General features: G+C 63.2%; 208 protein-coding genes, 4 tRNA genes, 3 rRNA genes, 1 other RNA gene and 2 pseudogenes (2 of these 218 cut by a window edge). 119 read left to right on the top strand and 99 right to left on the bottom strand.

Annotated elements, in window-relative coordinates; translation table 11 throughout:
• From thiS to AC1ME3_RS18065, 3 genes are all read left to right on the top strand, one after another.
• Nucleotides 1-245: the 3' end of a sulfur carrier protein ThiS gene (gene thiS, locus AC1ME3_RS18075; RefSeq protein ID WP_082441445.1), read on the top strand. Its footprint begins 748 nt before the window's first position; the window shows 245 of its 993 coding nt (coding positions 749-993); its start codon lies beyond the left edge, outside the window; the stop codon is at nt 243-245.
• 110 nt (nt 246-355) lie between these two features.
• Nucleotides 356-538: a CsbD family protein gene (locus AC1ME3_RS18070; protein ID WP_056050734.1), complete on the top strand. Its 183-nt coding sequence runs from the start codon at nt 356-358 to the stop codon at nt 536-538.
• Between the two features lie 244 nt (nt 539-782).
• The gene (locus tag AC1ME3_RS18065) at nt 783-1445 is read left to right on the top strand and encodes an HAD-IA family hydrolase (protein WP_480954268.1); all 663 of its coding nucleotides are present in this window, start codon (nt 783-785) and stop codon (nt 1443-1445) included.
• An 18-nt stretch (nt 1446-1463) separates the two neighbouring features.
• Here the strand turns inward: AC1ME3_RS18065 and AC1ME3_RS18060 are convergent, their stop codons facing one another.
• From AC1ME3_RS18060 to AC1ME3_RS18040, 5 genes are all read right to left on the bottom strand, one after another.
• On the bottom strand, nt 1464-1649 hold the full coding sequence (locus AC1ME3_RS18060; protein WP_480954267.1) for a hypothetical protein: 186 nt from the start codon (nt 1647-1649) through the stop codon (nt 1464-1466).
• 70 nt (nt 1650-1719) lie between these two features.
• Nucleotides 1720-2724 carry an alpha/beta hydrolase gene (locus AC1ME3_RS18055; protein WP_480954266.1) on the bottom strand — a complete coding sequence of 335 codons (1005 nt, stop codon included), beginning with the start codon at nt 2722-2724 and terminating at the stop codon, nt 1720-1722.
• 74 nt (nt 2725-2798) lie between these two features.
• Nucleotides 2799-3224, bottom strand: a complete 426-nt coding sequence (locus AC1ME3_RS18050; protein ID WP_480954265.1) for an MAPEG family protein — start codon at nt 3222-3224, stop codon at nt 2799-2801.
• Between the two features lie 199 nt (nt 3225-3423).
• Nucleotides 3424-4485: a 1,9-bis(guanidino)-5-aza-nonane synthase gene (locus tag AC1ME3_RS18045; RefSeq protein ID WP_056048328.1), complete on the bottom strand. Its 1062-nt coding sequence runs from the start codon at nt 4483-4485 to the stop codon at nt 3424-3426.
• Nucleotides 4486-4633: 148 nt separating this feature from the next.
• Nucleotides 4634-5869, bottom strand: a complete 1236-nt coding sequence (locus AC1ME3_RS18040; protein ID WP_332746997.1) for a type III PLP-dependent enzyme — start codon at nt 5867-5869, stop codon at nt 4634-4636.
• A gap of 137 nt (nt 5870-6006) precedes the next feature.
• Between AC1ME3_RS18040 and AC1ME3_RS18035 the strand changes: the two genes are divergently transcribed.
• A complete protein-coding gene (locus AC1ME3_RS18035) occupies nt 6007-6969 on the top strand; it encodes a threonine ammonia-lyase (RefSeq protein WP_480954264.1) in 963 nt (320 codons plus the stop codon).
• The gene (locus AC1ME3_RS18030) at nt 6966-7145 is read left to right on the top strand and encodes a hypothetical protein (RefSeq protein WP_480954263.1); all 180 of its coding nucleotides are present in this window, start codon (nt 6966-6968) and stop codon (nt 7143-7145) included. Before AC1ME3_RS18035 ends, AC1ME3_RS18030 begins: the two co-directional genes overlap by 4 nt.
• Before the next feature lie 143 nt (nt 7146-7288).
• Here AC1ME3_RS18030 and AC1ME3_RS18025 read toward each other — a convergent pair whose 3' ends face one another.
• Nucleotides 7289-7945, bottom strand: a complete 657-nt coding sequence (locus AC1ME3_RS18025) for an alpha/beta hydrolase (protein ID WP_056048342.1) — start codon at nt 7943-7945, stop codon at nt 7289-7291.
• 81 nt (nt 7946-8026) lie between these two features.
• Here AC1ME3_RS18025 and AC1ME3_RS18020 point away from each other — a divergent pair, with 81 nt between their 5' ends.
• The 8 genes from AC1ME3_RS18020 to AC1ME3_RS17985 all read left to right on the top strand — a co-directional run bounded on the left by AC1ME3_RS18020 (nt 8027) and on the right by AC1ME3_RS17985 (nt 13748).
• Nucleotides 8027-9070: a cysteine desulfurase family protein gene (locus AC1ME3_RS18020; protein ID WP_480954262.1), complete on the top strand. Its 1044-nt coding sequence runs from the start codon at nt 8027-8029 to the stop codon at nt 9068-9070.
• Nucleotides 9067-10152, top strand: a complete 1086-nt coding sequence (locus AC1ME3_RS18015) for a cysteine desulfurase family protein (RefSeq protein ID WP_480954261.1) — start codon at nt 9067-9069, stop codon at nt 10150-10152. The genes AC1ME3_RS18020 and AC1ME3_RS18015 overlap by 4 nt, the downstream gene beginning before the upstream one ends.
• Nucleotides 10149-10454: a 2Fe-2S iron-sulfur cluster-binding protein gene (locus AC1ME3_RS18010; protein ID WP_480954260.1), complete on the top strand. Its 306-nt coding sequence runs from the start codon at nt 10149-10151 to the stop codon at nt 10452-10454. The genes AC1ME3_RS18015 and AC1ME3_RS18010 overlap by 4 nt, the downstream gene beginning before the upstream one ends.
• Before the next feature lie 112 nt (nt 10455-10566).
• The gene (locus AC1ME3_RS18005; RefSeq protein WP_480954259.1) at nt 10567-10908 is read left to right on the top strand and encodes a hypothetical protein; all 342 of its coding nucleotides are present in this window, start codon (nt 10567-10569) and stop codon (nt 10906-10908) included.
• Nucleotides 10909-10989: 81 nt separating this feature from the next.
• Nucleotides 10990-11229 (top strand): hypothetical protein, encoded by a 240-nt coding sequence (locus tag AC1ME3_RS18000; protein ID WP_107955172.1) that lies wholly within the window; start codon nt 10990-10992, stop codon nt 11227-11229.
• Between the two features lie 69 nt (nt 11230-11298).
• Nucleotides 11299-11392, top strand: an RNA gene (gene ffs / locus AC1ME3_RS17995) — signal recognition particle sRNA small type.
• A gap of 341 nt (nt 11393-11733) precedes the next feature.
• Nucleotides 11734-13428 (top strand): DNA polymerase III subunit gamma/tau, encoded by a 1695-nt coding sequence (locus tag AC1ME3_RS17990; protein ID WP_480954258.1) that lies wholly within the window; start codon nt 11734-11736, stop codon nt 13426-13428.
• On the top strand, nt 13425-13748 hold the full coding sequence (locus AC1ME3_RS17985; RefSeq protein WP_056063013.1) for a YbaB/EbfC family nucleoid-associated protein: 324 nt from the start codon (nt 13425-13427) through the stop codon (nt 13746-13748). The genes AC1ME3_RS17990 and AC1ME3_RS17985 overlap by 4 nt, the downstream gene beginning before the upstream one ends.
• Before the next feature lie 229 nt (nt 13749-13977).
• On the opposite strand, the gene mtgA is transcribed toward AC1ME3_RS17985, so the two are convergent.
• The 4 genes from mtgA to AC1ME3_RS17965 all read right to left on the bottom strand — a co-directional run bounded on the left by mtgA (nt 13978) and on the right by AC1ME3_RS17965 (nt 17863).
• A complete protein-coding gene (mtgA, locus tag AC1ME3_RS17980; RefSeq protein ID WP_480954257.1) occupies nt 13978-14652 on the bottom strand; it encodes a monofunctional biosynthetic peptidoglycan transglycosylase in 675 nt (224 codons plus the stop codon).
• Between the two features lie 9 nt (nt 14653-14661).
• The gene (locus tag AC1ME3_RS17975; protein ID WP_480954256.1) at nt 14662-15933 is read right to left on the bottom strand and encodes a flavin monoamine oxidase family protein; all 1272 of its coding nucleotides are present in this window, start codon (nt 15931-15933) and stop codon (nt 14662-14664) included.
• Nucleotide 15934: 1 nt separating this feature from the next.
• Nucleotides 15935-16837, bottom strand: a complete 903-nt coding sequence (gene rpoH, locus AC1ME3_RS17970) for an RNA polymerase sigma factor RpoH (RefSeq protein WP_056048373.1) — start codon at nt 16835-16837, stop codon at nt 15935-15937.
• 78 nt (nt 16838-16915) lie between these two features.
• Complete coding sequence (locus tag AC1ME3_RS17965; RefSeq protein ID WP_480954255.1) at nt 16916-17863, bottom strand: RluA family pseudouridine synthase; 948 nt, start codon at nt 17861-17863, stop codon at nt 16916-16918.
• Between the two features lie 17 nt (nt 17864-17880).
• Here AC1ME3_RS17965 and AC1ME3_RS17960 point away from each other — a divergent pair, with 17 nt between their 5' ends.
• From AC1ME3_RS17960 to AC1ME3_RS17925, 8 genes are all read left to right on the top strand, one after another.
• Nucleotides 17881-18276, top strand: a complete 396-nt coding sequence (locus AC1ME3_RS17960; RefSeq protein ID WP_480954254.1) for a M67 family metallopeptidase — start codon at nt 17881-17883, stop codon at nt 18274-18276.
• 137 nt (nt 18277-18413) lie between these two features.
• Nucleotides 18414-19058: a histidine phosphotransferase family protein gene (locus tag AC1ME3_RS17955; protein WP_426280461.1), complete on the top strand. Its 645-nt coding sequence runs from the start codon at nt 18414-18416 to the stop codon at nt 19056-19058.
• A gap of 75 nt (nt 19059-19133) precedes the next feature.
• On the top strand, nt 19134-21434 hold the full coding sequence (locus AC1ME3_RS17950; protein WP_480954253.1) for a chemotaxis protein CheA: 2301 nt from the start codon (nt 19134-19136) through the stop codon (nt 21432-21434).
• Nucleotides 21431-21859, top strand: coding sequence for a chemotaxis protein CheW (locus tag AC1ME3_RS17945; protein ID WP_480954252.1), 429 nt, complete (start codon nt 21431-21433; stop codon nt 21857-21859). The genes AC1ME3_RS17950 and AC1ME3_RS17945 overlap by 4 nt, the downstream gene beginning before the upstream one ends.
• A gap of 85 nt (nt 21860-21944) precedes the next feature.
• The gene (locus tag AC1ME3_RS17940) at nt 21945-22310 is read left to right on the top strand and encodes a response regulator (RefSeq protein ID WP_055878033.1); all 366 of its coding nucleotides are present in this window, start codon (nt 21945-21947) and stop codon (nt 22308-22310) included.
• Nucleotides 22311-22323: 13 nt separating this feature from the next.
• Nucleotides 22324-23442 (top strand): chemotaxis protein CheB, encoded by a 1119-nt coding sequence (locus tag AC1ME3_RS17935; RefSeq protein WP_480954251.1) that lies wholly within the window; start codon nt 22324-22326, stop codon nt 23440-23442.
• Nucleotides 23439-24269, top strand: coding sequence for a CheR family methyltransferase (locus tag AC1ME3_RS17930; RefSeq protein ID WP_480954250.1), 831 nt, complete (start codon nt 23439-23441; stop codon nt 24267-24269). Before AC1ME3_RS17935 ends, AC1ME3_RS17930 begins: the two co-directional genes overlap by 4 nt.
• Nucleotides 24270-24360: 91 nt before the next feature.
• The gene (locus AC1ME3_RS17925; protein ID WP_480954249.1) at nt 24361-25065 is read left to right on the top strand and encodes an HPP family protein; all 705 of its coding nucleotides are present in this window, start codon (nt 24361-24363) and stop codon (nt 25063-25065) included.
• Here AC1ME3_RS17925 and AC1ME3_RS17920 read toward each other — a convergent pair.
• The 3 genes from AC1ME3_RS17920 to AC1ME3_RS17910 are packed head-to-tail and all read right to left on the bottom strand — an operon-like array spanning nt 25062 to nt 26675.
• Entirely contained in the window at nt 25062-25511 is a 450-nt protein-coding gene (locus tag AC1ME3_RS17920; RefSeq protein ID WP_480954248.1) for a cytidine deaminase, read from the bottom strand. The genes AC1ME3_RS17925 and AC1ME3_RS17920 overlap by 4 nt on opposite strands.
• The gene (locus tag AC1ME3_RS17915) at nt 25508-26185 is read right to left on the bottom strand and encodes a glycoside hydrolase family 25 protein (RefSeq protein ID WP_060527030.1); all 678 of its coding nucleotides are present in this window, start codon (nt 26183-26185) and stop codon (nt 25508-25510) included. Before AC1ME3_RS17915 ends, AC1ME3_RS17920 begins: the two co-directional genes overlap by 4 nt.
• A 7-nt stretch (nt 26186-26192) precedes the next feature.
• The gene (locus tag AC1ME3_RS17910; RefSeq protein ID WP_132735525.1) at nt 26193-26675 is read right to left on the bottom strand and encodes a UPF0262 family protein; all 483 of its coding nucleotides are present in this window, start codon (nt 26673-26675) and stop codon (nt 26193-26195) included.
• 99 nt (nt 26676-26774) lie between these two features.
• Between AC1ME3_RS17910 and AC1ME3_RS17905 the strand changes: the two genes are divergently transcribed.
• On the top strand, nt 26775-28265 hold the full coding sequence (locus tag AC1ME3_RS17905; RefSeq protein WP_056050676.1) for a replicative DNA helicase: 1491 nt from the start codon (nt 26775-26777) through the stop codon (nt 28263-28265).
• Nucleotides 28266-28430: 165 nt separating this feature from the next.
• Here AC1ME3_RS17905 and AC1ME3_RS17900 read toward each other — a convergent pair whose 3' ends face one another.
• The 7 genes from AC1ME3_RS17900 to AC1ME3_RS17870 all read right to left on the bottom strand — a co-directional run bounded on the left by AC1ME3_RS17900 (nt 28431) and on the right by AC1ME3_RS17870 (nt 35379).
• Nucleotides 28431-29183 carry a phosphoadenylyl-sulfate reductase gene (locus AC1ME3_RS17900; RefSeq protein ID WP_133019108.1) on the bottom strand — a complete coding sequence of 251 codons (753 nt, stop codon included), beginning with the start codon at nt 29181-29183 and terminating at the stop codon, nt 28431-28433.
• Nucleotides 29176-29616: a DUF934 domain-containing protein gene (locus AC1ME3_RS17895; RefSeq protein WP_056050673.1), complete on the bottom strand. Its 441-nt coding sequence runs from the start codon at nt 29614-29616 to the stop codon at nt 29176-29178. The genes AC1ME3_RS17900 and AC1ME3_RS17895 overlap by 8 nt, the downstream gene beginning before the upstream one ends.
• On the bottom strand, nt 29609-31240 hold the full coding sequence (locus tag AC1ME3_RS17890; RefSeq protein ID WP_480954247.1) for a nitrite/sulfite reductase: 1632 nt from the start codon (nt 31238-31240) through the stop codon (nt 29609-29611). Before AC1ME3_RS17890 ends, AC1ME3_RS17895 begins: the two co-directional genes overlap by 8 nt.
• Before the next feature lies 1 nt (nt 31241).
• Nucleotides 31242-31538 carry a DUF2849 domain-containing protein gene (locus tag AC1ME3_RS17885; RefSeq protein ID WP_480954246.1) on the bottom strand — a complete coding sequence of 99 codons (297 nt, stop codon included), beginning with the start codon at nt 31536-31538 and terminating at the stop codon, nt 31242-31244.
• Nucleotides 31535-32326 (bottom strand): uroporphyrinogen-III C-methyltransferase, encoded by a 792-nt coding sequence (cobA, locus tag AC1ME3_RS17880; protein ID WP_480954245.1) that lies wholly within the window; start codon nt 32324-32326, stop codon nt 31535-31537. Before cobA ends, AC1ME3_RS17885 begins: the two co-directional genes overlap by 4 nt.
• A 242-nt stretch (nt 32327-32568) precedes the next feature.
• Entirely contained in the window at nt 32569-33981 is a 1413-nt protein-coding gene (astD, locus tag AC1ME3_RS17875; protein ID WP_480954244.1) for a succinylglutamate-semialdehyde dehydrogenase, read from the bottom strand.
• A 36-nt stretch (nt 33982-34017) separates the two neighbouring features.
• Nucleotides 34018-35379, bottom strand: a complete 1362-nt coding sequence (locus AC1ME3_RS17870) for a protein adenylyltransferase SelO family protein (RefSeq protein WP_480954243.1) — start codon at nt 35377-35379, stop codon at nt 34018-34020.
• Nucleotides 35380-35416: 37 nt separating this feature from the next.
• On the opposite strand from AC1ME3_RS17870, the gene AC1ME3_RS17865 reads away from it, so the two are divergent.
• The 7 genes from AC1ME3_RS17865 (at nt 35417) to AC1ME3_RS17835 (ending at nt 42591) form a co-directional block, all read left to right on the top strand.
• Complete coding sequence (locus AC1ME3_RS17865; protein WP_480954242.1) at nt 35417-36298, top strand: alpha/beta fold hydrolase; 882 nt, start codon at nt 35417-35419, stop codon at nt 36296-36298.
• Between the two features lie 59 nt (nt 36299-36357).
• On the top strand, nt 36358-37116 hold the full coding sequence (locus AC1ME3_RS17860) for an SDR family oxidoreductase (protein WP_480954241.1): 759 nt from the start codon (nt 36358-36360) through the stop codon (nt 37114-37116).
• A 187-nt stretch (nt 37117-37303) separates the two neighbouring features.
• A complete protein-coding gene (locus tag AC1ME3_RS17855; RefSeq protein WP_480954240.1) occupies nt 37304-38413 on the top strand; it encodes a glycoside hydrolase family 130 protein in 1110 nt (369 codons plus the stop codon).
• 213 nt (nt 38414-38626) lie between these two features.
• Nucleotides 38627-39775 carry a glycosyltransferase gene (locus AC1ME3_RS17850; RefSeq protein WP_480954239.1) on the top strand — a complete coding sequence of 383 codons (1149 nt, stop codon included), beginning with the start codon at nt 38627-38629 and terminating at the stop codon, nt 39773-39775.
• A 69-nt stretch (nt 39776-39844) separates the two neighbouring features.
• Nucleotides 39845-41248 carry an NAD(P)H-dependent flavin oxidoreductase gene (locus AC1ME3_RS17845; RefSeq protein WP_056063082.1) on the top strand — a complete coding sequence of 468 codons (1404 nt, stop codon included), beginning with the start codon at nt 39845-39847 and terminating at the stop codon, nt 41246-41248.
• Between the two features lie 291 nt (nt 41249-41539).
• Nucleotides 41540-42178 carry a LysE family translocator gene (locus AC1ME3_RS17840; RefSeq protein WP_480954238.1) on the top strand — a complete coding sequence of 213 codons (639 nt, stop codon included), beginning with the start codon at nt 41540-41542 and terminating at the stop codon, nt 42176-42178.
• A gap of 167 nt (nt 42179-42345) precedes the next feature.
• Nucleotides 42346-42591, top strand: a complete 246-nt coding sequence (locus tag AC1ME3_RS17835) for a hypothetical protein (protein WP_133019121.1) — start codon at nt 42346-42348, stop codon at nt 42589-42591.
• A 146-nt stretch (nt 42592-42737) separates the two neighbouring features.
• Here the strand turns inward: AC1ME3_RS17835 and AC1ME3_RS17830 are convergent, their stop codons facing one another.
• Entirely contained in the window at nt 42738-42929 is a 192-nt protein-coding gene (locus AC1ME3_RS17830; RefSeq protein ID WP_093399163.1) for a hypothetical protein, read from the bottom strand.
• A gap of 90 nt (nt 42930-43019) precedes the next feature.
• Nucleotides 43020-44018 carry a 2-hydroxyacid dehydrogenase gene (locus AC1ME3_RS17825; RefSeq protein ID WP_480954237.1) on the bottom strand — a complete coding sequence of 333 codons (999 nt, stop codon included), beginning with the start codon at nt 44016-44018 and terminating at the stop codon, nt 43020-43022.
• A gap of 115 nt (nt 44019-44133) precedes the next feature.
• On the opposite strand from AC1ME3_RS17825, the gene AC1ME3_RS17820 reads away from it, so the two are divergent.
• Nucleotides 44134-44634, top strand: a complete 501-nt coding sequence (locus AC1ME3_RS17820) for an SH3 domain-containing protein (RefSeq protein ID WP_480954236.1) — start codon at nt 44134-44136, stop codon at nt 44632-44634.
• An 89-nt stretch (nt 44635-44723) separates the two neighbouring features.
• On the opposite strand, the gene AC1ME3_RS17815 is transcribed toward AC1ME3_RS17820, so the two are convergent.
• A complete protein-coding gene (locus tag AC1ME3_RS17815) occupies nt 44724-45917 on the bottom strand; it encodes an acetyl-CoA C-acyltransferase (protein ID WP_480954235.1) in 1194 nt (397 codons plus the stop codon).
• 88 nt (nt 45918-46005) lie between these two features.
• Here AC1ME3_RS17815 and AC1ME3_RS17810 point away from each other — a divergent pair, with 88 nt between their 5' ends.
• The 9 genes from AC1ME3_RS17810 to AC1ME3_RS17770 all read left to right on the top strand — a co-directional run bounded on the left by AC1ME3_RS17810 (nt 46006) and on the right by AC1ME3_RS17770 (nt 60254).
• The gene (locus AC1ME3_RS17810; RefSeq protein WP_426280438.1) at nt 46006-46257 is read left to right on the top strand and encodes a hypothetical protein; all 252 of its coding nucleotides are present in this window, start codon (nt 46006-46008) and stop codon (nt 46255-46257) included.
• Nucleotides 46250-47005, top strand: a complete 756-nt coding sequence (locus AC1ME3_RS17805; RefSeq protein WP_480954234.1) for a prepilin peptidase — start codon at nt 46250-46252, stop codon at nt 47003-47005. The genes AC1ME3_RS17810 and AC1ME3_RS17805 overlap by 8 nt, the downstream gene beginning before the upstream one ends.
• Nucleotides 47002-47436: a hypothetical protein gene (locus AC1ME3_RS17800; RefSeq protein ID WP_480954233.1), complete on the top strand. Its 435-nt coding sequence runs from the start codon at nt 47002-47004 to the stop codon at nt 47434-47436. The genes AC1ME3_RS17805 and AC1ME3_RS17800 overlap by 4 nt, the downstream gene beginning before the upstream one ends.
• Before the next feature lie 94 nt (nt 47437-47530).
• Nucleotides 47531-49729, top strand: coding sequence for an autotransporter assembly complex protein TamA (locus AC1ME3_RS17795; RefSeq protein WP_480954232.1), 2199 nt, complete (start codon nt 47531-47533; stop codon nt 49727-49729).
• On the top strand, nt 49729-53970 hold the full coding sequence (locus tag AC1ME3_RS17790; protein ID WP_480954231.1) for a translocation/assembly module TamB domain-containing protein: 4242 nt from the start codon (nt 49729-49731) through the stop codon (nt 53968-53970). The genes AC1ME3_RS17795 and AC1ME3_RS17790 overlap by 1 nt, the downstream gene beginning before the upstream one ends.
• A 69-nt stretch (nt 53971-54039) precedes the next feature.
• Entirely contained in the window at nt 54040-55521 is a 1482-nt protein-coding gene (locus tag AC1ME3_RS17785; protein WP_480954230.1) for a flavin-containing monooxygenase, read from the top strand.
• 365 nt (nt 55522-55886) lie between these two features.
• A complete protein-coding gene (locus AC1ME3_RS17780) occupies nt 55887-57317 on the top strand; it encodes an EAL domain-containing protein (protein ID WP_480954229.1) in 1431 nt (476 codons plus the stop codon).
• 5 nt (nt 57318-57322) lie between these two features.
• On the top strand, nt 57323-59797 hold the full coding sequence (locus tag AC1ME3_RS17775) for an ATP-binding response regulator (protein ID WP_480954228.1): 2475 nt from the start codon (nt 57323-57325) through the stop codon (nt 59795-59797).
• A gap of 64 nt (nt 59798-59861) precedes the next feature.
• Entirely contained in the window at nt 59862-60254 is a 393-nt protein-coding gene (locus AC1ME3_RS17770) for a response regulator (protein WP_056063121.1), read from the top strand.
• Here AC1ME3_RS17770 and AC1ME3_RS17765 read toward each other — a convergent pair.
• On the bottom strand, nt 60251-61156 hold the full coding sequence (locus AC1ME3_RS17765) for a class I SAM-dependent methyltransferase (RefSeq protein WP_480954227.1): 906 nt from the start codon (nt 61154-61156) through the stop codon (nt 60251-60253). The genes AC1ME3_RS17770 and AC1ME3_RS17765 overlap by 4 nt on opposite strands.
• A gap of 24 nt (nt 61157-61180) precedes the next feature.
• Between AC1ME3_RS17765 and AC1ME3_RS17760 the strand changes: the two genes are divergently transcribed.
• The 4 genes from AC1ME3_RS17760 to AC1ME3_RS17745 are packed head-to-tail and all read left to right on the top strand — an operon-like array spanning nt 61181 to nt 63445.
• Entirely contained in the window at nt 61181-61903 is a 723-nt protein-coding gene (locus tag AC1ME3_RS17760; protein WP_480954226.1) for a ComF family protein, read from the top strand.
• Nucleotides 61904-61935: 32 nt separating this feature from the next.
• Nucleotides 61936-62190: a glutaredoxin 3 gene (gene grxC, locus AC1ME3_RS17755; protein ID WP_480954225.1), complete on the top strand. Its 255-nt coding sequence runs from the start codon at nt 61936-61938 to the stop codon at nt 62188-62190.
• Nucleotides 62190-63017, top strand: a complete 828-nt coding sequence (locus tag AC1ME3_RS17750) for a carbon-nitrogen hydrolase family protein (protein ID WP_480954224.1) — start codon at nt 62190-62192, stop codon at nt 63015-63017. The genes grxC and AC1ME3_RS17750 overlap by 1 nt, the downstream gene beginning before the upstream one ends.
• Nucleotides 63014-63445, top strand: coding sequence for a DUF1178 family protein (locus tag AC1ME3_RS17745; protein WP_480954223.1), 432 nt, complete (start codon nt 63014-63016; stop codon nt 63443-63445). Before AC1ME3_RS17750 ends, AC1ME3_RS17745 begins: the two co-directional genes overlap by 4 nt.
• A gap of 30 nt (nt 63446-63475) precedes the next feature.
• Here AC1ME3_RS17745 and AC1ME3_RS17740 read toward each other — a convergent pair.
• Nucleotides 63476-63565: transfer RNA gene (locus AC1ME3_RS17740), tRNA-Ser, on the bottom strand.
• Nucleotides 63566-63709: 144 nt separating this feature from the next.
• Here AC1ME3_RS17740 and AC1ME3_RS17735 point away from each other — a divergent pair.
• Nucleotides 63710-63976, top strand: coding sequence for a hypothetical protein (locus AC1ME3_RS17735; RefSeq protein ID WP_480954222.1), 267 nt, complete (start codon nt 63710-63712; stop codon nt 63974-63976).
• 8 nt (nt 63977-63984) lie between these two features.
• Here AC1ME3_RS17735 and AC1ME3_RS17730 read toward each other — a convergent pair whose 3' ends face one another.
• Nucleotides 63985-64137 (bottom strand): hypothetical protein, encoded by a 153-nt coding sequence (locus AC1ME3_RS17730; protein WP_156348872.1) that lies wholly within the window; start codon nt 64135-64137, stop codon nt 63985-63987.
• Between the two features lie 203 nt (nt 64138-64340).
• On the opposite strand from AC1ME3_RS17730, the gene AC1ME3_RS17725 reads away from it, so the two are divergent.
• The 3 genes from AC1ME3_RS17725 to AC1ME3_RS17715 are packed head-to-tail and all read left to right on the top strand — an operon-like array spanning nt 64341 to nt 66749.
• Complete coding sequence (locus tag AC1ME3_RS17725; RefSeq protein WP_480954221.1) at nt 64341-65426, top strand: acyl-CoA dehydrogenase family protein; 1086 nt, start codon at nt 64341-64343, stop codon at nt 65424-65426.
• The gene (locus tag AC1ME3_RS17720; RefSeq protein ID WP_480954220.1) at nt 65417-66169 is read left to right on the top strand and encodes a PIG-L deacetylase family protein; all 753 of its coding nucleotides are present in this window, start codon (nt 65417-65419) and stop codon (nt 66167-66169) included. The genes AC1ME3_RS17725 and AC1ME3_RS17720 overlap by 10 nt, the downstream gene beginning before the upstream one ends.
• Nucleotides 66159-66749 (top strand): SAM-dependent methyltransferase, encoded by a 591-nt coding sequence (locus AC1ME3_RS17715; protein ID WP_480954219.1) that lies wholly within the window; start codon nt 66159-66161, stop codon nt 66747-66749. The genes AC1ME3_RS17720 and AC1ME3_RS17715 overlap by 11 nt, the downstream gene beginning before the upstream one ends.
• A 510-nt stretch (nt 66750-67259) precedes the next feature.
• Here AC1ME3_RS17715 and AC1ME3_RS17710 read toward each other — a convergent pair.
• Together AC1ME3_RS17710 and AC1ME3_RS17705 are read right to left on the bottom strand one after the other, a co-directional pair.
• Nucleotides 67260-67625: pseudogene (locus AC1ME3_RS17710) on the bottom strand (glycosyltransferase); the annotation flags it as partial.
• 47 nt (nt 67626-67672) lie between these two features.
• Complete coding sequence (locus AC1ME3_RS17705) at nt 67673-69820, bottom strand: catalase (RefSeq protein ID WP_480954218.1); 2148 nt, start codon at nt 69818-69820, stop codon at nt 67673-67675.
• A 168-nt stretch (nt 69821-69988) separates the two neighbouring features.
• Here AC1ME3_RS17705 and AC1ME3_RS17700 point away from each other — a divergent pair, with 168 nt between their 5' ends.
• From AC1ME3_RS17700 to AC1ME3_RS17690, 3 genes are read left to right on the top strand one after another with little or no spacing between them, the layout of a single operon-like run.
• Nucleotides 69989-70780 carry an SDR family oxidoreductase gene (locus AC1ME3_RS17700; RefSeq protein WP_480954217.1) on the top strand — a complete coding sequence of 264 codons (792 nt, stop codon included), beginning with the start codon at nt 69989-69991 and terminating at the stop codon, nt 70778-70780.
• Entirely contained in the window at nt 70773-72608 is a 1836-nt protein-coding gene (locus AC1ME3_RS17695) for a glycoside hydrolase family 15 protein (RefSeq protein WP_480954216.1), read from the top strand. The genes AC1ME3_RS17700 and AC1ME3_RS17695 overlap by 8 nt, the downstream gene beginning before the upstream one ends.
• A gap of 28 nt (nt 72609-72636) precedes the next feature.
• Nucleotides 72637-73440: an SDR family NAD(P)-dependent oxidoreductase gene (locus AC1ME3_RS17690; protein ID WP_480954215.1), complete on the top strand. Its 804-nt coding sequence runs from the start codon at nt 72637-72639 to the stop codon at nt 73438-73440.
• Between the two features lie 171 nt (nt 73441-73611).
• On the opposite strand, the gene AC1ME3_RS17685 is transcribed toward AC1ME3_RS17690, so the two are convergent.
• Nucleotides 73612-74715: an NADH:flavin oxidoreductase/NADH oxidase gene (locus tag AC1ME3_RS17685; RefSeq protein WP_480954214.1), complete on the bottom strand. Its 1104-nt coding sequence runs from the start codon at nt 74713-74715 to the stop codon at nt 73612-73614.
• 167 nt (nt 74716-74882) lie between these two features.
• On the opposite strand from AC1ME3_RS17685, the gene glgX reads away from it, so the two are divergent.
• The 5 genes from glgX to AC1ME3_RS17660 are packed head-to-tail and all read left to right on the top strand — an operon-like array spanning nt 74883 to nt 83356.
• Complete coding sequence (glgX, locus tag AC1ME3_RS17680; RefSeq protein WP_480954213.1) at nt 74883-76985, top strand: glycogen debranching protein GlgX; 2103 nt, start codon at nt 74883-74885, stop codon at nt 76983-76985.
• Nucleotides 76982-78688: a malto-oligosyltrehalose trehalohydrolase gene (gene treZ / locus AC1ME3_RS17675; RefSeq protein WP_480954212.1), complete on the top strand. Its 1707-nt coding sequence runs from the start codon at nt 76982-76984 to the stop codon at nt 78686-78688. Before glgX ends, treZ begins: the two co-directional genes overlap by 4 nt.
• Nucleotides 78685-80661: a 4-alpha-glucanotransferase gene (gene malQ / locus AC1ME3_RS17670; RefSeq protein ID WP_480954211.1), complete on the top strand. Its 1977-nt coding sequence runs from the start codon at nt 78685-78687 to the stop codon at nt 80659-80661. The genes treZ and malQ overlap by 4 nt, the downstream gene beginning before the upstream one ends.
• Nucleotides 80658-83108, top strand: coding sequence for a malto-oligosyltrehalose synthase (treY, locus tag AC1ME3_RS17665; protein WP_480954210.1), 2451 nt, complete (start codon nt 80658-80660; stop codon nt 83106-83108). Before malQ ends, treY begins: the two co-directional genes overlap by 4 nt.
• Before the next feature lie 41 nt (nt 83109-83149).
• Nucleotides 83150-83356 carry a TOBE domain-containing protein gene (locus AC1ME3_RS17660; RefSeq protein ID WP_056063255.1) on the top strand — a complete coding sequence of 69 codons (207 nt, stop codon included), beginning with the start codon at nt 83150-83152 and terminating at the stop codon, nt 83354-83356.
• Between the two features lie 47 nt (nt 83357-83403).
• Here the strand turns inward: AC1ME3_RS17660 and AC1ME3_RS17655 are convergent, their stop codons facing one another.
• The 3 genes from AC1ME3_RS17655 to AC1ME3_RS17645 all read right to left on the bottom strand — a co-directional run bounded on the left by AC1ME3_RS17655 (nt 83404) and on the right by AC1ME3_RS17645 (nt 89631).
• Nucleotides 83404-85560: a TonB-dependent receptor gene (locus tag AC1ME3_RS17655; RefSeq protein WP_480955866.1), complete on the bottom strand. Its 2157-nt coding sequence runs from the start codon at nt 85558-85560 to the stop codon at nt 83404-83406.
• Nucleotides 85561-85837: 277 nt separating this feature from the next.
• Entirely contained in the window at nt 85838-88756 is a 2919-nt protein-coding gene (locus AC1ME3_RS17650; RefSeq protein ID WP_480954209.1) for a PAS domain-containing protein, read from the bottom strand.
• A 92-nt stretch (nt 88757-88848) separates the two neighbouring features.
• Nucleotides 88849-89631 (bottom strand): N-formylglutamate amidohydrolase, encoded by a 783-nt coding sequence (locus AC1ME3_RS17645; protein WP_480954208.1) that lies wholly within the window; start codon nt 89629-89631, stop codon nt 88849-88851.
• Here AC1ME3_RS17645 and AC1ME3_RS17640 point away from each other — a divergent pair.
• The 3 genes from AC1ME3_RS17640 (at nt 89630) to AC1ME3_RS17630 (ending at nt 91844) form a co-directional block, all read left to right on the top strand.
• Nucleotides 89630-90565 carry a transglutaminase family protein gene (locus AC1ME3_RS17640; RefSeq protein WP_321163591.1) on the top strand — a complete coding sequence of 312 codons (936 nt, stop codon included), beginning with the start codon at nt 89630-89632 and terminating at the stop codon, nt 90563-90565. The genes AC1ME3_RS17645 and AC1ME3_RS17640 overlap by 2 nt on opposite strands.
• A 14-nt stretch (nt 90566-90579) precedes the next feature.
• Nucleotides 90580-91407, top strand: coding sequence for a transglutaminase-like domain-containing protein (locus tag AC1ME3_RS17635; protein WP_480954207.1), 828 nt, complete (start codon nt 90580-90582; stop codon nt 91405-91407).
• A 101-nt stretch (nt 91408-91508) separates the two neighbouring features.
• Nucleotides 91509-91844 carry a WYL domain-containing protein gene (locus AC1ME3_RS17630; protein WP_480954206.1) on the top strand — a complete coding sequence of 112 codons (336 nt, stop codon included), beginning with the start codon at nt 91509-91511 and terminating at the stop codon, nt 91842-91844.
• 142 nt (nt 91845-91986) lie between these two features.
• Here the strand turns inward: AC1ME3_RS17630 and AC1ME3_RS17625 are convergent, their stop codons facing one another.
• Nucleotides 91987-92715 (bottom strand): Crp/Fnr family transcriptional regulator, encoded by a 729-nt coding sequence (locus tag AC1ME3_RS17625; RefSeq protein ID WP_480954205.1) that lies wholly within the window; start codon nt 92713-92715, stop codon nt 91987-91989.
• Between the two features lie 118 nt (nt 92716-92833).
• Nucleotides 92834-93547 carry an arylesterase gene (locus AC1ME3_RS17620; protein WP_480954204.1) on the bottom strand — a complete coding sequence of 238 codons (714 nt, stop codon included), beginning with the start codon at nt 93545-93547 and terminating at the stop codon, nt 92834-92836.
• 25 nt (nt 93548-93572) lie between these two features.
• On the opposite strand from AC1ME3_RS17620, the gene AC1ME3_RS17615 reads away from it, so the two are divergent.
• The 11 genes from AC1ME3_RS17615 to AC1ME3_RS17565 all read left to right on the top strand — a co-directional run bounded on the left by AC1ME3_RS17615 (nt 93573) and on the right by AC1ME3_RS17565 (nt 105047).
• Nucleotides 93573-94271: an ABC transporter ATP-binding protein gene (locus tag AC1ME3_RS17615; RefSeq protein WP_480954203.1), complete on the top strand. Its 699-nt coding sequence runs from the start codon at nt 93573-93575 to the stop codon at nt 94269-94271.
• The gene (locus AC1ME3_RS17610; RefSeq protein WP_480954202.1) at nt 94268-96766 is read left to right on the top strand and encodes an ABC transporter permease; all 2499 of its coding nucleotides are present in this window, start codon (nt 94268-94270) and stop codon (nt 96764-96766) included. The genes AC1ME3_RS17615 and AC1ME3_RS17610 overlap by 4 nt, the downstream gene beginning before the upstream one ends.
• A 24-nt stretch (nt 96767-96790) precedes the next feature.
• Nucleotides 96791-98011 carry a YihY/virulence factor BrkB family protein gene (locus AC1ME3_RS17605; RefSeq protein WP_480954201.1) on the top strand — a complete coding sequence of 407 codons (1221 nt, stop codon included), beginning with the start codon at nt 96791-96793 and terminating at the stop codon, nt 98009-98011.
• Nucleotides 98011-98400, top strand: a complete 390-nt coding sequence (locus AC1ME3_RS17600) for a ribonuclease HI family protein (protein ID WP_480954200.1) — start codon at nt 98011-98013, stop codon at nt 98398-98400. Before AC1ME3_RS17605 ends, AC1ME3_RS17600 begins: the two co-directional genes overlap by 1 nt.
• 455 nt (nt 98401-98855) lie before the next feature.
• Nucleotides 98856-100342: ribosomal RNA gene (locus tag AC1ME3_RS17595) — 16S ribosomal RNA — on the top strand.
• 266 nt (nt 100343-100608) lie between these two features.
• A tRNA-Ile gene (locus AC1ME3_RS17590) sits at nt 100609-100685 on the top strand.
• Nucleotides 100686-100700: 15 nt separating this feature from the next.
• Nucleotides 100701-100776: transfer RNA gene (locus tag AC1ME3_RS17585), tRNA-Ala, on the top strand.
• 462 nt (nt 100777-101238) lie between these two features.
• Nucleotides 101239-104034, top strand: a 23S ribosomal RNA gene (locus AC1ME3_RS17580).
• Between the two features lie 223 nt (nt 104035-104257).
• Nucleotides 104258-104372, top strand: a 5S ribosomal RNA gene (rrf, locus tag AC1ME3_RS17575).
• The 16S, 23S and 5S rRNA genes sit together here with 3 tRNA genes alongside, the layout of an rRNA operon.
• An 87-nt stretch (nt 104373-104459) precedes the next feature.
• Nucleotides 104460-104536, top strand: a tRNA-Met gene (locus tag AC1ME3_RS17570).
• A 286-nt stretch (nt 104537-104822) separates the two neighbouring features.
• Complete coding sequence (locus tag AC1ME3_RS17565) at nt 104823-105047, top strand: hypothetical protein (RefSeq protein WP_353454026.1); 225 nt, start codon at nt 104823-104825, stop codon at nt 105045-105047.
• Nucleotides 105048-105080: 33 nt separating this feature from the next.
• On the opposite strand, the pseudogene AC1ME3_RS17560 reads toward AC1ME3_RS17565, so the two are convergent.
• The 4 genes and pseudogenes from AC1ME3_RS17560 to AC1ME3_RS17545 all read right to left on the bottom strand — a co-directional run.
• Nucleotides 105081-106106, bottom strand: a pseudogene (locus AC1ME3_RS17560) (recombinase family protein); the annotation flags it as partial.
• 303 nt (nt 106107-106409) lie between these two features.
• Nucleotides 106410-107684 (bottom strand): hypothetical protein, encoded by a 1275-nt coding sequence (locus AC1ME3_RS17555; RefSeq protein WP_480954199.1) that lies wholly within the window; start codon nt 107682-107684, stop codon nt 106410-106412.
• A gap of 689 nt (nt 107685-108373) precedes the next feature.
• Nucleotides 108374-109339 carry an SAM-dependent methyltransferase gene (locus AC1ME3_RS17550; RefSeq protein WP_353454030.1) on the bottom strand — a complete coding sequence of 322 codons (966 nt, stop codon included), beginning with the start codon at nt 109337-109339 and terminating at the stop codon, nt 108374-108376.
• Between the two features lie 100 nt (nt 109340-109439).
• Nucleotides 109440-110342, bottom strand: coding sequence for a hypothetical protein (locus AC1ME3_RS17545; RefSeq protein ID WP_353454032.1), 903 nt, complete (start codon nt 110340-110342; stop codon nt 109440-109442).
• Nucleotides 110343-110809: 467 nt separating this feature from the next.
• On the opposite strand from AC1ME3_RS17545, the gene AC1ME3_RS17540 reads away from it, so the two are divergent.
• The 9 genes from AC1ME3_RS17540 to AC1ME3_RS17500 all read left to right on the top strand — a co-directional run bounded on the left by AC1ME3_RS17540 (nt 110810) and on the right by AC1ME3_RS17500 (nt 121439).
• A complete protein-coding gene (locus AC1ME3_RS17540; RefSeq protein WP_480954198.1) occupies nt 110810-114568 on the top strand; it encodes a MobA/MobL family protein in 3759 nt (1252 codons plus the stop codon).
• A gap of 166 nt (nt 114569-114734) precedes the next feature.
• Complete coding sequence (locus tag AC1ME3_RS17535) at nt 114735-114971, top strand: hypothetical protein (protein WP_056025604.1); 237 nt, start codon at nt 114735-114737, stop codon at nt 114969-114971.
• 83 nt (nt 114972-115054) lie between these two features.
• Nucleotides 115055-115297, top strand: coding sequence for a hypothetical protein (locus AC1ME3_RS17530; RefSeq protein ID WP_056025607.1), 243 nt, complete (start codon nt 115055-115057; stop codon nt 115295-115297).
• A gap of 409 nt (nt 115298-115706) precedes the next feature.
• The gene (locus tag AC1ME3_RS17525) at nt 115707-116204 is read left to right on the top strand and encodes a hypothetical protein (RefSeq protein ID WP_353454037.1); all 498 of its coding nucleotides are present in this window, start codon (nt 115707-115709) and stop codon (nt 116202-116204) included.
• A gap of 1 nt (nt 116205) precedes the next feature.
• On the top strand, nt 116206-116832 hold the full coding sequence (locus AC1ME3_RS17520; protein ID WP_056025618.1) for a hypothetical protein: 627 nt from the start codon (nt 116206-116208) through the stop codon (nt 116830-116832).
• Nucleotides 116833-116941: 109 nt separating this feature from the next.
• Nucleotides 116942-117286: a hypothetical protein gene (locus AC1ME3_RS17515; RefSeq protein ID WP_156350693.1), complete on the top strand. Its 345-nt coding sequence runs from the start codon at nt 116942-116944 to the stop codon at nt 117284-117286.
• A 48-nt stretch (nt 117287-117334) separates the two neighbouring features.
• On the top strand, nt 117335-117853 hold the full coding sequence (locus AC1ME3_RS17510) for a hypothetical protein (protein WP_353454039.1): 519 nt from the start codon (nt 117335-117337) through the stop codon (nt 117851-117853).
• A gap of 212 nt (nt 117854-118065) precedes the next feature.
• The gene (locus tag AC1ME3_RS17505; protein WP_480954197.1) at nt 118066-119301 is read left to right on the top strand and encodes an integrase; all 1236 of its coding nucleotides are present in this window, start codon (nt 118066-118068) and stop codon (nt 119299-119301) included.
• A 302-nt stretch (nt 119302-119603) separates the two neighbouring features.
• Nucleotides 119604-121439: a putative bifunctional diguanylate cyclase/phosphodiesterase gene (locus AC1ME3_RS17500; RefSeq protein ID WP_480954196.1), complete on the top strand. Its 1836-nt coding sequence runs from the start codon at nt 119604-119606 to the stop codon at nt 121437-121439.
• A 198-nt stretch (nt 121440-121637) separates the two neighbouring features.
• Here AC1ME3_RS17500 and AC1ME3_RS17495 read toward each other — a convergent pair whose 3' ends face one another.
• From AC1ME3_RS17495 to AC1ME3_RS17475, 5 genes are all read right to left on the bottom strand, one after another.
• A complete protein-coding gene (locus AC1ME3_RS17495) occupies nt 121638-121820 on the bottom strand; it encodes a hypothetical protein (RefSeq protein WP_082446317.1) in 183 nt (60 codons plus the stop codon).
• Nucleotides 121821-122773: 953 nt separating this feature from the next.
• Complete coding sequence (locus AC1ME3_RS17490; RefSeq protein ID WP_480954195.1) at nt 122774-124927, bottom strand: xanthine dehydrogenase family protein molybdopterin-binding subunit; 2154 nt, start codon at nt 124925-124927, stop codon at nt 122774-122776.
• Nucleotides 124924-125943, bottom strand: coding sequence for an FAD binding domain-containing protein (locus AC1ME3_RS17485; RefSeq protein WP_277982733.1), 1020 nt, complete (start codon nt 125941-125943; stop codon nt 124924-124926). Before AC1ME3_RS17485 ends, AC1ME3_RS17490 begins: the two co-directional genes overlap by 4 nt.
• The gene (locus AC1ME3_RS17480; protein WP_277982732.1) at nt 125943-126551 is read right to left on the bottom strand and encodes a (2Fe-2S)-binding protein; all 609 of its coding nucleotides are present in this window, start codon (nt 126549-126551) and stop codon (nt 125943-125945) included. The genes AC1ME3_RS17485 and AC1ME3_RS17480 overlap by 1 nt, the downstream gene beginning before the upstream one ends.
• 232 nt (nt 126552-126783) lie before the next feature.
• Nucleotides 126784-129183: a glucose/quinate/shikimate family membrane-bound PQQ-dependent dehydrogenase gene (locus tag AC1ME3_RS17475; protein ID WP_480954194.1), complete on the bottom strand. Its 2400-nt coding sequence runs from the start codon at nt 129181-129183 to the stop codon at nt 126784-126786.
• Between the two features lie 277 nt (nt 129184-129460).
• Between AC1ME3_RS17475 and AC1ME3_RS17470 the strand changes: the two genes are divergently transcribed.
• The gene (locus AC1ME3_RS17470) at nt 129461-130438 is read left to right on the top strand and encodes an SDR family oxidoreductase (RefSeq protein WP_480954193.1); all 978 of its coding nucleotides are present in this window, start codon (nt 129461-129463) and stop codon (nt 130436-130438) included.
• Between the two features lie 100 nt (nt 130439-130538).
• On the top strand, nt 130539-131165 hold the full coding sequence (locus AC1ME3_RS17465) for a class I SAM-dependent methyltransferase (protein WP_132896684.1): 627 nt from the start codon (nt 130539-130541) through the stop codon (nt 131163-131165).
• A gap of 99 nt (nt 131166-131264) precedes the next feature.
• Here AC1ME3_RS17465 and AC1ME3_RS17460 read toward each other — a convergent pair whose 3' ends face one another.
• On the bottom strand, nt 131265-131630 hold the full coding sequence (locus tag AC1ME3_RS17460) for a DUF4440 domain-containing protein (protein ID WP_277982729.1): 366 nt from the start codon (nt 131628-131630) through the stop codon (nt 131265-131267).
• Between the two features lie 191 nt (nt 131631-131821).
• Between AC1ME3_RS17460 and AC1ME3_RS17455 the strand changes: the two genes are divergently transcribed.
• Nucleotides 131822-132406: a recombinase family protein gene (locus AC1ME3_RS17455; RefSeq protein WP_480954192.1), complete on the top strand. Its 585-nt coding sequence runs from the start codon at nt 131822-131824 to the stop codon at nt 132404-132406.
• Between the two features lie 69 nt (nt 132407-132475).
• Here the strand turns inward: AC1ME3_RS17455 and AC1ME3_RS17450 are convergent, their stop codons facing one another.
• Complete coding sequence (locus tag AC1ME3_RS17450) at nt 132476-132982, bottom strand: Ros/MucR family transcriptional regulator (protein WP_480954191.1); 507 nt, start codon at nt 132980-132982, stop codon at nt 132476-132478.
• 331 nt (nt 132983-133313) lie between these two features.
• Here AC1ME3_RS17450 and AC1ME3_RS17445 point away from each other — a divergent pair, with 331 nt between their 5' ends.
• Nucleotides 133314-134012, top strand: coding sequence for a hypothetical protein (locus AC1ME3_RS17445; protein WP_480954190.1), 699 nt, complete (start codon nt 133314-133316; stop codon nt 134010-134012).
• 155 nt (nt 134013-134167) lie between these two features.
• Here AC1ME3_RS17445 and AC1ME3_RS17440 read toward each other — a convergent pair whose 3' ends face one another.
• The 6 genes from AC1ME3_RS17440 to AC1ME3_RS17415 form a co-directional block, all read right to left on the bottom strand.
• On the bottom strand, nt 134168-135472 hold the full coding sequence (locus tag AC1ME3_RS17440) for a carboxylesterase family protein (RefSeq protein ID WP_480954189.1): 1305 nt from the start codon (nt 135470-135472) through the stop codon (nt 134168-134170).
• 27 nt (nt 135473-135499) lie between these two features.
• On the bottom strand, nt 135500-137776 hold the full coding sequence (locus AC1ME3_RS17435; RefSeq protein WP_480954188.1) for a beta-glucosidase family protein: 2277 nt from the start codon (nt 137774-137776) through the stop codon (nt 135500-135502).
• Nucleotides 137777-137924: 148 nt separating this feature from the next.
• Complete coding sequence (locus AC1ME3_RS17430; protein ID WP_426280361.1) at nt 137925-138662, bottom strand: SGNH/GDSL hydrolase family protein; 738 nt, start codon at nt 138660-138662, stop codon at nt 137925-137927.
• A 21-nt stretch (nt 138663-138683) separates the two neighbouring features.
• Nucleotides 138684-140273 (bottom strand): long-chain fatty acid--CoA ligase, encoded by a 1590-nt coding sequence (locus AC1ME3_RS17425; RefSeq protein ID WP_480954187.1) that lies wholly within the window; start codon nt 140271-140273, stop codon nt 138684-138686.
• Between the two features lie 10 nt (nt 140274-140283).
• Nucleotides 140284-141825 (bottom strand): glycoside hydrolase family 30 protein, encoded by a 1542-nt coding sequence (locus tag AC1ME3_RS17420; RefSeq protein WP_480954186.1) that lies wholly within the window; start codon nt 141823-141825, stop codon nt 140284-140286.
• Between the two features lie 78 nt (nt 141826-141903).
• A complete protein-coding gene (locus tag AC1ME3_RS17415; RefSeq protein ID WP_480954185.1) occupies nt 141904-144984 on the bottom strand; it encodes a TonB-dependent receptor plug domain-containing protein in 3081 nt (1026 codons plus the stop codon).
• A 285-nt stretch (nt 144985-145269) separates the two neighbouring features.
• Between AC1ME3_RS17415 and AC1ME3_RS17410 the strand changes: the two genes are divergently transcribed.
• On the top strand, nt 145270-146004 hold the full coding sequence (locus AC1ME3_RS17410; protein ID WP_480954184.1) for a TetR/AcrR family transcriptional regulator: 735 nt from the start codon (nt 145270-145272) through the stop codon (nt 146002-146004).
• 643 nt (nt 146005-146647) lie between these two features.
• Here AC1ME3_RS17410 and AC1ME3_RS17405 read toward each other — a convergent pair.
• Nucleotides 146648-147571, bottom strand: a complete 924-nt coding sequence (locus AC1ME3_RS17405; protein WP_480954183.1) for a GntR family transcriptional regulator — start codon at nt 147569-147571, stop codon at nt 146648-146650.
• A gap of 118 nt (nt 147572-147689) precedes the next feature.
• On the opposite strand from AC1ME3_RS17405, the gene AC1ME3_RS17400 reads away from it, so the two are divergent.
• The 10 genes from AC1ME3_RS17400 (at nt 147690) to AC1ME3_RS17355 (ending at nt 156877) form a co-directional block, all read left to right on the top strand.
• Complete coding sequence (locus AC1ME3_RS17400; protein WP_480954182.1) at nt 147690-149063, top strand: NAD-dependent succinate-semialdehyde dehydrogenase; 1374 nt, start codon at nt 147690-147692, stop codon at nt 149061-149063.
• Nucleotides 149064-149086: 23 nt separating this feature from the next.
• Nucleotides 149087-149506: a cupin domain-containing protein gene (locus tag AC1ME3_RS17395; RefSeq protein ID WP_253069796.1), complete on the top strand. Its 420-nt coding sequence runs from the start codon at nt 149087-149089 to the stop codon at nt 149504-149506.
• Nucleotides 149503-150579, top strand: a complete 1077-nt coding sequence (locus tag AC1ME3_RS17390; protein WP_253069797.1) for an Ldh family oxidoreductase — start codon at nt 149503-149505, stop codon at nt 150577-150579. Before AC1ME3_RS17395 ends, AC1ME3_RS17390 begins: the two co-directional genes overlap by 4 nt.
• Nucleotides 150576-151397, top strand: a complete 822-nt coding sequence (locus AC1ME3_RS17385; RefSeq protein ID WP_480954181.1) for a hydroxypyruvate isomerase family protein — start codon at nt 150576-150578, stop codon at nt 151395-151397. Before AC1ME3_RS17390 ends, AC1ME3_RS17385 begins: the two co-directional genes overlap by 4 nt.
• On the top strand, nt 151394-151693 hold the full coding sequence (locus AC1ME3_RS17380) for a putative quinol monooxygenase (protein WP_426280329.1): 300 nt from the start codon (nt 151394-151396) through the stop codon (nt 151691-151693). The genes AC1ME3_RS17385 and AC1ME3_RS17380 overlap by 4 nt, the downstream gene beginning before the upstream one ends.
• A gap of 125 nt (nt 151694-151818) precedes the next feature.
• On the top strand, nt 151819-153435 hold the full coding sequence (locus AC1ME3_RS17375) for a porin (protein ID WP_480954180.1): 1617 nt from the start codon (nt 151819-151821) through the stop codon (nt 153433-153435).
• 58 nt (nt 153436-153493) lie between these two features.
• Complete coding sequence (locus AC1ME3_RS17370) at nt 153494-154159, top strand: YjbE family putative metal transport protein (RefSeq protein WP_480954179.1); 666 nt, start codon at nt 153494-153496, stop codon at nt 154157-154159.
• A gap of 82 nt (nt 154160-154241) precedes the next feature.
• A complete protein-coding gene (locus tag AC1ME3_RS17365; RefSeq protein ID WP_480954178.1) occupies nt 154242-155558 on the top strand; it encodes a CitMHS family transporter in 1317 nt (438 codons plus the stop codon).
• Between the two features lie 317 nt (nt 155559-155875).
• A complete protein-coding gene (locus tag AC1ME3_RS17360) occupies nt 155876-156541 on the top strand; it encodes a helix-turn-helix domain-containing protein (RefSeq protein ID WP_480954177.1) in 666 nt (221 codons plus the stop codon).
• Nucleotides 156542-156715: 174 nt separating this feature from the next.
• A complete protein-coding gene (locus tag AC1ME3_RS17355) occupies nt 156716-156877 on the top strand; it encodes a hypothetical protein (protein WP_253069802.1) in 162 nt (53 codons plus the stop codon).
• A 590-nt stretch (nt 156878-157467) separates the two neighbouring features.
• Here AC1ME3_RS17355 and AC1ME3_RS17350 read toward each other — a convergent pair.
• Entirely contained in the window at nt 157468-158484 is a 1017-nt protein-coding gene (locus AC1ME3_RS17350; protein WP_480954176.1) for a homoserine dehydrogenase, read from the bottom strand.
• A gap of 17 nt (nt 158485-158501) precedes the next feature.
• Nucleotides 158502-158924, bottom strand: coding sequence for a VOC family protein (locus AC1ME3_RS17345; protein WP_480955865.1), 423 nt, complete (start codon nt 158922-158924; stop codon nt 158502-158504).
• Nucleotides 158925-159028: 104 nt separating this feature from the next.
• Between AC1ME3_RS17345 and AC1ME3_RS17340 the strand changes: the two genes are divergently transcribed.
• Nucleotides 159029-159898: a LysR family transcriptional regulator gene (locus AC1ME3_RS17340; RefSeq protein ID WP_480954175.1), complete on the top strand. Its 870-nt coding sequence runs from the start codon at nt 159029-159031 to the stop codon at nt 159896-159898.
• Between the two features lie 521 nt (nt 159899-160419).
• Here AC1ME3_RS17340 and AC1ME3_RS17335 read toward each other — a convergent pair.
• A complete protein-coding gene (locus AC1ME3_RS17335; RefSeq protein ID WP_480954174.1) occupies nt 160420-160863 on the bottom strand; it encodes a hypothetical protein in 444 nt (147 codons plus the stop codon).
• A gap of 94 nt (nt 160864-160957) precedes the next feature.
• On the opposite strand from AC1ME3_RS17335, the gene AC1ME3_RS17330 reads away from it, so the two are divergent.
• The gene (locus AC1ME3_RS17330) at nt 160958-161293 is read left to right on the top strand and encodes a hypothetical protein (protein WP_480954173.1); all 336 of its coding nucleotides are present in this window, start codon (nt 160958-160960) and stop codon (nt 161291-161293) included.
• Here the strand turns inward: AC1ME3_RS17330 and AC1ME3_RS17325 are convergent.
• Complete coding sequence (locus AC1ME3_RS17325; RefSeq protein ID WP_480954172.1) at nt 161283-161495, bottom strand: hypothetical protein; 213 nt, start codon at nt 161493-161495, stop codon at nt 161283-161285. The genes AC1ME3_RS17330 and AC1ME3_RS17325 overlap by 11 nt on opposite strands.
• A gap of 338 nt (nt 161496-161833) precedes the next feature.
• On the opposite strand from AC1ME3_RS17325, the gene AC1ME3_RS17320 reads away from it, so the two are divergent.
• Both AC1ME3_RS17320 and AC1ME3_RS17315 read left to right on the top strand, forming a co-directional pair.
• Nucleotides 161834-162742: a tyrosine-type recombinase/integrase gene (locus tag AC1ME3_RS17320; protein WP_480954171.1), complete on the top strand. Its 909-nt coding sequence runs from the start codon at nt 161834-161836 to the stop codon at nt 162740-162742.
• 6 nt (nt 162743-162748) lie between these two features.
• On the top strand, nt 162749-163942 hold the full coding sequence (locus tag AC1ME3_RS17315) for an IS91 family transposase (RefSeq protein ID WP_480954170.1): 1194 nt from the start codon (nt 162749-162751) through the stop codon (nt 163940-163942).
• Between the two features lie 932 nt (nt 163943-164874).
• On the opposite strand, the gene AC1ME3_RS17310 is transcribed toward AC1ME3_RS17315, so the two are convergent.
• From AC1ME3_RS17310 to AC1ME3_RS17295, 4 genes are all read right to left on the bottom strand, one after another.
• Nucleotides 164875-165402, bottom strand: a complete 528-nt coding sequence (locus AC1ME3_RS17310) for a hypothetical protein (protein ID WP_480954169.1) — start codon at nt 165400-165402, stop codon at nt 164875-164877.
• Nucleotides 165403-165537: 135 nt separating this feature from the next.
• A complete protein-coding gene (locus tag AC1ME3_RS17305) occupies nt 165538-166221 on the bottom strand; it encodes a hypothetical protein (protein WP_480954168.1) in 684 nt (227 codons plus the stop codon).
• The gene (locus tag AC1ME3_RS17300; RefSeq protein ID WP_480954167.1) at nt 166214-168484 is read right to left on the bottom strand and encodes a Mov34/MPN/PAD-1 family protein; all 2271 of its coding nucleotides are present in this window, start codon (nt 168482-168484) and stop codon (nt 166214-166216) included. The genes AC1ME3_RS17305 and AC1ME3_RS17300 overlap by 8 nt, the downstream gene beginning before the upstream one ends.
• Complete coding sequence (locus tag AC1ME3_RS17295) at nt 168484-169659, bottom strand: ComEC/Rec2 family competence protein (RefSeq protein WP_480954166.1); 1176 nt, start codon at nt 169657-169659, stop codon at nt 168484-168486. The genes AC1ME3_RS17300 and AC1ME3_RS17295 overlap by 1 nt, the downstream gene beginning before the upstream one ends.
• A 167-nt stretch (nt 169660-169826) precedes the next feature.
• Here AC1ME3_RS17295 and AC1ME3_RS17290 point away from each other — a divergent pair, with 167 nt between their 5' ends.
• The 3 genes from AC1ME3_RS17290 (at nt 169827) to AC1ME3_RS17280 (ending at nt 171275) form a co-directional block, all read left to right on the top strand.
• The gene (locus tag AC1ME3_RS17290) at nt 169827-170234 is read left to right on the top strand and encodes a hypothetical protein (protein ID WP_480954165.1); all 408 of its coding nucleotides are present in this window, start codon (nt 169827-169829) and stop codon (nt 170232-170234) included.
• Nucleotides 170231-170743, top strand: a complete 513-nt coding sequence (locus tag AC1ME3_RS17285) for a helix-turn-helix domain-containing protein (RefSeq protein WP_480954164.1) — start codon at nt 170231-170233, stop codon at nt 170741-170743. Before AC1ME3_RS17290 ends, AC1ME3_RS17285 begins: the two co-directional genes overlap by 4 nt.
• A gap of 88 nt (nt 170744-170831) precedes the next feature.
• Nucleotides 170832-171275 (top strand): hypothetical protein, encoded by a 444-nt coding sequence (locus tag AC1ME3_RS17280; protein WP_480954163.1) that lies wholly within the window; start codon nt 170832-170834, stop codon nt 171273-171275.
• 44 nt (nt 171276-171319) lie between these two features.
• Here AC1ME3_RS17280 and AC1ME3_RS17275 read toward each other — a convergent pair whose 3' ends face one another.
• Entirely contained in the window at nt 171320-171556 is a 237-nt protein-coding gene (locus AC1ME3_RS17275) for a hypothetical protein (RefSeq protein WP_480954162.1), read from the bottom strand.
• 125 nt (nt 171557-171681) lie between these two features.
• On the opposite strand from AC1ME3_RS17275, the gene AC1ME3_RS17270 reads away from it, so the two are divergent.
• The 4 genes from AC1ME3_RS17270 to AC1ME3_RS17255 are packed head-to-tail and all read left to right on the top strand — an operon-like array spanning nt 171682 to nt 175176.
• Nucleotides 171682-173115 carry a DUF2235 domain-containing protein gene (locus AC1ME3_RS17270; protein WP_480954161.1) on the top strand — a complete coding sequence of 478 codons (1434 nt, stop codon included), beginning with the start codon at nt 171682-171684 and terminating at the stop codon, nt 173113-173115.
• Nucleotides 173112-173924, top strand: a complete 813-nt coding sequence (locus AC1ME3_RS17265; protein WP_480954160.1) for a DNA/RNA non-specific endonuclease — start codon at nt 173112-173114, stop codon at nt 173922-173924. Before AC1ME3_RS17270 ends, AC1ME3_RS17265 begins: the two co-directional genes overlap by 4 nt.
• Nucleotides 173921-174808, top strand: a complete 888-nt coding sequence (locus AC1ME3_RS17260; protein ID WP_480954159.1) for a hypothetical protein — start codon at nt 173921-173923, stop codon at nt 174806-174808. The genes AC1ME3_RS17265 and AC1ME3_RS17260 overlap by 4 nt, the downstream gene beginning before the upstream one ends.
• Nucleotides 174809-174861: 53 nt before the next feature.
• On the top strand, nt 174862-175176 hold the full coding sequence (locus tag AC1ME3_RS17255) for a hypothetical protein (protein ID WP_480954158.1): 315 nt from the start codon (nt 174862-174864) through the stop codon (nt 175174-175176).
• A gap of 90 nt (nt 175177-175266) precedes the next feature.
• Here the strand turns inward: AC1ME3_RS17255 and AC1ME3_RS17250 are convergent, their stop codons facing one another.
• The 4 genes from AC1ME3_RS17250 to AC1ME3_RS17235 form a co-directional block, all read right to left on the bottom strand.
• On the bottom strand, nt 175267-177009 hold the full coding sequence (locus tag AC1ME3_RS17250; protein WP_480954157.1) for a class I SAM-dependent methyltransferase: 1743 nt from the start codon (nt 177007-177009) through the stop codon (nt 175267-175269).
• A complete protein-coding gene (locus AC1ME3_RS17245; protein WP_480954156.1) occupies nt 177006-177920 on the bottom strand; it encodes an HNH endonuclease in 915 nt (304 codons plus the stop codon). The genes AC1ME3_RS17250 and AC1ME3_RS17245 overlap by 4 nt, the downstream gene beginning before the upstream one ends.
• Nucleotides 177921-178126: 206 nt before the next feature.
• On the bottom strand, nt 178127-178357 hold the full coding sequence (locus AC1ME3_RS17240; RefSeq protein WP_107959452.1) for a hypothetical protein: 231 nt from the start codon (nt 178355-178357) through the stop codon (nt 178127-178129).
• Nucleotides 178358-178410: 53 nt separating this feature from the next.
• A complete protein-coding gene (locus AC1ME3_RS17235) occupies nt 178411-179058 on the bottom strand; it encodes a toll/interleukin-1 receptor domain-containing protein (protein WP_480954155.1) in 648 nt (215 codons plus the stop codon).
• Between the two features lie 130 nt (nt 179059-179188).
• Between AC1ME3_RS17235 and AC1ME3_RS17230 the strand changes: the two genes are divergently transcribed.
• Entirely contained in the window at nt 179189-179416 is a 228-nt protein-coding gene (locus AC1ME3_RS17230; RefSeq protein ID WP_480954154.1) for a hypothetical protein, read from the top strand.
• Between the two features lie 336 nt (nt 179417-179752).
• Here the strand turns inward: AC1ME3_RS17230 and AC1ME3_RS17225 are convergent, their stop codons facing one another.
• From AC1ME3_RS17225 to AC1ME3_RS17205, 5 genes are all read right to left on the bottom strand, one after another.
• Nucleotides 179753-180259: a toll/interleukin-1 receptor domain-containing protein gene (locus AC1ME3_RS17225; RefSeq protein ID WP_480955864.1), complete on the bottom strand. Its 507-nt coding sequence runs from the start codon at nt 180257-180259 to the stop codon at nt 179753-179755.
• Between the two features lie 54 nt (nt 180260-180313).
• Complete coding sequence (locus tag AC1ME3_RS17220) at nt 180314-181765, bottom strand: SIR2 family protein (protein WP_480954153.1); 1452 nt, start codon at nt 181763-181765, stop codon at nt 180314-180316.
• 20 nt (nt 181766-181785) lie between these two features.
• The gene (locus AC1ME3_RS17215) at nt 181786-182283 is read right to left on the bottom strand and encodes a TIR domain-containing protein (RefSeq protein ID WP_480954152.1); all 498 of its coding nucleotides are present in this window, start codon (nt 182281-182283) and stop codon (nt 181786-181788) included.
• 156 nt (nt 182284-182439) lie between these two features.
• Nucleotides 182440-182937: a hypothetical protein gene (locus AC1ME3_RS17210; protein WP_480954151.1), complete on the bottom strand. Its 498-nt coding sequence runs from the start codon at nt 182935-182937 to the stop codon at nt 182440-182442.
• 606 nt (nt 182938-183543) lie between these two features.
• Complete coding sequence (locus tag AC1ME3_RS17205; RefSeq protein WP_480954150.1) at nt 183544-185163, bottom strand: hypothetical protein; 1620 nt, start codon at nt 185161-185163, stop codon at nt 183544-183546.
• 529 nt (nt 185164-185692) lie between these two features.
• Here AC1ME3_RS17205 and AC1ME3_RS17200 point away from each other — a divergent pair.
• The gene (locus tag AC1ME3_RS17200; protein WP_480954149.1) at nt 185693-186589 is read left to right on the top strand and encodes a hypothetical protein; all 897 of its coding nucleotides are present in this window, start codon (nt 185693-185695) and stop codon (nt 186587-186589) included.
• Nucleotides 186590-186745: 156 nt separating this feature from the next.
• The gene (locus AC1ME3_RS17195; protein WP_480954148.1) at nt 186746-187060 is read left to right on the top strand and encodes a DUF6966 domain-containing protein; all 315 of its coding nucleotides are present in this window, start codon (nt 186746-186748) and stop codon (nt 187058-187060) included.
• A 110-nt stretch (nt 187061-187170) separates the two neighbouring features.
• Here the strand turns inward: AC1ME3_RS17195 and AC1ME3_RS17190 are convergent, their stop codons facing one another.
• The gene (locus AC1ME3_RS17190; RefSeq protein WP_480954147.1) at nt 187171-187638 is read right to left on the bottom strand and encodes a hypothetical protein; all 468 of its coding nucleotides are present in this window, start codon (nt 187636-187638) and stop codon (nt 187171-187173) included.
• 170 nt (nt 187639-187808) lie between these two features.
• Nucleotides 187809-188375 (bottom strand): hypothetical protein, encoded by a 567-nt coding sequence (locus AC1ME3_RS17185; RefSeq protein ID WP_480954146.1) that lies wholly within the window; start codon nt 188373-188375, stop codon nt 187809-187811.
• Between the two features lie 215 nt (nt 188376-188590).
• Between AC1ME3_RS17185 and AC1ME3_RS17180 the strand changes: the two genes are divergently transcribed.
• Both AC1ME3_RS17180 and AC1ME3_RS17175 read left to right on the top strand, forming a co-directional pair.
• A complete protein-coding gene (locus AC1ME3_RS17180; RefSeq protein ID WP_480954145.1) occupies nt 188591-189025 on the top strand; it encodes a hypothetical protein in 435 nt (144 codons plus the stop codon).
• A gap of 161 nt (nt 189026-189186) precedes the next feature.
• On the top strand, nt 189187-189606 hold the full coding sequence (locus AC1ME3_RS17175; RefSeq protein ID WP_480954144.1) for a hypothetical protein: 420 nt from the start codon (nt 189187-189189) through the stop codon (nt 189604-189606).
• A gap of 532 nt (nt 189607-190138) precedes the next feature.
• Here AC1ME3_RS17175 and AC1ME3_RS17170 read toward each other — a convergent pair.
• The gene (locus AC1ME3_RS17170; RefSeq protein ID WP_480954143.1) at nt 190139-190849 is read right to left on the bottom strand and encodes an alpha/beta hydrolase family protein; all 711 of its coding nucleotides are present in this window, start codon (nt 190847-190849) and stop codon (nt 190139-190141) included.
• Between the two features lie 875 nt (nt 190850-191724).
• On the opposite strand from AC1ME3_RS17170, the gene AC1ME3_RS17165 reads away from it, so the two are divergent.
• The gene (locus AC1ME3_RS17165) at nt 191725-192075 is read left to right on the top strand and encodes a hypothetical protein (RefSeq protein ID WP_480954142.1); all 351 of its coding nucleotides are present in this window, start codon (nt 191725-191727) and stop codon (nt 192073-192075) included.
• A gap of 205 nt (nt 192076-192280) precedes the next feature.
• On the opposite strand, the gene tnpC is transcribed toward AC1ME3_RS17165, so the two are convergent.
• The 5 genes from tnpC to AC1ME3_RS17140 form a co-directional block, all read right to left on the bottom strand.
• On the bottom strand, nt 192281-193834 hold the full coding sequence (tnpC, locus tag AC1ME3_RS17160; protein ID WP_031439428.1) for an IS66 family transposase: 1554 nt from the start codon (nt 193832-193834) through the stop codon (nt 192281-192283).
• Between the two features lie 61 nt (nt 193835-193895).
• The gene (gene tnpB, locus AC1ME3_RS17155; protein WP_031439429.1) at nt 193896-194243 is read right to left on the bottom strand and encodes an IS66 family insertion sequence element accessory protein TnpB; all 348 of its coding nucleotides are present in this window, start codon (nt 194241-194243) and stop codon (nt 193896-193898) included.
• Nucleotides 194240-194638 (bottom strand): IS66-like element accessory protein TnpA, encoded by a 399-nt coding sequence (tnpA, locus tag AC1ME3_RS17150; RefSeq protein ID WP_031439430.1) that lies wholly within the window; start codon nt 194636-194638, stop codon nt 194240-194242. The genes tnpB and tnpA overlap by 4 nt, the downstream gene beginning before the upstream one ends.
• Before the next feature lie 218 nt (nt 194639-194856).
• Nucleotides 194857-195486, bottom strand: a complete 630-nt coding sequence (locus tag AC1ME3_RS17145; RefSeq protein ID WP_480954141.1) for a hypothetical protein — start codon at nt 195484-195486, stop codon at nt 194857-194859.
• 234 nt (nt 195487-195720) lie between these two features.
• Nucleotides 195721-197913, bottom strand: a complete 2193-nt coding sequence (locus AC1ME3_RS17140) for a penicillin acylase family protein (RefSeq protein WP_480954140.1) — start codon at nt 197911-197913, stop codon at nt 195721-195723.
• Between the two features lie 28 nt (nt 197914-197941).
• Here AC1ME3_RS17140 and AC1ME3_RS17135 point away from each other — a divergent pair, with 28 nt between their 5' ends.
• Nucleotides 197942-199219 carry a metal-dependent hydrolase family protein gene (locus AC1ME3_RS17135; protein ID WP_480954139.1) on the top strand — a complete coding sequence of 426 codons (1278 nt, stop codon included), beginning with the start codon at nt 197942-197944 and terminating at the stop codon, nt 199217-199219.
• Between the two features lie 178 nt (nt 199220-199397).
• On the opposite strand, the gene AC1ME3_RS17130 is transcribed toward AC1ME3_RS17135, so the two are convergent.
• The 7 genes from AC1ME3_RS17130 to AC1ME3_RS17100 all read right to left on the bottom strand — a co-directional run bounded on the left by AC1ME3_RS17130 (nt 199398) and on the right by AC1ME3_RS17100 (nt 204719).
• Nucleotides 199398-200258, bottom strand: coding sequence for an NAD(P)-dependent oxidoreductase (locus AC1ME3_RS17130; protein ID WP_480954138.1), 861 nt, complete (start codon nt 200256-200258; stop codon nt 199398-199400).
• Nucleotides 200255-201079 (bottom strand): SDR family NAD(P)-dependent oxidoreductase, encoded by an 825-nt coding sequence (locus AC1ME3_RS17125; RefSeq protein WP_480954137.1) that lies wholly within the window; start codon nt 201077-201079, stop codon nt 200255-200257. Before AC1ME3_RS17125 ends, AC1ME3_RS17130 begins: the two co-directional genes overlap by 4 nt.
• Nucleotides 201076-202056, bottom strand: coding sequence for an aldo/keto reductase (locus tag AC1ME3_RS17120; RefSeq protein WP_480955863.1), 981 nt, complete (start codon nt 202054-202056; stop codon nt 201076-201078). The genes AC1ME3_RS17125 and AC1ME3_RS17120 overlap by 4 nt, the downstream gene beginning before the upstream one ends.
• 63 nt (nt 202057-202119) lie before the next feature.
• Entirely contained in the window at nt 202120-202254 is a 135-nt protein-coding gene (locus tag AC1ME3_RS17115; protein ID WP_480954136.1) for a hypothetical protein, read from the bottom strand.
• 81 nt (nt 202255-202335) lie between these two features.
• The gene (locus AC1ME3_RS17110; protein WP_055930929.1) at nt 202336-202731 is read right to left on the bottom strand and encodes a VOC family protein; all 396 of its coding nucleotides are present in this window, start codon (nt 202729-202731) and stop codon (nt 202336-202338) included.
• A 46-nt stretch (nt 202732-202777) separates the two neighbouring features.
• Nucleotides 202778-203890: an alkene reductase gene (locus tag AC1ME3_RS17105; RefSeq protein WP_231420649.1), complete on the bottom strand. Its 1113-nt coding sequence runs from the start codon at nt 203888-203890 to the stop codon at nt 202778-202780.
• 109 nt (nt 203891-203999) lie between these two features.
• On the bottom strand, nt 204000-204719 hold the full coding sequence (locus AC1ME3_RS17100) for a glutathione S-transferase family protein (RefSeq protein WP_231420650.1): 720 nt from the start codon (nt 204717-204719) through the stop codon (nt 204000-204002).
• Nucleotides 204720-204823: 104 nt separating this feature from the next.
• Here AC1ME3_RS17100 and AC1ME3_RS17095 point away from each other — a divergent pair, with 104 nt between their 5' ends.
• A complete protein-coding gene (locus AC1ME3_RS17095) occupies nt 204824-205390 on the top strand; it encodes a TetR/AcrR family transcriptional regulator (protein WP_056476236.1) in 567 nt (188 codons plus the stop codon).
• Nucleotides 205391-206261: 871 nt separating this feature from the next.
• Here the strand turns inward: AC1ME3_RS17095 and AC1ME3_RS17090 are convergent.
• The gene (locus AC1ME3_RS17090) at nt 206262-207071 is read right to left on the bottom strand and encodes a Brp/Blh family beta-carotene 15,15'-dioxygenase (RefSeq protein WP_480954135.1); all 810 of its coding nucleotides are present in this window, start codon (nt 207069-207071) and stop codon (nt 206262-206264) included.
• Between the two features lie 29 nt (nt 207072-207100).
• Nucleotides 207101-207814 (bottom strand): bacteriorhodopsin, encoded by a 714-nt coding sequence (locus tag AC1ME3_RS17085; protein ID WP_252574799.1) that lies wholly within the window; start codon nt 207812-207814, stop codon nt 207101-207103.
• Between the two features lie 371 nt (nt 207815-208185).
• Between AC1ME3_RS17085 and AC1ME3_RS17080 the strand changes: the two genes are divergently transcribed.
• Nucleotides 208186-209265, top strand: coding sequence for a sodium:calcium antiporter (locus AC1ME3_RS17080; protein ID WP_480954134.1), 1080 nt, complete (start codon nt 208186-208188; stop codon nt 209263-209265).
• Nucleotides 209266-209581: 316 nt separating this feature from the next.
• On the top strand, nt 209582-210949 hold the full coding sequence (locus AC1ME3_RS17075) for a S41 family peptidase (protein WP_480954133.1): 1368 nt from the start codon (nt 209582-209584) through the stop codon (nt 210947-210949).
• Between the two features lie 75 nt (nt 210950-211024).
• Here AC1ME3_RS17075 and AC1ME3_RS17070 read toward each other — a convergent pair whose 3' ends face one another.
• Entirely contained in the window at nt 211025-211393 is a 369-nt protein-coding gene (locus AC1ME3_RS17070) for a hypothetical protein (protein WP_156359682.1), read from the bottom strand.
• Between the two features lie 120 nt (nt 211394-211513).
• Nucleotides 211514-212917, bottom strand: a complete 1404-nt coding sequence (locus tag AC1ME3_RS17065; protein ID WP_480954132.1) for a hypothetical protein — start codon at nt 212915-212917, stop codon at nt 211514-211516.
• A gap of 489 nt (nt 212918-213406) precedes the next feature.
• Between AC1ME3_RS17065 and AC1ME3_RS17060 the strand changes: the two genes are divergently transcribed.
• Genes AC1ME3_RS17060 through AC1ME3_RS17050 form a run of 3 tightly spaced genes read left to right on the top strand, consistent with a single transcriptional unit; the run spans nt 213407 to nt 217156 of the window.
• On the top strand, nt 213407-214408 hold the full coding sequence (locus AC1ME3_RS17060; RefSeq protein ID WP_480954131.1) for an SDR family oxidoreductase: 1002 nt from the start codon (nt 213407-213409) through the stop codon (nt 214406-214408).
• Between the two features lie 5 nt (nt 214409-214413).
• Nucleotides 214414-216234 (top strand): glycoside hydrolase family 15 protein, encoded by a 1821-nt coding sequence (locus tag AC1ME3_RS17055; RefSeq protein WP_480955862.1) that lies wholly within the window; start codon nt 214414-214416, stop codon nt 216232-216234.
• A gap of 28 nt (nt 216235-216262) precedes the next feature.
• On the top strand, nt 216263-217156 hold the full coding sequence (locus AC1ME3_RS17050) for an SDR family oxidoreductase (RefSeq protein WP_480954130.1): 894 nt from the start codon (nt 216263-216265) through the stop codon (nt 217154-217156).
• A gap of 196 nt (nt 217157-217352) precedes the next feature.
• On the opposite strand, the gene AC1ME3_RS17045 is transcribed toward AC1ME3_RS17050, so the two are convergent.
• The gene (locus tag AC1ME3_RS17045) at nt 217353-217793 is read right to left on the bottom strand and encodes a hypothetical protein (RefSeq protein WP_480954129.1); all 441 of its coding nucleotides are present in this window, start codon (nt 217791-217793) and stop codon (nt 217353-217355) included.
• Between the two features lie 515 nt (nt 217794-218308).
• Between AC1ME3_RS17045 and AC1ME3_RS17040 the strand changes: the two genes are divergently transcribed.
• The gene (locus AC1ME3_RS17040; protein ID WP_107964604.1) at nt 218309-218533 is read left to right on the top strand and encodes a DUF2171 domain-containing protein; all 225 of its coding nucleotides are present in this window, start codon (nt 218309-218311) and stop codon (nt 218531-218533) included.
• Between the two features lie 57 nt (nt 218534-218590).
• Here the strand turns inward: AC1ME3_RS17040 and AC1ME3_RS17035 are convergent, their stop codons facing one another.
• The 5 genes from AC1ME3_RS17035 to AC1ME3_RS17015 form a co-directional block, all read right to left on the bottom strand.
• A complete protein-coding gene (locus AC1ME3_RS17035; RefSeq protein WP_480954128.1) occupies nt 218591-219394 on the bottom strand; it encodes an SDR family NAD(P)-dependent oxidoreductase in 804 nt (267 codons plus the stop codon).
• A gap of 10 nt (nt 219395-219404) precedes the next feature.
• Complete coding sequence (locus AC1ME3_RS17030; protein ID WP_480954127.1) at nt 219405-220943, bottom strand: GMC family oxidoreductase; 1539 nt, start codon at nt 220941-220943, stop codon at nt 219405-219407.
• Nucleotides 220940-222292: an alpha/beta hydrolase gene (locus AC1ME3_RS17025; protein WP_480954126.1), complete on the bottom strand. Its 1353-nt coding sequence runs from the start codon at nt 222290-222292 to the stop codon at nt 220940-220942. The genes AC1ME3_RS17030 and AC1ME3_RS17025 overlap by 4 nt, the downstream gene beginning before the upstream one ends.
• A 542-nt stretch (nt 222293-222834) precedes the next feature.
• Nucleotides 222835-223329 (bottom strand): nucleoside deaminase, encoded by a 495-nt coding sequence (locus tag AC1ME3_RS17020; protein ID WP_480954125.1) that lies wholly within the window; start codon nt 223327-223329, stop codon nt 222835-222837.
• 58 nt (nt 223330-223387) lie between these two features.
• Nucleotides 223388-224848, bottom strand: coding sequence for an aminotransferase class I/II-fold pyridoxal phosphate-dependent enzyme (locus AC1ME3_RS17015; protein ID WP_480954124.1), 1461 nt, complete (start codon nt 224846-224848; stop codon nt 223388-223390).
• Nucleotides 224849-225051: 203 nt separating this feature from the next.
• On the opposite strand from AC1ME3_RS17015, the gene AC1ME3_RS17010 reads away from it, so the two are divergent.
• The gene (locus AC1ME3_RS17010) at nt 225052-225258 is read left to right on the top strand and encodes a ComEA family DNA-binding protein (protein WP_235518058.1); all 207 of its coding nucleotides are present in this window, start codon (nt 225052-225054) and stop codon (nt 225256-225258) included.
• Nucleotide 225259: 1 nt separating this feature from the next.
• Here the strand turns inward: AC1ME3_RS17010 and AC1ME3_RS17005 are convergent, their stop codons facing one another.
• The 4 genes from AC1ME3_RS17005 to AC1ME3_RS16990 form a co-directional block, all read right to left on the bottom strand.
• The gene (locus tag AC1ME3_RS17005) at nt 225260-225610 is read right to left on the bottom strand and encodes a response regulator (RefSeq protein WP_093401120.1); all 351 of its coding nucleotides are present in this window, start codon (nt 225608-225610) and stop codon (nt 225260-225262) included.
• Nucleotides 225611-225701: 91 nt separating this feature from the next.
• Entirely contained in the window at nt 225702-227051 is a 1350-nt protein-coding gene (locus AC1ME3_RS17000) for an HWE histidine kinase domain-containing protein (protein ID WP_480954123.1), read from the bottom strand.
• A gap of 259 nt (nt 227052-227310) precedes the next feature.
• A complete protein-coding gene (locus AC1ME3_RS16995; RefSeq protein ID WP_121884513.1) occupies nt 227311-227775 on the bottom strand; it encodes a response regulator in 465 nt (154 codons plus the stop codon).
• Nucleotides 227775-228038, bottom strand: the 3' portion of a protein-coding gene (locus AC1ME3_RS16990; RefSeq protein ID WP_480954122.1) for a histidine kinase dimerization/phosphoacceptor domain -containing protein. Its footprint extends 837 nt past the window's final position; only the last 264 of its 1101 coding nucleotides appear in the window; its start codon lies beyond the right edge, outside the window — the gene reads right to left on this strand; its stop codon occupies nt 227775-227777. Before AC1ME3_RS16990 ends, AC1ME3_RS16995 begins: the two co-directional genes overlap by 1 nt.

Here is a 228038-nt window from a genome sequence, read left to right as displayed (position 1 = left end):
AGGGGGCAGGGGTGCCCGTACTGGTCGACGCCGGCGTCGGCACCGCGTCGGATGCCGCGGTGGCGATGGAGCTCGGCTGCGACGGCGTGCTGATGAACACCGCGATCGCCGAGGCCAAGGACCCGCTGATGATGGCCGCCGCAATGAAGGCCGCGGTCGAATCGGGCCGGCTCGCCTATCGCGCCGGGCGGATGGGCCAGCGCCGCTATGCCGATCCGTCTAGCCCACTGGCGGGACTGATCTGAAACATAGGTCATGACGCAAACGTCACGGAACCCACGGTAAAGACGGCCGTTATACCTTAGCAAGTTCAAGCGGCCCGGTTGGCGGGCCCGCATAACAAGTGGAGGCTCTGATGGGCGAGTTCACCGACAAGGTCGCAGCAGCAGGCAACAAGGTTGCAGGTAACGTCAAGGAAGCCGTCGGCAAGGCGACCGACAACGAGAAGCTGGTAGCCGAAGGCGAGGCGCAGCAGGCCAAGGGCACTGCGCAGAACGTCAAGGGCAGCGTCAAGGGCGCGCTCGGTGACGACATCTAAGCTTTAGCTTGGTGTAGGAATACAGGCCGCTTCGGGAAACCGAAGCGGCCTTTTCTTTGTGTGGTGTGTCGAGATGGGGGCGAACCCTTTAATACTATCGTCATTCCCGCGCAGGCGGGGACCCATACCCTATATCGCGTCGATAGATCCGCACCGTCAGCCAATATGGGTTCCCGCCTCCGCGGGAATGACGAAGGGGCGTTAAGGCTTGCCCCACCCACAAAACCCCATCACGAGCACCCGAATGACTCTCCCGACCCGTAGCTACGCCGCATTCCTGTTCGACATGGACGGCACGATCCTCACCTCGATCGCCTCCGCCGAGCGAACCTGGACGAAGTGGGCGATCGCACATGGCCTCGACGCCGCGACGTTCGTGCCGACGATCCACGGCGTGCAATCGGTCGAGACGGTCCGCCGCCTCAACCTCCCCGGCGTCGACCCGGTCGCCGAGGCAGCCGCGATCACTGCCGCCGAAATGCTCGACGTCGGCGATATCGAACCAATTGCCGGTGCCGCCGCATTCCTGGCCAGCTTGCCCCCGGAGCGCTGGACGATCGTCACGTCTGCCCCTCGGGCGCTAGCCGAAGTCCGCCTCAAGGCTGCCGGCCTGCCGATCCCCGCGACGATGATTGCCGCGGACGACATCCCCAACGGCAAGCCCGCACCCGACTGTTTCCTGGTCGCAGCCGAACGACTCGGCGTCTCGGCGAGCGATTGCCTGGTGTTCGAGGATGCCCCCGCCGGCATCACGGCCGGCGAGGCAGCGGGTGCGGATGTCCTGGTGATCACGGCGACCCATGGAACGAGCCACCGGCTCGATACGCGTCATCCGCGGATAGACGATTATCTGGACGTAACCGCTACGATTACCTCAGACGGTCGACTGGCGGTTACTTCTAGCTGACCGCCACGCACGATCGGTTCAATCCGCATCACCAGATCGCCGCGCCCGCGCGATCAGCTCGTCGAGCGCCGCCTCATCCAGCCGACCCGCCGTGCGCAACGCCGCTTCGGGAGTCATCGCGATGACCGCCCCGTCCGGCCCGTCGATCACGACCTCGCCATTTTCATGGAAGACGTCGCGGGGTTCGGCATGCGGACTAGTCATCGCGCTCTCCTGATCTTTCAGGACAAACGTCGGTGAGGACGGATAGGTCCGTTATGCTGACCCACCGTCGTCAGCCAGCTACAAGTTCGCCCATCCAGCGATCGAACAATTGCGGCCACAACGACCCAGGCGATCGAGGCGACAGGCGCGTGCCGAAGCCGTGTCCGCCATGCTGGAGGAAATGCGCTTCGGCGGGGATGCCGGCGCGGCGGGCGGCGGCGAGCGTATCGACGCTGTTGGCGACCGGGACCGTGTTGTCGTCCTCGGCATGCACGAGGAACAGTGGCGGGTCGCCAGCCTTCAACTGTCGGTCGATCGCATAGCGCGCCTGGACCGCGGGTAACGGATCAGGACCGAGCAGGTTCGCGCGCGATCCGCCGTGACTACGGCCGGGATCCATGTTCGAGACCGCGTACATGAGCCCCGCCCAGGCGGGGCGTGCCGAGTGCCGGTCGGCGGCATCGACCGGGCGATACGCCTTGAACTCGTGCAGCACCGCCACGGACCCGGCAAGGTGCCCGCCCGCCGAGAAACCCAGCACGCCGAGCTTTTCCGCTCGGATTCCGTAGACGCGCGCGTTGGCACGGATCAGCCGCATCGCACGCTGCGCATCCGATAGCGGCACGTCGGCGCGATCGGCCCAGCCTTCGCCGGGCAGGCGGTAGCTCAGCACGAACGCGGTGATCCCGAAACCGTTCAGGACGCGCGCTACGTCGATGCCCTCGTTGCGCAGCGACGTGATCGAATAGCCGCCGCCGGGCACGATCAGGACCGCGCGCCCGTCTGGCCGAGCCGGGCGGAACACGCCGACCTCGGGCCGCACCACGCCGCGCATCTGGAAATCGCGATACCCATCGGGGTAGCGCGGCATCCGCGGCTGCGGCACCGGCAGCGGGTTCGGCGCGCCTGGCGGGATACCGGGCCATAGCGCAAACCGTTCTGCGGGCGGCCACATTGGCACGTCCGTCGCGCGAGGCTGAGCAGCAGTGAACTGCGCGCCGCTCCGCGCGAATGCAGGAAGCGCCAGCCCGGCGGCAAGGGGGAGGGTGAGAAGCGAACGGCGATCGAAGGTCATGGCGAAATCCTAGACGATCGGATTGCGTTCGGGGAGAGGCGGGCGCCGCGATCGGCGATTATTCGCAAGCCGTCTCAAAACACGGCGAGCGCGGCGTGCAGCGTGAGCGCGACGAGCATCAGGCTCGACAGCGTGAAGAAGAGAAAGCGGGCCCGGACGCGGTTGCTGGTTGCCTGGACGAGGCTGTGCGCGATCCGCAGCCCGACATAGGCCCAAGCGATCCAGGCATTGATGCCGTTGCCTGTGCCGCTCAGCGCCAGCACGGCGCATACCGCGTAGAACAGCGTCGGCTGTTCCATCAGGTGATTGTAGTTGTGCGCCTTCCACTGCACCTGCGGCGGCAGCGATCGATCCGCGTCGGACGCCTTGGTGCCGACGAGCTTGCCCATATCGACGCCGGCCGCCTTCATCGCCGGCAACCGCGTCGCGAGCGTCCAGCCCAGCATCACGAGCGTCCACGCGATCAGGACGACCATCGGTCGCAGGATGTCGCTGTGCATGAAAAAGCCTCCCCCGGTTATCCGAAGGAGGCTGCCTCAATTGCCCGGAAGGGGCAACGGTATCTCTAATCCTCCCCCGCCAGGGGGAGGTGGCAGGCGCTTGCCTGACGGAGGGGGAGGAGAGGGCAACCAGCGTTATCGCCGCCTCCCCCTCCGCCGCTTCGCGCCACCTCCCCCTTGCGGGGGAGGATCAGCAGCCTCAGGCCTTGTCGAAGCTAGCGCCCCACTTGCGGACCGGACGGTCCTTCCAAAGCCCACGATGATACGCGTCCGAGGCCAGCAGCGGCATGACCGAACCCGCTTCCGCGAACACCATCTGCTCGATACCCGTGTTCACCTTGCCCCACGACGCTGCCTCCTGCAGCGTCGAGGACGAGCACGCACCGTCGCGCACGTCGGCGACGGTGATCTGCACCGCGTACTTGTGCACCTGGACGTCGTCGTGACCGAGGATCTCGGCGCAGACGACGGTGTCCTGGATGAAGTTCTTCGGCACGCCGCCGCCGATCATCAGCAGGCCGGTGGTGCCCGCCTTGATCTTGATCTCGGTGAGCTCGCGGAAGTCGGCGATCGCGTCGAGGACCATGTACGGCTTGCCAGCCTTCACCGCGTCGACCTGATGCTTGACCAAACCGAAGCCTGCCGAAGAATCGACGAACGCCGGGCAGAAGATCGGTACGTCATGCTCATAGGCGAGCTTGACGAGGCTGTTCTCCTTCTTGCCGTGCTCAACGAGATACTTGCCCATCTCGCGGATGAACTCGCGGCTCGAATAGGCGCGCGGCTCGAGCGTCTCGGCGATCTCGAAGATCGTGTGGTCGACGTGCTGGAGCTCTTCCTCGTCGATATAGGTGTCGTAGATCCGGTCGATCATCAGCGAGCGCAGCACGTCGTCGTGCGGCACTTCGAGAGCCTGGTAATGCTTGTGGCCGAGGCCCTCGAAGAAATCCATGTCGACGATCGTCGCGCCGGTCGCGACGATGCCGTCGATCATGTTGTTGCGCAGCAGCTCGGCATACAGGTCCATGCAACCGCCGGCGCTCGTCGAGCCTGCGATCACGAGGAAGATCGTGCAGTCCTTGTCGGCCAGCATCTGGTTGTAGATGTCGGTCGCACGGCCGAGGTCGCGGCTGGTGAACGACATCTTCTTCATCGCGTCGACGATCGGCCGCGCGTCGAAGCTGGTGATGTCGATATGCTCGACGGTGGTCGAAAGGAGTTCCGCCTTGCGCTGCGCGTCGATGCGAGTGTCTTCGGTCATAACATGCTCCATAAATCCCCCTTCCGCTTGCGGGAGGGGTTAGGGGAGGGACTGAAATATCCGCGAACGCCACGCTCGCGGACAAGCCCTCCCCCGACCCCTCCCGTAAACGGGAGGGGAGGAAGAAGGGCGCGGTACTAAAGCTTGGTTACAGCTTGACGACGTTCGACGCGAGGTCCTGGAAGCGTTCGTCATACAGCGAGACCATCGGCTCGTCGGTGACGATCACCGTCTCGTCCGATCCGAACCCGTTGAACGCGGTCCGCATCGCCGAGCCGTAGGCGCCGAGCATGCCGATCTCGATATAATCGCCGGCCTGCGTGTCCGCGGGCAGCATGAACGGGCCGACCATATAGTCCATGTCGTCGCACGTCGGACCATAGAAGCTGAACTCCATGTCCTTCGCCCGGCTGTCCGGTTCGCGGAGAAGCTCGGTCGGGAAGCGCCAGCCGATATGCGCCGCATCGAACAGCGCGCCATACGCACCGTCGTTGATATACAGCTCGGTCCCGCGACGCTTCTCGACGCGCACAATGATCGACGAATATTCCGCGCACAGCGCCCGGCCCGGCTCGCACCACAGTTCGGACGAATAGCTGACGGGCAGCGATTCGAACGCACGGTGGATCGTCTCGAAGAAATGCTCGAGCGGCGGGGGCTCCATGCCGGGATACGAAGACGGGAAGCCGCCGCCGACGTCGATGACGTCGACCGTGACCGCCGCCTCGACGATCGCCGCACGGACGCGCTCCATCGCGTTCGAATACGCTTCGGGGGTCATCGCCTGCGAACCGACATGGAAGCAGATGCCGAGTGCGTCCGCCGCCTGGCGGGCCGCGAACAGCAGCTCCTTGGCTTCGTGCGGGGCGGCACCGAACTTCGACGCCAGCGACAGCTTCGAATGCTCGGAAGACACGCGCAACCGCACGCAGAGCGTCAGGTCGGTGGCTTCGCGGGTGGCACGAACGACCTTGTCGAGCTCTTCCAGGCTGTCGAGGCTGAAGGTACGGACGCCGTGCGTGAAATACGCCTCGGCGATCGCTTCCTCGGCCTTGACCGGGTGCATGAAGCACAGGGTTGCCTCGGGCAGCGTCCGTGCGACCAGGCGCACTTCGGCAATCGACGCCACGTCGTAATGCGTGATGCCATTGTCCCACAGGATCTGCAGGAGTTCGGGAGACGGGTTCGCCTTCACCGCATACATCGAGCGACCCGGGAACTTCTCGACGAAGAACCGAGCGGCGCGCGCAGCAGCGTGCGGACGAACGAGCGTGACCGGATTGACCGGACGCCCTTTAGCGATGTCGATGCCGCTCCCGATGTGGGAGGTGTCGGCGGTCGAATGGGCTTTCGCTAACCCCAGCGCGATATGATGCTTGACCAATTCAAGGGACCTCCAATGTCCTGAGACAAATTACAAAAACACTGCCTTGCGGTTGGAAGTCCCATGGGGCAGCGGAAGCGCGATCTAGGGTTACGCGCCCCCCATGTAAATAGCGTTTGGCGGATAGGAGACGGTGTGTGACGATTTTGCGACAACCGACGCGGGCGGGTGTGCGGGACGCCGCGGAAAAGATCGCGCGGATACTCGCACCAACGCCACTGTTCGTCAGTGAAATCAAGGGCGTACCGGTCGCTTTCAAGGCCGAGTCGTTGCAACCAATCGGCGCGTTCAAGATTCGTGGTGCGTGGCATCGGCTCACCGCATTGGACGAGGCGACGCGACAAAAAGGCGTCGTCGCGTTCTCCTCGGGCAATCACGCGCAGGGCGTGGCCTGGGCAGCAAAACGGCTCGGCATCGCAGCGACGATCGTGATGCCGTCGGACGCACCGCGACTGAAGCGCGAGTCGACCTTGGCGTTGGGCGCGGAGGTGGTCACCTACGACCGCACCACCGAAAGCCGCGAGACGATCGCCGCGGGGCTGGCCGAAGCGCGCGGCGCAACGCTGGTGCCGAGCTTCGACGACCCGTGGATCATCGAGGGGCAAGGGAGCACAGGCATCGAGGCAGCCGCACAGATGGCGACATTGGGGATGGGCGTGCCAAGCCGCGTCGTCATCCCCTGCGGTGGCGGCGGCCTGTCGGCAGGCATCGCGCTGGCTCTGAAGGACAGCGCTATCACAGTCGTCGAGCCGGAGGGCTGGGACGACATGCGCCGCTCGCTTGAGGCGTCTTGGATCGAACCCGTCGGTCCCAACCCGCCACCGACCGCCTGCGACTCGCTCCAGACCTTGCGTGTGTCGCCACTCACCTTCGACGTCCTCTCGCGGCGGGATGCAACCGGTGTTGCGGTCAGCGAATCCGAGATCGCGACGGCACAGCGCTGGGCCGCGGAGAAACTGCGGCTGGTGATCGAACCCGGCGGCGCAGTCGGGCTGGCGGCAGTCTTGTCGGGCAAAGTGAAGCTCGAACGTGGCCTGCTCGTCATCCTGTCCGGCGGCAACGTCGACCTAGCCGCGTATGCCAAGGCAATAGCCGCATGAACCCCGCACTGACCTCGATCGCCGCAGCAGCGCCTGGCATAGGCATGCTGGGCATGTTCGCCTGCCTGATCGGCGGCATCGCGCTGATCGCAAAAAAGCGTGACAAGAAAAAAGGCGTTCTGATGCTGATAATGGCCGCAGTCCTGCTAGCCAACGTAGCGATCTGGACCCTCTAACTCCCTCGCCCCTGCGGGGAGAGGGAAGGGGCCCGCCGCACTTGCGGTGGGAAGGGAGAGGGGAGTTGGGGAGAGCGTATCGATCCCCAACTCCCCCTCCTCCGACGCTGTCGCGCCGCCTTCTCCCCGAGGGGAGAAGGGCCTCACCTAATCGGCGAGTTCGGGTCCAACCGCATGTCGAGATACTTGTCCACGCTGCCCATCAACTCCGGCATCTCATGCTCGAAGAAGTGATTAGCCTTCGGAATCGTATCATGATGGATAGTAATATGCTTCTGCGTCCGAAGCTTATCCACCAGCTTCTGCGTAGCGCCCGGGGTCGCTACTTCGTCGGCCTCGCCCTGGATGATGATCCCGCTCGACGGGCACGGCGCCAGGAACGTGAAGTCGTACAAATTCGCCGGCGGTGCCACCGAGATGAACCCGCGGATCTCCGGACGGCGCATCAGCAACTGCATGCCGATCCACGCGCCGAAGCTGACGCCAGCGATCCAGGTCGTCTGCGCCTCGGGATGGAAGCTCTGCACCCAGTCGAGAGCGCTCGCCGCATCTGACAATTCGCCGACGCCATTGTCGAACACGCCCTGGCTCTTGCCAACGCCGCGGAAGTTGAACCGCAGCGTCGCAAACCCGCGCCGCTGGAAGGTCTTGTACAGCTGCTGCACGATCGCGTTGTTCATCGTGCCACCGGCCGACGGATGCGGATGCAGTATCATCGCGACGGGTGCGCGCGGGCGTGGTCCCGGCGCAAAACGACCTTCGAGACGGCCTTCGGGACCGGGAAAAATGACTTCTGGCATAGGCACTCGCGAGCTGGGATACGCACTCGGGTGGAGTGCGGGAATATGGACGCTATACAGGATACGTGCCCCTTTTCGCAATTGGAACCGACCCTGCCTGCTCACGCACCCCGTATCTACCTCGATCACGCCGCCACCACGCCGATGCGCCCCGAGGCTGTCGCGGCGGTTGGCGAAGGCATGGCGCGCTGGGCGAACCCGTCCTCGCCGCATGCCGAGGGGCGGGCGGCACGGGCCGCGCTGGAGGGTGCGCGTAAGCGGATCGCGAGGGCGCTGGACTGGCCGCATCACGTGATCCTGACGAGCGGCGCGAGCGAGTCCACAGCGCTGGCGTTGCGGGGGCGTCCGGGTGTTGCGGTGGCTGCGGTCGAGCATGATGCGGTCCTCCGCGCGGCCGAGCAGCCTGTAATGCTGGACGTCGACGCAGGCGGCATCGTCGCGAATGGCGAGGGCGCCCAAGCGATCGCGCTTCAATCCGCGAACAGCGAAACCGGCGTCCTCCAGGATTTACCCACCGGCCTCTGGATAGCCGATTGCTCCCAGACCGCCGGCAAGCTCCCGCTCCCCGACGCGGACATGATCATCGTCTCCGCGCACAAGCTCGGCGGCCCTCCCGGCATCGGCGCGCTGCTAGTCCGCGACCTCGGTCTGCTCGACCCGACCGGCGGGCAGGAGCGAGGCTACCGCGGCGGCACCGAGAACCTGCCCGGCGCGCTGGGCTTCGCCGCCGCACTCGAAGCGCCTCGCGACTGGTTCGCCGACATGGCCGACCTTCGCGCCGAACTCGACGAAGCCATCCTCGCGAGCGGCGGCGAGATCGTCGCGCAAAACTCCCCCCGCATTCCCACGATCGCCTCCTACCGCATGCCCGGCGTCAGTTCCGCCGCCCAGCTGATCCGCCTCGACATGGCCGGGTTCGCCGTCTCCGCGGGCAGCGCGTGCTCGTCGGGCAGCATGCGCCCAAGCCACGTCCTCGCCGCGATGGGCTATCCCCCCGAAGCCGCCGCCGAAGTCGTCCGCGTCAGCTTCGGCTGGACCACGACACCCGAAGACGTCGCGAAGTTCGCCGAAGCCTGGACGCGGATCGCCCAGGACATAAAGCGCCCTGCGAGACTGGGGGCATGACGTACATCGACTACCAGGCAACCACCGCGCTTGCCCCCGAAGCGCTCGCTGCGATGCTCCCGTGGCTCGAATCACAGCACGCCAATCCGCATTCCCCCCACCGCGAAGGCCGGCTCGCTAAAGCCGCCGTCGAAGTCGCTCGCGATCAGGTCGCGGCGCTGCTCCCCCCCAATGGACGGGTGGCCTTCACCAGCGGCGCGACCGAAGCGCTCAACTGGGCGATCAAGGGCGCGACGGCCCCCGTCGTCACACTCGCCACCGAACACGCCGCCGTCCTAGACACGCTCGCAGCCGAAGCGGCGAGGGGGCGCCAAGTCACGATCCTCCCGGTCAACCCAGACGGCGTGGTCGACCTCGACGAAGCCCGCGCCGTGATCCAACCCGGCACCGGGCTCGTCGCCGCGATGCTCGTCAACAACGAGATTGGCGTCATCCAGCCGATCGCCGCGCTCGCCGAGATCGCCCACGCAGCCGGCGCGCTGATGCTCTGCGACACGGTGCAAGGCTATGGCCGCGTCCCCGTTCCCGACACCGTCGACCTCATCGCGATCTCCGCCCACAAGATCCACGGCCCCAAAGGCATCGGCGCACTCTGGATCCGCGACGGCGTCGACCTCGCCCCGCTGATGCACGGCGGCGGACAGGAGGCCCCCGGCCGCTCGGGCACGCTGTCACCGGCACTCTGCGCAGGTTTCGGCATCGCCGCACAACTCATGGCCGACCGCAAGGACGAGGACGTCGCGCACATCCACCGCCTCTGGTCGCTCGCGCTCGACCGCCTAGGCCCCGGCTGGATTATCAACGGCTCGACCGAACATCGCTACCACGGCAACCTCAACCTCCGCCGCGCAAACCTCGACGTGAACCGCCTGATGTCCGACCTGCGCGACATCGCCTTCTCCGCCGGGTCTGCCTGCGCGAGCGGATCTGGCCGCCCCAGCCACGTCCTCCGCGCGATCGGCCTCACCGAAGCACAGGCGCGGTCCAGCATCCGCCTCGGCTTCGGCCGCTACACCACCGAAACCGAACTCCGCGACGCGATCGATGCGATAGTCGCCGCAGCCGAGGCGCAATGGCCATGATCGTCCGCTTCATCGCCCGCGACGGCACCGCAACGACGACCGCCGCAACCCCCGGCGACCGCCTGCTGGACGCCGCCCAGGCGCATAACCAGCCGCTCGAAGGCACTTGCGAAGGCCAGCTCGCCTGCGCGACCTGCCACGTCATCGTCGACCCCGCCGACTTCGCCCGCCTGCCGCCAGCGACCGAAGACGAGGAGGACATGCTCGATCTCGCGCACAACGCGACGCGCACCAGTCGACTTGCTTGCCAGATCCGCCTGACCGAAGCGCTCGATGGCTTGACCGTTCGCATCCCGGAATAAACGACAGCAAAGCTTACAGGAAGACAACGGCCGGTTCAGGGAATGTGCACGGCCGGGAGCGGATTATCCCCTCATCGCCTCAATGTACGAGGTCTTGAGAGGAGTACCGGACATGAAGATCATCGCAATGTTCGCCGCCGGCGCGCTGGCCGCCGGAACGCTGTTCGCCTCGGCCCCCGCCGATGCGCAACGCCACGGCTGGGACGGCCCCCGCCGCGGTGGCGACTGGCACGGCGACCGCGGATGGCATGGCAATCGCGGCTGGCACGGTGACCGCGGCTGGCGCGGCAGGGATCGCGGCTATCGTGGCTATGGCGGCGGGTATCGTGGCGACTACGGCTATCGCGGCGGCGGCTACGGCTATCGCGGACCTCGCGGATACGGCCGCTCGCGCGTCGTCTGCCGGATAGAGCGTGGCTATTACGGCCCGGTTCGTCGCTGCTTCCGCCGCTAGTACGGAACCGTAACGAACCCCTTTAGTTTGATAACATAGGTTGCCGGGGTCGGGAGGCCCCGCACTCAAAAGGAGAGTATTATGAAGTTGTTCACCATCGCCGCCGCCGGTCTCGTCGCACTCACCGGCCTCGCCCCCGTCGGCATCGCGGCCGAAGCCTCGGCGCAGCGTACCGTCGTCCACGAGCGCACCGTCGTCCGCCACGACGACCGTCGCCCCGGCTACCGTCGCCATGTCGTCCGCACGCGTCAGGTCTGCCGCAACGTCTATCGCAACCATCATCGCCAGCGCGTCTGCCGCACGGTCCGCTACAACCGCTGAGCCCGGGTGCTGAACCCGCTTCAAGCTAAAGCGGCTTGATCATCCCGCCCGACCCCGCCATATGCGCCGCGGGAGTCGGGCGGACGTGGTCGTCGCCAACTTGGTCAGATCCGGAAGGAAGCAGCCACAACGACTAAGCCACGGGTCGTCCCGGCTCCCACCGCGAACATGTCGTTCCGACATGTGAGCGCGGCCAGCGGTGCACATCACCGTCTGACGATGCGGCTAAGCCGCAGCGCACTTCCAAACTTCTCAGCTAACCAGTAACCCAAGCGCAATCGGGGCAAAACCACCCCCGATGTTCCCGCAACGTTCCAAACCATTATCCTACGCCGCGTCGTTGTGGCATAAGCCGCGCATGACCGGCACTGCCCACATCACAGGTTCCGACACGCCACGCGCCGGCCTTCGGGCACGTCGAAGTGCACACCCTTCCCAGCGTGTGAACTTTGTGAACTTCCGACCCCTTCGACAGCACGCGCAGCACCCGCTATGACGACCGCAATGTCAGATTCCTTCGACCTGGGCGAACCCCCGCAGCCGGCCAAATCGCCAGATGCCCCCGCCTACCGCGTGCTCGCGCGCAAATACCGTCCGCAGACCTTTTCCGAGCTGATCGGGCAGGACGCGATGGTCCAGACGCTCGGCAACGCGATCAAGCGCGACCGGCTCGCGCACGCCTTCCTGATGACCGGCGTCCGCGGCGTCGGGAAAACGTCGACCGCCCGCCTGATCGCGAAGGCGCTCAACTGCATCGGCCCTGACGGCGACGGTGGCCCGACGATCGACCCCTGCGGCGTCTGCGAACCCTGCCGCGCGATCGCCGAGGGCCGCCATATCGACGTGATCGAGATGGACGCGGCCAGCCACACCGGCGTCGACGACGTCCGCGAGATCATCGACGCGTCGCGCTATTCGGCGGTCACCGCGCGCTTCAAGATCTACATCATCGACGAAGTCCACATGCTGTCGAAGAACGCGTTCAACGCGCTTCTGAAGACGTTGGAGGAGCCGCCTCCCCATGTGAAATTCCTGTTCGCGACGACCGAAGTGAACAAGGTGCCGGTCACGGTCCTGTCGCGCTGCCAGCGTTTCGACCTGCGCCGCATTTCCGCGGAACAGCTCGCCAAGCACTTCGCCTGGGTTTCGACCGAAGAGGGCGTCACTGCCGATCCCGAGGCGCTGATGCTGATCGCCCGCGCCGCCGAAGGCTCTGCCCGCGACGGTCTGTCGATTCTCGACCAAGCGATTGCGCATGCCGGCCTGGAAGGCGGCGGCGTGACGGCCGATGCGGTGCGCCAGATGCTCGGCCTGTCGGACCGGGGCGCGGTCCGCGACCTGCTGACGCTGATCCTGGCCGGCGACGGGGCAGGCGCGCTCGCCTCGATGCGCCGGCAATATGACTACGGCGTCGACCCGCTGTCGGTGTTGCGATCGCTGCTCGAAACCGTCCACGGCATCACGCTGACCAAGGTTGGTACGCCTCCGGACGCCGCGCAGCCGATGGAGGAGCGCGCCGCGCGAGAGGAGTGGGCGGCATCGCTCGGCTATCCCGCGCTTCACCGCCTGTGGCAGCTTTTCCTCAAGGGCCATGACGAGGTCGCCAAGGCCGCGCTGCCGATCGAGGCGGCGGAGATGGCGCTTTTGCGGGCGATCTACGCCTCGACGCTGCCCGATCCCGGCGAACTTGCGCGCCAGATCTCCAGTGGTGCGCCCCCCGTAGCTGCACCAACGCCGCCGCCGCCACCTGTGGTCTCGTCCGGCGAAGCGCCGCCCTGGAACGCTGGAGTTGCGGTGAAGGCACCCGAACCCGTCGCGACCGGCCCGATCTTGCCGCCGACGTTCGAAGCGCTGGTCGATCTGCTCGACGAATCGGGCGGCCTCGCGATCGCCGCGCGTCTTCGTCACGGTGCGCGCGTGGTCAGCTATGCGCCGCCCGAATTCGCGATCAGTGGCAGCCGCCCGGTCTCGGCGGACACGCTCGCCGAACTCAACACGCTGTTGAAGAGCGTGACACGGACCGCGTGGAAAGTGTCGATCGTCGACGCCCCCGGCGCGCCGACGCTGCGCGAGGCGCAGGACGCCGCCGACGCGGCGGTGCGCCAAGCCATTCTCGAATCCCCCATCATGAAGGCCGCGGTGGCAGCGTTTCCAGACGCCCAGCTCGAATCGTGGCCAGGTCAAAGGAGCAACGCATGAAGAATATCGATGAAATCCTCGCCATGGCGCAGAACGTCCAGAGCGAGATGGAAAAGGCACAGGCCAATCTCGACACGATCGAGGTCGAGGGCGCGTCCGGCGGCGGGCTCGTCAAAATCAAGGCCTCCGCCAAGGGCCGCATCATCAACATCGCGATCGACGATTCGCTGATGCAGGTGAGCGAGAAGCAGATGCTCGAGGACCTCCTCACGGCGGCATTCAACGACGCGCGTGCCAAGGCCGATGCTGTGTCGGGCAGCGAAATGTCGAAGATGACCAGCGGTCTGCAACTGCCACCGGGCTTCAAGCTACCGTTCTGACACCTGCAGCTGTCTCCTTACAAATCGCACCCCCGAGCTTCACAAGCCCGTCATCCCAGCGAAAGCTGAGATATCCCTCGGTGACGCGAACCTTCGCCACGGGGATACCACAGCTTTCGCTGGGGGTGACGGGTGAGGGGGCGGGTTCGTGAGCAGAACGGAAGCTCACGGTGAGTTCAGCTGCCTCTCACTCCGCCAACCCGGAATTGATCCGGGGTGGCGGATCGGGTCAGGTTCGCAAGCATCTGTCTAACCCATCGTTCCGGACAACCGAAACCCGCCGCGACAGCGTATTCCCATGTTTTCGCACGAACCCATGCGGGTCTATCGCAGCCCGCTTCTTCGGCAACGGCAGCACCGCAGCAATCCGCCCCGCCTCGGTCGGCGACAGTCGCGACGCATCATGATTGAAATATCGGATCGCCCCGGCGTTCGCGCCGTACGTCCCGATCCCGGTCTCGGCGATGTTGAGATACACCTCCATGATCCGCCGCTTCCCCCACAGCGTCTCGATCAGCACAGTGAAATACGCCTCGAACGCTTTGCGCACATAGCCGCCGCCCTGGAACAGGAACGCGTTCTTCGCAGTCTGCTGGCTGATCGTCGAGCCACCGCGGATCCGGCCGCCCTGCGCATTGCGCGCCGCCGCGCCCGCCATCGCCTTAAAATCGAAACCATGATGCGAACAGAACCGCGAATCCTCCCCGGCGATCGCCGCGCGCGCCATGTCCGGGTCCATCTCCGATAGCGGCATCCAGTCCTTCGTCACGCCGTGGCCGTTGATGACGTCGCCCATCATAGTCAACGTGAAGGGGACCGGCACGAAGCGGTAGATGCCGACCCACGCGACCGTGATCAGGACGAAGGCGAAGACGATCTTTGCAGCGATGCGGATAAGGCCCATCGCCGCTCCTTATGCGATCGTCGCGGCCTCGCCAATGACTGCGCGGGCGGCGGTTACGCCGGTTTCGTATGCGCCGTGTGCGGTGGAGAAGTCGAACGCGTGGCAGGCCTCGCCCGCGAAGTGGATGCGGCCGTCGACCGATGCGGCGAGGACGGCGCGCTGGTCGGCCCGGCCGATGCGTGCGTGGCTGTAGCTGCCACCGATCCATGGTTCATGGCGCCAGCGGGTTGCGACAAGCGGCGTGAAGCGCTTGCGCCAGTCGCTGCCGAGCAACCCCACCAGTTCGTCGATCGCGAACTGTGCCGCATCGCCGTCCTCCAGCATCTCCGCGCAGTCGCCGCCGAAGAAGCTCTCGACGATCGGCCAGCCGAACGGAGAAAGGCGGTGGCTGGCGGTGCAAGCGCTGTAGGGGTTGCCGACCAAGTGCGCATTGGTCGGCCATTCGGGGCGGTCAACGTGGAGGAACACCTTGTCCGCAAGGCCGAGCGGAAGGTCCGCGGCGGCGGCGTGTTTGTCAGGGAGCGGCGGATCGAAGACGATCTGAGATCTGGCGAGGACGGTAGTGGGGACGCAGACGATCACGTGGTCCGCCTCGATCGTGCCGGCTGGGGTGTCAAGTTTAAGGCGACGGCCGCTGTGGTCGATGCGGGTTACCGGGGTTGAGAGGCGGATGTTCAGGCCAGCGGCACGGCTGGCGACGAGTGTGCCGTAGCCTTCCTTCACCGTCCAGTTGTCGTCGGTAGCAGCCTCTTCGTATGCGGCCCAGTCGTGGAGTGACACTTGGGTAAGGTTCGCACCGTTTGCGTAGCCGGAGATCGCGTCGATCTTCGGGCGCCATTTGTCGTTGGGGGCGATGAAGTCGGACAGCGGGCGGTCGGGGCGCTCAAGGGCGGCTAGGGCGCGCTCGTTCCAATCTTGGTAAGCTGTGGCAGAGGCTGACTGGTCTTCGGGTGGAAAACCGAGGTCGTGCCACTGGGTGCGCCAGTTCGCGTCGGAGCGGTCTACCGTAAAGCCCATCACCTCCGCAATTTGAGTCCAAGGATTGCGCTGGGCGGAGTGTAGCCAGCCGCAACCAGCGTCGACATGTTCCCCCGCGAAGGCGGGGGTCCAGTCTGGGCCCCCGCCTTCGCGGGGGAACAAGGAGGCGAGGGACAGGCTGTGGGCACGGCCACCTATTTGATCATTGGCCTCGACCAACAGCACCTCTTGCCCCGCGTCGTGCAGCATTCTTGCCGCCGCAATACCGGCCGCACCGCCGCCAATGACGACGGTACGCACCATTTTACGCCGCCAGCAGGCGCTTCTCGCCAGCGATCCGCATCATCGCCTTTTGTAGCTTCTCGAACGCGCGCACCTCGATCTGCCGCACGCGCTCGCGCGACACGCCGTAGACCTGGGACAATTCCTCGAGCGTCTTGGGATCATCCGTCAGGCGACGCTCGGTCAGGATGTGCTGCTCGCGCTCGTTGAGGTCGTCCATCGCCGACACCAGCATCGAGTGGCGAACGTCCGCCTCCTGCGCATCGGCAACGATCTTGTCCTGCAACGGCGCATCGTCCTGCAGCCAATCCTGCCACTGGCCTTCACCGTCTTCGCGCATCGGCACGTTGAGCGACGTATCGCCGCCCATCGCCATGCGACGGTTCATGCTGACAACGTCGGTCTCGGCGACACCCAGATCGGTCGCGATCTTGGTGACGTGTTCGGGGCGCAGATCCCCGTCCTCAAACGCATCGAGGCGGCTTTTCATCCGGCGCAGGTTGAAGAACAGCTTCTTCTGCGCCGCGGTGGTGCCCATCTTCACGAGGCTCCACGAGCGCAGGATGTATTCCTGGATCGAGGCGCGGATCCACCACATCGCATAGGTCGCAAGACGGAAACCGCGCTCGGGTTCGAACTTCTTCACGCCTTGCATGAGGCCGATATTGCCCTCGGAGATCAGCTCCGACGTCGGCAGGCCATAGCCGCGATAGCCCATCGCGATCTTCGCCACCAAGCGGAGATGCGACGTCACCAACTGCGCCGCGGCCTCGGTGTCGCCATGCTCCTGAAAGCGCTTGGCGAGCATATATTCCTGCTCCGGTTTCAGCAGCGGGAATTTCTTGATCTCAGCGAGATAGCGATTGAGACCCGCCTCGCTGCCGAGCGCAGGAATCGTCGCTGGAACGTTGGAGCGGGCTGCCATTGTCGTAATCCCTTTCTGCTGACCCCGAGTACCGCACCGCGGCCCCCGATTGCCGCGTTGCGGCATAGTGTCGATTATCTATACGTGAAGCTGGGTGAACAGTTCCTGCATGTCTGCGGGCATTTCGCTTTCGAACGCCAAAGCGATGCTTTTCACCGGATGGATGAACCCCAGATACGCCGCGTGCAAGGCCTGCCGGCGGAAACCGAGCGTTTCAAGCAGCGACTTCTGAGCTTGCTTTGTTCTACCATAGACCGGGTCCCCCAACAAGGCGTGGCCGATCGACGCCATGTGGACGCGCACCTGATGCGTCCGGCCCGTCTCTAGTCGACACTCGATCAGCGCCGCGTCGCGGAGGGTCTCGATCGTCGAGAAATGCGTCACCGCACGCTTGCCGCCCTCGACGATCGCGATCTTCTTCCGGTTCTGCGGACTCCGTGCGAGCGGTGCGTTTACCGTGCCGCTCGGCGGCCGCGGGATGCCTCCGACGATCGCCTTGTAGCGGCGGTCTATGCTGTGGTCGTGGAACTGCTTTGCCAGACCCTCGTGCGCGCGGTCGGTCTTGGCGGCGATCATCAGCCCCGACGTGTCCTTGTCGATCCGGTGAACGATGCCAGGGCGCGCGACACCGCCGATGCCCGACAGGTTGCCGGCGCAATGGTGGAGCAGCGCGTTGACTAGCGTGCCGTCAAAGTTCCCCGCGGCAGGGTGGACGACTAAGCCCGCGGGCTTGTCGATCACGATCAGGTCCTCGTCTTCGTACGCGACGACGAGCGGGATATCCTGCGCTTCGTTGTGCAGCGGGGTCGGCGGCGGGATCGCGACGGCGAACACCTGACCGGCCGCCGCCTTCTTCGCCGAATCACGCCATTCGCGACCATTGAGGGTAACCTGACCCGTGGCGATCAGCCCCTTCAACCGCTCGCGCGACATGTCGGGAAGCACTTCGGCAAGCGCACGATCGAGTCTCCAGCCATCCGTGGCCGGCGTGATCGATGCTTCGATGATGGAAACCCCCCGGTCCATGTCATACTGATGTGGCGATGAGCGTAACGATTTCAAGCGAACTGCTGCAGCAGTTGGTCGCAGAAGCGGCTGTGTCGCCGGATGCGGAGGTCTGTGGGTTGCTGTTCGGGACAACCGGACGGATCGAGGCGGCGGAGGCGTGCGCGAACGTGGCGGCGAACACTGCGCGGGCTTTCGAGATCGACCCGGCTGCTTTGTTTGCGGCCCATCGGCGGGCTCGGGGAGGCGGGCTGGCAGTGATCGGGCATTATCATTCGCATCCGTCTGGGCTGCCGGTGCCGTCTCTTCGGGATGCGGCGCAGGCGATGGGGGATGGGGCGGTCTGGGTGATCCTTGGTGGTGGTGAGGCTCGGGCGTGGCGGTCGGCCGAGGTGGGGGCGTTTGTCGAGGAGGCGATCGAGGTGGCTGGGTAACTTTCCTTCCTGCCTCCTCCCTTTCGGGGATGGAGAGCAGTAGGTTCAAGTCTTCCCCCCAACGGAAAGCAAGACACGTTGGCATTGCGCACTTGCCGCTCGCCCGCCACAAGACCTTCCAGAATTAGGGGAATTTCATGACGGTCAGTCCGGTCGATTTCGCGAGCCTGCTCTGTTCGCGCCTGTGTCACGACCTGCTGTCGCCGGTTGGCGCGCTCAACAACGGGCTCGAACTGCTCGCCGACGAGACCGATCCGGCTATGCGCGAGCGCGTCATGGAGTTGCTCGCGGACAGCGCGCGCGCGTCGGCGAGCAAGCTGAAGTTCTTCCGGCTGGCGTTCGGCGCGGCGGGTGGGTTCGGCGAGCTGGTCGATACGCACGAGGCCAGGAACGCGATCGAAGGTCTGGTTGCCGAGAACAAGCGGATCACCTTCGTCTGGGCTGTCGAGACGCCGGCAATGCCGAAGTCCGCAGTGAAAATACTGCTCAACCTCGTCCTCGTCGCAACCGAGTCGCTTGTACGCGGCGGCACGATGGAGGTCGGGGGCGAGGACAATGACGGTCAGCTGGAGATCGTCGTGAAGATCGAGGGCACCCGGATCGTGCTCGACCCGGAGATCCGCCGAACACTGGTCGAGGGGGAGGGCGCGCATACTGTCACGCCGCGCGCGGCGGCTGCGTACATGATCAACACCGTCGTCGCGGAAGCCGGCGGGAAGGTCATCGTATCGGAGCCTGCCGAGGGCATCATGATCTTCGGTGCGGTCTTCAACGCGCGCTGATCCCGTAGAGACGGGCGGGACAACTAACCTCGCCTTAACCTGAAGCATGCATGACGGGCTCGAACGCGGGGCCGCATGGACGATCTGTTACAGGAATTCATTGCCGAGACGCGCGAAACGCTGGAAGCGATTGCCGGCGAGATCGTCGCGTGGGAGTCCGATCCGACCGATCGTGCGCGTCTCGATGCGATCTTCCGCTTCGTCCATACCGTGAAGGGCAGCTGCGGGTTCCTCGATCTGCCGCGGCTGGCTCGGCTCAGTCACGCAGCAGAGGACGTGCTGGCCGCGGTGCGCGACGGCAAGCGGACGCCCGATACCGCGCTGGTCGACGCCGTGCTCGGCATCGTCGACCGGATCGGCGAGATCGTCGAGGCGATCGACGCGGGCGCAACGCTGGACGATTCGACCGAAGACTCGCTGATCGCCGCGCTGGCGCCGGATGCCAAACCCAAGGTCGCGGTCGTTGCTGTGCCGGCGGGGCGGGCGGCCAGCCGCAGCGTCCGGCTCAACGTCGATCTGCTCGATCGGATGATGAGCGGTATGTCCGACATGGTCCTCGCGCGGAACGATCTCGCGCGGCGGTTGCGCGATGGCGACGCCGATCCGCAGGTCGAGGCTGCGCTGGAGCGGTTGTCGCTGACGGTCGCCGACATGCGTGACACGGTCACGCGGACGCGCATGCAGAAGGTCGACGCGCTGTTCTCCGCGCTGCCCCGGATGGTACGCGATACCAGTGCGGAGCTGGGCAAGTCGGTCAACCTCGTCATCGACGGTGCTGATGTCGAACTCGATCGCGAGATGATCGAGCTGATGCGCGATCCGTTGCTCCACGTCATCCGCAACGCGATCGACCACGGTATCGAGACACCCGAGGCACGCCGGGCCGCGGGAAAGCCCGAGGCGGGGCGGCTGGTCGTGTCCGCGCGGCAATCGGGCAACCAGATCCTCATCGAGATCAGCGACGACGGCAGGGGAATCGACGTAGCGCGGATCGTCGCCAAGGCGGCCGAGCAGAAGCTCCACTCCGCGACCGAACTGGCGGCGATGAGCGACGCGGCGAAGCTCGACCTGATCTTCGCGCCCGGCCTGTCGAGCCGCGATATCGTCACCGCGACGTCGGGGCGCGGCGTCGGCATGGACGTGGTGCGCGCCAACATCGAGCAGATCGGCGGGCGCATCGTCCTCGTCAATGATCCGGGGAGGGGGCTCCGGATCATCGCACGCGTCCCGCTGACGCTGTCGATCCTCACGACGCTGATCGTCGAAGTCGGGACTCAGCGTTTCGCGCTCGCACGCCAATCGGTCGAGGAGATCGTGCTGGTACGCGGCGACCAGGTGCGGATCGAGACGATCGGCGATGCGGCCGCGGTGTCGGTGCGCGGGCGTCGCATGCCCTTGGTCGCACTGGCTGGCCTGTTCGGCCTCGGGTCGGAACCGCCGCCGACGCTGGTGATCGTGTCGACCCGCGAAGGCGAATACGCGCTGGGCGTCGACACCGTGATCGATACCGAGGAACTCGTCGTGAAGCCGGCGTCGCCCGCGATCATGGCGACGGGCGTGTATGCGGGGATGACTCTGCCCGACAACGGCTTGCCGATGCTGTTGCTCGATGCGGCGGGGATCGCGACGGTCGCGGGATTAAGGTTCACGCCGCTGGTGGTGTGCGACGCGGTCGAGGAGGTCGCTGTTCCAGGCATCCCGGCGCTGCTGTTCGACGATCTCGATGGGCAACGACGCGCGATCGCGCTGGCGGTGATCGACCGCGTCGAGCCTGTACCGGTCGACGCGATCCGCCGGACCGCGGGGGCAATGAGACTGACGATCGGCGACGCGATCATCCCGGTCCATGCGGTCGGTGGGTTCGGCGATCGGACCGAGATCGCCGTGCTGCGGCTCACCGACGGCGAGAGCGAGATGGCCTATGCGATCGCCGACGCGATCGAGATCGTCGAATTACCCGCGGACATGGCGCCGGTGCGGCGTGGCGGAACCGACACGGGAGGCTCGATCGCGGGCGTCGTGCTGATCGCCGGCGAGCAGGTCGAAGTGGTCGATCCGCATGCCTTGTTCGCCGGCGAGCCGGTCAAGATCGCGACTCCGCCGGTATGCCTGTTGCAGGTCGATGGATCTGGATGGATGGAAACTTTCCTGAAACCTGCGCTCGAGGCCTCGGGCTATCGCTGCGTCACGGCGTTGGCGGCGGGCGAGACGGCGGCGGTCGCGCTGGCGATGGAGGATGCGCCGGTCTCTCCCACGCATGCGCCGGTGGTGACGCTGCGGCGATCGCGGATGGCGGACGGCGATGATGACCCGAGCATATATCGCTATGACCGCCCCGCGCTGATCGCAGCAATCGCCGCGCGGAGGGGATTGTGAGCGACCTGTTCCTGATTGCGCATATCGCCGGTCGCGGGGTCGCGATCGACGCGGCGCAGGTCGATTCGGTAGTCGATATCGGCGAGATCGTCGCGGTGCCGCGCGCCGAGCCGTTCGTCCGCGGACTGGCCGCGTTGCGCAGCCGGGTCGTGACCGTGATCGACACGGGAATCGCGTTAGCACTTCCGCCGACCCCCGATGCAATGCGCCGTGCGGTCATCACGATCGTCGATGGGCATCATTACGCAATCCTGGTTGATTCGGTCGAGGACGTCGCGCCGTTCGTCCGGCTGCCGCTGTCGTCGGGCTTGGCGCTACGTGGCGGCTGGGCGTCGGTTGGCACGGGGATCGTCGAGCGCGATGGTGAGCCCTTGCTGATCATCGATCTCGCTGTCGTCCTGCCGACATCGCCGCTCGCGGCGTGACGTTTCACGCGGAAGTTCCACTGCTTAACCCGCTGCTTACTGTTTGCGATCTAGGACGGTCGCACGATTTCCCGGAAGGCTTTCCATGAAGACCTGTCTTGTCGTCGACGATTCGAAAGTGATCCGAAAGGTCGCACGCCACATTCTCGAGACACTCGACTTTACCGTCACCGAAGCGTGCGATGGTCGCGAGGCGTTGGCCTCCTGCATGGCGTCGATCCCCGACGTGATCCTGCTCGACTGGAACATGCCCGTGATGAGTGGCATGGATTTCCTCCGCGCGCTGCGCGAGGCAGACGTGCCGCGCCGCCCCAAGGTCGTGTTCTGCACCACGGAGAACGGCATGGCGTATATTCGTGCGGCGATCGAGGCGGGCGCTGACGAATATGTGATGAAGCCGTTCGACCGCGACACGCTGGAATCGAAGCTCCAGATCGTCGGAATGGCCTGATCCAGGCCTGGCCGTGACGACCCGGACCCACCCTGCCGAGCGGCATGCGGACCGCGACGGGCTCGACTGCGCAAGGGTGTTGATCGTCGATGATTCGGTGGTCGTCCGCGCGGTGATCGCCCGGCTGATCGATGCGAGCGATCGGTTTTCGGTCGTCGGCGCGGTCGGCAACGTCGCGGCGGCCTTGGCATTCCTGGATCGCGCGAAGGTCGACTTCATCCTGCTCGATATCGAGATGCCCGGGATCGACGGGCTCAGCGCGTTGCCCGACCTGATCGCGGCGGGGCAGGGCGCGAAGGTCCTGATCGTGTCGTCTAGCGCGGACGAGGGCGGGGCTACCGCCTTGCGGGCGCTTGCGCTCGGCGCGGCCGAGACATTGATCAAGCCGTCCACGAGTGCCCTGTCGACGCGGTTCGGGTCGGTACTGGTCAACAAGCTCGAGGCGTTGTGCGAGTATCCGACGCAGATGCCGCCTGCGCTGGTCGTGCGCTCACCGGCCTTGCCCATGCCTCCCGCCGACAAGTCGCTGTCGATCCGCCCGGTCTCGACCAGCGACGACTATGACATCGTTGCGATCGGCGCCTCGACCGGCGGCATTCACGCGCTGAGCCAGATGTTCGGTCAGATGCCCGACGGGTTCCGCCTGCCGATCGTCATCACCCAGCATCTGCCCGCATCGTTCATGCCGTATTTCGCCGCGCAGATCGCAGTGCTTGCGGGACGTCCGTGCGACGTCGCGGTCGATCGGATGCGGATTCGACCGGGCCGGATCACCATCGCACCCGGCGACGCGCATCTCAAAGCCGTGAAGCTGTCCGAAGGTGGCGCGGCCTTTCGCCTGACGCACGAGGCCGCGCTTAGCGGGTGCATGCCGTCGGTCGACCCGATGCTGGCCTCGCTCGCCGACGTCTATGGCCCGCGCCTGCTCGCGGTCGTGCTCAGCGGTATGGGGCGCGACGGTGCGGAGGGGGCGCGGCGCGTTCACGACAGCGGCGGGTGCGTCGTCGTGCAGGATCGGCAAAGCTCGGTGGTGTGGGGCATGCCGGGTGCGATCGCCGCCTCGGGCATCGCCGACGCCGTGCTGGCTCCCGACGCGATCGGCCGCCTCGCGGCGACGCGACGCCGACCATGACGTCGCGCGCCGCTCCCGCACCTGCCGCGTCGCAGGCCACGATCAACGTCCTCACCGCGTTGCTTGAGGCACGCACCGGTCAACAGATCGCCGCCTATCGCTCATGGCGGCTCGACACCGCGCTGAAGCCCCTGCTGCGCGCGCGCAAGCTCGATACGCTCGACCAGTTGGTGACCCAGTTGCTGCAGGGAAGCGACCGGTCGATCGGCGACTCCATCGTCGATGCCCTCGTCAACCAGGAGACCTCGTTCTTCCGCGACTCGCAGGTGTTCGAGATGCTCGCCGAGGCGGTCGCCGACGCCGAGCGTGACGGTCGTCGCGCGCGGATCTGGTGCGCAGGCTGTTCGACCGGACAGGAGCCGCTCTCGCTCGCAATGCAGTTCGCCGAACGGCGCGAGACGAGTGGCGTGCCCATGCCCGAGATCGTCGCCACCGACGTATCCGATGCTGCCGTCGCCCGCGCGCGGTCGGGTCGCTTCTCGCAGTTCGAGATCCAGCGCGGGCTGCCGGTGCGTCGCATGATCCGCTGGTTCGACACGACCGGGAGCGACTGGGTGGCGAAGCCCGACCTGCTTGGGATGGTCGCCTTCCGCCGGATGAACCTGGTATCCGACCCGGCTCCGCCCGGACAGTTCGACGTCGTCCTGTGCCGCAACGTGCTGTTGTACCTGTCCACCGATACCAAGGCCGAGGTGTTCCCGAAGATCGCCAAGGCGATGAAACCGGGCGGTGTGCTGGTCATGGGGGCGGGCGAAACCGTGATCGGCCAGACAAGCGCGTTCGCGCCGAGCAAGCGATTTCGCGGCTTCTACGAAATGCCCGCATAGGGGTAATAGGTCCACTGCACGACCGGCCGGCTGCCGTGACTCACCGGCGATCTCGCCATATGGACCAGGCATCGTCCACCGGGTGTCTCGCATGCGCAAATTCTTCGATCCTATTCTCGCAGGGGGGAACCTCAGGGATCGACTGCGGGCGTGTCTGGGCGCGCTGCTCGGCATCGGCCTGACCAGCGCGATCAGTGCGGCGGTCGTTCACCCGCACGGCGCGTTCCTGCTGATCGCCGCGCCGATGGGCGCCGCGGCCGTCCTCGTGTTCGCGGTACCGGCGAGCCCGCTGGCACAGCCCTGGTCGGTCATCGGCGGCAATATCATCGCCGCGCTGGTCGGGGTCACCGTCAGAATGCTCGTACCGATGCCCGAACTCGCGGCGCCGATCGCGGTCGGCGCGGCGATCCTCATGATGTCACTGACCCGGTCGCTGCATCCGCCCGCGGGTGCGGTCGCGTTGACCGCAGTCGTCGGGGGGCCTGCGGTTGTCGACGCGGGCTTCGCGTTCGTCCTCGTCCCGATCGCGCTGAACGCTATCATACTGACGGCGTGCGGAATCCTGTTCCACCGGTTTTCAGGGCATAGCTATCCGCACCGCGTGCCCGTTGCGGCGTCCGTGCCGACCGAAGCCGCGCTCCGGGCCGAGGATCTCGACAAGGCGCTCGCCGATCTCGGCGAAACGCTCGACGTCAGCCGTGAGGACCTCGACCTGTTGTTTGGTCGTGTCGAATACCACGCAACTCAACGGCGTACGCGAATGGCTGGCGGCGGCCCCGTGGGACGCGCGGCTTAGCTGACCCCGAGGTCCGCCGGGCCGAACGCGTCAGGCAGCAATTCCGATACGACATAGGTGCGGATCGCATCGCCTTCCGCCGCGCCGCAATGCACCGGCAGGTCGCGGCCGCCCATCTGCGCCGCTTCGTTTATGACTTGGCGACAGCGCCCGCAGGGACTGACGGGGGACGCGCCGGTCGCGCGCCCCTCGGCGTCCATCGCGCCGCCGATCACGCCGATCGCAACGATATCGCGCAGCCGCCCCGCGGCGCTCGCGGTGGCGATCGCCACCGTCTCGGCGCACAGCGACAGGCCGTAGCTGGCGTTCTCAAAGTTCGCGCCGGTGGTCACCGTACCGTCGTCGAGCAGCACGGCCGCACCGACCGCAAACCGCGAATACGGCGCGTGCGCATTGCGCGAGGCGTCGCGCGCTGCCGCCACGAGTTGCGTTGCTTGTTCGTTCATGATGCCACCACGTCCCAGTTCACCGGTCCCTCGATCCCGTCGATGCGGCGAAAATCGCTTGCCCGCCACATCCGCCACGGCCGCGCGGTGTAGTCGGGCTTGAGGATATTCTCCACCGCCCATAGCGGCCGCGGCACCGCATCCGACAGCGTGTATTTCGAGTCCACCGCCTTGCTGATCCGCAGCATCACCGGCTGCCGCGTGTGCGTCTCGACCATCGTCACGAACTGCGCGATGTCGGCGATCAGCGTCGCGCGGTCCGGCCGCGCGGTGCAGTCGTCGTGGAACGCGATGTCGACCGCGGTCGGCAACGCATCGGACGTCCGCGGGACGAACGTGTTGAACGCGTTCGCCTGCTCATCCGCGCGCTGGCAAAGCGAATAGACGTGGACCGCGCCACGTCGCAGGCCCGCGTCGGGCAACGCCGCCCAGTTCGCCTCGAACGCCGGATCGCGGCGGTCGGTGCCCGACGTCGCGACGATGTAAGCGAAGTCGGCGCCGCTCGCGCGTACCGTGCCCCATTCGACCGGGCCGGGGTTTTCGGCGAGATCGATGCCCTGCAGCGGGTAGTGCTTGACGTCGGGGTGCCAGCCGGTCGCGGCGGTCCAGCCGCAGATACCGACGAAGCCGGTCGCGGCGAGCGCAGCCGCGAATTTCAAAAGTGCGTGAGCCATGGGTCTTCTAGTTGCGGATGTGGAGGACGCAGATCAGCGTGAACAGCCGTCGCGCGGTGTCAAAATCGACCTCGATCTTGCCGTCGAGACGCTCTTTCAGCAGCTCGGCGGCCTCGTTGTGGACGCCCCGGCGGGCCATGTCGACCGTCTCGATCTGGGCAGGGGAAGATTGCCGGATCGCCTGATAATAACTGTCGCAGATCGCGAAATAATCGCGGATCGGGCGGCGGAAGCGCCCGAGCGCGAGCACCAGCGTCTCGAGATGCGTGTCGTCCTCGCGGTGGATATGGATGCCGAGGCGTCCTTCCTCCGACTGGAGCTTGATCTTGTAGGGACCGGCATAGCCGTCCGGATAGGCGCGCTGCGGGGCGAAGTGATTGCCCTCGATCAGGTCGAAGATCGCGATCCGCCGCTCCTGCTCGACGTCGGGCGAGCGCCAGCCGAGACTGGTCTCGTCGAGTTGCACGTCGATGATCCGCGGGTCGGCCATCTCGGTTCGATAGCGGGGCATGTTCGCCCTGTCACTTATCCCCAGCATTCCGGCGCGAGTGGCTTGGACGACGACCCGTCCATCGCGTAGGTGCAGGGGATGGCAACTCTCGCATTCCCCGTTCCCGCGGTCCCCGAACCACAGCAACTTCCCCGCAACGTCGAGGCCGAGGCCGCGATGCTCGGCGCGATGATGATCGACAACCGGCTCGCGGACGACCTCGTCGACAAGCTCGAACCGGGGCATTTCTTCGAACCCGTCCACGGGCGGATCTTCGCGGCGATCAAGACGCTGCGCGGCAACGACATGCTCGTGACGCCGGTGACGCTGCGGCCGATGTTCGACGCGGACGAGGGCATGCGCGAGCTTGGCGGACCGGCGTATCTGGCGGGGCTGACGGGTAGCGGCGCCGGCCTGATCGGCGCGCGCCAGTTCGCGCAGCAGATCTACGACCTCGCGATGCTCCGCGCGCTCGTGTCGGTCGGCCGCACGCTGGTCGATCGCGCGATGGACACCTCCGAGGAGGTCAATCCGCGCGCGCAGATCGAGCTCGCCGAGGAAGAGCTGTTCAAGGTTGCGGCGGATGGCGGCTCCGAGAACACGGTGAAGTCGTTCGCGCAGGCGACCACCGCGGCGGTCAAGATGGCCGAGCGCGCGCTGAACTCGGGCGGCAACCTGTCGGGCGTCACCACCGGCATCGATTCGATCAACGCCAAGATCGGCGGCATGCATCACAGCGATCTCATGATCCTCGCCGGGCGTCCGGGCATGGGCAAGACGTCGCTCGCGACCAACATCGCGTTCAATGCCGCGCGACGCTGGATGCGCGACATGGCCGACGGGATCGCCCCGAAGGACTCGGTCGGCGCGAAGGTCGCGTTCTTCTCGCTGGAGATGTCCGCGGATCAGCTCGCGACGCGTATTCTCGCCGAGCAGTCGCAGATCAGTTCCGAATCGCTCCGCATGGGTAAGATCAGCCGCACCGAGTTCGCCCAGCTCGCCGCTGCCGCTGCCGAGCTGGAGAATTTGCCGCTGTTCATCGACGACACCGGCGGTCTCTCGATCGGCGCGCTGCATACGCGCGTGCGTCGGTTGCAGCGTCGGCACAACAACGAGATCGGGCTGGTGGTGGTCGATTATCTCCAGCTGTTGTCGGGCTCGGGCAAGAGCAAGGACGGCAACCGCGTCCAGGAAATCTCCGAGATTTCGCGCGGGCTGAAGACGCTCGCGAAGGACTTGAACGTGCCGGTACTGGCGCTGTCGCAGCTGTCGAGAGCGGTGGAGTCGCGCGAGGACAAGACGCCGATGCTCTCGGATCTTCGCGAATCGGGGTCGATCGAGCAGGACGCCGACATGGTCTGGTTCGTGTACCGCGAGGATTATTACGTCGCGTCGAAGGAGCCCAAGCGGCCGGCGGAAGGCGACAGCTCGAAGATCTTCGAGGACCATGCGTCGTGGGCGGCGGAGATGGAGCGTGTCTACGGCCTGGCGGAGCTGATCATCGCCAAGCAGCGCCACGGCGCCACGGGTAAGGTCCGGATGAAGTTCGATCCGACGATCACCAAGTTCTCGGATCTCGCCGAGTATTGATCCCATTGTCTCCCTCGCCCCTTCGGGGAGAGGGAAGGGGCCCGCCGCACTTGCGGTGGGAAGGGAGAGGGGAGTGAGGCTCGGGACCTGGATCCCAACTCCCCTCTCCCTTCCGTCGCCAAGTGGCTCCTCCCTCCCTCTCCCCGTAGGGGCGAGGGAATTGGATCAGATCATCGGGTCGTAATCGGTGGGGGCGTGGATGCCGCATTCGACCTTGTCGAAACTGCGCCAGCGGCCTGCGCGCGGGTCTTCGCCCGGGGCTACCTTGGTCGTGCACGGCGCGCAGCCGATAGACAGATACCCCTGAGCTTCCAACGGATGCCGCGGCAACTCATGCTCCGCGAAATACGCGTCGAGCTTGGCCTTGTCCCAATCCGCCAGCGGGTTGATCTTGAGGCGCCCCTCATCCTCCTCGAACCGCGGCAAGGCAGTGCGGGTCCCCGACTGAAACCCCTTCCGCCCCGAGATCCACGCATCGAACGGCGCCAACGCCCGTCGCAACGGCTCCACCTTGCGTAAATCGCAACACCCGTCCGGATCATACGACCAGCGCAAGCCCGTCTTGTCCTTGATCGCGAGCAACCGCGGATCCGGCCGGAACACACGCAGGTCCGTAAACCCCAGTCTCTCCGCCAGTTCGTCACGATACGCCAAGGTCTCGCCAAACATCTTCTGCGTATTTGTGAACACCACCGGCACGTCGACATCGACCTGCGCGACCATGTGCAGCAGCACCGCCGACTCCGCACCGAACGACGACACCGCCGCGATCCGCCCGCGCAACTCGCCGACCAGCAGCTCGAACAGCATCTCCTGCGCGGAAACGCCCTCGAACCGCTCCTGCATCGCCATCGCATCGGCGCGCGTGAACGCCGGCGTGACGTCGATCATGTCGAGTTGGCGCGCGGGCTCACCCATGGCGCAGCTTCCACACCGGCACCGCACCGTCCGCCGCCTTCTGGTACGGCGTATCGTAGCGCTCCAGGCTCGCACGCAGCACGTCGATATCGATCGGTGCCTGGGGTGCAAAGCTGTCGAACCCGCAGCGCCGCATCAGCGGGATCTGGTCGACCAGAACATCGCCCTGCGCGCGCAGTTCTCCGGTATAGCCCGCCTCGCGCAGGATCCGCGCGGACGAATAGCCTCGGCCATCGCGGTAACCGGGAAAGCTTACCTCGATCAGCGCAAGCTGGTCGATCTGCGGCAGGAGCGCGCGGGCATCGTCGCCTGCCTCCAGGCGAACAGCGGCCGCATTGCTCTGGCCGATGAACGAATCGAGCGTCACCGCGGGCTCGTCATGCGGCTCGTCGTCGCGGAAGCGGAGCAGCGTCTGGTCCGGATACTCAACCATAGATCGCCTCCTTGAACGTCTCGAAGCCAACGCGGCGGTAGGTGTCGAGGAAGCGCTCGCCGGGGTCGCGGACCTGGAGGTACCGGTCGGTGACACGCTCGATCGCGTCGACCACGCCGTCCTCCGAGAAGCCGGGCCCGGTGATCTTCGCGAGGCTCACGTCCTCCGCGCCCGAACCGCCGAGCGAGAGCTGGTAGTTCTCGGTGCCCTTCTTGTCGACGCCGAGGATGCCGATGTGGCCCGCGTGGTGGTGCCCGCAGGCGTTGATGCAGCCGCTGATCTTGAGCTTCAGTTCGCCGAGATCACGTTGGCGATCGAGACTGCCGAAGCGAGTCGCGATCTTCTGCGCGAGCGGGATCGAGCGCGCATTGGCGAGGCTGCAGTAATCGAGACCGGGGCAGGCGATGATGTCGCTGATCAGGTCGAGATTGGCTTCGGCGAGGCCGGCTGCGTTCAAAGCGGTCCAAAGGTTATGAAGGTTACGCCTATGAACGTGTGGCAGGACGATGTTCTGGGCGTGCGTGACGCGCAGTTCGTCGAAGCTGTAGCGCTCGGCTAGGTCGGCCATGACGTCGATCTGGTCGGCCGAGGCGTCTCCAGGAATGCCGCCGACCGGCTTCAAGCTGATCGTTACGATAGCGTAACCATCCTGCTTGTGGGGGCGGACGTTCTGGTCAAGCCAGACGGCGAAATCAGGATCGCTGCGATCGATGACCGTGCCAGCGTCCGTGTCGAACGCAGGCGCGCCGAAGTGGCTCGTGATGCGCTCCAACTCAGCCCGCGGGGGATCGAGCCCAAGCCCCTTCACCGCGGCGAACTCCTCCTCGACCTGCCGGCGATACTCGTCCGGCCCGATCTCGTGCAGCAGGATCTTGATCCGCGCCTTGTAGATATTATCGCGCCGGCCGTAGCGATTGTAGACGCGCAGGCACGCCTCGAGATAGCTCATCAGGTCGTCGGCGGGCACGAAATCGCGGATCTTGTGGCTGATCATCGGCGTGCGACCCATGCCGCCACCGACGTAGATCTTCGCGCCGAGTTCGCCGTCGCGCACCACCAGCCCGATGCCGATGTCGTGCAGCCGCATCGCCGCGCGATCCTCGTCCGCCGCGATCACGCAGATCTTGAACTTGCGCGGCAGGAACGTGAATTCCGGGTGGAACGTCGACCACTGCCGGATCAGCTCCGCCCAGGGGCGCGGATCGGCGACTTCGTCCGCAGCAGCCCCGGCGAACTGATCCGAACTGATGTTGCGGATGCAGTTGCCGCTGGTCTGGATGGCGTGCATCTCGACCGTCGCAAGCTCCTGGAGAATGTCCGGGGTCTGGTCGAGCTGGATCCAGTTGAACTGGATGTTCTGCCGCGTGGTGAAGTGGCCGTAGCCGCGATCGTACTTCCGCGCGATGTGCCCAAGCATCCGCATCTGGCGCCCGTCGAGCGTCCCGTACGGCACCGCGACGCGCAGCATGTAGGCGTGCAGCTGGAGGTACAGCCCGTTCATCAGCCGCAACGGCTTGAACTGGTCCTCGGTCAGCTCACCCGAAAGGCGGCGGCGGACCTGATCGCGAAACTCGTCGACGCGCTGGTCGACGATCGCCTGGTCGTATTCGTCGTATTTATACATGTCAGATTACCCAGCTGCCGGCGGTCGGGTCGGCGGGTTTGAGAGTCAGGTCGGGCCGCATCGTTGGGCCCAAAGCGCGGATTCGGTCCTTGATGTGGGCGGGGCGGGGGCCTTCGTCGGTCTGCGTCGCCTCGATCAGATACGGCACGTTGACGCGGCGCGCGCCTTCCTCCGCCTGGAGGATGGCTTCACCCGCGACGCCGACATCGGCCGCGTCCTCGATGTGGCGCGACCAGCCATTGCCGGTCCACCAGACGACATCGCCGGTGGGAAGGTCGTTTCCGGTCAACAGCTTCATGCGGCGGCGTCCTCTGCTACGCGAGCCCAGCGGGCGAGTTTGTCTTCGGCGTCCGACAGCTCGACGACTTCGCCGACGACGATGATCGCGGGGCTTTTCACCGCCTCGCGCGTGACCATCGCGCCGAGATCGGCAAGCAGCGTTCGGATCGCACGGCTGCCCTTGAGCGTGCCGCGTTCGAGCACGGCGACGGGCATGTCGGGCGCGACGCCGTCGGCCATCAGCTTGTCGGCAATGTCGGTTGCGGTAGCGATGCCCATGTAGATCACGAGCGTGCGGCCCTGGCCGGCGAGCCCCGACCAGTCCTGCTCGGTCAAACCCTTGCACTGGCCCGCGACGAAGCTGACCGCGCTCGAATGATCGCGGTGCGTCAACGGAAGCATCGCCTCGGCGGCACAACCCAGCGCGGCCGAGACGCCGGGGATGACTTCGACGGGCAGGCCGGCAGCACGGACCGCTTCGACTTCCTCGCCGCCGCGACCGAACACGAACGGGTCGCCACCCTTGAGCCGGATGACGATCGCGCCGGTCTTCACGTGCGCGATGATCAGCGCGTTGATCGCCTCCTGCGGCAGCGTGTGGCGCGCGCGCTGCTTGGCGACCGAAATGCGCTGTGCCGAAGCTGGCGCGATGTCGAGCACGCGCGGGTCGATCAGCCCGTCATGCACGACGACGTCGGCGGTCTTCAACGCCTCGACCGCGCGGACGGTGAGGAGACCGGGATCGCCCGGTCCTGCGCCTACAAGGATGACGCGCCCGCGGGCGGTGGGGTCTAGGAGGCTTGCCATGCGACCGGAGATGGGCGGATGGGCGCTGCGCTGCAACCGAATGATGCTTTGGCGGGAGGTAGGATTGCTTTTGCGCTAAGTAGATCAAGGTGGCTGTCGGCGAACCGGACGATCCTCACCCGCCAGGGGGAGGTGTCGCGCAGCGACGGAGGGGGAGGACACGGAACCAAAGTCGTCTCTTACCGCCCCCTCCGTTTGGCAAGGGCCAGCCACCTCCCCCTGGCGGGGGAGGATCGAAGGTCTCAGCCGTCGGCAAGTCCGATCCCAATCGACGCACGCGCGCTTTCGGATTCGCTGCTGACGACGGGGTAGGCGCAGTAATCGGCCGCATAATAGGCGCTCGGACGGTGGTTGCCCGACCAGCCGATGCCGCCGAACGGCGCTCCGCTCGAGGCACCGTTGGTAGGCTTGTTCCAGTTGACGATGCCGGCGCGGATGTTCGCCCAGAAGCGGTCGTACAGCGCGGGCGTCTGGCTGATGAGCGAGGCGGACAGGCCGTAGCGCGTGTTGTTCGCCTCGGCGATCGCGGCGTCGAAATCGTCGACGCGGACGACCTGCAGGATCGGCCCGAACAGCTCGATATCGGGGCGGTCGGCAATGTCGGTGACGTCGATCAGCGCGGGCTTCAGGAACGGCAAATCCTCGACCGGGCGTTCGAGATGGCGGATCGGGCGACCGCCACGCGTGAGCAGTTCGAGGAAGCTCGCGGTCAGTTGCTCGGCCGCTTCGTTGTCGATCACCGGGCCCATGAACGGGGCGGGGTTGGCATGCGGTTCGCCGACGATGATCCGTCCGACCATCTTGTCGAGCGTGGCGATCAGCGGGTCGTACAGCTTAGTGTCGACGATCAGCCGGCGCGCGGCGGTGCAACGCTGGCCGGCGGTGGTGAAGGCGGACTGGATGATCAGCACGGCGGCGGTGTGCAGGTCGGGCGCGTCCCAGACGACGATCGGATTGTTGCCGCCCATCTCGAGCGCGAGGATCTTCTCGGGCTTGTCGGCGAACGCGCGGTTGAGCGCTAGGCCAGTGCGCGCCGAGCCGGTGAACAGCAATCCGTCGATGTCAGGATGCGCGGCGAGTGCCTTGCCCTCGTTCGGGCCACCGATGACGAGACGGATACACTCGGCCGGCACCCCGGCGGCGCGGAAGCACTCGACCAGGAACGCGCCGACGGCGGGGGTCTTTTCGGATGGCTTGAAGACGACCGCGTTGCCGGCGATCAGCGCGGGGACGATGTGGCCGTTGGGCAGATGCGCGGGGAAGTTGTACGGCCCGAGCACGGCCAGCACGCCGTGCGGCTTGTGGCGGACGGCGATCCGCGATCCCATCGTCGCTTCGAGGCGGCGCTGCGCGGTGCGATCGGCATAGGCGCTGACTGAGATGTCGACCTTGGCGATGACCGTCTCGACCTCGCCGCGCGCTTCCCAGATCGGCTTGCCGGTTTCGCGCGCGATCAGGTCGGTGAACGCGTCGTTGCGCTGGCGGACGATGTTGGCGAAGCGCCGCATCGTCTCGATCCGGAAGGCGAGTGGTTTCGACGCCCAGCTCGACCAGCCGGCGCGCGCGCAGGCGACTTCGGCATCGACGTCGCCGATCGGGTGGCGCCAGAGGACCGCACCGGTGGCAGGTTCGTAGGAAATGATCTCGTCGGACATGGTGCCGCTCTTGCCCCAAATCGGGTTTGATTCCAATTAATCGGCTAGGGCCTGGCTCATGCCGCGGACCACGGCCATTTTTGCATTTAGTGCTGTCCAGTCGTCGTGCTCGGCGATCGGGGCCCAAATCGCTTCGACCTCGTCGATGAGCATGCTGCATGGCTCGCCCGACCAATAGGGGTGCGAGCGGTCTTTCCGGGGTTCGTACGATGCGAGTGCGGCGCGGACCTCGGTCCAGGGTTCGTCGTAGGTGCCGGGCAAATGCCCACCGAACGCGTCGAAGAAGAACCGGTCGATCCCGACGCCGGAGGTGCGGAGCGCGCGTTCGGTGGTCTGGACGAGGTCGCGGTCGGTGTCCGGATCGCGCGGGCGGACGCCGAGGCGCCAGAGGATCGCCTGCGTGACTTCGGGTTGGTAGCGCGGGCCGAACTGGTCGAGCGCGGCCACCAGCGGGTCGCTCTCGGCGATCTGGCGGAGCGCAACGGCGAGCTGCATCACGTCCCAGTGGATCGCCTCGGGCTGGCGACCGAACGCGTAGAGCCCTTGGTGGTCGAAATAGGCGGCTGTGAAGGCCGGGTCCCAGGTCGGGGCGAAGCGCCACGGGCCGTAGTCGAAGCTTTCGCCGGTGACGTTGATGTTGTCCGAGTTGAGCACGCCGTGGACGAAACCCGCCGCCATGTAGCGCGCCGCAAGGCGCGCGGTGCGACCGACGACGAGGTCGAGCAGGCGGACCGGATCGTCGCTGTCCTCGTCGTAGAGGTTGCGGAGCGTGTAGCCGACGAGTTTGCGCAATCCCGCTTCGTCGCGTTCGTAGGCGAGGCGCTGGAAGCTGCCGATACGGAAGTGGCTGTGGTTAAGGCGGACCAGCACCGCAGAGCGAGTTGGGCTGGGCTCGTCGCCGCGTTGGAGTTCCTCGCCGGTCTCGATCAGCGACAGCGTCCGCGAGGTCGGCACGTTCAGCGCTTCGAGCATCTCGGTCGCGAGAATCTCGCGCATCCCGCCCTTGAGCGTTAGGCGACCGTCGCCTGCACGGCTCCACGGCGTCTGGCCGGATCCCTTGGTGCCGAGGTCCATCAACCGGCCACGGTCATCCCGCATCTGCGCGAAGGTGAAGCCGCGACCGTCGCCGAGATCGGGGTTGTAGTTGCGGAACTGGTGGCCGTGATAGCGGAGCGCGAACGGCTGGGGCAGCGTGCCGGGGAGCGGCTCGAACCGGCCGAAATGTCGCGTCCATTCGTCGTCGGTGAGCGCGTCGAGACCGATCTGCGCTGCGGCGCGATCGTTGCGAAAGCGGGTTCGCGTCTCGGGGAAGTCCGCAGGCGCGACAGGATCGAAAAAGCCGTCGCCGAGGTCGAGGAGCTTTGCTTCGGGGCGATAGGCTTGCGGGGAGATAGGCATGCGGCGATATGGTGGCCGCTACCCGAAGGACGCAACCATGGCCGCTTACGAAAACCTCTATTGGTGGTCCAACGACGGGCTGAGACTCCACGCGAGGGACTATCCGGGCGGCGCGGAAGGCCAGCCACCGATCATTTGCATGGCGGGGCTGACGCGTAACGCGCGCGATTTCGATGCGCTTGCGGCGAGGCTGGCAGGGCGCTGGCGCCTGATCGCGGTGGACTTTCGCGGGCGCGGCGAGAGCGCGTATGCGAAGGACCCGATGTCGTATGTCCCGCTGACCTACGTGCAGGACGTCGAGGCGTTGCTGACCGACCAGGGTATCGACCGGTATATCGCGTTCGGCACGTCGCTCGGCGGGATCGTCACGATGCTGATGGCCGGGCCTTCACGGGGCCGGATGATGGCGGCGTTGCTCAACGACGTGGGGCCGGAGATCGACGCGCAGGGGTTGTCGCGGATCCGCGGCTATGTCGGCAAGGCGAGCGTCTTTCCGACCTGGATGCATGCAGCACGCTGCGTTTCGGAGAACAACGCAGACGTCTATCCCGACTGGCAGATCGAGGACTGGCTGGCGATGGCCAAGCGGCTGTACCGGCTCAACAGTTCGGGGCGGATCGTGCTTGACTATGATCTGAAGATCGCCGAACCGTTTCGCGTGCCTGGGAACGAGGCGGGGCCGGACATGTGGCAGGCACTGGCCTCTCTGCGGGACGTCCCGACGCTGATCGTCCGCGGTGGGCGCTCGGACTTGTTGTCTGCGGCAACGGCGGAGCGGATGGCCGCATCGCTCGATCAGGCCGAACTCGTGACGGTGCCGGGTGTCGGCCACGCGCCGACGCTAAGCGAGACGATGCTGCAGGATCCGATCGACCGGTTGCTGGCGCGCGCGCTTGAGGGGGCGGCGATCCGTGCCTAGGGACATCCGGCCAAGGCCGCGCGTTAGGCGTGGGCCTTACTGACAAGCCGGGAAACTTGATGACCGAACGCGCCGACCTCCACACGACTGCCCGCCCGCTCAAGGGTCGCCGCGCGATCATTACCGGAGGAACGACCGGGATTGGCCGGGCGATCGCGGTCATGCTCGCCGCGAACGGTGCCAAGGTCTATATCTGTGGGCGCGACGAACGGTATCTGCAGGACGCGCTCGCGCACATCCGCCAGGTCGGCGAGGGCGACGGGATGATCACCGAACTCGCCGATCCTGACAAGGTCCGCGCGTTCTTCGACGCGGGCGAAGCGTATCTCGGCGGCTTCGACATCACCGTCGTCAACGCCGCGGTCGCGGCCGGCGGCCTGACGCAGATGAGCGAGGACGAGCTTCGCTATGCGATCGCGGTCGATTTCACTGCATACCTGCTCAGCGCACATCACGCCGCGCATCGGATGAAGCCGATCAGCGACATCGTCATCATCGGCTCGCTGAGCGCGCATATCCTGGGACCAAGCTCGACGGTGTATGCCGGGGTGAAGTCCGGCATCGCCGGCTTCTCGGAGGCGTTGCGGCGCGAGCTGGGGCCGAAGGGGATCAAGGTCTCGCTGGTCGAGCCGGGCAAGGTCGGGTCGAACATGCAGTATCCGGACGTGCCGGACGAGAAGCAGCGCCAGATGATCGAAGCCGAGCAGATGCTGCGCGCGGAGGACATCGCGGTCGGGGTCGAGTTCGTCCTGACGCAGCCGACGCGGACCGTGATCCAGCAGATCGTGATCGTGCCTCGGGCGCTCGAGGGGGAATAGGCGCCAACTAGCCTCCCCAATTCCGTTCGTGCTGAGCGAAGTCGAAGCACCTTCGCTCGGGGCACACCCTTCGACTTCGCTCAGGGCGAACGGAAATAGGGGTGGCGAACTCAAATAGGGTTCGAACGGAATAAAGGGAGGGCAAAGGGGGGGGCGAATGAGAGACCAGTTACCTTAGGAGAATAGCATGTTCGACCAGCTCGTCTTCACTCCAGCCGACATCGACCTGTCGCGCTCGCCGCTGGCGGGGAAGGTCGGCGCGGAGACCTATGTGCTCGGCGCGTTCAACCCGGGAATGACGCGACTGGCGAACGGCAATCTGCTGCTGATGGTGCGCGTCGCCGAGGCGCTCAAGCAGCCGGTCAAGAACGGCAACGTCCACGCCATCCGCTGGCAGGACGGCGCATACCTGCTCGATGCGTGGCCATTGCAGATGGTCGATACCAAGGATCCGCGGAAGTTTCTGATCCCCGGCGGCGGGTGGAAGGTGATGGCGTTGACGTCGTTGTCTTGGTTGCTGCCGGTCGAACTGGATGCCGAGGGCCGCTCGGTGGTCGCGGTGCATTACGACAAGGCGATCGCGCCCCGCACGTCGTACCAATGCTATGGCGTCGAGGATGCGCGGATCTCGAAGGTCGGCAACCGCTATCTGATGACCACCTGTTCGGTAAGCCCCGAGCGGCATTCGACGACGCTGTATACGTCCGCCGATGCGCTCGACTGGCAGCTCGAGGGGATCGTGCTCGATCACCAGAACAAGGACATGCTGATCTTCGAAGGACTGGTCGACGGGCAATATTTTGCGCAGACACGGCCGCTCGGCGATCTGTATTTCGCCTATCCGCCGGGCAGCGAATGGCGCAGTGGGCCGTCGATCAACCTGTCGCGCTCGCCCGATGCCTTGCACTGGAAGCCGCACGACAAGCCCGGCATCCGGCCGCATTCGGCCACCGTCTCGACCGCACGGATGGGCGGTGGTGCCCCGCCGATTCTGACCGATCGCGGGTGGCTGACATTGTGGCACGGAGTGGAGCCATCGGGTGTCGTCGGCATCTACCGCACCTATTGGACGATACTCGACAAGGACGACCCGTCGATCACCGTGGCGACTGAGCACACCGCGTTGCTCGAACCCAACCCCGCGCTGACCGAGCCGCTGAAGGACAGCATGTACCTCGACAACGTCGTCTTTACGACGGGTATCGCCGACGCCGGCGACTTCTACGTGGTGGCGAGCGGCGAGGCTGATCTCGCATGTCGGATCACCCATATCTCGAAGGACGTTTTCACCGGCTGAGCGCTGGCCAAGAGAGAGGACGCTGCGCGCGGCCCACTCTCGAGAACTCGGATCAGCAGCAGCCGAATTTGTTGAGGTAGACGCCAATACTTAATCGAGTGGTCCGACGTATCTGCAATACTCTACTGGCGGTCATTTCGTTGGCGACGCTGGCGCACGGTAAGTCCGCACGCGCCCTTGAAAGCGCTCGCGAAAATCGGCATCGCGTCGGCCATGGCCGCTCCCGTCAACATCCTCCACCTCCACTCCTCGTTCGACCTAGGAGGGAAGGAGGCGCGCGCGGTTCGGCTGATGAATGCGTTCGGGGACCGCGCGAAGCATACCATCGTGTCGGGCGTGCCGGACGCCTTGAGCGCGCGGGACTCGATCGCGAAGGGGGTGCGCTACGAGATCGCGCAGAACCCGCCGCCGCTGACGGGCAAGCCTTCGGTCGCGCGCTACGAGGCGATCGCCCAGTACATGCGCCGGTTCGACTTGGTGCTTACCTATAACTGGGGCGCGATCGACGGGGCGATGGCGCGACGGGCGTTCGCCAAGGGCGCGCCGCCGCTGGTGCATCACGAGGATGGGTTCAACGCGGACGAAGCGGGCGGGCTCAAGATCGAGCGCAACATCTATCGGCGGCTGGCGCTGGGCGCTGCGCATGCGTTGGCGGTACCCTCCGAGGTGCTGGAAGGCATCGCGCTGAAGACCTGGAAACAGCCGCGCGAGCGGGTCCACCGGATCGTCAACGGGATCGGCACCGCCTATTACGCGCAGAAGCCCGAGCCGAAGGCGATCCCGGGATTTACCCCCAACGCCAAAGAAGTCGTGATCGGCGCGCTGGCGGGCCTTCGAGACGTTAAGGACCTGACTGCGCTGGTGCGTGCGGTCGGTGGCGTTTCCGGGCGGATTCGCCTCGTGATCGTCGGGGAGGGGCCGGAGCGCGCGAACATCGTGCAGGCCGCGGCGGCGATGGGGATGGCCGACAAGCTGGTGCTGCCCGGATTCCTCGATCGACCGTATCGCTATATCGGCCATTTCGATATGCTGGCGCTGTCGTCACGAAGCGAGCAATTTCCGATCTCGGTGGTCGAGGCGATGGCCGCCGGCCTGCCGATCGCGAGCTATCCGGTGGGCGATATCAGGCGGATGGTTTCGGCGGAGAATTTGTCGTTCGTGACCGAACTTCCCAGCGAAGTGCGGTTGCGCGATGCGTTGCAGGCACTGGTCTCCGATCCTGCCTTGCGGGCCTCGGTCGGCGCCGCGAACCAGGCCAAGGCGCGGGCTGAATACGATGAAGCGGTTATGATCGCTCGCTATCGTGCGTTGTACGAGGATGCGCTCGGCCGGGCCGGCGTACTAGGCGAACTACTAACCTAGGTCGTAATATTGCTCGCGCGTTGCGTCCTTGCGATATAGGGGGCCGTATTTTCCGGGAGAGGTGACGTCGTGTTCAAGGGCCTGAAGCCTATCGTCTATAACGGTCGGGAAGTCTGGCCTCTGGTTGAGGGCGGCAAGGGCGTCGCCGCGACCAACCACGCGTCGGCCGGCGCCTGGGCTGCGGCCGGGGGCATCGGTACCGTGTCGGCAGTGAACGCGGACAGCTACGATCCCGAGGGCAAGATCATCCCGCAGGTCTATGCGGCACTCACGCGGCGCGACCGGCACGAGGAACTTGTCCAGTACGCGATCGAGGGTGCGGTCCAGCAGGTCGAGCGCGCGTACGAGATCGCCGACGGCAAGGGCGCGATCAACATCAACGTGCTGTGGGAAATGGGCGGCGCGCAGCGGATCCTGCACGGCGTGCTCGAACGCACGCGCGGCAAGGTCGCCGGCGTCACCTGCGGCGCGGGCATGCCGTATAAGCTGTCCGAGATCACCGCGTCCTACGGCGTCAGCTACCTGCCGATCGTCAGCTCCGGCCGCGCCTTCCGCGCGCTGTGGAAGCGCGCCTATTCGAAGGCGGCCGAGTGGCTTGCTGCGGTGGTGTACGAGGATCCGTGGCTCGCAGGCGGGCATAACGGCTTGTCGAATGCCGAGGATCCGTTGAAGCCGCAGGACCCGTACCCGCGCGTGAAGGAACTCCGCGACGTTATGCGCGAAGGCGGCATCTCGGACGACGTGCCGATCGTCATGGCGGGCGGCGTCTGGTATCTGCGCGACTGGAACGACTGGATCGATAATCCCGAGCTTGGCACGATCGCGTTCCAGTTCGGCACGCGGCCCTTGCTGACGCGCGAGAGTCCGATCCCGCAGGGGTGGAAGGACGCGTTAACGCAGATCGAGGAAGGCGACGTGCTGCTGCACAAATTTTCGCCGACCGGTTTCTATTCGTCGGCGGTGCGCAATCCGTTCCTGCGCTCGTTGGAAGCGCGCTCGGAGCGGCAGATTGCGTTCTCGACGCAGGAGGCTGGCGATCACGTCTTCCAGCTCGACGTCGGCGTGAAGGGCAAGAACTTCTGGGTTACGCGCAACGACCTGCTGCGTGCGCGGCAGTGGTTCGGCGAGGGCTATACCGACGCGCTGAAGACGCCGGACAACACGCTGGTGTTCGTCAGCCCGACCGAGAAGGGCATGATCCGCAAGGACCAGGCCGACTGCATGGGCTGCCTGTCGCAATGCTCGTTCTCGAGCTGGGCGGATACCGAGACGAACTCGACCGGACGCCTCGCCGACCCGCGCAGCTTCTGCATCCAGAAGACGTTGCAGGACATCGCGCATGGCGGGGACATCGACCAGAACCTGATGTTCGCGGGTCATGCGGCGTATAACTTCAAGAAGGATCCGTTCTATTCGAACGGGTTCGTGCCGAGCGTCGGACAGCTGGTCGATCGGATCTTGACGGGGGATTGAGCCCTTTCCATCAGGCTGGGCCTCAGGGTCGCTCGACTTGTCCGGGCACCGTTCTGTCCAGCGGTGCACCTCCCCGGCGAAGGCCGGGGTCCAGGTGGAGAGGTCGCAGTAACGGAGCTCTGCGTGACATAACAGCGTCCCCCAACTGGACCCCGGCCTGCGCCGGGGGAGGTGCAGCAACTGCTGACAACGTCTCGATAGGCACTTTAAGTCTACCGAGGTCTTGAGCCGGAACTGCCGAGTTGCGGCGCTAGCTTGCGTTTTTCAGTAGCTGAGCGAGTAGGTACAACAATGACGCTACACGCCTGGTGGTTGTTCGTGGTCGCGGTGTTCCTATTATGCGGAACCCCTGGGCCGAACATGCTGCACGTCATGACGCGCAGCATCGCCTTCGGCGCGCGGCGCAGCGTCGCGGCGATGGCGGGGTGCCTGACCGCACTGGTGCTCGTGCTGGCGGCGTCGGCAGCAGGCGTGTCCGCGTTGCTCGCGGCGTGGCCGCGGGTGTTCGACGCGCTGCGTTATGCCGGCGTCGCGTATTTGATATTCCTGGGGATCAAGGCGTGGCGAGGGGCGGGGTCTCCGATCGACGTCGGCGACGATACGACGCCGGTGGCACTTCCCCCGACCGTATCGGCGCGACGTCTGTTTCGCGGCGGGTTCGTGATCGGCATCAGCAACCCAAAGTTGCTGCTGTTCGCCGCCGCTTTCCTCCCGCAGTTTGTCGACCGCGCGTCACCGCAGGCTCCGCAGTTCGCGATCCTCGTGGTGACTTTCGCGGTGGTCGAGAGCTTCTGGTACGGCATGTATGCAGCCGGTGGGCGGACGCTCGCGCGCTATCTGACGCGCCCGGCGTTGCGGCGCGCCTTCGACCGCGTGACGGGGGCGATCTTCGTCGGGTTTGGTCTCGCTTTGCTGCGGGTGCGAGCATAGCGAAAGCGTGCCGCGCCATTGCCGTTCGGGGCGATAGCGCGCATAGCTGAGGCATCGCGGCGCTTCGTACGGGCAGGCTGCGACTGAGAGATGCTTTGCGCTCCCGCTCCGAGCCGGGAATGCCGCATGACGATCTATTCTGCTATCGCACCTTCGGGGATCGCTTCGTGACGACCGGCACCGAAACGGTCGTGCCGATCTCGCGCGCGGTGAACGTCAGCGTCGAACAGCCTCAGGTGGTGGCGATGTGCAAGAAGCATGACGCGATCATCAGCGCGATCGAGACGCTGCCATCGGGCGGAACGCGCGTCGTGCTGATGAACAGCGCTGACGCCGCGAAGATCATCAAGGCGTTCGGGTCTAAGGTCCTGACCGGGAACGTCGCGCGGACGCACTGGATGCGTGCAGTCTGACCTGAACGCTAAATCCTCCCCTGCCAGGGGGAGGTGGCTGGCGCTCGCCAGTCGGAGGGGGAGGTAAGCGAAACTGTCGTTCCGTGTCCTCCCCCTCCGTCACCTTCGGTGACACCTCCCCCTGGCGGGGGAGGATCGTCCATCGATCAGTCGGCGACAGTGCCGACGACGGCGCCACCAGCGCCGCCAACGGCCGCGCCCTTCTCGACGCTACCACCGGTCGCGGCGGCAACGCCTGCGCCCCCAGCAGCACCGATGCCTGCGCCCTTGAGCGTTGAGCAGGCGCTCATCGACACGGCAGATGCGACCAGCAGGGCGGAAACGGCGAACTTCTTCATCTCGGATACTCCTGTTTTCCCGGGGGTATCCAACAAATGCTGCATCGCGGCATCGGTTCCGAAATATTGATGCAGATCGTATCGCGGAACTCAGATCCAGCCGTCGAGCACCTGATCCGGCGGGCGATGGCCATCCGCCCACATCCGGATATTCTGGATGACGCGCTCGCCCGATGCCATTCGCCCTTCGAGCGTCGCGGAGCCCATGTGCGGCAGCATCACGACGTTGGGCAGCGCGAGCAGCCGCGGATCGATCGCCGGCTCGTGCGCCCAGACGTCGAGACCTGCACCCGCGAGCTTGCCCGCCTCCAGCGCATCGACCAGCGCACCCTCGTCGACGATCCCGCCGCGCGCCGCATTGATCAGGTACACATGCGATCGCATCAGTGCGATCCGGCGGGCGTCGATCAGGTCGCGGCTGTCGGCATTCAAGGGCGTGTGGATCGTGACGATGTCGACCGCCCCGAGCATGTCGTCGAGCGACGCATGGAAAGTGGCCGCCAGTTGCGCCTCGCGAACCGCCGGCAGGCGGGTGCGATTGTGATAATGGATCGTCAGCCCGAACGCGCGCGCCCTCAGCGCGACAGCCTGGCCGATCCGCCCCATCCCGACGATCCCGAGCGCCTTGCCGCCGATCCGGTGGCCGAGCATCCCACCCGGGCTCCAGCCGTTCCACTGGCCCGAGCGCACCAGCTTCTCGCCTTCGGCCAGACGTCGCGGGACCGACAGGATCAGCGCCATCGTCATGTCCGCGGTGTCCTCGGTCAGCACGCCCGGCGTGTTGGTGACGATGATCCCGCGCGCGCGCGCCGCCTTCAGGTCGATATGGTTCACGCCGGCACCGTAGTTCGCGATCAGCTTCAGCCGGTCGCCCGCGCCGGCGATCAGCGCGGCGTCGATGTCGTCGGTCACGGTCGGCACGAACACGTCGCAGTCGGCCATCGCCGCGGCAAGCTGCTCGCGGTCGAGCTTGGTGTCGGCACGGTTGTTCTGCGTGTCGAACAGCGCCTCCATCCGGTCCATCAGCGTATCGGCCAGCTCGCGGGTGACGACGACCTTGGGGTTCGGACAGCGGCGTGTGTCGATCATGCGCCCGGCTTGGCGAAGGCGCTCGTGTCCGTCAACGTCCCGTCAATGTCGGGGCCGCAACTTCGGTTGAGGAAAGCGGTTCGTCGCGATAGGAGTTTGGTTCGCCAGTTAGGACATGACCATGCGCATTCTCGCCGCCGCGCTTTCCGTTTTCGTTGCCACCGCGCTGGTGCCCGACCCGGTGGCGGCTGCCGACGCGACGAAGAAGCGCGTGCCCTATTACGCGTCGATCTCGGCATCGCGCGCGCGGATGCGGACCGGGCCGGCACGGACCTATCCGGCAAGCTGGCTGTATCAGCGTCAGGATCTGCCGATCAAGGTGGTCGCGATCTTCAAGGAATGGCGCAAGGTCGCTGATCCGGATGGCACGGAAGGCTGGATGCAGGCGAACCTGCTCAGCGGCACGCGCACCGCGATCGTCCACGGCGCGGGGCCGGTGGAGATGCGCGATAAGCCCGTCTCGTCCGCCAAATTGCTGTGGCGTGCAGCGCCGGGCGTGGTCGGGCGGCTGAGCCAGTGCGGCAATGGCTGGTGTAGAATGGACGTGAAGGGGCAGGCGGGATTCGTGCAGGTCGGTGGTCTCTGGGGTGTTGAGGCCGGTGAGGCTCTGCCGTGAGTGTTTGAGGGGGCTTTGATGATGGCGTGATGTGGACACCGACCGACCCCCGGCCCCTCCCTTTCAGGGAGAGGGGGGAGGTCAGCGGATTAGTTCATCAATTCCACCGCCATCGCAGTCGCCTCGCCACCGCCGATGCATAGCGAGGCAAGGCCACGCTTTTGGCCCGTGGTTTCGAGCGCCGACAGCAACGTCGCGAGGATCCGAGCGCCGCTAGCCCCGATCGGATGGCCCAGCGCACAAGCCCCCCCGTGAATGTTCACCTTGTCATGCGGCAGGCCAAGGTCGCGCATCGCGATCATCGCGACGACGGCGAAGGCTTCGTTGACCTCGAACAGGTCGATGTCCGACGCCGACCAGCCGGCCTTCTCCATTGCCTTGCGCATCGCGAACACCGGCGCGGTCGTGAACAGCGCCGGCGCATGGGCATGCGCGGCATGCGCCACGATCCGCGCGATCGGCGTGATGCCGAGCCGTTCCGCAACGCTCGCCCGCGTCATCACCAGTGCGGCCGCACCGTCGGAGATCGACGAGGCGTTGGCGGCGGTGATCGTGCCCTCCTTCGAGAAGGCGGGTTTCAGCGTCGGGATCTTGGCGACGTCGCCCTTGGCCGGCTGCTCGTCGAGCGAGACCGTGGTCGTACCCTTGCGGCCGGCGATATCGACGGAGACGATCTCGCGGTCGAACGCGCCGGACTTCTGCGCGCGCTGCGCCCGGTGGAGCGATTCGATCGCGTAGTCGTCCATCTGCGCCCGCGTGAACTGATATTCGTGCGCGGTGTCCTCGGCGAAATTGCCCATCAGCTTGCCGGGTTCGTAGGCATCCTCGAGCCCGTCGAGATACATATGGTCGTACATCCGGTCATGGCCGATCCGCGCGCCGCCGCGGTGGCTCTTCGAGAGGTACGGCGCGTTGGTCATGCTCTCCATGCCACCCGCGACGAGCAGGTCGACCGAGCCCGCCGCCAGTGCATCCGCGGCAAGGATTGCCGCCTGCATCCCCGAACCGCACATCTTGTTGACCGTCGTCGCCTCGACGTGATCGCCGAGCCCGGCGTTGATCGCAGCCTGTCGCGCCGGCGCCTGGCCGAGCCCGGCGGGGAGCACGCAGCCCATGTATATCCGCTCGATCTCCGCGGCCGACACGCCCGAGCGCTCGACCGCACCGCGCACCGCATCAGCGCCCAGCTGCGTCGCGGTTGCGCCGGCAAGTGCGCCCTGGAACGAGCCCATCGGCGTGCGCGCGTAGGACAGGATGACGATGGGATCTCGATCGACGGCCACTTCACTCTCCATATATTCTTCTGCCCCCGTATCTGGGGTTGATGTGCGGCAATACAAAGCACTGCGGGATGCGCCTAGACCTCCCGTCATGGAAACACTCATCACGACGCTCAAATGGTGTGCAGCAGGGTCGGGGGTGATCGCCGCCTTCATGGTGTCGCTCGACTTCGGGCGACGCGTGACGGGGTGGGGGTTCGTGCTGTTCGTCGCCTCGTCGATCGCTTGGCTGAGCGGTGCGGCCTTGACCGGGGACTGGGCGCTGGGCACGCAGAACATCGTGTTGTTCGGGATCAACCTCCTCGGCGTGTATCGCTACCTGGTGCGGAAAACGGGTGTCTGAAGCTGCGTTCTGGGCGGTGCTGCTGGGCGTGCTCGGGGCGATCGTCGGCAGCTTCGTCGCGGCGCTGGTGACGCGTTGGCCCGACGGGCGATCGGTGATGCAGGGGCGTTCGGCCTGCGATGGCTGCGGGCGAACGCTCCGCTCGGTCGAGCTGGTACCGCTGCTGAGCGCGCTCGTCCTGCGCGGCCGGTGCAAAGGGTGCGCCGTCGCGATCAGTCCGGTGCATTGGCGGATCGAGCTGGCGGGGTTGGCAATAGGCTTGGCTGCGGGAATCGTCGCACCGGGACCGGTCGGCATCGCCGGCGCGGTGTTCGGATGGCTGTTGCTGGCATTGGCGAGTCTCGATCTCGTCGCGTTCTGGCTACCCGATCGACTGACGATCCTGCTCGCCGCGACCGGGCTCGTCGGCGCCGTACTCGATATCGACCCACCGCTCCCCGAGCGATTGATCGGCGGACTCGCCGGGTTCGGCACGCTGTGGCTCGTCGCGTTCGGCTACCGACATTTGCGTGGCCGCGACGGAATGGGCGGCGGCGATCCCAAGCTGTTCGGTGCGATCGGGCTGTGGCTCGGGTGGCAGATGTTGCCCGCCGTCCTGCTCATCGCGAGCATGATCGGGCTCGGCGTCGTGCTCGCCGCGCACCTCAAGGGACGGAGCATAGCGGCGGATACCGCGCTTCCATTCGGCGCGTTGCTGGCGATCGCGGCTTATCCCGCGTGGCTGTTCATGATAGGCGTGACGCCATGATATCGCTCGCTCTTATGCTCGCGCTGCAAGCCGCGACGCCTGCGCCAGCTGCCAATCCAGGTCCGAGCCCCCTCGGCGCGATCGGCCAGCAGAAGCTCCCCGCCAAGGGATGCGCCGCGTATCTATGGAGCATGGACGCTGGCCGGCAACTCGTCGCGATGGCGACCGCCGACCCCGCGCAGATCCGTCTCGCGATCGATGGCAAGACGACCGACTTCGCGATGACGACCCAGTCGCCCGCGATCGGCTTCGGCTTCGGCGGCGTCACGCAATATCGCGGCGGCGACGTGACCGCGACGCTCGACATGGCCGTCGTGGTGCGCGCCGACATCTCGGCGGGCGCGACCGTGACGTCCGCGACGCTACGGATCGACCGCCCCGGCCGCGATACCGTAGTCATGCCGGTCGGTGGCCTAATCGGCTGTGTCTGAGGTTAATTTTTGTGAAACCAAGCCGTCCTATGTGCGTTACGTGGACGAAGATGGGGGTGAATCGAGCACGATCGCTGCCTGTAAAGGGGATCGTGTGACAGCTTCTAACAGCCGGCATCATTGGCTCGCTCTGGCGTTGGTAGCGTCGACAACGGGATTCGCGGGCGTCGGTTCCGCGCAGTTGGTGAAGCCGGGTACCGCCCCGGCCAAGGGTCCCGACGCGCCCAAGCCGAGCGACCAGCCGCAGTCGAACGATCCGCGTTCCGACGCGCCGATCGTGCCGGACGCCGAGTTCGACAGCGCCCTGCCGCCGTTAAGCGGCGACCTGAACGCGCCGTTGGAAGCGATGACGCCGCTGCCCGCTCCGTCGACGCAAACACCGGCGACGCCCGCCACCGCGGCGACCCCCGCGACAACGCTGGCGGGCGACGTCCTGCCGCCGACCGGCCCGAGCGATCCACAACTCGCGCAGCCGCTGACCCCGCTGTCGAGCTTCGACACGACCCCGCTCCAGACCGCGGCGGATATCAAGGACAAGGACGCGCCCGACATCCGCTACGAGACCGCGACCAAGGGGCTCGACAAGGCGGGCGACGGGCTCGAAGGCGAATACAAGGCACTGTCCGCGCTCGCCGAGGGCAAGGGCAAGGCGGCGAACGCCACGCAGGTCGCGGCGCGCGCGCGTGAGGACGAGGCGCTCGCGGTGCGGCTGCTGAAGTCGCTCGGCTATTACGACGCGACCGCGATCTCGACGATCGAGACGATCCCCGACGCCGACAAGACCAAGCCCGCGCGGCTGAAGGCGACGGTCAGCGCACAACCCGGCCGGTTGTATTCGCTGTCATCGATCACCGTGAAGGCGGACGCGACGACCCCGCCCGACCTCGTCCGTACGCAATTGCCGCTGAAGGTCGGCGATCCGATCGAGGCCGCACGGATCCAGGGCGCGGAGGCGAATGTCAGCCTGACGCTGCCCCAGCAGGGCTATCCGTTCGTCAAGGTCGGCGAGCGCGACATCCTGCTCGACGACCAGACCCCGACCGGCGCGTACACGCTGCCTGTCGATACCGGCCCGCGGTCGTCGTTCGGGCAGCTTCGCACCGAAGGCGATCCGGTCTTCAACCTCGAGCATCTGAACCTGTTCCCGCGGTTCAAGTCGGGGGAACTCTACGACAACCGGATGACCGATGACCTGCGCGATGCGCTGGTCGCGACGTCGCTGTTCTCGACGGTGTCGGTCGAGCCGGTCCGCACCGGGACGATCAACCCCGACGGCACCGAGCAGGTCGACCTGCTGGTCCGCCAGAGCGAGGGCAAGCCGCGCTCGCTAGGCGGCAATGTCGGGTTCTCGACCGGACAGGGCTTCCGCGCGGAAGGCACGTGGCAGCACCGCAACCTGTTCCCGTACGAGGGCGCGCTGATCGCCTCGGTCATCGCCGGTACGCAGGAGCAGGGCGTGTCGGGCACGTTCCGCCGCGCCAACGCCGGCAAGCGTGACAAGACGTTCAGCCTGACCGCCGGCGCGAATCACTCGAATTACGACGCCTATGACGCGTTCACGACCAGCGTCGGCGTCCGCTGGAGCTACGATTCCACGCCGATCTGGCAAAAGCCGCTGACCTATTATTACGGCGGCGAACTCGTTGGCACGAACGAGAGCGTCTATGATTTCGGTCGCGGCGAGAACGTCCGCCGCACTTACGGCATCGTCGCGTTGCCGGGCCAGGTGAAGTTCGATCGCTCGGACAGCTTGCTCAACCCGACCAAGGGGTATCGCCTGACGCTGAACCTCAGCCCGGAGACGTCGGTCCAGGGTTCGGTCAAGCCGTACATCCGGACGATGATCGAGGGGACGTTCTACTATCCCGTCTCCAGCAGCATCGTCATCGCCGGGCGCGCCAAGGCGGGCTCGATCCAGGGCGTCTCCCGCGACGATCTTGCACCATCGCGGCGCTATTACGGCGGCGGCGGCGGATCGGTGCGCGGCTATGGCTATCAGCGGCTCGGGCCGTTCGATCCCAACGGCGATCCGGTCGGCGGGCGCTCGCTCAACGAATTCGCGCTCGAGGCCCGCTACCGGTTCGGCGATTTCGGTATCGTGCCGTTCATCGACGCCGGCAACAGCTATGAGAGCAGCACGCCGAACCTGTCGTCGCTGCGCTACGGCGCGGGCATCGGTGGGCGCTTTTATACCAGCTTCGGCCCGATGCGTTTCGATGTCGCGACGCCGCTGAACCCACGCGAGGGCGACGGCAAGATCGCCCTCTACATCTCGATCGGGCAGGCATTCTGATGGCCGAAAACGGCACTCCGCACGTCGAGACGACGCAGGAAACAGTGATCGTCGAACGTCGCCCGCTATGGCAGCGTATCCTGAAATGGCTGGCGATCCTGGTCGTCGGCCTGGTCGCGCTCGTCCTGATCGTGCTGTTCGGGATCAACACCGATCCCGGCCGGCGCCTCGTCGCCGACCAGATCGGTGGCTACACCACCGCGTCCGGCCTCAACATCAAGGTCGGCCGGATCGATGGCTCGATCTACGGCGCGATGACGCTCAGCGACGTGCGCGTGTCCGATCCCAAGGGCGTCTTCCTGACCAGCCCGAAGCTCGCCGTCGACTGGCGTCCGTTCGCGTTTGCCAAGAACCATGTCGACGTGCGCTCGCTGACCACGCCGCTGGTGACGCTGCAGCGCCGCCCGGTGCTCAACGCGACGCCGACCGACCCGAACGCGCCGTTGCTCCCCGATCTCGACATCGACGTGAACCGGCTGGTGATCGATCGTTTCCTGATCGCCAAGCCGGTCACGGGCCAGACGCATATCGTCAAGATCGACGGTGCGGTCCACATCGCCGACAAGCGCGCGCAGCTGACCACCAACGCGACCGCGCTGACTGGCCCGGGCATCGCCGGCGGCGATCGCCTCGTGCTGAAACTCGACGCGGTGCCTGAGCAGAACAAGCTCGACGTCAATTTGAAGCTGACTGCACCGGTCGGTGGCGTCGTCTCGACGATGGGGTCGTTCAAGGCACCGTTGACGGCAACCGTCGATGGCAGTGGCAGCTGGGCCTCGTGGCAGGGTCGCGCCGTCGCGACGCTCGGCGGCGGGCAACTCGCCAACCTCGGGCTGACCGCGAAGAACGGTCATATCGAAGTGCGCGGTTCGACGCGTCCCGGTCTGTATCTCGAAGGTCCGGTCGAGCGCCTGACGTCGCCGCAACTCGACGTGGCAATCGATACCACGCTCAACGACCGCAAGGCCGACACGCGGATGACGCTGAAGTCGGACGCGCTCGCGGTCGACGCCGGTGGCCTGATCGATCTCGCCAACAGCCGGTTCGGCAATTTCGCGGTCAACGCGAAGCTGCTGACGCCCGGCGCCATCCTGCCGAACCTGCGCGGTCGTGATGTCACGGCACGCGTCGTCCTCGACGGCGCGTTCGCGACGCCGACGGTCGACTACAAGGTCCGCGCCGCGACGATCGCGTTGGGCGACATGGGCGTCGAGAACCTCTACGCCGAGGGTCTCGCGCGCGTGAACTCGGACCGTATCCTGGTGCCAGTAAAGGCGCGCGCACGTCGCGTGACGGGGCTGAACGCAGCGGTCGGGGGCCTTGCGACCAACGTCGCGATCGACGGCGACTTCGCGATCTCCGGCGTCAACGTCCTCTCCGACAACCTCAAGATCCGCTCGGACAAGATCGACGCGACCGCGGTGGTCGTCGCGAACCTGTCGACCGGGCGCTACACCGGCGCGCTGAAGGGGCGGATTAACAACTACCGCGTCGACGGCATCGGCATCGTCAACCTGACGACCGACGCCAAGCTGGTACCGGGGCCCAAGGGCGGCTTCGGGATTACCGGTCGCGTCGTCGCGCAGACCTCGCAGATCTTCAACGAAGGCGCGCGCAGTTTCCTGGGCGGCAACGCGATCGTCCGCTCGGACATCGGCTACAGCCCCGAAGGCATCGTCACCTTCCGCAATCTCCGGATGAACGCGCCACAGTTCCGTGTGACCAGCGGCGAAGGCCGGTTCGATCCTGCTACCGGCGCCGTGCTGGTGAACGCCGATGCATATTCGACCGCCTATGGCCCGTTGTCCGCCCGCGTGACGGGCAGCGCGACGGCCCCCGTCGTCGTCCTGCGTGCACCGCGTCCCGGCGTCGGCGTCGGGCTGGTGAACCTCAACGCCCGGATCGTCGGCCGTGGCGGCGCCTATGCCGTCACCGCGAGCGGCGGCACCAACTACGGCCCGTTCACCGCCGACGTGCTGGTCAAGCCGGGCGCGCAACTCGCAGTCGACGTGCGCCGCGTGGTGTTCGCCGGGATCGTCGGCAGCGGCCGCATCGTCCAGACTGCGGCCGGCCCGTTCGCGGGCGCGCTCCAGTTCGCCGGGCAGGGCCTGTCGGGCAACGTCCGCCTCGCCAACCAGGGCGGCTACCAGCGCGCCGACGTCGCGGCTCGTGCCAACGGCGCTAAGATCCCCGGGATGATCGACTTCACCATCGGCCGCGCGATCGTCAGTGCGACCGCAGTCCTGACCCCAACGCCGCAGATCGTCGCCGACGCGCAGATCGCGGATATGCGCTATGGTGCGATCGTGCTCTCCGCGGCACGCGCGAAGGTCAATTACGTCGGCGGCAACGGCACCGCACAGGCGCTGCTGACCGGCTCGAACGGCGTCCCCTTCCGCCTAGCGGTCAACGCCAAACTCACCCCGAACAACTACCTCGTAGCCGCCCAAGGCCAGGCGAACGGCATCGACTTCCGCACCGTCAACCCGGCCCGCATACACGCGGTTAAGGGTGAATACCGCCTATCCCCAACCCGGATCGACTTCGGTGGCGCAGGCGGCGGCTCGGCGCGCCTTGCCGGCAGCTACGGCCGCGGCACGAACGCACAGGTCCGCCTCGATCGCCTCGACCTGTCGACTCTCTCCGCTTTGGTCCCGAACCTCGGCATCGGCGGCAAGGCGACCGGCAGCCTCGACTTCTCGCAGGCGAATTCGGCCGCACTGCCGACCGCAGACGCACGCGTGACTGTCACCAACTTCACCCGCTCGGGTCTCGCTGCGGTCTCCGACCCCGTCGACATCGTGTTCGCCGGGACGCTCGGCGGCGAGGGTGCGACCGGTCGTGCACTGGTGCGTCGCGGAACGTCGGTCATCGGCCGGATGGTCGCGAACCTCCGGCCGCTTCCGGCCGGTAACGGCTCGTGGAGCACGCGCCTGATGGCCGCGCCGCTGTCGGGTGGGATCCGCTATAACGGCTCATCGGCGGTGCTGTTCAGCTTTGCCGCGATCCCGAACCAGCAGCTGTCGGGGCCGATCGCGGTCGCCGCCGACTTCTCAGGGCGGCTGTCCGCGCCGCAGCTGAACGGCGTCGTCCGCGCGGACAATTTGACCTACGACAACGAGACCTATGGCACGCGGCTGTCGCAGATGCGGATCGCCGGGCGGTTCTCGAACACCGATCTGCAACTGACGCAGCTGACCGCGAAGGCCGGCGACGGCACCGTTCAGGCGCAGGGCAGGATCGGGTTCGCGGCGGACAGCGGCTTCCCGATCGACATCCGCGCGACGCTGAACAATGCGCAGCTCGCCAAGAGCGACGCGATCAGCGCCACCACCACGGGCACGGTCCACCTCACCAACGGGCGCGATGGCGGCCTGATCCAGGGCGATCTTCAGATCCCCGAGGCACGCTACCAGATCATCCGTCAGGGCCAGGCCGAGGTTCCGGAACTGACCGGCGTTCGTCGCAAGAGCGACATCCGCACGCCAGTCTCGACCGATCGCTCGGACGTCCCGGCGATCGGCAAGTTCAAGCTCGACCTCCGCGTCCGTGCGCCGAACCAGCTGTTCGTCTCGGGCATGGGCCTCGAGTCCGAATGGGAGATGGACATGCACATCGGCGGCACATCCGCCGCGCCGATCGTCACCGGCGGCATGGACGTGGTCCGCGGCACCTATTCGTTCTCGGGCAAGCGGTTCGAGGTGAACAAGGGCCAGATCCGCTTCCGTGGCGGCGCGCTGACTGATCCGGATATCAACATCCAGGCGACCACCACCACCAGCGACATCACCGTCGTCATCAACGTCACCGGGACCGGCCAGAAGCCGCAGATCGCGTTCACGTCGACGCCGGTACTGCCACAGGACGAGGTGCTCAGCCGCCTGCTGTTCGGCTCGAGCCCGGCCAATCTGTCGGCGACCGAGGCGATCCAGCTGGCGTCCGCGCTGAACTCGCTGCGCGGGTCGGGCGGCGGCGGTCTGAACCCGCTCGGCAAGCTCCGCTCGGCGACCGGGTTCGACCGGTTGCGCGTGCTCGGCGCCGATCAGGCGACCGGGCGTGGCACCAGCCTCGCGGCGGGCAAGTACATCACGAAGAACATCTATGTGGAGATCGTGACCGATGCGAAGGGCTTCACCTCGACCCAGCTCGAGATCGCGCTGACCAAGGCGCTCAGCCTGTTGTCGGCCGCGGGATCGAGCGGCGGGCAGAGCGCGAGCGTGAAATATACGAAGGACTATTGAGTAAAGATCACAACAGGATAGGTTCGGTTATGAAACCTACGGCGTAACGCCGGGGCGCGAGGATGCAGCATGACCGAACATGTCGACGTGATCGTGGTGGGCGCCGGCATTTCCGGGATCGGCACCGGCTACCACCTGCAGACGCGCTGCCCTGATCGCAGCTACGTGATCCTCGAGGGGCGGCAGTCGATGGGCGGGACGTGGGACCTGTTCCGCTATCCCGGCATCCGCTCCGATTCGGACATGCACACGCTAGGATTCGTCTTCCACCCCTGGACCGCGGCCAAGTCGATCGCCGACGGCCCCTCGATCCGTGCCTATGTCGAGGAAACGGCGCAAGCGTACGGCATCGACCGGAAGATTCGCTACGGTCATCACGTGAAGTCGGCGGCATGGTCGACCGAGGACGCGCGCTGGACGGTCGAAGCCACCGGCCCAGACGGCCCGGTGACGCTGACCTGCAACTTCCTCTCGATGTGCGCGGGCTATTACAATTACGCCAAGGCCTATTCGCCCGAGTTCGAGGGCGCGGAGAGCTTTGCAGGGCAGATCGTCCACCCGCAATTCTGGCCCGAGGACCTCGACTATAGCGGCAAGCGAGTCGTCGTGATCGGCAGCGGTGCGACGGCGGTGACGCTGGTCCCGTCGATGGCGAAGACCGCTGCGCACGTGACGATGCTCCAGCGCTCGCCGACGTATATTGTCGCGCGGCCGGGCGAGGACGGCGTGGCGAACTGGCTGCGTGGCAAACTGCCGGCAAAGGCGGCCTACGGCATCACGCGGTGGAAGAACGTGCTGATGGGGATGTTCTTCTACCGGATGGCGCGAAAGAAGCCGGCCGTCGTGAAGGAGCGGATGATCGGCATGGTCCGCGACCATCTCGGCCCCGACTACGACGTCGCAACGCACTTCACCCCGCGCTACAATCCGTGGGACCAGCGTGTCTGCCTGGTGCCCGACGGCGACCTTTTCACCGCGATCAACGCCGGCACCGCCTCGATCGTCACGGACACGATCGCGCGGATCACGCCCGAGGGAATCCACCTCGATTCGGGGAAGGACCTGCCCGCCGACGTGATCGTCACCGCGACGGGGCTCGAACTGCAATTGATGAGCGGGGTCGCCTTCAGCCTCGATGGCAAGCCGATCGAACTCGCCGGGCGGCTGCAGTACAAGGGGATGATGTTCGACGGCGTGCCGAACCTGTCCTCGACCTTCGGCTACACCAACGCGTCGTGGACGCTGAAGGCGGACTTGACGGCGATCTACATGTGCCGGCTGTTGAACACGATGAAGAAGCGCGGCCTGCGTCAGGCGACGCCGTTCAACGACGATCCGACGATGAAGAGCGAGTCGTTCCTGGATTTCACATCGGGGTACGTCCAACGCGCCGCTGCGGCTTTGCCGACGCAGGGCGAGCGCAAACCATGGAAGCTGAACCAGAACTACGCCCTGGACGTGCTCGCGCTCAAGTTCGGCTCGATCGATGATGCGATGAGGTTCTCGAACCCGGTGCAGGCTCGTGCGCGGCGGGAAGGCATTACCGCGTAAGGGACGCTTCGCGAATCGGCGTACGCGATCACGCTAGTGACAAACGGCATTGTCCGGATCTGTAAGAGCAAGCTCGTACTGTCACGACGCTCGGCAATCACGACGACGTAGTGGCACTCGGCGAATCGCGGCAGCGATGTCGCATCGCTGAAGCATTGCCGCCCTAAAGTGTCGGCTCGAACACCGAAACGCGTTCTTATTCAACGCGTCAGTGTTCGAGCCGATTTGGCATTCACCAGGGGCGAATGTTCTGGCCGTAAACCAGCGCGATAAGAAGATTCAGCATGTTTTTCTCCCTAATTGGCACCAGGAGGTGCCTGACCGGATTATAGGTTAACGAGACGTTAAACAATAACCTTTGTAATTTGTTAACCATCTTTGTCGGGCGCGTGCATGCTACGTGCTTAAGGGTATGTTTATGCGTCCGGACTATTGGGTCAGGAATGAGGGACATTCCGCACGGTCAGTTCGAATCCAGCCCGCACTTTGCGGCCCTGCGGTTGCTGGACGTCGACTCGTCGGTCGAGCGTACGCGCAGCGCCATTTTCAAGGCATCGCAAGCCTCGTGGCGGTTCCTCGTGCTCGCCGAGATCTCGAATTTCTCCGTCTTGCGCCGCCACTTGGGACGCTCAAGAGCGGACACTTTGATCGTCGACGTGGCGGCGCGAATCGCTGATACATTGCCTGACGCCAGGATCATGGTCGCGGGACGCGACACGGCGGAAATCGTCTTCGAGAGCGAGGCACGGCTGGCCTTGGACGTCGCGATAGCCGCGCTGGAGGTCGCGTTCGAGGAACCGTTCGACATCGACGGCGAATCCTATGTCATCCACGTTCAGTTGGGCGCAGCCGCCGCGTCTGCGCACCGCGACGAGGTGCTGCTGATCGAGGAGGCCGAACACGCGTTACGAGAAGCGCGCGACGAACGCATCGCAATTGCGCGCGACGTGACCGGAACCCCAGCGGCGATGGATCGTGTCCAGCTGTCGCTGGACCTGACGCGTGCGATCGAAAAGGAGGAGCTGTTCCTCCAATACCAGCCAAAGGTTCACTTACGTCGTCAGGAGGTCACGAGCGTCGAGGCTCTGGTCCGCTGGAATCACCCGACGCGAGGGCTCGTATTGCCTAACGACTTTATTCCCTTGGCCGAGGAATCTCGGGATATCGTCGCGCTGACGCTTTGGACGATCCGTCGTTCGATCGCCGACCAGAAGGCACTCGCCGCCAGCGGTCACGACTTGCGCATCTTCATCAACATCGCGGGGGCGTTGCTCGCGGACAAGGGTTTCGTTCGCCGCGCCTGTGCGCTGGTTCAGACAAGTGGCGCGCAACTCGGGTTCGAGATCACCGAAACGTCGGTGATCCGTGATCCGGAAAGTGCGATCGCAAATCTCAAGATCTTTGCGGATATCGGAATCGTAATCGCGATCGACGACTATGGCGCGGGCTTGTCGTCTTTGGCATATCTGAAGCAGTTACCGGCACGCGAACTGAAGATCGACAAGCTGTTCGTCACGCAACTCACCAGTTCGAATCGCGACCCGCTGATTGTCCGGTCGACGATCGATCTCGCGCACGCGCTCGAGATGGAAGTCGTCGCCGAGGGTGTAGAGAGCCAGGCGGCGATGGCATTGTTGTCGGTAATGGGCTGCGACATGATCCAGGGTTTCCTGATCAGTCGGCCGATCAATCTCGATGCGCTGATTCACTTTCTCGACGATGGTAAGTATCAGGCCATGGCGGCGGATATGCGCGCGCCGTTCAATCGGCTCGCGACCGTCTGGAAGCGCGCCTGACCGCGATGGCACGACGCTGGATCGTAGCTGCTGCTGCCGTGGTCTTGTCAACGATCGGCCCGGCGGTATCCGCGCAATCCCATACCGGTCAGGATAGCGATATCGTTGCCGCAAGGTACGAGGCTACCGTCGCCGATGTGAATGCCACGATGTTGATCGATCCTGCCAAGGCATTGCCGAAAGCGGTCGCTGCCGAGCACCTTGCTGCGCAGATCACCAATCGGAGCGCCCGCGGCGTCGCGATCGCGACTGCACAATGGCTCCAGGGAGAATCCTATCTCCGGACGAACGATACCGACAGAGCCGACGCACCGATTCGCAGTGCGCTTGCCGCGGTAAAGACGTTTCAGCCGCAATCGAAGCTGCATGCCGATTTGTTGATTTCGATGGGCTGGCTCGACAGTTCACAAGGCCGCGCCGGCAGTGCCTTGATCGATTATCAACGAGCGTTTGCGATTTATCGCAGGCTCGGGGATTTGCGTGGACAGTCGCGCACCCTGGTCTTCATCGCAATGCTGTATACCGAGGCCAAAGATCCGGCCACCGCGGATAGATATTATCAGCAAGCTCTGGATATTTATCACGCCGACGCGAATATTGCCGTATCTATTTACAACAACAGGGCTTTGGTACTCGCGCAAGATAAGCAGTACAAGAAGGCGGCTGTTCAGTTCAAGAAATCGCTCGATCTGGCGAAGCAGCTGAATAGCAAGAACCTGCTAGAACTCATCTACATGAATATCGCTCGCGTGCAGTTGGCACTGGGCAATTTGGCGATAGCGGACCGTGCCATTGCAAGTGGACGAGCGATTGCCGACCCTGCCGATACCAGTCTGGCCGGACGTCTCGCCGCAACCGCCGCGCAATCTGCGCTGCAGCACGGTGACGTACCGCGCGCGCACCGACTGATCGAAAGCGCATTCGCGGGAATCAATCCGACGACAACGGACACGGCGTACCGCGATGCTCATCTGACGGCCTATGATATCTTCACGGCGGCAGGCGACCCAACATCGGCACTCGTCCATCTTCAAGCCCTCAAACGCCTTGACGACGCCGGCACCAAGCTCGCCACCGACACGAAGACCGCGCTGATGGCGGCACGGTTCGACTTCGCCAATCAGGAGTTGAGGATCAGCCAGCTCAAGGCCAGCGAACTGCAGCGCAGTATCGCGTTCGAGCGCACGCAGGCCCGCACGCAGCGGAATATCTTTATCGCGACGGGGGCTGCGGTCGCGGTCGTTATCGCTCTGCTGGCGATCGGGCTGGTTACGATCCGTCGCAGCCGGGATCAGGTACGTGCTGCCAACGACGACCTTGCGACGACGAACAGCGCATTGGGCAAGGCTCTGGCCGCCAAGACCGAGTTCCTGGCCACGACCAGTCACGAGATCCGGACGCCGCTGAACGGTATTCTGGGCATGACTCAGGTGATGCTGGCGGACCCGACGCTTCCGGCGGACATGCGCGATCGGCTTGGCGTGGTGCATGGTGCCGGGATCACGATGCGGGCGCTCGTCAACGATATCCTGGACGTCGCCAAGATGGAAACCGGCAACCTGACGATCGAGGCTGCTGCGTTCGACGTCTGCGCGACAGTAAAGGACGCGGCGAGGATGTGGGAAGAGCAGGCGCGCGCGAAAGGCCTCTCCTTCACCGTTGACGTTGGCGGTTGCCCTGCAATGATCATGGGCGACGCCGCGCGAGTTCGGCAGATCGTATTCAATCTCCTGTCTAACGCGCTGAAGTTCACCAAGACGGGCCATGTCGCGCTGAGCATCCAGGTTGGCGACGACGACCGGTTGCGTGTCGGCGTCACCGATTCCGGTATCGGTATTCCCGCCGACAAGATCGAGGAAATCTTCGAATCGTTCCGTCAGGCCGATGCCGGGACGACACGACAGTTCGGTGGTACTGGCTTGGGACTGTCGATCTGTCGCAATCTGGCGCGTGCCATGGGCGGTGACGTGTCCGTCAGCAGCATCGTGGGGCAGGGGGCGACCTTCACGCTGGTCCTCCCGCTGGTCCGCGTCGACACGAAGGCGGTAGAGGTCATCGAACTGGATTCGCGACCGGGCACGCTCATCGTCGATCGCAACCCGATCACGCGCAGCATGTTCAAGACCTTGCTTGCAACGCACGGCGGCCTGATCACCTCCGCAGCGTCGGTCGACGAAGCGGTCACGCGTCTTGCCGATGGGGACGTCGCGCGCGTGCTGATCGACGATGCGACGGTGCGCGCGAGCGGCGACGCGCTGGGCGGACTGTCGCGGATTGCCGAAGCGGCGTATATTTCGGGAACCGAGACGACGTTGCTATGGCCTGTCGCTGCAGAGAAGGAGCGTGAAGAATTGCTGCGTACGGGGATCACGCGGGTCGTTGCGAAGCCGGTGAGCGGGAGTGCGCTAATTGCGATGATGTTCGATGAATCGGTATCGACGAACGGCGCGAATCCTGACCTTGTATCACATGCTGCATGAGGCGTAGAGGCCTGCATATGGCCACGATATATCCTCCTTTGATCTATGTTAAGTGGGGGTTGCGGTGAACGTTTTGTTCATCGAGGACGACCGGATGAACCGTCGTGTCGTCAAGGATATGCTTGACGTTGCTGGCGTATCGATGGTCGAGGCTGAAAGCGCGGAACGCGGTCTCGAAATCCTCGATGAACAGGAGTTCGCGATGATCCTCGTCGATCTGCGGATGCCGGGCATGGACGGTATCACCGCGATCGAACATATTCGTGCCCGGCAGGATGCCAAAGCCAAGGTGCCGATCATCGTCGTTACCGCGGATATTGCGCCCGATCTGCGGGAGCGCTGTCTGACGGCGGGTGCAGACGACGTTATTTTCAAGCCGGTCGCGATGGATTCGCTGTTCGACGCGATGGGTGTGATCCTGGCACGCGGGGCCGAAGGCGACGGTGTAATCGGCTAGGCGCCGCTTTGATCGTGGCGTCCTAGCGCTGCACCGAGCGATGCAGTCGCGCTGCCGCGTTTCGCTGGCTTGGGTTGCGAAGGGTCCGGCGACCAGCCGGTCAGGAACACGATCTGGAATGTCTCGTGGGTTCGGCCACGATCGTCCGACGCGCTAGCGAAGGCAGCGACGGTCCGTACCACCGTCGCCGACACCAGAGGCTGGCGCTGGGCCAGGATGTTACCCGCCGCCATTCCACGTAGATCGCCAAATAGGCGGCCGAGATCGCGGTACCCGACATCGAGCGTCTCCACATCCGCCACCGGCAAAGCGAACCCGGCGCGCATCAGCAGGTCGCCGGCCGAGCGGACGTCGATCTGAGGATGCAGCCGCGCCGCTGGGCGCTCGCTTTCCGCGAGTCTCAAGGCGCTGCGAAGCGCGGGCAGGCTTCCTGCGCCCACGAACGCACCCAAAAACAAGCCGTCGGGGCGGAGCACGCGGCGGATGAGCGACAGCGCGCCGGGCAGGTCGTTGACCTGATCGAGTACGCCGGCGCTTACCACGAGATCGAACGACGCATCGGCGAACGGCAGGCGATCCTCGTCTGCCTGCACGCCCCCCGGCTGGGCAGCAAACGCGAACCCCGCATCGCAGCGGGCCACGCGAGCGCCCGGCGGCGGGACGAAGGCGCCATCGAAACAGCCGAGATCGAGGATGTCGGTAAAGTCGCGCGTCACCGCATCCAGCCGCTCGGCGATCCCGTCCAGCATAGTCGCGCGCAGAAAGTCGTGCTCGGCATAGCCCGGCGCGGCGCGGTCTCGGCGAACGCGGCGCGCGGCGCGGTCGAAGATCTCGGGGGCGGAGTTTTCTGAAACGATATCGGACACGTCTTCGCTTGTGCCGTGGTCGCGTGCCTCCGACAAGGGCTGGCACTCATGGGGAGCTTGATGAAGATACTCGCCCCGTTCCGCTTCATCGCCGGTATCGCCTTGCCGCCACGGTGCGCCGGTTGCGGCACGCCGGTTGCCGAGGATCATCGGTTCTGCGCTATCTGCTGGACCGGATTGCGGTTCCTGGGGCCGCCCTGGTGCTCCGGCTGCAACCAACCTTTCGCGTTCGATCGTGGTGACGACGCGCGGTGTGCGGCATGCTTCGCCGATCCGCCGCGTCATGCCGGTGTCCGTGCTGCCGTCGCTTACGGTCCGATCGCGCGGACGCTGGCGCTGCGTCTGAAATATGGCGGTCGTATCGCCTTTGCGGAGACCATGGCCCGACAGATGCGGCGCCTGCTGCCAGACGAAGTCGACTTGCTCGTGCCGGTCCCGCTGCACCGCTGGCGAATATGGTCGCGCGGTTTCAATCAGGCGGCGCTAATCGCCGACGCCATCGCGAAGCTGTCGGGGGTAGGTCACGATCGCACCGTTCTGACGCGGCCTAGGCGAACAATCCTGTTGCGCGGACTTGGCGGACGACAGCGGGCGAAGGCGGTGTCGGGCGCGTTCGCGGTCCCTGTGCGGGACCGCGTGCGGGGCAGGGCGATCGCCCTGGTCGACGACGTCTACACCAGTGGCGCTACCGCCGACGCGTGCACGCGCGCGCTGCTCAAGGCGGGTGCGCGATCGGTCATGATCCTCTGCTGGGCGCGGGTCTTGCCGGCGTCGGACGATTGACAACGGCAAACCGAGACCACATTTCCCGCTGCATGGCTAAAGTCGAAATCTACACCAAGGCGTTCTGTCCGTATTGCACGCGCGCGCTGAAGCTCCTCGCATCGAAGGGGGTCGAGCCCGAGCAGTTCGACGTCACGATGGGTGGCCCAAGAAAGGCCGAGATGGTCGAGCGGTCGGGTGGTCGCATGACGATGCCGCAGGTCTTCATCGACGGAAAGCATATCGGCGGATCGGACGATCTCGCCGCACTCGACGCGAAGGGCGGCCTCGACGCACTCCTCGCCTGATGGCGAAGATCGGCGTTCTCCAGATGACGAGCGGGATAGATCCCGCTGTCAACGCCGCGACGCTCGTCGAAGCGATTCACGACGCGGGAAAGGCCGGCGCGTCGGTCCTGTTCACGCCTGAAATGTCCGGGCTGATCGATCGCGATCGGTCTCGCGGCGCGTCCTCGATCGTCGCCGAGGATACGGACCCAGTGCTCGCCGCCGTGCGTGCCGCAGCCGCCGATGCCGGTGTCTGGGTTCACCTGGGCTCGCTCGCCGTGCGGCGGCCCGACGGAAAGTTCGCCAATCGCGGGTTCGTCATCGATGCGGCCGGGACGATCCGCGCACGCTACGACAAGATACATCTGTTCGACGTCGACCTCCCGACCGGCGAAAGCTGGCGTGAGTCCGCCGCCTACGCCGGCGGCGACGCGGCGATCGTCATCGATACGCCGGCAGGACGCCTCGGTCCGTCGATCTGCTACGATGTGCGGTTCGCGGATCTCTATCGTGCACTCAGCGATGCAGGCGCGACGATCCTCTCGGTTCCGGCTGCCTTCACGCGCCCGACCGGCGCCGCGCATTGGCATGTCCTGTTGCGCGCGCGGGCGATCGAGGCGGGCGCATACGTCGTCGCAGCCGCGCAGACGGGCATTCATGCGGACGGACGCGAGACCTATGGCCATTCGCTGGTCGTCGATCCCTGGGGCGACGTGATCCTCGACATGGACGAGACGGCAGGGCTCGCCTTCGTTGAGATCGACCCTGCTCGCGTGGAGCAGGTCCGGTCCCGCATTCCGGTGATCGCCCATCGGCGCGCGATCCCCGCCGTTACCACCCTGTCGTGATCGTCTTCGACCTCAGATGCGGCGGCGGGCATGTGTTCGAGGCGTGGTTCGGATCGAGCGAGGCATATGAAAGCCAGCGCAAGGCGGGGCAGGTGCAATGCCCGGTCTGCAACGATGGCGATGTGACCAAGGCGGTCATGGCGCCCGCAATTCCGTCGAAGAGCAACTCGAAGCCCTCTCCGCCGAGCCCGGAGGCCTTGAAGGCCGCGATGAAGGTGCTTGCCGCGCAACAGGCCAAAGCGCTCGAATCGTCGGAATGGGTCGGCACCGCCTTCGCCGACCGCGCCCGCGCGATGCATCTCGGCGAGGAGAAGCAGGTCACGATCCACGGTCAGGCCAGTCTCGCTGAAGCGAAGGCACTGGTCGAAGAGGGCGTGCCGGTCGCGCCGCTTCCGCTACCGGTCGTGCCGCCCGAAAAGACCAACTGAGCCGCGTGTAGGCCGCGTTCAGTCGGCAATTGGCGGAAGAGGTGGGATTCGAACCCACGGATGGGTCACCCCATCGCTGGTTTTCAAGACCAGTTCCTTAAACCACTCGGACACTCTTCCACGCCGTGACCCGGCGAACCGGGAGGACGGCGTCTAAGCGGAGAGCGTCACGATCGCAACCACCGCGATGTGCCGATCTGGTATGTGTGGACGCGTGCGCGCGTGCGATTGCGCAGGAGGCGGAGCGTCGGCTAGGCCCGATCCATGGACCTCGACGCGATCTCGCAGCATTTCTTCGGCACGACCGACATCGATACGCTCAGCCCCGAGGCGCTGGAGGCAGGGCGCGAGCGCGTGTCGATCGCGTTCGGGACCGAGCGGGAGGCGGGACGGCGGTTTGCGCTCTGGGCGGTCCTGCGTGCGACCGGTGTCGCGCCCGCGCCGCATGCCGCGTTCAAGGATGCGCGCGAGATCCGCGCCGCCGAAGCCTATGCCGCGGCGATCGGTTTCGCCGAACAATCCGACGACTGAAGCGATGATCAGGCGGCGCGGCGATCCAGCAGCGCGCGGTCGATCCTGCGGATGAGGTCGGCGATCTGCGGCCGATCGTAGCTCGCGGTCAGATCGTGATGGCTAGGGGACGCGCACATCCGCTTGCCGACCAGCGCGAAGATATCCTGTTTGTGTGCCATCGAACTGCTTCCCTTCCGATTCCGCCGTTATGCCGGGCAAGCGTTAACCAAAGGTTCGGGACGGATTCGGATGCGGTTAACCATTGTCGGCGCCGATTTACGCAACGCTCGTGGCGGTCCGGCGTTCTAGTCGCACAGCGGCCGTATCGCACGGTCCGCAGCGCGCGGGGATCGATCCACTGACCAGACTATCGCCGGCACAATTGCCCGTTCATCCAAAGGGTTGGACCGTCCTGGAAAGCGTCCGCGCGCTTGCGGCGGACTGGGATCGCAGCAACGGCGAGGAGTCGTTTCCGGCCGACCGCGTTGCGGCGCTGCACGAAGCGGGGGCGCTAGCCGAATTCATCGACGTATCGACACCGGCGCGGACCGATGCGCTGGTCGACGTGCTGCGAGCGATCGGCGGCGCGGACCTGAGTCTTGGCCGCGTATTCGAGGGGCATGTGAACGCGGCCCAACTCGTCTCGGCGTACGGCGACGATGGGCAGCGGGCAGCCTTGGCGGACGATCTCGCAGCCGGACGCGTGTTCGGTGTCTGGAATACCGAGCCGACCCCCGGCCTCTCGATCCGGCAGTCCGCGCCCGGCCGTTGGGTGCTCGACGGCCGCAAGAGTTTCGCGACCGGGGCGGGGCATCTCGACCGCATCCTGGTGACTGCGCGCGACGCGACTGGCGGCAAGCAACTCGTGCTCGTGCCGATCGCGGGCGAAACCGCACGTGCGGATAATAGCGGGTGGCAGGTGCGCGGGATGCGCGGGACGTGCAGCGGGCTCTTCGATTTCTCCGGCATGCTGATCGGTCCGGAGGGGATGATCGGTGCGCCCGACGTGTACGAGACCGAACCGCGATTCAGCGCCGGCGCGTGGCGGTTCACCGCGGTTCAGCTCGGCGCGATCGAGGCGCTGGTTCGGCATCTGCGCGATCATCTCGTCGCGACCGGCAAGGGCGACGACGCGATCCAGCGCGCGCGGTTTGCGACCTGTCTGACCGAGACGCGCAGTGCAGGGCTGTGGGTTCGCCGCGCTGCGCACCTTGCGGAGACGCAGGCGGCGGAGGCGATCCCCTTCGTGCTGATGACGCGGGGTATCGTCGAGGGGGCGGGGTTAAAGACGATGGAGGCGGCGGCGCGCTCGGTCGGCACCGCATCGTTCTTCGCGGCCAGCCGGATCGACCGGATCACGCGCGATCTCGGGCTCTACCTACGCCAGCCGGTCCCGGACCAGGCGCGCGACCGGGCGGCGGCGGCGTGGCTGGAGGATGATTGCTGGGGCGACGATCGGTGGTGGTAGCACCGGGCGGCAATGCCTGGAGCAATCTCACGCGGCGGGCACGGCGGATGTCGGCACAGACCGCGGCGGGGCAGGGGCCATGGCTTGTGCTGGCGCCACATCCCGATGACGAGACGCTCGGCTGCGGCGCGTTCATCGCCTCGGTAACGGCAGCTGGTGGCCGGGTTCATACCGCGTTCCTGACCGATGGTTCGGGTTCGCATCCGGATGCGCCGGGTTGGAGTGGAAAGCGGATCGCGGGGCTCAGACGCGGTGAGGCGCAGGCGGCGTTGAAGGCCTTGGGTGGCGAGCAGGACGCGCTTTATCTCGATTGGCCCGACGCGTTGCCGGCATCAGAGGGCGATCCGCTGTTCGTGCGCAGCGTCGATCGATTGGCCGCGTGGTGCAATGCTCGCGGCGTCCGCCAGATCGCCGTGACTTGGTCCGGCGAACCGCATTGCGATCACGAGGCCGCAGCCGCACTCGCCGAGGCGGTGGCACGGCGTGCGCATTGCCGTCTCTTCCAGTATCTCGTCTGGGGTTGGACCGTCCCCGACCTGACCAAGCGCCTGCGCGGCGTGCGCGTGCTGTCGATCGCCACGGCATCCGGACGGCCCCGACAGCGTCGCGCGATGGCGTGCCACCGGAGCCAGCGCGGCGGGCGGATCGTCGGCGCGCGCGAGAACTTCCGGCTGCCCAACGCTATGATGCGGCTGATGGACCGGCCGAACACCCTGTTGCTGGAGACCCGCGATGCGCCGTGAACACTCGATCGAACCCGAATATTTCGAGGCGCTCTACAAGGACAAGGGCGACCCCTGGGAGTTCGAGACCAGCCCGTACGAGGCGGCGAAGTATGACGAGACATTGGCCGTCTTGCCTAAGGACCGGTTCGAGAGTGCGCTGGAGGTCGGCTGCGCGAACGGCGTCCTGACCGCGCGGCTCGGGGCACGCTGCGACACGTTGCTCGCGTTCGACGTTTCCGAAACTGCGGTGGCGGCGGCGCGGGCACGGTGTGCGGACCAATCGCATATTCGTATCGAGCAGCGCCGACTTCCTGAAGACGCTCCCGCAGGTATGTTCGACCTGATCCTGTTGTCGGAAGTGGTCTATTACTGGGACAGCGCCGACATCGTCAGGCTGGCCGCGTACGTCCGCTCGGTGGCAGCGTCAGGCGGGTATGTGATGCTGGTCCACTGGATCGGCGAGACCGACTATCCCAAAAGCGGAGACGATGCCGTCGCCGAACTGCACGCCGCGCTCGGTGATCGCGTCACGGTCGTTCGCGGCGATCGGCACGAAGCGTATCGGCTCGACCTCTGGCGGCTGAAAGACGCGCGTTAGGCGGATCAGCGTCTGCGCCTCGCGGATCGCATCGGGCAATGTCGCGAAACTAAGCTGGTCGCCCGGGTTCGCGGAGGCAGGATTTAGCGCCGCCGTCACCGCGTACGTCTCGTGCAGCGGCGCATCGATCGGCTGGTCGATCCACCGCGCGACCGCGTCCGCCATGCCACCCGGCGCTCGTCCCGTAATCCTGCAAGACGTGAAGACGCGGACGTCGAGCGGGTGCCGAACCTGCCCGCCATGCGCCCGGATCCGGTCAAACAGCGCACGGTCCTCGGCAACGGGCGGGGTGGGGGCGCCACCGATCCGGCGGTACATCGCATGGGTCACCGCGATACTCGCGCCGCCCTCATAGAAATGGCGCGGCCAGGAATCATGCTGTTCGGTCTCGGCGCGCGCGCGGAGATAATCCAGCGCGGTGTAATAGCGTCCGAGCTGATCGAGCCGCCGCCGTGCCACCGCGCCAAGGCTCGCACGGTCGGACCGAAGCGTCAGCGCGCGGCCGGCCACGGCGTCGTTACCCGCGTCGATATGCGCAACGATCCGCACGATCCAGTCCGCAGAGACGTTCGTGTCCGCATCGGTCGACAGCAGCAGATCGGTATAATGCGTGAGCAGCGCGGCCCCCGCGTCAAGCGCTAGCCGCCGGGCCCAACCGGCGTGCCGCGCACCCGGCAGAAGCGAAACGGCCGACCATGCGAGAGTCGCATGCGCCGGCAGCCAGTTCATCAGGATATCGATCGTGCCATCGGTGCAGTCGTTCGCCATCGCGACGATGACGACCTTGCCGCCATAGCGCCCCGCCGCACGATCCAGCGCGTCGAGGCAGCCAAGCAGATACTGGTCTTCGTTCTTGACCGGAATGGCGATCGCCACCGCACGCTGAGCGTACGGTGGCGACGACCCGGGTTTGAACGAAGAGATCAAGCCGCCTCGGGGTTTTCGAACGCGGACGAGTCTAGGTCGACGTTCAGTTCGCGGTCCCAGATGCGCAGCTTGCCCAGCGTCTTGAGGAACGCGTCGACATCGCCCTTGTCGCCCAGCGCGATCACGCCGTCGTCCATGTCCTCGTCCTCGATGCCGGCCTTTTCGAGGAACGGCTTCGCGTCGGCATTGAAGCCGATGAACTTGGCATGCCCGAACGCGTCGCTGACGAAGTCCTTGGCTGTCTTGTCCTTGCCCAGCTTCTTCGCCCCGTCCGCCGAAACGACGATCGCAACGGCATCGTAGAGTACCGACGGCGCGCCATCGATCTTCTGCTTGCCTTCCGCGAGCGTCCCGTCGTCGAGCGTCGCACCGGCAACCTTCGGTGCAATGATCTCGTACGTGGCCTTCGCCGCGACGATCCCGTCGACCAGAGCCTGCACGATCGCTGCCGGAGCCCCGTCGGTAACAAGGATGCCGAGCTTGCGACCCTCGAAGCTGCCGCTGGTGTTCTTCAGGATGCTGAGCGCATCAGAAGCCGGCAGGTCGGTCCGCGTCTCGACCGCAGCCTTCGCCTTTGGCGGCATCGCCTTGAGCCCGAGACCGGTCGCGACCGTCTTCGCCAGCTTCTCGTCGATGTTCAGCAGATGGCCGACCATCAGCTCGCGGATATCGACTCGCTCGACCTTCGACAGCTCGAACGTCAGCGCATCGCCGATGTGCTTCTGCTCGATCTCGGTCTGGCTGATGAAGAACTGCCGCGCCTGGCTGTAGTGATCGGCAAACGTGGCCGAGCGCACCTGCGCCTTACGACCGGTCTCCTGCGACGGGAAGTGCTTGTAGCCCTTTGATGGGCTCTCGCGCGGCGTACCGGCCCAGCTGTTCGGCTCGTAGTTCGCACGACCCTTGCGGGCGTGCATCGCCATGTGGCCGTCCTGCTGGTAATTGTTCACCGGGATCTTCGGCGCATTGATCGGGATATGCGTGAAGTTGGGGCTGCCGAGGCGCTTCAGCTGCGTATCGAGATACGAGAAGTTGCGGCCCTGCAGCAGCGGATCGTTGGTGAAGCCGATCCCCGGCACGATGTTCTGCGTGCAGAATGCGACCTGCTCGGTCTCAGCGAAGAAATTGTCGACGAGACGATCGAGCTTGAAGCTGCCGATGATGCGGACCGGGATCTGCTCCTCGGGAATGACCTTGGTCGCATCGAGCACGTCGAACTCGAAATTGTCGGCGAACTCGTCGTCGAACAACTGCACACCCATGTCCCACTCCGGGAAATTGCCCTGATCGATCGAGTCCCACAGGTCGCGACGATGGAAGTCGGGATCGGCGCCGTTGATCTTGACCGCTTCGTTCCACGCGACCGACTGGAGACCGAGCTTCGGCTTGAAGTGGAACTTGACGTAAGTGCCCTTGCCCTCGGCATTGACGAGGCGGAACGTGTGTACGCCGAAACCCTCGACGAAGCGGAAACCGCGCGGGATGGTGCGATCGGACATGATCCACATGACCATGTGCATCGATTCCGGGGTCAGGCTGATGAAGTCCCAGAAATTGTCATGCGCCGTCTGTGCCTGCGGGAAGCCGCGGTCGGGCTCCTGCTTGGCGGCGTGGATTAGGTCGGGGAACTTGATCGCGTCCTGGATAAAGAACACCGGGATGTTGTTCCCGACGACGTCCCAGTTACCTTCCTTGGTGTAGAACTTCACTGCGAAGCCGCGGACATCGCGCGCAAGATCGGCCGAGCCCTTGTTGCCCGCGACCGTCGAGAAACGCAGGAACATCGGCGTCTTCTCGCCGACTTCGGTCAGGATGCCGGCGCTGGTGAACTCTTCCAGGCTCTCGGTCAGCGTGAACGTGCCATGTGCGCCATAGCCGCGCGCATGGACGACGCGCTCGGGGATACGCTCGTGATCGAAATGGAAGATCTTCTCGCGGAAGTGGAAGTCCTCCAGCAAAGTCGGTCCGCGATCACCGACCTTCAGCGAGTTCTGATCGTCGAATACCGGGATGCCCTGTTGCGTCGTCAACACGTCGCCGTCGCCGCTGGCGACCTGGTGGAGCTCCCCGCCTTCGCCGATCTGCGTCTCGAATTTGGCGCCCTGCGGTGGCGTGCCGGTATCCTTGGCGATGGTCTTGGTCATGTACCGTCCTCGTAACTACTCAGGACCCAAAGCGCGCGGCGTGCCGTAAGAGTTGCACCGGAAACGATGACTTAATCCAGATCAGCAAGATTGGCGGCCGGGTGCGGGCAGGGAGAAATGCCGGAGGGCGCGCGTTAAGCCGCGATAATCCCCAGCGAAAGACCAGCCATGCACATCGACCTGAAGGGCCAGGCCGCGATCGTCACCGGCGCGAGCTCCGGGCTCGGCCGCGCCTCCGCCATCGCCTTCGCCAAGGCCGGCGCCAAGGTTGCGGTCAACTACAACAGCAGCGCGAACAAGGCGCGCGAGGTGGTCGAGGCGATCGAGCAGGCTGGCGGCGAGGCATTCGCGTGCGAAGCGGACACGTCGGACGAGGCGGCGGTGCTGAAGCTGTTCGACGAGATGGTCGAGCGCTTCGGCGGGGTCGACATCGTCTTTGCCAACGCCGGCATGCAGAAGGACGCTGCCTATGCCGACCTGACTCTGGAGGACTGGAAGCGCGTCATCGACGTCAACCTGACCGGCCAGTTCCTCGTCTCGCGCGAGGCCGTCCGCCGGTTCCGCAAGCAGGGTGACCGCGGCGTCAGCCGGTCGATCGGCAAGATCCTGTTCATGAGTTCGGTGCACGAAGTGATCCCCTGGGCGGGCCACGCCAACTACGCCGCGTCGAAGGGCGGCAGCGGGATGCTGATGCGCACGCTCGCGCAGGAGGTCGCCGGCGACCGCATCCGCGTGAACGGCATCGCTCCCGGCGCGATCGCGACTGAAATCAACGAGGACGCGACCGCCGACCAGGACAAGCTGCTCGAACTGATCCCCTACGGCCGCGTCGGCGACCCCGAGGACGTCGCGCGCGCGGCGCTGTTCCTGGTGTCGGATGCGGCGGACTATATCGTCGGATCGACGCTGACGATCGATGGCGGCATGAGCCTGTATCCCGGCTTCCGCGATAATGGCTGACCTTGGGGATAAGCATGGCATATCGATCGCGGACCACGGCGCGATCGGTAATCTGGAGACGATCGCGCTGGTCGATACGGCGGGCACGATCGACTATCTCTGCTGGCCGTGCCTCGACAGCGCGTCGGTCTTCGCGCGGTTGCTCGACGGCGACAAGGGCGGGCATTTCTCGGTCGAGCCCGATCTGCCCGATGCGAACATCGTCCAGATGTACCTGCCCGAGACCAACATCCTGCTGACCCGCTGGATGGCGAACGCGGCGAGCGTCGATCTGGTCGACCTCATGCCGGTCGGCAACGACAAGGACGACGCGCCGTCGCGACTGGTTAGGCGGCTGACCTGCACGCGCGGGTCGGCGACGGTCCGCGTCCGCTGCGCCCCGCGGTTCGACTATGGCGTGATGGGACGCATGGCCTCCGTCACGACGTCGGAGGCGGACGTATCGCGCGGGCGGTTCGATCACGAAAGCGGCCTCGCGCTCGCGGTTCACGGCGCAGCGACGCTTAACGCGGACGGTTGCGACCTGACGGCGGAGATCCACCTCAACGAAGGCGACACCGTCTCGCTGATCCTCAGCAACCCCGACGACGTCTCGCTCGATACCGAGGCGCTCGATGCGATCGTCGAGAAGGACATCGCCTATTGGCGCGCATGGAGCCGCAAGTCGCGCTACCGCGGCCGGTGGCGCGAGACCGTCGAGCGCTCGGCAATGGCACTGAAACTGCTCACCTCGCGCAAGCACGGCTCGATCGCCGCCGCCGCCACCTTCGGCCTGCCCGAAGCGCATGGCGGCGTGCGCAACTGGGATTACCGCGCGACGTGGATCCGCGATTCCTCGTTCACCGTCTACGCCTTGCTCCGGCTCGGCTACCAAGGCGAAGCGGTCGGCTTCCTCCATTGGGCGATGGACCGCGCACAGGCGTGTTCGAAGGGCCATCTTGGCGTGATGTACGCGCTCGATGGCGGCGAGATCGCCGACGAACGCAAGCTCGACCTCGCCGGGTTCGAGGGCGCAACCCCGATCGTCGTCGGCAACGAGGCGAAGGACCAGACGCAGCACGACATCTACGGCGCACTGCTCGACGCGACCTATCTCGGCAGCAAATACGGCGAGCCGATCGCGCATGACTCGTGGGTCGCGATCGGCCGGATCGTCGATCAGGTCTGCGAGACGTGGGACACGCCGGACTCAGGGATCTGGGAAGTCCGCGGACCGAACAAGCATTATCTCCACTCGCGCCTGATGAGCTGGGTCGCGGTCGATCGCGCCGTGCGGCTGGCGCAGAAGCGTTCGCTCCCCGCGCCGCTGGTCCGATGGTCGGAGACGCGGACGGCGATCCACGACGATATCTGGGCGAACTTCTGGAACGACGATCTCGGCCGCTTCGTCCGCGCGATCGGCGATGCGCCCGAGGACAAGGCGGTCGACGGCGCATTGCTGATGATGCCGCTGGTCCGCTTTGTCGGCGCGACCGATCCCAAGTGGCTCGCGACGCTGGAGGCGATCGGCGAGGATTTGTCCGACGACGGGCAGGTCTATCGCTACCGGATCGACGACGGCTTGCCGGGGCAGGAGGGAACGTTCGTCGCCTGCTCGTTCTGGTACGTCGAATGCCTCGCGCGCGCCGGCCGGCTCGATGAGGCGCGGCTGAACTTCGAGAAGTTGCTCGCGCATGGCAACCATCTCGGTCTGTTCGCCGAGGAGATCGCGCAGGACGGCAGCTTCCTCGGTAATTTCCCGCAAGGCTTCAGCCACTTGGCGCTGATCAGCGCGGCCTTCTACCTCGACCGCGCACTCGACAGCGACGGTCCGCGCGAATGGGCATGACCATTTTCACTGACGTAAGGACGACAACATGAACCTCGATATCACAGGCAAGATCGCGCTCATCACCGGCGCGGACAGCGGCATGGGCAAGGAAACCGCCCGGATGCTGCTCCAGGAAGGCGTCCGCGTCGCGATCACCGACCAACCCGGCGGTGATCTTGACGCGAGTGTCGAAGACCTGAAGGCGCACGGCGAAGTGATCGCGGTCGAGGCCGACCTGACCAAGCTCGACGACGTGAAGGCCCTGTTCGCCAAGGTCCGCGAACAGCTCGGCGAACCCGACATCCTGGTCAACTGCGCGGGCGTGACCGGCGCGACCGGCGACTTCCTCGACGTCGACGATGCCGGCTGGCAGTCGACGCTCGACATCAACCTGATGGGCGCGGTGCGTGTCTGCCGCGAGGCGATCCCGGCGATGCGCGCCGCCAAATGGGGTCGCATCGTGCTGATGAGCTCGGAGGACGCGGTGCAGCCCTATGTCGACGAACTCGCCTATTGCGCGTCGAAGGCCGGCATCTCCAGCCTGTCGAAGGGGCTATCGAAAGCTTACGGCTGCGACAACGTGCTGGTGAACACCGTCTCGCCCGCGTTCATCGCGACGCCGATGACCGACAAGATGATGCAGAAGCGTGCCGACGAGAGGGGCACGAGCTTCGACGAGGCGATCGAGACGTTCCTCGAGGAAGAGCGGCCGGGGATGACGTTGAAGCGTCGCGGGACGGCGGAAGAGGTTGCGTCGGCGATTCTGTTCCTGTGCTCGGAACGGGCGAGCTTCATCAACGGCGCGGATATCCGGGTGGATTCGGGCTCGGTGATGACCGTCGCGGGGTGAACGCTCAGGCATCGCTAGAGCGTAACTAAGAAATCCTCCCCCGCCAGGGGGAGGTGGCAGGCGCAGCCTGACGGAGGGGGAGGCAGGCAAAACCTCTGTTCCGTGTCCTCCCCCTCCGTCGCTCCGCGCCACCTCCCCCTGGCGGGGGAGGATCGTGGAAGCAGAGGCTGCTTACCCCTCGAACAAATCCTTAAACTGCCGCGGTTGCGACCGCAGATACTGCTTCGGCGCCTTCACCTTGCCCCCAAGATGCGCCGCCGCATGCCAGGGCCAGCGCGGATCGTACAGGATCGTCCGAGCCAGCGCGATCATGTCCGCATCGCCCGTGCCGACGATCGCCTCGGCCTGCTCGAAATCGGTAATCAGCCCGACCGCGACCACCGGGATCGACACTGCCTGCTTCACCGCACGCGCGAGCGGCACCTGATAGCTGGGCCCGACCGGGATCTGCTGCGCCGTCATGATCCCACCGCTCGAGACGTGGATCGCACTGCACCCACGTGCCTCCAGAGCCTTCGCAAACGCCACCGTCTGCTCCGAATCCCAACCGCCCTCGGCCCAGTCGGTCCCCGAAACGCGCATCGTCACCGCGCGCTCCGCCGGGAACGCAGCCCGGACCGCATCGAACACCTCGAGCGGGAACCGCATCCGGTTTTCGAGACTGCCGCCATATTCGTCCTCACGCCGGTTCGACAGCGGTGACAGGAACTCGTGCAGCAGATACCCATGCGCCGCATGCACCTGCACCGCGTCGATCCCGAGCCGCGCCGCGCGCACCGTCGCGGCCACGAACGCATCGCGGACGCGCGTTAGCCCGTCGCGGTCGAGCGCGACCGGAGCATTCTCCTCCGGCAGGAACGGCACCGTTGAAGGCCCCTCGGTCTGCCACCCGTTCGGCTCGCCCGGTGCGATCTGCAGCCCACCCTTCCAAGGCACCTCGCACGACGCTTTCCGCCCAGCGTGCGACAACTGGATCGCGATCGGCATGTCGGACCAGCGCCGCACGCTCTCGATCACCCCCGCCATCGCCGCCTCGGTCGCATCGTCGTACAGCCCGACGTCGCCATGCGTGATCCGCCCCTCGGGCAGCACCGCGCTCGCCTCGATCGTCAGCAGCGCCGCGCCCGACAGCGCGAGCTGGCCCAGATGAATCTGGTGCCAGTCGTTCATGCAGCCGTTGGTCGCCGAATACTGGCACATCGGCGCGATCACGATCCGGTTGGCGAGCGTCAGGTTGCCGACCTGGAGCGGCTCGAACAGTTTCGGCCCGCTCATGCGGCGATCGATCGGATGGAAGGCATACGCAGGTCCTTTGATCTGTGAGAAGGTGCGGCGAAAACTCGCTGCTGCGTGCGGAACATAGGAACGGGCGGGCGGGTTTCACGGCAAGGAATGCTGCACCGCGATAAAGCTCGGTCGGCGACACGAAAAGGGTCCACGCATTGCATCTACTGCCCGACACGCTCGACGCCGGCTCGGCCTATCCCCTCGGCGCGACTTTCGACGGCCTCGGCGTCAACTTCGCGGTCTATTCCGCCAATGCCGAGAAGATCGAGCTCTGCGTCTATGACGAGACCGGCCGCCGCGAGCTGAAGCGCTATCCGCTGCCCGAATGGACCGACGAAGTCTGGCACGGCTACCTCCCCGACGCACAGCCCGGCCTCGTCTACGGCTTCCGCGCGCATGGCCGGTACGCGCCCGAGGAAGGCCACCGCTTCAACCCCAACAAGCTGCTGCTCGATCCGTACGCCAAGCAGATGGTCGGCGAGCTCCGCTGGACCGACGCGATGTACGGCTACCAGGTCAAGTCGCCGCGCGCGGACCTGAGCTTCGACAAGCGCGACAGCGCGCTGACAATGCCCAAGGGTGTCGTGACCGACAGCCATTTCGACTGGTCGCGCGACGTGCGCCCGAACACGCCCTGGTCCGAGACGGTGATCTACGAGGCGCATACCAAGGGCCTGACCAAGCTGTTCGAGGAGGTCCAGCCCTCCGAACGCGGCACCTTCGCGGCGCTCGGCAATCCCAAGGTCATCGATCACCTCAAGCGCCTCGGCGTCACCGCGATCGAGCTGTTGCCGATCCACACCTATATCCAGGACCGCTTTCTTCAGGAAAAAGGCCTGCGCAACTACTGGGGCTATAACACCCTCAATTTCTTCACGCCCGAGCGCTCGTTCTTCGCGACCGACAGCCACGACGAACTCCGCCGCTCGATCCGCCGCCTCCACGCGGCCGGGATCGAGGTGATCCTCGACGTCGTGTACAATCACACCTGCGAGGGCTCCGAACAGGGTCCGACGCTTTCCTGGCGCGGTCTGGACAACGCGAGCTACTACCGCCTCGTCAAGGACGACCCGCGCTATTCGATCAACGACACCGGCACCGGCAATACGTTGAACCTCACCAAGGCTCGCGTCATCCAGATGGTCGCGGACTCGCTCCGCTACTGGGCGACCAGCTTCGGGATCGACGGCTTCCGCTTCGATCTCGGGCTGACGCTCGGCCGTACGGATACCGGCTTCGATCCCGGCGCAGGGTTCTTCGACGTGCTCCGCCAGGATCCCGTGCTCGGGAGGCTGAAGCTGATCACCGAGCCCTGGGACATCGGCCCCGGCGGTTACCAACTCGGCAACTTCCCCCCCGGTTTCGCCGAGTGGAACGACAAATACCGCGACACCGTGCGCAAATTCTGGCGCGGTGATCATGCCCAGCGCGCCGATCTTGCCGCGCGCCTGACCGGCTCCGCCGACCTGTTCGACCGCCGGGCGCGCCGCCCCTGGGCGAGCGTCAACCTGCTCGGTGCGCATGACGGCTACACGCTCGCCGATACGGTCGCCTACGAGGAACGCCACAACGAGGCGAACGGCGAAGACAACAACGACGGCCACTCGAACAACTGCTCGCGCAACTGGGGCGTCGAAGGTCCGACCGATGACCCCGCGATCCTCGAGACCCGGTCGCGCGTGATGCGCTCGATGCTGACCACGCTGTTCGCCTCGCTCGGCACGCCGATGCTGGTCGCGGGCGACGAGTTCGGCCGCACGCAGAACGGCAACAACAATGCCTATTGCCAGGACAACGAGATCAGCTGGCTTGACTGGAACAAGGCCAAGTCCCCCGAGGGCGACGCACTGATCGACTTCACTGCGCGCCTGATCGCTCTCCGCCGCGACTACCCGATGCTACGCGCCGGCAACTTCCTCTACGGCGAAGACACGCCCGCGGAAGGGCTGAAGGACATCGAATGGTGGGACGAGCGTGGCCTGCAACTGACCTCCGAGGACTGGGAAAATACCAATGGCCGTGCGCTGGTGATGCGCCGCGCATGCGAGCGGGAGTCGGGCGAGGTGCAGGTCATCTCGTTGCTGCTCAACGCCTCGGAAGGTCCGCTGACGTTCCACATGCCGCCGCCGGCAGAGGTCGAGCGCACCGTGCTGATCGACAGCAGCAAGCCGGAGCAGGGCGCGACTTTAATCAAGGACAGCTACGAACTGCCCCAACAGGGCGCGGCACTACTCTCCTGGACGATCGCAGCGGCATGACCTGGGGGCCGACGCTTTCCGAGGACGGAACGGTCTTCCGTCTCTGGGCACCTGACCGCAACGAAGTGACCCTGGAGATCGCGGACGGCGACGCGGTCCCTATGACCCGCGACCCGGAGGGGTGGTTCAGCGCGAAGGCCCCCGTCAATCCCGGCAACCGTTACCGGTTCAAGCTTGCCGACGATCTGACGGTCCCAGACCCGGCCTCGCGATTCCAACACGGCGGCGTCCACGGCTGGAGCGTCGTCGTCGATCCTGACGCCTACACGTGGAGCACCTTGGACTGGTGCGGCCGGCCGTGGGAAGAGATGGTCATCCAGGAGGTCCATGTCGGCACGCTCGGCGGCTTTGCAGGTGTCGCGGACCACCTCCCGGCGTTCGCCGAACTCGGCATCACCGCAATCGAACTCATGCCCGTCAACGCGTTCGGCGGCACGCGCAACTGGGGCTATGACGGCGTGCTCCCCTACGCCCCCGCCGAAAGCTACGGCACCCCCGACGATCTGAAAGCGCTGGTCGACCGCGCGCACGATCTCGGCCTCGCGGTGTTCCTCGACGTGGTCTACAATCACTTCGGCCCGGACGGAAACTACCTCGGCGCCTACGCGAAGGGCTTCTTCCACCCCGAAGTCAACACTCCCTGGGGCGGTGCGGTCGCGGTCGACCAGGCGCCGGTCCACCGCTATTTCGTCGACAACGCGCTGATGTGGCTGAACGAGTACAAGTTCGACGGCCTTCGCTTCGACGCGGTCCACGCGATCGAGAACGACGCCTTCCTCGACGCGATGGCCGCGGAACTGCGCGAGAAGACCGCCGGCCGCCACGTCCACCTCGTCCTCGAGAACGAAGGCAACGATGCCGATCGCCTCCATTCCGCCGCGTTCGACGCGCAGTGGAACGACGATTTCCACAACGTCCTCCACGTCCTGCTCACCGGCGAGACCAGCGCCTATTACGCCGACTTCGCCGACCGCCCCGCCGAACGCCTCGCGCGCTGCTTGGGCGAAGGCTTCATCTACCAGGGCGAAGGCTCCCCCAACCACGACGGCAAGCCGCGCGGCAAACCCAGCGCGCACCTCTCGCCGACCGCATTCGTCGCGTTCCTCCAGAACCACGACCAGATCGGCAACCGCGCGATGGGCGAACGCCTGACGCTGCTCGCCGACCGCCAGAAGCTCCGCGTCGCCACCGCGTTGCTCCTGCTCGGCCCTCAGATCCCGCTGCTCTTCATCGGCGACGAGCACGGCAGCGAAAGCCCGTTCCTGTTCTTCACCGACTTCCACGACGAACTAGCCGACGCGGTTCGCGAAGGCAGGCGGAAAGAGTTCGCCAAGTTCGCCGCCTTCGCCGACCCGGAAGCGCGCAAAGCGATTCCTGACCCGAACGCGGTCGAAACCTTCGAGCGCTCCCGTGCGCGCGGCGGCCCGGATGAAGCCGATTGGAAAGATCTGTACATCACGCTTCTAACGCTCCGCCACGACGCGATCATCCCTCGTCTGCGGGGCACGAAGTCGATTGGCGCCGAAGCGATCGGGGAGGGGGCCGTCGTCGCACGCTGGCAGATGGCGGACGGCGCGATCCTCACGATTGCGCTCAACCTTGGCGATGAAGTCGTTGATTTTCCTGAAAGGGAGGCTTCGCCGATCTTCAGCGAGGGCGAGCCCGGACAAGTTGCCAGCGTGGCAGTCTGGCTGGATCGATGAGCAGTCTCCGAACGCTCGCTGTCGCAGCCGGCCTGCAACCCGAATGGCAGGACGCAGCCGGTCGTCGCCAGACCGTTACCGACGATGCGCTGCAGGCGATCCTGGAGTGCCTGGGCCATCCGTCCAAAAGCGAAAAGCAGGTCGCCGACAGCCTCGCCGCAATCGAAGCGCGAGACGCGCAGGGCGTCCGCTTCTTGTCGGTCGATGTGGGAGACCCGATCCGGCTGGCATCAAAGGTATCAGGCAAAGCCAAACTTACGTTCGAAGACGCTACGACGCACCCCGTCACGGTCGAAAGCGGCGAGTTGAGTCCGATAAGAAAGAGCGGCTACCATAAGCTTGAAATCAATGGCGAAGTCGTCGACATTCTCGTGGCGCCGCGCCGCTGCTACACGATCGCCGACGCGCTACCGGGCCGCAAACTCTGGGCCCCCGCCGTCCAGATCCCCAGCCTTCGCACCGACGGGCGGAAGGCGTTCGGCGACTTCGTTTCGCTAGCCGATACCGCTCGAGCCTTCGGCCAACGCGGCGCCGATGCCCTCGCGATCAGCCCGACGCACGCGTTGTTCCCCGCCGACGCCAGCCGATACAGCCCCTACGCGCCCTCGAGTCGGCAATTCCTCAACGGGCTGTACAGTGACCCGGCCGCATTCGATGCACAGTCCGACAGCCGCGACTTCCCCGAACTGATCGACTGGCACGCGGCGATCCCCGAAAAGCTCGCGCGACTACGCAACAGCTTCGACCAAGCGCTTCCACAGATTGAAGAAACCCTGACGGCGTTCAGGCGACACGGTGGCGACGACCTCGAACGCCATGCCGAGTTCGACGCCCTCCACGCACACTTCTTCGCGACTACCGATGCACGCGGCTGGCAGCAATGGCCGGTCGACTATCACAATCCCGCCAGCCCCGCCGTCCGCCGCTTCGTCGCGGAGCATGCGAACGACGTCACGTTCTACATCTTCCTGCAGTGGCTAGCGCGCCGCGACCTCGACGCTGCGCAGACGGCCGCCAAGGACGTCGGCATGGCGATCGGTCTCATCGCCGATCTTGCTGTCGGCATGGACCCCGGCGGCAGCCACGGCTGGAGCCGGCGCGGCGACTTGCTGACAGGGCTCTCGATCGGCGCGCCGCCCGATCCGCTCGGCCCCGACGGGCAAAGCTGGGGCATCACCGGGTTCGATCCGCAAGCGCTGCGCGATACCGGCTTCGCTCCCTTCATTGCTACGATCCGCTCAGCGCTCACGCATGCCGGTGGCATCCGCATCGACCACGCGTTCGGCCTTCGCCGCCTCTGGGTCGTCCCCGAAGGTGCGTCGGCCGCGGAGGGCGCCTACCTCGACATGCCGTTCGACGACCTGATGCGGATCGTCGCGATGGAATCGCAGCGTGCCAAGGCCATCGTCATTGGCGAAGACCTCGGCACCGTCCCCGACGGCTTTCGCGAGGCGATGGACGCCCGCGCCATGCTCGGGATGCGGGTGTTGTGGTTCGAGCGCGACGCGGACGGCTTCGTGCCGCCCGCCAAATGGTCGCCCGACGCGGTGGCGATGACCGGTACGCACGACCTTGCCACCGTCGCAGGGTGGTGGAGCGGTCGCGATATCGACTGGACATGGGACCTTGGACGTAAGTCGGAAGCCGCCGACAAACCCGCAGACCTCGCCGCTCGCGCCGAGGACCGCGTCGCGCTCTGGTCTGTATTCGACACCGGCACCGAACAGCCCACCCCCGAAGACGCCGATCCGGTCGTCGACGCAGCGATCGCACACGTCGCTGGCACGCCTTGCACGCTCGCCATCATCCCGATCGAAGATCTTGCCGGACTGGTCGAGCAACCCAACCTCCCCGGCACGATCGGCGAACATCCCAATTGGCGCCGCCGCATGCCCGACACGACCGAGGCGCTGCTCGCCCGACCCGAAGTCGCCGCTCGCATCGACACGCTCAACGCCACGAGACCCGCATGATCCCGCTTACAACGCCGCGCGCAACCTATCGCTTCCAGTTCCACAAGGACTTTACCTTCGCCGATGCCGAAGCGCTGGTGCCGTATCTCGACGGGCTCGGAATCAGCCACCTCTACGCCTCGCCGATCACCACCGCGCGTAGCGGGTCCACGCACGGCTACGACGTGGTCGATCCGACCCGGATCAATCCCGAACTCGGCGGCGAGGACGCTTTCCGCAGCCTCGTCGGAGCGCTGCGTGCGCGCGAGATGGGCGTCATCATCGATATCGTTCCGAACCACATGGGCGTTGCCGGAGGTGAGAACACGTGGTGGAACGACGTTCTAACACATGGTGAAAACAGCGAATTCGCGCGCTACTTCGACATCGACTGGCGCGAGAAGCTCGTCCTCCCGATCCTTGGCGATCCGCTCGCCGAGACGCTGGCCAGGGACGCGCTGAAGGTCGAGCAGGTCGACGGCCGCTACGTCCTCGAAGCATACGGCGAGCACCGCCTGCCGATCCGCGACGAGGATCAGGCCACCGCTGCGACCGACGACATCGCTGCGCTAATCGACCGCCAGCATTACCGCCTCGCCTCGTGGCGCGTAGCGAACGACGAACTTAACTGGCGACGGTTCTTTACGATCAACGACCTTGCCGGCCTTCGTGCCGAAGATCCGGTCGTGTTCGAGGCTACGCACGCGCTCTATTTTCGCCTCTACGCCGAGGGCCTTATCGACGGCGTCCGTGTCGATCACGTCGACGGCCTGACCGACCCCGCCGGCTATTGCCGCACCTTGCGCGCAAGGCTCGACGCGCTCGAACGTCCCGCCGACGCGCCGGCTGGGCCTGCCTACATCGTCATCGAGAAGATCCTTGCCGATGGCGAACCGCTCAGCACCGATTGGGGCGTCGACGGTACCAGTGGGTACGATTTCATGGAGCAGGTCACGGCTTTGCTCCACGCCCCCGCTGGCGCTGAACCGCTTGCCGAGCTCTGGGCAAAGACAAGCGGTCGCTCCGCCGACTTCGCGCCCGAGGAACTGCGCGCGCGGAAGGAATTGCTCGCGTGGCAGTTCGATGCGCAGCACCGCCGCTGCGTCGAGGCGTTCGTGGCGCTGGCCCGCTCGACACCCGACTGCGATGGACTGACGAGGGGCATGCTCCACCGCGCGATCGAGCGGCTGCTTTGGGTCTTCCCGGTGTATCGGACCTATGGAACGGGCGAAGCCGCGCCGCTCGCAGACGCCGGGATCCGCGATACCGTCCGCCAGCGGGTTGCGGAGTTCGTCCCGCCCGGCGAAGGCGCGGTCGTCGACCGGATCCTAGGTTGGTTGGCAGGCGAGGGGCCAGGCGATGTCGCACTCGCCGCCGAAGCGGTTCGCAAATTCCAGCAACTCTCTGCACCGATCGCCGCCAAGGCGGTCGAGGACACAGCGTTCTATCGCTATGGCCGCCTGCTTTCGCGCAACGACGTCGGGTTCGACGCCGCGCGGATTTCGCTCGATATCGATGCGTTCCACGCCGCGATGATCGAGCGTGCCCGCGATTGGCCGTCCGCCATGCTTGCCACCGCGACGCACGACCACAAGCGTGGTGAGGACGTTCGCGCGCGTCTCGCGGTGCTGAGTGAAGTCACCGATCTCTGGCGGGCACGGGTCGCGCATTGGCTCGAACTCGCTGCCCCTCATGCAGAAGGCGTCGATCCCGCCGACACCTATATGCTGCTCCAGACGCTGTTCGGCGCGTTGCCGACGAACCTTCACGCGCCGGACGCCGAGGCCCTTTCGGAGTATGCAGAGCGGATCGTCGCGTGGCAGGAAAAGGCGTTGCGCGAAGCCAAGCTCCGGTCGTCCTGGGAGGCGCCGGACGAGGCGTACGAGATTCGCTGTCACGATCTGGCGCGGGCGTTACTCGATCCCGAACGGTCGACGGACTTTCTTGAGGACATGACGGCATTCGTCGAGCGGATCGCCTCCGCCGCGGAGCAGAACGGCCTCGCGCAGGTCACGTTGCGCTATACCGTGCCGGGCGTGCCGGATCTGTATCAGGGTACCGAGATCGCCGATCTGAGCCTGGTCGATCCGGATAACCGGCGGCCGGTCGATTATGCCGTTCTGCGCGATGTGCTGCGGGCCGGCGATGCGTCCAAGATGCGGTCGATCAAGCATCTGCTGGACTTGCGGCGGGCGCATCCCGCGTTGTTTTCGAACGGTAACTATGCGCCGATCGCCGTTACCGGCGAGAGGAAAGACCGTGTCATGGTTTTTCAGCGGGAGCATGAGGGGGTGACGCTTCGCTGCACCGTCGCATTGCGGTGTGCCGAGCGCTATCTCGAAGGGATGACGGCGGCCGACTGGTGGGGCGATACCGCGTTGTCGTCTGGCGAGCCGATCCTCGAACTGCTCGGCGAGGATGGCGTGCGCGTCGATCTCATGGCATCGGATCCAGCGCTGGCAGCGTGATCGAAACGCTGCCGGGGAACGGTTTCAGAAGGAACAGAACGATGAAGATCAGCGCACGCAATCAGATTTCCGGCACCATCGTCTCGATCACGCCGGGTGCGGTCAACGGTTCGATCAAGGTCGACATCGGCGGCGGCAACGTCGTCACCGCCAACATCACAGAGGAAGCGATCGCCGACCTCGCACTCGCGACCGGCGACACCGTCACCGTCCTGATCAAGGCGAGCGACGTCCTGATCGGGAAGTGATCCGGTCCCGGCCGCTCCCGCTTCGATGCGGGAACGGCCGCTAGAGGTTACAGACCGAAGCGCAACGTCGCGCGGAAATCGCGGCCGGCGAGCGGGGCGAAGTCCTTCAGGAAGCTGGTCGCGCGGCGTGCGTTCACGTCGAACAGATTATTTGCGCTCAACAGCAATGTCGTTTTCGAATCCTTGCCGAACGGGCTGAGGCCAATCGAGGCGTTGACCATAGTGTACTCGTTGGTCGTCGTCTCGAACGCGGCGATGCGGTTCTGGTCGAACACGTGCTCGACCTCGACGCGGCCGTTGATCCGGTCGCCCTGCGCTTCGATCCCGCCGAGGACGCGCATCGGCGGAATGCGCGGGACGGGGCCTTGGTCGACGATGTTGGCGTGGACGTAATCACCCAGCACGTCGGCATTGACCGCATAACCGCCGATCTGTGCGACCTTCACCGACGCATCGGCCTCGAACCCGTAATAGCGCGCATCGGCCTGCTGGTACTGGAAGCAGGGCAGGTCGACGGTGCGGCCCGAGGGATCCGCTGCCGCCTGGCAGACCGTCGATGCGACCTGGTTCTCCGAGATGTAGTTCGAGAACCAGTTGTAATAGGCTGACGCGTCGATGCTGAAGCCGTCGCCATGCGCGTGCAGCGTCCCTTCAAGGCCCCACGACTTTTCAAGTCGGAAGTTCGGATTGCCGAGCTCGTACGCTTGCGTCCCGGCATGCGCGCCGTTTGCGAACAGTTCTTCTGCCGACGGCGCGCGCTCGGTCCGCGAGCCGTTCAGGCCGACGCGGATGGTGTCGGTCAGCGCATAGGAGGCGCCGAGCGAACCCGAGACCGAATGATAGCTCTGGCTGCCGCGGAAGAAGCGCAGGTCGTCCTCGGGCGTGCGCGCGGCGAGGTCGGTGATCTCGTAGCGGACGCCACCCTCGGCGTGGAACTTGCCGGACTCGTACTGCTGGAGCGTAAAGAGGCCGGTCTGGTTGGTCTCGTTCTTCGGCAGGAAGGCCTCGTCGCCGACCACGTTGAAGATTCGGTTGTAGAACTGCACGCCCGACGCGCCCTGCCAGCCGCCGCGGTTCGCCTGGACGACTTCTAGGCGCCCTTCGAGGCCCTTGTTGTAGAAGGCGGTGCCGACGGAGTTGTCCTCTTCCAGCTCGAAATGGCGATAGCTCGCCTGTCCGGCGCGGATGCGGATCTTGCTGATCACGTCGCCGCCGGTATCGATCTCGCCGCGCAGGTCGACGCGGTTCTGGACGACGTCGAGGCGGGGCGCCTCCTGCTCCTGGCCGGGTTGCGTGGCGTAGCGGATCGGCACGCCGTACAGGCTGTCATAGTGGCTGTACGAAATGCCGAGATTGCCATTGTCGGTGATGATCGACGCGCCGGCACCCGCCGTCCAGGTTTCGGCCTGCGTGTTGGGGAGCTTGCCCTTTAACCGTGCCGATGCGGCATAGTCGATCGACTCGGCGTCGTTGGGATCAACGGGTGTGGTGGCCGCCGTCGCCAAGGCTTGTGCGCGGGCGTCGCGCGAGAGGATGTAGCCGCCTGTGCGTAGGTCGCCCGACTTCAGGTACGAGCCATCGGCGTGCAGCACGAGATGCTGGCCTACCGCGACGTCGCCGGCCATGCCGCCGGAGCGCTCGTTGGCGGCCGAACCATAGTTGGCGATGCCGTTCACGCGGTAGCCGTTCTCGGGCACCGACCGCGGGATGCGCGTGTCGATGACGTTGACGACGCCGCCGACTGCGGACGTGCCGTACATTAGTGCGCTGGGGCCGCGGAGGATCTCGATACGCTCGGCGAGCAGCGGGTCGATGATGACGGCGTGGTCGACCGAGGTGTTCGAGACGTCGATCGAGCCGATCCCGTCGGTCAATACTCGAATCCGGTCTCCTTGGAAGCCGCGGAGGATAGGACGCGATGCGCTCGGGCCGAACGAGGAGGCCGATACGCCGGGTTGGCGCGCGAGCGTTTCGCCGATCGACGGACGCAGCTGGCGGGTGAGTTCCTGGCCGGTAAGGACGGTCGTGCCTTGCAGGACGTCGCGCTCGCTGGTCTGGATCGGTGCGGTGACGATGATGTCGCGCTGGTTGGTCGAGCCCACCGATGCGGAGGCAGAGGCTGGCGTCACGGGATCCGCAGCCACGGTCTGCGCGTGAGCCTGAGAGGAAAGGAGCGCGGCCAGGGCGGTGGCGCCGAACAGCATCGTCTTCATGAAATTCCCTTGTGTCGTCCCTGTACGATACGTCGGGTAGATTTGATGATACATCATATCAAGCGACAATGTTGCCATGAACGCGAATGGCGTCGCGACTGTTACCGCGATGCAACATGGTTTGACGTTCTCCGGGGATGAAAACATCTGCCGTCATCCTGACGAAAGTCAGGATCCAGAGCCTAGATTGGCGGCGTCCGTTGCTCTGGATCCTGACTTTCGTCAGGATGACGGAGTGGGGGAGGATACGACTCCACACGCCGCGCCATCATCCCGCGACGATCAGATCCTTGATCCGCGTGGCCAAGGCTTCCATCGCGAACGGCTTGGTCATCACATGCATGCCGGGATCGAGATGGCCGTTGCCGACGACCGCATTCTCCGCATAGCCGGTGATGAAGAGGATCTTGAGATCCGGCCGCCCGATCCGCGCCGCGTCCGCCATCTGTCGTCCGTTCATCCCGCCGGGAAGGCCGACGTCGGTGACCAGCAGGTCGATGCGGATGTCGGATTGCAACAGTTTGAGCCCTGATGCTCCGTCCGCCGCTTCGATCGCCGCGTAGCCAAGCTCCTCGAGCACCTCCATCACGAGCATCCGGACGGTCGGTTCGTCGTCGACCACCAGCACAGTTTCGCCCGCGTTCGCACGCGGCGCTTCGGTGTGTTCGGCGACGGTCTCGGTATCCTCGGCTTCACCGAAATGCCGTGGAAGGTAGATGCAGACGTTGGTGCCTTCGCCCACCTCGGAATAGATTCGGACATGTCCGCCGGATTGCCGGGCAAAGCCGTAGATCATCGACAGGCCGAGGCCCGTGCCGAGCCCGAGTGGCTTGGTCGTGAAGAACGGATCGAACGCCTTGGCGATCACCTCCGGGGTCATGCCCGTGCCGGTGTCGGACACGCACAGCGACACATATTGCCCGGCATCGAGTTCGCGCTCGCGCGCCATCCGGGCGTCGATCCAGCGATTGGCAGTTTCGATCGTCAGGCGCCCGCCACCCGGCATCGCATCGCGCGCGTTGATGCACAGGTTGAGCAGCGCGTTTTCCAGCTGGTGGGGATCGACCAGGGTCGCCCACAACCCGACCGAGGCTACGACCTCGACTTCGACTTCGGGACCGACCGTTCGCCGGACCATATCCTCGATCCCTGCGACCAGCCGGTTGACGTCGGTCGGCTTGGGATCGAGCGTCTGTCGCCGTGAGAAGGCGAGCAACCGGTGCGTTAGTGCCGCCGCACGTTTCGCGGCACCTTGCGCGGCCAGCGAATAGCGTTCGACATCGTTCAGCCGCCCCTGGGCTATCCGTATGCCGAGCAGTTCCAAGCTGCCGGTAATGCCGGTCAGCAAATTATTGAAATCATGTGCGATCCCGCCGGTAAGCTGGCCAACGGCCTCCATCTTCTGGCTCTGCCGCAACGCTTCCTCGACGACCATGAGTTCGCGCGTCCGGGTCGCGACCTGGTCCTCCAGCGTCTCGTTCCAGCGCGCGAGTTCGGCGGTCTGGCGGCGGCTGTCGTCGATGTCGGTGTTGGTCCCGACCCAGCGAAGGATCGTGCCGTCGGGCGCGCGGACCGCATCCGCACGGACCAGGAACCAGCGATAGTCGCCGTCCTTGCCGCGCGCGCGAAACTCGACGCCGTACCGGTCGCCGGTTGCAAGGGAATGCTGCCAAGCCTTTGCCGCTGCCGGATAATCGTCAGGATGAACGCGGTCCTTCCAGGTGCCGATGCCATCGAGTGCTCCCGGTTCGAGGCCGTTGAACGCATAGACCTGGCGGTTGAACCAATAGAGGTGCCCGTCGGGCCTGGCCGCCCAGATCTGGTTCGGCACGGCTTCGGCGAAGACCCGGAACTGTTCCTCGCTCTCCCGCCGGGCGGTTTCCGCACGCAGCCGTTCGGAGGCGGCCCGGACTCGCTCGGCGACTTCGCGCATAAGCACAAGGTCATCGTCGCTCCACACCCGCGCAACGGCGTGGTTGGCGTAGAGCAACGCGACGAAATCATCCTGTTCGAGGAGCGGCATGTTGACGAACGACCACGCGTCGATCGCCTTCAAGACATCGGCGGTGTCGCGCGTCCGGTCGTCCTTGTCGACATCGGCGATCGCCACCGTTCGTCCGGCCTTGAGGTCTTCGATATACGTCCCGTGCGCCCGGAAATGCAGCGTGCCGGCGAGCGTCGTCACGCCTTCCGCATTCCAGTCGCGCTTGACCGTGATCGTCTCGTTCACCTTGTCGATGATGCCATAGCCTACCCGGCTGACCTGCAAGGCGCGGCCCAGGATCGCGGAGGCGGCATAGGCGATCTCGTCAGGGTCGGTCAGGTCGCGGATCGCGTCGCTCAGCTCGAGCAGCGCGCGCTGGCGCAACTCGGCCTGTTTGCGCTCGGTGATGTCGAAGCTGATGCCGGGGAAGCGAAGCGGCGTGCCATCGGCGGCCAAGCGACAGCGACCTTGCGCGGTCACCCAATGGATTGCGCCGTCGGGCTGTACGAGACGGTATTCCGCATTGAAATCGCCTCCAGTCCGTAAGGCCGTGTCGATTGCGGACTGCGCGGCTTGCACATCGTCGGGATGGATGTTGCCGAAGAAACGCTCGATCGGTGCACCGGCGCGTCCAAGCTCGGGGGAGACGCCGTACAACGTCGAGAACCGCTCGTCCGCGGTGACGCGGTCGTTCGGAACGTCCCAGTCCCATGTGCCGATGCCATTGCCTGCAGCCAGCGCCTGGCCGAGCCGTTCCTCGCTGGCTTGCGCCGCGGTGAGGATGCTGCGGCGTTCGGAGATGTCGGTGAAAAGCACCGCGACCTGTCGGGCTTCGGGATCGCCGACGCGGAAGGCGTGGACGTCGAACCATCTTCCCATCTGTTCCGAGCCATGATCGAACCGCGCGGGTTGGCCGGTCGTCGCCACGCGGCCATAGGTCTCGAACCAGAAGGCTTCGAGATCGGGGACCAGTTCGCTGGCGGTCCTACCGACCGGATCGACCAGGCCGGTCTGGCTCTCGAACCGCGGATTGACCTCGATAAAGCGGTAGTCGACGGGACGTTCGCCATCGAACAGCAGGTCTATGATGCAGAAACCGGCGTCGATCGCGTCGACCAGGGCGCGGTATCGGTCCTCGCTCGCATGCGACGAGATTGGGGTATCGGTAGGGGTATCGGTGGTCGGGGCCGTCGGTCGCTGCATCGTATCTCAGGGGTCGGAGGACGCGACCTCATAATCCAAGGCCTGCGGCCTAACGCGCCAATCTGAAAACCGATCCCGGTTGGGGCGCTGGTTCAAGCTGCGCGGGTGCGTGCCGCGGCCACCGGCAGCAGCCGCGCCAGCCGATCCGCCCACGCCGCGCACCCTTCCGTCGAGCCCAGCAACTCCTGCCGGATCTCGATCTCGGCATAGGGGCGGGCGGGGTAGGCGTGGCGCGGAATGGTGTAGTCGATCTGGTCCATGCGGTAAGGTTCGTTGTCCCCCACGGTCAGGTCGGGCTCGTCGCGCAGGACGCCGAGCAGAGCGTGCGCAAATCCGGTATCGCCGCCGTCATGCAGGACGCCGATCTGCCAGGGCCGGTCCATGCCGCGCATCGACGGCGTGAAGCTGTGCAGCGCGACGAGTGTGGTCGTGATCCCCAGCGCATCGCGGCGCGCAAGTTCGGCCGCGATCGCCGCCTGATAAGGCTCGTGGATCTCGGTGAACCGCGCGGCGACGTCGGCGTCCGACAGCGCCTGGTTGCCGGGCACCATGGTCCCGTCGCTGACGGCGGCGATCGCATCGGGCTGCTGCGCGCTCCGGTTGCAGTCGATCACCAGCCTCGAATAGGTCTGGCGGAGGAAGACCGCGTCGAGCCGCTTGGCCAACATCTGGCCAAGCTCGGCGATGCCGATGTCCCAGCCGATGTGCCGCGAGAGTTCGGCATCGCTCAACCCCAGCGAGCCGAGCGCGGCCGGCACGGCTTTCCCCGCATGATCGCCGATCAGCAGGAACGATGACGCACCTTCGGGGTTGACCAATGTGACCGGTGCGGCATCTTCGGTCCCAAGCAGCGATTGGCTGATAGCGGTCTTCATGCGACACGGATCCTCGATGCCATCTCTAACTCTCTCTCATGTAACCCGATACTCCTACCGCCATCCGGTAGCGTTTGGCGAGCATCGGATCATGGTTCGCCCACGCGAGAGCTTCGACCAGCACCTCATCGATGCCCAGCTGACGATCAGTCCCGAGCCTTCGGACGTCCGCTGGCTGCAGGACGTGTTCGGCAATTCTGTTGCGATCGCGACGTTCGACAAGCGCGCCAAGGAGCTCGTCTTCGACAGCCGCGTGCAGTTGCTGCACACGCCGGCCGAGCTGCAGAACGTCGATATCGAGCGGTATGCGCGGCTTTATCCGTTCACCTATTCGTCGGAGGAAATGCCCGACCTGCTGCGTTCGATCGAGCGCCAGCATCACGATCCGCTGCGCCAGATCGACAGCTGGGCACGGCGATTCGTGCGGACCGACGGGCCGACCGATACGCTGGCGATGCTGTCGGACATGACCGCGACGATCCGGCGCGAGTTCACCTATGTCCCACGACCGGAAAAGGGCACGCAGTCGCCGATCGAGACGCTCGCGACGCGCAAGGGGACGTGTCGCGATTATGCCGTGCTGATGATCGAGGCGGTCCGCGCGCTCGGCTTCGCGGCGCGGTTCATCTCGGGCTATGTCTACAACCCCAGCGCGCGCGAGCAGCGGACCGGCGGCGGCAACACGCATGCCTGGGTCCGCGTGTACCTGCCGGGATCGGGCTGGGTCGAGTTCGATCCGACCAATGGCATCGTCGGCAACCGCGGACTCGTCCGTGTCGCGGTCGCGCGCGATATCTACCAGGCCGTGCCGATCTCCGGCACCTGGAGCGGCTTTCCCGGCAGCTTTCTCGACATGACCGTGTCGGTCGACATCACGCTCGATGATGCCGACGCTGCGGGGCAACACTCGGCACAAACTTTAAAACAGGCGTGAAAAGGGGCTCCTCCATGCTGATCCGGACTGGCTACGACATAGTTTTCGAGACCGAGGTCGCGACGCCGATGATGGCGATGCTGAGCCTGCATCCGTCCCGCAACAAGGATCTCGTGACGCCGCACCGGATCGTTGCGACCCCCGACGTGCCGACCTACGACTATCTCGACGCGTTCGGCAACGTCTGCACGCGCGTCACCGTGCCCAAGGGCGGCCTGACGCTGTCGTGCGACTTCACGATCGAGGATAGTGGTGAGCCCGATCCGATCACGCCGGACGCCGCCCAGCACGCGGTCGAGGATTTGCCCGACGATGTCCTGATCTACCTGCTCGGCAGCCGCTATTGCGAGACCGACCGGCTGACCGAGACCGCCTGGTCGCTGTTCGGGCATGTCCCGTCCGGCTGGCAGCGGGTTCAGGCGATCGTCGACTTCGTCCATGATCATGTCGAGTTCGGCTATCACTATGCCCGTCCGACGAAGACCGCGTGGGACGTGCATCAGGAGCGCCAGGGCGTGTGTCGCGACTTCGCCCACCTGGCGATCACGCTGTGCCGGTGCATGAACATCCCCGCGCGCTATTGCACCGGGTATCTCGGCGATATCGGCATCCCGCCGGTCGACGCGCCGATGGATTTCTCGGCATGGTTCGACGTGTATCTGGGCGGCACGTGGCACACGTTCGACGCACGCCATAATCGCCCGCGGATCGGCCGCATCCTGATGGCGCGGGGGCGCGATGCGACCGACACCGCGCTGACGACGACGTTCGGTCGGGCGCAGTTGGTGAGGTTCGACGTGCATACCGACGAAGTCTTTGCCGACCACCAGCCGGGCGGGTAAAAGCGCAGCCGAAGCGACGGCCGCGAAAACTTAACCCTTGTGGGTAAGGTCGCGTTCGGCCTAACGGCACCGATCCTCAAACTTATGCTGCGATGCACAACATGATTTCGACCCCAGACACCTCCGCGCCGAACAATGCGAACGCGCTGCTCCTCCAGGCGATCGCGCTGCGCAAGTGCATCACCGCGACCTACAACCGGATGGTCTGCACGCTTGCGCCGCACATCCTGTACACCAAGCATGACGATGTGTTCGTCGATGCGGTGACGCTCGAGCGCGACGGCCAGCCGCCCAAGGAGATCAAGCTCGGGACGTTCAAGCTCGCCGGGCTGAAGGATATCGAGGTGACCGATCGTCCGTTCGTACCCGACGCGATCTTCAACCCCGGCGACATCAAGTACGACCGCGTCACGCTGTTCGTAGTCGATCGCAGCTGACCCTAAAATCCTCCCCCGCTAGGGGGAGGTGTCGCCGAAGGTGACGGAGGGGGAGGACCCAGAGCAGAGGTGGTCGCTGTCCTCCCCCTCCGTCTGGCAAGAGCCAGCCACCTCCCCCTGGCGGGGGAGGATCAGATAGCCCTCAAACCGCGGGCGGCAACCACGCGGTCTCGATCTCGCCGTAGCGATCGGTAAAGCCGGTCGACTCGACCAGCGCCGCTTCGTCGACGATCCGGACCCGCCGCCCGTTCCGCTCGATCACGCCCGCCTTCTCCAACGCCCGGATCGTCCGGTTCACGTGCACCTTGGTCAGCCCGAGCGCATCGCCGATATCGGTCTGTGTCAGCGGTAGGTCGAAGGAGTCGACGATCCCCCCAGCCGTCACGCGCAGCCGTGCCATGATGTCAAGCAACAGCGTCGACAGCCGTTCGCTCGCGCCCATCCGCCCGATCGTCGTCAGCCGGTCGCTCATCGCGACGTTCTCGGCGGCGGCGATCGCATAGAGCAGCCCGGCGATGCGCGGTTGCGCGCGGAACAGCAGCCCGAGTTCGGTCTTCGGCAGATCGATCACGATGCAGTCCGAGATGGCTGTCAGCGTCGCCGCTGCCTGCGACCACGCCATGCTCGACGTGCCGATCAGGTCGCCCGCATAGTGGAAGCGCAGGATCTGGCGGCCGCCGGTGACCAGCTTGGTCGAGGAGTGCAGCCACCCCTGCCGGACGACGTACAGCGCGTGGCTTTCGCCACCTTCCGCGACCAGCACATCGCCCGCACGCAACCGTCGCTCACCGCGTTCGGCGTGCAGGATCGCCTCGCGTTCGGCGTCGGTGAGATCGAGATGCCGCCCCAGTCGTGCGATCAAACCGCTCAATTGCATGCTTTACCCTTTTCCTTGCGCGCGGCTATTGCCGTCCCGCCGCCAATTAATCGTACCGCGCGTCGTGGATCGCGCGATCCTTTGTAAGTCTATCGATGACGATGCAATGCCGTCATTGCGACCGTCCTAACGCGCTTTCCACCAGCGGCGCAACGCGGGCGGTGATCCGGTCGACGCCGGTCCGGTTGGGATGAACGTGATCCGCCTGCATCAGCGCGGCGTTACCAATGACGCCATCCAGGATGAACGGGTAGAGCGTCGCATGATAGGTCTTGGCCAAGTCGGTCCATATCCCGTTGAACTGCGAAGAATACTCCGGACCCAGATTGGGCGGCGCCATCATCCCTGTCAGCATCACCGGGATGCCGCGACGCTTCGCCTCGTCCATCATCGCCGTCATGTTGGCACGCGTCTCGGCCGGCGAAATCTGGCGAAGAACATCGTTGCCGCCCAAGCCCAGCAGGATGAGGTCGGGTTTGCGCTTCATGTTGTCGAGCGCGAACGCGAACCGCTGCCGTCCCGCTGCACTGGTATCGCCCGAGACGCCGGCATTGACGATCGTTGCGTTGATACCGTCCTTGCGCAACCGGTTCTGCAAGGCATCGGGCAGGCTCTGCCCGCGGTCGAGGCCGTAGCCGGCATACAGGCTGTCCCCGAAGGCTAGGATGAGCCGCTCGAGACCCTGCGGGGCTGGGGTTGCAACAACCGGCGCGACCACGTTCGTCGCAGGCGGCGGGGCAGGGATCTCGGGTGTCCGATCGCAGCCGGCCAGCAACCCCGCTTGGAGAAGCGCCAGTCCGCCCCCATAAAGAGGCCAGCGTCGCATCTGTTTCTCCAAGATATTGGTCTCCATGTCCGAACCTGCTTCTGCCGATATGGTGATCTCGGCGCGCGATGTCACGCTGACACTCGGCGCATCGACTGCCGCGACGACGATCCTCAAGGGCATCGATCTCGACATCGCGCAGGGCACCAGCGTCGCGCTCCTCGGGCCATCCGGATCGGGCAAGTCGTCGCTGATGGCGGTGCTGTCCGGCCTGGAGCGCGCGACTAGCGGCCGGGTCCAGGTAGCGGGCCTCGATTTCAGCAAGCTCGACGAGGATGCCCTCGCGCGCGCGCGTCGCGGACGCATCGGCATTGTCCTCCAGGCCTTCCACCTCCTGCCGACGATGACCGCGCTCGAGAACGTCGCCGTGCCGATGGAATTGGCGGGGATGACCGACGCATTCGAGCGCGCGGAGGTGGAACTCGCCGCAGTCGGCCTCTCGCACCGGATCGGCCATTACCCCACGCAACTATCCGGCGGCGAGCAGCAGCGCGTGGCGATCGCCCGCGCGCTAGGCCCGCGCCCGGCGCTGGTCTTCGGCGACGAACCGACCGGCAACCTCGACGCCGCGACCGGTGCATCGGTGATGGACCTGTTGTTCGACCGGCGCGCCGCGACCGGCGCTACGTTGATCATCATCACCCACGATCCCGTGCTCGCCGCGCGCTGCGATCGCATCGTCGAACTCGCCGACGGTCGGATCGCCGCGGATCGCTTGCGGTGAGCGAATGGCGGCTGGCGTGGCGGCTTGCCCGTCGCGAACTCGATCTTCGGTTTCGCGGGCTGCGGCTTCTGCTCGCCTGCCTGTTCCTCGGCGTCGGCGCGCTGGCCGCGATCGGCAGCCTGACGCAGTCGATCGACGGTGAGCTCGCGGCCCGCGGCAGCGCGATCCTCGGCGGCGATATCGAGTTCGGCACGTCGCAGCGCGCCGCCACGGCTGACGAACGCGCGGCGATGGCCCGGCTCGGCACGGTGTCCGAGACCGTCAGGATGCAGGCGACCGCGATCCGCGGCACCAACAGCGTGCCGGTCCAACTCAAGGGCGTCGACGCGGTATATCCGCTTTACGGGACGCTGGCCTTACAGGGTGGATCGGTCGCGAAGGTCGACGATCCAAAGGCGATCTGGATCGTCCCGGCCTTGGCGCAAAGGCTCGGGGTCGGTCGCGGCGCGCACGTACGGCTCGGGATTGCCAACTTCACCGTCGCTGGCGTGATCGCGAACGAACCGGACCGGCTCGGCGAAGGCTTCACGCTCGGCCCCGTCGCGATCGTCTCGATGGCGGGTATCGCACGCACCCGCCTGGTCCAGCCCGGCAGCCTGTACGAGAGCAAATACCGGGTACGCCTTTCACCCGGCGCCTCGCCGATGACCGCGGTCGATCGGTTCAAGGCGGCATTCCCGACGGGGGGCTGGGAAACCAAGACGCGCGACCGGGCCGCGCCCGGTGCCGAACGCTTCGTCGATCGCATGGGGCAGTTCTTGCTGCTGGTCGGGCTATCTGCGCTCGTCATCGCAGGCATTGGCGTAGGCAACGGCGTCTCCTCGTATCTTGCCGCCCGCCGCAGTAGTATCGCAGCCTTGAAAGTGCTCGGCGCGACGTCCGGCCTGATCGCGAAGATCTACCTTCTCGAAGTCGCGGTCGTGGCAGCGATGGGGATCGTCCTCGGGCTGATCGCGGGCGCGTTGACTGTCCCGCTGATCATCTGGCTCGCGGGCAACGTTCTCCCGGTTGCGCCGCACTTTTCGCTCCAGTTCGCGCCGCTCACGCTCGCCGCTGCCTACGGCATGCTGATCGCGCTCGCCTTTACCGCGCCTCCCTTGATCGAGGCGGGGAGCATTCCCGCGGCGGGCCTGTTGCGCGGCGTGTTCGGCAACCGGTCCGTGCCGCTGCGCCGGACCTTGCCTTGGGTCCTCGGTGCAGGCGCCGCGATCGTCGCGCTCGCGCTGTCGACCGCGGACCAGCCGGGCCTCAGCGCAGGCTTCCTCGCGGCGGTGGCCGGCGTGTTGCTGGTGCTGGCAGGGTTCGGCTGGGCCGTACGCCGGATCGCCGCCGCGCTTCCCCGCTCGCGCAAGCCGTTGCTCCGCCTCGCCATCGCCGGACTGCACCGTCCCGGAGCGCGGACTGGCACATTGGTCGTCGCACTCGGTCTCGGCCTGACGCTGTTCGTCCTGCTCGCCGGCATCCGCACGAGCATCGACGCGAACATCGCGCTTACCGTACCCAAGCGCGCCCCGGCGCTGTTCGCATTGGACGTTCCCCCCGACCGCGAGGCGGAGTTCCGGCGGACCATCGAAGGCGTAGCGACCCACCCCGTCATCCGCACCGTGCCGGCGATGCGCGGTACGATCACCGGCTATGGAACGACGCGCGTTGCCGATCTCAAGACGCTGCCCGACGGCGCTTGGGCGTTGCGCGGCGAGCGCGGACTGACTTACGCCGCGAGCTTGCCCGAGGGCAGCGAACTGACTGCCGGTCGTTGGTGGCCGCGTGACTATAAGGGGCGGCCGCTGGTCTCGATCGACGAGCGACTGGCCAAGGTGCTCGACCTCAAGATCGGTGATCCGCTCACCTACACTCTACTCGGCGTCGAGCGGACCGCGCACATCGCGTCGTTCCGCCGGATTAGCTGGGATACGCTCGGCTTCAACTTCGTCATGGTGTTCTCGCCTAACGCGATCGAGGACGCGCCGCATAACCTCGCCGCGACGATCGAGCTCGCACCCGGGCAGGAAGCGCCCGTGATGCGCGCGTTGCTGCCGCGCTTTCCTTCCGTGTCGGTCATCGAGGTTCGCGGCTTGCTCGGCCAGGTCCGCGACATCGTCTCACAGATGGCGACCGCGATCACCGCGGCAGCGTCGGTAGCGATCCTCGCCGGGATCGCCGTGCTGATCGGCGCGATCGCCGCGGCGCGAGAGGCGCGTACCTATGACGGCGTGATCCTGCGCACGCTCGGTGCAACCCGGCGGCAGGTGCTCGCGGTACAGGCCCTCGAATACGCGTTCCTCAGCATCGTGCTGTCGGTACTCGCGTTACTGCTCGGGCTCGGCGGCGCGTGGTATGTCGTCACGCAACTCTTCAGTTTCGAATGGCGGCCGGATTACGCGACGGTGTTGACGACGTTACTTGGCGGGGCGGGGTTGACGATGGTGATCGGCCTGATCGGTGCGTGGCCCATTCTCGGCGCGCGGCCGGCGCAGGCGTTGCGGCAACTCTGACGGCACGTTTGCGTCCGCGCGGCGTTGAGGCGCAGGGTACCGGCACTGGGGGGCAAGACGCTGAACACGAACGAAACACGACCCGAGCATGAGGCCACCAGCCCCTGGTCGATGTCGGCACGCGAATGGTGGAAAGTCCTGAAGCGTACCTGGGCCGAAGGGAACGACGACAATATAGGCCTGATCGCGGCGGGTACGGCGTTCTACGGGTTTGCCGCGATCGTCCCGCTGCTGGCGTCGGTGGTACTGATCTACGGTCTGGTCGCCGACACCGCGACGGTGGTCGCGAACATCCGCGCGCTGTTCAACGTCCTTCCCGACGATGCGGCAAGGGTGATCGGCGACCAGCTCGCGACCGTCGTCAATACGTCGGAGGGCAAGAAGGGTTTTGGCCTCGTCATCGCGCTGGGCATCGCCTTGTACGGCGGCACGAAGGGTGCATCGTCGATCGTTACCGCGCTCAACATCGCCTATGAAGAGAAGGAAACCCGCGGGTTCATAACGCTGAACCTGCTGGCCTTCGCGATTACCGGTGGCGCGGTGATGCTGGCGTTGGTCGCCGCCCTCTCGACCGCGGCGTTTGCGCTGCTCGATAGCCTGATACCCGGCGCGCCAGAGATCCTGCTCCTTGCGATCCGCCTCTTAAGTTACGGCGTGCTCGCTTCGCTGGGCGTCACGGCGGCGGCGTGCTTGTATCGGTTCGGCCCTAACCGACACAAGGCGAAGTGGACGTGGCTGACCCCTGGATCGCTGGCCGCGACCGTCATCTGGCTTGGAGCGACAATAGGCTTTGGCGTCTACGTGTCGCGCTTCGGAAATTACGGTGCGACTTATGGCTCGCTGAGCGCGGTCATCGTGCTGCTGACATGGCTGTGGCTCTCTGCCTATGTGTTCCTGCTCGGCGCAGAGCTGAATTCGGAACTTGAACACCAGACGACGAGCGATACGACGACCGGCGGGGCCACTCCCATGGGAACGCGAGGCGCGACCGTCGCTGACGCGGTTGCAAAAGACGTTGACCCGAAGCCAACTGTTCAGGCTGCAGAGCCGGATACAGCAGGGGTCTTGGCCGTAGTTCATTTGAGTGGCGTGCATGCAGGCTTGCCCGCGTCGCTCCTGGCGCTGGGCGGTCTGCGGTCGATCCGTCGTGGTTCGCCAGTCGCTGGCCTTGGCATGATCGCGATCGGCGCAGCGCTGGCACACAGGAAGCGTAACCCGTCGAGCAAAGCAACGGCGAAGGCCTGATGACATACGGGCAGTCGATCAAGCTGTTCTTCGATGGCGGATGCCGGCCAAACCCTGGCCCGATCGAATCTGCTGTCGTCCGTAAGGGCGTTACCCACTACCGGCACGATCTGGGTGATGGCACAAACAACGACGCCGAATGGCTAGCCGCGATCCATGCGTTGGAGATCGCTGAACTTGAAGGCGATCGCGACATCACGCTGCTGGGCGATTCTACCCTGGTCGTGACGCAAGCCAGCGGTAAGGCGCGGTGCCGTTCGGCAGACTTGGAAGTGCACCGTAATAGGTTCGCGGAACTGGCCGAACGTTTTGACCGCGTCCGTATCCGGCATATCGGTCGAGCCCAGAACCTTGCCGGCATCGCGCTCGCCCGGCTGCATCCTCGCTAAGGCCGACGGAGGGCTGGCTCAGGCGCGCCACCCTGTTTTTCCAAAAACCGACCAAAAACTGTAAAATAGTGTTTGACGGGTCGGGGAGGTGGCCCTAGAGGGGTGTCACCGCAGCGGACGGCCTCACCGGCTACCGCGGCGGTCGCAAAAAACTAGATGCTCCAAGCTTTCTCGGAAGAGAGGGTTATGCGAGTGTCGGTATTTTTGTCGGCTCTTTGACATTGTAGGTTAAGATGAAGGGACATGTGGGCGGCGGCTTGCGGTTTCTGGGGTCCTCAAGGCTCCGGAGTATCGTTTAAAGCTAAGTCGTTCTCATATGTCCTTCACATATTCCATATGTAATGGACGCTCTGTCTGGCTTTGGTCGGGTAGGGCGTCTGAATGATATTGTGCAGAGCGGCTCCTTGAGATGAGCTGGTTGATCGTGGAATTCCACTGCGATTGGCTGGTGACATAAACTTGAGAGTTTGATCATGGCTCAGAATGAACGCTGGCGGCATGCCTAACACATGCAAGTCGAACGAAGGCTTCGGCCTTAGTGGCGCACGGGTGCGTAACGCGTGGGAATCTGCCCCTTGGTTCGGAATAACAGTTGGAAACGACTGCTAATACCGGATGATGACGTAAGTCCAAAGATTTATCGCCGAGGGATGAGCCCGCGTAGGATTAGGTAGTTGGTGTGGTAAAGGCGCACCAAGCCGACGATCCTTAGCTGGTCTGAGAGGATGATCAGCCACACTGGGACTGAGACACGGCCCAGACTCCTACGGGAGGCAGCAGTGGGGAATATTGGACAATGGGCGAAAGCCTGATCCAGCAATGCCGCGTGAGTGATGAAGGCCTTAGGGTTGTAAAGCTCTTTTACCCGGGATGATAATGACAGTACCGGGAGAATAAGCTCCGGCTAACTCCGTGCCAGCAGCCGCGGTAATACGGAGGGAGCTAGCGTTATTCGGAATTACTGGGCGTAAAGCGCACGTAGGCGGCTTTGTAAGTAAGAGGTGAAAGCCCAGAGCTCAACTCTGGAATTGCCTTTTAGACTGCATCGCTTGAATCATGGAGAGGTCAGTGGAATTCCGAGTGTAGAGGTGAAATTCGTAGATATTCGGAAGAACACCAGTGGCGAAGGCGGCTGACTGGACATGTATTGACGCTGAGGTGCGAAAGCGTGGGGAGCAAACAGGATTAGATACCCTGGTAGTCCACGCCGTAAACGATGATAACTAGCTGTCCGGACACTTGGTGTTTGGGTGGCGCAGCTAACGCATTAAGTTATCCGCCTGGGGAGTACGGCCGCAAGGTTAAAACTCAAATGAATTGACGGGGGCCTGCACAAGCGGTGGAGCATGTGGTTTAATTCGAAGCAACGCGCAGAACCTTACCAGCGTTTGACATGGCAGGACGACTTCCAGAGATGGATTTCTTCCCTTCGGGGACCTGCACACAGGTGCTGCATGGCTGTCGTCAGCTCGTGTCGTGAGATGTTGGGTTAAGTCCCGCAACGAGCGCAACCCTCGCCTTTAGTTGCCATCATTTAGTTGGGCACTTTAAAGGAACCGCCGGTGATAAGCCGGAGGAAGGTGGGGATGACGTCAAGTCCTCATGGCCCTTACGCGCTGGGCTACACACGTGCTACAATGGCGGTGACAGTGGGCAGCAAGCACGCGAGTGTGAGCTAATCTCCAAAAGCCGTCTCAGTTCGGATTGTTCTCTGCAACTCGAGAGCATGAAGGCGGAATCGCTAGTAATCGCGGATCAGCATGCCGCGGTGAATACGTTCCCAGGCCTTGTACACACCGCCCGTCACACCATGGGAGTTGGATTCACCCGAAGGCGTTGCGCTAACTCGCAAGAGAGGCAGGCGACCACGGTGGGTTTAGCGACTGGGGTGAAGTCGTAACAAGGTAGCCGTAGGGGAACCTGCGGCTGGATCACCTCCTTTCTAAGGATATCGGCAGAAAGCGCTGACAGGCCCGCATAGGGTGCCACCCTGTCTGAAGAGCTTCTTCCATTCCAAAGAACATTAGCCGCCGTCCTCATGTCCCTTCATCACTAGGTTAGTCCATAAGACGAGACAGCATCCGCTGTCTTGGCTTTGGGCAAGCTCGGCCAGCGCGCGAAGCGCGCCCCTGGGTCCCATCAAAGTACTACTTTGATGGGGGCCCTATTAGGCGCAGTTCAGCTGCGTCTGACGGGCGCAGCGGGTGTGGGCCTGTAGCTCAGTTGGTTAGAGCGCACCCCTGATAAGGGTGAGGTCGGTGGTTCGAATCCACCTAGGCCCACCACACACAAGTGCGTTTGGGGCCTTAGCTCAGCTGGGAGAGCGGTTGCTTTGCAAGCATCAGGTCATCGGTTCGATCCCGATAGGCTCCACCATTTCGCAGTCGAAGAGACGAGGCAGCAAAGCTGCCGCGCACTACGACAAGAACGGCCAGCGCTACGGAGCGCGCCCACAGGGCGCAGCTTCGCTGCGACTGACGGGCTCGCGGGCAATGCACCATCAGCCACAACCTAGAGATGAAGAGAAACGGTTCGCCGTGCGAGAGCACGGTGATTGGGTCGAGACGACCCGTATTTGACATTGTGAATGGGTTTTTTAAAATCGATGCCGTGAGGTGCTCGATTTTGGGGACGAGGATTGCTTCGGCGGTTCGTGAGCGCTTCGGCGTCAGCGATCTGGACGAGCGGTTCGAGACTCCAGATATCGACATCATCATATAAATAATCTGGCTGAGATTATAATCATCCGCACCTGACAAAGGCCAACGCGCACTGCTCTGCCGAGTTGGTGACGTTCTTCGGAACGCACCCAGTGATGTCGTTGGTGGTGTGGACTCTCAAGCGTGAGGTAAGGGCAATTCGTGGATGCCTTGGCACATACAGGCGATGAAGGACGTGGCACGCTGCGATAAGCGTCGGTGAGCTGTGAGCAAGCTTTGACCCGACGATTTCCGAATGGGGAAACCCACCTATCCCGATTAATTCTACCTGCGCGGTAACGCACAGGTCGAGTTAATTAGGTTAGGTATCACTTAGCTGAATACATAGGCTTCGTGAAGCGAACCCGGCGAACTGAAACATCTCAGTAGCTGGAGGAAAAGACATCAACCGAGATTCCGTTAGTAGTGGCGAGCGAACGCGGACCAGGCCAGTGCCTGAATTTCAACTAGCAGAACGATCTGGAAAGTTCGGCCATAGCGGGTGACAGCCCCGTATGCGAAAGTGAGAATTCAGGACTCGAGTAGGGCGGAACACGTGAAATTCTGTCTGAACATGGGGGGACCACCCTCCAAGCCTAAATACTCGTATGTGACCGATAGCGAACTAGTACCGTGAGGGAAAGGTGAAAAGCACCCCGATGAGGGGAGTGAAACAGTACCTGAAACGGATTGCCTACAAGCAGTTGGAGGGCTTTTATGGCCTGACAGCGTACCTCTTGCATAATGGGTCTGTGACTTAATGTATCAAGCAAGCTTAAGCCGATAGGTGTAGGCGCAGCGAAAGCGAGTCTGAATAGGGCGCCAGAGTTTGATGTATTAGACCCGAAACCCGGCGATCTAGGCATGACCAGGATGAAGGTGCAGTAACATGCACTGGAGGTCCGAACCGATTAACGTTGAAAAGTTACCGGATGAGTTGTGTTTAGGGGTGAAAGGCCAATCAAGCCGGGAAATAGCTGGTTCTCCGCGAAAACTATTGAGGTAGTGCCTCGCACGAACACCTTAGGGGGTAGAGCACTGGATGGGCTAGGGGGTCGCGAGATCTACCAAACCTAACCAAACTCCGAATACCTAAGAGTGATATGCGGGAGACAGACGGCGGGTGCTAAGGTCCGTCGTCAAAAGGGAAACAGCCCTGACCTACAGCTAAGGCCCCCAAATCGTATCTAAGTGGGAAAGCATGTGGGACTTCCAAAACAACCAGGAGGTTGGCTTAGAAGCAGCCATCCTTTAAAGAAAGCGTAACAGCTCACTGGTCTAAACAAGAGGTCCTGCGGCGAAGATGTAACGGGGCTCAAGATACGTGCCGAAGCTTAGGGTGTGCCACTTATGTGGTACGCGGTAGCGGAGCGTTCCGTAAGCCTGTGAAGCGATCTGGTAATGGGTCGTGGAGGTATCGGAAGTGCGAATGCAGACATGAGTAGCGATAAAGAGGGTGAGATGCCCTCTCGCCGAAAGACCAAGGGTTCCTGCGCAAGGCTAATCCGCGCAGGGTGAGCCGGCCCCTAAGACGAGCCCGAAGGGGGTAGTCGATGGGAACCACGTTAATATTCGTGGGCCTGGTGGTGTGTGACGGATCATGTGTGTTGTCATCCCTTATCGGATTGGGATGGCTTCGAAATGGTTCCAGGAAATAGCCCCACCGTATAGACCGTACCCGAAACCGACACAGGTGGTCAGGTAGAGTATACCAAGGCGCTTGAGAGAAGTGTCCTGAAGGAACTCGGCAAATTGCCTCCGTACCTTCGGAAGAAGGAGGCCCTCACTATGCGCAAGCACTTTGAGGGGGCACAGGCCAGGGGGTAGCGACTGTTTAGCAAAAACACAGGGCTCTGCTAAGTCGGCTTCAAGACGACGTATAGGGCCTGACGCCTGCCCGGTGCCTGAAGGTTAAGTGGAGGGGTGCAAGCTCTGAAATGAAGCCCAGGTAAACGGCGGCCGTAACTATAACGGTCCTAAGGTAGCGAAATTCCTTGTCGGGTAAGTTCCGACCTGCACGAATGGCGTAACGACTTCCCCACTGTCTCCAGGACATGCTCAGCGAAATTGAATTCTCCGTGAAGATGCGGAGTACCCGCGGTTAGACGGAAAGACCCCGTGCACCTTTACTGCAGCTTCAGAGTGGCATTAGGAAGAAACTGTGTAGCATAGGTGGGAGGCTTTGAAGCATCGGCGCCAGCTGGTGTGGAGCCATAGGTGAAATACCACCCTGTTTGTTTCTGATGTCTAACCTCGTTCCGTAAGCCGGAACAGGGACCCTCTGTGGCGGGTAGTTTGACTGGGGCGGTCGCCTCCTAAAGAGTAACGGAGGCGCGCAATGGTGGGCTCAGGACGGTCGGAAACCGTCTGTTAGAGTGCAATGGCATAAGCCCGCCTGACTGCGAGACTGACAAGTCGAGCAGAGACGAAAGTCGGTCATAGTGATCCGGTGGTCCCTCGTGGAAGGGCCATCGCTCAACGGATAAAAGGTACGCCGGGGATAACAGGCTGATAACCCCCAAGAGCTCATATCGACGGGGTTGTTTGGCACCTCGATGTCGGCTCATCACATCCTGGGGCTGGAGCAGGTCCCAAGGGTTTGGCTGTTCGCCAATTAAAGTGGTACGTGAGCTGGGTTCAGAACGTCGCGAGACAGTTTGGTCCCTATCTGCCGTGGGCGTCGAAATTTGAGAGGAGTTGACCCTAGTACGAGAGGACCGGGTTGAACATACCTCTGGTGTACCAGTCGTTCCGCCAGGAGCGCAGCTGGGTAGCTATGTATGGACGGGATAACCGCTGAAAGCATCTAAGCGGGAAGCCTCCCTCGAGATAAGATTTCATAGAGCCGTCGGAGACCACGACGTTGATAGATCGGATGTAGAAGTGCGGTAACGCATGGAGCTAACCGATACTAATTGCTCTATTCGCGCTTGAGAGTCTCACACCATCAATGACAACACTGGGTTCGCCCAGTTAGCCATTCGATAGTGCGGATGATTAAGACGACGCCAGATTGCCAATCCCCTCGCCGTCGAGGGATTGGTCACAAATATCACTAACCTTGCACGGTATCGATTTTAAACCCTCAGGCTTCGCAGCAATGCGAAACCCTGAGGGACCCAGATATGACGCACACGCATGTCGCACCGGCTCCATTGCCTGGTGGCTATAGCGTCGGTGTCCCACCCGATCCCATTCCGAACTCGGCCGTGAAACCCGACTGCGCCAATGGTACTATCGCTCAAGCGATGGAAGAGTAGGTCGTCGCCAGGCATTGAAGCCCGTGCGACATGCAAAAACGCACCATATCAAAAACCCATTCACAATGACTTCTACCCAACGTTCCTAAACAGGAACCGTCGCGGGGTGGAGCAGCCCGGTAGCTCGTCAGGCTCATAACCTGAAGGTCACAGGTTCAAATCCTGTCCCCGCAACCACCACCATAGAACTCGACATGCCGCCCTCACGGGCGGCGTTGTCGTTTGTGGCAAAGGCGACGAGGTCTGCGACCTTAGCGACGACCTCCGCCTCCGGGCCATCCCTGCCGTCCGGGTAGATCGTCACGCTTTCGATGAGCGTCGACAGGATTTCTGCCGCTTCGCCGCGGACCGTCTCAGCGTCGAGCGCCTCGCGCAACCGGCTGACTTTCTCCTTGAACAGTTGCTGCACAGCCGGATGCGACAGGATCGTCGCGGAGGGCGCGACCGCCGTTGGCATACTCAATTGTTTCTCCAGGCGCGCTTTCTCGGACTCGCGGTCGCCAAGGAGCTTCAGCAGGGCGGGGCTGGCCACCGCTGCCAGCATGTTGGCGGCCAGCGTGTCGATCTCGCGGGTAACGACGGCGAGGCGGTCGATGATCGATTGATCCTGCCTCGCCGACGTGCTCGTCAGCCGCGCCAGCTCCCGCTGGAACTCCTCGGCGAACAGCCGAGCATGATCCTCGGTTAGCAACTGGTGTTGGAGAATCGATAGGGTTGCCGTTTCGAGAGGGCCCTTTCGGACCGAGACCGTGTTCGAGCAGCTGCCGCGCTCCTTCTGACCGGCGCAGCGATAATAGTCCTTGCCCGAGATAGTGTAGCCCGACCCGCAACAGCTGCAGCGGATGAGACCCGACAGCAAGTGCTTCTTGCGGTTCTGACGGGCGACCGGAACATCGGTGCTGGGACGCGAACGCTGCTCGATCTGTGCCTGAACCGCGCTCCACTGTGCGTCATCGACGATGCGCAGATCCGGCACGGCGACCTCGATCCATTCTGAATGTTCGCGTAGGCGATAGCGTCGCTCGCGCTTCTCGCTGTCGGGGTTGCGACGCCATTGCCGGCGTCCCCATACCAGCCGGCCAACATAAAGCGGGTTGTTGAGAATGCCGGTCGCCTTTTTCGGGTCGCCGCGGACCGTAGAGGCATTCCACTGCCCGCCACGTGGGCCAGGCACGCCGTCGGTATTCAGCTTGGTCGCTATCTGGATGGACGAAGCGCCGGCCGCGAACTCGGTGAATATGCGCTCGACGATGGCGGCCTGCGCCTCGTCGATCTCGAGCAGGCCACGAATACGCTCACCGCGGTCATCGAGGCGGATGACCCGCCTGTAGCCGTAGGAGCGACCACCGGCGCACCGCCCCGCAAGCACTGCCGCCTCCATGCCGCGCAGGGTCTTGTCGACAAGGTGCTTGAGGAAGATCGCTCCCAGCAGCCCGGCAACCGCGAACTTGATCTCGTCGACATGGCCCTCGCTCACCGTGTGCAATTGCACACGGTGGTAGGCCAGCTTCTTGCCGAGCCACGCGACATCCTCCGCATCGCGCGCAAGCCTGTCGAGCGCTTCGCAGACGATCAAGTCGACTGTTCCCGACTCGATGTCCGCCAGCAGTTTCCTCAGGCCCGCCCGATCACGGCGATAGCCGGACTGTTCGGGGTCATGATACGTTGCCATCACGGTGCCGCCAACATAGGTGACGAGCTTCATGCACGATTCGGTCTGATCAATACTCGACGTGGCCGTCTGCATCGCGGTCGAGTGGCGCCCGTAGAGGACGATGCGGGGGGCAGGGCGCATCAGCATGGCAGAGGAGCACCTTCTGTCAGGAGTATATTAAGCGGCGGGCGTGCCGGGATCATTAGTTGCCCGCGAGGCGGGCGCGCAGCGTTCATAATGGTCGGCTGCCGCCTGCTTCGCCATCAGCCGGACGAGCTTCGCCATGCCGATGGCGAAGGCCGGATTGGCAGCGTCGGGTGGGGTGGCGCAAACAGCAGTGGCAGCGGGTCTCATCCATGATGGGATGACGACTCGGACGATGAGTGAACAGGGTATCTAAAACTCGCCGTTTCGCCGCGACCACTCTGGCATTAGCAGCTGAAACTGGTCGAGACTGGCTGCTGGCATCGGTTCCGCCAGCCGGGACTCAACGCGGTCAAGCAGCGTCGATCCAGAGTTATTGTCCGAATTGGTACTCCTGTCTCCCACATTACGGTCGCAGCCGCTGATGGCTTTCAGCGCACTGGCGGTGCGGCACACCTTCGCGCGGCCGCCCACGGGAACGGCTGGCACGGGTGAGAGGGCTGGAAGACCGCAACCGCCGTCCAGCGCCTTCATGGCCTTTCGCACCTGCCCCTTGAGGCAGACAAGGTTTATCGCGAGGACGGTAACCGCCTCGGGAACGGACATGCCGAGTTGCGCCTCGGCAAGGGTCTTGCGTCCGAAACCTTCTTTACGTAGCATCGCAGGCGTAATGGCCGTTAACGGGGCTATTTCGGTTCGTATTGCGCGAACGAGCGCAGTGAATGCGTCTCCATGGAGATCGACATCGCTGAGCTGCTCAGAGATTCTTTCGGCCATTTGCAACAGCCGGGGATCATACTCGAACTGCGCGGACGCGAATGCCTCCTGCGGCGTGTCGTAAACTTTGTCGCGGTCTAGCTTGCTCAGGAGCTGGTCAAGGCTTTTTGCAGGTCTGGCGAGACGGTCGGCAAACAGGGCCCCGCGCTTTACCCAAATCGGATCGTCGATATCCAGGCGGGGTCCCATCGGCTCGGTTGCCATACGACGGAGATATTCGGCAAGCATGCGTGCACGAAGGGCCCCGATGAGGATCGTGTGATCATGAACCACACTCCGGATCAGGCCCGCGTGCTGCGGCGTCGTTTCCGCCAGCTGATAAAGCCCGAGAAGGTTTCCACGGACCAACCGCCGCCATCCTATAAGGCATGAGTCCCGCAGGATATGCAGGTTGGCTGCGTGACGATCGAGGTCCAGCCCAAGGTCTTTTTGCAGTTGTTCCGGTTTGTCGATGTTGCAACCGCCGAAGAGCATCCGGGTCACCCACCATTTTGGGTTACCAGCCGGGCGATAGCGGGGCGGCACCGTCAACTTGGTCAATAGGGATGGAGTGGCGACGTTGCGTAGATCGCTCTGCGAGCCCTCCCAAACAATACCGGGGGTGGGTTCGGGTAGGGGTGACGCGTCGATAGCAGTGCTGGAGTGCAGCCCATTGGCATCGCTTGTCAGAGCCGAGCGAATGTAACCTATCGCGCGTGCCTCGATGTCTGTCGATATGACATCAGAGGCCAAGACCGCATGCGTCGCCATGCGCGATGCACGCAGGCGGGTAGCCGAATGCGGCGTAGATAGAACGGAAGTCGTCATGAGTTGTACTCGGGTCGGCGAGACCGCTTCCGGTGCCCCGCATGCCCGAACCTCGCGATCCAAGCCGGCCCGCGCTCACACGGGCGGGGAGAGGAAAGGCAGGGTTGATAGCGCGCCCCGGCAACCTATCGTGCAACCACTCCGAGCAGCAGTCGAATACCTGTGCCTCGTTCGCGCATCTCAAAACCAGGCACAACGAATATAATTCGCGAAACGCCTCATGTCCAGCCGATAAATTTTAGTTGCGCCAACAGCACGTGGCGGACTGCGTCCAACGCAAGACGAGTATAATAGGCGCGGCTGCGAGGCTGATCGTAATCGCATGGCCATCGTGAAAGCGCGGAACCTTTTTGCGAGCGGGTGCGGTTGGTGACAGCGTAATCGCTTAAGCGTCGGCAAAGCATTGGGCGTCAAAAGACGGAGCGCTCTCTCTCACCCGCCCATGCCGGGTGTTCTGTTCTGGCAAGCCATTTACGTCAGCGGTGTATGGTCGAAATAAGAATACGCTGTTCCGGCACACCGCCGAAAAACTAGGTTGATTTCCGAACTGTCGCGATCTGACAGACACTGAGGTTTATCCCGCCGAAATGCCGATTGTATTCGATGCTCGGGAGGAACCGTAGCTTCAGGTACTAAAGCTGTTTTGTAATGATACGCGAGCTACCGTTGATTTTCGAATTCTTTAACTCCCACTCGCGATACATCGAGACGATCTCGGACTTTGCGAGGCTTGGATTGCCTGCAACGTCACCAGCGACTTTAGCGAAGTCGAGTTGTTCCATGACGTGCCTGACGTTTCCCTTGATGAAGTAATGCGCAGACGGGCGCTTGGAAAAGTCTTGATGCACTCGACCGGCCTGTCCACCTACGCGCTGAATTGCGAAATCGGCACATTCCTTCGTCGTGAATTTGAAGTCGGGGTGTCGCGTCTCGACTGGCCGCGGTTTGCGGAGTTCCGGCTTGCGACACCAGATCTGGAATACCGCTGGAACATCGTACGGCTTGGACCGGAACAGGAATGCGTCGGCAGGCACATCCCATTCGCGCACCAGATGGAAGGAACGATCGAGCCGGTTCACGATCGATGCCTTGCGGAACGTCCTTGGCAGAATGAACGCAATTACGCTGGACTGGCGAGCAGCATGGTTAAAGAATCTGACTGCTGTGCTGGAGTTCTTGCCAAAAGGCGGATTGCCGATGATTGCAATTGGGCGGTCAGTTTCGATTTCAACCTCGAGAAAGTCGGCGTTAATGATACCAGGGTATTTAGGTTCGATATCAAAGGCGATACTGCCGTTGGGCAATATCCTGTAAAACGATCCCGTCCCGGCGCTAGGCTCGACCATTAAGTAGTCAGAAGGATCGAAATATTCTTTGAAACGGTCGTAGAAAAAGGCGGCGACATCCGGTCGCGTATAGTACTGGTCGTACTTCCTGTCTGACGCTCCATTGTCGTTGCTTGCCGCTCGTTTCGTCATGGCTGACGGCTTTGGATCGAACGTCAACTGCGGGGAGGACGAGGCGGCCTTCTGAAGGCCGTTTACCGGATGTGTCGAAACCCTGGAGGCTGTGGTCTTAACGTCGTTGATCGTGCCCATCGTCTTTGCTCCTCATTCATGTTCGTATGTTCGGCGAAAAGTCCCGGCTGCTCGACAATTTGAGCGGAGCAGCCACTCGCATTTGTTTCCACGAATGAACTCACGCGGGCTCGTCGTTGTCGTTGGAAGCGTCTGCCCGCAGGCTCGCGAAGGCATCGAAGACATCGATGACGTCTGCCCGCGGTGCGGCCGGGTGGACGTCGCGCTGTTGCGCCTCGGAGGTGCGGCGTACCGCCTGTCGCTTCCTGACGGTGGGCAACCTCTCACCAGCTTCACGCGCTGCCGCGTTCTCGGCTTCCCTCTCGTCATGAAAGGCGCGGATCACCTTCAGCATGGCGCGATGAAGCTTCAGTTCGAGCGCCTGCTCGCCTGCGTAGCGGTCGAGCCGGTCAAGCATCTCGCGACTGTCTTGTTCGCGGGTTTGGCGACGTTCGTTCAGGAGGATACGTCCCTGATCGTCGAGGGCGTTTTCGAACGCCAGATCCTGCTGCAGATAGGGGGAGACCGCGCGCGCGAGGGCATAGAGAGGACCCAGCGCGATACCGGATGCCTGACGGCCAATCTCGACCATGATTCGGTAGACGACCACAGCGCGGAGCTGGTCAGCACTACGTTGACGGTCTGCTTCGGCAACTACCTGTTCCTGCTTCGCCTGCAGCAGCTGCGCTTCCAGACGGGAGACTTTATCCATTGCCGACTGATGCTTGGTCGTCGCTGCTTGCACTGCGCCACGTGCGGATGGCCGGGCGCTGTTCTCCGGGTTCTGCAGACTGGCCGGGACTGGCGGCTGGTCGCCCTGTATCCAGGCAATCCATTGGCCGGCATCGATCGTTGCAGGCAGGATGCCGAACAGCAATTCGGTGACGAGATCACGTCGCGCAGGCATATCGATCAGAGCGGCGATCCGGGCCATACTCCACGGTTGCCGATTGGCCGTGATGCCTAGTTCGACGGCGAGAGCAGCGAGCACACCCGTGATGGCGGGGTCGGTTTTATTGGTCATTGTCTTTGGCTCCTGATGATGCGACAGTGCGTCATCGACCATGTTTTAAGGCGGCTGACCGAGCCCCTGACAGGGTACCTAAATCTTCATTTCACACAGGCGCGGATGTGCGCGCCTTCGCCCATGACGTGCTCACCCGCACATGCGTGTTCGCGTGCACGTGTACGCGAGGGGGAGGAAACAGTGGGAAGTTCAGGTTTTTGTGCAAAGCTGCAAACAACGGCTCAAGCCGGTATTTGCGCGCGCTGCGCTATAATTGGATTTCCGCGTGCGGAAGTCGGGGGCAGGGTCGGCCTGCACGCCGAGCGCGCAGGGGTCCTCTGGCTGTGCCTCCGGAAGGCGGGGTAGGGGCAGCATATCTTGGGCGATTGTTAGTTACCCATTACTGCGTATCGCCATTCGGGCATGCTGGTTGTCGCACCATCATCCTGGACACCGAGATGCCCGTTCCTGCCGACGTAACTCACATGACCGAAGCGTTGCGTCGACGTATCGATTGGCAGGAGCGGGAAGCGCTTGTCGGGACAGTCAGGCCTGGACGGCAGCGTGGAATCCAAGACGTGACAAGCCGGAAGTCTCGTTGGGTCGGTACCATCAATCTTCAACGACCGGCTGCCGGCGAACGGCCGACCGCGGCGAATGGCGCAATCAGTTTTCACACGCGCCTTTCGACGATCTCCAGAAGCGACAGCGCGACCGCAGCAGGCCGTAGTTCAGTTAATGCTGCGGTAGGGCAAGAACGGTATCTTACCGACAACTGGGCCCGTGAATTGTCGAGGGCAGCAGGTTCCGAGCGCTATGTCGTCGATGGTGATCAAGCCGATGATTCAGTCAACGACCCGGACTCTCGCGTCGTCTTCATTCACTCGAACATCTCGGACGTTGGTGTAGAACGCATCGCGTTCTGGGAAGAAGCTTGGAGGGTCGAACGCAAGGCCGGCGCGCCGCGCCTGCGATTGAACCTGACCACGATGAGCGAAAGCGATTGGGAGACGCTGAGCGCCGACCCGAACGCCCCGGCAGCCCTGATCAACATTGTTGCGGCGCTCAGGAGAGGGGAGCAAATTGATCAAGGTCGCTGCTACGTCCGCGACGGTAGCCGATTGCTGGAACTCGAGCTTCGACAAGAAGATCTCGACTGGGCAGGACAGCTTGGCACAACCTACGGCGCGGACCTGAAGGCACGAGGGCTGCACTTCGTTCGACCACGTTTTGGGCAAGTGCAAAAACAGTTCGTAGCATCACTGCCAGCCGAGCTTGATGCCGCCGCGCATAGGGACATCGTCACACAGTTTGGTGCAGAGCTTGACACCCTTGGCCTTCCCTTCACAGCAGCACTTCACAGACCCAATGGCTACAACCACCGCGCCAATCATCATCCTCATTTCATATTCTATCCAGCGATATGCAGGCGCGGCGCGGACGGTCGCTTTGATCTTGCTTCGGGCCGCAAGCTCCGTCCTGGCGAACTGGCGGGCTGGACGAAGGAACGTCGGCAAAGCACGTTTCATCAAACCAGTGCCAGCGCAGACGTTGTTGCCCTGCGCAAACGTTTTGCCGAAATATGTAACTTCCATCTCACGCGGGCACGTTCCGGACGGTTGTACGATCCGCGCACCTACGAACAGATGGGCATAGCAGCGGCGCCGATGATGTCGCTCGGCAAGGCGGCTTCGGCGTTGGTGAAGGCGGGCATCGATGTGCCGAAAGATCGCGACAATGCGCAAACATACTGGTCTGCACGCAAGCTCGAGCTGGCCAACCGTTCGCGCGAGCGGCGTGATCGTCACTTCGAAATTCTTAAGGCGTTGCAAACGGTCGAGCCGAGTGGGGGCGACATGCCGATGGCAAAGTTGAGAGACGAGCTCACCGGCATATTTCAACATATCGAAGAGGGCCGTGATGCACTCGATGAGGTGGCTCTACAGCGTGAAATGGCTTTGTCGGCGGCAGTTCGGCTGGCCGAGAACTGCGCTCGCCTTATTGCGGATATCGATGCCGGGCTGGCGAAATCGGCGGATGTTCGAGAGCGGAGCAGGATCGCGGCCAGGCACCAGCTGGCGCTCGCCCACATGGATGAAATTGAGCAGGCCATCGCACCGTATCAAGCCACAGCGCAACGTCATACCTTGGAAATGGAGCGCCTGGAAGCGCGGGCTCAAAAGCTGTGCGACCGGATTGCGTTAGAGCAGGCCTGGGTTGCCGGCTCGGTGTTGGCGGCGCAGCATATCACTCGTCTTTCACCGCACCGGCACTTCGACGAGCTCATCCGATACATTCACCGGCATCCACAACAGGCTGATGACGCTACTACGTTTGTTCACCTTTGGCGTGAGGACGGGCGCACGCAGTTTAAGGGGCTCAAGTCGCTCGACCTTGAATTGCTCGTAAACGCCGCCTTTGCGTTTCGTGCAGACCGTGCTCTTGAAGCGGCCATCTTGGCGCAGACCGACGGCGTTGGGCGCCTGCTCCGCTACATCGCGAAACACGGTGTTGACCAACTTGAAGTCCGGACACGGCACCCGAAAACAGCCAACGATGCGATAGCAACACTTAACCGGCGTTATGGGGCGCATCCGCTGTTTCTGCGAGGCCGCTTCGACGCTGACGTTGCCTTCGTCAACAGGAACGCGCCGAACGAGAAAATCTTGATTGGCAAGCCGCATGCGACGCAAGAACGCGGCGAGATGATGAAACCCGTAACGGATCACTCGACGGTAAAACTGGTGTCGGCACTCTCGCCGCTACGTGCCGGTTCAGGCGGAGTCAGCGCTGCTGTTGTCCCAGTCGCGACCCGGACGTTTCGGCCAAACGACGCCGGGCTGTTCGCAAAACAACCGACATCTGCAGAGACCAAGTCTGTGGAAACTACGGCCCCGATTACCGCCAGTTGGAATCTTGACGAGGATGTCAGGGCCGCACTGGGCGCAGCAAACTTCTACCCACGCTTGAGCGGCGAAGACGATGGTGGACCGGGATCGATTTCTAGGGCGGACGTCCAGGCCCATGCCATGGACGCTCCAGATACGAGGGGGAAGTATATCGCCCTAAGCCAGCTCTCAGAGGTAGAAATAAGCGAGAATGATCAAGCCGAAAACGAGGCGAGGATCCATGATCGTCCCTTCCAAGAATCCGGAAACATCGATTTTACTGATTCGCCAAAACTGCCGAATACCGCTGACAAGCCGATGTCGGCTTCTGCCGCTCGCATGAAGCCGATCTCGGGCGATGCGGTTGGACTAATCGGTCCCGACACCGTTGCGACTAATGCGGCGCTTCAGAATGAGCCAGACCCACACGCGCAAATTAACGGTCCCTCGTCGGACAATCCGCTGACCCGTTCGTCAGATGAAGCTTCTCCGAATGGTTCGGCTAAGCAAGCGAGCGCCGTTGATCCCAATGAGCCAGCGCCGGAGCTAACAGACGATCGCATCCCACGGCGTCCGAAACGTCGTCCAATTTCGCCGGTCATCGCGATGGATCCCGCTTCCGTCGCGGATCAGGAGACGCTGCCCCGCGGGAAGAAGCATTCGGAGACTGAAGAGACTCGGAGCGAGGACGGGAACCGCTCGAAAGCAGACAACAGCCAGATGCCGAACACGCTGGCGAAAGGCGAAATTCGCATAAAGTCATCCACAGAGCGTGCCCGCGATATCGCTAAAACTCGGACGGTTGATCGAGCGGCCCCTCCGATGCCAGTAAAAGTTCAGAACGGTGCATTGCTTGACATCGCAGGTCGTCCTGTAGACGGCCGAGCAACGCCGACGACGTTGACGCGTGGGCAAGCGACGGCTCCAAATAGCAAACCTGTCGGGCGCACTCACTCGGCCGTTGAAGAGGCACTTTTTCCTGAACCTTGGCTTTCCAATAAGCTAGCCGCCCACCGAGAGTCACCGCAGTATCGGGGGTTGCCAAGCCCGCAGCGCGATCTTCTCGATGAAGCAGCCGCGATGCCATCGCACTACCTTGGGGCAGGTCTTGGTGCGATCGTGCGAAGCGACGATTACCTAAATATCGGCTTCAGTTCTGCAGCGGTATGGGAAAGCGTCTGCGCGTTACGGGAAATTCCCGGTGGATGGGAAATGCTCAACGCCGTTGCGCGGCCATCGTCAGAAAACGATAAGTTTAAATCAGATCTTCAATGGAACCGAATAATCATCGCAGGTAAGGTCGAGGCAGAAATGCCGAGTTCTGGTATTGGTAGACCACGCGACCGCGGGCGCTGATACCGTCAATGTCTGATTAGAAATATCAAGTCTAGCCAATGTCTCTGTCGTGATTGTCCTACCACGCAAACGATTCCTGATATGAAGTTGAAGCGTGAGGAGCGCCGTGTCGTGATGGGAAGGAGCAAAAGGCAGTTCGCCTAGGCCCCCGCGACGCGGAGGACATATGGACGGTTTCAACAACGTGCGGGCAGCGCACGAGTATCGGACTGGTTTGCGCGGTATAGTCGCCCGGCTGGACGGATTTATCTCATTACCGGCCAATCGAACGATCGCACAAACGGCTTGCGGCGGCGAGCAGTTCGAGTGGCGCATGACCATCACGGAGGTCGCATATCTAGCGGCGCTAGCGGAGATGGACTGTGCATGCGCGCGCCGCCAGATCGCTCAGGTGACATTGTGAGAGGCGGCCGTCGGCTTGTCCTACCGCCTCACTGGACGACCGTGCGCGGCTTGTGGCTGCGATCGTCCGGTCTGAACGGAAGTGTGCTGACCGACAGCGAAACGATCTGGACCTTTGAGCAGCGACGCGTGATTGAGGTGGATGTCCGTAGCTGGACCATCATCGAAATCATCGAATGCTTGGCGACTTTAAAGACGCCACCGTTCGCTCAGCCTGAACTGCGTCATCTCGCGGCAGCCGATTTGGAACCTCTGGTCGCCTGTAAGGCAATCGGTCACATCGAGGCGCTTCGGCTCATGGCGCTCGTTCCTGGTTGGCAACCCTGAACTAAAAGCGTCGCCCAGCAGGGTAATTAATCGTCGATGAGATGGCTAATCGAGCCGAAGATTGGAAACCTGCAATGAAGGCGCGCGCGTCTTAGGCCACGAAGAAAGCTTGGACATGCACGCCCGCGCCCCGGCCAAAGCTGGTTCGAATTGGGCCTTCGGCTACTTACTGACAAGGTTTCAGCGCCTCAGCTCGCATGCTGGGGAGGCCAAATCTAGGCGAGCCAGTTTACAAGCCAAGACGATCTGTACGCACCGATGAGCCGGCTGCACGGCAGCGGCATGACGTTAACCCAGAGACGAGTGAAGAGAGGGTGGGGGGAGCCTTTCGGCTGAACCGGAAGGTGAAATGATCCCTGACAGGCGCCGCGAACAGCCCGCGCGCCTGCTCCCTAGAGAGACGAACATAATGAACCATTATTCGAACGAGGCTGCCGCCATCGCGGCAGCGCTCATGGTTGCACGCTTGGCGGCTTTGCGCTTCGAACCGGACGTCGACGTGCCGATGTTGAAGATTCGCAACTACCTCCACGCGCGCACTGCGCGGCTGCTACTTGTGCCCTCAACCCTGTCGGACGGCAGCGATGCCGCCGCCGTGGGCGAGGTGATGGCGGCGTTCGGGTGCGACGCGCTGGTGGCGCGAGCAGATGGCGCCGATGCAAGGCGTGCCCGCTTTACGGTCGGTCTGCATGGACATCGCCTGTTCTGGTCGGCGCCTACCCGGCTGTGGCTCGGAGCAGCGGCACCGGCGCATTTTGTCCCCAATCATCCGGACGACACCGTCTTTGCCCTCTTCAGCGTAGGGCTGCGCGGTTGTGAGGTGCCACCGTGGAGCAGCGACGAGGAGCGCGAAGATGGGTTCGCGCTCGGCGCCGACGCGCTTGCGGCCTTGATGGCGGGGCGCTGATATGAGCCGTCTCCAGGTTTGGGCCAGCCCCAGCGAAGCGTCGGACATGATGTTCGATGTGCGCCAGCCGGGCGTGACGGGTCTTGGCTACGCGCTGTTACGTCCCCGCTCCAAGGGGAAGGAGCGCAGCCTGTCGCGGCTCGCATTCGCCAAGATGAACCCAATCGAGCCCGGACCGACCAGCCCGCAAACCCGCTGCGGCATGCCGACCACTGCTCGGGATCACCGACTGCTGCTCGCGCCGGGTGTCGCAGACCCGGTGTCGCTCGAACGCCTGTTCGCCGATTATGATGAGGCGGTGCCCGAGCATCAGCGGTTGCTCGCTGCCGTCCTGACGCTGCCGTTCGTTCGCGGTGAACCGCTGCACGATCAGTTCGACAAGGTGACCACCTGGGCCATGCTGCATCTGGCACGGGCGAGGCAGCTCACCAGCCTTGCCGTGCTGCACGCGCCCGGTGATCAACTCGCCGCGGAAGCGCCGCACGCTCACATCGTCGTGCTCAGCCGTATCCATAATGCGTGCGGATGGGCTCAGCTGCATCCGGACCTCGCCGAAAGCGAGCATGGCGCCTGGGCCGAGCGATGGCTCGACTTCTGCGAGGCATGGCGTCGTAGGCCGGAGGCTTGAAGATGAGGGTTCCGAGCGCCTCCGGCAATCGGCACCACCGGCATCCGGATACCGGTGGCGAGACGCTGGATGATCTCGATGGGGCAACAAGCCCGATGGAGAAAAGACGATGATCGCGCGCAATCCACCCATGGTGTTCCGCTTCGCCGCCATGCTGCTGCTCAGTTCTGCCGTGCTCGGTCAGTGGTGGCAGCGGCAGCCGCTTGGCGCCGATGGCCATGCTTTGGTGACCATGATGCACTCCTATTGTCCTGGCGTCGGTGGCGAAGCTGGCCCGCTCACCGTGGCGGACAGCGCCCGTTTGCTCGACCGCTGGGGCTACGCCCTTCTCGGCGATCGGACCGGATGGAACGGTAGGGATCGCTGCACGCTGCCGCGACCGCGGAAAGGGGAAGGGATCGGCAGGACAGGCAGGCGAAGCCCGGGAAGCGCGATGAAAAGCGAACGGGCCTGATCCGAACCAGTCGGTTCGGGGATCACGCCAAAAAGAAGGCCTACCGTCATGCACCGCATGCTCCACGAACCACTGCCGTCCACGTCGAACGCATTGCTCGACTATTTCCTCGCCGCGCTCGGCGGCGAAACCTACTACCCGCTCGGCGGCAACACCGGCTTGCCCGCCGGCGCCCTTGAGAGCCTCGACCACAATGTCGTGCTGGCCGCCACCCCGGTCAGCGTCCGCGTTTTCGACGAGGCGCTGCTGCGATCGGCTGAGTATCGCGATACGCTCCTCGTGCGTCACGGCTTTTACCCCGAGACGCTCGACCCGGTGCGGGTCGACGTCGCCCTCAGGTCGACCACCGGGCCGATCCTCCTGCCTGACCTCAGTCTCTTCCGCGACCTGGACGGGCAGCTCCACCTCGTGCCACAGCACCAGGACCTGTTCCTCACGGTCGGCCCCGATGGGATCTGGGTGTCGCTCATCGCACCGTTCGACCGGTGGACCGATCGTGCGGCTGGGCTTGAGCGAGCCGCAGCTGATGTGGTTCGAGCCTGTTGCAAAGCACGAGCCGGTCAATAGGTACCGAAATGCGGGCGGGGCGGCTTTACTAACGCCCCGCCTCAGACTTAGATTTCGTAGTGACCTCGATGCTCAATGCGTACGACGCCTACTCTGTTTGCTTGGTTTCAGAGAGCGCCGAAGCACTTACCATAATCGGACATTATGGTAACTACAGCCATGTGTTACGTGGGCGGAATGCAGGGTAAATTTGACCAGCGGGCAGGTGCCGCATGAGCGAGATCGTCGTCCATCGCACCGACGGGGAGGGGCTGCCGGTGCGCGCGCGGCGTGGGCTGGTCGAGCCGATCGATGTCCGCGTCACCCGGTTGCTAGGTCTTGCGCTGCCCGCTGATGCCGGCCCTGTCAGCGAGATCGGCTTTGCCGCGCAGCTCGGCGCCATGGCAGCGGCGAGCAAGGCGGCGCTGGCGTCGGACCTGGCCTGCTATCTGCGTTGGTGTGAGAACATCCGTGTCGCCCCGCTGCCCGCAGAGCCTGAAAACCTGGTCCGGTACATTGCCATGCTCGAGGCGCGGGGCGCCAAGCCCGCCACAGTCGCCCGGCGGGTTGCCAGTCTCGCCACCGCACACGGCCTGTCAGGGATGCAGGAGAGGGGGCATGCGCCCACCAGCCACGTCATGGTCCGCGCCGCGCTCAAGGGCCTGCGCCGGCGTCGTGGCGCGGCCCAACGCCAGGCGGCCCCGTTACGCTTCGGGGCCTCCCTTGATCCGCATACCAAGGGGTTTACGCTGACGGCGCTGCTAGGCGCCTGTGGCGGCGAGCTGCAGGGGTTGCGCGATGCTGCCCTGCTGTCGCTCGGTTACGATGCGGGATTGCGCGTCAGCGAGCTCGTCGCCGTCACCGTTGCGCACATCGATCCGCACAGCGATGGTTCGGCGCTCCTGTTCATCCCATCATCCAAGACCGATCAGGAAGGGCAGGGGGCCTGGGGCTGGCTGTCCGCTGACACGATGCGCCGGGTCGGTGCCTGGCTGGTAGCGAGTGCGATTACCGAGGGGCCAGTCTTCCGCCGCGTCGGGGTCGATCGGCGTCGGCTGCGCGCGGCGGTTCCGCCGATGGCGTACGAGGCGATCCCGGGGCACACGCGGCACTGGCAGGAGAAGCTCAAGGGCAAGAAGGCCGAACCGGCGCGGACGGTCTATACCGTTGGCACGGCCTCACTGAGCCGGCAGGGTGTCAACGGGATCTATCGGCGCGTGGCACTGAGCGCGTTCGACCAGGGGCTGGTCGAGATGCCGATCGCAAAAGTTGAGGAGGCGGCGCGTGCCCTGTCGAGCCACTCGCTGCGGGTAGGGCTGACGCAGGATCTGTTTGCGGCCGGGGAGGACGGCGTTGGCATTGCACAGGCGCTGCGCTGGTCTTCACCGTCGACCGCGCTCCGCTATGGGCGGAAGCTTGCAGCCAGGAGCAATGTCGCAGCGCGCGTATTGTCTCGTATCAGAGCTTGAGCTTGCGAAACCGATGCAGCCTATTTGGGTGTCGGGTTGAGTTCGCGATGTATGGGCACACTGTATTCGTCGTCGAGTCTCGCGAGCAATCCGTTAAACGTTAATTTAGAAAACAGGTGATCGCCAATCAGATGCTGGCCAATTATCTGAATATATTCAAATTGGGCTGAGATAAAACCGCCACGGGCAGTATTAGAGTTATCGTCGACTATCGCATTAAAGATATCTAAACCAGCGATTTGATAGGTTCCCGCTCCATGAGCCTTTCTGGAGAATCTCAGTATCAAGGAGGCAATGATACAGTGAGTGTCCTGCTTCATCTTCAGAATGCTATTCTGAAGATGATTGCCAAGGGCGCTGGGCTCGCACCAACGTGTACCACGCTGTGTGCGGAAGTAGAGCGGATCCTCCCTGACGTAATCTGTTCGGTTTTAACGGTCGATGTGGCAGGCCTGCTTCATCCGCTGGCCGGCCCGAGCCTTCCGGAAGTATATTCCCAAGCCTTGGATGGCCTGTCAGTCGGCCCATTAGCCGGGTCCTGCGGCACCGCCGCCTATCTAAAGACAGAAATTACCGTCGTTGATATCGAGACCGACGTCCGCTGGGCGCAGTTCAAACACCTCGCACTTCCCCACGGGCTCCGCGCCTGCTGGTCCAGTCCGATATCTGATGCAGACGGTCGCGCGATCGCGACATTTGCTTTCTACTATCGCAGCGCCCGCGGACCGACTGCCTTTGAGCGCGAGGTGGTGGCTAACTGCGTTAACCTCACGCAAATCGCCATCGAGCGACATGAGCGTGTCCTCGAGCACCAACGACGGGCTTTTACCGACGCCTTGACCGGTTGCCCCAATCGGGCCGCTTACCATGCCGCACTTTCCAAACTCGAAGGCGCTGCGGTGGGCAGTTGGGCACTGTTCGTGTTGGATCTCGATAATCTCAAGGTCGTGAATGACACGTTCGGGCATCATGCGGGTGACGAGCTTCTTCAGATCGCCAGTGACAGGATCTCAGCAGCAGTCAGCCCCGGGCGAACGTTTCGCGTCGGTGGCGACGAGTTCGCTGTCATTCTCCAGGCTACCGATGCCCTTCGTGACCTGGAGAAGATCGCGGATGAGGTTCTAAGCGCGCTCTCGGTTGCTGCGGACTGCGGCGGGCATAGCATCGTCCCTCGCGCTACCATCGGAGGCGCTACGGTCTCATCAGACGACGCCGGGGTGGGGAGTGTGCGGCAAAACGCCGACTTTGCTCTCTACCACGCCAAGGAAACCGGTCGTGGTGGTTTTGTGCGATACTGGGCAGGGCTGCGCTCGAACATGACGCGGCGTATGGGTGCGATCAGGGACCTCAGCGCGGCTTTGCGAGAGGACAGGATCGAGGCGCATTACCAACCGATCTTTCGCCTCGACACGCGGGAGATCGTAGGGCTGGAAGCGCTTTGCCGCATGCGCATCGGCGACAATCTGGTCTCGGCTGCCTCCTTTCATGAGGCAACTGCCGACGCTCAGGTTGCGACCTCGCTCACTGCCAGGATGATGGCTCTTGTCGCGGCTGACCTACGCCGTTGGCTGGATTTGGGTATTCCGTTCCAACACGTCGGTATCAACGTCTCGTCTGCGGATTTGAGTGGCGGTGCCGTAGGACAGGTTCTCTCCGCAGCGCTCGAGCGCGAGCGGGTCCCTCTCGATCACGTCATCCTCGAGGTAACCGAAACGGTGTACATGGGACGTGGCGACCAAGCGATACAGCAAGCGATCAGGGCACTACGCGCTGACGGCATACGGGTCGCGCTGGACGATTTCGGAACGGGTTTCGCATCGCTGACGCACCTCCTCACGGTCCCCGTCGATGTTATCAAGATCGACAAACTGTTCGTTGACCACCTGGAACCCGACGGCGTCAGCGTGACGATCGTCGAGGGCCTGATCCGTACCGCGAAAAAGATGGGCATCAGGATCGTCGCCGAGGGGATAGAAACTGAAGAGCAAGTCGAACAGCTTCGCGCGATCGGTTGTACATTAGGGCAGGGGTACATCTTCTCGCCCGCAGTCAGTCGCGAGACGACGACCGCCCTTCTTCTTGAGCATGCGCAGGGGCTTGCGCGACCGCCGATTGCGACGCGATCAGGCGTGGGCTGATTTTGGATCCACGACGGAAGAGGGACTCCAGCATTACGCGAGCCAACTACCTATAATCTCCTCGAACGTATGGATGAAGAAGGGGTCCCGATCGGCGTTGATCGGGACCCCTGCACGGTAAGCTTCGACTCAGATGAAACAGCGTGGTCAAACCCTCCCGTGGTCCGCTTTCGGCGCCAATCCACATGGGTCGGTGTTCTACCAAGCTCTAGGTTCAGCTCCGGTCCGTGCTGCTACCGCTGCTTCTATCTCATTCAGGTCAGCTTGCGAAACCACGCCCGCCGTCAGCATCTTACGCATGAGTTCGTCGACGAGCGCCGCAAGAAAATGGATCTCGGCGCGTTCAGAAGGAGTATCTTCGCCCTCAGCATTCACGTCCATCTCGCATGTCCTTTAAATCGTTAGAAACTTGAATCCGCACAAACGAAAACCATGCGTGTCGGTTATAGGCTTGCCTATGAACCTTTCTCAAACCGAGTCATACCGTAACGCGGCCACCCTTAAACGATCAGCAGCGGAGCAAACTCCGTTACCTCGTGTCCGAGAGCGTCATCTACGATCGGCCGAAGCATGGGATGCAATGGCCAGTCAGGGTGAGCTGACTGAGCGACTGGCGCAGGCCAACTCGGAGAACCGCATAAAACAACCGTACCAGCGACGACCTTCAACCGAGAATACGTTAATCAGCTCAGGGAGCCTTACGGAACAGACAGCGGTCCCGGTAACTGCCGAGGGAACCACGTCAGGAGGGCGTCTGACAGCGCCGTAGCGACAACGGAAGGGGCGCCCGTCCGTGTCCCGCTAGCGCGCACAGTGGTCGCCTGCCCCGTCCACACGACGTGATTGTCGCGGCGCAGCGATACCGTCACCTGGAGACGGGTTACGATCAGTCCGTGCAATTGATCCTTCCGTGAAGGCAAAGTGATCGACAGGCCTCCAAGGCCCGCTGCCATGCCTGGCCGGTCTGATCGATCGTTGCCGGACCTGACGACGCCGCGCTGTGTCTGCGATACCTCAACCTTGGCAATGTAAAGGCTGTGGTTCGGGTCGGGCAGGGGCAGGAATGGTGTTCGAAGGAGGGTTCGCTGAACAGCGTCCGTGAACGTTCTCGTGATAGCGGGAGACGTAGTCGAACTATCAGCAGCCACGATCGCTATCGTGCCAGGCCTGACCGCGGTGTTGGCAACCGGCGATTGCATCATGGCTGCTGCCGCAGCGAGAGGAAGTACGTACATCCAACAAAGTCCGATGCTTTAAGAGGCTTTTTGATATAGCTCGGCACGTCGGAGGCATGTGATTTCCCGTCTCAGCCGCGGTCTTTCGCCCCGGTCCAATTACAGAAGATCTTCGATCCTGAACGGCATCTCGCGCAGCCGCTTGCCCGTCGCATGATGAATGCCATTGGCAATGGCGCCTGCACAGCCCGTCATGGCAACTTCGCCAAGCCCCTTTGCGCCAAGGGCATTGATGAGAGGATCCGGTCGATCGATAAAGCCGACGTCTATCGACCCAATGTCGGCATTCACAGGCACGACATAGTCGGCAAGATCGTTGTTCAGCCAGCCGCCATAGCGCGGATCGACTTCGGTCGCTTCGCGGAGCGCCGCACCAATGCCCCAGATCACGCCGCCCCGAACCTGACTCTCGGCCGTGCGCGGCGAGATCACCCGCCCGCAATCGGCGATGCTGACAACGCGTGGCACGCGGACGCGGCGCGTGCCCGGTTCGACATGAACTTCGACGAAGTGGGCGATGTAGCTGTAGGTCGTGAAGGTCGAGTAATCCGGCCCGACCAGCGCCATGCCGCCCTTGCGCAGTGTCGCCAGATCCTTCGGACCCTGGTCGACAGCAACATGCTCGACCTCAACCTGAAGCGAGGGACGCCGCACGGTCGCAAGCTGTCGGTGAAGATTGCCCGCCACCTGACGCCCGGCTAACAGCTCAGCCATGGCAGCGTTCAACTTGGCAGCCGCCTCTGCCGCTGCCGGCACGACACTCGCGGTACCCCAGGATCCTGCTGTCGTATGCTGTGGCGCTACGCTGGTGTCGCCGATCGCGATCTCCAGTTTTAAAGGATCGATCGCCAGTTCGCGTACGAGAACCTGTTCGATGGTCGAGCGGATGCCCTGGCCCATCTCATGCCCTGCAGCCGCAAACCGCGTCGTGCCGTCTGCGTTCACGCGCAGAGTGACGATGTTGGGATGGGCGGAGCCCGGATAGGCGCCCGATGCCACGCCCCAGCCGACCTGCGTGCCGTCGGGCAGCGTCATCGATCCCGGCTGGAGACTACGCCGTTCCCACCCAAAACGACGAGCGCCCTCCGTCAGGCATTCCGATAGATAGCAGGACGAGAGTTTCTGGCCGTGGATCGGATCGGTCGTGGCGCGGTGGCGCAGTCGGAAGGCGACCGGATCGATTCCGAGCTTGAGGGCAAGTTCGTCCACCGCGCTTTCGAAGGCGAAGCACGACGGGTGCGGCGTCGGCGACCGCATATAGCCTGGCGCCTGCGTATCGATCCGCAGATTGGCGGCGGTCCCGTGATAATTCTCGATACCGTACAGCATGGGCACGGACTCATGGTAGTCAGGCGGAAACTGGCCTTCGCGTGATTGCTGCTGATCGGCATCGTAGCGCACCGCGATCATTTTGCCGCTGGCATCCGCACCGATCTCGATCCGGTGACGGTTCTTTGGCCGGAAGGTCGCGTTATGGAAAATCTGCCCGCGCGGCAGGACAAGTTTGACCGGTCGGCCGAGCAGCATCGCCGCGCGGGCGACAAGGGCGGTCTGGCGCTGTGCCCCGCCACGCTGGCCAAAGCCCCCGCCAATCTGTGGGCTCTTTACCGTCACCTGCTCCGGCGTAAGGCGCATGTTGCGCATTACGGCACCCTTAGTGTTGCTGCTGCTCTGCGTGCTTTCGTAGATGGTGAGTTGCCCGTTCTCCCATACAGCCGTCGTCGACAGCATTTCGATCGGGTTATGGTGCTGTGGCGGTGAGACATAGTCCGCCTTGTGGCGGGTTACCGCGCGCGCCATCGCCTGCGTCGCATCGCCCGCTGTCACCGGTTTGACGGCTTCGCGCACCATCCCCGGCTGCTCGATGAGCGAGGTGAACGCGGGCGCTGTCGTGTAGGTCGGACGAATGGCCTCGGCGCCCTCGATCGCAGCCTCGAGCGTCTCGGCAACGACAAGTGCGACCGGCTGGCCGCGATAGGCAATGTCGGCCGTGAGCGTCGCAGGCGGGGGCGGTGCGCCAGGGGTCGCAGGAGGGGGCGGCAGAAAGTCGGTCGCGGTCAGCACGCGAATAACGCCCGGCACCTGCATCGCTGCATCGACCGACAGCGAGGCAATCCGCCCCTTCGCAATGGTTGCCGGGACCTGCATGGCGTACAGCAGCCCAGCGACCTGATGGTCGGCTCCATAGCGCGCAGCGCCCATCACCTTCTCACGGGCATCGGCACGGGGACGGTTGGGGAAGGGGGCGGTCATGACCGGTTCCTCCCTGCGGCGATAGTCAGGGCATCGGCAACGGTCCGCGCGCCGAGTTCGATCTTGAAGCCGTTCTGCTTGCCAGCTTTGGCATCGGCGAAGGCGGCGTGCCCTGCCGCCAGTGCGGTTGCCGGGGTCAGAGGCTTACCAGCCAGCAGCGCCTCTGCCGCGGTCGCCCGCCATGGTTTGGTCGCCACGCCGCCAAGTGCGATCCGGGCGCGCGTCACGGTGTCACCATCCATGTACAACGCGACAGCTGCCGAGGCGAGCGCGAAGGCGTAGCTCTCCCGGTCACGGATCTTGTGATACGTCGAATGCCGGCCTGCCTTCGTCTTTGGCACGACGATCGCCGTGATCATCTCGCCTGGCTGCAGCGTGAACTCCAGGTTCGGCGTGCTGCCCGGTAGACGATAGAGTTCGGCAATCGGGATCGCGCGGCTACCGCTGGCGCCCAGCACTTCGACATAGGCGTCGAGCGCGACGAGCGCGACGGGCCAGTCGCCAGGGGAGACGGCGGTGCATGACGAACTCTGGCCGAGCACGGCCTGGCCGCGGTCAAGCCCGCCGATTGCCGCGCAACCCGAGCCCGGCTCCCGCTTGTTGCAAGGGTAGGTGTTGCCAACCGATGTTCCGCCTGCGCCGTTGCGGAAATAGAGACAGCGGGTCCGCTGCAGCAGGTTACCGCCGACCGTCGCCATGTTGCGCAACTGTTGCGAGGCAGCCTTCCACAAAGCCTCGGCAAGGACGGGATAATCGCGCAGGATAACTTTGTCGGTCGCGACCGCGCTCATCGGTGCTAGCGCCTCGAAGCGGAGCCGCTCGCCTCTTGTTTCGATTCTATCAAGCCCTCGGATTGCGGTGACGTCGATGAGATGCTGGGGCTTCTCGATGTCGAGCTTCATCAGGTCATAGAGCGAGGTGCCGCCTGCGATGTAGCGCGCACCGGCTCCGGCCGCTGTAAACGCCTGGACAGCGGCGACAGCGCTTTCGGGCCGTGCATAGGTGAAGGAGCGCATCAGGCTTTCTCCCTTCCCGCAACCTGCTCGATCGCCGCGACGATGCCGACATAGGCGCCGCAGCGGCAGATGTTGCCGCTCATATATTCGCGAATGCGGTCCTTTGACGTGGCGTTGCCTTCGCGCACGCACGCGACTGCCGCCATGATCTGCCCCGGTGTGCAATAGCCGCATTGCAGCGCATCGTGATCGATGAAGGCCTGCTGCATCGGATGCAGCGTCTCGCCATCGGCAAGCCCTTCGATCGTTGTCACGGCACGTCCGTCGACCTTAGCCGCTAGCGTTAGGCAGGATGCTACCCGTCGGCCATCAACGTGAACGGTACATGCGCCGCACTGGCCGTGGTCGCAGCCCTTCTTGGCGCCAGTCAGGTGGAGTTGCTCACGCAACAGATCGAGCAGCGATGTCCGCACATCGATCTCTACCGGCACCGCCTTGCCGTTGACCGTCGTTTGAATCGCCAATCGGACGCCCACAGGCTTGGCGAGCGGTGCTGCGACCGCCGGATCGCTCTCAGAAATAAGGCTAGACGCTGTGAGCGCAGCGGTACCACCCAGTGCGGTGCGCCGCGTCAGCGGCACACCCAGCAAGTGCTCCATATCAGGCATCAGAAACTCTCCGGACGGGCATTTGCCGTACCAGACATTCGTAACCGAAACAGACGCTTAGCTAAAGCGCTTAGATCGGTCGTCCTGCGCCTGCTATGATTGCAGCACGTGGCGTCAACGTGCTGCAATCAGGCGATCAGCCCTTCCGTCGAGCAGGGGGTAGTCCTTAGCAGCCGACAAGCAGGTCATTGGTGGCTTCAAACCGCCACCAATGCCTGCGCTCTCGAGCTTTCTACTTTGGCAACGCATACGCGATGACGTGATCGCCGAGCTTTGTGCCGAGTGAGCCATGGCCACCCGCGACTACGACAACAAACTGTCGACCGCTCGCGGTAGAGTGATACGACATCGGCGTTGCCTGACCGCCAGCGGGTAGCCGGGCGCGCCACAAGACCTTACCCGTTCGCGTGTCGTAAGCCCGGACGTAGTTGTCGATTGCCGCAGCCATAAACGCTACACCGCCCGCGGTTGTGATTGGTCCGCCGAGCGATGGCACGCCCATCTTGAACGGCAGCGGCAGGATCGTCTCGTCGCGGATCGTGCCGTTCTTATGCTCCCAAACCTTCTTGCCCGTGGTCAGGTCAATGCCGGCGACATAGCCCCAAGGGGGCGCCTGACAAGGCAGGCCGGCAAACGACAGGAACGGGTTCATGTCGACCGCGAACGGCGCGCCTGTATTGGGATTATAGCCCTGCTCTTGCGATCCGCGCCGATCCGATCCGCCGGACGGCCCGCGTTCGTTGGGGCCACCACTATCGTCGCGACGTGGCACCAGTCGGTCGACGAACGCCACGTAGTTTGGATGGGCGAAGATAATCTGCCGCACCGGGTCGATCGAGATGCCGCCCCAGTCCATGACACCGAAGTTTCCTGGGAAGACCAAAGAACCTTTCAGCGAAGGTGGCGTAAACGGCCCGCGATAGTCGAGCGACCTGAAGCGGATCCGACACCAGAGTTGGTCGAGCATCGTCGTGCCCCACATATCCGTCTCACGCGCCGGTGCTGGCATCAGCGATACCGAAGAGAAGGGTTGGGTCGGCGACGTGTGATCGCCGGGCGCGGCTCCGACTGGCACGGCGCGTTCGGGCGCCGGGAAGATCGGCTTGCCAGTCCGGCGATCAAGCACGAACAGATTGCCGGTCTTGGTCGACTGGACCAGCGCCGGCACTCTGCCGCGGCCAGGCAGTGTCAGGTCAACCAGCGCTGGCTGCGCTGGCACGTCCATGTCCCACAGATCGTGATGGACGGTCTGATAGATCCAGCGCGGTCGGCCAGTCGCGATGTCGAGCGCGAGGACCGAGGTTGCAAATCGCTCGGTGGTAGCAGGACGGTTGCCGCCCCACTGATCGACCGCCCCCATGCCCATAGGCAGATAGACTAGCCCGAGCGCTTCATCGGCTGCCGGCGTGCTCCAGCTGTTGGGGGATGACGGCGTGTACTGTTTGCCCGTACCCAGTGGCGCAGTGTCGCTGGGATTGCCCGGATCAAAGTTCCAGACGAGCCGGCCGGTTGCCGCATCATAGCCCCGGATGACGCCGGACGGTACCTTGGTGGCGATGTTGTCGAACACTGCGCCGCCAGTGACGATGAGCCCCTTTGCGACCAGTGGCGCTGAGGTCACCTGATACCAGCCCTGATTGTAGTGCGGCTGACCTGGCAGCAGGCTGACAGTACCGTTCTGACCAAAGCTCCGACACAGTGCACCCGTTCGCGGATCGAGCGCGATGAGCCGGCTGTCATTCGTGGCTAGGATGATGCGCTGGGGGCAGTCGCCGACCCTTGTAGCGCTAGGTACGCCCGCCTTCGTACTATCCCAGTAGGAGACACCGCGGCACGTGAGGTGCTGCATGTTCTTCTGCGACGTCGCGATCTTCGGATCGAAGCGCCAGCGCTCCTTGCCGGTCTCGGCGTCGACCGCGATGACCCAGTTGTGCGGGGTACACAGATATACCGTATCCCCAACCTTGATCGGCGTCATCTCGTACGTCGTCTCACCGGGATCGGTGTCGCTTTTCATGTCACCGGTGCGCAGTTGCCAGGCGACTTTCAAATTGCCGACATTGGCCGGCGTGATCTGCGTCAGCGGCGAGAATTTGTCGCCGTACCAGCTGCGCGCATAGGCCTGCCAATCGTCATCGGGCACACCGTGTAAGTTAGCGGCAAGTGCGTTGCGTGGCCCCGGCAGGCTGCCGTCAAGATTGTGCACATCGCGCGTCAGTGAGACAGTGCCGAACACGACCGCAATGCCTAGTGCCACGGTCAGCGGACCGGCGCCGCGCGTCCATGACACGCTGGGCGTCAGGCGCTTAACCGTCCAAGGGAGGGCCAGCAACGCACCGAAGATGAAGATCAGGTCGCCGCGTGGCACTAGCGGCCACCAATCGGCGCCGATCTCTGCCCATGCCCAGATTACCGTGCCGAGCACCAGCGCGGCAAACACGTGTAACGCGAGTACACGCCTGCGCCAAAGCAACACGGCCGTCGCCAACATCGCAAAGCCGGCAACGATGTAGAACAGGCTGCCGCCTAACGTTGCGAGCCACAAACCGCCGACAAGGTTGAGAAGCCCAACGACGCCAATGATAACGGCCAGGATATGAGGCCATCGGGCAGGGTGACGGACATGGGTCATCAGCGGCTCCGCGCGTCATGCCTACCCCACGACAGCGGTATCTAGGGAGGCGGTGCAGCAGGCACCGTAGACGTGTCGCGGAGTTTAAAAGGAGACGTCCGGATGAAACTTTTGTCACATTGGCTGGGATCACTTTATAGAACATCTCGCGGTGTCAGGCGGACACCCCAGCGCCTCCGGGACGTTGAGTGCCTATGCATGATGATAAGACAGTTCGTCTGATGCGCTCGCGTTGTCTTCCCGTAGGTGTAAACGCAGCCGCCTTGAGCATCGTCCGATGAGCGCTGATCGTAACCTGGCCGGGCGCCGCGTAGTGATTACCGGCGCTTCGAGTGGTATCGGCGCGGCAACAGCAGTGGCTTTCGCTAAAGCGGGAGCGCGGCTTGTCCTAGGGGCTCGAGGCAAGGACGGGCTGGACGACGTCGCGCTGCGCTGCGTCGAAGCTGGCGGCAGCGCAATCGTCCGACCGGTAGATTGCACCGACGCAGGCGCAGTGGCCGCATTCGCCGCTGAGGCGCGCGATCTGCTCGGTGGCATTGACCTGTGGTTCAGCTGTGAAGGCGTCGGTGTGCTTGGCCGGTACGAAGACGTCCCGATCGCGGATCACGCCCGTGTCGTCGAAGTGAATCTCGTCGCCCACATGAACGACGTCCATGCAGTACTGCCGATCTTTCTCGCGCAGGATCACGGCACCTGGGTAAACATGATTTCGGCGGGCGGTTTTGTCGCCACGCCGTACGCTGCGGCCTACTCGGCGAGTAAGTTCGGGTTACGCGGGTTCAGCTCGGCGTTGCGCGGTGAGGTATCGAAGCGCCCTCATATCCACATATGCGACGTCTGCCCGACCTTCGTCGATACGCCCGGCGTGGACCATGCCGGCAACTATACCGGTGCCCGGCTTTCGCTTCCCCCCGGTTCGCTCGCACCGGAGACGGTGGCGAAGGCAGTCGTGCGGCTCGCCACGCACCCTCGTAACCTTACCGCCGTCGGCGCGCCGGCAATCGCATTCAAACTTGGCGAGTTCGCGGCGCCGAACCTGCTGGCGGCGATCATGAGCGGCTTCCTCGACACCTGGTCAGCCCGCGCGGCCGACGGCAACGACAGCGATGGGGTGTTGTTCGAACATGGCGTCCCGGCCGGTTCTGATGGTGGCCGACGCGGTCCACACCGGGGGCGCAAGGTGGCAGCCGCAGCGGGCGGTATGGCGGTTCTCGGCCTTGCGGGGGTCGGTGTATGGCTGGGCCGTCGCCGGTGATTGAGGACGACCGCTATCTCGCGGTGCGCTTGGGCATACGGCTACAAACGGACGATGTGGTCGCAAATACCGGCTGGTTTACTTGGCAGGGGTTCACCGCGTGACCGAAGCGATCGAGTTGGGATTGCCGGCGCATGCCTTCGACCGTCAGGATGATGGCGACGATCTTGGCTTCTACGCGCCCCCGCGTTTAGTCACGCACATTGACGAGGCAGCAGTAGGTGCACTGACCAGCCTTTACCGCGATGCGATCCCCGCTGGCGGGCGGGTGCTCGACCTCATGTCGAGCTGGGTCAGCCACCTGCCGGACGACGTCGCCTACGGCGAGGTAGTCGGCCACGGCATGAACGCAGAGGAACTCGCGGCCAATCCGCGCCTCGATCGCTGGTTCGTCCAGAACCTGAACGATGTGCCTGACTTGTCCGAAGAGGACGCGCGCTACGATGCCGTACTGATCTGTGTCGGCGTTCAATATCTGCAACACCCCCTGGCGGTACTGCGCGAGATTCGTCGTGTGCTGAAGCCGGAAGGCCGCGTCATCATAAGCTTCTCGAACCGGTGCTTCCCGACCAAGGCCGTGGCGGTCTGGCGCGCTCTCGACACGCGGGGCCACGCATCGCTTGTCCGCCATTATTTGGAAACAGCAGGGTTCCGCGATGCCACGGCTTCCCTACTCGCCGACGGTCGCCTGGGCGATCCATTGGTCGCGATAACCGGTCGCAGTTGAGGCTGTCGGGATCACACCAGCAATGGGGGCGCTGACTTCCCGGTTTAGTGCCGTTGCGCCTGTTTCATGTATGTATCAGGCGCAACGGCAAGCTCGTGGTCAGGCCTCGACGCTGGCGGTTAAGGGTGGCGTCTGCTGATGTTGGACGACCAGCCAATCGTCGTGTCCCCGCATCCGCAAAGTCGAGGTGCAATGTGCCTCGTACTTCTCGTCGCCGCTTGCGCAGCGCGCGGTGTACGCAACGACGATCAGGCCCTCTTGAGGTCGTGACACTCGTCGGTCCGATAGCTCGACCGCATCCCAATCGGGCGTAGCCTTGACCGCATCCTTCGCTTCCTGCCCCTGGAAGACATAAGGCGGGCGGGGCAAGACCATGACGATCTCCTCGTCGATCCGGTTCTGGTAATGCTCGTCGCTGGCATCCCATAGGCTACCTTCGAATTCCCACACGCGCTGGTCGTCCATGCCGTCTCTCCTTCATGGCTATAGCGCGGAAGAATATACGAGGGTTCCGGCTTCCGAGCTTATCTCATAAACGATCGTATTTGATGCGCCATCATGTGAGAACCTGTAGCAGTTGACGCCAGCGTCTCAAAACACTTTCGCGATTGGCCCTCGACATGATAGACGTCAGACATGAGTTTTGAGAATGCTTCATGCTGATCGGCTATGCCCGAGTGTCGACCCCGGAACAGGATCTGACCCCGCAGCTCGAAGCGTTGCGCAGTGCGGGTTGCGAACGAACCTTCTCGGATAAGTCCAGCGGAGCAAAAGCCGACCGCGCTGGCTTAGCCGACGCACTTTCCCATGCGCGAACCGGAGACATTCTCGTAGTATGGAAGCTCGACCGGCTCGGCCGTACCATGAAAGGACTGATCGACCTCTCGTCCGATCTGGCGACGAGGGGCATTGAGCTAAAATCGATTACAGACGGAATCGATACCGCAGGCACAGCGGGGAAACTCGTTTTTCATATCATGGCGGCGATGGCCGAGATGGAGCGTGACTTGGTACGTGAGCGCACGACGGCTGCGTTGATCGTCGCCCGGCGTGAGGGCAGGGTAGGTGGCCGGAAGACAGTAATGACACCGAAACGCCTCGAGGCCGCGCGGAAACTTTTATCCTCTGGAATGACTGCCCGCGAAATAGCCCCAACCATCGGCGTCTCGGTCGCGACGCTATACCGCCATTTGCCAGCACCAGAACAAGAGGCAATTAGCGCGGAAAAGAATGCCGCTTAGCAGCATGCGGCTGATCTACACGCACGATAAATGGCTGGCTCCCCGTTTCCTAGGAAGCCAGCCTCTATATTATTCCGCCGCTACTTCTTCGGTCTTGCGCTTGCGCGGAGCTGAAGCGGGCTTGGCGTCTGCCTTGGCTGCATTCGTCTGGCCAGGCTTGCGACCCAGGCCGATGCTCTTGGCCATCGTACGACGTGCTTCTGAATAGGTAGGAGCGACCATCGGGTAATCAGCCTTCAGGCCATAACGCTCGCGATATTCCACTGGCGTCATGCCGTTAGTGGCGAGGTGACGACGCAGCGTCTTGTACGGCTTGCCATCGATCATGCTGATGATGTGATCGGGGCTGGAGAGGGACTTCCGGGCCGTTACCGCGCCGACGTATTCCTTGGGCTCTTCCGCAGGGGTTTTTTCAGTCTGCGAACCGCCAACAAGCGACTGAACGCTGCTGTGCATCTGCGATAGAAAAGCAGGAACGTCGTCGGCCGACGTACGGGTATTTGGATTGCTAAGCCAAGCGATCGTCAACTCGGTAGCGAGTTCAACAGAGTTGGGCTGGTCGGTATCGTCGGACATTGAGTGCTCCATCTAGCTGTCGCGCAAGTAGGACTCCCCGAATAATTGCACAACCTTTCAAAAGTTATTCTGTGAGATCGCCTCAACAAATGAGGCCGGCTGCTTGACGATCAACAACGGCTGAGAAAGCTTTAGGACCTCTGTGTCCGGATAATGCACAGGTGCCTTTAGGACCGAAACGTCAGCTGAGATATACAACCCGGAAGGTTGTGCCTTTTTAGCTATAATTCGCGCTGGTCTGATCTTTTCAACCTTAAGCTCAAAATCGCTAGGGGCCGGCATAATGGATAGCTTTTTGCTGTCATTGTCGTAAGCTGCCCCGATCAGGGAGTTGCAAATTACGAACAAGGCATCAGCATTTACCTGCGTAAGCGTGGGAATCGCGATCGCAGTCGCGGCGGTCAGCGTTCATGCGCAGTTCGTTCCGCCTGCTGGATACAGTCCCAGTGGATCACGACCACGTGTCGTGGTGCCCTCAGACCCCGGTGCGCCGTTACTAACCCGTATTCCTGATGCAGCGGTATCGAGCCTGATCCACGTCGATCCGAACTACAAACGTGGGCGTGCCAAGGTTATTGGCGCATTTGTGATAGCTGAAACGAGCAAAGCCCAAGTCGTTGAGGCGTGGTCTCCCGGTTTTCTGCCCGTTACCCTCTCATTGAGCGATGGCCGCTGCTACTCGCTCCAAGCCGATTATGACGGAGGTACGCTCTCTAATGGCCGTCTGCGCAATGTAAGATGTGAGCGAGATCGGAAGTTTGATGAACCGGCGCTTCCAGCGCCACCTCCTGGCCGCTCATTACGGTTGATCGGGACCGCTTGGGGTTACGGGGCATGGGTCGATGACCGGACAAAAACCACCATCGTTACCTCACCGCACGCAACGACTTTCCGACCGCTTTTTACGGCTCAAATGACGTCCAGCGCTATCATGGCAATGAACGGCATCGATTGGCCCGGCGGTAATGTGACGTTGGTGGGCAAAATCAAAGGGCGACTGACGGTCGTGACCCTAGAAACTAGCTACTGACCGTGATGCAAAACATTTGAGTTTGCATCATGTCTACATTCCTCGGAGTCTATCGAAAGATGGAAGATCGGCACGCGGATGCGAACAGCGGCCTGACTGGATTTGCGGAAGATCAGCTTTAAGGGTAATCGCCTATCAAGCAGCCTGCTTGGCAGCTAGAATAAAGTTGGCTTTGCGCCATGGGCCGCATCGAACAGCTGGTCTATCGCGGTTGGCAGGATTGGCGTCATCATCGACTTATCCGAGAAGCGGTGAAATTCAGGCCGATTGTCCGTCAAAGCTGGCCATGGGGCTTTGCCGCGAATGAATTCAGCCCAAGCCGCTGTCATCCGACGTGAAATTTGCTGGTCAACTATATTGTACGGTCTGTCCGAAGGTTTGCCAAGGGTACCGAACACGTAGGGCAGCTCGGCGGAATGGAACGCTCCCCAACGTTGCGCCTCCGGGCCCGGAGGTACGCGCGCAAAGAGGTAGGCGTAAGTCGGCGATAGGCGTCCCGCGGGACGACCACGCCACCATTCGAGCACTGCTCTAACGCCGCACCAACGTGCCGCCACGCGCGAGTTTACTCCTCTTGCCTGTAGCTCGGCACCGGCACCGCCGCAGTTCGCTGGCGGAGCGCTTACACGATCCACCGGCCTGAACGCCGTAGTCTCGTCCGCAGTCATTCCGATTAGGATCGGGACATCTGCCGCCGAACCGCTTTGCCATGCTCGCCGAGGAGATAGCGGTAGATCTAGCGACAGACTTAGCCGCGATCCTGTCCCCGTAATGCCGGCCTCCGGTGGCAGACCACTTTGCGCGATCGCTCTGGCAAACAGCCCTTTTGCTGACGGCATAGCGAGCAAGGCGTGCACGAGCATCGCCCCCGCTGACTGCCCCGCGATCGTTATCCGCTCAGGGTCACCACCGAATGCTGCGACATTCCGCTTCACCCACCGCAACGCGTCGACCACGTCGTGCAACCCACGATTGGGCCGCGCACCCTTGTGGGTAGCGAAGCCGTCCTCACCTAAACGGTAGTTAACCGTCACGACGATGACCCCGCGGCTGGCAAAGGCTGTTCCGTCGTAGACGGGTACCGAACCCGATCCTCCGACAAATCCTCCGCCATGTATCCAGAACAGAACCGGCGCGCGCCCTGACTTCCGTGGTGTCCATATATTGAGGAACAGACAGTCCTGAGCCACCAAGCCAGACGTAACGAACTCCGATGTCCAGGGGCCAAAGCCTTGTAGGTCGATCTTTTGCGGACAGTTTGGCCCGAACGATCCCCCTTGTGGCGAGGCTTTTGGCACATTGACCGCGGTAACACCCGCCCGATTTCTACCGTCAGCCGGCGTCGCGTAGCGAATGCCTAGATACCGCACGATCTTCCCGGCTCGCACGCCCGTTACCGTCGCGCCGTTAACCACGACCGTCGGAGCGGCGACGAGAAGCGCGGCAGTGAGCGTCAGCATGGCCCGTCATCTCCAAGGGAGCTTGGCTTACGGATGCAAGCGCCCCTCAGCCATTTCAAGATTGGCGCTGAGAGCCCGATCACCGGCGAACCGCGCGATCGTAACGGGGTACTTTCCTGCCGCAACGTGCCAATCGTTCGCCTTGACGTCAAAATCGGCAAGCAGTCTCGGGTCAATGTCTATACTGACACGCTGGTTTTCGCCGGGTGCCAGCATCACACGCTTGAAACCTACAAGACGTGTGCTCCCCCCGTTCCGCTGCCCCGCTTGGACGTAGGCTTGCGGCGAATCCGCGCCCGCGACCTTCCCCGTATTCGTCACGGTGAAACTGATGCGCGGTGTCGCTCCAGGTTCGATACGCAGATCGCCGTAACTGAAGCGTGCGTAGGAGAGGCCGTAACCGAACGGGAATAGCGGCCGGACACCGTGCTTCAGATACGAGCGATAGCCGACATCCGCCCCCTCGGCATAATCCACATCCACCAGCAGCGATCGTTCGACCATCCCATAGGTGCTTCCCTTCTTCTGCGCCCGATCAGCCTCCTTCATGGCGGATAGCCCTGGAACGACGGGGCGTGGTGCCTGCGCTTCGCTGGCGGGGAACGTCATCGGCAACCGGCCGGAGGGGTTGGTCGCGCCGAACAATATGTTGGCGATCGCCTCGCCCCCGCGCTGCCCCGGATACCAGGCCTGGAGCACCGCAGGTATACGCGAAAGCCAAGGCATCAGCACAGGCCCGCCTGTCTCCAGAACGACCACGGTGCGCTTGTTGACACCCGCTACCGCGTCGATCACTGCGTCCTGCCCGTCAGGTAGTGACATCGTTTCAACGTCCTGGGCTTCCGTGCGCCATTGCGAGGCGAATACGATCGCGAGATCCGCCTTTCGGGCGGCCGCCGCAGCGGCGTCAGGATCCGTGCCATCGACGAAGCTGATGGTGGCGTTCGGCGCCATCCTGCGGATGGCCGCCAGCGGTGACGAAGCGTGCCAAGTCACGCGGGCGAACGATGCCGCAGCGCCCTCCTTCAGCGGTATTTCGACGGGGGCACCTCCGACCGAGCGGACCTGACTCGATCCGCCACCCGACAGGACGCCCACGTCCGCATGCGAGCCGATCACCACGATCGATTTGACGGTGCGTGCCAGCGGCAGCAGGTTTCCTTCGTTCTTAAGGAGGACGCTACCCTTCTCGGCGATCTCCTGCGCAACGCGGGCATGGGCATCATAGTCGACAAATTGAGGTGTCGTCGGGACCGGATCGTTGATCAGACCCGTGCTGACGACGCCCCACAGGATGCGCTGGTTCATATCGGTCAGCCGGGTGGACGATACCGTCCCGGCCGCAAGCGCGTCGTCAAGCGGCTTCCCGAAGAAAGGCCCCTTGTCCAATTCGCGACCGGACTGCTGATCCAGGCCGGCGTTGATCGCCTTGACAGTCGAATGAACGGCGCCCCAGTCGCTCATCACCCAGCCCTTGTAGCCCCAGTCCCGCTTGAGGACCTGGTTCAGCAGGAAGTCGTTCTCGCACGCCCAGTCGCCGTTGACCTTGTTGTAGGAGCACATGACGGAACCGGGGCGGCCCCGCTCGATGGCGATCTCGAAGGCGAGCAGATCGCTTTCGCGCAACGCAGCCTGGTCGATGCGGGCATTCACGGTCGTTCGCAGCGTCTCCTGGGGATTGAGAGCGAAGTGCTTGACCGTGGACACGATGTGGTTGGACTGGACGCCGCGTATGGATTCGCCGGCCATCACGCCGGAGAGCAGAGGGTCTTCACCGAAATATTCGAAAGTGCGCCCGCCCCATGGATCACGGGTCAGGTTCACGCCGCCCGCGAGCAGCACGTTGAACGTCTTGGCCCGTGCTTCGGCGCCGATCATCGCACCGCCCCGATAGGCAAGCTCAGGGTCGAAGCTCGCGGCGATCGCCAGGCTTGCCGGCAGCGCGGTGGCGACATCGCCCTTGCGCTGTTCGATCTGATTGGCGACGCCGAGCGAAGCATCGCTTTCGCGTAGCGTCGGAACGCCAAGCCTGGGCACCCCCGGAACATAGCCGGCCGAGGGAATCATGTCCGCGGGACGGTCTTTGCTCATCGGCGGGAAGTAGCCGAAGACATAGGCTTGCCTCTCGGCAGGCGTCATCCGGCTCGCTAGCGTGGCAGCCTGCCGTTCCGCGGAATCCTGCCGTTCGGGCCCACGTGTCGCTACGCTCGCGTCGGACCGATCCTGCGCGGCTGCGCCTTCAGCCGTGGCGCCTGTCAGCGCTGCAACGAGAACGGTCATGACGGCGGACGGCGGACGCTTCATGGTATGTCTTCCGATCTTTAGGTTCGCAGCCGGGAGGATGCGAGGAGTAAGGTTCAGCCGTATCGAGAATGACCCCGGCGATCCGTCGGCTTCGCTGCCGTCCGGATCGCACGTCGTGCGGCTCATTCGGAACGAAGAATGCGCGGCATCACTCTGCCAGAGCGCGCAGCGTGGGATCGGCGACGGTCTTCATGACGTCGTAGCCCCGTTTGTTGGGGTGGACGCCGTCATCCGTCAGTTCCCGCTTCATGCCGCCCGTCGGTGTCGCCATCGCGGCATAGTAATCGATGAACGGCACGCCTTGGCTCTTCGCATAGTCGCGAAGCCAGCCGTTCATCGCCGCGAGCTGCGTTGCCGGGCGCATCGATGGATTCCACCAGAACGCATCCGCCGGGAGCAGCGACCCGAGCACGACCTTGATCCGGCGCGCACGGGCCAGATCCACCATCGTCCGGATGTTGTTCTGCCAGGACTCCGGGGTGATCAGCCCTGTGTTTCCGGCGATATCGTTCGCCCCAGTCAGAATGTGAACCGCGCCCGGCTTGAGCGCGACGACATCCTGATAGAAGCGTAGCAGGATCTGCTCGGACGTCTGGCCGCTGATCCCGCGGCCAAGGACCGAAGACGAGAAGAACGCAGGCTGATCGCGCTTCCAGAACTCCGTGATCGAGTCACCGATGAACACGATGCGAGGGGAGGCCGCGACCTTCGTATTCTCGTCGGCGTAGCGACACAGATTGGGCCAGTCGAGCTGGCGTCGTGCGCCGTCCTGCTCAGCCTTGGCCTTTTGACCTACCTGCGCATCGATGCGCGCGCATGCATCCTCGGTCATGGCGGTCTGCGGCTGCGCAGTCGCTGCGGCGAGGGCAATAAGTGTCGCTAACATGACGTTCCTTCGATTGAGGCCTTAGGCGTTTGCGAACGAACCGGCATACCGCTCGCGCAAAGCGCTCTTCAGTATCTTGCCGGTTGCGGTGTGCGGGAGCTCTTCGACGAAGACGATCTCGTCAGGAAGCCACCATTTCGCGACATGGCTCTGCAGGTGGTCGCGAACTTCGGCTGCCGACACCGCGCTGGCTGGACGCCGAACAACGAGCAGGATCGGCCGCTCTCCCCATCTGGGATGGACCGCGCCGATCGCCGCGGCTTCCGCGACGCCGGCACAGCCGACGGCGGCGTTTTCCAGATCGACCGAGCTGATCCATTCGCCACCCGACTTGATCATGTCCTTGGCGCGGTCGGTGATCTGCATCGTGCCGTCGAGATGCATGATCGCGACATCGCCGGTGTCGAACCATCCGTCGCTGTCCACCGCGTCGGATTCCGCCGCGAAATACCGACGGATCACCCAAGGGCCCCGGACGCGTAAACGACCAGGTGTCACGCCATCATGGGGCAGAAGCGCGCCGGCATCGTCGACAAGGGCCAACTCGATGCCGAACGGCGGTTTGCCCTGACGTGACGTGAGCGCAAGCCGCTCGTCCTCGTCCATCGTCGGCCAGGCCGCGGGCCGCTGCCCCATCGTGCCGAGGGGCGACGTTTCCGTCATGCCCCAGATGTGGGCAACGCGGACGCCCGCCGCCTCGAACCGCGCGATCATCGACGAAGGCGCCGCGGACCCACCGATGCTGACGTGACGAAGCTCTTTAGGGAAGCTGTCAGTGGTATCCGCATAGGCCAGCAGACTAAGCCACACCGTGGGCACCCCCGCCGAATGCGTCACGGCTTCGTCAGCCATGGCGCGCGCCAGCAGCGCCGGCTCGTTGGTGGGACACAGCACCAGCTTCGCGCCTGCGATCGCGGCGGCGAAGGGCAGTCCCCAGCCGGCCGCATGAAACATCGGCACGATGGGGAGTATCACCGCTGCAGCCGAGAGATCGAACATGGAGGGGGCAACAGCAGCCATGGCATGGAGCACGGTCGACCGATGCGTATACAGCACGCCTTTGGGAGCACCCGTCGTGCCGCTGGTGTAGCAGAGCATGCATGGCTCGCGCTCGTCACCCTCGGACCAGTCATACTGCCCGTCCTGAGGCTTGAGCAGGTCGGACAGGCTTCCGGATCCCGTGCCGTCGATGCAGATGAAGTGCTCGATCGTCGGCCATCGGTCGCGTAGCCGATCGACTAGCGCTTCGAAGGCGCCGTCATAGAAGAGCACACGGTCGGCCGCATGGTTGACGATGTAGATCAGCTGCTCGTCGAAGAGGCGGGGATTGAGCGTATGAACGATGGCGCCCATGCCGATCGCACCGAACCAAGCGCTGAGATGGGGCGCATGGTTCATCGCGAGGGTCGCAACACGATCGCCGCGTCCGATGCCCATATGCTCCAATGCCTGTGCCAACCGCCGTGCGTCTCCGGCGAGCTCCGCCCAGGTACAGCGCGTGACCTTCGTATCCGACCAAGCCGTCACGATCTCGGTGGTGCCGTGGTGATGCGCTGCGTGCTCGAGCAATTGCGGGACGCGCAGTTGGTGGTCCTGCATCGACGCGATCATTGCCGTGTCCTCATGACGGAGAGCGCCATTTGAAGGTCACGGCGGATTGACCCTTCAGGTGGAAGGTGAAGGCACCATAGGGCGTCGAGATGATCGGATCGTGGTCGGCGCTGTCGGCGTTGTATGCGAGGAGGGCGACGGTCCCGTCGGGATTGGCGAACGCCACGGACAGGACATTGTCGACGCGCTCGGTCGACGCGATCCGCACGGCACCGCGCTGGACGAAGCGGCTGAGATGGCCAAGCGAGTAGTATTGGACGTTGCGGCTGTAGGTGCCGGTGATCGGCTCCACGGTCACGATACCCGTGCAGGCAAGACAGCCGCCCTTGTGAGGACCGAATGTCGTATCGAGCGCGACGTTGAAGAACGCCACGCCGCGAGCCCAGTTGCGGGTGGTGCCGATGATCAGGTTCTGCATGTCGTAACCGAGGTTCGACGCCCAGTTGATCGCGGTCGCCGATCCGACGCATTCGGTGAAGAACACGTCCTTGAGAGGATACTGATTGTGGACGATCGACTGCTGCGAGACGTCTCCGCCGTAGCAGTGGAATGCGCTGCCGCTGACATACTGCGCCGCGCGCGCATTCGCGAGCACCTGCAACGCCTGCGGGTTGAGGTCCCAATTGTGATCGAGTTCGAGAAGCTTCGTCTGCGGTGATGCCTCCGCGAGCTGCGGACCGACGTGATCGGCGAACAACGCGGCGCGCTGGTCCGGAGACAGCAGCATGCCCGGATAGTCGGTGGGTGCGAACGCCGGTTCGTTCTGGATGCTCATGTAGTCGAGCGGGACGCCGGCGGCGGCATAGGCCTGGGCCGTCTTGGCCAGATACGCGCCAAAGACGTGGAAGCTGTCATCGCGCAGCGTGCCACCGATCAGCGATCCGCTGGTCTTCATCCATCCCGGGGGACTCCACGGGGTGCCCATGACGACGAGGTCGGGATTGAGCGCCTTCGCGGCGCGGACCGTCGGCAGCACGTCGGTGGTGGCGGGCGCGATCGAGAACTGCGCCAGGGCCGGATCCGTCTGTCCGGCTGGAAGATCATCGTAGCTGTAATGTGTCCGGGAGAAGTCGGACGCGCCAAGGGTCAGCCGCGTCATGCCAAAATGGTTGCCGCCTGTACCGAACAGATCATTCATCAACGCCGTGCGCTGGGTGGGCCCGAGCGCATGTTGGATGAGGTAGGCGGATGCGTCGGTGATGCTCGCGCCGAAGCCTTCGATCTTCTGATACCGGACGCTCGGATCGACGACGATCGCGTTTCCGGCGACTGCGCCATTGTAGAAGGGGATGGGCGCCTGAGGGGCGAGCAACGATTGCTGATCCCCCGTCGTCAGCCATGCCTGGGCAACGAGGCCTGTCTGAGAACCGGCCAATGCCGTTGGAATAGGCGCCGGCGACGGCAGTATGGCTGGTAGCGCGCTGGAGACGGCCCCCTGCACGACCGTGACGAGGCCTGCGGCGGTCTCATCGTCCGACGCGCCGTAGAGCAACGCGCTTGCGCTCGTTGCAAACAAGAGGCCCACCGCGGCCAAGCCTAAACGCTTAGACATTGTAATCCTAACCTCTTGAGCGTTGATGCATCTGGATGGGGTGGTGACGGCGTCGGGCCGTCACCACCAAGGATCGGACTAGAACTGCGCTGTTACGCCTGCAAAGAAGCGACGACCGATGATGTCGCCGAATGAAGCGGCGGGGTACTCGTTCTTGCGATCGAAAAGGTCGTTGACGCCGAGGCGCAATGCGTATCGATCCGCAATCGTGTATTCGAGGGACACGTCGTGCCGGTAATTGGCGCGAACCTTGTAGAAGCCGTCGGTGGAATTCTCGACGGTTGCACCCTGCCCGGTCAATGAAGGCGAGAGGTAGTTCAGCGCGTAGGTGATGAGCGCCGGACCGATCTTGTATCGCGACTCGAAGTGAACAGACCATTCCGGCAACGCCACTGTTCCGTCGAGCTTCTGCGTCACTCCAAGGTAAACGACCTCTTCCAGACGATTGTGCGTCGCAGACGCCGTCAGGGCGAGCTGGCCGGGCAAGGACGCGGAAATGCTGCTGAGGGAGAAACGGTAGTCGATGTTGTAAAGGTCGGATTTCAAGCGTGCCGATCCGGCGTTCACGGTCGTGGCAACGCCGCGGTTGATGTCGCCGTTGCTGTCGTAACCAAGAGTTCCGCAATAGACGTCCGACTGCGGCTGCTGGTCGAAGCAGGTCGACGCGAACTCGTTGACGCCGAACAGAGCCAGCGCATTGCCGATCTTCAGATCGAGACGATCTGCGGTGATTGTCAGCCCGCGAAGGAACGTCGGCTGGAACACGAACCCGAATGTCAAAGCGTTCGACACCTCGTTCTGCAGTTCTGGATTGCCCCGGGTCGTCAGCTGCACCTGTGAGGTGCCTGTACCGACGAAGTTGGCGAGGCGGTTGTCGACCGTCGGTGCGACGCCCGCCGGCAAGCTGTTCAATCCGTAGTTCGCGTTAGCCGTGAACAAGGCGACGCAGTTCGCCCGCCGCGCCGTCGGGTTGGGACCGCCATTGATCGCCGTGATCGAACATGGGTTGCCTGCGCCGCTTATCGCCACCGAACCGGGCGCGCTCACCTGATTGATGCTGGGCGCGCGGAAATTGCGGCTGCGGTTGATGCGCGCCGTAAGGCCCGCGCCAATCAGCCAGCGGCCACCGACGCCCCAAACGGAGTTGTTTCCAGCCAAGGTGCTGTTGACCAGGCGATACGAGCCGTCGAAGTCGAGAGCCTGGACTAGCGGCAGACGGAAATCGCCACCGACCAGGGGGACCGCGACTTCACCGGCGATCTCGTCGGTGTTAAAGCCCCCGCGACCGCCGACGGCCTTGATGCCTGCGAGGTAGATGCCGTCGAGGTCACCCTGCAGAGGATTGAACGACGCGCGCTGGTCGCGATGCTCGTAGGTCGCGCTGAATTTCGCCATCCCCCCGGGCAGACGCACCACGTCGCCGCTTATCGTGGCCAGTACGTCGTCCTGCAGGTTCTTCACCGGGCCGAGCGTGCCGGAATCGGTGACGCCGCTCTTGCCGACGGCATAGTTCAGGACAGCCTGATTTGGCCGCTCGGTGCCGAAGATGTTGAACGGGACGCAGGACGCGTCGACGACGGTCGTCTGGTTGATCGCGCAGACGATCTGGCCGGCCGAGTTGCGGACGGCATTGGCCGCATTGCGGAAGTTGGGATAGATGGGCGCGTACGCGTCGATATCGGTATTCACCTGACCGTGCGAATAGGACACCTCGTAGTCGAAGCGTCGTTTCCCCAGGTTGAAGTTGCCGTTCAACGCAGCGAGCGCGCGATAGGTCGTGGTAGTAAAAAACTGGTCGCCGCCATTCGGATCGACGTCGAGGAAATTCTTGGAAAGATAGAGCGGCTGACCCGCAGCGAAGCCCGGATTGGCCGCCGAAAGCGCCTGGACTGTACTCTGCGACAAGTACGGATTGTTACGGGTGAAGGGCAGGGGCTGCAGGTCGGAATACGCGAACGACAGCACGGGAATGTACTGCTGAAGCAGTGCGCCTCTCTTCACAAGCCGCGACCGCGTCCGCGCAACCAGCAGTTCGGTCGAGAACGTCAAATTGCTTGTAAGATCGTAGTGACCAATGAGCGAACCGATGGCGCGTTCAACGCCAGGCACCAGTGTTCCGTAGTCCTTGAACGGCCAACGCAGATCGCTTCCCGTGGCTGCTGTAGCGACCCCCGGAACCGGAGTGCCCAGCCCCTTCAATGCGATGTTACCGTCTCCGTCGATCGTGACGCCGCGGCCGCCCTGCTTCACGACGCCGTTCACATCGAAGTTGAACGGTCCGGTGACAACAAGGCCGTTTTGATCCACATATTGCGTGGCGTCGTTGTATGCTGTGGTGAACGGAATGCCATTGGCGCCGGCACCGGGCGTAAGGTTTAGACCGGCTCCCGAAATGAAACGGTCAGAACGCTGCTTGAAAACGAGCGGGTCAGTCTTGGAGTAATCCGCTTCGATGGCGATGTTGCCTCGCCCGCCCGCGAAGTTCCGGCCAGCCGTAAGACGCACGGTATGGAGCGAATAGTCGCCATCGCCAGTTACGGTATTCTGCGCCTCAAGGCGCACGCCCTGAGCGTTCTTCTTCAGAACGTAGTTCACGACGCCACCAATCGCGCCTGATCCATAAACCGCGGCACCGCCGCCCTGGACCACTTCGATCCGGTCCAGCAGCCCGAGCGGGATGATATTCGTATCGACCGCTTCGTCGCCCAGACCAAGCGACGTGGAAACCGTGCGACGCCCATTGACGAGAGTCAAAGTTCGAGCGGGCCCGAGGTTGAACAGGTTTGGAAAATCGGCGCCGGCTACCGCCTGGCCATTCGAGACATAGGGCTGAGGCGTACGTTGCGGCGTATTCGACGTCAGCTCGTTGAGCGCGTCGCCAGCCTGATTAAAGCCGCGCTGCTTGAAATTGTCGGCGTCCAATACCGCGACGGGAGCGGATGCAGTCTCGTCAACGGAACGCCGAATGCGCGAGCCGGTAACTACAATCTCGTCCTTTCGAGCCCCGTCCTGTCCGTCGGCGGGGTTTTCTGCTGCATCTGCTGCGGGCGTCGCCTCCACAGGGGCCTGCTGAGCCCAAGCCGTACCATTTGCCGTAAACGCCAGCCACACAGCGGTCATGCAGCCAACAGTGTACAGCCGCGACGATGCCTTACGCATGCTAAAACCCCCTCCTAAAGCGCCTCCGGTTCGGAGACAGAGCTGCTTTGCGGCCATCCGCAAGCGCCCGATTGAAAGCCAACCTGATTCGTTGTATGTATTCTTATTGCTGTTAGCGACAGTAACATCTTGAAAATGTCGTTGGCAAGCGTGATTTAAGGTGGAGAGCGTATGCGAACGGAAAGTGGCTCTGGCGCCACGAGCGAAGAGGAGGCCCCTTCCACTTGGTTGGCTGCGCGGGCATCCCGGGTCGCAATAGCCACGCGACTGAACTACGACGGGCGAATGACACCCGCTAAGGACATCGCAACTCCGCTCCCGAATAAGGTTCGCCGAACCCGCACACCGGTTCGCACGCAAGCCGAGCGGCGAGAGGCAACTATCCAGGTCATTTTGGACGAGGCCGAAACGCTTTTTGCGTATCATGGTAGAGACGGTGTCACGATCAAGGCGATCGCATCGGCTGCCGGGGTGACGCCGGCACTCATCAACTATTATTTTGATGGCTTGGAGAATATCTTCGAAGCCGTCTGGTCTCGTCGGGCATCCATTCTGAATCCGATCCGCATCCAGGTTCTGAATGACTACGAGTCGACGAATTCGGGTAATCTGGAAGCTGCCGGGGCGATTGATGCTTTTCTGAGGCCGATCTTCGATCATGTGTTCTCGCTTGGGGAAGGCTGGTCGAATTTCATGTCCTTGATAGGCATGACGAACACGACCCGCTTTTGTGGCGCATTCTACATGGACAAGCATTTCGACGACGTCGTTCAGCGCTTCTTGGAAATCATGCGTCAGATTGGGAACGTACCTGATGAAGAACTGTTCTGGTTTGCCCATCATCTTTTGGGATCTTTAACGTTTTCGATGGCCCAAACAGGCAGAATCAACCGGATCTCTAAAGGAAAGTGCAGCTCAGCAGATTACGACAACGTGCTGCGTTCAAGCGTTCAGCTATTTTCCAGTGCTTACGCCGCGCTTGTCGCCAAGTACGACAAGCCTGAAATGCCTCCGATTTGATAAATGGTAGCTGATCGGAGAAAGGCCGACTATCAGCATGATATGTGGAGCGACCGTTACTGTCGATTGGTGGGACGACGCTCATTGCTGCATGATGACGCTCTACAATCTACTTGATGCTCCGACTGCCGCCGGCTTGAGCGTGCAGCTCTCACATGCAGGCTTCGTTTTTGTGGTGGTCCAGCGCAGGCAAAGCATCGCGGAAGGCAGAAGACGCCGCTCAGAGCGTCGATCCGGCTCCCCGGTTCCGGCCACTTGTTCTTGCCCAGGGTCAGGGGGGAGTTGAGGCGGCGAGCCTCCTCACACTGACCGCGTCGCTTTCTCGAAATTAATAATATTTTCGGAAATCCAGCGCGTGATGAGTTCACGGATATCGGTCCGTCGCCTGACGGAGCCGCGAGCGTCTCAAGCCTGACGACTCGCTCCCCCGCGGTGCGAAGCGGCTCCCGGCTCGTCGCCAGCACGTGAAGCGTCGACAAGGCTTGCAGAAGGTCTAGCGGAGTACCAGGAAAGGAACGCCGCTGCGCACTCTGTGCAATTGAGACGGTTGTTGGTGGTCGAGCGGCTTGATCAGACGGGGCTCGGGCAGTCATGAACTACAACCAGCAGTTCGGCGCCTAGATGACGCTCGAAACATTTGGAATCAGCCTTGCAAATCCGGGTTCGATGGCCCGACGACGACTTCCGCCCTTGCTCTGCTTTTCAATATCGCAAGTGAGGAAAGATGGGCGCGCATGTAGTCAGACGCCTCCTGCCTGCGATCCGTCAGAAGGAGATCCACCATGTGAACATGCTCACGGCACCGGCCCTTCGCCGTGTTCCGGTCGAGCATCTGCTTGTAGTCTATCAGTCTGCGCAACTGATCGATCCGCCTGAGCGAATCGATGAAGAAGGTGTTGCGGCTGCAACCCGCGATCGCCTGGTGAAGCCCGGTGTTCAACTCGAACAGTGTTATGTCGCTGACGTCGTGGATCGCGCCGTCGATCAACCACTGCTGCTGCTGGCGGACAACCTGCAGGATCTCTGTGTCGAGCGCGAAGCGCGGCTCAAGGATCGCCGCTGGTTCGATCAGCAATCGGAACCGGTAGCTGTCGTCATACGCCTCCAGCGACGTGAGGACGGGTAGGAATTCCCAGCCATTTCCCGGCAGACGTGCGATCCATCCCTCTTCGACCATTCGTCTCAGGATATGACCGAGCTTTCCGCGCGTGACGGGATAGCGACGTAGGAACTCGCTTTCGGTCAGGCGATCGGGGAGCTTGCCGTTGAGTCGGTCGTCCGCGATCTGGAAATACACCTGCTCATCATCTGCAGCAGGCGCTGCTATGATGGACTTCGGCACCGTATCTTGCAACGTCGGCGCGATCCGTGTGCTGCCGTCGTCCGCTTCTTCGACGAGGCCCTGCACGCGAAGTACCGAGAGCGCGCCACGCACCGGCGAGCGCGACACCCGCAGACGCTCCGCCAAACCGCGCTCCGTTACCCGTTCCCCTACCTTCAATATGCCTGATGCGATCAGATCGGTGATCTGCGCCGCAAGCTGCGTCGATAATGCGGTGGTTTTCATCGAATGACCATCGCTGGTATTTTGTGCTTGCGCAATACCAGGTCTGTTTGTAGGTATAGTTTCGCTACATAATACCAGGTCGCAGTATGCGGGCAGGTGCAAACACTCGAGGATTCCAATGCAGCTCTCGATCAATCCGGCTTCCGGCGACGAACTCGCACGTCTGAAGGACCATGACCCCGCGTTCGTCGAAGCAGCGCTGACTCAGGCGGTCGAGGCGCAGAAGGTCTGGCGTCAGGTTGCCATCGAAGATCGGGTCGAGTTGCTGCGCCGTATCGCTCGGGTGCTTCGCGCCGATCTGTCGCGCTATGCCGAACTGATCGCCCTGGAAGTCGGCAAGCCGATCGCCGAGGCCGAAGGTGAAGTCGAGAAGTGCGCGATGAATTGCGACTTCTATGCCGAACACGCTGCGGCCTATCTCGCCGACGAGGCCATCGCATCGAACGCGTCCGAGAGTCTTCTGAGCTATGAACCTCTGGGTGTGATCCTGGCGATCATGCCCTGGAACTATCCGCTGTGGCAGTTCTTCCGCTTTGCCGCGCCGGCCCTTGCTGCGGGCAACGGCACGATCCTCAAGCACGCGAATAACGTGCCGCAATGCGCGATGCTTATTCAGGACATATTGGACAAGGCTGAGTGCCCGGACGGTCTTGCGAAGGTGCTGCTGCTGCAACCTGGCGAGGTGGCCGGGTTGATCGCCGATGATCGGATCGCCGCCGTGACGCTGACAGGCTCGACGCACGTCGGAACGATCGTAGCGTCGCAGGCGGGCAAGGCGCTGAAGAAGCAGGTTCTGGAACTGGGCGGCTCAGATCCGTTCATCGTGCTGGCCGATGCAGACATCGCGACGGCCGCGGCGATGGCGGTAAAGGCGCGCTACACCAATGTCGGGCAGAGCTGCGTCAACGCGAAGCGATTCATCGTCAATGACAGCGTTGCCGATGCGTTCGTCGCCGCGTTCAAGCGCAACGTCGAGGCGCTGGTGATCGGCGACCCGAAGGATCGCGCCACGCAGATCGGCCCGATGGCGCGCGCCAACCTTCGCGACGAGTTGGACCGCCAGGTGAAGGATACGTTGGGGCAGGGGGCGACCCTGGTCACCGGTGGTACCCCGCTCGATCGACCCGGCTTCTACTATGCGCCGACGATCATCGACCACGTCACGCAAGAGATGACGGCAGCCCGAGAGGAGACCTTCGGTCCGGTCGCAGCGATCATCCGGGTGAAGGACGAGAACGAAGCCATAAGGATCGCCAACGACACCGAGTTCGGGCTCGGCGCGTCGATCTGGACAGCCGACACGGCGAGGGCCCGCGCTCTCGCCAAGCGCATCGATGCCGGAGCGGTGTTCATCAACGGCATCGTCGCCTCCGACCCCCGCCTGCCCTTCGGCGGCATCAAGCGCTCGGGCTACGGCCGTGAGCTGGGCATCATCGGAATGCGCGAATTCACCAACATCAAGACCGTCTGGATCGGCCCCGCGCAGGGCTGACCTCGAGTCGTCAGGAGAATGCCATGTCGAATGCAACCACAGCCAGTCCGCTCGTGCTGCGTCCTTCGGAGATCACACCGAAGGACCGGGGCGGCGGTGTGCGGACCTATCCGCTCGTCCGGTCGGGGATCGGCGCTACCGCCTTCATCAACGGCATCACCGAGTTTGACCCGGGATGCGCGGTACCGCTGCACTATCACAACTGCGAAGAAAGCGTGATGTTGCTCGAAGGCGAGGCGATCGCGACGATCGATGGGATCGAGCAGCGCGTCGAACCCGGCGACACCACCTTCATTCCCGCCGGCATCCACCACTTCTTCCGAAACACGTCGGCGACCGCGAAGATGCGGATCTTCTGGGTGTATGGCTCCATCGATGCCGACCGCACTCTCGTCGCCACGGGCGAGACGCGTCGTATCGACGATGAGCACGGCGGACGATGACCGTGGCTCAGCGCGAGACGTCCCCGATCGTGGAAGCGGACGCTCTGACCCGGTTCGCGGCGCTCATCTACGAGCGTGCGGGAATGATGCGCGACGATGCGCATCTGGCAGCGGACACGCTCGTCAAGGCGGATCTGTGGGGTCATCAGACCCACGGCGTCATGCGCCTGCCCTGGTATGTTGGGCGGTTGGCGTCACGAGCCGTGATCGCCGACGCGGTGCCGGAACTTGTGATGGATTCCGGCGCCGTCCTGGTTCTCGATGGCCACGACGCGATGGGTCAGGTCTCGACCGCCCGTGCGACCGAACTCGCGATCGACCGTGCCAAGGCGCACGGCATCGCCGCGGTGGCGGTGCGGAACTCCAACCACTTCGGCACCGCGATGTATTTCACGCTCATGGCTGCTCGGGCCGGCTGCGTCGCATTCCTCTCGACCAACGCCAGCCCGGCGATGCCGCCGTGGGGCGGGCGCAGCAAGACCGTGGGCACCAATCCATGGTCATGGGCGGCTCCCGCAGGGTCCCTGCCGCCGATGGTGTTGGATATCGCCAATACGGGCGTGGCGCGCGGCAAGATCTATCTCGCACGGCAGAAGGGCGTTCAGATCCCGCTCGGCTGGGCTCTGGATGCCGATGGCCAGCCGACCACCGATCCAGTCGCCGCACTTGGCGGCGTCACGTTGCCGATGGCTGGCCACAAGGGCTACGGGATCGCGGTGATGATGGATATGCTTTCGGGCGTGCTCAGCGGCAGCCAGTTCGGAACCCGCGTCAACGGACCCTATCAGACGGAAAAGCCCGGGGGGGCGGGGCACATGATGATCGCGCTCGATATCGAGGCGTTCCAGACCCAGGGCGAGTTCGCCGAGCGCATGGAGCAGATGATCGCTGAACTGAAGGCTACGCCGCTGGCCGCCGGCCACGACGAGATATTCTACCCTGGCGAACTCGAAGCGCGCAGCGAGGTGCGGCTTCTCGAAACTGGTCTGGCACTTCCGCAGGACACGTTGACGGACCTCGCGACGTTGGCGAAGGACTGGGACTGTCTCGACGCGCTGCCTTTCGCGCCGTGACGAGATTCCCGCTTTGCGCCCATCTGGGCTACCTGTTCACGGAACATGCGCTGCGCGATCGCTTTGCCGCTGCTTCGCGCTGTGGCTTCAGGTTCGTCGAACACCCGGCGCCCTACGCGCTTGCACCCGACGAAGCCTCTGACCTGTGCAAGCTCAACGACCTGCACATGGTCCAGATCGCCACGCCGATGGGCGATCCCGGTGAAAAGGGTCTGGCCGCGATGGTCGGGCGCGAAGCAGACTTTCGCGCCAGTGTGGATGAGGCGATCGCCTACGCACTGGTCCTCGGCACCCGGTACATCCACCCGATGTCGGGCGTACCGACGCAGGGTGGAAGCGACGCGGAAAGTTGGGACGTCTACATCCGCAACGTCGCGTATAGCTGCGACCTGGCTGCCCGCGCTGGCCTGACGGTCAACATCGAGCCGATCGGGGCCGGCACGCTCGCCGGCTACTTCATGAACCACCCGGACAAGGCCACCCAAGCGATCGCCGCAGTCGCGAGGGACAACCTGTTCATGACCTTCGACGCCTTCCATGCCGCGCAGAGCGACGTCGATCTCGCGCAGTTCACGCGGGAATGGGGGAGGGCGTTCCGCCACGTACAGATCGCCGACGATCCCGGCCGGCACGAACCGGGCAGCGGCACGATCGACTTCCCCGCCTTTTTCGAGGCCTTGGCGACGGTCGGCTACGCCGGTGTGATCGGCCTTGAATACGTGCCTGCGGCCGGCACTGCCGAAGGCCTGGCCTGGGCCGACAATTATGATCGCATCACGCCACTGGAACCGACCATCGATCGGGAGACCCGCACATGATCCACGAAATCGCGCATATCAGGATCAAGCCTGACTCGAAGCAGGCTTTCGAAGCCGCGGTGAAAGCCGCCGAGTGGCATTTCAAGGTGGCCAAGGGCTGCCGCAGCTTCAGACTCGAGCGAACCATCGAGGACCCGCTCGCCTACCGGTTGGTGGTGGGCTGGGACAGCGTCGAAGATCACATGGTGACCTTCCGCGCGACCGAGGGGTTTGCCGAATGGCGTGCGCTCACCGCACCGCATTTTGCCGAACCCCCGGAAGTCTATCATGTCGAACTGGTGCTGACGGGATTCTGAGCCGGGGCATCTAGCCCCGATCATGCCGAACCGGGCCTGCGCAGACTGCAGGCCGATCCACGACCCTACACGACGATACGTCGACTTCGCATCAAGACGAAGACGGCGATCAGGAGAGCTTTGCCATGAAGATCGCACATTCGAACACGCTTCATCCTGACTTTCCACACCGGCGCGCGCGCCGCCCGCGTGGAGATCTGAAGGCTTTCTGCGGAGTTGCGGCGACAAGCCTCGTCGTCCTGGCTGCCCCCGCCTACGCGCAGAACAACGCCAACGACCGCAACGACCTCCTCGTCGTGGTCCGGGAGCAGAAGGATCTGCTGGCTCGACAGGCAGCAGAGCTCGAGACGATGAAGGCTCGCCTCGATGCGATCGAAGCCAATGCAGTCGAACATGCTGCGACTCGCCAGCAACCTGGACCTGCACCCGCTGCCATGACTGCTCAGGCACGAGTTGCCACGGAAGCTACACCGGCCATGCAGGGCCTGCCGGCCGGATCCGGGCTGGTCCCCTTCGCACCGCAGCTTGTCCCGCCGGGACCCGCCGATGCCTCGGTCGCGATGGCCCGCGCTCTCGCCGCTGCCAATCCGGCCGGGGTCACCACGAAATGGGGTGCAGGCGCGCCGATCTTCAGGTCGGCGGACGGAAGCTTCTCGTTCAAGCCCCGCGGCCGGATAATCGAAGATGTCAGCTCGACGGTGGGCTCGCGCTATGACGGACGCAACATCACGACCACGGGCGCGCGCGCGCTACGTCTCGGCATCGAGGGCGCCGTCGGTACGCATTTCATCTACCAGTTCGAGATGGACTTCTCGGAGAACACCGCTGACGTCGTCACGGCCTATGTGGGGTGGCGCAACCACCTGTTCGACAAGCTGGACTACGACATCCGTCTCGGTCACCTGGTCAACGACCGCAGCTTCGAAGGCATCACCGGGTCGGACTCCACGCCGTTCCACGATCGCAACGTCGTCGCCAACGCCATCGTACCGCAACGCGGCTACTACGGCTTGGGCGGTCAGGTGAGGATCTTCGGACCCACCTGGCACTTCTCGACGCAGCTTACCGGCGACCGCATCGACGGCGATCAGCGCGTGGCCGATGGACGAACGGTCATCGTGCGTGGCCACTGGAATCCGGTCAAGAACGACGGAAACATCGTCCATGTCGGGGCCTGGATGTTCGACGAGCATCTCTCGTCCGCGCAACGCAACCTGACGCGCGGCACCGTCATCGGTGGCCGGTTCAATGGTGCCCTGCGGGTCCAGACGGGGGCGCTGGACGGTGGCACGGGGACGACGGGGTACGGCGCCGAACTCGGCGGGTATTTGGGTCCGCTCTGGATCATGGGCGAGACTGGCCATCGTACTGCACGGCGCCTGGACGCGCCCTCGTTCCAGACCAGGGCGTCGAGCCTGTCGGGTGGCTATTTTCTGACAGGCGAACTGCCGCCCTACAACCCTCGTACCGGGCAGTTCGATCAGCCCGACGTGAAGCGACCGGTCTTCAACGGCGGCACAGGGGCTATCGAATTGACCGCCCGCTACGAAACGCTGCGCTTCTCCAACATTCCCACCCCCGGCGAAGGGTGGGAAACGACCTTGGGCGTGAACTGGTATCTGAACTCCTTCACTCGGGTCATGTTCAACGCGACGCATTGGAACACCGACAACCAGGGCGGCGCCTACATCGGCCCCGACGACGGCGAGACCTACGCCACGCGCATCTCCGTCAGCTTCTGATGGCCGTGTTTCAGCACGTCCTGCCGACTTCACAGCACAGCATCGAACGGGACGACCCATGATCGAGCTCTGGACCCATATCCACGATGACTTCGCGAACCTCGGATCGGGCGCCGCTCTGGCAGCGTTCGGACAGGTCATTCTCATCGACGTGATGCTGGCCGCGGACAACGCGATCGTCGTCGGCGCGCTTGCCGCCGGACTACCGCCGACGTCACGCCGAAAGGTCATCATGATCGGCATCGCCGCGGCGCTCGTTCTGCGCATCGTGTTCGCGCTGGCGATCACGCAACTCATGCAGGTCGTCGGCTTGGTGTTCGCAGGTGGGCTGCTGCTCGTATGGGTGGCGTGGAAGATGTGGCGCGAATTGGCCTCCGCCGGCGGCGCCGCCGAAGACGAAGCCTTGATCAATCAGGACGGCGTTTCCGTTCCGAAGAGCTTCGCAGCCGCCGCATGGTCCGTTGCGATCGCCGACGTGAGCATGAGCCTCGACAACGTTCTGGCGGTCGCCGGCGCCGCCCGCGCCCACCCCGGCATTCTTATAGTCGGGCTGATGCTGTCGGTCGCTCTCATGGGTCTTGCCGCCAACCTGCTGGCGCGCGTGATCGGGCGTTACCACTGGGTCGCCTACATCGGTCTTTTCGTCATCCTCTATGTCGCGGGCAGGATGATCGTCGATGGCTGGTACGCCCCCATCACCGGTCTCGGCACGCTGTTCTCATGAACGGGATCGGGCTGCTCGGTGGGGCCAAGACACTCAAAACACGCGCTCGGGTCGCAACCGGCCCGATCCGAGGAGATACCTCATGCTGACCGTCCTAGCGTATCTCATGGTCGCTGTTTTCATGGCGGCGATCATGACTAACCGTCTGTCGGCGCTCATCGCGCTGATCGTCATCCCCATCGCCTTCGCGGCGATGGCGGGCTTCACGCCGCAGATCCCGGACATGGCGATCGACGGCCTCAAGACGATCGTGCCCACCGCCGCCCTGATGCTCTTCGCGATCCTGTATTTCGGGTTGATGATCGACGTGGGCCTGTTCGATCCGCTCGTGCGGTTCGTGGTCCGCATCTGTCATGGCGACCCCGTGAGGGTGATCGTAGGTTCGGCGATGCTCGCGATGGTGGTCTCGCTCGATGGCGACGGTTCGACCACCTACATGATCTGCGTCACCGCGATGATGCCGCTGCATCGGCGGCTCGGCATCAATCCGATGATCCTACCGGCGGTGACGATGCTGCCGAACAGCATCCTCAACATCGCCCCGTGGGGTGGTCCGACCGTGCGCGTGATGTCGTCGCTCAAGCTGAGTCCGTCCGATGTGTTCGTACCGCTCGCCCCGACGGTCTTCATCACATGCCTCGCAGCGTTGGGCATAGCGTATTATCTCGGCCTCACCGAGCGACGTCGCCTCGGCCTGGTAGATACCGTGAAAGGCGGCTCTGCCCAGAAAGCCGGTTCCGGCGAACTTGAGGACGTTCCGGTGCGTGCGGTCGTCGATCGACCGGTATGGTTGCAGCGCTTCAACCTTGCGCTGACGGTGTCGCTGATGGCCGTCCTCGTTCTCGACATCATGCCGCTCGCCTTGCTCTTCATGCTGGCGTTCGCGATCGCGCTGACGGTCAATTTTCCCAAAGTCAGGGATCAGCGGGCGCGTATCGATGCGCATTCGTCCAACGTGATGAATGTCGTGTCGGTCATCTTCGCCGCTGGCGTGTTCACAGGCGTGCTGTCCGGAACGGGCATGACCGACGCCTTGGCAAAGAGCGTCATCTATATAATCCCCGACGGTGGCGGGCGCTTCCTGCCGCTCATGACCGCGTTCCTGAGCATGCCGTTCACCTTCTTCCTGTCGAACGACGCCTTCTACTTCGGGGTCGTCCCGGTCCTCGCGAAGGCAGCTCAAAGCTATGGCATCGGTGCCGATGTGATTGCCCGCGCATCTCTGCTCGGCCAACCGGTTCACCAGCTCAGCCCGCTGGTGGGCGCGCTCTATGTGCTGATCGGCCTGTCGAAAGTCGAGCTCGGCGCGCATCAGCGCTTCAGTCTCAAGTGGAGCGTCCTGTTATGCGCCGTCATGTTTGTATCAGCCGGTATTACCGGGGCCGTGCCTTGGTTTTGAGCGGCGTAGACAGACCGCGGTTATCACAATTTCCCGATGGCGGCGAAGCTCTACGGCTCGAGCAATAGAACGCCAGTCCCAGAAGCATCTGCTAAACCTGATTATTTACAGGGATATAGGCGGCGAGCATTGCATCGGTGACACCACGTGCAACTGTGGAGCGCGGTTGCGTAGCTGTCATCACCCGTCAACTGGTCGCCACGCCCCAACTGTAAGCACGGGGAGCGCAGGATTACCGTAGCCCATCTCCTACTCTTTCTAGTCGTACCGAGTTGAGGCTGATATATGTTAAATCTTAAAATCATCAGGGGGCACCATTGCCTGCAGCGCATTGCGTATCATCGCTCGAAGGAATCATACTGCAGGCAGACCAGGGCTTCCTTGATCTGCTGTGTCGCCCAGAGGAGGAAGTGATCGGGACATCCTATCGGCAGATCACCGATCCCCGGGACCTGAAACGAAGCGCCGACATGCTAGCGGCATTGACGGAAGGTGCTGCGCCCATCCGCTTGCAGAAGCGATACCTGCTGCCCGACGGCACCTCCATCGCGGCAAATCTACTGGTCACGCGCTTCTCATGCCCTGACCGTTTGATAAGCACCCTGTTTTGGCGCGAGAGCGGTCGGGACCCGCCTCCGGCCAGACTATGGGAGGCAGCCCTTCGGATACGTCATGTCCATGATGCTCGCATCAGGCTTTTCGGCGCCGATCTGAGCACCGATCCGATCGGATCGGTGCTCATCGGGATCTATCTAGCCGAAGCCGAGGGCCGTAGTATCGGCCTGGGGGAGATCGCGACATATGCAGGCATCGCAAGCTCAACCGCCGCCCGATGGGTCACAGTGTTGCAGCAGCGCGGAATCGTTGAGTGGGAACAGGACGCGACGATCGACCTCCGACTGACCCAATCGGGAATGGACCGAGTGGAGGCAATGCTCGCTACGGTCTATGAGGCACCCGATGGGGCGATGATGCTGGCTTAAAGTACACGTGGGAACGCACCGGCGTGTCTTACTGGGTCCAGCGAGCCGATTGCAGCCTTTGCCGACGAAATTCGAGGGCGACAAACTTAACTCGGATTAGCCTTATATTGATAGCAGCGGCTAGGCTTCCCTGATCTAGATTGCGCCCGCTACTCGTTACGCCGCGCGTCGGGCATGAGACAGGAGGCCAAAATAATGGCTCTTGAACAACACGACAAACTCAAAGCCCTTCTACTCGAAGCGCTGGCAATAGCCGATAGGATGGAGGGGCATGATGTTCTCGCCCTCTACATCGTCCAGCCACTGGATAACCTGACGCCCGACGTTCCGCAGTGAGCCGTTCGACGAAAGCTGTCGCTGCCACACCAGGAACGAACGGGCTACGTGCCCTTCCATGTCAGGGAAATCGCGTCCCCGATCAGCGTCAAGTCGAGCAGCCGCCGTCGATGCTACCCGATCCGTCTGCATTGCGGGTTTGGGGGGCTCGGGTAGCAAGCAGTGCCACGCTGTAGCCCGCCAACCACGCTTGGCAGGCTGCATAATTCGAAATAGGGCAGGGGCAATCCAATGGGGTCATCCCCGATTTTCCTGGCTCCATGCCTTGAGCGTGAGCCACAGAGATCGGGTGAGGGCCTGCGCACATCGCGTATCGATTAACATTTTCCCCATCGATCTCAATGTCGGTTGGGTTGGCTAGCTACTGCACTGCACCATAAAGCTGCCCGTCTGCTTTCTTTCCAACCCTGTCGTTCCCGAGATGCGTTCGATTCCGAGAACGCAGTGACCTTCTCCCTCGCCCTCCCTTTGCAGCAACGCGCACCAGCCTCCCTGCTGCCCGCCGGACCAAGTCGTGAGCATAGTTCCTGCCCGCTTCCAACCCGCCAGCAAAGCCCGACGCCTCTGCACTATGCCCTTGCTGATAGCGGTCAGTCTTTCCACTCAGCCGCCAAGAGACGATCCGCGAGAATATGTTCGAGATCCTTGAGGGCCGCTGCCGCCGTGGCGGTCGGCCCCGATCCTCCCCCCATGGCCACGACATCGCCCATGAAATCGGTGGTGATCCGAATCGCCTTGTTATTGTCGGTGACGTGGGCAAGCGGGTCGGCCTGATCGAGGGCCTGGACGCCGACGCTGGCGCGTGCCGTCCCGCCCTCATACCAGATGCGGCCGACGAGCTTGGGTACCAGCGCTTCCGCGCGCCATGCCGCAATCCGAGCTTCTGAGATCGACTGGATGCCTTCAACGGATACGTCCTCCATCGTCAGATCTGCATCCAATCCAAAGTTGGCGAGAAGCAGCAGCTTGCAGGCGGTGTCCCAGCCTTCGATATCGTTGCGCAGATCGCTTTCGGCAAAACCGGCATCCTGCGCTTCGGCTAACGACTCTGCGAACCCCATGCCGCCCGACGACATGGCATGCAGGAGGTGATTGGTCGTTGCATTGAGTATGCCCTCGATCCGCAGGATCGAACAGCCCCGCAGCGCATAGTCCAGCAGGTCGATCGTCGGAAGCGCGGCTGCTGTCGCCCCGCTGATCTTGAGCCTCGCGCCCGACGCACGCGCGAGATCGCGCAGGTGCCGTCCGCTATGGACTAGCGCACCCTTGGAGATGACGATCGCATCGTTCCCTGCCGACAGGGCAGACGCGATGTACGCCAGGCCGGGTCCCCCCGTGCGGAAGTCGCTTGGTCCGGCTTCGATCAGCACGTCTGCACCACTTGCACGGATGAAGTCGGGGCCAGATGCCCCCGTCTCAAACGACTTCAGACGATCCAATTCCAACCCGGCACGGTCGCTGATGCCCGATCGCGATCCGCAGGCGGCAACCAGCCTCACGTCGGTCCGATAAAATTGTCGGTAACGCTCGCGACGGGACAGGAGCATTTCCGCCACGGCCCTGCCGACCCCGCCGAAGCCCACGATGGCGACGCGACACTCGCGCATATCCCCTTCCCGCCGGCTCACTTCGCGAACAGGTTGGAAGGATCAGCGAAAGCTTTCATCTCGACGGCATTGCCGCTCGGATCCTTGAAGAACATAGTCGCCTGCTCGCCGGGCTCACCTTTGAAGCGTGTATAGGGCTTTATGATGAAATCGACGCCGGCTGCCGTCAGCCGTTCGGCAGCGGCCTGCCAATCCCCCATCGGCAGCACGACGCCAAAATGCCTGACAGGCACGTCATGACCATCGACTGCGTTGGCCGATACGGCACAAGTCTCATGCGGTGCGAGGTGAGCGACGATCTGATGTCCGTAGAAATCGAAGTCGACCCAATCGACCGAACTGCGACCTTCGGGACACCCGAGCAGGTCGCCGTAGAAGGAGCGCGCCCTGTCGAGATCGTCGACGGGAAATGCCAGGTGGAAAGGTGGAATGACAGACATCGGCAGCATCCTGATTGCGTGACGTCATTGCCATACCAAATCACCCGGCATCATGAAAAACGGTATATCGTGAACGTGAGCAACGCGATATCTCATCAATCACGATGATTCCGGAACTTCGTACTCTTATCGCCGTGGCACGGAACGGCACGTTCGCCGCCGCGGGACAGCGGCTTGGTCTCACACAGTCGGCCGTGAGCGGACACATCCGCCGCCTGGAGGATGCCCTGGGCTTCCTCTTGTTCGAGCGCACAGGCCGATCGGCGCGCTTGAACGCTGCCGGCGTCCGTGTCTTGGAACGTGCCGAGGACCTCGTCGCGGCGTTCGACGCTTTGGCAGACCCAGTTCGCCACGAGGAGACGGGCGGGCATCTACGGATCGGCGCCATCGCCTCAGTTCAGACGACGCTCGTCGCGCGGGCGCTCGTATCGTTCGGGGCGAAGTTCCCCACCTGCCGCATCCATCTGGTGCCCGGTGTCTCGCTGCAGCTTCTGGACAGGGTCGATGCTGGCGAGCTTGAGCTTGCCATCGTTATCCGTCCGGCCTTCGATCTTCCATCGAACCTCGCCTGGGTCCCCTTGGTCACGGAGGACTATGCCCTGCTGGCGCCGCGGATGGTCGATGAGGATCAGGACTGGCGAGCGATCGTCGCGACGTGGCCGTTCATACGTTACGATCGTTCCTCCTTCGGCGGTCGGCAGGTGGATCGCTTCCTTCGTCGGGAGGGTGTCCTTCCACAGGAATGGCTCGAAGCTGACGAGATCCAAGCTATGGTCGCGCTTGTGGAAAGCGGGATCGGGTGTGCGATCGTCCCCATCACGGAGGGGTTGGAGCTATCGCCGAACCGCGTTCGGCGTATCCTGCTCGGTGCCGACGCGCCCCGACGCGAGATCGGCGTCGTTCATCAGACGCTAGGATCCACGACCGAAGTAGATGCCCTGATCGGCCGCCTCGTGGACGCAAGACGGGACTGAAGTCAATCCCATTCAACGACCCGCCGGAAGCAACCTATCTCGAAATGCCAGCCGTTGTATGAAAGCGGACGTTCGTGATCAACCGTGCCGTCCCAGTCGCCAATTCGCACGTGGTTTAGATCGTATTTTTAGGGGGGTGGGGCTGGTAACGGTTTACCAGCTCTCTAGCGCCAACTGCCATCCGCACACTGTCGGAAAACACATGATTGTCGTCGGGCGGCAGGTCAGGTGACGGGGGCTGCTCTAACCTATCCCCGGCACATGCGACAAACCCTGTCGCTTTGTCCGATTGTGCGGAAACCAAAATTCAGAGGTTTTCCGTCACCTACCACAAAAGGGCGGGACGTCGTGCTTAGCGTCAATCCGGGTATACCCTGAGTGAGCATATGATTTGAACACAAATCCCGTTCAAACAGGGTCGGTAACAGCGAAATTGAACACCTCATTCTGAAGTTCTAAACCCTGCTTGCACACATAGGCGTCTTGCTTACCGGCGTGGATCGCGAGGTCGGCCTATGCCTTTAGAGGGCGATCGTGGGATTTGTAGTCGATGGAATGAGCGTCGGCACGCATTGCATGTTTGACGCTCGGTTCGCGGCTGCCATAAGATCAACGTCACCTACATCGCGGCAATCGATCCACCATTTGGCATCAGTGATCCGAAGGCATGCGTTACAGTCGGCGTCGCTGTTTGAGTTGGTTAGCGCTGCGAGCCGCTTGTTCCTGATCGTTGACGCCCAGCTGATTTGCCGATCGGTCCCAGTCAGCGGCGGAAGAACAAGGTGTGAGACAGCGGCGCTGCTTGACGCTGCCGCAGCGACCTCCTCAGCCTTCTTCTCCGCAACGAAGCAATCACGACAGATAGTCGTCTTCAGCCACTTGGCCTTACGTTCCTGCTGGCTTTCAAAGCCGGTGAGATGATGAGCCTGCTCATGACCGCAGGCATGAATGATCCGCTGTTCCATGGCATGAATGATGCCCGCTCGTGGTTTGTGCGCAACGCCAATGAGTCAGGTTGAATCAGAATTGCGGCCAGTGGCTGGCGATTGAACGGGACAAATGTCCAGCCAACTAAGCTGGCGCAACGCCGTCAGCGTTCACCAGATCCGCGCCAACCAATGTGCCAATGAGCCGGACGCGCTTCTCTACCAGATCTACGGGGGTTCGATGCAATTCCAGCTCGTAGCGGCCACCGACATCGCGGCGAAGATAGAAGGCTCCGCCATCGCGGACCAAGGTGCCTATCTCATTGATCCTGGTACCAGTCGCTACCATCGCTACGTCGTCGCTCCGTTGATGATCATGCATAATTGCGGGGGATCCTTAAGGCACCCGATGCTCCTTAATAGTCGCCTGATCCTGCTAATTCGTTCCCGACCGGTCTCTAAAGACTGATATTCCGCCGCGCCATTTCAACGAATCCCATATCCCCGATTGGTGAGCGGGGCTCGGCTTTAAAGATGTCGGCCAAATCGAGCAGATCCTCGTTGGAAAGGTTCGCGATCGACGCTTCGATCTCGGCAAGCCGCTGCACGGCGTGATCGCCGCGATCGGCGACCCGCTTCATTCTTGTCTTGAGCATGTCGCCTTTTATCATAAACGCCGCGGGGGCGGCGGGGGCAATTACGCCCGTTGGCTGCGGTCGTTCGGCAAAAATGCACCCTATCTGCAGGCGAAAGAAGCTTCTTCAATGGAGAACCGCATCGCGTTCGGAGAGATGTCGAAGCGGCAGGAACGGACAGCTGTAACGGTATACGGCGTAGTCGAGGTTCCTGCGGACTGTCCGCATCTATGGCAAAACCTGGTGGAAGCACGAACCCGCTGCGCGGGAGTGTCGTGGGGGGCGCGGTTGAATTGAAATCGCGGGTGTAGCGCATCGGTTGAGCGCTACGGGAAGCAGGCAGAGCATCGGGGTTCCACGAAAGGAGCCCTGCCATGACCATCCTCATACCCGTTGTTGCCGTCAGCCCGTTACGCCAACGTCTCATCGACGAGATGGACATACGCCGCTTCGGTCCTGAGACGCATCGGAACTACATTCGCGACGTCGGGCGGTTCGCGACGTTTCTCGGGCGCTCGCCCGACACAGCAACGGCGGAGGAGGTTCGGCGCTTCCAGATCGAGCAGTGTGACCTGGGCGTGCCTGCGCCGACCATGAATGCCATCGTATCGGCACTGCGGTTCTTCTTTACCCAGACGCTCGACCGGCCCGATCTGGCGCGTAAGCTGGTCCGCATGCGGCACGTGCGCAAGTTGCCGGTGGTCCTGAGCCAGGACGAGGTGGCGCGGCTGTTGGCGGCAACCACATGCCTCAAACATCAGGCGGCGCTGTCGGTCGCCTATGGCGCCGGACTGCGTGCGGCCGAGGTCTCCGCCCTCAAAGTGCGCGACGTCGACAGCGAGCGCATGCTGCTGCGGGTCGAGCGCGGCAAGGGCGGGCGGTATCGCAACGCGATGCTCCCGGTCGGGCTGTTGGCGTTGCTGCGGGAGTGGTGGCGAGTGGGTCGGCGTGAGGGCGTATTGCACGTCGATGGGTGGCTGTTTCCCGGTCAGCACTATCTCAAGCCTCTCAGCACGCGGCAGATCTACCGGGTGGTGGTCGAGGCGGGGCAAGCAGCGGGCATCGACAAGCGGGTCGGACCGCACACGTTGCGGCACTGTTTCGCCACGCACCTGCTCGAGGACGGAATCGACGTTCGCATCATTCAGACGCTGCTAGGGCACGCCAAGCTGGAGACCACCGCCTATTACACGCAGGTCGCCACCCGGGTGCTGCGCAACGTGACCAGTCCGTTCGACAGGCTGGCGATGACCGCTATGGAAGCGAGAGCGCCCAGCGGCTGAGCGAGAATGCGTGCCTCTGTCGAGGTCGCCGACATCTTTCGCACCGCTGGTTCTACGTACCGGGCCGCCCGCGCGGGACACCTGAGCCTCGACCAGTTCAAGGTGATGTCGGCGATAGAGACCTGCCGCACCGCCGTCATGGGCGGTCACGTCGAAGCCTGCACCGACTGCGGGCACTGGCGGGTTGCCTACAACTCTTGCCGGAACCGGCACTGCCCGCGGTGCCAGGGCGCAGCGGCACGCACGTGGCTCGCCGAGCGCGAGGCCGACCTTCTGCCGGTCGGCTACTTCCATGTCGTCTTCACGCTGCCCGCCGAGGTTGCCGATGTCGCGTGGCAGAACAAGGCGGCGGTCTACGGCCTGCTGTTCCAGGCGGCGTCAGAGACGATGACGACCATCGCCGCCGACCCGAAGCATCTGGGTGCGCGCATCGGCATCACCGCGGTGCTCCATACCTGGGGTTCGGCAATGACCCACCATCCGCACATCCACATGATTGTCCCAGGCGGCGGACTTTCGCCCGACGGTAGTCGCTGGGTGTCATCACGACCCGCGTTCCTCCTGCCGGTACGCGTCCTGGGTAAGCTGTTTCGTCGCCTGTTCCTGACCCGGCTGATGTTGCTGCACGAAACTGGGCGCCTCGCGTTCTACGGCAGGCTCGCGCACCTCGCCGACCGGCGTGCATTCCTGCGGCACCTGTCCCCGGTCAGGAAGAAGCGCTGGGTTGTCTACGCCAAGCCGCCGTTTGCCGGCCCCGAGACGGTGCTCGCCTATCTGTCGCGCTACACGCACCGCGTTGCGATCTCGAACAGCCGGATCCTGCGCTTCGACCAGACCGGCGTTACCTTCCGCTATAAAGATTATCGCCGGGGTGGCGCCGACCGCCAGCAGGTCATGACGCTGACCGCCGACGAGTTCATCCGCCGCTTCCTGCTCCACGTCCTGCCGAAGGGCTTCCACCGCATCCGCCACTATGGCCTGCTCGCAGGCGCCACCCGCAAGGCGCATCTCGAAAGAGCCCGCGAACTGCTCGGGGGCGCACCGCCCGCGGCGTCCGACGCACGAGCCGAACCGGACGACATCCGGCCGCCATGCCCGTGTTGCGGCGGGCGTATGGTGGTCATCGAGACCTTCCTTCGCCAGCGCCAGGCCCGCGCTCCACCGGCTCCTGCGCCGTTATCCGGGATACAGGCGTCGTGACCCGGCACGGCCAAGGAGTTATCTATCTCGCAGGACTCGTGCTTGCGGAGACGATGTTACCTGCGCCGATAGCCATCAGAGGGGCGGCCACACCGAGCAAAGCCGCGCTATCCGCGCTGGCGAACCCATCATGCTCACCCGGATTCGGGCGGTCTGCTTTCAAGCCCGCGCCTACATCTGCCGTGGCGCTGGTCACCAAGACCGGCCGGAAACCGAAAACCCCATAGCGCATCGCCTGCGGCCCGCGGGTTCGGGCTTCCAAGACTTTCGTACGCCTGCCGGCATCCGAAACTCTTCAGGATAGCGGCCCGGCCGCTTTCGGGCGACGATCGGCAGTAAGCAGCCGTTCGTTCATCTGACGGGGCGGGGGGGGCTAATCGGCCGCTTCCTGGTGGATAGCGCCCATCCGCTTTTGGATGCCGAAGGCTGCAACCGCTCGTTCGTTCATGCGGCGGGGCAGGAGTCATAAGGCTGCTTTCATTGCTTAAGCATCGCAACAGCCGAGGGTCGAGCGTGTTGATCCGTATGATAGTCAAAGCCAACCCGATGACCGATCAACGAGGTGGTTGTCGTAGAGCCGTTTCGGGTTAAGCCGATCTCCCCGGGACATCGGATCTCGCTAGCTCGCCGGCTACATAGCCCCCCTTTGGAAGAGCCAATTGTGATGCTGAGCTAAAGATCAGCGCGACAGAGCGCGTATCGTCGCTTGTTTCAAGCTCCCCACATGACGTTCTCCTCGTAGGGGTATGGTAGAATCTGATTCAACTTTTTATTGAAACTTTTACCGCCGCATGGCATTGGAACATCAGCTACGGACAGCGGGGCTTCCAGTAACATGGTCGCCGCAGCATGTGCGCCTATATGGCCGGTACACCACGGTAAGGCACACCCGCACATAAAGGGCTCCCGCCTAAAGCGGGGGCCCTTTCCTGTTAAGGTATCCGTTTCTGTTGAAAGAGGCAGGTTCTTAAGACCGTATGCATGTTGTAGCGCCGCTTGATGCGGCTGAAGAAGACCTCCCGCGGATGACAACTCGTGATCATCAGATTGACGTCCGCCAAATCTTCCTTGCAGGGATACAGATAAAAAAACACCACCTGATGCTCGCCATCTGTAAGTTCACGAACACGTCCCGGTGCGACGTCGATGACAGCATAGTTCATCGCGCGATTACGATCGATCGACTCCCAGCAAAAATAATTTTGTTCGACCATCCGCCGAGCCAACTCGGGTAGACCTAGCGAGAAAGCATATCGATCTTCGCAAAATAAGCGTGGTATGCCGTTCTCGTCCTCGAGATTGTGGTGCCCGCGGCCACATCCTTGCGATATCGTATGAAGTCCGAGCGTGATTTGCACGCGCAGATTGCCCGCATCACGGCCCTTGCCCGCAACAGTGACAACGAAGCTTTCAAGATGACGAAGGTCACGCAGAACGCCGTCTACTTCAATTTCATTCATCAGGCGGGGATCGGTCCTTCGTCCGGGCGGGCATGTCTCTCTACGGGCATAAGCCGCGTAGGGAACTAAGTCATGTCCCCTCGACTGGGATTTAACAGGCGGCAGCGTCCCATACCGACGGACCCAAGCCGTTCGTCATGGTTGCGGTGCTGCGACTAGCAGGTTTGGTTCACCCGCTGCGGTCAGGGCGAGAACATGTTGCACCATCCGCCAACCGTAATTTTTGGCGGACACGGCACACAGAACATAGGCCACGAGGAGACAAGCAGCGTACATCGCCGAGCGACCTACGCTGCCGTTAATAAGTATTGCCAAGATCGGCAACGGGACAATCAGGAGCGCGGTGATGGTGCCGATATCCCGCGCGGCGAGGTATCGACGATGCGGGTCGCAGACACTGATGTCGTCCCGAATCGGTTTGTAGATCCGGTAGAACAGTCGGTTCTGCGTCGCCGGATCGGTCGGGAGGGGGCCTAGCTTGCTTTCCAGTGCCGTCATGTCGACGTGCGACGAAGTGGGGCCGACGACGGTAAAGGCCCGTGACCCGGGCAGGGGGTGCTGCCATCGCAGATGGATGAGCCGATCACGCCAATTTGGTGGAATCAAACCGAGCAGGATCAATGAGGCGATGACAATCAGCCCAAGCGATGCCGACCCCGGCACTGCCATCGCTTCCAGCTTTGCGGCCAAATGTACCGAACGAGCTTTGAAGAGCTTGGCTGGTTCCATCGCGACCACCAGAAAGGCCGTTGCGTGGGCAATCATGGCGGCACGGATGAGCCAGGCGTTTTGCTCTTTGAGCGATTTCGTCTCAGCCACCGGTCGTATCCTTAGCGATGAGGGCGTGAAATCGAAGTGGCGTCACGATCAGCAACACCGATGGTGGGGTACGCCCCGCCGCCAACTCGGTCGCCGTCCGCCAGTCGAGCGCTGATGGTCCCTCGTTGGCAAGATGGCTGTGCCAAGTGCCAACATCGAAGAGGGTCCGTCCGCTGGCCTGATGGCGATGCTCGATCGCATCCTGAAGGCCGATGGTGCCGAGAACGAACAGACTCGCGGAAAACGTGCTGTCAGTCGGCGCGTCCAGCAAATCGACCACAGTGACCGTCTTCATTCGAGCACTGCTAAGGCCGACAAGAAGACCGCCAGTCTCCGCATGCAGCGAGGCCGCGGCCGCTGCCCTGATCTTCGATGCAATGCGCTGGCTGATCCGCAGCTCCCAGCCATCGGTACCCTCGATCGCTACCGTCTCGAACGAGGGTACAGTTTGGCGCGTCCAGCGCGTGGCGGGGGTATCGGCGTCACAGACGCCAGTAACGATCAGGCCGTCGACGTTGGGACGGTCGCTCGCGTGGTCAATCTCTTTGGCAAGACCCGCTGTCATCATTGAGAGCTGTGCGTCGTCGATGGTCATGGTCAGCGACCCGCAGCCCTGACCTATCTGAATTTCAGCAAGTCCGGTTTCAAGATCGGCAAGAAGCGCCACGGCCTCACCATCGGCCAGTGTGGCGTACATCTCAGCCATCAGATCGTTGTGATTGGGGTTATGTGACGCTCCGTCAACCAGCAGGTAAGCCATGCGGCCGCGACCAAACAATGCGGCCTCGATATAGCGGGCGCGGTCATGACGGCGGATCGCAATAGATAACGCTTCACGCACCGCAAGCGACGCCGTGGCGTTGATAACAACGCCTGTGTCTGCGGGGATAACTTTAACTCGGTTAGCCTCGTCACGCAGGGCTGGAGCAATGTCACCCTGGTAGACCGTGGGCGACAACCGAAACCCGGCCAGCTCACCAGCAAGCGCCGCAGTCTTAGGCTGGCCTACCGCGGTAGGGGCGAGGGCATGTCGCGCCATATTGTGCGGACGAAGCCAGCCCTCGTCGCTTATTGCAACGATAGGCTGCCCTGAGCGCGCGGCGTGCAGCGCGAGTTTCGAGCCGACGCTGCCGCAGCCGAGCAACGCAAGCGCCGGCCGTTCGGGCACCCCGGCTAGCGTCCGCAACAATGGCGCATTCAATGTCTGATAATGCAGCGCAGGTACAACAGGCTCATCGCCTCCACGAACGATTGGGATCCTCCGCTGGTTATAGGGACGTATCTCCATGACGTACGGCAATAACTCAATCGGGGAGTTTGATCCGATCAGATGGATCGGTCGTTCGACGCCCAGTACAATGCCAATCGGTATCGGCTGATTGAGGTAAGAGCCCTGCCACGACCGTTCCAGATTGCTGAGGAAAAGATCGAGACCGCGACGACAGCCGAGCGTGTCGGCACGCGCACGGAGCTGATCCATCGTCGTGACGTCGTCGGGGGTGTAGCGCTCGCTGACGTGGGTACCACCAGAGGGAGGTTTGTCTGCCCAGACAATCCCGATGACGGTTTCCCCCAGCGTCCCACCTTTTGGCATTGGCGAAACGCCAAATAGCGATTTGTCGGTCGCACTGAGCGGCGTTTTTACGCCATCGCTGCTGATCCAGACCGAAGCACCTTCAGGCAGGGTCGCGTCGACAGCCCCCGTTCGACCGAAACGGCTACGCCAGGCGATATAACCGCCGGCCTTGAGCCGTGTAGCCCGCATGGTCTCCGCGTCGAAGGCCATCGTTTCGCTCAAGCCGCGCCGCATTGCCGGCTCCCAGCCTTGCAACGGGTCGATCAGATGATTGATCGCGGCCTTCCGCAGCCAGACGGCCACCTGTTCAAGGAGATGGAACACTCCATACTCGACCAAGCCGAATTGAAGGAAAAACTCGTCTTGATCACCATCGACAAGGCATGGCCTGGGCGGCGCGTCAGCGCCGCCCGGGTGAAGATGGGGGAAGTTGCGCGGAAAGTCAGCGCGAAGCCGCACCTGTGGTGAGCGCCAGGGAAATTCAGACGGGATGCGCAGCGTGACGGGCTCGACGGTGCGTACGCCGGTGTCGCTGATGCCATCCGCCTGAAAGTGAAGAGGCATTTCGACCTTCAGATCGATGCGAACCTCATCATCGCCGATGATTTCACCACCAACAAATTCCGGGTGGCTTGCCGCCACCCGGAGGATGTCGCCGGCCGGCGATGCCGGTTTAGGGGAAGCCATTAGGAGCGGCCGTGCGGCCGCGCCTGTGCAGCCGTTGCGCCGATCCCCAACGCCGTTGCTGCCGCCTTGCCGGCATTCTTGACCGCTTTGACGATGCCGCTAGCGCCGATCTCGTAGCGGAGCGGTTGCTTCTCATCGTCCCAGATATCGGTGACGCACCGGAAGCGATCACTCTTGCCTTCGACGATCGCAATGTACTCGCGCTTGGCGCGATCACTTGGCGGATCGGCATCCTCGGGATCGATATGTTCACAGCTGGCGACGATGACGGCGCCCTTACGGATTTGAGCCAATGCCGTGCGGGCACTGTCACATACCTCGGCATCTTCACCCCAGGTCGAATAGCTGTCGTAACTCAGGCTATGCCAAGAGCAGTGATGCGGCGCCTGCAAGATATCGTAACTCAGCCAATCTGCGTGAACCGCCCCATGCTTGTCCCACAGCCGTTCCCAGATCGCGACTTCCGCGTCCCCACCGGTCAGGAAGCGGCACTTGTCGGCATACCCAGCGCCACGGATCGAGAATCGCAGGATGACCGAAGAACGATTCTTCGCAAGCAGTTCGATGAGTTCCTCGTCATCCCCCTGCGGCATAGGAGCCAATAGACGGGCTTCGAAAGCGCCAGAGGTGACACGATTGAGGCTGTTCACGACATCTTCGGTCTTAACGACAATTCCCAGGATATCATCCGTCTTACCGTCGATATCCTCAGCCATGATTTGGATGCGATTGCCTTCGATCCCGATCGTCTTGGCCTCGCGATAAAGGGCGACCCGGCGCCGCGCTTCAGTTGCCCAAGCCTTGGCATCGTCACACAGCGCGTGCTTCTTCGATGCCCGCCGGAACACGATCGGCGACGACCACATTTCGCGGATCAGGATCTTGTCGTCTGCCTTAACCCAATCGTTCGGCGGTCCAAGGTGAAAGTGCTTGGTTAGGCCGCAGATATGATCCTTGTCGGGATGAGTGTTAAGGAAGCCATCCACGAAGAGCCGACCCTTTTCGTCGCGCTTCAGCCGCTCGCGCAGCAGGCTCATGACATCGGGCGTGTCATCGTCCGGGTTGTCGGCACCCTTGCGGATGTGGATGTCGATCAGCAGCGTTTGATCGTTGTCGAACTGCAGCAGCGTCATGTCGCCATTGCAGACCGGGTAAAACGTGATGGCAGCCGTCATCGTGTCGTGTCCTTCCTACCTGAAACCTGACACGAACACGTCCCCGAATGGCCGCGCCAGCTTTATCTATATGTTAAGTACGATATCCGCTTTCAAGGCGTCAACGCCACAAAAAATGCTAGTGGACGCGCCCCGCCTTAACACGTAACTTAAGTGATGAGGTGCGAATGGGCTCAGACGAGCGATCAGCAGCGGAGCATGCCGAAGTGCGGGTCGAAGGGCCGCGACGCCGTATTGCTATGCGCGCGAACGATTGGAAAAAGTTGCACAATGCCATCCCTGTGACGGTGTTCGCCCGGCTGATGGGGTTGTTCCGCCGCTTCTGTGACGGCTGTGACCATCTCCCCGAACAGGCGTTTCGCCGTTTGGCGGATGATCAGCATGGTCGCCTCGAAGAGTTTATCGCAACCGACGTCCGCGTGGTCGGCCGTCGTGGCACTGACGAGGCACGTCAGACGTTTTTCGTGACACAGGTGCGCATCGCCAGCGCGGTGGGACCGGTTCTTCAACCGGCCGCGGCGCTGCAAGCAATGCTGCCCCTGGAGATAGTTGTACAGAAGGAGCGTGAGCGATGAACGAAATAGCAGCGGGGACAATGATAGGCAGTGCGGCGACGTGCGATGCCGACACGCTTGCCGTCGAGCTCGCAGAAGCGGAGTTTATTGTGGCGGTTCAATCAGAAATACAGCGAGTCATGAACGGGAAAGGTCTGCGTGCTCGCGACCTATCCAAGCGATTAAATGTGTCAGAGGCACGCGTTAGTCAGATGTTTGGCGAACAGGCCAAAAACCTTACCATTCGAACCATCGCGAAGATTTTCTATCATTTGGGGCAAAGCCCCGTCCTCACTACACAATGCCAACTGGAAAATATGGTAGCGCTTGCGAGAGGCGATGCAGCAGAAAGTGATCAGCACTGGACGGTTTCTGGGCTAATCAACGATATCCAGGTTGGTTCGAACATCGTCATCACGCACGATGAGACCGCCGTGGCGTCGCCAGATCGCGGACGATTGGTGAATCGCTGGGCGCAGGCCGAAGAAGCCGATACCCGGCGGCCCCGCCGGCTTGCGGTTGCGGGTTAGGATCCAGACCTTGGCTCAAGATGCCGCAAGCATGGACCCCAGCGTCTACAATAGCCTGGTTGCACGCGCGCACTTGCGCAGCATCCGTATGACGACCAGCGAATTTGATATGAAGCCCGAGGCGCTAGATCTGGATCCTGACGCATGGCGTAACAATGTCATGGCGGGCGTACTCGACAGCTTCCTCGAAAATGAAAACGGATCGCTTTATGGCGTTTTCAGCTTCAAGGTCGTGTGCCGCTATGGTCGCAAGCGCGTGCTGTCGATCGGCGCGACCTATCTTGCAAGCTACCGTATCCAGGGCGCGTGTGACGAGGGTGCGTGCGAGCTTTTCATCGAACGGGTCGGCAAGGTTGCGACGTACCCCTATTTTCGCAGCCTCGTGGCGATGCTGACCGGGCAGGCAGGACTTATGATGCAGCCTTTACCAGTGCTTAGCTTTGCACCGCGATCAATTGATTCCGCTGCCGTCCTTGAGCAGGGGTCGCAGGTTGTGGGCACGTCCAAGCGGCGGGGTCTGCCGGCAAAATAGGAATTGGACGAGGGTGCTTATGAGACACGCCGCACCCTCGTCGGTCAGAGGATGACTGCGACCTTGGCATCGGCGTCTCCAGCGATGTCGCGCCAGAATTTCAGACGTTGCAGAGAGGCTTGAAACTGAGACAGGCTCTTAATCGCCACAGAGATCACCCCTTGCGCCGCTTGAATCACAGGCGGCCATGGCGTGGGGCCATGCTGGCGGCCGAGGGCGTCACGAAAGACGACCGACATTCGCGCCGCTTGGCCGCGAGCTCGGTTGGTGATGGACCTCATGCGGGGGCTGTCAACGTGGATAGAGTTCGCGATGTTGAAACGGACCGATGCGGTGCCGTGCGGTGCCAAGACGCCAATTACGTCGCGGCCTATTGGTCGAAATATCTGTAAACAGGGGAACGGGCATGCCGAAGAACATTGTCGTCTTCTCGGACGGCACCGGTCAGGACGGCGGCGTCCGGCCCGAACAGCGCATGAGCAACATCTTCAAGATGTACCGTGCCAGCCGCCCGGGTCCCGACAGCGTGGTCGATCCGCGCGAGCAGGTGGTCTTCTATGACCCGGGTCTCGGCACTGCCGCCGGAGCGACGGGCGTCACCGCGATGAAGCGAGCCGCTTCAAAGCTGCTGGCTTCCGTGACTGGTCGCGGCATCACGACCAATATCGCGGACTGCTACGAGTTCATCATCAACCACTATCGTCCGGGCGATCGGATCTGGCTCTTCGGCTTCAGCCGCGGCGCCTACACCGCTCGAAGCGTGGCGACGGTCCTTCGTCTCTGCGGAGTGCCGACCAAATCGCCGGACGGCGACCTCGCGCGCTTTCGGGCGGGGGTGCGCGAGATCGCGGAGCGGGCGGTCTTGCGCGTGGCCGAGCACGGTGCCGGTCATCCACGTGAGAGGTTCGAGGCCGAGCGTGAGGAGCTCGCCCGCCGATTTCGCGTCGAGCACGGGGCGGACCTCGGAGGCGAGGCGAACGCTGCGCCCTACTTTATCGGCGTCTTCGACACCGTCGCCTCCCTAGGCGCAAAGGGGCCGTTAAGGGTGTTTCTGGGCATCCTGCTGACTGTGCTCGTGCTCGCAGCCGCGACGGCCGTCGCAATGCTGACGCACTGGCTCACATCCTTCGGATGGGGCGCCTCCTTTCTAGTCGCGGCCGGGATTGTCGCGGCGCTGACGGCGTGGTCCTATCTTGGCACGTCGCTCAAGGTCTTCCGCCCCGCAGAAACCAGCGGCCGCCGGTACTTCCACGTCGCGCAGTGGAGTGGGCGCGACTACGACAGGCTTCTGGGGCGGGCCGTCGTCTACGCTCGGCACGCGATCGCCATTGACGAGAACAGGGCAGACTTCCCTCGAGTGCCATGGGGGCCGGGTAAGGGCGTCGAGCGCCGCCCCGAGGCAGATGGCGAACCCAAGCCGTTCGTTCAGATGTGGTTCGCCGGCAACCATTCGGACATCGGCGGCAGCTACCCTGAAGCGGAGTCGCGGCTGTCGGACGTCGCGCTTGCCTGGATGCTGGAGGAGGCCCGGTCCGTGCCCTCGCCGCTCATCGTTGACGAAGCTAGGCTCAACGTCTTTCCGGACGCGGCCGGCGTGCAGCACGATGAGATTGCTGGCATGGCGGATACCGTGCGGCGCCGAACCCCGGCCTGGCTACGCTGGCTGACGCGCTCCATCACGTGGAGGGCGCAGCCGCGCCAACCCAGGACCGATGCTACGATGCACCCCAGCGTGGCAGCACGGTTCGCCGCGCCGAGCGTGCCCCACCAAGGAGGCGACGGACCCTATCGCCCTGCCGTGCTCCGTGACCACGAACTCTTCTGGGAGCTCTACCGGTGATCGCGATCGCGCGGATGTCGTTGCGGCGGGGCCGCAGGGGTGCGGTTCGCCTCGCTGTCGCCGGCCTACTCGCGGCGTTGCCAACCAGCGCGGTGCTGGGAAGCGGATCGGAACTACACACCTTCCACTGCCTTCACGGCTGCCCGCTCGGTGCAGCCGACATCGATGACATCGTGGTGCGCGAAATCTACACCCTCGCGTCGAACGATCTCACCAAGATGGCTGACTGGGTCGCTTACCGCGTAACGCCGTCGTCGATCGGACCATCGGGCGAGCGCAAGTGGTCCGCGGACCCGTGGCTTGATCCCGACGAGACGCTCGAGCCGGGCGACTACGACGGCGCATCGCAGGCGCTCGGCGTCGACCGCGGCCACCAGGCCCCACTTGCGGGCCAGTCCGGCACGCCGTTCGCCGCCGACACCAACATCCTGTCCAACATCACGCCGCAGGGCGCGGCGCTTAACCAAGGCGCGTGGCAGCGCCTAGAGGCACGCGAGAACGATCTCGCCCGTTCGGCAAACATCGCCGCCTACGTCGTAACCGGCCCGCTGTTCGAACGCGTACTGCCGCCGCTGCCGGGGGCCGACGAGCGGCACCGCGTGCCGTCCGGCTACTGGAAGGTGGTGGCGACGCAGGACGGCCAGATGGCGGCCTTCATCATGGAAACGGACGCCCCCCGATCGCTCGACTACTGCGCCGCTCGCGTCACGCTCGATGAGGTGGAGCTCCGCTCGCGCCTCGCGCTGTTCCCGCGGCTTGAGCGGCGTGCCTTCACCGACCTTTCGCCAGCACTGGGATGCCCAACATGATCTTGGGGAACGCGATCAGGCGGGGTCAGCTTGCTGCTGCGCTGCCGCTCCTCGCCGCAGCGTCCTGCGCCACCACGCCGTCGACCGACCTGACCGGCTTCGGGCGGGCGGCGGGGGGGCTGCAGGCGGATGTCGGCACGACCTTCGCTGAGGCCAACCGTGTCGCGCGCGGCGTCGAGGTGGACCGGTTCGTCCGTTCGGGCACCATCGCCCTGTCCGAGCGCCGCTTTCCGCCGGCAGTGCCGCCCGAGGTGACCGCGCGCTGGCGTGCCGCACTTGGCGATTTGGCGCGCTACGGTAACCTGCTGGCCACGCTCACGGGCACCGGCCGTGGTGGTGAGCAGACCGACGCTTTTCGGCAGCTCGGAGTGCAGCTGATGTCGGGCACGACTGCGGCTGACCTGGATCCGGGTGTCTCCGCAGGCTTCGCGGCGCTTGCGGGCGCGCTAGTGGACTTGCGCGCGCAGTCAACGGCCCGCGACATCCTGCACCGCACTGACCCTGACGTACGCCGCCTTTTAGTGGCGATGGCCGACGCGGTCGGCTCCAGCGACGCTGAGGGCCTGCGCGGCACGGTGGCATCGAACTGGACCGCGGCGCTTACCGCATACCAGCGCACGTACGCAGTCGCCGCGACCGAGAAAGCGGATGCTCGGCAGCGGCAGATCGTCGCCGAATACCTCGCGGGCGTCGATAAGCGCGACGCCCAGCTCGCATCGCTTGCAGGCCTGCGATCGTCCCTGCTTGGCCTTGCTGACGCGCACACTGCTGCAGCGGCCGGCTCGCGCCGGCCGTTCGACGAGGTGCTGAAGGACGTGAACGACAGGGTTGCCCGAACCGAGGCGACTTACCGGGCTGTCGAAAAGGCGGGGGATGCAAAATGACGAATGGACGGAGCGCAATGTCGCCAAGCGGGGAGAACCCGGACCTTAAAGCTATGCACCGCGACCTTCTCTCGCTGGTCCGCCGGCTGGAGTTGGCGATCGACGACGCCCCGAACGCCGTAGCCATCGCTGCGATCTCGGACCAAGTCGTCGAAGTAAACGCGCGAGCCACATCCACAAGCCGCGTGCTGCTGGCGATGCAGACGGAAGAGATCGCTCAGCACGCCCAAGCCGTGTCCGCCGCCATACCCGCGGTCGAGCGAGAGATCGAAAACCTGGAGCGGTTCGAGCGACTAGTAAGCGGCGTCGCCGCCGTGCTCGACGCGGCCGACGATGCAGTGCGCGTTGCGACGCTGATGTGCCGCTGAACCCACCAGAGGAAGGACTACCAGTGAGAAATGAACGGGCGACCGCTCGCGAGGGGTGCTCAAGGCTCGTTGAATGTTCGTAGTAGACGGTCAGGTCAGTGCGTTCGCCGGTGTCCACTGCGGCACCTGCTGGTCCTGCCACAGTCGCAGGCGTCGCCAGTCCAGCGCATCGTAGACGGCTGTAGTGCCTACAGCATCGCTGAGCGGCAGTGCCGCAGCGGCCTCACGCAGAAAGCGAGGTCGAAGCGCGTCATCCTCCAGATAGGCTGCCTCCCACCAGCCGATGATGCGATCTCGCGCATTCGCCATCGCCGCGGCCGACGGTAGCCGGTCGCGCTTCTCGTGCTGATTGACCCGGGTGTGCGCCGGCATCAGGTTCCAAAGATCACCGCATGGCCAGACCGACCATGGCAGGCAGTGGTCGATGTCGAAGCTGTTCGGCTTGAGGGGGCGTCCTGTCCAGACGCACTCGATCGGCTGCCCGCACGAGAGGAGCCGCTGGACGACGTCGCGGCCAAGAGCGGTGGTGCGAACCGGTTCTACCCAGGCCAGGGCGGTTTCTGCAGCACCTGGAGCGACCGCCAGACCCATACGGTCGGCATAGGCGCGGGTCAGGCGGGACCATTCAGCGACCAGCATGGGTTCGATCCAGGACCCGAACCGCGACATGGCCCGCCACAAGTGGCCCGGCACCTCGATCAGGCCCCAGCCGCGCAGCGTCTCAAGGTCGAGTACGGTTGCGGATGCACCGCCCCGCCGCCCGCGGCTGACGCCGAACACCTGCATGTCACTGTTGGGATAGCGGGTGAAGGTTGCCGGCATTTTGGCGATTGTGTGAGCAGCCCGGGACAGCGCGGAAGCGATGGCGTTGGCCTGCTCGCCGGCGAAGACTGCACCGACCCGTAGCTCGACCGGTGCCGTGCCGAGCGCGAGCAGTGCCTCAAACCCGTCCTTGGCAAAGGCTAGTCGCTCGATGCCGACATTACCCGGCATCTGCGGGAGCCCCGCCCGAACCAGGGGCAGGTACATTCTTAGCCAGTTCAGTGCGACCAAGCCCAACGGCACTTCGACTGCATCGCGGCCATCGGGCGCCGGCGTAGCGGCGGCAGGCGCATACTCGGCAATGCGTGCCACGGCTCGGAGCAGTGCCAGCTTATAGGTGGATGACTTCTCGTCGGACAGGACGATGCCGCGCACCAGAGGAAGCGCGCCGGTGCCGTCATCGGGCATGCGGAGCGCTATGACGTCCCATGTCACACCGGCACGTCCGCCCTGATCGCTGGAGTTCGCAACCCGTAACACCTCCAGCCCGTGCGCCCGGGCAAGTCCCTCGATCTCGGCGGTTGAGGTCGGATGCATCTGCATACCGGACGGGGCGGGACCGTGGCGCAGCGTCATCACCAGCACGCCGCCCGGCTTCAACAGCGTGGCGAGTTTGCGGACGGCACGGGGCCGATCGGCAGGCGCGACGTGCTGCCAGACGGCCGACAGCAGGACGAGATCGTAGGCAAGCCCAAGCCCATGGACATGGTCGAGCGAGGGCAGGGTATCGTTCACCCACCTTACGCCGTGGTTTCTATGTTTCTCGGCTGCGATCCTGCGCATACCTGCAGCAGGCTCAGCCGCCACAACCTCGTAGCCGCGTGAGGTCAGCCAGGCCGCGTCACGTCCTGTGCCGGCGCCGACGTCGAGCGCCAGCTTGCTGTCGCTGCCGTCCGGGATGATCGGCAACACCTCCGCCAGCATACGCTCGGATGATACCGCCTCGTACCGCTCGGCAAGCATGTCGGCTTGGCCGTCATAGGCAGCAACGACGTCAAGGTAGCTGTTCAAGCGTCGAGGCCCGCGAAACGGGCACGGTGCCGGGCGACATAGTCAGGGCGCGGGTGGAGCCGTGGATCGACCGGCAGGCGAACGCGCTCGCCCGGTTGTGGGAACAGCCGAATGAGCTCGGACGGCACCTTGTTGTGCGACACCAGCAGCCGGCACTCATCGTCGAGGCTGATGAGGTGACGGTCGAACAACCAGTGCGCGGTCGCGGACAGAGCAATGCCGTTCTGCACGACGTCCGGCCCGCCATCGGCCACGCTCCAGATATGCGCGGCCTGAGCTTCCGCCTTTCCACCGCCATTGACCATACGCAGCCCCGTCACGGCGCAACGGTTGTCATATGCGTCGAGCACATGGCCGCGGAAGGCGGCGCTGCGCACCTTGCGGTTGACCAGTAGCTGCGCGACGCGCCGCTCGTCGGGCGGTGAAACTAGCAATGCGGCCGTGGAGGCGTCGATGTGCCGGGGATCGAGTTCAAGCCGGATCGCGTGTTCGGGCGATAGCGTGTCGACCAACCCGGCGTTCACGATGGCAGCAAAGTCAGCATCATCAATGGCGCGAACCGATCGACCGCGTAGCGTCCGACCAGCGATGGCGGGGTTGTCCAGCTCGCGCAGCATACGCTCAAGAAAGCGGCCGTCCGGATCGCGATATGCCACGGGACGATCGAACTCGATGAAGTCGCTGATGCGGGCGTAGAAGAGCGTGCGGTCGGCGGGATCAGGGTCGATGCTGTGCACCAGGCCGGTCGCCACATAGGCCTTGCGCCCACCCGCCGAGCCAGTTTCGCGGTAGATGATCCAATCGCCGACGCATGCCTCGGCTGCGCGCAGGTAGATGCGTGGGAAATGGTACCGCTCCGCGATCAGATCGTCGTAGCGCGATGCACCGCTGATTTCGAACACACCCTTCATGCCAGGATCGTGACGCGGTTCTCGGGTTGGAGCAACCTTGCTAACAACGTTCAACGTTCAACGATCATGGAACACGTTGCGGCAGAACGAGCGGCCACTTTTGGGAAGTGCAGATGCTGCCTCGAACGTCCGGTTTTGGGTCCTGTCGTCTCGGCGGCCCCGATCACGCTCGCGATGAATGAGCGATGAGAAGGGCGATGCGCCACCTAACCGAATAGCGATCGCGTCGCTTCGGGTTCGGACAGGTTCAAACGACGCTTGACGAAATCGAGCAGCGTGCGGCCCGCAGCGGTTGGAGCAAGCTTATGCCCTTTGCACTTCGGGCAATTGAAGCTGGCGCGCATCTCATAGCCGTTGCCGGGCGGTGCATCACCGCTTCCGCCGCAGGCGCCGCACGGCTCCTCAAGCAGTGGCAGTTCGGGGTCGTTACCGTGCATGGCGGATCCTTGGTTGTGCAACGTTGTGAACGAGGGCGGGCGAGCGAAGCAAGCTAGGATGCGCGCGGCTTGATCGGTCGCGTCCGCTTCCCGGCAGGCTTCAGGCTGCGCGTCGGCTTGGGTTTGGCCGCGGGCACCGCCTTGCCGCTCGTCACCCGCCGTGGCCGCACACCGGGCGGCTTCGTTTTAGTGGCGCGCGTCTGGGCGGGGGCTCTTGTTTTCTTGGGTGCGTCGGGCGGCTGCGACGCCAGACGAAATTGCTTCACAACCGTCCTGATGCCCTCGACGACATTTTCCCACGCGTCGCCGCGGCGCGCCCATTGGTCAATCGGCTTGGCGTCCCTCGGCAAGAGCTTGTACCTAGCCATGCGAGTGTGCCGCCACTGGCACTGGCGCAGCAGGACGACGACGACAAAGAGCTTCTTGCGGGACGCTTTGCGCAGCGCGAAGCCATATTCGGTCTCGAAGCAATAGCGCGAAGCCAGATAGTTCGGGCTCGCCAGCGCAACGAAGATGTCCGCCTGCTTCAATGCCCGCCTGATGTTGGGATCGAGCTCGGCGCCGGAGGTTATGTCGCCATCGAACCAGGTGCGCACGCCTTCGCGGTGCAACTGCGCCATATGAGTCTCGAAGCGCTTCCTGAACTCATCATCCAGATGTGAATACGACACGAAGACCGATGCCTCGCGCGCACTAGCCATTTCGGCGACACTTGCTGTCGTTTAGCGTCAACATGATTCCAGCCCAAAAATCTGCGTGCTTGGTCCAGCCCGCGCCGCTACGGCACCGGCTTGGCTCGCACACTTCTTCCAGCTCTGCTAATCACGGTCCATGGAAATCTTGCGCGTCCAGAAGCACCCCGCAAACGCGACCGTGGCGCGCCTGATGCTCTCTCAGGCGCATGGCGGCCGCGTTCGCGCAAACCTCAAAATTGAAGGCCCAATGTCGGGGTTGATGGAGGACCGCGACCATGAGACGGTTGCCCAGGCGGAAGACTGGGCGATCGAAGGAGCCGAGCAGCGGCGCGCCAGCGTGCTCATTATCGAAGATCGTACCTGACATATCCGGTCAAGGCCGATTAACTTTTCGTACAAGGGCATCCATCGGTCGCTCAGTCCGACAGGTGCGGCCGCCGGCTCGTCGATCGCCTCACCTGAACGAGCGTCTGAAGTAAAGATAGGTGACGAGGTCAATGAGTGTCCGCATCTGGGTCTGCCCTCGGCAGTTTGGCCGCGTCAGCTCACGACCAGCTGAAGACATTTAAGGTCGTGAGTGTAAACGTCAGCTTTTGCTAAAATCCGTCATCCGGGCCGCGCAAACCTGCCGGTCGGTTATGCGTCCTAGTAACAGTCGCTCTATACGTGATCGAAGCTTCCTAAGAGCTGTGCGTGGATCTCAGTATCCCCGTAGCCATTTCCGCAACTCGGTCGCCGTGTTCGATTTTTCGTCGAGCACCATCCAGACATCCCCGTCGTACCCGTTCAATTTTCCCCACACAATGCGGTCGTAAAGGCCGAGATACTCCCAAGACGCCCACGATTGCTCGTAATGGGAATCCGACGCGGGGAAGAGCGCGATGTGCGCTGGGAGCTTGGCACCGTCGGCGATGCCCAGTTCCCACGGCACCCAGCGGCTGTCCTTGCTGTTGGTGCTGGCCAGAAGGACAAACCGGCTCGTGTCGCGGATGCGTGTCTTGAGCAGCGCGGCGGTCGCAGCGCTCGTGTATGGCGGCATCTCGGGATCGATCTCGTCCACGTATACCTTCGCGCCATGGTTCTTTAGAACGCTGATAGCGCCGGCCACCAACTCGTCGTCCTTGCTGGAGTGCGAGAGAAAGGTCGATCCTGACAGGGACCGCGAAGCTGCGGTTCTCCGCAGGCTCGTCGCCCGCTCAGGTCCCATGTCGCGCGCGAAACGTCTGAAATCGTCGCGTGACGCATATATCGCCATTCCGGACTACGCCCGCTTGTCGATGCGCGTGAGGATCGAGGATACGAGTTTCAGGATTTCCGCGACGGAGATGTCAGCGCGAGCGAGTTCGGTCAGCTCCTCGTCGGTCGGCCTCATGGCATTTCGGCCCGTCGAGTCTATCGCTGAACCAATGAGGCTGTCCGATATCTGAGAGGCGGCGCCTCCGGTCGAGCCGATCGGGAGAACGAAGCTGTCCGCAGCCTTCGCAGCCTCGAATTCGTCGAGAACCCCACCCGCCACGATCGCGGAGCCTGTATCGCGATCGATCTTCATCCCCCCGACGAACACCACGACGCCAGCTATCCGGGCCAACTCCGCACGCAGCGCGAGCCACTGGGCTCGGTCCGGCGCCGTGCCGGGGATCGGCTGGGGGAAGGGGCGTGCGATCAGCCGGCGCTCGAGATCCCAGCCGCCGCTGGACCTGAGGGAGTCGAGAAACCCAGCGATAGATGCGGAACCGACCACGAGGCCTGCTCCGCTGACGAGATCCTGTCCGCGATCGCCGACGAGTTGACCGACAGCCTGCGCCACTCCGTACACCCTCGCGATGTCGCCTCCCGCCTCTGGGGGCCAGCTGCCGCTGACCCACACCCGACGGGCGGCGACGCGGCGCTCGACCTGCCGGATGAGCTCGGGGACTTCGGCGTAACTGTCTATCTCCACCACGACGAGGCCATAGCGCTTGAGATCCCGGCTCCAGAGCTTGTGCTGCGTGCTGCGCGCCTCGAATTCGGCCTCCGTCTTATAGTCCTCTCGCTGCGGCGGGCGGACGATCGCAAAGTGCTCCGGGGGTGCTGACGTGAAGCTCTCGCGGATGAGTGACAGCACATGCCGGATGTTTGGATCGCTGAAGCTGATGCCAAGAAAGAGCATCGACATGCTGGAGAGATGAGCTTGCAGGAGGGGGAGGAACGCTCCGCGCTTCGACCGGTAGAGCTCATAGTCGTCCGTTGAGATCACGACGTCGTCGAGCCGTTCGATTGAGCCGTGCATCTTGAAGAGGCGGGAGGCCCCGGGCGTCGCGCGCAGAGCCAGGTCAGCCGCGCCGGACACGGTGTCGATCGGACGGCTCACCGACCCGAAGGCTCGCTCGACCAGCCGGTCGTAGTTGGTGGTCCAGATAAATTTTACCGGGAGCCTCGAAATGATCTCCAGCGACTCCGGTACCGGATGCTCGACGCCGATCTTTTCCTTGATGACGTTGCGGACCTGGGTAGCCGAGCCGTTCTCCTGGATACTCCATTGGGCAAGCGCCGCCAGATCGTGCAACTCACCCGACTGAACGCCGAGTTCCTCGCCGACCTCGGTCAAAAGTGATGCCCATGATGGATAGCCAGCTCCCATGGAGACCCCGGCGCCAACGAACAAGGCACCGAACCCGCCGATCAAAGCCTCTGGATAGTCCTTCAGGAACCGCTTCGTCGTTGCCGAGACCATCTTACCGCTCCCCCAGTTCGTTAGTTGCGGCCGCGGATCGCGATCGCGTCCTCAATCCACTGCTCGATGCCGTTCGAGATCGAGGCATATGTGGACTTGCTGTCCGCGCCGCTGGGCGTGACCAGCTGAACCACCGATGACAGCTTGCGGCCTGAGCTGCCGAAGGTGATCTCATCGAACGGGTTTGCTCCGGCGACCGACGTCTGGCTGTTGCGGTCCAGCAGCTTGTTCACCCGGACGCCAACGACGCCCTTGCCGTCGTTCCATGCTTTGACGATCTCGTGTTTGACCCAGGGGCGGGCGGCAGTTTGTGAGCCGACCAGCACGACAACGCAGCTCTTGCCGTACATGTTGTCGGCGATCCAGTTTTCGATAGCTGTCCTGCCCTTGCGTTTCACCTCCTCCCAGACGTTGGGAGTGCAAAGGGGCTGTCCTTCAAGCGCGCCCATGTTTCTGATTTGCTGGGTCCGCCAGTAATCATTGTCGAAATGGAAGCTGAAAAATACACGACGAGCCACGTAATTCCCCCTGTTGGTTAGCCTTCAGTTAAGCTCATTTATTAAGCATGGATTGCAAATGTAACGAATGGTATTTTGACGCGAGCCGGTCAGGTTGATTGCCCGGCGGAGGATCAGCGTCGGGTAATTCGAATGTTTCCGCGAAGGTCTTTTCGGTCACGTGATCGTGGCTAGTCGTCCTGAAGGATCGATTTCTATGGCGCCGCTCCACTTGCCGGGTACGGCGGCAAGGTCGTCCGAGCAATGGTCGGTGCCGATGAGGCTTGTCCAGAATATGCAGACCGGCACGGTGATCCGCTTGGCCCAGCCGGCGAGTTCAATACGCGCCTTTACCTCGATGCGTCGCTGATCGTTGTCGAAACCTGCGAACAGTTCGAACCGGGAGCCGTCGTCCATGACGACCGCGGAGTCATGCATGAGCGCGGTGACGTAGAGGGTAAGGAAGTCGTGGTTGGCATCGAACGCGGCGCGCTCCACGGACCGGAGTGCGCCGGACTTGGTGAGGAGGCCGGCCAGTTCGCTGCCGACCTGTTCGTCTGTGAAGGCCGGGTTCCAGATGAATGCGCCGGCAAGGTAATTAAAGACCTCCTGCTCGCGTTTGGTCACCTTCTCGAACCGGTCAGCATCCATCTTCCTGATCGCCTGTGCGAGCACGGACCTTACGACTTCCCGTCGCAAGCCGAGCCGAGCGTCTAACTGCGCGTCCGTTGCCGTTCGGAGGTTGGCGGCACAGATCCGCTTCGCCTTCGCCAGATTGGGAAATCGTCCCTCACCCTGGTGAAGCCATGAGTCGAGGCTCAGGTGGATATCGCGAACCGCGTCAGTCACCGCGCCCTTCTCGCGCTGATCCCGATGTGCGACGAAGTCCCCAATCTCCCGGATCGAGGCTAGGCCGTGGCATCGATCGCGGAGGCCTAGGAATATCCGATCAAGGTCGGCTACCCGGCAGTCCCCTCGAAGGTAGCGTTCCACGCGCTGGCGAAGTTCGGTAGGCTTCATGGCGGCAGTTTATCAGTTTGGAAGGCCGGAACATAACAAAAACACTTGCCTGCGGAGCTGGCGCAGCCAAATCAATCCGTAGACGCGAAACCGCGATGTGAGGAAGGCGCCGCCGCTTTCCTTAACCTATGCGACATCCGCGAGCGGATAGCCGCTGCTACAAAATCGGTCATTCGCAAGGATGAACCAGCGTCCGAAGTTGGGAGGCGGGTAAGGACGCCTGAATGTCCAATTGTGGGTCCAGTTCGCAGAAGCGGTGATTCAGCGGGCGACGAGGAGGGGAGCACCGCCGCCAAGCGAGACATGAGCGTCGATGTCAGTGCGCACGAGCGCCAGCCCGGGTACGGCAAAGCTGATATCCACTCCGTCGATCTGCTCGAACGGTGGCATGATTTTGAAAGTGATCGGGCGGCCGACGGTGATCGCGTAGAGCCCGTCTCCACCCGCTACCCACAAGCCATCGGCTACGGCCGTCAGTGCGTAGAAGGGCACTGTCTCAAAAGGCAATTTCGGTGGATCGGCAGGCCAGCTCTTCTGCATTGTGTACGGTTTGTAGTAGAGGCGTCGGACCTTGTCGCCGCACGCCTCGACCACCTGTCCGCTGGGAAAGAAGTGAACTAGGCCGACGGTGGCAACGACGCAGCCCGGGTGGCCAGGTTCGGGTCCCACGCCGTTGATCGGGCCGCCAAGTCCGGGAACTTCACTGACCGCGCCCGTATTTGTATCGATGCGCTCGAGGCCGCCACCCCACTCTCCCTTCGCGAGCCCCAGCAACAGGGTCGTGCCGGTATCGAAGGGCGCCGTTCGTACGATGGGACCGGTGAGCGGCGCCGAGAGGGGGACGGTGCGTTGCCGCCCGTCCGCGCTGACCACGAGGCGGTTCCGGCTCACCGCAATCACCCGTTGGTCGGTGCAACTCAGAGCCTGAACCGCTTCCCCGTTCAGGTCCAGGCGTTGCATCGCGTGCCAGGAACGATCCTCGAGGCGGGACATCTGGCCATCCACGCCGAGGGTGACCAGTGCGGCGCCCGCGACGCAGACGTCGGCCGCCAGCCCGGGCGTCGTCTCAGTGCGGCGGTTGATCTCTCCCGGTGCGACGCTCGACAGTGTGCCGCGCTCGGTAAGCAGCCACAGGCGATCAGAGACCCAGACCGCTCGCTTGATGAAGCGGTCCTGTCCGCGCAGCATATTCTCCGAAGTTGGGGCCGCAGGGTTCGTCGCTGCGCGCACGGCCGCTTGATGCTCGCGCACGAGAGCGGCGTCCACAGGGGCGGCCGGAACGCGGAAGCGCGTCGATGGGATGGCGGCGGTGCTGATCGAGACCAGTTGCGAGCCAAGGAGGTCGATCGGAGCACCCTGCGCGATCACCTCGCGGAAGCTGACGCGCTCCGGACTGTCGTCGCCCGGGAAGTTGCTCTCCTGCATTGCCGCGAGGCGCCGGTGGCCTGCCGCGAGCATTGCCAGCGAAGGATCGCGGCTGATGACCAGCGGCATGGCACCGGGATTGTGGCTAACGCCGCTGATGAAGTAGCGGGTGCCCTTCCGGCCGTTGATCGACACTGTGTCGACCGGCAGCCAGGGTTGCATGATCTCCGACGCGGGACGTATGCCTGCGCGAGCCGCAGCGGTGTCCGCCGTCCGGATCACCGTCGGGCCGCCCGGCCCGGGTCTGACCTCGTATCCTTTGCCGTTTTTCCAAAGATAGTAGCCGCGATCATCGTTCCCGGCTCGAACGTCGCCGTTTGACGCGACCTCTATGGTGAGCACGCCTGCTGTGCTTACCGCACCAGGCCGCTGGTAAGTCGCCGTCATATCCGCGCCCGCTTGGGTGGGCGCGAGCGCGAGCAGCGCGACGCCTAATAGCGATGAATATCGTACCATTGAATGGCAGCCTTTCTCTGGACGGGGATAATACACCTTTGACTCACCAAACGAGAAGGCAACAACGTTCCGTGCTCAGGCTGAACGAACGTCCGAAGGTGGGGAAGGCGCTGGCGGCCGCGAGTGTCTGGAAGTGGGTCCGTGCGGCCCTCCCGAAACCCCGCTGTTTGGGAACGCTGGACATTCCCATAACTCCGTCTTCATTCTGTGATTTTCGGGACAGAGCAATTGGGAACGGATTTTGAGAAGACAGGCCTCAAGGCCTTCATCGGAGTGATTGGCGCGGACGTATTCGCTAAACGGGTTCGCTTGTAGGAATGGCTGGGGTTGAAAGTGACATAGCCGCACGACGCGCCCCCCCCACGAAGGAAATGCTATGCCTTTTTCCACAACTGCTGATGGTCGCAAGTTCGCAGCAGAGACGGCCGATGGGACTGCGGCCGCAGTTCGGGAGGCGATAGCACGTGCGGCCAACGACTTGGGTGAGGCGGAGGCCATCCTCAGAACTGGACGATTGCCCAGGTGCGGGATGCGTGAAAGTCACGATCGACTTTACGAACTGGTATACCGCAACGAGCCAGCGCGCCCGTCCGATCTCCGTTGGTATGGAGACGCAGACTGGGCCGTGCGTGCGGCCGGGCGTTTGCAAGAAAACCGCGCTGCGGGTTACGTGGTGACCGGGCATCGCCGTGGCATCCTGAACGGGGAGGAGCTTACGCTTTTCGCAGCCGGCGATGACAGGATCGTTGAGCAACCCAATCCAGTTGCAGGGCGCAGCGGTCGTATTTGGACCTATGTGTCGGCTGAACAAGTCGCGTTGGCATTGCGCGGAACAGCGGCCGCACAGGCGCTGGCACGAGAAATCATACTGGTCCGCCTGGAAGCGGACAGCATTGGAGGCTCGGCGCAAATGGTCAGGAAAGCCCGTGACTGGTTGATCGACCACGATCCCGACCCGGCGGGTCACGTCGTCGTCGCTCTTGCCGATAGTGACGGCGTCCGAACCGTGACAATGCAGCGTTTCGATGCAGATGGTCAGCCGGCCACGACAACCGATCATCCGGTTTGCCTGGAAGACAATCTCTTGTTGCGAAAGACCTCATGGCATGATGCGGGTCCAACGAACGATGAGCTGTTGAACCGAAGCGGGCAACAGGTCCTCATCGGCCCGCTCGACCACCGATTTCAGGGACATGTCGTTGTCGGCGAGGCGGAGTTCGAGTGGCTGAGCGGCGCCTATGGTTACGGTGCCGCCAGCACCGTTCCCGGCGTCATAACCGCATTGAAGACGCTCAAGGCCAGAATTCGCCGGGGCGAGACGATCTCGCTCTTTGAACCTGGCACGATGTATCAGCTTGAGGCTAGCCGCCTTTCTCCCTTCGAAGATTGGGTGCACCGGCATTTTCCTGGCATCGGTGCGATTTAAGTCGTTTCAAGCCCACCCGCTGCTCATCTGGCATTCTCGGTGCGATGATTTCTCGAAAGGCTCGCGTATTCCCAAAACTCGATCCCTCGCGAGGAAGCCGACCCGAGCAAAAACGCCCACTTGCAGTCATTCCGAGAGACCCGCTACGCTAGTAAAATGGCACTGCATCCTGATGTTGCTCGGCTCGCTGGAACACTCGAAGCAATGGTGACATTGCTAAAGCTGCACGGTGACAACGGATGGGCCGAGAAGGTTGAGCGGTGTAGATCGAGTATCGCACAATCCGATTATCACGGCGTCGATCGACTTTTGCGTCTCTACGGTGGAATGGGATCACTGAACGACGTGGTTCTGCAATCCGGTGGAATTGCCCCGGCAGAAGACAATGAGAGGTTTAACGCGCTTCGAACAGATGCTTGGAAACAGGTGAATGCACTGGCGCGAGACAGCGCGCGCGAGGACGGTAACTAACCACCCAACCCGGCCATTCCCGAAATTCGATCCCTTGCGGGACAGCGCCGACCGTCTCGATCGCCGCTCCCAATCGAGAAACCAGACCTGCAGAAATCATTCCCGGGCACTTATGGAGCGGGCAGAGTAGGGAGAGGCTCCTTGGCTAGCCTGACAATCTCCGCGGCTAGATCGTCGGATGCTGCTGCCGCCTTAGGCCAATAAATCATGTCGCAGATAGGTACGTTAGGGAAAGTGCGCTCAAGAATACCGAGGCAAAAGCTGCTCCTTGGTTCGTCCGCGGCTTCGATGACGCCGATGCATTCCGCAACTTCCTGAACGGTAAGGTCGGGGATGCCCGGAGGAGGTCCCATCGCTGCCAACACCGCAAAATCACGTTCGCTGGTCCAACTGTTCAGGTTGCTAAACGTGACGCTATCATACCCCTGCGATCCCGCCAGCGCATCGGCTTCGGCGATGAGCGCGTCGCACTCTTCGTCAGCATCCAAACAATCCACTATCCGGAGAATGAGATTCTGCAATGCGTCGATCCGCTCCTGCGGGGGCGTCGGTATCAGCGCCTCAATCCTGCTGGGCATCGAACCTCTCCTAACCTTCGAATAATATCCGACCATGAACACCGCTGTCGAATAATCTCAATTCATCGAGCCTCGCTATTCGTTACCGACATTCCGTTTCCCATTTTTCTATCCTAGCGGGAATGCATTGGCTGCTGTGATCGCACTGCCCTATCGGCGCGCTGCGCGAGCTAAATCGCAGCAGCTTCGATCCGGTTCTGCAGGTCTTTGATCGTCTGCTCCACGGCATGCTGTATAACTGTATCTCCCGAAGCCCGCGCGGCCTCATATTCCGCCCTCCTAATTTTGAGCACTTGGCTGGCGACATGCCGCCAATCAGCAGCAGGTATGCCGTAATCGCGGGTTGCCTCTACTTGATCGAGAGCGCTGATCCCAATCAGATGAAGGCGAGGCCACTGATCGATTTCGTCGACATAAGCATAATCAAATTTGATCTTAGCATTTTCGGTCAAGGTCACCGTAACGTGATTCCAAGGTCTAGGCAGAAAGATATCGAGCGTTCTCATTCTCGCGAGATCGAACTTTATTGCCTCCTCAACCTCCTCGGGCCTGCTACCGAAGCCGGCATACTGCCCTCGCACACCGTTGCGACGGGTCCATTGACTGACGCCGGCAGTCTGCATCCACTCATGAAACTGTGCCTCGAACCGCATCTCCACAGCGTCCTCGGGGAAGATCGACCAGAGCTTTCGGCCAATGTCGCCAACGATTTCCTCGAAATGCTGCTTGTCTGCCATCGGTGTCCCAATCCGTTTATTAGTATTAGTTCGTCGGTCTCAGGCGGCAGGTCCAGTCCCGTTTCAAACGTCGTAATTCGGTGCCGGCCAACAGGAATCCCATTTCGCGATTCATTCCGGGAACGGTCTTGCCCAAGTAGGGCGCCGGCTGGATAGGTGTATCGCGTTTGTCGTGAGTACACGCATGGTAGACGCTGGTTTGGGGGTTTCTGGGAATGTCAGTTTCGAATCCGGGGGAGCCGGACCGCTCCTCGATCGAAGAATTTGTCGTCAGTTTCTGCCGAGAGTATAAGGCTTGGAACAACGATGCGTACGCAGCTTATTCGAGGGAAAACGTCGAGCAGCCTGCCGATGACTATTTTTCCGCATCATACGCAAATCTTCTTCGCCCCTTTATCACGCCCGAAACCCGAACGCAGCTGCCCAGTTTCGGATCTGACGCACGCTTTGACCCTGATCGGCTCACCATCCAGTGCGTCATGCCGACGAACGACGGCGCTACGGTCGAGTTCGCGATACAGTCCATGGTGGGTGAGTGGGCGGACGACTTCCTAGCAGATCTCACGTTTAAGCCGGTCATTGCTATCAGGCAAATCTACTATGTGGACCCTTATCCAGACGGTGACGTCGATCGTTTGGCATATCTTTAATTAGGCCATCACCGCGTGAAGCGGGGGGCATCACTGATCGACAGTGGCTAGGTACATTCTGCACTCGCTTCTGTGATTCCCACTTCAGCATCATTTTGAGACATTTGGTGTGCTCAGGATGCAGTAATCGATATTATTGCACATCTCAAAGGATCAGTAGCGTGCGCGTAATATTCAACGACTCAATCGACCTCGGCTTCGCAGTCGCCGCTTTGATAAATGGCACAGTCGATAGGAAGGAAATTACCGATTGGGCCGCACGCGTAATTGACGAGGTGGAAGATCCACCAACCTATATTTATGTCATGCTGGACATGGAGCGCTACCAAGGACGTGGTCTTCATCACGAGATTGGATTTACGCCAACCAGCGGCGTAGATTCTGATGACGAATTTCACTACCTCCGTGAGATAGCAGTGCGTCGTGGTAAAGAAGACTTTGACTATCTTGGAGGTAGGAGTCCTGTCAGTCTGGGTGCGGTCCGCAAGGCTTACCTAGACAATCTAATCAAAATGAATTTCGGATTCGATGTTCAATCATTGCCGCCATTGTACCTAAGAGATGCTTCGCGCACCCCATAGCTTTCGAGAAGCAGGCTCATGTAGCTTAACCTGGCGTCCATGGGACCGGCGTATCTTACTACCTTGATAGCATACGAGGTCCCTCGCCAGCGATTCCCGAAAGTCGATCCTCTTCGAGAAAGAGCGGCTGCGTCTGGGACGTCCGTTAACGCGATTTGTCTTCCTAATAGCGTACAGTCTCCTTTCCCTCCCATCACGACATTCGCGAACGGCTAGCCGGGCTTGAAAACCGGTTATTCGCAAATATGAACCAGTGTCCGAAGTTGGGGAGCGACGGAAGAGGCGTGAGCGTCCACTTGTGGGTCTGGCCGGAAGCCGAAGGGCGGGGCGCCTTACGCCCACAGTCGGACCCTCGGGTTACCGATCGAAGCTTCCGAAAGCAGCCATTCGTTCAGAGCGGTTTTCCCGCTCCTCTGTCTCCGATAGGCCAACTCGGGCACCAAATTCGCCGGACGGCTCTCCGCGTATTCGCCCACGCCCCTGTTCCGCTATGGGGCCATTTCCAAGAACGTGGATTGCGATACCGGAAAGATTACCTCGTTATCCAGTTCATACCTGCCGCATCCTTGCTTTTGGCCAGCGCCGCCCTTGCCGCTCTATCACCGAGCCCATAGGCCTTCAGGAAGTTCGTGCTGACCAAGAGAGCCGAAGCGAAATCCGGATCACTCGAGTGCCCGATCAGCTCGTGTGAACCACCCTGATACGTCACGCCGAACTTGTCGCCAGCCGGTGATGTCTGAACCGGCAGTAGATGGTCATGCCAATCCGTGACCAACCCAGGTACTTTGTCCTCATCGCCAGTCACGATCATTGTAGGCAAAGTATCGCCCGCGTAGGCGTCCGGACCGATCAGCCCGGGAATACGCCCGGGCGTCGAAAAGCCCAGGACAGCCCTAACGGTCGGATCGCGGAAATTGCCGACGTTGGACAAAGCTCCCCCGAGGCACAGGGCAGTTAGCGTCCCGAAGCTGTGTCCAGCCGCAATTACTGGTTTGCCCGGCCAGATACGTGCAGCATAGGCGCTGGCTGCCTTCATATCCGCGATGCGCTCGCCGAAACTCGCCTGACGAGGAAACTTGTCCCTGTCAGGATAGTGCATCGAGTCTACGTGGATTGGCGCGATAACGGCGAAGCCTGCCGCCTCCCATGCCGAAGCTATGGCATCGTACTTTTCCGGCCATGATCCGTGCCCTGTCGAAAAAAGCACGACGCCCTTCACCTTGTCCGGCACCCAGGTATCCATGCGGGTGGAACGTTGGGGTGTGACTTGTAGCGCGACCTGGGCAGATGGAGCGGCCAGAGATGGCGCGGAGCACGCCATCACGCTTGCGATGGCAATACCCGCTAATCGACGCATTCGCATTTAGCTTTCCCCGGTTCGGCGTAACCCCCACAGACAGCTACATAATAACGTAGGGGAGGCAAGCCGCTTGTAGGTGCGAAGTTGCAGCTACACGGTATCGGATCGCCATTATTTTCGGGAAAAACGACCGCCTACGCCATGTCGGCTATGGCCACCGGCTTTCCCAAAAGCGGCCAGTCCGCTTTCCTTCCCATTCCGACCGTTCGGCTCACGCCCATCAACCTAAGCTTTTGGTTATTTGTTGGCGCAATGGCGCGATGGAAATATGCCATCTGTGATTGCCGCTACTCAGCTAGTCACCTTTGCCCAGATCCGTTCCGAAGGTGAGCAGAGTGAATGCTTCATTCGTGATCACGATAGCTCGCAGACTTGAGGCCGCGCTCTTCTCAGAACCCCTACCTCGCGGCTGTGACCACCGTCGAATTGTTATATCGTGCCGGGAAGATGATTTACGCCGGCGCCAACATTTGTTGAGCGCGTCGATTACACTGAGGACTCGACCGTCGCCCGCCGCAAGAAAGTAGTTACCAGCAGCTCGACAGCTAGCAGCCATAGCGACTAGGTTTGGTGGACTGGGCGCGAAGCCTTCTTTGGCAAGTGCGGCTGCCATGTCTACGCTCGGCTGCACAATAGGTGGTGCGGTAAGCCCCTGGCTTGAGGCGGGTGACATGACTGCCAGAATAAGCGGGATGATAACCATGCCGGAGATGCTGCCCGCTAATTTATATTATCGCAACATCTCATACTATTGAATTATGGATATCGCTGACAGGCAATCTGGTTATATTTTCGAGAAATTCTCGCTTGGTGCAGTGGCTTTCCCAAAACACCATCCCCTCGCGACAATGCGGGATCGTACCAGAACGCCCACTTGCAGACATTCGGGGCTTCTTTACGATGAGCAGATGCAGCGCCGTGTCCTATACCTCATCCTCATGGTCGGATTGCCGGTACTGGTCGGACAGTTCGCATTCGACTGGATCAACAGCGACTTAAACTCCGCCGTCAGTCATCTTCTTACCAGAGCCATACTCATCCTTGCTGTATTGCTCGTGTGGATCGCATTCCGGGAATACCGCGACCGTAAAACGCGGACCGTCCGCTAACCTTCCCCAATACGACATGCGCGAGCGGATAGCCGGGGTTCAAAATTAGTCATTCGCGAAGATGAACCAGCGTCCGAAGTTGGGAAGCGAGGGAAGGGACTTGGGCGTCCGATTGTGGGTCGTCGTTACCTAGGGCAGTCCGGCCGCTATCGTCTATCTCGGTTATTTAGCTGGCTGAATGTAAGCGTGGCCGGCAGGCCGCAGATTACGCGGCTTGCGCCACTCGCTCTGCGGTTTGCGCGGACCAGTTCCAGGGCATGAGTTCGTCCCATCGCGCGGCCGGCCAATCCGCTGCGATCTTCCCAGTGACGTCGGCGATGTAGGCCTGCGGGTCGACGCCGTTGGCCTTGCAGGTCTGGATGACGGTGTAGATCGCCGCAGCGCGCTCGCCGCCCGTATTCGAACCAGCGAACAGCCAGTTTCGCCGTCCGACGGCAACGCCGCGCAACGCGCGTTCGGCGATGTTGTTGTCGATCTCCAGGCGCCCGTCATCGAGGAAGCGACACAGTGCGAGCCATCGCTTCGTGCCATAGGCGATAGCCTTGGCCATGTCGGACTTTGGCGACAGGCGGCGCAGTGCTGCGTCCAGTGCCTCGCGCAGCGCATCGACTAGCGGCTTCGTCCGGTTCTGCCGCGCCGCCAGCCGCACGTCAGGCGGCCTGCCGCGGACCTCGGCCTCTATGCTGTACAAGGCACCGATGCGTTCAAGAATCTCGGTGGTCAGCGGCGTGGCAACCCGCTCGTGCAGGTCGAACACCTTGCGCCTGAAATGGGCCCAGCACGCGACTTCTGTGACGCCGCTTCGATAGAGCCCGTCGTAACCGGCATAGGCGTCGGCCTGGAGGAAGCCTCGAAATCCGGCGAGATGGGCTTGCGGATGTGCACCGGTACGGTCGGTCGTGAAGCGATACCATGTCGCTGGCGGAGCCGTGTTACCGGAGGCGCGGTCATCGACTGCATAGACCCATAGTCGCCCGGTCGCGGTGCGTCCGCGGCCTGGGTCGAGCACCGGGACTGGCGTGTCGTCCGCGTGGATCTTGTCGCCTTTCAGCACTTCCTCGCGGATGCGACTGACGATGGGGTCAAGCAGCGCGGCTGCATGACCGACCCAGCCCGCCAGCGTCGAGCGGTCGATGTCCAGGCCTTGGGCCGCCATCATCTCGGACTGCCGATAAAGCGGCAGGTGATGTTCGAACTTCGAGACGACGACATGGGCCAGCGTTGCGAATGTCGCCTTTCCGCGTGCGACTGCCTTCACCGGGGCAGCCGCCTGGACGATCTTCTCACACGTCCGGCAGCTGTATTTCGGTCGGACGTTCCGCACCACGCGCCAGTGCACCGGCAGGACATCGAGCATCTCATGGGCGTCCTGCCCGAGACGGCGTAGCGCACCGCCACAGTCCGGGCATGTGCAGGCGCCGGAGGCGGGTTCGTGGACGACCTCCGCGCGTGGCAGGTGGTCGGGCAACGCACGGACTGGTGCCGGCCGCACGGGCGTGTCTGACAAGACCGCGCCGGTCTCCGGGACTGCGCTCTCGGTTTCCAGTTCCTCAAGTGCGAGTTCGAGCTGGGCGATCTCGCGCGTCAGCTTCTCGGAGGATGCGCCAAACTGCATCCGCCGCAGCCGAGCGATCTGTCCACGCAGTGTCTCGATGAGCAGGTCGCGGGCGGCAAGTGCTGCATTGGCTCGGGCGAGCGAGGCCTCCAGCACGGCGATCCGCGCCTCGGCATCAGATGGGGCAAGAGATGCTTGCGACACCTCATTTTCATAGCAGTTCGCGCACTCTCACACGAGCAAAAATGGCGGAAAAGCTATGTTTTCAGCCGGCCAATGTTGGTGCCCATGTCCGCTCTGGGCGGCGCCAGTCGATGCCCTCCAGAAGCATCGACACCTGCGCCGATGTCAGCGCCACTGTGCCTGTCGCGGTCACCGGCCAGACGAAACGCCCCCGGTCCATCCGCTTCGAAAACAGGCAGAGTCCCTGACCGTCGAACCACAGCAATTTGATCAGGTCGCCGCGCTTGCCACGGAACGCGAACAGCGCACCGGAATGTGGTTTCTCCCGGAGCACCTGCTGCACCAATACCGCCAGGCCATCGAAGCCCTTGCGCATGTCGGTGACGCCGCACGCCAGGAATATCCGCGTCGATGTCGGCTGCGGGATCATCGGGTCAGCACGCCGATCACGCGCGACAGCGCCTCGGCGTCGACCGTGCCGTCGACGGTAAGTCGCACACCCGAAGGCAGCTCGATGCCGATCTGCCCCGCGGTCCGGGCGTCCGCTGGCGCCTCGACGGGCGGCGCCGGCAGCATCATGGGCGGCTCGCTGATTTGGACTTCGGCAAATGCGGTCTGAGGCCGGGCCGGCACTCCGCTCAGTGCACCCGACATCGCCTGGCGCCGCCAGGTGTAGATCGCGCCGCTGCCGACCTCGTGACGCTCGACCGCCGCCCGGACCGACCCATCCGGCCCAAACGCATCGCGCAGGATCGCCAGCTTCTCCTCGACCGTCCAGCGGCGTCGACCCGACACCCGCCCGACAATCTCGATACGACCACTCATACGACCGGTCGTATGACTACTCGCTACATTTGCAGCTGGTTCGATAGTCTCGTCCGACATTACGGCCCCGTTCAAAGAGCTGCCATCAACCCGTTGAACGCTCCGCCTACAAGGCGGCCCTCAGACCGCGCTTACGGCTGAATGCCATACTGGAAGGCGAACAGCGGTGGTCGAGCTGACCGCAACCGCGCGCCAACCGAGGTAGGTGCTGCTAGCGCTTACGGCAGGATCAACATGACCGTGGTCGCGACAAGCTGATCACGCACGTAGCCAACCAATGACACTTGGGTCATCGGAGCGTCGGGCGATCCCAGCCCACCGGCAGCGATTACGCGCATGTTGGTGGTCAGCACCGGATGGGCATAGTGCTCACCCTCCGGGATCAGCGTTGTTTCGCCTATCCGAGGATCGGTCCAGGCAATCAGGTTCCAGGCCCGCCCTGCATAGACGAGGCCCGCTCTTGGCGGTGATGGGGCAGGAAGCGGCGGCGAAGCACCGGCCGGCCTACCCGGCCAGCAAACGTCGGGAAGCAGATCGACCTTGGTCAGGACCTGACCAGCACCATTGAAATCGAGTTTGAAGCAGCGACCGCTCTGTGAGGTCAGAAATATAGGTGCATAACCGCTCATGTCAGCGCGGGTGATCGACAAGCCTTCGGGTAGGTGAATGTCGGCCCGCCAAAGAATTTTCGAGCGGCCGTAAGCGCCCAACGACTGCGGCGGTGGCGCGAGTAAGATCACGCCGGACAGAGTTTCTGGGTCAGCAATCGAGACTGTCGGCGTCGGTTTGTTGGTCTGTGCGGCTAACGGCGCCGCAAGGAGGACGGTCAGGAAGGCAAGCTGGCGCATGCAAATGTTTCCTATAGCGCGGCACTTATAGTCGTCTGCCTTTCTCCCGGGCGTGTCCATACCCTGCTGCTTCTTCGCTCACATATTCGTACTCCCGACCAATAACGCGCGTACTGATAAACCCCTATGGGCCCTGGTGAACGAACGGCAGATTCTGGCAAGCGGTCAATGCGGTCTGAACGGCCGGAACTGGGTCCAACCAGTCGCGCGTGCTTTCAACGCAGTCGCCGACGATCAAGGAGCGTCGCCACCGGGACGATAGACCCGCTCGACGTGACCAGCGAGCTCGTCGAGATAAAAGTAGACAGGCCGAAGGCGACCAGTGGCGTAGCGGTCGATCTGGTCAGCAAAGTGCAATGAGGCCTGATTACCACTCTGCCCGCCCGCCATTACGGCCATCGCCCTCACGCGCGGGCCGAACTCGACCACCGCGACGAAGCTGTTGCCGCTGGTGCCATAATAGCGCTTCGTTCCCGGCCACGTCTTCGCGCCGAAAGAGGCGAGGCTACCCCACTGCGCCGAGGTGAAGGGCACCGGCGTCGACGGCTTCGCGTCGTCGAAGTGCGGCCGAATGGCGCCATCGAACCGCTGGAAACGGTTGATCGCGTTCCACGGGGTGTTCCAGCCGCCGAAGTCGCGTGTCAGTTGCGCGACCGCCGTTTCCAGCGCGGTGAGCTTGGTCGCGGCGTCGACGCGGTTGGCGATGTAGTCGGGAACGTTGATCCGCTCCGCCTGTGCGAAGCTGCCGATTTCGCGCCAGAGCTGGTCGCCCCAGTAGACGGCGAGGCTCGTCGCGACCGACTCCTTGCTCCAGCGATGGTCCCACCGGGAGAGTGTCGCGATCGGCCCGGCCAGCGCCCGCCGACGCGGGTCGCCCGCCGGCAGTGCGCGCCACGCGGCGACCAGGCCGGGCAGCAGCCGTGCGAAGGCGGGCAGATAGGGATCGTAGGCGGCGGCGCGCAGCCGCTCGGGCGTCCAGCCGCGCCGGCCGGTCAGCAGGAGATCGGCGTGTTCGCCGCGGGCATTGCCGCCGGTCTGATCCATGTAGCGTGGATAGTCGGCTGCCTTGGGGCTTTCCGGCCCGGCGGCGCCCCACGGCCAGTCGTTGGTGTTGTGGACCCAGCCGACCCGCGGGTTGGCGACGCTCGGCAGGCTGGCGAGCGGGTGCAGCCCTCGCCAGTCGGTCGCGGGATCGCTGCCATCGACGGGGCGGGTATAGTCGAACCGGTCGTCGCGGACCGGCATGAATTGCGGCATCAGGAACGCGATCTCGCCCTTGTCGTCGGCGAACAGCGTATCGTTGGAGGAGTTCGCCTTGCGCTCCGCGACCGCGATGTAGGAGGCGAGGTCGGTGGCCTTGGTCCGCAGCCAACTCTGCTCGAGCGCCGGGACGGGCCGCCACATCAGCGCAGTCGCGATCCAGCGGCCGTTCTTCGCCGCGACGATCGGGCCGTGATGCGTCGCCGAAGTAGTGAACCGCCGTTCGCCCATGCCGCCATCGGGCCGGCGGAAGCGGAGCGTCACCGTGCGCGCAGCGACCGGGCGTGTCTCGCCACCGTAGCGGTAGCCCCAGCCGCCGCCGCGACGCACGATTGCCTCGGCGAACTGGTCGACATTGTCGACGGTGGAGGAGGTGTGCATCCAGCCGGCGTGCGCGTTGAACCCCTGGTAGACGAAGAACTGCCCCCAGGTGCTGGCGCCATAGGCATTCAGGCCGTCGTCGCTGGTCATCTGCGCTTCCGAGCGGAAGTAGAAGCTGGTGTGCGGGTTGATGAGGAGCAGGGCCCGGCCGTTCGCGGTCAGCTTCGGCGCGATAGCGATGCCGTTCGACCCCGATGGTTCGCGCGGCACCGCCCCCAGCTCTTCCGGCGTCGGTGGGGTCGGCCGGCCGTAGAAGGTCTTGAGGTCGGCGAGCGAGATGCGCTCGATGTCGCCGCCGATGCTGCCCTCGGTTAAGCTCAGCGCCATCCACGGCTCGAACCGCGTCAGCACCTTGGGGCGCACCTGCGGGTGCGTCGCGAGATAGAAGTTCAGCCCGTCCGCCCAGGCATCCATCAACGTGCGCAGCCATGGGGGACAAGCGGCGTACTGTGCCTGGAGTTCGACCGGATCGACGAACAGCCGCTGGCGCAGGTCGGCCCAGATCGCCTCCTCGCCATCGGCCTCGGCGGTGCGACCGAGCGCGGTCAGGTAGTTCGCCTCGATGCGAGCAAAGTCGTCCTCTGCCTGCGCGTAGGTCATACCGAACACCGCGTCGGCGTCGCTGCGGCCGCGGACATGCGGGATACCCCAATCGTCGCGCGTGATCGTCACCCGCGCCGCCTCGGCCCGCCACCGCGCCATGTCGGGATCGGGCGCGGCGGCGGTCGTCGCTAGGAGGGCTGCGACGATCAACGGATTGCGCGTGCGCTGGAGGAGCGTAACCATAGCGTAAGCCTAGAACGGGGAGTGAGGCATGGCCAAGTGCTGGTTGGCGATCGTGATGGCAATGATGCTCGGCGGCGCAAGCGCCCCGCCGGTCGAGACCTTGATGAGCACCGCGATGCTGCTGCGTCCCGCGGCGGTGTTCGACGGCGTCGACGGGAAGATGCACGCCGGTTGGCAGGTGCTGGTGCGCGGCGACCGGATCGTCGCGGTCGGCCCGAAACTAGCCGTTCCTGCGGGCGCGCACATCATCGACCTCGCCGGTGACACGCTGATGCCGGGCATGATCGAGGGGCACGGCCATCTCTTCCTCCATCCCTATGACGAGGCGAGCTGGGACGAACAGGTGCTGCATGAGCCGCTGGCACTGCGCACCGCGCGCGCGGTGGCGAACGCGCGGGCGACTCTGCGGGCAGGCTTCACCAGTGAGCGCGATCTCGGCACCGAAGGGGCTGGCTATGCCGATGTCGGACTGAAGGCGGCGATCGACCAGGGGATCGTCGAGGGGCCGCGGCTCGCCGTCGCGACCCGCGCGATCGTCGCGCTCGGTGCCTACGGCCCCAAGGGGTTCGAGCCGGGTGTCGCCATCCCGCAAGGTGCGGAGGAGGTCTCGGGCGCGGAGCAGATGGTTGCCGCGGTCCGTCGGCAGATCGCCGCCGGCGCGGACTGGGTGAAGCTCTACGCCGATTATCGTTGGCGCGCTGGCGAGGACAGCCGCGCGACGCTGAGCCTTGATGAGATCAGGGCGGCGGTGGGGGCGGCGCACGACGCCGGACGTCCCGTCGCGGTCCACGCCTCAACCGTGGAGGGTATGCGTCGCGCGATCGAGGCGGGCGTCGACACGATCGAGCATGGCTATGGCGGGACGCCCGCGATCTTCGCGAGCATGGCGGCGAAGAAGATCGCCTTGTGCCCAACGCTCGCTGCTGCGGACGCGAGCGCACGCTATCGCGGCTGGACCGGCGCGGAGCCGGCCCCCGCCGCAGTTAAGGCAAGCCGTGACAGCCTCCGCCTTGCGCTCGCCGCCGGCGTGCCGATCTGCATGGGTGGCGACGCAGGCGTATTCGCGCACGGGACGAACGCGCGCGAGATGGAACTGATGGCGGCAGCGGGAATGACGCCGGCGCAGGTGCTGCTCGCCGCCACCTCGGGCAACGCGCGGTGGATGCGACTGGGCGACCGTCTCGGCGCGGCGAAGCCGGGTATGCTCGCGGATCTGGTCGCGGTTGCGGGTGATCCCACGGTGAACATCTCCGCCGTGCGTGCCGTGCGGCTGGTGATGAAGGGCGGTGCCGTTGTCAGCATGTAGCAATGGGCCAATGGAAGTTACCTCAAGGCGCTGCCGCTGCGGAAGGGACGGACGCCTGTCTGGCCGACGTTAGGAAGCCGGGGAGGGGGCCTGAACGACCACAACCGGGCCTTTCCGTTACTCAGCTTTCCTTGAGATGCCGCCCGCCAGGTAGTCCCCGTATCCCGTCCGCGGGTGTCTAAAGCTTCGCACTCTTTCTGATCGCAAGCGCAATACCAGCCCAATCAATGTCCGGGCCTTCCGTTGCGATGACACTGCGAAGGTGGTCTCGAACGATCCCCAGCAGCGGCATCGGTGCCCCAAGCGAAGTGGCAGCGGCATCGGCCAGCGTCATGTCCTTCAGGCCCAATGGCGCCGCAAATCCAGCTGGCCGGAAGCGGTCCTCCAGCAGAATCTCGCCATAGGTATGGTAGACCGGCGCGCCGAACAGGGTTCCCGTCAGCACCTCCAGTAGGGTCTGACGATCGACGCCGCCCTTTTCGGCCAGCGTCATCGCCTCGGCCATCGCCTCCACGGCGGCCATGATCATGAAGTTACCGCTGAGCTTCACCAGGTTGGCCGCGGACGGCTTGTCGCCGATCCGGAAAGTCCGCTGACCGATATCGGCGAACACCAGTTCGCAGCGATCCAATGCAGCTTCCACGCCTGCCGCGACCACGAACAGCTTGCCCGCCGCCGCCGCCGGTGGACGGCCGAAGACGGGTGCAGAAACGTAACCACCGGTGCCGCTATCCGCCGCGAGCTGGTCGGCAAGCGCGATGCTGATCGTGCTGTGTCCGACGTGCAGTGCAGGAGCGCCGACGATGCCGCCCTCGCCGAATACCACGCCTTCCACCGCCCGGTCGTCGGCGAGCATGGTCATGACGAGATCGCCTTGGGCCGCATCGACCGGCCGTGCCGCGCGTGCTGCGCCTGCGGCGACAAGCGCTTCGGTCTTGTCTGTCGAACGGTTCCAGACCGTCACCTCATGGCCTGCCTTGAGCAGATTGGCCGCGATGGCGCCGCCCATCTGACCCAGCCCGATGAACCCGATCCTCATGCGTCATCCTCCATGAAGCGGGCGAATTCGGCCGCGTGATCGGGGTGCCAGCGGGACAGGGCGGGGCGGTTCCCGGTAATGTCGCCTGCCGCCCAGGCGATGCGTTTCGCGTCCTGTGCCGACGTGGTCTCGTTGTCAGGGCAGAGAATGTAGAAGTCGCCGCGCGCCAGACGATCGAACATGAGATCGACCACCTGTTCCGGCGTCCAGGCGCCAGCCGGCTTTTTCGGCCGCGGAGAGGTCATGCCCGTGTAGGTGAAGCCAGGGATCAGCAAGTGCGCGCTGACCCGGTCCCCTGTCTGCTCGCGCAGCGTATGTGCCAGGCCTTCGGTCAGGGCTTTAACCCCTGCCTTGCTGACGTTGTAGGCGGTGTTGCCCGGCGGCTGGGTGATGCCCTGCTTGGAGCCGGTGTTGATGACGAGGCCCGGCCCGTGTCCCTCCACCATCAGCGGCGCGAAGCTCTGGATGCCGTTCAGCACACCCATCAGGTTGACGCCGAGCAGCCTTGTCCACGCCTCCTGGCTGGCGAAAACATCACCGCCCTGGCCGATGCCGGCGTTGTTCATCAGGACGGATGCCGGCCCAAGCGTGGTGGCGAGGGTGCGCATTGCCACCGGGTCAGCGACGTCGACGGCGTGCGCGCCCGCCCCGTCGATCGACCCGGCCGCCGCATCGAGTGCTTCGCCCGGCCGGTCGAGGATAGCGACCCGCATGCCACGTGCGGCGAATGCGCGCGCGGCGGCCAGCCCGATGCCGCTGGCCCCACCCGTCACGACGGCGAGATTGCCCGGCGCGATCGCCGCGAACGAGACTGCACTCATCGGTCGATGCTCGCCATGTCGGCATAGCGCTGTCCCTCGGCTGCACCGGGCGGCATGATCGCGTCGATGCGGGCGATGTCGTCCGCGTCCAGCGTCACGTCGATCGCGCCGAGGTTGTCTTCCAGATAGGTGCGCCGCTTGGTGCCGGGGATCGGCACGACGTCGTCGGCCTGCGCGAGCACCCAGGCAAGCGCCAGTTGCGCCGGCGTGCAGCCCTTGTCGGAGGCCATAGCGCCGACTGCCTTGACGAGGTCGAGGTTGCGCTGGAACGCTTCCCCCTGAAAGCGTGGATGATGGCGCCGGAAATCATCTGCGGCGAGGTCGTCGGGCGCGGTGATCTGACCGGTGAGAAAACCCCGGCCGAGCGGGCTGTAGGGCACGAAGCCGATGCCGAGTTCGCGCACCGTAGGCAGGATTGCTGCTTCGGGATCCCGGCTCCACAACGAATATTCGGTCTGCAGAGCGGTGATGGGGTGGACCGCATGGGCGCGGCGAATGGTCGCCGGCGACGCCTCGGACAAGCCGAGATACTTCACCTTGCCGGCCGTCACCAGCTCCGCCATCGCGCCCACCGTCTCCTCGATCGGCACGTCGGGGTCGACGCGGTGCTGGTAGTAGAGGTCGATGACGTCAAGCCCGGTGCGCTTCAGGCTGGCATCGCATGCACGCCGGACATAGTCAGGGCGGCCATTGATGCTGCGGCCCTTGCCATCGGCGCCCCGATCGATGCCGAACTTCGTCGCGACGACCACCCATTCGTGGCGTTCGCGCACGACACGGCCAACCAGTTCCTCGTTGGCGCCGACCCCATACATATCGGCGGTGTCCAGGAAGGTGACGCCGCGGTCGAGCGCGAGGTTGATGGTCGCGACCGATTCCGCTTCGTCGCGACCGCCATAAAAGTCGCTCATCCCCATGCAGCCGAGGCCGAGCGCAGAGACCTCAAGGCCTTGCGAACCAAGCTTGCGTGTCTTCACCATGTATCTCCGATGCGATGCCTGTTGTCGGGGGAATGATCGCGGACGCCGCAGGTTGCCTCTTCACGACGCAAAGGCGATCGTTGCCTCGTGATAGCGGAGGAAGAAGGGGGCGATGATCGGCAGCCGGACCGGATTGCCGGCCCAATCGAGGAATAGCCGGTTCCGACGAACGTGAAATCGGGTCCGTCGTGACATGGCATATCTAGCGGACCGATACCTACCGGTCCGCTAGCGATGTGAAAGGGGCCACCTGAGCCGATCGGCTGGGCTTGGCTATTATGACGGGATGTGGATTCCGCACAGCTTGTTGCCGTCCGGGTCGCGGACATAGGCCAGATGGATAGTCCCCATCGCTGACTCACGCGGACCGGGTCCGTCCTCGATCGAGGTGCCGCCGTTGGCGACAGCGATATCATGGAACAGTTCGACCTGTTCGGGCGAGTTGCACGAAAAAGCCACGGTGCCGCCATTGGCCACGGTGGCCGGTTCGTCGTTGATCGGCTGGGTAACGATGAAGTTCGTCCCGCCCTCATTGCGGTAGAACAGGCGGGTGTGACCGCTGCCGGCCATGTTCAGCGTCGCCTCTTCGGCTCCTAGGGCACCTAGCACTGCATTGTAGAAGCGCTTGGATCGCTCGATGTCGTTCGATCCTACCATCGTATGAAACAGCAAATTATCTCTCCTCGATTATACATGCAGGCGAACGCACGCCCTTGAATCACGGAAGCTCGATCCGCCCGTTCATTCCGGGCCAGTCAGAGTAGCCGACCGAGCCACCGCCATACCAATATTGCTTCGGAGCCTCGGCGAGCGGGGCGCCGGTCCGCAGCCGCTCGACGAGATCGGGGTTCGCGAGGAAGGGCCGGCCGAAACTGAACAGATCGGCATCCCCGTCCGCCAGCGTCTTCTCGGCGAGATCGAGCGTATACTGGTTGTTGGCGATATAGGCGCCCGAGAAGCGCTTGCGCAGCTCCTGAAAGTCGACGCCGTCCGGCACGTCGCGCGTCTGCTGGGTCACGCCTTCGATATCGTGAATGTATAACAGGCCGATCTCGGACAAGGCATCGACGAACGTGTCGAACGTGCGCCCGACCTGGCTGTCGAGCGGGGTCTTTCCGGGCTCGGTCGTTGCCGGCGAAATGCGAATGCCGACGCGATTTGCGCCCCAGACCTCGACCACGGCACGCACCACGTCGAGCGGAAAGTGGAGACGGTTCTCGATCGAGCCGCCATAGGCATCGGTGCGCTGGTTGGTGCTGTCGCGGATGAACTGCTCAAGCAGGTAATTGTTCGCAGCATGCACCTCGACGCCATCGAACCCGGCTGCCTTGGCCTGTTCGGCGGCATGGCGGTAGTCCTCGACGATGGCGGGGATTTCGTCCGTTTCCAGAGCGCGCGGAACGACGAAATCCTTCATCCCGTCATTGGTGAACGCCTGCCCCTCCGCCGCTATCGCGGACGGCGCCACGGGAAGGGCGCCGCCATGAAGATCGGGATGCGAGATCCGGCCAGTATGCCAGAGCTGAAGGAAGATCTTGCCGCCACGCCGATGGACGGCTTCGACGATGGGCTTCCATGCCGCCACCTGCGCGTCCGACCAGATGCCGGGCGTCATCGCGTAACCGCGCGCCTGAGACGAGATGTTCGTCGCTTCGGTGATGATAAGGCCGGCATCGGCGCGCTGTGCGTAATAGTCCGCGGCGAACGCCGGGGGGATGCCTTCCTCGTTCGAGCGGCTGCGCGTGAGCGGTGCCATGACGATACGGTTCCGCAGTTGCAGATCGCCGATCGCAACGGGTTGCAGGACGGGGCTGACAGGCAGATCGGCCATGATATGATCTTCCGTAGGAGTAATAAGGGGCGAGGGCAGGTGGCTGTAACGCTCGGGCTGCCGTTTCACCCCCGACCGGCTTGAAACGATCCGGGTAGCAGGCTGGGTGCTACGGACGGTTGTCCAGTTCCGGCACGCCGCTGCTCCGGTCCCCATAGGCGGCGAGGAATGTCGGGCGGCGCTGCCACCGCTGCCAGAACGCATCGATATGTTCGTAGCGCTCGTCGAGCGGCATGGCGTTTACCTCGAACTTCGAGAACGCAATCGCCGTCGCCAGCGTGATGTCGGAAAAGGTCGGCTCGTCACCGCCGAGCAGCCAGTCGCGGCCATCGGCCAGATGCCGGTCCACCAGCGCGGTATGCGCCAGCGCTTCCTTGCGACAATGCTCGCCCCAAGCGGCGTTGGCAGTCAGCTCGAGCTTGGGACCTAGCCCCTGATGCAGGACATGGAACGCGGTGGTGATGCGGTAAAGGATGTGCACCCAGACGCGGTTGTCCCACATCGCGTCCAGGCCTTGTTCCTCCGGGGTCTCGCCCATGATCCGGCGACCCGGAAACGCCTGGTCAAGATAACGGACGACGGCCGCGGTTTCCGAGATGAAGCTACCGTCGGCAAGCTGGAGCGTTGGGGTCTCGCCCCAGGGGTTCATCTTGAGATGCTTCCACTGCCGCTGCTCGCCGACCGGGGACATGTCGTAGACCTGCTCGTCGAACCGATCGGCAATGCCCTTTTCGTGCAGAAAGATGCGCAGGCGCTGTGGGTTGGGGAAGGCAGAGGGGGAGGTGAAGAGGCGAAGCTTCGAGCTTTCAGGCGGAGTCTGATCGGTCATGAGGCGTCCCTACCAAGTGATTGGTAGTCACTCAGGTGGGCGGTTGCCTCCTGATGGTCAACCCCCTATCTACCAATTGGTCGGTTGGCGGAGTAAGCGGGGCGATGGCAGTGTCGAATTCGAGAGAGGCAGTGCTCGCCGCGGCAAGGCGAAGCGCCATGGCGCGCGGCTATAACGGCCTGAACTTTCGCGACATCGCCGCCGAGGTCGGGATCAAGGCACCGAGCATTCATCATCATTTCGCGACGAAGGCCGATCTCGGTGCGGCGGTAGCGCGACGCTATTGGGAGGATACGGTCAAGCAGTTGGTGGTGATTTCGGATGAGGCATCAGAGCCTCTTGGTGCGCTTCGCCGCTATCCAGAAATTTTCCGCACGTCGTTGTCGAACGACAACCGCATCTGCCTGTCGAGTTTCATGGCGGCGGAATATGATGACCTTCCAGACGCGGTAAAAGTCGAGGTCCAGAGTTTTGCTGACGTCAATGTTGACTGGCTGAGCAAGCTCCTCGTCGAGGCCAACATTGTCGAACCGGGTGAAAGCAGGATTAGGGCAAAGGCGATCTATGCGGCCGTCTCCGGCGCGCAGCTATTCGCAAGAGGCCGTGCGGATATCGCGCTCTTCGACACGATGATCGACAGCTACCGCGCGGCCGGGCTTCTGCCGGCCTGACGGTCCTGCTGCCGTGTTTCGCCAAGTTCGACGAGCCGCGCCACCGTCAAATAACGTCGGATCTTTAAGCAGTTGGGCTGAGACGTAAAGTTGATGCACGACTCCGATGCCTTAGTCGATGAACCGGTCTGATGTTGATTGGATGGCTCGGTTGGATATGCGCGGTAATGGGCGTCAATAGCTGTAGTGCCTCGAGCTTGATAGAAAGCTCTGCCTCCTCGTCATAGGTGCGCGCGGTTTCCGTTTCGCCTTCATGGCCAAACAGATCGCAGCGGACTTCACTGGCGACGCGACCTTTCATCATTGTCGTTGCCAAGCCGCGGTAACTATGCAGCTATCTTGTCGCTGGTTCCGATAAGCTGCCGATCCAATCGCAGTCATATAGCAAAACCTGAACCGCCGGCCGGATCCAAGGAACGCTCAAACCGCCAGCGCGCAAACGTCGGCTGTTGTCGGAAACCGCCGTTTAGCGAACGAGTTCGGAACGTCGGCTTCGTCCCACTTCTCACCATTTTCGCCATCGCTGGTGGAGGCGCCAGGCGAACATGAATGAATGTCCGAAGTTGGGGAGCGCGAAACGACCGCCGAATGTCGTGTTGTGGGTCTGGCCGGAAGTTGTAGGGGAGGGGCGCGTTCACCCACCTGTGCCTAGCATGGGACCGATAGCCGGTGGAACAGCGCTCATGGCACTCTGTTGCCCTGCGAACAGGCTCTTCTTCGAAGCAGCCCGACGGAGATCGGTTATCTAAGGCCGAACACGCTAGGTGAACAAAGGTCCGTTTCTGGGGAGAGCCGAACAGTCGCTGGGTGACCACTTGTGGGTCGTAACGCCAACAGGCCATTCGTTGAAGGAAGCCACCCGGCAGTCGGTCTAAGCGTCGGAGCGGACTGCTCGTTGAAACGGGCGCCACTGCATATGCCCGAATAATGGCGTCACGATTAGATGCGGTACAGCGAGAGCCGCAATGCCCGCGAATAGGGGGCGAACGCCGGAAGGGTCAGAGTGTAACAAGAGAACGCCTGTTATGGTAGCGAGCAGTATCGCGGCGACCAGTATCGGAGCAGTTGCTCGGAGGTAGCTGCCCATCGTTGCACAACCGATCTGCGTACGACGTTCGAACGTTTGGGGTGCGGCATGCAGAACGAGAAAGCCCACCGAAAACCCCACGAGTGGCGGCAGAACGACAAGGGCGACCGTCCCGACCAGGAGGCGCAGGTCTTTGCGCTGACATGCTTTTACGACCAAATACGCTGCGGCTATTGCGCCGATCAACGCCATTGTCGACACCATTGCGGGCAGCACGTTTGTCGAGGTGCCGCCAAAACGAAGAATATCGGTCAGGTTCGTGGCATGGAGAGTGGCGGGGGTGGCGACAAGGCTCGTTCCTCTCGCCACCCTCTCCAACGGCCGATCCGCTGGTGCATCTTCCACGCCGAAATGAACTGCCGACGCGACGAGAAAAGCCGGAAGTGCGACCGCTGGATCAATGACCCACCAACAGAGGCAAACTGCACCAACAAAGACGTATAAGGCGACGAACAAAGGGCGTTGCCGCGGCTCGACGATTGCCAAGTCGCTGGCGCCATGTGCCATGCCGATGAAACCTATCGCCACAACCGCAAAAGCTAATTGTACGGTCAACGCGCTAATGGAGGCGGCGGCTGCCGCCCCTAGAAGCATGCTCCAGCCCCAGGCTGGAGCGCGGGCGATCATGACTGATGACCGCGTTCGGTGCTATGCTGCTCCAGCGCCTTGTCCAGATTGCTTGCCGCATAGAAGGCGTAAACAACCTTGGCGACGACATCCATGATCAGAATTGCCCAGACTGATGTCGGATCCGTGATGATCTTCATTCCTTCAGGACCGATCAGGAAGACGATTGGATAGAGGAACCAGATAACCGTCAGGAAGGCGACGTTCTTATTGTATGCCGTGCCCAAGGCCATGCCCCGGCTTTTCGCCAGCATGCGTAGCGGCCCCCACAAGAGGTACAGAACGCCGAGAAAGGCGACGCATGACCACGCATACCAGACCCATTTTGCGAACGATGGGCCGGTTAGCGACGACACCAGTCCCGTAGCTATCATTAGCACGTCAAGGACGATGATGGCGGTGAGGTGGCCGCCAACCTCGCCGGTTCTACCATGCTCATGGAAGGCCAGAAGAACGAGGCTCGATAGCAGGATCGGCGTTGTCACCGACCAATCGAGGTATCTTGCGAGATAGGTGACCGAGCCGTCGAGCTTGAACAGCGTACCGATGCCGAAGGCCATTGCCAGATACGCCGTAGCTGCAATGAACGGCACGCTGGCATGCAGCAGCGTATGGTGGCCGGACGGGTGGCTTTTCTTCCCCGTCGCATAGATCGCCAGCGAACCCAGCGACATGATTGTGAACCCAAGTAGGAAGGCAGTCTGATCCATGCGGGATCCCCAGCACAAGGGGGCGACCCGATGCCGACCCAAATCGCATAACATGGATTGTATCGTTTTGTGTCCACGCCGGAGCAAAGTTCATCGGCTTGTCACGAAGCGCGGTCGATAGGAGACGAACGGACACTTCGTCAGTGAATTAAGCCGGCAGACTACCCTGCGCGACGCTGCGTAAGTAATCACTGGTACCGGATGCCTTCATGAGCATCGTATCGACTAGCCGTTGTCCTCTGCAGCCCCGGCGAACTGGATTGCGCGGCTTTGGTATCACGATTTTGAAGCTTGGCTGATTGTGGAACGCGCGGTCGCCTGGATCGCTAAGATAGACCGCCTATCGCTCACCCACAAACTGAAAGTTCCGCATGTTCAACGGACTCGGCCTGCCGGTTTTGCTCGCCATCTTTGCCGCCTGCGCAGGTGTAATCTGGGTAGCGGGCGTGAAGCTAGCTGATACGACGGACATTCTGTCCTCGCGCCTTCACCTAGGCAAGGCGCTCGGCGGTATCATCGTACTCGCAATAGCCACCAACCTGCCCGAGGTCGCGATCACCGTCAGTGCGGCGCTGGCAGGCAATCTGGGGGTGGCGGTCGGCAATATACTAGGCGGCATCGCCATCCAGACGGTTGTGCTCGTGGCGATGGACATCGCCATGAAGGAGCAGGTGCCTCTGACCTACCGCGCCGCCAGCCTCACGCTGGTCGTGGAGGCGGTGCTGGTCGTGGTGGTCTTGATCGTGTCGATCATGGCGACGCAGTTGCCGGGCACGCTGATTGCGGCTCGCCTGACTCCCGGGGCGGTGTTGATCGGCGTCTTGTGGGTCATCGGCGTGTGGCTTTCCAGCAAAGCCAGCAAGGGGCTGCCTTGGCAAGATACGAGCGGCACGGCTCCCGACGGGCAAAAAGAACCCAAGGGTCACTCGCAGGCAAAGAAAGATGACGCCTCCGGACAGCGCGGCGAGAGCACGATTCACGTCGCATTGGTCTTCGGCGCCGCGGCGCTTGCGACCCTGGCAGCCGGCGTACTCCTGGAGCGAAGCGGCGATGCCATAGCCGAACACATCGGCCTCAGCGGGGTCCTCTTCGGGGCAACGGTGCTTGCGGCCGCCACGTCGCTGCCCGAGCTTTCGACCGGTATCACCTCGGTACGCATGAAGGACTATCAGCTGGCCGTCAGCGACATCTTTGGTGGAAACGCCTTTCTGCCAGTGCTCTTCCTCCTAGCCGTCGTCGTCTCAGGCAAGGCGGTGCTGCCTGATGCACAGGCAAGCGACATATATCTTGCGGGCCTTGGAGTGTTGCTGACCTGCGTTTACGCCGCAGGCCTGATTTTCCGACCCAAACGTCGAATTTGGCGCATGGGCATCGATTCCTTCGCGGTGCTTACCCTTTATGCCCTCGGCGTGGGTGGCCTGTTCGCAATATCTAGCGGTCACGGCAGTTGAGCCGCTTACTTCAAAACGCGACTTTCTGGGGTGGGAGCCAGCCTTTGAAACTAACCGTGTTGAACATGAACAGGTGTCCGATGTTGGGAGCAGAGAAGGAGCGCGTGTATGGCCGATTCTGGGTCGAGCAGGCGTCCTTTCCGCCGATGGATGCTACCTGAAAGCACGAACTTTCGTGAGTGGCGATGTCCGACAATGCCCCTCGACGCCAGCGTAAGTCGCGTCGTCTTGCTTATTGTCCTGCGTCACCTCAATCGGTGATCGCATCGTATCGACGTGCAGAAGCCTGCTAGCCTATGGCGTTTTAGATTAAGCAATGGTGGGGACATTAGTCGTCAAGTTTATTCAATATGTCGGAGGCATGGGGTTATCTGTAGCGGGCTTCTCCCTTGCTCCGGCGCAGCCGTGGGTGCCGGTAGCGACGGCCGGTAAGGTTATCGATGGCGTTTGGCGATCGCGCGGCTATGGGCATATCCTCGTCGTGCGAGGCGGGACCCGTACACTCTACCATGAGGCCGGCGCGTTCTGCTATCGCGGGACCAGCGACGACCTCGACGACGATGCCTATCGGCTGGTGTCCGTCACAGGACGGACCCATCTTGCATTCGCCGCATCGCCCGATCAGACCCATTACTCCTTCGAGCGCATAGATGCGCTGCCGCGCCGCTGCACCACGAAACGCGATTGGACGGCTCACGACATAGCAGAGGTCATCGCGGCGACGTTCTCTGACCTCTATCCCGGATTCGGCCGGCGCGGACGGACGCTAAATGCATTGACTGCTGCTCTTGCGACCAGCGACGCTTCACCCCCCGGATTGCCCTTCTTCGAACGTACCACCCGGGCGCTGGCGAGCCTCGACGATGCCCATGTCGGTCTTGAGGCCAAGATCGACGGCGTTGATCACGATTTCGAGGGTGGCGAAGCCCGAACCATCAAGAACGCTCGAGCAGACTCTGCATTGGGTTCCGATCCCGCCGCGCGGGAGCGGGCCTGGTCCAAGTCCTATCACGACGGGATCACCGCCCTTCTCGATGGCGGTGGACATCAGGTCGCTAACCGCCGCATCCTGTGGGGGACGATCGGGCGGGTCGGCTATATCAACATCGTCGCCATGGGAGCGTTCGACAAGGACGCTCTTCCAAATAGCACAAAGGTGCTGGACGCCGCGCTGGACGAGGCGCTTGCTGCCTTTCAGGGGCTTCCCGGCGTTATCGTGGATGTCTCTAACAATCGTGGTGGGTACGATGCGATCAGCCTCCGTATCGCCGGTCGTTTCGCCGACGGGCGCCATCTGGCTTTCTCGAAGAGGGCCATAGGTGCGAACGGTCCCTACCAGCAGTTCGAAGTCATGCCGTCCGAGCGCGTCCGCTATCTTGGTAGAATCGCTTTACTGACCAGCGACGTGACGGTCAGCGCCGGTGAGACGTTTACCCTCGCGATGCGGGCGCTGCCGAACGTGGTGCATATCGGCAGCCGGACAAGAGGAGCTTTGTCCGATCAACTCAGCAAGCCGCTGCCAAACGGCTGGACGCTCACGCTGCCCGCCGAGAAGTATCGCGATCCCTATGGGCATTCGGCGGAAGGGATCGGCGTCGAACCCGCACGATCCCTACCCCCGTTCGAGCCCGATCATCACACCATGATCCGGCAGGTAGCGCAAATCCTGTCGTCTCATGGTTGAGCTGCCGCTTTCACGGTGGCCCCTTCCGCCATGCCGGTGACGACGGCCTGGTCGTTCGTCATCGGGGATGCAAGTTCAGGATGACGGAACGCGTCGACGTGCGACAAGCTGGTCAACCAACTCGTCGCGGCTCGATTTAAAGCACTGTCCAAAAGCCGCCTCAAGACCACGAACGTCTGTGATCTCCCCTTTGTCATGTCGTTTCCGGGCGGATGCAAGCTGAGGCCGGTACTCGGACCAGCATCGTTTGAGGGCCGTGCATCCCACGTCGTCGACGTCTTTGTCCCCAGTCGATATCGTCGTCTTGCACGTCGTGACGCCGATGGTGGTCGCAACCTTTCCCCGCCAAGCCGCCAGTCGCTTGCCGATCACGACAATATCCGTCTCGGGCGGTGCTTGAGGTACCGCCTGAGCCTGCGAAAGTAGAAGCGCGAACACCATCATAAGACTTACCCCTTCAGTGGTCTATTCAAGTCGTTCAGCTCATTGAAAAAGCCCGCGCCGACGTAGCGGCGGCTCCGGACATGTCGCTATATTAGTGAGGCCCGGAGCGTGTCTTTGTCGTCAGATTGCCGCTGACGAAAGCATAAGGGTATTACCAGTGACGGTCAGCGGGACGTTGCCCGATTTCAGGATTGTCTCCACGTCTTTAAGCGGTTGGCTCGACGCACGCTGGATCATCGCACGCATGACATCGCCTGCGTGTTTGTCATCGTTCAAACCATCGAAATAATCGAGCCACTCTGTCCCGCCCAAGCGTCGATCGGCTTGATGGCGGGTAAGCAGCGGATTGATAAAGTCGAAGAAATTGGAACCGCCGTGGCGTCGCGCGACGCCGGATGCCGCCAATGCGAATACCGTCCCGCAGGCGTAGAAAGCACGGCTTTCATGGCGATCGGCAGCTTGTGCGATCGGCTTCGTGCCGAGCTTCACGCAATCGTCCACCGCCCGCTGGAGCTCGCCGATCACATACTCATGGTCGGCGAGCTCCAGCAACGTGTAGGCCATCATCTCGGCGCCGCCCTCGGTGATCCATGCGTCGGATGGCGCGCTGTAGGCCACGCCCTCCGACCCCAGCCAGAAGTGCGCCATTTCATGCGCGATGAACCACCTGGTCCGGCGCTCCGCGCGCTCGTTCCGCTCCAGCAGGCCCTCGCCCTCGAAATTGAGGACGATTTCGCCGGGGCGCACGCCACCGTCGTTGATGAGCTTTCCGGGAGTCGCGCCGCGCCAGCCCATGATGAGCAACGGTAGCCGAGGATCAGACCGTGCGCCGAGGCGCGCCACATAGGTCGATGCCACGCGCGGCGCGAACTGCGATACGTCGGTCTTTAACCAGGCCGGCAAGGCAGGATCGGCGAGCATGGCGACGCCTCCAATCGTCTGTACCTCCCCAGATCCGAACACGACGTAGGTGGCCGCCCCGGTCAGGATCGGGTCACTTTGCCGTTTGCCCTGCACGAACACCGGACCGGCATCGTCATGGAAGCGCACCGGCAATGCGCGGCCACCCAAATCCTGAACCGACAGTCCTGCCTCTTTCGCGTCCACGGTTGCCGGATGATCGATCGGAACGAGGTCGAACTGGTCGGAATAGAGCGCTGTCGCGCCGTTGCTGAAGGAGATAGCTGGATCGTATTCTCGTTCCAGCGTCGCGTTGGTCGGTGTAAAGGTTATCCGGACTTTTCGGGGAACCGTACTACCATGATCGGCGACTAGTACGTCATAAGCCCCGTGACGCTCGATCCGCACGCCGGGCGTCACTACCCGCCAAACTTCCGAGCGCCAGGCTCGATGATCGGCCTGCTTTGGCGCGGACACAGGGAAGATCCAGCCCCGCCTGTCGCTGCGAAGCGTATAGTCCACCTGCCAAGCGCCATTTCTGTGTGTGACGCTGGCTGAAGCTGGTTCAAGCAATTTGGGCTTCGACCCCGCAATCTGTGCGGCGATCGCCATTATGAGCAACATGTATTCGTCCCCCTCTCCTCGATAGGAGAGGGCGACAGCTTTATGGCCGCTGAACGTTGCCCGCCTGAAATGACTGCATACAGCATCCCGTTTTTCAAAAGTCTTTGCCCTTGGTGATTTCGAGAAGGGATTCCGCTTCCGGTCTCTTGATCGATTTGAGGCAGCCGGGGGGCAGCCGGCAGGCCGAGCTCAGCAACTCCCTCGCTGCAAACATGAATGAATGGCCGAAAGTGGAGCGGAGAACAGGCGGCGAATGACCGGAACTGGGTCGCGGCAACCGTTCGAACTCCGATTGAGTTTCAATCCAAAACTGGTCGCTGGCTACATCAGCTTAATGACTTGCCGGTCGCGCGGCCTTGTTGGGTCTCACCATCGAAGGCCGCAGCGCCCGCGCATTTAACTGAAGAGCAAAGCAGTAGGCGGCGACCAGTTCGCCACTTGGGCGTTTAGCGGTCGAGCAAGCTTTTTGTTAGGAACGAGACCAACCTTATGAAGACCGTCGTAGTAACGGGAGCGAGCGCCGGCATCGGCCTCGCGACTGCGGATCGCTTTGCACGTAGCGGATGGCAGGTTGCAATCATCGCAAGGGACCCGACACGTCTTGATGAGGCTCGGGCGATGCTCGAACAGCATGGTGGTCGAGTCCTGGCGATCCCGGCAGACATTGCCGATCCGAAGGCCGTCGACGAGGCCGCCGATAAGGTGGTCGCTGAATTTGGCGCGATCGACGCCTGGATCAACAACGCCATGTCGACGGTGGTTGCTCGCGCGCACGACATCACGCCGGATGAATATGCCCGCGTCACCGCCACAACCTATCTGTCGCAGGTCTACGGAACGCTTGCCGCGCTGCGTCACATGCGTACGCGGGATCAGGGGGCAATCATCCAGGTGTCGTCCGGCCTCGCGATCCGGGCCGCTCCCTTGCAGGCCGCGTATTGTGGCGCGAAGGCTGCGGTGGGCGGGTTTACGGACTCGCTGCGCTCGGAGCTGATCTCGGACAAATCAAAGATCACGCTCAGCGTCGTGTATCTGCCCGGCGTCAACACGCCGCAGACGAGCTGGGCACGCACCCACACGGGACGTGAGCAAATCATTCCCGATCCACTTTTCGACCCGCGCCTCTGTGCCGAAGCGATTTGGACCGCAGCGCGCGATCCTCAACGTGAGTTCTGGGTTGGGCGTTCGACACTGATGATGGCGCTCGGACAGTCGGTAGCACCAGGCTTCTCCGATCGTGAGGCAGCCGGAATGCTCGACAAGCAGCAGGGCGATCCGATGCCCGATCGCATTGGCAATCTCGACGAGGCGGTTCCAGGACCGGCGCAGATCGACGGCGACGGCAAGGACCGGGTAAAAGGAAGCCGCCGCGAGTTCTTTACGAGCCGTCAGCGCGATATGCTAAAGCTAGGCGTGGTAGGTGGTCTGCTGGGTGCGGGTGCTTTGATGGGTGTCGGTGCGTCACGCGCGCTGCCGCGTCTGCTTCGTTGACCGGGATGCTGGAGCGGCTGCTGCCGCAGCATCATGGACGTATCGAACTCGGCGTTCGCAAGGACGGCTATCTGCCGCTTGAGCAATATGGCGCGCTTGGGGATGGCCGATCCGTCGCATTGTCCGGTGCCGATGGATCGATCGACTGGTGGTGCGTACCCAACATGGACTCGCCTCCACTGTTCGACCGATTACTCGATGGCGGGAATGGTGGGTGCTTTACGCTACAGCCCGATCACCCCTTCACGGTTGAGCGCCAGTATCGCCCGGGCAGTAATGTACTCGAGACGATCTTTACGACGCCGAGTGGGCGAGCAAAACTGACCGAGTCTCTCAACAGTGGCACGGCGGGGCGTCTGCCATGGGCCGAGCTGGCGCGGCGGGTCGATGGGCTGGATGGCACTGTTCGCTTTAGGCTGACGATGAAGCCTGGTCGGCGAGGCGATACGGTCAGTCCGTACCACTCGAAGATTGGGGGCCACACAGTTTTCCATGTCGAGCGCGTCCTTGGTCTATTCGTTCACAGCGACACGGTACATTGTGACTGGGCCGACGAAGGCATCACGGGCGAAGTGACGGTGGCTGCCGGCGAGCGTCAGACCGTCGCAGTCGTGGCTGGTCGTGACGAGCCGCTGGTGGCCCCAACGATTGAACAGATTGATGCACGCATCGACATATCGGACCGGGAATGGCGAGACTGGTGCGAGCATGTCTCCTACTTCGGTGAAGACCGCGAGGCATTCCTACGCAGTGCACTGGCGCTGAAGCTGCTACTCTACTCGCCGTCTGGCGCCATCGCGGCCGCAGCAACAACGTCGATCCCGGAAGGTATCGGCGGAGCAAAGAATTATGACTATCGCTACGCCTGGATCAGGGATGCCGGCTACACGATCAAGGCGTTCCTGACGGCAGGCCTTGAAGCCGAGGCGAAGGCTGCGTTCAGCTGGCTGCTCGACCAGCTTCGCAGCGTGGGCACGCGCGTGGTCTATACCCTCGACGGCAAGGTCGTGCCCGGCGTGTCCGAATGGGCAATGCCAGGGTATCGCGGTTCGACCCCGGTCCGTACCGGCAATCAGGCTACCGACCAAAGTCAGCACGGCGTCTACGGTGACATCTTCGAGACGGCCGCCTGCTTCGTCGGCTGCGGCAACATCCTGGACCCCGCGAGCGCGGAGTTGCTTTCACACCTCGCCGACGAATGTGCTGACCGTTGGCGTATGCCCGATGCAGGTATGTGGGAGCTGGAAGAGGCGCAGCACTACACGATGTCCAAGGTCAGCTGCTGGCAGGCTCTGGCCCGCGCCGTGGAACTCGCGGACCAAGGTCAGCTGCCGACCACCTGCCGGGAACGCTGGTCACGCGAGCGTGACCGGATCAAGGACTGGATCGAGGCTGAGTGCTGGTCAGAGAAGATGCAGGCTTTCGTCATGTACCCGGGCACCGACAAACTCGATGCCTCATTGGCGCTCGCCGTCCGCTTCGGCTTTGATGGTCATGATCGCCTGCTGGCGACGATGGATGCGATCGATCGTGAGCTCGGTAGCGGTGCTTTTCACTACCGCTATACCGGCATGGACAAGGAAGAAGGGTGCTTCCTCGCCTGTTCCTTCTGGATGGTGGAGGCCCGGGCGGAACTTGGTCAACGGCCTGAAGCGCGCCAGCGGTTCGATAGGTTGAACGAAGCATTGTCTCACGGACACGGCATCCTCGCCGAGATGATCGATCCGGCGAGTGGCGCGTTTCTAGGCAACCTTCCTCAAGGTCTCAGCCATTTAGCGCACATCATGGCGCTGTCCGTCCTCGACGAGGCAGCGGCCTGCAACTGACTCTGATCCCATCGCAACGGAGATAAGCATGACCGACCGTCTGACTATGCAGGATCCTCGCTCGCAGTACCCGCAGCCGCCTTTCCCGCGACAGCCGCAGCCCGTCCCCGGCGAAGCGTCGAAGATGGATCCCGTGCCCGACCATGGCGAAACGAGCTACAGGGGCTCAGGCAAGCTTGCCGGGCGTAAGGCGCTGATCACAGGCGCCGACAGCGGCATCGGTCGCGCGGCCGCTATCGCGTTCGCACGTGAGGGCGCCGACGTTGCCCTGTCGTATCTCGAGTCCGAGAAGAACGACGCGGCCGAGGTCATCCAGCTGGTCGAGGCAGAGGGGCGCACCGCCGTCGACCTTGCCGGTGACATCACCGACGAGGAGTGGTGCAAGACACTCGTCGCGCAAGCTGTCGAGAAGCTTGGCGGGCTCGACATCCTCGTCATCAACGCCGGACGGCAGCAGAACCGTGAGGACGTCTCGAAGGTCACGTCGGAGGATTTCGACAAGACCATGAAGACCAACCTCTATGCTATGCACTGGATCGCGCAGGCGGCTGTGCCGCACCTGCCGGCAGGCGGCTCCGTCATCACCACCGCCTCGGTGCAGGCCTATGAGCCGTCCGCGATCTTGCTCGACTACGCCACGACCAAGGCTGGGATCGTCGCCTACACCAAGGCGCTCGCCAAGCAGCTACTGGAGAAGGGCATCCGCGCCAACGTCGTGGCACCTGGCCCCTTCTGGACGCCGCTCCAGGCATCCGGCGGTCAGCCGCCCGAGGCGGTGATGAAGTTCGGTTCGGAAAGCCAGTATGGCCGTCCGGGTCAGCCTGTCGAAATCGCCCCTGTCTATGTGCTGCTGGCGAGCCAGGAGGGCAGCTATATCAGCGGCGAGGTGTACGGCGTCACTGGTGGTGCTGGCGTCGCCTGACAGTACAGAGCCCCGGTCAGTCCATACTGATCGGGGCATATATGATATGGCATCTTTTACCTCAAAGAGGAGGGCTCGCTTAAGTCATCTGCAGCGTCCCGATCGTTGCGCCAACTCATTGCTTCATCGAAGATCATTATGAACGCATGTCTGAAGAGGGGAAGCGGGCAGGGAGCTTGGAATAAACGCATCTGGATCACGCGACTTTAGCTGGGTTAATCGGAACGGCCCCAGATGTTCGTGGCGCATCGTAGGCAAGATCGTGGTGGTTCGGGCTGGGGTTGAGGACCTTAGATGGCCTTCCTTCCGTTCTCATCCGACGGTCCGCCTCCATCCAATCGGGCGCGATAGCATGAGCCTGTGTCCAATGAACAATACTGGCTTCGTCGCACCAGACGAGCAGCTTGGGCATGGCCTTAAAGTGCGCCCCGCTGGTGATGTATGCCCGCATGGCGGCTTGATCACGCCAGAGGCTGGCGGTCCAGAATGTGCGTTTACGATCAGCAAGTAGAAAGCCATCGATAAATCCATCCGCCCGCTTTATCTGCCTCCCGGTCCACATCGTATGAACGAGAAATTGCGGCATAAATCGAAGCGAGCGGATGCGTAGCCGGGTGATGCTGACAAAAGTCATCATTCTGGCATCGGCTAAAATCGCATTTCGCTCAAGTCAGAAGCTGAATGAACGGCCATTTGTCAGAAGCAGTCCTTAGGGGCTAGGCGTCGGCCGTTGGGTGGATGAGCTTTGAGGCTATTGCGCAACAAGTGAACGCTTGACGTCGTTCACGGGCCGAACGGGGCGACTCATGCGCATGGCGCTGACACGCCAGGCGAGCGAACGTGGCGGACGATGCGCAACGAGGCGGTGTGCTTAGTGATGCAGTTGACCGACCAGCTGATCATACCGAATGGGGCGTGATTGGATTTTATGCGGCCCGTTGCCCCGCTCAAGGATAATGGTGTCGCGATGTTGATCTTCACAACTGGACGATCTTAAACCGGTACGTCGCCTGATGCCGTGGGTTCCAATAGCCGACTTCGGCTACGTGACCGACAATTGATCGACCCGCGCAATGAAGAAAATCAGCTTTTCATTGCATCCGGATACATCACCGTGCGTTGGGACCTCGCATTACCAAGAGGGAAATCTAAATGTTCGAGAAGCTGCGCATCAAGGAACACATGGAGATTGCCGGTTCGGACGGTGAACATGTCGGCACCGTGGACAAGGTAGAGGGCGAGCAGATTAAGCTGACCAAGACGGATGCCGCAGACCATCAGCATCATTACATCGCAGTCGACCAGATCGACCGGATTGAGGACAATCGTATCTACCTGAAGGTTACGAAGGCCGAGGCGAAGACGGTCCTGTCCTGACGACCCGATCGCAGACCGGCAAAACGCCGCGACACCATCGGTGCCGCGGCGTTTTGCTTATCCGGCGATGGTGAAGACCGAGCCGGAGTCGACGCGGATGCCGGCGCCGTTGATGAAGCTGGCTCGCTCCGAACACAGGAAGACGACTGCCGCCGCCACTTCCTCGGCGCGGCCGCGGCGCTTGAGGACCATGCCCGGCCGTTCCTCTTTGAGAAAGCTCTCAATCGCCGCGTCGAAGCTCTCGCCGCGTTCCTCGGCGCGCTTGCGCATCATCTTGTCGGTCATCGGCGTCGCGATGAAGGCTGGCGAGACGGTGTTCACCAGCACATTGTCGCAGCCATAGGCCTTGGACAGCCCCTTCGCGAGCGTAAGGATGCCCGCCTTCGATGCGCAATAGGCCAGTTCGTCGACATAGGGCTGCACTGCATCCTCAGACGCAAATAGGACGATCCGCCCCCAGCCGCTCTCGCGCATCGCGGGGATCGCCTCGCGACACATCCGCACCGCACCCATCAGGTTGATGTCGAGCGTCTGTTGCCACCCCGTATCATCGACATCGAGGAAGTCGCCGGTCGCCCCCGTCACTCCCGCTGCATTGACGTAGATGTCCGGATTGCCGAGCCGCTCACGCACCTCCGCCCAGATCGATCTTACGTCATCGGGGTTGGTCACGTCGCCGGTAACCGCGATGACTTCGCCGAGCGGGGACAGTTCCGCAATCGCCTCGTCCAGCGTGCCGCCGGGTTGATCGGTGATGGCGACGCGCACCCCCGCCTCGAGCAGCAGCCGTGCCGTCTCCTTGCCCATGCCCGAGTCCGCGCCGCTGATCAGCGCGATACGATTCCTGATGCCTAGATCCATGATGAACTCCTCAACGGTGGGATGTGAGAAAACGGTCGGCGGTACGCAGAGACAGCGCCATGATCGTCAGCGCGGGGTTCGCCGCCAGCGCGCTGGGAAAGATGGAATTGTCGCAGATCAGCAGATTGGGAACGTCGAAACTGCGGCCGTTGGGATCGACCACCGCGGCGTCGCCGTCTGTTCCCATCCGGCACGTACCGATCGTATGGGCGGAGCGGTCGACGGCAAAGATGTCCCTGGCCCCCGCCGCGCCCCAGATCTCGGTGAGCGTGCGCCGGGCGTGGCGGTCGATCGCGCGTTCGTTGGCCCGATAGCTGAAGTCGATGCGCGCCTTGCGGTGGCCGAAGGCGTCGACCTCGTCAGCAAGCGTCAGGCGATTATCGGGATGCGGCAGGCATTCGCCGTTGATCCCGATCCCCGCCATCCGATTGTAGCCCCGCAGGACGCTCTGGAGCCGCTCGCCCCACATGCCAGCGCCGCGCGCCAGCCCGGTGGCGAGGGTGACGGGCAGTACGCCAAGACTCTGAATCAGATAGCCACCTGCGCAGTCCGCATCGCCGGGCCGCATCATGTCTTCGCTGATGAGTGACGAAGGATAGCCGCGGTTCATTCGCATGTCGGCATTAAATCGACCCCAGACCTGCGTCGCGACATGCGCCATGAAGTTGCGTCCGATCTGGCCGCTCGCATTGGCGATGCCAAGGTTGAGGAGCAGCCGCGGCGTCTCCACCCCGCCGGCGCACAGGAAGACGGCCGCGCAGCGCTGGCGATGATCCTCGTCACCCTGTCGATAGATGACCGCGCTAATCCGGCCGCTGCCGTCGAACTCGAACGACACCACGCGCGCCTCCGCGCGAATCTCGGCACCGTGCGCGACTGCAAGGGGCAGATAGGTGGTATCCATGCTGGTCTTGGCGGCGGTGCGACAGCCTTGGTGACAGGTACCGCAATTGATGCAGGCCTGCCGCTGTCCCCAATGCGGCTGATCGCGATCGCGCGAGACCAGTGCTGCCGGCGCGTCGGTGGCGGTGATGCCAACTGCCGCACAGCCCCGTGCCATCGCATCGGCCGCAGCGTTGCGGGCGACCGGCGGATAGGCGTAGCGGCGCGCGGCGTCCCACGGATAGTCGGCCGGGCCGGATACGCCTGTGAAATGCTCGACCTCGCCGATGTAGCGGATCAGTTCGGCGTGATCGATCGGCCAGTCCGCACCCTCGCCGGTCAGCGTCTTGAGTTGCAGGTCGCGCGGATCGGGGCGGGGGCAGAAGGCGCCCCAGTGCAGTGTCGATCCGCCGACGCCCATGCCCGAATTGTTTGAGCCGAACGCGGTCGGCGTCGCTCCGCCGCTCAGCCGTTCCTCCATCCAGTATATGTCGGCCGCAACTTCGTCGGCGACGTGATCGTCGGGCCGGAAAGCGCGGCCCGCCTCCAGCGCCACGACTGACAAACCAGCCTGTGCGAGCCGTGCGGTGAGCGGCGCGCCGCCGGCGCCCGTCCCGATCACCACGGCATCGACGACGTCGGTTTGGGCGTAGTGTTTCGCCCTCACGACAGGCGCTCCCGCGCCTGCTGCCATGCTTCCGGATCGTCAGCGCCGGTGCGGATATAGCCCTGTTTGCGGCGGCCATCGCCACCCACAGCAAAGCCGTCATAGCCGATTGCCGCCATCGTGGCTGGCAGTGACATCCAGACGCGCACTGTCTCGGCACGCACGTCCTCGAACCACAAGACCATCTGCTCAGGCGAGAGCTGTGTGATGTCGCCGGTGCTGCCGACCTCGCCGCCGTTGACGCGTTCGAGCAACCGGGTTTGCGCATCAGGATGGAGTGCGGCGAAACCACCCGCCGCCTTCGTCAATGTCGCGAGTCCGCGCCGCCATGCCTCGCGATCGGGTGGCAATGTCGCGAAGCGCCAGCCGTCGCCCGCGCCGTCGGCGATGCCAGCGAGCATACGATCCGCCAGGACGGCCTCGCCGTCGCAATCGGGCAAGATTTGCGCAACCAGCGCGGCGACGGTCGCCTGCTCCTCCGTCGTCCAGACCGAGCTGGACGCCGGCGTGCGCATTCGATCCAGCAGCGTGGCGCGCGCCCTGTGGCTGACGCGATCGGAGGCGAGCAGGGTCGCGAAATGCGCAGGGAGGGCGGCTAACGCGACGTTCGTCGTGTGACCGTCGATCAGAGCGGCGAGCGCCTGCGGCTGTTCGTACGGGATGAGGTGCGCCGCGCCGCGCACGACCTGCATATCCGCGGTGATGTAATGTGGCAGGTTGAGCCGGCGCTGAGCATCTTCGCCGAGATCGCCGTCCTCGGCACCGGCGAGGATCAGCGCCGGGATTGCGATGCGTCCAGCCTCGGCGCTCCAATCCTCGCGACTGCCACGTTCCAGCCAGCCGAGCCACGCCTCCCGGCTTGACCGTCGCACGTCGTCGATCGCGGTGTCGCGCAGCGGTTTGGCCAGTGTTGTGGCGGTATTGGCGTCGACGAAGATCGCAGCATCAACGCCTGCGATCTGTCCGTTGGCGAACCAGTCAATCATCTCGTTACGGCGCTTTTCATCCATCGGTTCGGGCGACGGGGGCGATGCCGCGACCAGCACGACCCCAAGTACTCCCGACAGGCCGATTTCGCCGGCTGCGGCGCGGGCCGCGACGAGCGTGACGATCTTGCCGCCCATGCTGTGACCGACAAGCACGCAGGAGGTCAGCGCGCGGGAGCGGATCTCGTCCGCCAGCCAGTCCGCCATCACTTCGACATCGCAATGCCCCGCCTCCGCCGCGGCGCCGAATCCGGGCAGGTCTAGCGCTACGCACGCTCGGTTTGGCAGGTGATCGAGAACTTGCTTCCACTCTCTCGCGCTGGCGCCGAGGGCATGAAGAAATACCAACGTCGGTCCGGTCATGCATCCTCGCTAAATCAACTGCATGCCCGACGTTGCAACGGTCAGTCCGTTCCGGTGTAATGCGTATTTCGTTGGTTTATCTCACGATAAGGCGGCGACCATGATAGCTTCTCGGCGTCAAACCGACTGCTAGAACCCAACATATGGCTGATGGGCCTTTTCCTGCTGGTCCTGACCGCCGCACCGATCGCTACAATCCAGGTTCTGTATAAGGAGGAACCCGGATTAGCATTCACAGTCCGACGCAGCGTCGCCGCTAATCCCGTACCTAAGCCTCCCGTAGAAGCCGTCTGCAGCTCATCGGGTGTAGAACCACACTTGGACAGCCTGCCTCATAAACTATCGCCCAGCTGTGACATTCGAGTTCGCAGGTCAGGCGCCAAAGCGGGCGTTACGCGGAGATGAACAAGCGGCCGAAGTTGGGAAGCTGGGAAGGGGGCAGGGACGTCTGATTGTGGGGCGTCTGGGCTGCTTCGAGGAGGCTTTGCGTTACCCTCGCGCTCACAGCCGCAAACAGTCGTCGCCTATGACATGCTGAGTGCTTATAGGTTGGCTTGTTCTTCTTTGTTTAAGTCAGCATCGGGACCGTAATAGAGTTCAGCGCACGCGTCGCGCAGGCAGCCACCCTCGATCTCGATATCGTCCCGATAGGCGTCCCCGATGAAGCCAAGGGTGTCGACGTGCTTTGCCTCGAAATACATCGGATGCACATCGTTGCGACCAGCACCGTAAACGACGCGGCCGACTTTCGACCAGATCGATGCCATCGTGCACATGCCGCAGGGCTGGAGTGTCGAGTATAACGTCGCCCCGCGCAGCTCCAGTTCTCCGGTTTGCTCACAAGCCCGACGGATCGCCATCATCTCGGCATGAGCGGTTGCGTCAGGCAACTCCTTGGTCTGATTGCGTTCGGCGGCAATCACCCTCCCGTCTAACACGATGACGCATCCAAGCGGGGAGGTTGAGGGATCGGACCCTTTCGAGCGCGCAACCTCGATCGCCATTTGCATCCAGTGTTCGTCGGTATCGGTCTGCATTGCGTTTCCACCTAATTGCAGTTGCTGTTAGATTTTGCGTGTCGATCCGGTTGCTGCGTCAGCTTTGAACCACCCTGACGGTCGCTTCTGTGGGATCGACCGGATCCATCACGAAAGCCCCGGCATCACGGTTCGCGACAAGCCATGCGACGTGTGCGGCAGTGATGCGCTGGCCCGGCACCAGTCGAGGTACGCCGGGCGGCGCGGGCGCGATCATCTCGGCTGCGATCCTTCCCTCAGCCGCCTCGTAGGCCACCATCTCGGCTGGGCCGTGAAGTGCCGCAGGCCCGGGCATCGCCATGTCGACCGACATGGTGCCGATCCCGGGCACAGGCGAGATTGCCGGTAGGATGGAGGGATCGGCATCGAGCTGCTTCACGAGATCCTGCAAACCACGGACGAGCTTGCGGAGATCGGACCTGGTTGTGCCCAAGGACAGAACAGCCAGAATATGCCGGGTGTCGGACAGCCCCATGCTGATCCGGTGATGCTTGTAGAGCCAGTCGTCGATCGCATACCCTGCTACGCCCAGCGCCGAGACGTCGATCAGCACCTTGGTGACGTCCAGACTGGCATCTGGCGGCAAATGATCATGACCGAACACGCGCAGGGGGGCGATACCAGCAATCTTCCTGCGAACCTTTTCCGCCAGCGCGATGATGCCGTTCCACATCTGCTCCCCGTTCAACGCGTGATCTCGCCGGGTCGCGTCAAGCGTTGCTAGGATCGGTACCGATGGGCTGGTGGTCTCGAACAGTTCATAGGCCATCCACAATCGCTGGCGATCGATCAGGTCGCCCTTGGCGACGATCACCGATCCCTGCGCCAGGGCCCCCATCGTCTTATGGGCGCTGTAGACGGCAGCATCCGCCCCCTTGGTCAGCGGATCGTCCGGCAGTCCTTCACAAAATGCGAACGCACCACCCCAAGCGGCATCGACGATGAGGGGAATACCGTGATCGTGACAGACCGTGGCGAGTGCCGCGATATCGCTCGTCACGCCGTAATAGGTTGGGCTGACGACGATGAACGCCTTGGCGGTTGGATTGGCCGCCAAGGCGGCGTTCAGCGCCTGCGGCTCAACACCATGCTCAATGTCCCATTCCCCGTCGATCTGGACCGGCACGATGGCGGCATTGAGCCCCGTCGCGAGCGCGTAGGTACGCTCGGCCTTGTGGGCATTCGCCGCGACCAGAATGGTGTCACCTGGTCCGGCGACCGAGGCCATAACCGTGTGAAGACTCTGGGTGGATCCGCCGGTTACAAACCGGCAGAAGTCGGCATTCCAGGCCTCCGCCGCGATCTCGTGCGCACGTTGAAGGGCCAGCTTGCCTTCAGTACGATCATCGAGCCCCTTCGGGGTTAGGACGTCGGCTTGGAAAACGCGCTTGCCGAGCAGTGCCTTCATCCCGCCAGGAATGGCTGCACCCTGGTTGTGGCCCGGCGCTCCAAATCCGATGACCGGCCTCTTCTCGATCGCCGCCAATGCATCGGCCAACGGCGCACTCTTCTGATCCATGCCGAACCCTCTCCTGATCGAGTGGGTGAAACGCACGGATACTGGAAAGCCCCTTCACGACGGTTGATCTTCTTTACCAAACAGGCAGTTATCCGCCGAAGGCGGACATGAATCAAACCTCCCGCTGAGCTGTCTAGGGCGCTCATCGATAGCAAAGCCCTTTTCCAACATTCCGTCATCAAGGGTACGAAAGAGGAAGAGCTATGAGGAACGAGATGCCGATCAACGTCAACGCGGCGAGTGCGGCGGAGTTGGACGCCATCCCGGCGCTAGCGGGGCACGGGTTCGAGATCGTCCGCTATCGTGAGGAACGTGGCGGGTTCAGTGACCTGAGACAACTTGATGAAGTACCCGGTCTTACCGGTAAGGCCGATGGGGCGACTGCTTCACTGACCGTCGGCGATCGCTGACTCAGGCAGGGGCCAGGCTTTGGAACGCCGCGATAAGAGCTTGTTCGTTGATCGGTTTGTCGAGAACGATCATCGATGGCCGACTTACATGGCATGCTTCGCGCGTCCCGGTCACGAAGATAACGGGTGTCGGCCCATGCTCCAAGATGATGGCTTCCACCGCGGCAGGGCCGGTGCCGGCCGAGAGATTGACGTCGGACATGATGATCGAGGGAGGCCTCAATCTCGCGGCATCGATAGCCTCATCTTGCGAGGCAGCCTGATCAAAGGATGTGCCGCCAGCCCGTTCGATTAGCTGGATGATGTGATCGGCGATGAGGAAATCATCCTCGATGACGAGCACATGGCACATATGACAGATCCCGATAAGCTGAGCTCTTAACCAATGTGGTCACGCAATGGGCCCGCCACGGGGTTAATAAATGTCAGACAAGGTCGAAAGCTTAGATCGGCGCTTCGATTGCGAAGCGAACACCTTCCGGCAGATATTGGATTTCCGCCTTGCCGCGGATGTGGCGTGACAGGACGCGCTCAATCATTCGCGTACCAAATCCAATACGCGTAGGCACGGCAACGACAGGACCATCCTGCTCTGCCCAGGAGAAGGTAAGTCGACGTTCCGTCGCATTGCCGTTCAGGTCCCAGCGTATGCTCACCTGACCCTCCGGTACCGAGAGCGCTCCATATTTGATCGCATTGGTCGCCAGCTCGTGCAGCGCCATCGACAACGCAAGTGTCACTTCCGGGGTCAGCCGTATCGTCGGGCCGACAGCGGAAAACCGTCGACCGTTGCTGTCCATGAACGGCGCGAGCACTCGCTCGACGATCTCACCGATCGCCGCGCCTTCGATCTCGTCCTTGAGCAGCAGTTCGTGGGCAGACGCTAGACTGGCGATGCGGCCCGATACCGCATCCCGAGCCTCAGCAAGGGACCCAGCATCGCGTAGCGTCTGACTGACAACGGCACTGACTGTCGCAAGCGTGTTCTTCACGCGGTGTGTCAGTTCATGGGCCAGAACCGAACGTTGCTCCTCGGCGAATTTGCGAGCTGAGACATTGCTCGAAAAGCCCGAAACCGCCAACGGCGTGCCATCCGCACGGCGCTGCAGCGAGCCTTGGGAATGGATCCAGCGTTGCTCGCCTTCAGGCGTCAATATGCGGTATTCGACGTTATACCGCGTGCCATGCTCGATAGCGCTGTTCAGCGAAGATCTGACGAGTTCGCGATCCTCTGGGTGCACGCAAGCCAACAAGCCTTCCGCCGATAATATCTCCCCGGCCGGCCTTCCAAAGTTCGTCAGGCAACTTGGCGAGTAGCTGAGCCGCCATTCTGGCAGGTCGATGGTCCAAGTGCCCAGTCCGCCAGCATCGAGCGCAAGCGCCAGGCGCGCTTCTCGTTCGGCCAAAGCGACTTCACGCATCGCCAGCTCGGCACTTAGCGTGTCGCGGTCGCGTTCCAACTGCAACAGCCCGTGCCGCTCGAGTGTGACATCGAGCTGGGATGCCACGAAGTAGCGTAGGCTGCCGGTGGCGTCATGCACGGGCGCGACCATGAGGCGGTTCCAGAACGGCGTGCCATCACGACGGTGATTCAGGAGGTCGATATCGATCGGATTACGAAGAGCAATTGCGTCCTTCATGCGTTGGACGTCGGCCTGATCGGTCAACGGTCCCTGCATGAAACGGCAGTTCCGGCCAACGACCTCGACCGCCGAGAACCCCGTCAGAGCCTCGAACGCACGATTGACGTAAACCAGCGGGTTATCCGGTAGCGTTGGATCGCTGACGACCATCGGCGTAATGCAGTGATCGAACGCCGCAACGAAGGGGTCATGCTCGTTGAGGCGGGACGCAAATGCGTCGACAGCCTCGCTTACGACACCTGAGGTATCGTGTGGTCGAACAGGCGAAGGCGGGAGTGGCTGACGGTCCAAAGCAGGAACGTCCTAGCGGTAACACGTTGATGGATCAACGTAATCGAATTTATGTAGAACTTCTGTCATCTGTCGTCCCACCTCGTAAGGCCATGCGATTGTCGGTTATCACCGGAAATCAGGGGCTGGTCTGGGACCACTCTGCGGCAAACGCGGGCGCTGCAATGAAGCTCGCTGGCTGCGGGGATACGGGCGGCGGATCGCAGACACCCTCTTCAATGTAGCGCATTGCGGACATCAGACCATTCCGGGAGAAGGGCTTGGGTATGACGCCATGGCCACCGGCAAAGTCGGCTGGGATCTTGAGTGGGTTTGCAGTGACGAAGACGACTATCGCGTCCGCCCATCGCTTCCGGATCAGTGCACAGACATCCAGGCCGCTGGTGCCTTTCGCAAGCTGTATGTCGACAAAAGCCAAGTCCGGATGGAGATCGCCTGCCAGGTCTTCAACTTCGTAGAGAGACGCGGCCTCGCCGACGACACGGTGACCGGCGTCTTCGATCATCGCTTCAATATCCATCGCCAAAAGAGCTTCGTCCTCGACGATCAGCACATTCAACGGCGGTTTGGCACGTCCACTCATTAATCGTCCACCGGGAATGAGAGAGATACACGAACACCGGGGGCGGCATCGGACCATACGACGTCGGCCCTGACTTGCTTGGCGAGGCGGGAAATAAGCATTTTGCCAATGCCGTCCGGCTGAACGTCATTGCTGGCAAGCCCATGCCCATCATCGGTGATTTCGATCAGGGCATTATTGCCTTCTAGGGCGGTACGGACGGAAATCGTACCCGCTCGCCCGTCGGCAAATGCATGCTTGATGGCGTTTGTCGCTATTTCGTT

It is taken from the genome of Sphingomonas sp. BL2, assembly GCF_056680015.1.
Note: the sequence above shows the minus strand (reverse complement) of the source record. Positions and strands in the feature narration are given on the sequence as shown.

Coding starts and splice junctions, on each gene's coding strand:
- AC1ME3_RS18070 (WP_056050734.1), top strand. CDS start 356: ATGGGCGAGTTCACCGACAAGGTCGCAGCAGCAGGCAACAAGGTTGCA.
- AC1ME3_RS18065 (WP_480954268.1), top strand. CDS start 783: ATGACTCTCCCGACCCGTAGCTACGCCGCATTCCTGTTCGACATGGAC.
- AC1ME3_RS18060 (WP_480954267.1), bottom strand. CDS start 1,649: ATGACTAGTCCGCATGCCGAACCCCGCGACGTCTTCCATGAAAATGGC.
- AC1ME3_RS18055 (WP_480954266.1), bottom strand. CDS start 2,724: ATGACCTTCGATCGCCGTTCGCTTCTCACCCTCCCCCTTGCCGCCGGG.
- AC1ME3_RS18050 (WP_480954265.1), bottom strand. CDS start 3,224: ATGCACAGCGACATCCTGCGACCGATGGTCGTCCTGATCGCGTGGACG.
- AC1ME3_RS18045 (WP_056048328.1), bottom strand. CDS start 4,485: ATGACCGAAGACACTCGCATCGACGCGCAGCGCAAGGCGGAACTCCTT.
- AC1ME3_RS18030 (WP_480954263.1), top strand. CDS start 6,966: ATGAACCCCGCACTGACCTCGATCGCCGCAGCAGCGCCTGGCATAGGC.
- AC1ME3_RS18025 (WP_056048342.1), bottom strand. CDS start 7,945: ATGCCAGAAGTCATTTTTCCCGGTCCCGAAGGCCGTCTCGAAGGTCGT.
- AC1ME3_RS18015 (WP_480954261.1), top strand. CDS start 9,067: ATGACGTACATCGACTACCAGGCAACCACCGCGCTTGCCCCCGAAGCG.
- AC1ME3_RS18010 (WP_480954260.1), top strand. CDS start 10,149: ATGATCGTCCGCTTCATCGCCCGCGACGGCACCGCAACGACGACCGCC.
- AC1ME3_RS18005 (WP_480954259.1), top strand. CDS start 10,567: ATGAAGATCATCGCAATGTTCGCCGCCGGCGCGCTGGCCGCCGGAACG.
- AC1ME3_RS18000 (WP_107955172.1), top strand. CDS start 10,990: ATGAAGTTGTTCACCATCGCCGCCGCCGGTCTCGTCGCACTCACCGGC.
- AC1ME3_RS17990 (WP_480954258.1), top strand. CDS start 11,734: ATGTCAGATTCCTTCGACCTGGGCGAACCCCCGCAGCCGGCCAAATCG.
- AC1ME3_RS17985 (WP_056063013.1), top strand. CDS start 13,425: ATGAAGAATATCGATGAAATCCTCGCCATGGCGCAGAACGTCCAGAGC.
- mtgA (WP_480954257.1), bottom strand. CDS start 14,652: ATGGGCCTTATCCGCATCGCTGCAAAGATCGTCTTCGCCTTCGTCCTG.
- AC1ME3_RS17975 (WP_480954256.1), bottom strand. CDS start 15,933: ATGGTGCGTACCGTCGTCATTGGCGGCGGTGCGGCCGGTATTGCGGCG.
- rpoH (WP_056048373.1), bottom strand. CDS start 16,837: ATGGCAGCCCGCTCCAACGTTCCAGCGACGATTCCTGCGCTCGGCAGC.
- AC1ME3_RS17965 (WP_480954255.1), bottom strand. CDS start 17,863: ATGGACCGGGGGGTTTCCATCATCGAAGCATCGATCACGCCGGCCACG.
- AC1ME3_RS17960 (WP_480954254.1), top strand. CDS start 17,881: ATGAGCGTAACGATTTCAAGCGAACTGCTGCAGCAGTTGGTCGCAGAA.
- AC1ME3_RS17955 (WP_426280461.1), top strand. CDS start 18,414: ATGACGGTCAGTCCGGTCGATTTCGCGAGCCTGCTCTGTTCGCGCCTG.
- AC1ME3_RS17950 (WP_480954253.1), top strand. CDS start 19,134: ATGGACGATCTGTTACAGGAATTCATTGCCGAGACGCGCGAAACGCTG.
- AC1ME3_RS17940 (WP_055878033.1), top strand. CDS start 21,945: ATGAAGACCTGTCTTGTCGTCGACGATTCGAAAGTGATCCGAAAGGTC.
- AC1ME3_RS17930 (WP_480954250.1), top strand. CDS start 23,439: ATGACGTCGCGCGCCGCTCCCGCACCTGCCGCGTCGCAGGCCACGATC.
- AC1ME3_RS17925 (WP_480954249.1), top strand. CDS start 24,361: ATGCGCAAATTCTTCGATCCTATTCTCGCAGGGGGGAACCTCAGGGAT.
- AC1ME3_RS17920 (WP_480954248.1), bottom strand. CDS start 25,511: ATGAACGAACAAGCAACGCAACTCGTGGCGGCAGCGCGCGACGCCTCG.
- AC1ME3_RS17915 (WP_060527030.1), bottom strand. CDS start 26,185: ATGGCTCACGCACTTTTGAAATTCGCGGCTGCGCTCGCCGCGACCGGC.
- AC1ME3_RS17910 (WP_132735525.1), bottom strand. CDS start 26,675: ATGGCCGACCCGCGGATCATCGACGTGCAACTCGACGAGACCAGTCTC.
- AC1ME3_RS17905 (WP_056050676.1), top strand. CDS start 26,775: ATGGCAACTCTCGCATTCCCCGTTCCCGCGGTCCCCGAACCACAGCAA.
- AC1ME3_RS17900 (WP_133019108.1), bottom strand. CDS start 29,183: ATGGGTGAGCCCGCGCGCCAACTCGACATGATCGACGTCACGCCGGCG.
- AC1ME3_RS17895 (WP_056050673.1), bottom strand. CDS start 29,616: ATGGTTGAGTATCCGGACCAGACGCTGCTCCGCTTCCGCGACGACGAG.
- AC1ME3_RS17890 (WP_480954247.1), bottom strand. CDS start 31,240: ATGTATAAATACGACGAATACGACCAGGCGATCGTCGACCAGCGCGTC.
- AC1ME3_RS17885 (WP_480954246.1), bottom strand. CDS start 31,538: ATGAAGCTGTTGACCGGAAACGACCTTCCCACCGGCGATGTCGTCTGG.
- cobA (WP_480954245.1), bottom strand. CDS start 32,326: ATGGCAAGCCTCCTAGACCCCACCGCCCGCGGGCGCGTCATCCTTGTA.
- astD (WP_480954244.1), bottom strand. CDS start 33,981: ATGTCCGACGAGATCATTTCCTACGAACCTGCCACCGGTGCGGTCCTC.
- AC1ME3_RS17870 (WP_480954243.1), bottom strand. CDS start 35,379: ATGCCTATCTCCCCGCAAGCCTATCGCCCCGAAGCAAAGCTCCTCGAC.
- AC1ME3_RS17865 (WP_480954242.1), top strand. CDS start 35,417: ATGGCCGCTTACGAAAACCTCTATTGGTGGTCCAACGACGGGCTGAGA.
- AC1ME3_RS17860 (WP_480954241.1), top strand. CDS start 36,358: ATGACCGAACGCGCCGACCTCCACACGACTGCCCGCCCGCTCAAGGGT.
- AC1ME3_RS17855 (WP_480954240.1), top strand. CDS start 37,304: ATGTTCGACCAGCTCGTCTTCACTCCAGCCGACATCGACCTGTCGCGC.
- AC1ME3_RS17850 (WP_480954239.1), top strand. CDS start 38,627: ATGGCCGCTCCCGTCAACATCCTCCACCTCCACTCCTCGTTCGACCTA.
- AC1ME3_RS17840 (WP_480954238.1), top strand. CDS start 41,540: ATGACGCTACACGCCTGGTGGTTGTTCGTGGTCGCGGTGTTCCTATTA.
- AC1ME3_RS17830 (WP_093399163.1), bottom strand. CDS start 42,929: ATGAAGAAGTTCGCCGTTTCCGCCCTGCTGGTCGCATCTGCCGTGTCG.
- AC1ME3_RS17825 (WP_480954237.1), bottom strand. CDS start 44,018: ATGATCGACACACGCCGCTGTCCGAACCCCAAGGTCGTCGTCACCCGC.
- AC1ME3_RS17820 (WP_480954236.1), top strand. CDS start 44,134: ATGACCATGCGCATTCTCGCCGCCGCGCTTTCCGTTTTCGTTGCCACC.
- AC1ME3_RS17810 (WP_426280438.1), top strand. CDS start 46,006: ATGGAAACACTCATCACGACGCTCAAATGGTGTGCAGCAGGGTCGGGG.
- AC1ME3_RS17800 (WP_480954233.1), top strand. CDS start 47,002: ATGATATCGCTCGCTCTTATGCTCGCGCTGCAAGCCGCGACGCCTGCG.
- AC1ME3_RS17790 (WP_480954231.1), top strand. CDS start 49,729: ATGGCCGAAAACGGCACTCCGCACGTCGAGACGACGCAGGAAACAGTG.
- AC1ME3_RS17785 (WP_480954230.1), top strand. CDS start 54,040: ATGACCGAACATGTCGACGTGATCGTGGTGGGCGCCGGCATTTCCGGG.
- AC1ME3_RS17775 (WP_480954228.1), top strand. CDS start 57,323: ATGGCACGACGCTGGATCGTAGCTGCTGCTGCCGTGGTCTTGTCAACG.
- AC1ME3_RS17760 (WP_480954226.1), top strand. CDS start 61,181: ATGAAGATACTCGCCCCGTTCCGCTTCATCGCCGGTATCGCCTTGCCG.
- grxC (WP_480954225.1), top strand. CDS start 61,936: ATGGCTAAAGTCGAAATCTACACCAAGGCGTTCTGTCCGTATTGCACG.
- AC1ME3_RS17750 (WP_480954224.1), top strand. CDS start 62,190: ATGGCGAAGATCGGCGTTCTCCAGATGACGAGCGGGATAGATCCCGCT.
- AC1ME3_RS17735 (WP_480954222.1), top strand. CDS start 63,710: ATGGACCTCGACGCGATCTCGCAGCATTTCTTCGGCACGACCGACATC.
- AC1ME3_RS17730 (WP_156348872.1), bottom strand. CDS start 64,137: ATGGCACACAAACAGGATATCTTCGCGCTGGTCGGCAAGCGGATGTGC.
- AC1ME3_RS17715 (WP_480954219.1), top strand. CDS start 66,159: ATGCGCCGTGAACACTCGATCGAACCCGAATATTTCGAGGCGCTCTAC.
- AC1ME3_RS17705 (WP_480954218.1), bottom strand. CDS start 69,820: ATGACCAAGACCATCGCCAAGGATACCGGCACGCCACCGCAGGGCGCC.
- AC1ME3_RS17700 (WP_480954217.1), top strand. CDS start 69,989: ATGCACATCGACCTGAAGGGCCAGGCCGCGATCGTCACCGGCGCGAGC.
- AC1ME3_RS17695 (WP_480954216.1), top strand. CDS start 70,773: ATGGCTGACCTTGGGGATAAGCATGGCATATCGATCGCGGACCACGGC.
- AC1ME3_RS17690 (WP_480954215.1), top strand. CDS start 72,637: ATGAACCTCGATATCACAGGCAAGATCGCGCTCATCACCGGCGCGGAC.
- AC1ME3_RS17685 (WP_480954214.1), bottom strand. CDS start 74,715: ATGAGCGGGCCGAAACTGTTCGAGCCGCTCCAGGTCGGCAACCTGACG.
- treZ (WP_480954212.1), top strand. CDS start 76,982: ATGACCTGGGGGCCGACGCTTTCCGAGGACGGAACGGTCTTCCGTCTC.
- malQ (WP_480954211.1), top strand. CDS start 78,685: ATGAGCAGTCTCCGAACGCTCGCTGTCGCAGCCGGCCTGCAACCCGAA.
- treY (WP_480954210.1), top strand. CDS start 80,658: ATGATCCCGCTTACAACGCCGCGCGCAACCTATCGCTTCCAGTTCCAC.
- AC1ME3_RS17660 (WP_056063255.1), top strand. CDS start 83,150: ATGAAGATCAGCGCACGCAATCAGATTTCCGGCACCATCGTCTCGATC.
- AC1ME3_RS17655 (WP_480955866.1), bottom strand. CDS start 85,560: ATGCTGTTCGGCGCCACCGCCCTGGCCGCGCTCCTTTCCTCTCAGGCT.
- AC1ME3_RS17650 (WP_480954209.1), bottom strand. CDS start 88,756: ATGCAGCGACCGACGGCCCCGACCACCGATACCCCTACCGATACCCCA.
- AC1ME3_RS17640 (WP_321163591.1), top strand. CDS start 89,630: ATGCGACACGGATCCTCGATGCCATCTCTAACTCTCTCTCATGTAACC.
- AC1ME3_RS17645 (WP_480954208.1), bottom strand. CDS start 89,631: ATGAAGACCGCTATCAGCCAATCGCTGCTTGGGACCGAAGATGCCGCA.
- AC1ME3_RS17635 (WP_480954207.1), top strand. CDS start 90,580: ATGCTGATCCGGACTGGCTACGACATAGTTTTCGAGACCGAGGTCGCG.
- AC1ME3_RS17630 (WP_480954206.1), top strand. CDS start 91,509: ATGATTTCGACCCCAGACACCTCCGCGCCGAACAATGCGAACGCGCTG.
- AC1ME3_RS17620 (WP_480954204.1), bottom strand. CDS start 93,547: ATGCGACGCTGGCCTCTTTATGGGGGCGGACTGGCGCTTCTCCAAGCG.
- AC1ME3_RS17615 (WP_480954203.1), top strand. CDS start 93,573: ATGTCCGAACCTGCTTCTGCCGATATGGTGATCTCGGCGCGCGATGTC.
- AC1ME3_RS17600 (WP_480954200.1), top strand. CDS start 98,011: ATGACATACGGGCAGTCGATCAAGCTGTTCTTCGATGGCGGATGCCGG.
- AC1ME3_RS17555 (WP_480954199.1), bottom strand. CDS start 107,684: ATGGCGACGCATGCGGTCTTGGCCTCTGATGTCATATCGACAGACATC.
- AC1ME3_RS17550 (WP_353454030.1), bottom strand. CDS start 109,339: ATGGGCACGATCAACGACGTTAAGACCACAGCCTCCAGGGTTTCGACA.
- AC1ME3_RS17545 (WP_353454032.1), bottom strand. CDS start 110,342: ATGACCAATAAAACCGACCCCGCCATCACGGGTGTGCTCGCTGCTCTC.
- AC1ME3_RS17540 (WP_480954198.1), top strand. CDS start 110,810: ATGACCGAAGCGTTGCGTCGACGTATCGATTGGCAGGAGCGGGAAGCG.
- AC1ME3_RS17535 (WP_056025604.1), top strand. CDS start 114,735: ATGGACGGTTTCAACAACGTGCGGGCAGCGCACGAGTATCGGACTGGT.
- AC1ME3_RS17525 (WP_353454037.1), top strand. CDS start 115,707: ATGAACCATTATTCGAACGAGGCTGCCGCCATCGCGGCAGCGCTCATG.
- AC1ME3_RS17520 (WP_056025618.1), top strand. CDS start 116,206: ATGAGCCGTCTCCAGGTTTGGGCCAGCCCCAGCGAAGCGTCGGACATG.
- AC1ME3_RS17515 (WP_156350693.1), top strand. CDS start 116,942: ATGATCGCGCGCAATCCACCCATGGTGTTCCGCTTCGCCGCCATGCTG.
- AC1ME3_RS17510 (WP_353454039.1), top strand. CDS start 117,335: ATGCACCGCATGCTCCACGAACCACTGCCGTCCACGTCGAACGCATTG.
- AC1ME3_RS17505 (WP_480954197.1), top strand. CDS start 118,066: ATGAGCGAGATCGTCGTCCATCGCACCGACGGGGAGGGGCTGCCGGTG.
- AC1ME3_RS17495 (WP_082446317.1), bottom strand. CDS start 121,820: ATGGACGTGAATGCTGAGGGCGAAGATACTCCTTCTGAACGCGCCGAG.
- AC1ME3_RS17490 (WP_480954195.1), bottom strand. CDS start 124,927: ATGACCGCCCCCTTCCCCAACCGTCCCCGTGCCGATGCCCGTGAGAAG.
- AC1ME3_RS17485 (WP_277982733.1), bottom strand. CDS start 125,943: ATGCGCTCCTTCACCTATGCACGGCCCGAAAGCGCTGTCGCCGCTGTC.
- AC1ME3_RS17480 (WP_277982732.1), bottom strand. CDS start 126,551: ATGCCTGATATGGAGCACTTGCTGGGTGTGCCGCTGACGCGGCGCACC.
- AC1ME3_RS17475 (WP_480954194.1), bottom strand. CDS start 129,183: ATGACCCATGTCCGTCACCCTGCCCGATGGCCTCATATCCTGGCCGTT.
- AC1ME3_RS17470 (WP_480954193.1), top strand. CDS start 129,461: ATGAGCGCTGATCGTAACCTGGCCGGGCGCCGCGTAGTGATTACCGGC.
- AC1ME3_RS17460 (WP_277982729.1), bottom strand. CDS start 131,630: ATGGACGACCAGCGCGTGTGGGAATTCGAAGGTAGCCTATGGGATGCC.
- AC1ME3_RS17455 (WP_480954192.1), top strand. CDS start 131,822: ATGCTGATCGGCTATGCCCGAGTGTCGACCCCGGAACAGGATCTGACC.
- AC1ME3_RS17450 (WP_480954191.1), bottom strand. CDS start 132,982: ATGTCCGACGATACCGACCAGCCCAACTCTGTTGAACTCGCTACCGAG.
- AC1ME3_RS17440 (WP_480954189.1), bottom strand. CDS start 135,472: ATGCTGACGCTCACTGCCGCGCTTCTCGTCGCCGCTCCGACGGTCGTG.
- AC1ME3_RS17435 (WP_480954188.1), bottom strand. CDS start 137,776: ATGAAGCGTCCGCCGTCCGCCGTCATGACCGTTCTCGTTGCAGCGCTG.
- AC1ME3_RS17430 (WP_426280361.1), bottom strand. CDS start 138,662: ATGTTAGCGACACTTATTGCCCTCGCCGCAGCGACTGCGCAGCCGCAG.
- AC1ME3_RS17425 (WP_480954187.1), bottom strand. CDS start 140,273: ATGATCGCGTCGATGCAGGACCACCAACTGCGCGTCCCGCAATTGCTC.
- AC1ME3_RS17420 (WP_480954186.1), bottom strand. CDS start 141,825: ATGTCTAAGCGTTTAGGCTTGGCCGCGGTGGGCCTCTTGTTTGCAACG.
- AC1ME3_RS17415 (WP_480954185.1), bottom strand. CDS start 144,984: ATGCGTAAGGCATCGTCGCGGCTGTACACTGTTGGCTGCATGACCGCT.
- AC1ME3_RS17410 (WP_480954184.1), top strand. CDS start 145,270: ATGACACCCGCTAAGGACATCGCAACTCCGCTCCCGAATAAGGTTCGC.
- AC1ME3_RS17405 (WP_480954183.1), bottom strand. CDS start 147,571: ATGAAAACCACCGCATTATCGACGCAGCTTGCGGCGCAGATCACCGAT.
- AC1ME3_RS17400 (WP_480954182.1), top strand. CDS start 147,690: ATGCAGCTCTCGATCAATCCGGCTTCCGGCGACGAACTCGCACGTCTG.
- AC1ME3_RS17395 (WP_253069796.1), top strand. CDS start 149,087: ATGTCGAATGCAACCACAGCCAGTCCGCTCGTGCTGCGTCCTTCGGAG.
- AC1ME3_RS17390 (WP_253069797.1), top strand. CDS start 149,503: ATGACCGTGGCTCAGCGCGAGACGTCCCCGATCGTGGAAGCGGACGCT.
- AC1ME3_RS17380 (WP_426280329.1), top strand. CDS start 151,394: ATGATCCACGAAATCGCGCATATCAGGATCAAGCCTGACTCGAAGCAG.
- AC1ME3_RS17375 (WP_480954180.1), top strand. CDS start 151,819: ATGAAGATCGCACATTCGAACACGCTTCATCCTGACTTTCCACACCGG.
- AC1ME3_RS17370 (WP_480954179.1), top strand. CDS start 153,494: ATGATCGAGCTCTGGACCCATATCCACGATGACTTCGCGAACCTCGGA.
- AC1ME3_RS17365 (WP_480954178.1), top strand. CDS start 154,242: ATGCTGACCGTCCTAGCGTATCTCATGGTCGCTGTTTTCATGGCGGCG.
- AC1ME3_RS17355 (WP_253069802.1), top strand. CDS start 156,716: ATGAGACAGGAGGCCAAAATAATGGCTCTTGAACAACACGACAAACTC.
- AC1ME3_RS17350 (WP_480954176.1), bottom strand. CDS start 158,484: ATGCGCGAGTGTCGCGTCGCCATCGTGGGCTTCGGCGGGGTCGGCAGG.
- AC1ME3_RS17345 (WP_480955865.1), bottom strand. CDS start 158,924: ATGTCTGTCATTCCACCTTTCCACCTGGCATTTCCCGTCGACGATCTC.
- AC1ME3_RS17340 (WP_480954175.1), top strand. CDS start 159,029: ATGATTCCGGAACTTCGTACTCTTATCGCCGTGGCACGGAACGGCACG.
- AC1ME3_RS17335 (WP_480954174.1), bottom strand. CDS start 160,863: ATGGAACAGCGGATCATTCATGCCTGCGGTCATGAGCAGGCTCATCAT.
- AC1ME3_RS17330 (WP_480954173.1), top strand. CDS start 160,958: ATGTCCAGCCAACTAAGCTGGCGCAACGCCGTCAGCGTTCACCAGATC.
- AC1ME3_RS17325 (WP_480954172.1), bottom strand. CDS start 161,495: ATGATAAAAGGCGACATGCTCAAGACAAGAATGAAGCGGGTCGCCGAT.
- AC1ME3_RS17320 (WP_480954171.1), top strand. CDS start 161,834: ATGACCATCCTCATACCCGTTGTTGCCGTCAGCCCGTTACGCCAACGT.
- AC1ME3_RS17315 (WP_480954170.1), top strand. CDS start 162,749: ATGCGTGCCTCTGTCGAGGTCGCCGACATCTTTCGCACCGCTGGTTCT.
- AC1ME3_RS17310 (WP_480954169.1), bottom strand. CDS start 165,402: ATGAATGAAATTGAAGTAGACGGCGTTCTGCGTGACCTTCGTCATCTT.
- AC1ME3_RS17300 (WP_480954167.1), bottom strand. CDS start 168,484: ATGGCTTCCCCTAAACCGGCATCGCCGGCCGGCGACATCCTCCGGGTG.
- AC1ME3_RS17295 (WP_480954166.1), bottom strand. CDS start 169,659: ATGACGGCTGCCATCACGTTTTACCCGGTCTGCAATGGCGACATGACG.
- AC1ME3_RS17290 (WP_480954165.1), top strand. CDS start 169,827: ATGGGCTCAGACGAGCGATCAGCAGCGGAGCATGCCGAAGTGCGGGTC.
- AC1ME3_RS17285 (WP_480954164.1), top strand. CDS start 170,231: ATGAACGAAATAGCAGCGGGGACAATGATAGGCAGTGCGGCGACGTGC.
- AC1ME3_RS17280 (WP_480954163.1), top strand. CDS start 170,832: ATGACGACCAGCGAATTTGATATGAAGCCCGAGGCGCTAGATCTGGAT.
- AC1ME3_RS17275 (WP_480954162.1), bottom strand. CDS start 171,556: ATGAGGTCCATCACCAACCGAGCTCGCGGCCAAGCGGCGCGAATGTCG.
- AC1ME3_RS17270 (WP_480954161.1), top strand. CDS start 171,682: ATGCCGAAGAACATTGTCGTCTTCTCGGACGGCACCGGTCAGGACGGC.
- AC1ME3_RS17260 (WP_480954159.1), top strand. CDS start 173,921: ATGATCTTGGGGAACGCGATCAGGCGGGGTCAGCTTGCTGCTGCGCTG.
- AC1ME3_RS17255 (WP_480954158.1), top strand. CDS start 174,862: ATGCACCGCGACCTTCTCTCGCTGGTCCGCCGGCTGGAGTTGGCGATC.
- AC1ME3_RS17245 (WP_480954156.1), bottom strand. CDS start 177,920: ATGAAGGGTGTGTTCGAAATCAGCGGTGCATCGCGCTACGACGATCTG.
- AC1ME3_RS17240 (WP_107959452.1), bottom strand. CDS start 178,357: ATGCACGGTAACGACCCCGAACTGCCACTGCTTGAGGAGCCGTGCGGC.
- AC1ME3_RS17235 (WP_480954155.1), bottom strand. CDS start 179,058: ATGGCTAGTGCGCGCGAGGCATCGGTCTTCGTGTCGTATTCACATCTG.
- AC1ME3_RS17230 (WP_480954154.1), top strand. CDS start 179,189: ATGGAAATCTTGCGCGTCCAGAAGCACCCCGCAAACGCGACCGTGGCG.
- AC1ME3_RS17225 (WP_480955864.1), bottom strand. CDS start 180,259: ATGGGACCTGAGCGGGCGACGAGCCTGCGGAGAACCGCAGCTTCGCGG.
- AC1ME3_RS17220 (WP_480954153.1), bottom strand. CDS start 181,765: ATGGTCTCGGCAACGACGAAGCGGTTCCTGAAGGACTATCCAGAGGCT.
- AC1ME3_RS17205 (WP_480954150.1), bottom strand. CDS start 185,163: ATGGTACGATATTCATCGCTATTAGGCGTCGCGCTGCTCGCGCTCGCG.
- AC1ME3_RS17200 (WP_480954149.1), top strand. CDS start 185,693: ATGCGTGAAAGTCACGATCGACTTTACGAACTGGTATACCGCAACGAG.
- AC1ME3_RS17195 (WP_480954148.1), top strand. CDS start 186,746: ATGGCACTGCATCCTGATGTTGCTCGGCTCGCTGGAACACTCGAAGCA.
- AC1ME3_RS17190 (WP_480954147.1), bottom strand. CDS start 187,638: ATGCCCAGCAGGATTGAGGCGCTGATACCGACGCCCCCGCAGGAGCGG.
- AC1ME3_RS17185 (WP_480954146.1), bottom strand. CDS start 188,375: ATGGCAGACAAGCAGCATTTCGAGGAAATCGTTGGCGACATTGGCCGA.
- AC1ME3_RS17180 (WP_480954145.1), top strand. CDS start 188,591: ATGTCAGTTTCGAATCCGGGGGAGCCGGACCGCTCCTCGATCGAAGAA.
- AC1ME3_RS17170 (WP_480954143.1), bottom strand. CDS start 190,849: ATGGATACCTGGGTGCCGGACAAGGTGAAGGGCGTCGTGCTTTTTTCG.
- AC1ME3_RS17165 (WP_480954142.1), top strand. CDS start 191,725: ATGGATATCGCTGACAGGCAATCTGGTTATATTTTCGAGAAATTCTCG.
- tnpB (WP_031439429.1), bottom strand. CDS start 194,243: ATGATCCCGCAGCCGACATCGACGCGGATATTCCTGGCGTGCGGCGTC.
- tnpA (WP_031439430.1), bottom strand. CDS start 194,638: ATGAGTGGTCGTATCGAGATTGTCGGGCGGGTGTCGGGTCGACGCCGC.
- AC1ME3_RS17145 (WP_480954141.1), bottom strand. CDS start 195,486: ATGCGCCAGCTTGCCTTCCTGACCGTCCTCCTTGCGGCGCCGTTAGCC.
- AC1ME3_RS17140 (WP_480954140.1), bottom strand. CDS start 197,913: ATGGTTACGCTCCTCCAGCGCACGCGCAATCCGTTGATCGTCGCAGCC.
- AC1ME3_RS17135 (WP_480954139.1), top strand. CDS start 197,942: ATGGCCAAGTGCTGGTTGGCGATCGTGATGGCAATGATGCTCGGCGGC.
- AC1ME3_RS17130 (WP_480954138.1), bottom strand. CDS start 200,258: ATGAGGATCGGGTTCATCGGGCTGGGTCAGATGGGCGGCGCCATCGCG.
- AC1ME3_RS17125 (WP_480954137.1), bottom strand. CDS start 201,079: ATGAGTGCAGTCTCGTTCGCGGCGATCGCGCCGGGCAATCTCGCCGTC.
- AC1ME3_RS17115 (WP_480954136.1), bottom strand. CDS start 202,254: ATGTCACGACGGACCCGATTTCACGTTCGTCGGAACCGGCTATTCCTC.
- AC1ME3_RS17105 (WP_231420649.1), bottom strand. CDS start 203,890: ATGGCCGATCTGCCTGTCAGCCCCGTCCTGCAACCCGTTGCGATCGGC.
- AC1ME3_RS17100 (WP_231420650.1), bottom strand. CDS start 204,719: ATGACCGATCAGACTCCGCCTGAAAGCTCGAAGCTTCGCCTCTTCACC.
- AC1ME3_RS17095 (WP_056476236.1), top strand. CDS start 204,824: ATGGCAGTGTCGAATTCGAGAGAGGCAGTGCTCGCCGCGGCAAGGCGA.
- AC1ME3_RS17090 (WP_480954135.1), bottom strand. CDS start 207,071: ATGCTTCTAGGGGCGGCAGCCGCCGCCTCCATTAGCGCGTTGACCGTA.
- AC1ME3_RS17085 (WP_252574799.1), bottom strand. CDS start 207,814: ATGGATCAGACTGCCTTCCTACTTGGGTTCACAATCATGTCGCTGGGT.
- AC1ME3_RS17080 (WP_480954134.1), top strand. CDS start 208,186: ATGTTCAACGGACTCGGCCTGCCGGTTTTGCTCGCCATCTTTGCCGCC.
- AC1ME3_RS17075 (WP_480954133.1), top strand. CDS start 209,582: ATGGTGGGGACATTAGTCGTCAAGTTTATTCAATATGTCGGAGGCATG.
- AC1ME3_RS17070 (WP_156359682.1), bottom strand. CDS start 211,393: ATGATGGTGTTCGCGCTTCTACTTTCGCAGGCTCAGGCGGTACCTCAA.
- AC1ME3_RS17065 (WP_480954132.1), bottom strand. CDS start 212,917: ATGTTGCTCATAATGGCGATCGCCGCACAGATTGCGGGGTCGAAGCCC.
- AC1ME3_RS17060 (WP_480954131.1), top strand. CDS start 213,407: ATGAAGACCGTCGTAGTAACGGGAGCGAGCGCCGGCATCGGCCTCGCG.
- AC1ME3_RS17055 (WP_480955862.1), top strand. CDS start 214,414: ATGCTGGAGCGGCTGCTGCCGCAGCATCATGGACGTATCGAACTCGGC.
- AC1ME3_RS17050 (WP_480954130.1), top strand. CDS start 216,263: ATGACCGACCGTCTGACTATGCAGGATCCTCGCTCGCAGTACCCGCAG.
- AC1ME3_RS17045 (WP_480954129.1), bottom strand. CDS start 217,793: ATGATGACTTTTGTCAGCATCACCCGGCTACGCATCCGCTCGCTTCGA.
- AC1ME3_RS17040 (WP_107964604.1), top strand. CDS start 218,309: ATGTTCGAGAAGCTGCGCATCAAGGAACACATGGAGATTGCCGGTTCG.
- AC1ME3_RS17035 (WP_480954128.1), bottom strand. CDS start 219,394: ATGGATCTAGGCATCAGGAATCGTATCGCGCTGATCAGCGGCGCGGAC.
- AC1ME3_RS17025 (WP_480954126.1), bottom strand. CDS start 222,292: ATGACCGGACCGACGTTGGTATTTCTTCATGCCCTCGGCGCCAGCGCG.
- AC1ME3_RS17020 (WP_480954125.1), bottom strand. CDS start 223,329: ATGCAGACCGATACCGACGAACACTGGATGCAAATGGCGATCGAGGTT.
- AC1ME3_RS17015 (WP_480954124.1), bottom strand. CDS start 224,848: ATGGATCAGAAGAGTGCGCCGTTGGCCGATGCATTGGCGGCGATCGAG.
- AC1ME3_RS17010 (WP_235518058.1), top strand. CDS start 225,052: ATGAGGAACGAGATGCCGATCAACGTCAACGCGGCGAGTGCGGCGGAG.
- AC1ME3_RS17005 (WP_093401120.1), bottom strand. CDS start 225,610: ATGTGCCATGTGCTCGTCATCGAGGATGATTTCCTCATCGCCGATCAC.
- AC1ME3_RS17000 (WP_480954123.1), bottom strand. CDS start 227,051: ATGGTCGTCAGCGATCCAACGCTACCGGATAACCCGCTGGTTTACGTC.
- AC1ME3_RS16995 (WP_121884513.1), bottom strand. CDS start 227,775: ATGAGTGGACGTGCCAAACCGCCGTTGAATGTGCTGATCGTCGAGGAC.